The organism is Pseudomonas sp. S3_C06 (genome assembly GCF_054667675.1).
Window position 1 is genome coordinate 4845344 of record NZ_CP162747.1, and the last position, 229567, is coordinate 5074910.

A 229567-nucleotide genomic window follows, 5' to 3' on the forward strand; every position below is an offset into this window, starting at 1 on the left:
GTGCCGGCGAACGCACGGCGCAAGGTGCGCACCAGACCGAAGATGCCAGCCGCGCGCTGTCAGCCCAAGTTGTCGAGCTTAAACAACTGATTAGCGCCTTCCGCGTCTGAGCTGTACACAAATCCCCTGTAGGAGCTGCGGCACGCTGCGATCTTTTGATCTTGATTTCAAAGATCAAAAGATCGCAGCCTCGTTTCACTCGACAGCTCCTACAGGGGGAGATGTGTTACCAGCCGAATACTTCGCAGCTGTTGGCGGTGCTGGCGGTGGCCAAATGTTCGGGGCTGATCTTCATCAACTCGGCCAGCGCCTCGCAGATCGCCGGCAAATGCGCCGGACTGTTGCGCTGACCGGGAAACATGACAGGCGCCATGTCCGGTGAATCGGTTTCCAGCACGATCGACTCCAGCGGCAGCTCCGCCAGTACCCGATGCATGCGCAACGCCTGCGGCCAGGTCGGTGCGCCGCCCAGGCCCAGTTTGAAACCGAGTTTGATGTACTCCCGCGCTTCTTCACGGCTGCCGGCGAAGGCGTGAATGATCCCCGCGCGTTTGAGCTTGACGCGTTTGAGCGTAGCGATGACCGCCGCATGACTACGGCGAACGTGGATTAATGCCGGTAATTGGAAATCCGCCGCCAATTGCAGCTGCGCTTCGAACAGCGCCTGTTGCCGCTCGCGATCCAGCGTTTCGACGAAGTAATCCAGACCGATTTCGCCCACCGCACACAATTGTCGATGACCGCGCAGCCGGGTCAGCCAATCACCGAGCGCTGACACATCCTCAGGACGATGCTGATCGAGATACACCGGATGCAGACCGAACGCCGCGTACAAGTCCTTGTCGCTCTGCACCAGATCCCACACCCGTTGCCAGTTACCCTCATAAACCCCCAACACCACCATCCGCCGCACTCCGAGGGCGCGGCATTCGGCGAGCAACGCCGCGCGATCGGCGTCGAAGTCGGGGAAATCGAGGTGGGTGTGGCTGTCGATCAGCTCCACGGCTCAGTCCTGGTGGATACGCTGCTTGAAGGTCCGCGCGATGGCCTGCACACCGGGCTTGTACTCCGACTGCTCGACGGCGGCCAGCGCCAGTTCCAGCGCCTTGTCGGCGATCAACTGGTGCTGCTGGGCCATGGCGTTGACCGGCAGCGGCAGGAAATCCAGCAACTGCGTATCACCGAAGGTGCCGAGGCGCAGTGGGCGCGATTTCAACGGGAAGTCATGCAACGCATCGAACACACCCTGTAGCAGCACGTAGGACGTAGTCACCAACGCATCGGGCAAATGCCCCAGGCGTTGCAGGAGTTCTTCCATCAACTGCTTGCCGCACTCACGGCTGAAGGATTCGGCGTGTTCGACCAGCACTTCGCCTTTGAAATCGACCAGCGCCTCTTTGAAACCGGCGGCACGTTCCTGGCTGATGCTCAGTTCCGGGCGCGCGCCGAGCAGTACGATCTGCTTCGGTTGCGGATCGAGCAGGCTCTGGGTCAGGTGCAGGCTGGCTTCGCGGTCGTCACTGATCACCGAGCAGAAATGCTCGGGTTCCATGACCCGGTCGATGGCGATGATCGGCAGACCTTTGGCCTGCAACTGCCGATAGCTGTCATCGCCGGCCGGCAGGCAACTGGCGACGATCAGCGCATCGCAACGACGAGCACGGAACAGTTGCAGCAATTGCCGTTCGCTGTCCGGCGCATCGTCGGAGCTGGCGATCAACAACTGATAGCCACGCGCTCGCGCACCTTGTTCGAGCAGTTTGGCGATCCGCGCGTAACTGGGGTTTTCCAGGTCCGGCAGAATAAAGCCCAGCGTGCGCGTATGCCGACTGCGCAGCCCGGCCGCTTGAGGGTTCGGCGTGAAGCCGTGCAGATCGACCACCGCCCGCACCCGCTCGACGGTGGCGGTGCTGATGCGTTGCTGTTCGGCCTTGCCGTTGATGACGTAGCTGGCGGTGGTCACGGACACTCCGGCCAACCGCGCGATATCACTGAGTTTCAACCCGGGATTTCCTTGTTTATTCGAGCTTGCCGCGACATTTTCGCCAATCCTACCCGATTAGGGCAGGCGACTATTGTCGCAGCGCATCCGACAAGTTGGACTTCAAGGATGGGACATTATCGAGTAACGTGCCGATCAATCTAGATTAAACGTTTCAGCAAGCGTATTTTCTACGTTTTAGACGCCTTTGGCCGGTGCTGCCGTGAAACCGCCAAAACTGCCGCTGAAAAGCAAAGCGGCAGAGCGCCTAAGCTGCAACCATCCAAAACAATACCTGGCACTCATAAAGCGCCAAAAAGGAGATCGCATGCTCGAGCTCACTATAGAGCAGATATCCATGGGCCAATCGGCTGTGGATAAACCCGCTGCCCTGCAACTGCTCGCCAATCATCTGGTGGCCGATGGTCTGGTCGCCGACGGCTACCTCGCCGGATTGCAGGCCCGGGAAGCCCAGGGCTCGACCTTTCTCGGTCAAGGTATTGCCATTCCCCACGGCACCCCGGAAACCCGCGATCAAGTGTTCGCCACTGGCGTGCGCCTGATGCAGTTCCCGGAAGGCGTGGATTGGGGCGATGGCCAGATCGTTTATCTGGCGATTGGTATCGCTGCCAAATCCGACGAACACCTGCGCCTGCTGCAACTGCTGACCCGTGCCCTCGGCGAGACCGATCTGGGCCAGGCCCTGCGGCGCGCCAGTTCCCCCGAAGCCCTGCTGAAACTGCTGCAAGGCGCGCCGCAGGAGCTGGCGCTGGATGCGCAGATGATCGGCCTCGGCGTGTCGGCCGATGATTTCGAAGAACTGGTCTGGCGTGGCGCACGTCTGTTGCGTCAGGCCGATTGTGTGAGCAACGGTTTCTCGGCGGTGCTGCAACAGGTCGAAGCACTGCCGTTGGGCGATGGTTTGTGGTGGTTGCACAGCGAGCAAACCGTGAAGCGCCCGGGCCTGGCGTTTGTCACCCCGGACAAACCGATGCGCTACCTCGGTCAGCCACTCAGTGGCTTGTTCTGTCTGGCCAGTTTGGGCGAGGCGCATCAGGCGCTGCTCGAACGTCTTTGCGCATTGCTCATCGAAGGTCGCGGCCATGAACTGGGCCGGGCCACCAGCAGCCGTAAAGTTCTCGAAGTGCTTGGCGGTGAATTGCCCGCCGATTGGCCAAGCGCACGCATTGCCTTGGCCAACGCCCATGGCTTGCACGCGCGTCCGGCGAAGATCCTTGCGCAACTGGCGAAGAGTTTTGATGGCGAAGTTCGCGTGCGCATTGTCGATGGTCAGGACAGCGCCGTGTCGGTGAAGAGCTTGAGCAAACTGCTCAGCCTCGGCGCACGTCGCGGTCAGGTGCTGGAGTTGATCGCCGAGCCGAGCATTGCCGCTGATGCTTTGCCGGCACTCTTGACCGCTATCGAAGAAGGCCTTGGCGAAGAAGTGGAGCCGCTACCAGCGGTAAGTCAGCAACGCGAAGTCATCGCCGACATCGCCGAAGTGCTGATCGCTCCGGCGTCTGGCACTCAGTTGCAGGCGATCCCGGCAGCACCGGGCATTGCTATCGGGCCTGCGCATATCCAGGTTCAGCAGACCATCGATTATCCGCTGCGTGGCGAGTCCGCCGCGGTCGAGCGCGAACGCCTCAAGCAAGCCCTCAGCGATGTGCGCAGCGACATTCAAGGTCTGATCGAACGCAGCAAAGCCAAAGCCATCCGCGAAATCTTCATCACCCACCAGGAAATGCTCGACGACCCGGATCTCACCGACGAAGTCGACACCCGCCTCAAGCAGGGCGAAAGCGCCGAAGCGGCGTGGATGGCAGTGATCGAGGCGGCGGCCAAGCAACAGGAATCGCTGCAGGACGCGTTGCTCGCCGAGCGTGCGGCGGATCTGCGCGATATCGGCCGCCGCGTGCTGGCGCAACTGTGTGGTGTGCAGACGCCGAGCGAGCCTGAGCAGCCATACATTCTGGTGATGGACGAAGTCGGCCCGTCCGACGTCGCGCGGCTGGACCCGGCGCGTGTGGCGGGGATTCTCACCGCACGCGGCGGCGCCACGGCGCACAGTGCAATCGTCGCGCGAGCGCTCGGGATTCCGGCGCTGGTTGGCGCTGGCGCGGCGGTGTTGCTGCTAAAACCGGGCACGCCGTTGCTGCTCGACGGCCAACGCGGTCGCCTGCATGTCGACGCCGATGCTGCGACCCTGCAACGCGCCGCCGAAGAACGCGACACTCGCGAGCAACGCCTGAAGATTGCCGCCGAACAACGCCACCAACCGGCACACACCACCGACGGTCATGCCGTCGAAGTGTTCGCCAACATCGGTGAAAGCGCCGGTGTGATCAGCGCGGTGGAGCAGGGCGCAGAAGGCATCGGTCTGCTGCGCACCGAACTGATTTTCATGGCCCACCCGCAAGCGCCGGACGAGGCCACGCAAGAAGCTGAATATCGTCGTGTCCTCGATGGTCTGGCGGGGCGTCCGCTGGTGGTGCGCACGCTGGATGTCGGCGGCGACAAACCGCTGCCGTATTGGCCGATCGCCAAAGAGGAAAACCCGTTCCTCGGCGTGCGCGGCATTCGCCTGACCTTGCAGCGGCCGCAGATCATGGAAGCGCAATTGCGCGCCTTGCTGCGTTCGGCGGACAACCGTCCATTGCGGATCATGTTCCCGATGGTCGGCAGCGTTGAAGAATGGCGTCAGGCCCGCGACATGACTGAACGTCTGCGCCTGGAAATCCCGGTCGCCGATCTGCAACTGGGGATCATGATCGAAGTGCCGTCCGCCGCTTTGCTCGCGCCGGTGCTGGCCAAGGAAGTCGACTTCTTCAGCGTCGGCACCAACGACCTGACGCAATACACCCTGGCCATCGACCGTGGCCATCCGACCCTGTCGGCGCAGGCTGACGGTTTGCACCCGGCGGTGCTGCAACTGATTGACATCACCGTGCGCGCGGCCCATGCCCATGGCAAATGGGTCGGCGTCTGTGGCGAACTGGCGGCGGACCCGCTGGCGGTGCCGGTGCTGGTCGGCCTCGGTGTCGATGAGCTCAGTGTCTCCGGGCGCAGCATTGCCGAAGTGAAAGCGCGCATCCGCGAACTCAGCCTGACCCAGGCGCAAACCCTTGCTCAACAGGCCCTGGCCGTGGGCAGCGCGAATGAAGTGCGCGCACTAGTGGAGGCCCTGTAATGGCCAAGATTCTTACCCTGACCCTCAACCCGGCGCTCGACCTCACCGTTGAGTTGCCACGGCTGGAGGCCGGTCAGGTCAATCGCAGCGACGAAATGCACACCCACGCCGCCGGCAAAGGCGTGAACGTCGCGCAGGTGCTGGCCGATCTTGGCCATCAACTGACGGTCAGCGGGTTTCTCGGCGAAGACAATCTGCAAGCGTTCGAAACCCTGTTCGCCAAGCGCGGTTTTGTCGACGCGTTTATCCGCGTGCCGGGTGAAACGCGCAGCAACATCAAGGTCGCCGAACAGGATGGTCGCATCACCGACATCAACGGCCCGGGGCCGGTGGTCGACGCCGCCGCGCAGCAGGCCTTGTTGGAGCGTCTGCTGCAGATCGCACCGGGTCACGACGCCGTGGTGGTGGCCGGCAGTTTGCCGCGCGGCGTCACGGCGCAGTGGTTGCGCGAGTTGATCGAACGGCTCAACCAGCTCGGTCTGAAAGTCGCCCTCGACACCAGCGGCGAAGCCTTGCGCGCAGCGTTGCTAGCCAGCCCGTGGCTGATCAAACCGAACACTGAAGAACTCGCCGATGCACTCGGTTGCGAGGTGGTTTCCCACGCGGCGGAAGCGCAAGCAGCGGCGCGTTTGCATGCCCAAGGGATCGAGCACGTGGTGATTTCTCACGGTGCTGACGGCGTGAACTGGTTCAGCGTCGGTTCGGCACTGCACGCCACGCCGCCGAAGGTCAGCGTCGCCAGCACGGTCGGTGCCGGCGATTCCTTGCTGGCCGGCATGCTCCACGGTTTGCTCAGTGCCGACACACCTGAACAAACCCTGCGCACGGCCACCGCAATTGCGGCGATGGCGGTGACCCAGATCGGTTTCGGCATCAACGACGCTGCGCAACTGGCGCAGCTCGAACAGGGCGTGCGCGTGCGTCCCCTGACAGAACAATAAGAGGGTTTGTCATGAAATTAGCCATTGTTACGGCTTGCCCGAACGGCATGGTCACCAGCGTGCTGTGCGCGCGTCTGCTCGATGCCGCAGCGCAGCGTCAGGGTTGGAGCACCAGCGTTGAAGTGGTCGATGCGGCGCACCCGGAACGCGAGTTGTCGGCGGCGACCATTGCAGCGGCCGAGTGGGTTTTGCTGGTCGCCACAGGCGCGATCGACATGACGCGTTTTGTCGGTAAACGTGTTTTCCAGATCGCCCCGGCGCAGGCGCTGCAGGATGTTGAAGCGGTGCTGCGTCGTGGTGCTGAAGAGGCTGCGGTTTACGTCGCCAGCGCGGCTGAACCGGTTGCTGATGCGCCGCGTGCGCCACGCATCGTCGCGATTACCGCGTGCCCGACCGGTGTCGCCCACACCTTCATGGCCGCCGAAGCTTTGCAGCAAACTGCCAAGCGTCTGGGCTATGAATTGCAGGTCGAAACCCAAGGCTCGGTGGGCGCGAAAACCCCGTTGAGCGCAGCGGCGATTGCCGAGGCTGACGTGGTGTTGCTGGCGGCGGATATCGAAGTCGCCACCGAGCGTTTCGCTGGCAAGAAAATCTATCGCTGCGGCACCGGGATCGCCTTGAAGCAGTCCGAAGCCACGCTGAAAAAAGCCTTGGCCGAAGGTGCAGTGGAAAGCGCGGCGGCTGACGGCAAAGTACCAGCCAAGCAAGAGAAAACCGGCGTTTACAAACACCTGCTGACCGGTGTGTCGTTCATGCTGCCGATGGTCGTGGCCGGCGGTTTGATTATTGCGCTGTCGTTCGTGTTCGGCATCACCGCGTTCAAGGAAGAAGGCACGCTGGCCGCTGCGCTGATGCAGATCGGCGGCGAGACCGCGTTCAAGTTGATGGTGCCGTTGCTGGCGGGTTACATCGCCTATTCGATTGCTGACCGTCCAGGTCTGGCGCCGGGGATGATCGGTGGTCTGTTGGCGAGCACCTTGGGCGCTGGTTTTATCGGTGGGATCGTCGCCGGTTTCATCGCCGGTTATGCGGCCAAGGCGATCAGCCGTTATGTCGCCTTGCCGCAGAGTCTTGAGGCGCTGAAACCGATTCTGATCATCCCGCTGTTAGCCAGTCTGTTTACTGGTCTGGTGATGATTTACGTGGTCGGCAAACCGGTTGCCGGCATGCTCGGGGCGCTCACGCATTTCCTCGACAGCATGGGCACCACCAACGCGATTCTGCTCGGTGTGCTGCTCGGCGGCATGATGTGCGTCGACCTCGGCGGGCCGATCAACAAAGCCGCGTACGCGTTCTCGGTGGGGCTGCTGGCGTCGCAGAGTTATGCACCGATGGCCGCGACCATGGCGGCGGGCATGGTGCCGCCGATTGGCCTCGGTATCGCCACGTTTATTGCGCGACGCAAGTTTGCCCAGACCGAGCGCGAGGCGGGTAAAGCAGCGCTGGTGCTGGGGCTGTGCTTTATCTCCGAAGGCGCGATTCCGTTTGCCGCGAAAGATCCGTTGCGGGTGATTCCGGCGAGCATTGCTGGTGGCGCGCTGACCGGTGCGTTGTCGATGTACTTCGGCTGCAAACTGATGGCGCCGCACGGTGGCTTGTTTGTGCTGGCGATCCCGAATGCGATCAATCATGCGTTGCTGTATCTGCTGGCGATTGTCGCCGGTAGTTTGTTGACCGCCGTCGTCTATGCAACGGTCAAACGCCCCGAAGCCGTCGAGCTGGCGCTGGAACCCGCCAAGGCCTGACCGACAACATAAATCCCCTGTAGGAGTGAGCCTGCTCGCGATAGCGGTCTGTCAGTGACATGAATGTTGGCAGATATACCGATATCGCGAGCAGGCTCACTCCTACACTGGATCTGCGGTGTGTCTGGTGTCATGTGTGTTTCATGTGAGCGTGCTTAAGTTTTCCTTTTTTCAGGGAGAACACCATGAGCGATTTCAACCCCGGTCGCCGGCGTGTCATGCAAGTCGTTGGTGCTGGTCTGCTGATGCCAAGCCTGGCGCCGGCGGTGATAGCGTCGGTCAAGGACCGTCCGCAATTGACTGATGGCGTGCAGTCCGGCGACCTGCAAGGCGACCGCGCGATGATCTGGAGCCGCAGCGATCGTCCCGCGCATATGGTGGTCGAGTGGGACACCCGCAGACAGTTTCGCCATCCACGCCGATTGGTCTCGGCGCTCGCCGATGCCCGCAGCGACTTCACCGCCCGCGTTGAACTGACCGGGCTGCCCGCCGATCAGGCGATTTTCTATCGCGTGTATTTCAAGGACGCCCGCACCGGCGTCGCCAGCGAACCGTGGCTCGGTCACCTGCGTAGCGCACCGACGGCGCGGCGCAATATTCGTTTCGTCTGGAGCGGCGATACCGTCGGCCAGGGTTTCGGCATCAACCCGGACATCGGCGGCATGCGCATCTACGAAGCGATGCGTCTGCGTTTGCCGGACTTCTTTATCCACAGCGGCGACACCATCTACGCCGACGGCCCGGTGCCCGCGCAGCTCACCACTGAAGGCGGGCGCATCTGGCGCAACCTCACCACCGAAGCCAAGAGCAAAGTCGCGCAGACCCTCGACGACTATCGCGGCAACTACCGCTACAACCTGATGGACGAAAACATCCGCCGCTTCAACGCCGAGGTGCCGCAGATCTGGCAGTGGGACGACCATGAAGTGGTCAACAACTGGTCACCGGGCAAGCAGCTCGACGAGCGTTATCAGGAGAAAGATATCCACACCCTGGTCGGGCGCGCCCGCAAGGCATGGCTGGAATATTCGCCAATGCGTTTACAGGCTGCTGACGGCGGCGGGCGGATTTATCGCAAGTTGAGTTATGGGCCGATGCTCGATGTGTTCGTGCTCGACATGCGCAGTTATCGCGGCGCCAATGACGACAACCTTGGCGCGGCGAAACCGTTTCTGGGGCGTGAGCAACTGGACTGGCTCAAGCGCGGTTTGAAGAAATCCAAAGCTCAGTGGAAGGTCATCGCCGCTGACATGCCGATTGGTCTTGGCGTGCCGGATGGCGAGGTCAGTCCGGGTGTGGCGCGTTGGGAAGCGGTGGCTAACGGTGATCCGGGACCGGCGCAGGGGCGCGAGGTGGAAATCGCCGAGTTGCTCGGTTATCTGCGCGCGCAGCAGGTGCGCAATTTTGTCTTCCTCACCGCCGACGTGCACTACTGCGCGGCGCATCACTATCACCCGGATCGTGCGGCGTTTCAGGATTTCGAACCGTTCTGGGAGTTTGTCGCGGGGCCGCTGAATGCCGGGAGCTTTGGGCCTAATCCGCTGGATAAAACCTTTGGCCCGGAGGTGGTGTTCGAGAAGGCACCGACGGCGCAGAACACTTCGCCGTTTGCCGGGTTTCAGTTTTTTGGCGAGGTGAATATTGAAGGGGGGAGTGGGGAGATGAGTGTGGTGTTGCGGGATTTGAATGGGGTGGCGGTTTTTGAGAAGAAGTTGCAGCCCGCTTGAAGATCAAAGGCTGACCCTCACCCCAGCCCTCTCCCGGAGGGAGAGGGGGCCGATCGAGGTGTCTTGCGTCATACATCGACCTGAGAGACCGAGTTGATTATGAGATCAGGTACAAAATCCTTTCTCGATTCTGGATTCGGTGAAGCACGTTCAGGTCGGCGTATTGCGTGAATCTCCCCCAATCAGTCCCCTCTCCCTTTGGGAGAGGGTTAGGGTGAGGGGCTCTTAATAGACATCACGCCGATAGCGGCCTTGCTCAATCAGGCGTTCGACTTCAGCGGCACCGAGAATGTCGTTAAGCACTTGATCAACCCCCGAAGCCATCCCCTGCAAGCTGCCGCAAATGTAAATCACCGCCCCCTCCGCCAGCCACTTCTTCAACTCGTCAGCCGACTCACGCAAGCGATCCTGCACATAAATCTTCTCCGCCTGATCCCGCGAAAACGCCAGATCCAGCCGCTCCAGATCGCCATTGATCAACCACTCTTCCAGCTCCGCGCGACAGAGGAAATCGTGTTGACGATTGCGCTCGCCAAACAGCAACCACTGGCGCTGTTGACCGTCGGCAATCCGCGCCTTGAGCAAGCTGCGCAGTCCTGCGATGCCGGTGCCGTTGCCCAAAAGAATCATCGGCACGGGTTCGTTCGGCAGATGGAAGCCACTGTTGCGTCGAACCCGCAAACTGATGCTGCCGCCCACCGGCGCGTGCTCGGTCAGCCAGCCAGAACCAATGCCAAGCGTGCCGTCGGCATGCTGTTCCTGACGCACGATCAACTCCAGCACACCGTCGGCGGCAATCGAGGCGATCGAGTATTCGCGCATGGCCAGCGGCACCATCGCATCGACCAGCGATTGCGCATGCAAACCGACCAGATGTGCACGGTGCTCAGGCAATTGACGCGAAGCCAGTGCCACTTCCAGCGGCTCGTCGAGGCCGTTGATTTTCACCGTGGTCTCGCCGCGAATGCCGAGACCGTCGAGGAAATGCTCGATGGCCCACGGGCAGTTGCGCGGCAGTACTTCGACCAGGTCGCCGGCCAGCCAACTGCTGGTGTTCGGTGCGCTCAAGCCCAACAGATAAACCGGTGAGCCGCTGCTGTCCGGGTTCATCAGTTCGCGGCGGATCAGCGTCCAGTTGTCGTAGCTCGGCGCCTGCCAAGTATCGATGGGGGCTTGCCCGGTGAGCAGGCCGAGTTGGGTTTGCCAGTGACGCAGGGCATACGGATCACCGCTGTCGACTTCCACCGGGGCGAACAATGTCTTGCCGCCGTGCTCAGCCAACCAATGGTGCAGGCGTTTGGCGAAACCGCAGAAGTGCTGATACTGACGATCGCCGAGGCCAAGCACCGAGTAATTCAGACTGTCGAGCGTTGCCGCCTTGCTCAACACCTTGCGCTCAAATCCGCGTGCGCTGTCCGGTGCTTCGCCGTCGCCGAAGGTGCTCACGACAAACAACGCATTGTTCGATTCACGCAGATCCTGCTCGCTGACATTCGCCAGTGGCTGCACCTTCACCGGCAGTCCGGCGGCCTGCAATTGCCCGGCGGTCTGCCACGCCAGTTGCTCGGCAAAACCGCTCTGGCTGGCGAAACCGATCAGCCACGCTGGAGTATCGCCGGCCGGTTGAGCGAGGCCTTTGCGTGCGTCCTTGATCTGCTTTTTCTTGCGGCGGCGGTCGAGGTAGAGCAGCCAGCCGGTGATGAAAAACAGCGGCATGCACACCGCCGCAACGGTGATGATGATCCGCCCGATCAGACCGAAGTAACTGCCGACGTGCAGCGCATAAATACTGGTCAGCAGTTGCGCCTTGAAGCTCTTGTCAGCGTAGCGGTCGACGCGTTTGACCACGCCGGTGGCCGGATCGAGAGTGATCTGGTTCAGGGCGCGATCGTGCGGCGAACTGTCGAGCAGGTAGAACACCGTCGCCGGTTGACCGGCCACAGGAGGCATACGAATGTTGTAGGCAGACAGACCCGGGCCGGCTGCGCTGTAGATGCTGCTCCACATCGCGGCGTAATCGGCGGTCGGCGCCGGACCTTCCGGCGCCGGGCCACGACCGCCGCGCACGCGTTCGTTTTGCGGGGCGTCGGAGAGCAATTTGGTCAGGCCTTTGTTGTACCACTCGTACGACCACGACAACCCGGTCAATGCCAGCAGCAGATAGACTAGCAGGCACCAGGTGCCGGCTACCGAGTGCAGATCCCAGTTGAAGGCGCGGCCCTTTTTCTTCCAGTCCAGCGTCAGCCATACGCGCCAGCTGTTCCACTGACGCGGCCAGCGCAGGTACAGGCCGGAGAGGCAGAAAAACAGCAGGATCAGCGTACAGGCGCCGGTGATGTTGCGCCCGGTATCGCCCATGGCGAGGAAGCGGTGCAGTTGCAGCATCAGGCCGAAGAAGTCCTGGCCGACGGCGTTGCCCATGAATTCGCCGGTGTAGGGATCGAAATAGCGCATCTCACCGCGACGCTCGCCTTTGGGCGGCGTGAAGAAGACGCGAGCCGCGTTGCCGCTGTCGGTTTCGACCCAGAGCATCGAAACCTTCTTGCCCGACGTGGCTTCGATGCGCTCGACCAGTTCGACCGGCGGCAAGACACCGGCGACCTGTTTTTCTACTTGCAGGACGGACGGGTTCAGCGCCCGCAGGATTTCGTCCTGAAACGAATAGGCCGCGCCGGTGATGCCCATCAACGCCAGCACCAGGCCTGCGGTGATGCCAAAAAACCAGTGCAACTGGAACAGGGTTTTCTTCAACACGTCACTCGCCGTCCGTTCGGAAATTGTCTTCACGGCGCGCATTATGCCGTGGGTTATCGAGAAGCGTTCTTTCTTACGCACAAAAGCCCCGTTCAATTGAATGAACGGGGCCAAGCCTTGCGGCGCATACCTTGTGGGAGCGAGCCTGCTCGCGAAGGCGTCGTGTCAGTCAGCCTCGACTTAACTGACCCAGCGCTTTCGCGAGCAAGCTCGCTCCCACAGGTTTCCACATCGGTCAGAAGTGGAAGTTGGTGCTCAACAGTGCCGTACGGCCCGCCGCCTGGTTGGCGAAGTGGGTCGAGAAGGCTTTGTCGTAATAGGTTTCGTTGGTCAGGTTCTGCACGTTGAGTTGCAGGTCGACGTTCTTGGTCAGCTTGTACGCGGCCATCGCGTCGTAGCGAACATACGAGTCAACCATGGTGGTGTTGGCCACGCTGCCGTACACGTCGTCGACGTAGAACGCACCGCCACCGATGGTCAGCTTCGGCGTGACCTGGTAAGTGGTCCACAGGCTGGCACTGTTTTTCGGCGTGTTAGGCAGTTCGTTACCATCGTTGGCCTTGCCCATCGGGCCGCCGTCGATTTGTTCGCTGTCCATGAAGGCGTAACCGGCGAACACTTGCCACTTGTCGGTGATCTTGCCGCTGGCCGACAGCTCGACACCTTGCACACGGGTCTTGCCGGCGTTTTCGTACGAGGTGGTGTCGACTTGCACACGAGCGTTTTCTTTCTCGGTGCGGAAGATGTCAGCGGTCAGCGACAGGCGATCATTGAGCAGATCCCACTTGGTGCCGATTTCATAGTTCTTGGTGGTTTCCGGCTCCATGTCGCTGCTCAGCAGATTACCGCTGCGATCCGGGGTGCCGCCCAACGGGTTGCCTTCCTGACCTTCGCCCAAGGTGTTGCCCGGTGGCGTGGCCGAGGTGGCGTAGGAGGCATAAATGCTGCCGTTTTCCGCAGGCTTGTAGACGACGCCGAACTGACCGGTGACGAACTCGCTGGTGTCATCACCCTTGGACGTGGTGGTGCCAGCGGCGTTGTAGGACTTGTAGTCGGTGTCGAAGTGGTCGTAACGCAGACCCATGTTCACCAGCCACTGCTCGTTCAGTTCCAGGGTGTCGAACACATACAGTGCGTAGGTGTTGGCCTGGGTGTCGGTGCCAGCGTAGTTGCGCGAAATGGCGCCGTTCCACGGATCGTTCGTGTTCGGGTTCGACAGCGAGGTGCAGTTGTAGCCACTCGAAGCGCCGACCATCGATGGGGTGCAGTTAGTGCTGGAGTTGCCCGGTGTGCGCGGCGTGGTGTCGGTGTTGACGTTATACGAGGACTTCTGGCTTTCCTCACGGGTGTACTCGACGCCGGTGGAGAAGCTGTTCTTGAAACCAGCAACGTAGAAGTTACCGAACAGGTCGGTCTGGTTGGTGGTGGTCTCGGTGTTGCTCACCCGCGTATTCGCCCGACGCCAGACCGTGCCGTTGTTGACGTTGCCCTTGCTGTCGTCCGGCTGGGTCAGGATGTAATCCTGCATGCTGGTGCCGTGACGCAGGGTGTTCTTGATCGTCAGCGAGTCGCTCAGGTCATGCTCGATGGCGAAGGTCGCGGTGTCGGTGCGGCCCTTGCGGAAGTCGCGATCCAGACCGTAGAAGTTGCTGTGATCACCGCCGGCGTAAGGCTTGTCCGGATTGGACTTGGTGCGTGCAGCGGAGCCGCCGGCAGGAATGGTGTACGGCACGCCCGAATCCGGGGTGTCGTTACTTTCGAGATGGTAATAATCGAGGTTGACGCGGGTGTCGGTGCCCAGGCCAAACGCCAGGGACGGGGCGATACCCCAACGGTCGTAGTCGACCTTGTCGCGACCGGCGACATTGCTCTCGTGGCTCATCAGGTTCAGACGGCCAGCAGCGGTGTCGCTGAACTGGTAGTTGCCGTCGAGGGTGTAACGCTGGGTCTGGTCGGAGCCCCAGGTGAAGCCGCCGTCGAACGAATTGCCCAGGTGCGCTTTCTTGCTCACCAGGTTGATGCTGCCGCCTGCCGCGCCACGACCGCCAATGGCGGAGTTCGGGCCCTTGCTGACTTCAATGTTTTCCACGGCGAAGATCTCGCGGCTCTGCGAACCGGTGTCACGCACGCCGTCGAGGTAGGTGTCGCCCTGGGCGTCGAAACCGCGAATGAACGGACGGTCGCCCTGCGGGTTGCCGCCTTCACCGGCGCCGAAGGTGATGCCGGGCACGGTGCGCAGTGCGTCCTGCATGTTCAGGGCGCCGGTATCTTTCAGAACCTGTTGCGGAATAACGGTGACCGAGCGCGGCGTGTCGACCAGCGGCGCGGTGTACTTGGGCGAGGAGGCTTTTTCGACCTGGTAGGACGTCGAGTCCTGCGCTTCGCCGGTGATGGCGGTGGCGTCCAGGGCGATGGCATTGCCGGCGGCTTTGCTGTCGGTTTTTTCAGCGGCGAACACCATCTGGCCAGCGGAGCCGGCGGTGATTGCCACACCAATTGCAGAGGCGAGCAGACGTGGTGAACTGACCGGTAATTGTGCGTGTTGACGTGCCATTTTTATTCCCCTCCCCAAGGATTTGAGGCGGCGGAATATAGGGTAAACAGGTATTCGTATCAATTGCGAAACATTGTTATTCGCACTGAATTTACATTCTTTACAATTTAACCTTACGGTTTTTGCCCGTTCATTCGTCTCCCGGGTTTTACACGGCCAATAAGAATCAATACCATTGCCGCCTCTTTGCCATCAGGTGACATCGCCATGCTGCTGCACATCCCCGGACTGTTCGCAAAAGACGAAGTGCAGCGCATTCGTGACGCGCTGGAGCAGGCCGATTGGGCCGATGGCAAGATCACCGCCGGCTTTCAGTCAGCGAAGGCCAAGCACAATCTGCAATTGCCTGAAGGTCATCCGTTGGCCAAGGAAATCGGCGCGGCGATGCTGGAACGGCTGTGGAAAAATCCGTTGTTCATGTCCGCCGCGTTGCCGCACAAAGTCTTCCCGCCGTTGGTGAACTGTTACACCGCCGGTGGCAGTTTCGATTTCCACATCGACAACGCCGTGCGCCAGCCCAAGGGCAGTATCGAGCGGATGCGCACCGATTTGTCGGCGACGCTGTTCTTTAGCGAACCGGAGGATTACGACGGCGGCGAGCTGGAAATCCAGGACACTTACGGTACGCAGCGGGTGAAGTTGCCGGCTGGTGACATGGTTTTGTATCCCGGCACCAGCCTGCACAAGGTCAACGCGGTCACCCGCGGTGCGCGTTATGCGTCGTTCTTCTGGACGCAAAGTCTGGTGCGCGAAGACAGCCAGCGCGCGTTGCTGTTCGAGATGGACGGGGCGATTCAGCAACTGACTCAAGACATGCCTGATCACCCTTCGCTGATCCGCCTCACCGGCACCTATCACAACCTGCTGCGGCGTTGGGTTGAGGTATGACTTTTCAAATACGTCGCGAGGAAATCCTCAGCGGCGAACAACTCAGCGCCATGCTCGCCGAAAGTCCTGCCCGTGCCGCGCAAGCGATTTTGCTCGCGGCGGGTCAGGGCGAGGTTGAAGCGCAAGCGCTGCTAGGCCAGATCCTGCTGGATGGCCAGGGAATCGCACAGGATCAAGCGCTGGCGCTGCGCTGGTTCGGCATCGCCGCCGGACGCGGGCATCTGATGGCGCGCAACATGCTCGGGCGTTGTCATGAGCATGGTTGGGGTTGTTCGGCAGATGCGGCGATTGCCGCGCAGCACTATCGGATTGCGGCGGAGGCCGGACTGGATTGGGCGATGTACAACCTCGCCAATCTGCTGGCGACCGGGCGGGGAGTGGAGGTGGATCATCTGCAGGCGCTGGCGCTGTATCGCCGCGCGGCTGAACTGGGCCATGCGAAATCGATGAATCTGCTGGGGCGGTATCTGGAAGAAGGGCTGGTGTGCCCGGCGGATCCGACGGCGGCGCGTGAGTGGTATCGGCGCTCGGCGGAGGGTGGGGATTTTCGTGGGCAGTTCAGTTTCGCTGCAGTTTTAGCGGATGAGGGGCGGATTGATGAGGCGGTCGATTGGCTTGAGAAAGCTTTGGCCGGCGGTAATCTGAATTTTCTGCGGGTGGCGAGTCAGACGCTGTCAGGTGCGACAGACCCCAGGGTTCAGGGGATGGCTGCTCGGTTCGCGCTTCGATGCACAGACTTGCAGCGTATCTGAGTTCGCAAAGCCCTCACCCTAGCCCTCTCCCAAGGGGAGAGGGGACTGACCGCGTCGTTCTGGCGCTATACATCGACCTGAGATATCCAGTCGAACTCAATTTTGAAAAGCTTACACATCGGCTCCCTCTCCCTCGGGAGAGGGCTGGGGTGAGGGGCCTCGGTCTCAAGTACCCCGCAAAACTTCAAGCCGAACGCACAGACACAAAAAAGCCCATGACACGTCATGGGCTTTTCACTTGCAGCTAGCAGCTTGAAACTCGCAGCTGCTCTTACACGTAGAACGATTTCAACGGCGGAAAACCATTGAACTCAACCGCGCTGTAACTGGTGGTGTACGCACCGGTCGACAGCCAGTACAGACGATCACCGATCGCCAGGTTCAGCGGCAGGCCGTACTTGTAGTTCTCGTACATGATGTCGGCGCTGTCGCAGGTCGGGCCGGCGATCACGACTTCTTCCATCTCGCCTTTTTTCTCGGTCCAGATCGGGAACTTGATCGCTTCGTCCATGGTTTCGATCAGGCCGGAGAACTTGCCGACATCGGTATACACCCAGCGCTCAACGGCAGTGCGCGACTTGCGTGCAACCAGCACCACTTCGCTGACCAGAATACCGGCGTTGGCGATCAGCGAACGGCCCGGCTCAAGAATGATTTCCGGCAGATCATCACCGAAGTCTTCCTTCAGGAAGCGGATGATTTCCTCGGCGTAGGTTTCCAGGCTGTTGGTGCGGGTGATGTAGTTGGCCGGGAAGCCACCGCCCATGTTGATCAGCTTGAGGTGGATGCCGTCTTCTTCTTTCAAACGCTCGAAGATCACTTTGACCTTGGCGATCGCTGCGTCCCAGACGCTGATGTCGCGCTGTTGCGAGCCGACGTGGAACGAGATGCCGTAAGGCACCAGGCCGAGGTCACGAGCAAGGATCAGCAGGTCCATGGCCATGTCGGTCTGGCAGCCGAATTTGCGCGACAGTGGCCAGTCAGCCGTGGTCGAGCCTTCGGTAAGAATCCGCACATAGACTTTCGAGCCCGGTGCAGCCTTGGCGATGTTGCGCAGGTCGGCTTCGGAGTCGGTGGAGAACAGACGCACGCCCTTCTCGTAGAAGTAGCGGATGTCCTTGGATTTCTTGATGGTGTTGCCGTAGCTGATACGGTCGGCGCTGACGCCACGATCCATTACCTTGTCCAGTTCGTAGATCGAGGCGATGTCGAAGCTCGAACCTTTTTCTTTGAGCAGGTCGATGATCTCGACGGCCGGGTTGGCCTTGACCGCGTAGTAGACCTTGGCGAATTCGAAACCGGCGCGCAGGTCATCGTAGGCCTGGGCGATCATCGCGGTGTCGATCACCACGAACGGGGTTTCCTGTTTGTCGGCGAACGCCTTCATTTTGTCGAATGTAGCGCGCGCGAAATAGTCTTCGACCTGGATCGACATGCTGGGAACTCCTACTGGCAAACTAAGTTAATCAATGGGTGCAAATGAACGCCCTCCGTATCCCCACTTTGGTTCGCCTACTTCCCAAGGCATGTCGCCGAAAGCAAAAAGGCCATGGGATGTGCAGCTTTCCCTTGGCCTTGCTGTCTCGTCGTCAGTACTTGAGCCGGATGGATCGTTTCCAGCATGGACGTTCGGCGCGAACTTTAGGGCGTGAGGGGCGTGAGATCAACTAAAAATGTCGCGTTTTTGCACGCTTCTGACGTGCGTCGCGTTCATCACTCTTTGTAGCCGACCGAGATGACGGGCAGATGTTCCCCGAGAATTTTCAAGTGTTAAAAATACCTGCACGTTCGCAGCTTTTGCCGGCGAAGTCGTGGGTAAGTGTGATGGGCGCAACATCGGCGACGTTGGCGGCGAGAGGGGCGTATGGAGGGGATTTTAGTTGTTTCAGAAGCGCTTGTTGGTGTGTTCTCTGAGTGACGTGTGTTGAGATTCTTTTCCAGCTGGCGAATGAAGAAAAAATCACGCAGATCCTGTGGGAGCGAGCCTGCTCGCGAAGGCATTTTCACAACCAACATCATAGTTGACTGATATTGCGCTTTCGCGAGCAGGCTCGCTCCCACAGGTTTCGTGTTTTATGCGACTACGGCCTCAGCTGGCGAGACGATGCTGGTCTTGCCGCCGCGAGATTTGCCGGAGCTCAGATACTCGGCAATCGACTCCTGCGTGACCTCACCGAGGAACACCCGCTCGGCGTCCATCACCGGCAACCACGAGCGGTTGAATTCATACATGCGCGACAGCAGGATGCGTAGATGCTCGTCGTACGCCGCCGTGGCGTTGAACTCACGCAGGAACTGCGCGCAAGTACCGGTCTGGCGATGCAGATCACGACGACGCACGTAGCCCAACGCCTTGTTCTCGGCACAGGTGACCACCACGTAGCGACGGTCATGCTCGTCCATCAATTCCAGCGCATCGGCCACTGGCGTCTCCGGGCTCACCGACGGCGCGTTGTCCGCCGCATCTTCGGCCTTCACCAGCAGCAGGCGCTTGAGCGTGCTGTCCTGGCCGACGAAGTTGCTGACAAAGTCGTCCGCCGGGTGCGCGAGCAGCGTGTCCGGATGATCGATCTGCAGCAGTTTACCGGCGCGGAAAATCGCGATCTTGTCGCCGAGTTTGATCGCTTCGTCGATGTCGTGGCTGACCATGATCACGGTCTTGTTCAGCGCGCGCTGCATTTCGAAGAATTCGTTCTGAATCATCTCGCGGTTGATCGGGTCGACCGCGCCGAACGGTTCGTCCATCAGCAACAACGGTGCATCAGCGGCCAGTGCGCGGATTACGCCGATGCGCTGTTGCTGGCCACCGGACAGTTCGCGCGGGTAGCGATGCAGATACTGCTTGGGCTCCAGCTTGATCATGCTCATCAATTCGCGAGCGCGGTCGTGGCATCTCTGTTTGTCCCAGCCGAGCAGTTTCGGCACGACGACGATGTTCTCTTCGATGGTCATGTTCGGGAACAGGCCGATCTGCTGGATCACGTAACCGATGTTGCGACGCAGGGTCACTTCGTCGAGATCGGTGGTGTCTTCGCCGTTGATCAGGATCTTGCCCGAGGTCGGTTTGATCAGGCGGTTGATCATTTTCAGCGTGGTGCTTTTGCCGCAACCCGATGGCCCGAGGAACACACAGATTTCGCCTTCATTGACGGTCAGGCTTACCGAGTCCACGGCTTTGACATCTTTGCCGTTGCTTTGGAAAGTTTTGCTGAGGTTTTGAAGTTCGATCATTTGAGCAGTCCTTTTGGAGTCAACGAGCGTTGCAGCCATTGGAGAAACAGGTCAGCGAAAATGGCCAGAAGACTGACCAGCAGTGCGCCAACGATCAGCATCGACATGTCACTGCGGCTGATGGAAGCGAGGATCAATACACCGAGGCCGCCGGCGCCGATGGTCGCGGCGATGGTCATCACCCCGATGTTCATCACCACGGCGGTGCGTACGCCGGCGAGGATCACCGGCACGGCGATCGGCAATTCGACCATGCGCAGGCGCTGGCCGAAGGTCATGCCGATGCCGCGCGCGGCTTCACGGATGCCCGGTTCCACGCCAGTGAGGGCGAGGTAGGTGTTGCGCATGATCGGCAGCAGTGAATAAAGGAACACCGCGGTGATCGCCGGCATCGGGCCGAGGCCCTGGCCGAACTTGGAATAGAACGGCAGCAGCAGACCGAACAGGGCAATCGACGGCACCGTAAGTAGCACGGTGGCGCTGGCCTGCAACGGACCAGCGAGGGTCGGAAAGCGTGTCATCAGAATGCCCAGCGGCACGCCAACGACAATCGCCAGGGTCACGGCAATACCGACGAGGGTGATGTGCTGCCAGGTCAGGTGCATCACCTGCTGCCAGTCGAGATGGGAAAAGGCGTTCAGGAATTCCATGACTTCTCCTCTCTTAATTCAGCGGATGTTGGCGCAGGAAATCGGCGGCAACTTTCGATGGGCTTTCGTGATCGACGTCGACCCGCGCGTTGAGCTGGCGCATGGTTTCGTCATCGAACAGTTCGGCCAGTGGCTTGAGCTGTTCGGCCAGTTGCGGGTGCGCGTCGAGGTAGGCCTGACGCACAACCGGCGCGGCGGTGTAGTCGGGGAAGTAGTGCTTGTCGTCTTCCAGCAGTTTCAGGCCGAAGGCGTTCAAGCGACCGTCGGTGGTGTAGACCAGACCGGCAAACACCTGACCGTTGCGCAACGCGGTGTAAACCAGCCCGGCATCCATCTGGCGGATGTTTTTGCGGGTCAGGTTCATGCCGTAGAGATCGACCATGCCGATCAGGCCGTCGGAGCGATTGGCAAACTCGGTGTCCAGCGCCACCAGGTGATTGGTCTTGGCCTCGGCGCGCAGCACTTCGTTCAACTGGCTGATGTTGTTGATCTGCGGATATTCCTCGGCGACTTTTTTCGGGAGGGCGAGGGCGTAGGTGTTGCTGAATTTCGACGGGGTCAGCCAGACCAGGCCTTTTTTCGCGTCGAGTTCTTTCACCCGTGCGTAGGACTGGGCGCTGTCGAGTTTCTCGGTGACATGGTTGTAGGCCACCAGCGACACGCCGGTGTATTCCCAGAGCATGTCCAGCTGCCCGCTTTCGTGGGCGCTGCGGGCGAGGTTGCTGCCCAGACCGCCAGTGATCTGCGCGTCGTAGCCTTTGCTGCGCAGGTATTGCGCGGTGATTTCCGCGAGCAGGGTCTGCTCGGTGAAGACCCGGGCGCCGAGGCGAATAACCGGTTTGTCGGCGGCTTGGGCAATACCTGCGAACAGCAGGATACAGCCCAGAATCAAGCTCAATCGTTTCATAGGTATTCCTTCACAAAAGCCTTAAGACGTGCGCAAACCGCGTTCCAGCCAGAGACGGCTGGCGAGGGTGACGACGCCATCGAGCAGCAAGGCCAGCAGCGCGGTGCACGCGGCGCCGAGCAGCAGTTGCGGCTGATTGTTCAGGGCGATGCCAGGGAAGATCAGGCTGCCGAGGCTGTTGGCGCCGATCAGGAACGCCAGTGGCGCGGTGCCGACATTGATCGCCAAAGCCACGCGCACACCACCGACGATGATCGGCACAGCGTTGGGCAATTCGACTTTCCACAGCACTTGGCGCGGGGTCATGCCGATGCCGACGGCCGCTTCTTTCAGCGAGCCTTGGACATTTTTCAGGCCTTCGTAGGTGTTGCGCACAATCGGCAATAAGGAGGCGAGGAATAAAGCGAAGATCGCCGGGCCACTGCCGATGCCGAGGACGCCCAAGGCAATCGCGAGCACGGCCAGCGGAGGCACGGTGTTACCGATATTGAAAATTTGCATGAAACGTTCAGCGCGGCCGACCATGGTCGGGCGACTGAGGAAGATGCCGGCGGGGATGCCCACGACAAGGGCGGCCAGCATTGAAGCGAGGACGAGAATCAGATGAGCTTGCAGGTAAAACAACAAATCGTCGCGGTAGTGTTCGATCGTGTTGATGCCGATCCAGTGGACCAGCAGGGCCAGGAGCGCGATCACCACCGCACCTCCCATCAGCCCTTTGCCATAGCGGATAGCCACAGGCGGACTCCTTTTTTTGTAGTCGGCGAACGCCCTCCCGTGTGGCATGCCATACATGGCTGCCGGGAATAAACGTTCGCGAGAAGCAGCTCCCTCAGCACCGGCAAAAAGCGGTCTGAAAGCGAGCCATGAGCGCAGCCTCGTCAGGCTAACTTGCTGATTTTTCAGCCCCTGACGAAATTTCGTAACAGGGGATGGACGTCTCCGTGCTTTAAAAGGTTCCCATCTGCGGCAGCATTTGGCCACCCTTAATGTGCTCAACGGTTCGGTTATTGCATCGAGTTGGGCTATAATCGCGGCCCTTTTTTGAATCACCGCCAGGCGATTTCCCATGACCAACCAGGCCGCCGAAGTCGCGAAACGCCGCACTTTCGCCATTATTTCCCACCCCGATGCCGGTAAAACCACGATCACCGAAAAGCTCCTGTTGATGGGCAAGGCGATTGCAGTGGCCGGTACGGTGAAATCCCGTAAATCCGATCGCCATGCGACATCCGACTGGATGGAGATGGAGAAACAGCGGGGTATTTCCATTACCACGTCGGTCATGCAGTTCCCGTATCGCGAACACATGATCAACCTGCTCGACACCCCGGGCCACGAAGACTTCTCCGAAGATACCTACCGCACCCTGACCGCGGTCGACTCGGCATTGATGGTCCTCGACGGCGGTAAAGGTGTCGAGCCACGGACGATTGCGCTGATGGACGTCTGCCGTCTGCGTGACACGCCGATCGTCAGCTTCATCAACAAACTCGACCGTGACATTCGCGACCCGATCGAACTGCTCGACGAGATCGAAGCCGTGCTGAAGATCAAAGCGGCGCCGATCACCTGGCCGATCGGTTGCTACCGCGACTTCAAGGGCGTGTATCACCTGGCCGACGACTACATCATTGTCTACACCGCCGGTCACGGTCACGAACGCACCGAAACCAAGATCATCGAGAAGCTCGACTCCGACGAAGCCCGCGCGCATTTGGGCGACGAGTACGACCGCTTCATCGAACAGCTGGAACTGGTTCAGGGCGCCTGCCACGAATTCAATCAGCAGGAATTCCTCGACGGTCAGCTGACCCCGGTGTTCTTCGGTACTGCTTTGGGCAACTTTGGCGTTGATCACGTCCTCGACGCTGTCGTTGATTGGGCGCCGCGTCCGCTGGCCCGTGTGGCCAACGAGCGTACCGTCGAGCCGGTCGAAGAGAAGTTCTCCGGCTTCATCTTCAAGATCCAGGCGAACATGGACCCGAAACACCGCGACCGCATCGCCTTCATGCGTATCTGCTCCGGCAAGTACGAGAAAGGCATGAAGATGCGCCACGTGCGTACCGGCAAGGACGTGCGCATCGGCGACGCCCTGACGTTCTTCTCCTCCGAGCGTGAGCAGCTTGAAGAAGCCTTTGCCGGCGACATCATCGGTCTGCACAACCACGGCACGATCCAGATCGGCGACACCTTCAGTGAAGGTGAAACCCTGGGCTTTACCGGTATCCCGCACTTTGCGCCGGAGCTGTTCCGTCGTGTGCGTCTGCGTGATCCGCTGAAGTCCAAGCAGTTGCGTCAGGGTCTGCAGCAGTTGGCCGAAGAGGGTGCGACGCAGGTGTTCTTCCCGGAGCGCAGCAACGACATCATTCTTGGCGCCGTCGGTGTGCTGCAGTTCGATGTGGTCGCCAGCCGTTTGAAGGAGGAATACAAGGTTGAGTGCTCGTACGAGCCAATTACTGTGTACTCCGCGCGCTGGATTGAATGCGGCGACAAGAAGAAGCTTGAGGAGTTTTCCAACAAGGCTGTGGAGAACCTGGCGGTCGATGGCGGTGGTCACCTGACCTATCTTGCGCCGACGCGGGTTAATCTGGCGTTGATGGAAGAGCGTTGGCCGGATGTGAAATTCCGTGCGACGCGTGAGCATCACTAAGCTCTGAGCTGGTTTGTTCGAAAGCCCCTGAGGTGTAGGCCTTGGGGGCTTTTTTTTTGCCTGTTGGTTTTGGCGGCTTTGTTCCGCTACCTCAGAGAGCAGGTCTTCATCGGCGTTCCAAAGAGGAGCTTTCGACTTTGAAGTTGGCATGGAAACAAAAACTAAAGCAGCCAAACGGGCATTTAATTTAGTGCCTCCTGCATATTTAAAATGAGATGTCAACTGTCAGGTCTTACAGTGGCGCTGATACGGTGTAGCGCTTATAAGCATCGAGGGTATACCCCTGAAACTATCCGGAGAAGCACCATGAAAGTCACTACGTCTAACAGTAATGAACTACCTCCGCATCTTAAACCAATTGGTCATATGGAATTCAAGATCGATGGAGTTGCATACAATCCAGTAGTAGGCTCGGGCTGGTTTGTAATCAACCCAAATGGTCGAGGCCAGGTGGGCGGGGGAACTCGAAATAAGGATTCTGTTTATTTTGAGTTCGATGATATTGAAAAAAGTCAAGATGTCGAGGGTGCGTTTGGTACAGATCGGAAGTTCCATGCGTTTTTCAATCCTCACGATGATTGGGAGACATGGGAAGCGGTGTCGGGCAATTACAAAGGCTTGATTAATTTGGAAGAGCGTGTGGTTAAAATGGACTTTGAATTTACTGCAAAGTCCCCGACATCCGAACGGCAACGCAAAATAACAGCGTTAATGAAATTCAGGTTTGACGGGCCCGAGGACAAATCATCCGAGCGAAATTTTCGTCATAAGAAATAATCAATGAAAGAAACTCATCGGTTTTGTTCCTGCGGCTTAGTGTGTTCAGCCGCAGGCTTATATGAGGGCATCAGCGTTGGGTATTTACCGTTAACAATACATACGTCTGGACCCGTTCGCAGGTTCTTTAATCCGACGAAACTCCTGGCAGTTTCTTGCGGTTTGCTTGATTAAACTTCTTCCCGCTGTGTTTGGCTGCGCCAAACGGTCGCTGCGCTCCCACCCCCGGATCAATCCCTCCACTCAGCCTTCCGACGTCGCCCTACAGATCAAGAGCTGCAGCCGAGCTAACGCTCATCCTGTTGAGTGGTGAAGAGCACGGCGTGGTCGGCTTTGGATTTGTGGTGGATTTTCCCCTCACCCCAGCCCTCTCCCGAGGGAGAGGGAGCCGATTTGTGGGCATTCAAAATCTCAGTTCAACTCGGTATCCCAAGTCGGCGTATCTCTTCCAGTCCACGCGGTCAGTCCCCTCTCCCTCCGGGAGAGGGCTAGGGTGAGGGTGCTTTTGATCTGTTTCAGAATCTGAGTTCTGACTCGGTATTTCACGTCGGCATAGCTCGCGCAAACACCTCGGTCAGTCCCCTCTCCCTCCGGGAGAGGGTTAGGGTGAGGGGCTTTTGATCTTCGGCACGGGTTTATCGCACGCAATGGCTGTAGGACGACTCGGTTTTTCGTGATCTCGATGCACTTGAACGCGACAACCCGCCTGCTGGCCGTTAGTGTTCCAGCTCCACGCAAGTCGCTTTGAGAGGTCAATGGAATGACGAGTCGCCTGACTCACTTGCTACGACTGAACGGCTATTTCAGCGTGATGGCCTGGGTGCTCGCGGCGCTGTTGTTCATCAATCGCCTGAGCAGCATGGTCAAGCTGTTCATGGCGCTGTATCTGCGTCAGGAGCTGGGCCTGGCGATCGAGACGGTTGGCTGGTTGTTGTCGGCGTACGGCGCGGGGTTGCTGGTCGGGTCGATGCTCGGTGGCTGGCTCAGTGATCATGTGCGCACGGCGCGGCTGACGGCGGCGTTGTTCTTTGTTTCGGTGTGGGTGCTGATTCTGCTGGGGCTGGTGACGCAGGTGTCGTTGCTGGCGGCATTGCTGTTGCTCAGCGGGGGCATCGACGGGGCTATTCGCACGCTGCATCAGCGGCTGATCATGGAATATTGCGAGGTGGCGCAGCGCTCGCGTGCGCAGGCGTTGAGTCGGGTTGCGCGCAACCTTGGGATGGCCGCCGCCGGTGTGGCGGGCGGGGTTTTGGCGCAGGCTGATTTTCGCTGGGTATTTTTCGGCAGTGCGGCAATGACGTTGCTGGCCTTGATGTGGTTTGTCCGCACTACGTGGCGTCGACCGGTGCTGATCAATGACGAAAAGTCCACGGACGACGCAGGTTCCGGGGTGCCGCATCGCGACAAACCGTTCCTCTGGTTGCTGGCGGCGACGGCCGTGCTTGGCATCGCGTTCGACACGGTCTACAGCACGCTGGGCAATTATCTGCGTGATTACTACCACCTGAGCACCGAGGCCATCGGTTGGCAGTTCGGCCTCAATGCGTTGTTGGTGATCGCCCTGCAGATTCCGCTGTCGCATTGGGCCGAGCGCTGGGGCATGCGTCGACAAATGCTGCTCGGCAGTGTGTTGCTGGCCTGCGGGCTCGGCATGTTGCCGTTCGGTTCCGGGCTGTTTTACGTCTGCGTGTCGACGCTGATCTGGACCTTGGGCGAGGCCTTTTTCATGCCGCCGCTGAATGTGCTGGCCATGCACTTTGCCCAGGGCGGCAAAAGCGGTCAGTACTTCGGCCTGTTCTTTATGAGCTGGAGCGCGAGTGCGCTGTTGTCACCGGTACTCAGTGGCCAGTTGTACGGTCAATTCGGTGGCCACAGTGTGTGGCTGGCGAGTGCGCTGATGGTGTTGATTTCCATCCCGCTGACTTGGCAGGCCACGCGCCTGCGCCCGGTCGCTTAGCTGATCCGGCGATTGGCGTTATTCGAAAGCAATCTGTCTGTCGAGGGCATTTCTGCGTGCTCGTTAGCGTCCTATCTGGTGAACCCGATGGATCGGAACTAGATTTCACACAGCGCCAGTCAGGCACAAATGTCTCACCTGAAAATGGATGGAGTCGGCTATGAAAAGCAGGTTGCTACGGGTTTTATTGCTGTTGAAAGTGATGGTCATGCTGTCCCTCGGCACCGCGACGGCCTGGGCCGAGTGCGAGGATCACGATTCTCAGGCGTTCAACGGGCAGGTCGGGCATAGCGGTTTGATGCTTGCCAAGTCCGAGTCCGAGCCGGGCGATCAGGGGCAGGGTGGCAGCGCCGATGATGACGACTCGACTACCGATGAGCCGGATACCGACGATGAGGGCGACAGCCAGACGTAAATTGCAGGCAAAAGAAAACCCCTACTGCCTCGACTGATGCGCAATCGGGGTGGAAGGGGTTTGGTTAACTCAGGAATAACTCACATCCCCTGTGGGAGCGAGCCTGCTCGCGAAGGCGTCATCTCAGTCAACATTAATGGTGACTGATTCACCGCTTTCGCGAGCAGGCTCGCTCCCACATTGTTTCAGGGCGGTTTTTAGGCCGCGCCATCAAGGAACTGCTCGGCGTAGTGGCAGGCCACCTGCCGGCTGTCGAGCTGACGCAAGGCCGGCTCTTCGCTGCTGCAACGCTCGGTCGCGTACGGGCAGCGCTTGTGGAAAGCACAGCCCGGCGGCGGGTTCAGCGGGTTAGGCAGTTCGCCGACGATCTTGATTTTCGGCTTGTTCGGGTCCGGGTGAATGGTCGGGGTCGCCGACAGCAGCGCCTGGGTGTAGGGGTGCAACGGACGCTCGTAAATGTCGTTCTTCGGACCCAGTTCCACCGGGCGACCGAGGTACATCACCATCACGTCATCGGCCACGTGTTGCACCACCGCCAAGTTGTGCGAAATGAACACGTAGGCGGTGTTGAACTCCTGCTGCAGATCCATGAACAGGTTGAGCACCTGCGCCTGAATCGACACGTCCAGTGCCGAAGTCGGTTCATCCGCCACCAGCACTTTCGGTTGCAGCATCATCGCCCGGGCCAGGGCGATACGCTGACGCTGACCGCCGGAGAACATGTGCGGATAGCGCTGATAGTGCTCAGGGCGCAAGCCGACCTGCTTCATCATCGCCTGGACTTTCTCGCGACGCTCGGCGGCGGAGAGATTGGTGTTGATCAGCAGCGGCTCGCCGAGCTGGTCACCGACTTTCTGCCGTGGGTTCAACGAGGCGTATGGGCTTTGGAAGACCATCTGCACGTCTTTGCGCAGTTGCTTGCGCTGGGCCTTGTCGGCGCCGGCGACTTCCTGGCCGGCGATTTTCAGCGAGCCGGAGGACGGATCTTCAATCAGTGTCAGAGCACGGGCGAGGGTGGATTTGCCGCAGCCCGATTCGCCGACAACAGCGAGAGTCTTGCCGGCTTCCAGTTCGAACGACACACCGTTCAGTGCGCGTACGGTCGCATGGCCCTTGAACAGGCCACGGGAGACTTCGTAGTGACGGGTCAGGTCGCGGGCGGTAAGTACGACGGCCATTACGCCACCTCCTGGTTCAGCGGGAAGAAGCAGCGGGCGAGGCTGTGGCTTTTCGGATCAAGGCCTGGACGCTGCGCGCGGCAGCTGTCCTGCACGTATGGGCAGCGCGGCGACAGCAGGCAACCCTGCGGACGGTCGTAGCGGCCCGGAACGATACCCGGCAGGGTCGACAGGCGTGAGGCGCCGAGGCTGTGCTCGGGAATCGCCTTGAGCAGCGCTTCGCTGTACGGGTGCGCCGGGATGTCGAACAGTTGCGGCACCTGCCCGACTTCAACGGCTTGCCCGGCGTACATCACGCAGACGCGCTGGGCGGTTTCTGCCACGACGGCGAGGTCGTGAGTGATCAGCACCAGGCCCATGTTCTGTTCTTTCTGCAACGCCAGCAGCAGATCCATGATCTGCGCCTGAATCGTCACGTCCAGCGCAGTGGTCGGTTCGTCGGCGATCAGCAGTTTAGGTTCGCCGGCAATTGCCATGGCGATCGCAACGCGTTGGCTCATACCGCCGGACAGTTGGTGCGGGTAGGCGTCCATACGGCTGGCGGCGCCCGGAATTTCAACTTTTTCCAGCAGCTCGATCGCACGTTTGCGCGCTTGCTTGCCGGACATTTTCAGGTGCAGACGCAGCACTTCTTCGATCTGGAAACCGACGGTGTAGCTCGGGTTCAGCGCGGTCATCGGATCCTGAAACACCATCGACAGGTCTTTGCCGACGATCTGCCGACGCTGACGGTTGCTCAGTTTGAGCATGTCTTTGCCGTCAAAGCTGAGCGAGTCGGCGGTGACGATGCCGGGGTGCTCGATCAGGCCCATCAGCGCCATCATGGTCACGGATTTGCCCGAACCCGACTCGCCAACGATGGCCAGTACTTCGCCTTTGTCGACTTTCAGGTCGAGGCCATCGACTACCGGGGTCGCGGTCTTGTCGCCGAAGCGAACGTTGAGATTCTTGATTTCTAGCAGTGACATGGGAATCTCCTCAGGCGGCGTTCTTGAGTTTCGGGTCGAGCGCATCGCGCAGACCGTCGCCCATCAAGTTGATTGCCAGCACGCTGAGCAAAATGGTCAAACCAGGCAGACTGACTACCCACCAGGCGCGTTCGATGTAGTCGCGGGCCGAGGCCAGCATGGTGCCCCACTCAGGGGTTGGCGGTTGTACGCCAAGGCCGAGGAAGCCCAGTGCGGCGGCATCGAGAATCGCCGAGGAGAAGCTCAAGGTCGCTTGAACAATCAGCGGCGCCATGCAGTTCGGCAGCACGGTGATGAACATCAGACGTGGCAGACCGGCACCGGCCAGGCGCGCGGCGGTCACGTAGTCGCGGTTCAGTTCGCCCATCACGGCGGCTCGGGTCAGACGCACGTAGGACGGCAAGGACACCACAGCAATGGCGATCACGGTGTTGATCAGGCCAGGGCCGAGGATGGCGACGATCGCCACAGCCAGCAGCAGCGATGGCAGGGCCAGCATGATGTCCATCAGACGCATGATGGTCGGGCCGATCATCTTCGGGAAGAAACCGGCGAACAGACCGAGCAGAATCCCCGGAATCAGCGACATCACCACCGACGACAAACCGATCAGCAGCGACAGGCGCGAGCCCTGGATCAGACGCGACAGCAGGTCACGCCCCAGTTCATCGGTGCCGAGCAGGAACTGCATCTGCCCGCCTTCGAGCCACGCCGGCGGCGTCAGCAGGAAGTCGCGGTATTGCTCGCTAGGGTTATGCGGTGCGACCCACGGCGCGAAAATCGCGCAGAAGATGATCAGCAGCATGAACAGCAGGCCGGCAACCGCGCCTTTGTTTTTGGAGAAGGCTTGCCAGAATTCTTTGTACGGAGACGGGTACAGCAGGCTTTGATCCGCGCTTGGGGCGGACGTGGCTACTGAGGATGTTGGAGTGCTCATGGTATGGACCTCAGCGCTGATGACGGATGCGTGGGTTGGCAAAGCCGTAGAGGATGTCCACCACGAAGTTGACCAGAATCACCAGGCAGGCGATTAACAGGATGCCGTTTTGCACAACCGGGTAGTCCCGGGCGCCGATGGCTTCGATCAGCCATTTACCGATGCCGGGCCAGGAGAATATGGTTTCGGTCAGAACTGCACCGGCCAGCAGGGTGCCGACTTGCAGGCCGACCACGGTCAGTACCGGAATCAGCGCATTGCGCAGACCGTGGACGAACACCACGCGCGACGGCGACAGGCCTTTGGCCTTGGCGGTGCGGATGTAGTCTTCGCGCAGCACTTCGAGCATCGACGAACGGGTCATCCGCGCGATCACTGCCAGCGGAATGGTGCCGAGGACGATGGCCGGCAGAATCAGGTGATGCAGGGCATCGAAGAACGCCCCGACGTCATCGGCCAGCAGCGTGTCGATCAGCATGAAACCGGTGCGTGGCTCGATGTCGTAGAGCAGGTCGATCCGTCCGGAAACCGGGGTCCAGCCCAGGCTCACCGAGAAGAACATGATCAGGATCAGGCCCCACCAGAAGATCGGCATCGAATAGCCCGCGAGGGAGATGCCCATCACCCCGTGGTCGAACAGCGATCCTCGCTTGAGTGCCGCAATCACCCCGGCCAGAAGCCCGAGAATGCCGGCGAACAGCAGGGCGGCCATGGACAGTTCCAGGGTCGCCGGGAAGAGGGAGGTGAACTCGGTCCATACGCTCTCACGCGTACGCAGGGATTCGCCGAGATCGCCTTGAGCCAGTTTGCCGATGTAGTCCAGATACTGGGCATACAACGGTTTGTTCAGACCTAGGCGTTCCATTGCCTGAGCGTGCATTTCGGGGTCGACCCGACGTTCGCCCATCATCACTTCCACGGGGTCGCCCGGAATCATGCGAATCAACGCGAAAGTCAGCAAGGTGATGCCGAAAAACGTGGGGATCAACAACCCCAGTCGGCGGGCAATAAAACTAAACATCGTGTGTGGTACCTCATCAGCCGGTTAGGCGTGCCCGGTGTCCCTGGGGTCAGGGACACCGGGAGTTTCTTATCTACTTCACCTGGGTGGTGGCGAAGTTATTAGTGGTGAGAGGGCTGATGTGATAGCCCTCTACGTTGTTGCGCATTGCGGTAAACATCCTGGTGTGGGCCATGCTGATCCATGGCTGATCCTGATTAAACAATACTTGCGCCTGTTCGTAGAGCGCGGCGCGTTCGGCCGGATCTACTTTAGCCCGTGCTTCATCCAGCAGCGTCTGGAATTTCTCGTTGCACCAGCGCGCGTAGTTCTCGCCGTTTTTTGCCGCCTCGCAACTGAGCATAGGCGTCAGGAAGTTATCCGGGTCGCCGTTGTCGCCCGCCCATCCGGCCGACACCATATCGTGTTCGCCGGCCTTGGCGCGTTTGAGCATTTCGCCCCATTCCATCACGCGGATGTCGATCTTGATCCCGACTTTCGCCAGGTCAGCCTGCATCATTTGCGCGCCGAGCATCGGGTTGGGGTTGGTCGGGCCGCCACCGTTGCGGGTAAACAGGGTAAACACGGTGCCGTCCGGAACTCCGGCTTCCTTGAGCAGGGCGCGGGCCTTGTCGAGGTCACGTGGCGGGTTCTTCAGGTCGTGGTTGTAGCCCAGCAGCGTGTCCGGGTACGGGTTGACCGCGACGGTCGCATTGCCCGGGCCGAACAGCGCGTTGACGTAAGCCGCTTTGTCGAAGGCGATATCGATCGCTTTACGCACACGCACGTCGCTCATGTATTTGTGCTGGGTGTTCATGGCGATGTACGAAACGGTCATCGCATTCAGTTCATCGACCTTGAGCTTCTCGTCTTTCTTGATGCTCGGGATGTCATCCGGTTTCGGATACAGCGCGATCTGGCACTCGTTGGCCTTGAGCTTCTGCAGGCGCACGTTGTTGTCGGTGGCAATCGCCAGGATCAACGCATCGGCCGGTGGCTTGCCACGGAAGTACTCCGGGTTGGCCTTGAAGCGCACCTGCGCATCCTTGGCATAACGCTGGAAGATGAACGGGCCGGTACCGACCGGTTTGTTGTTGAGGTCGCCGGTCTTGTTGGCCTTGAGCAGCTGATCGGCGTACTCGGCGGAGTAGATGGCAGTGAACGGCATCGCGACGTCGGCCAGGAATGGCGCTTCGCGGCGGGTCAGAGTGAACTTGACCGTTTGGTCGTCGACTTTTTCGACGCTTTTGAGCAGTTCTTTGAAGCCCATGCTTTCAAAGTACGGGAAGCCCACGCTCGACAATTTGTGCCACGGGTGATTCGGGTCCAGCTGACGCTGGAAGCTCCAGACCACGTCGTCGGCATTCATGTCGCGGGTCGGCTTGAAGTATTCGGTGGTGTGAAACTTGACGCCTTTACGCAGGTGGAACGTGTAGGTCAGACCGTCTTCACTGATGTCCCAGGTGTCTGCCAGGGCCGGAACGATTTCCGTGGTGCCGGGCTTGAAGTCCACCAGACGGTTGAAGATGGTTTCGGCCACAGCGTCCGCCGTGACTGCAGTTGTGTACTGGACCATATCGAAGCCTTCCGGACTGGCTTCGGTGCAGACCACCAAGGGTTTGGCCGAGACGCCGACAGCGACACTCAGCAACGCAGCCGCGATGGCCGCACGTAGGGGAAGCATTTTCATCGATAACCCTCTGCAATCGGTTGAAGACAAAAAGCCGAACGGCCGACTCATCATGAGTCAGCCGTCGACTGGCGTTTTTACAGGATGTTGAATGGAATCGTGGTCACGAGACGGAACTCGTTGATGTTGCCGTCAGCCTGGTTTTCACTGGCGCGGTGCGTGGTGTACGTCGCGCGAATCGCAGTGGCCTTGAGCGGGCCGCTCTGCACGGCGTAGGAAGCACCGATGCCGTATTCGTAGTGAGTTTCGCCGTCCATCAGGCTCAGGTCGCCGCGCTTGGCGCCCGGGTCGGTGTAGGCGGTGCCACGGTAGTGAGTACCGTCAATGCCCCAGCCGCGTGCCTGGTAGATGTTGAACTTCAGGCCTGGCACGCCATATTCGGCCATGTTGATGCCGTAGGCGATCTGGAAGGACTTCTCGTTCGGGCCGTTGAAGTCCGACAGCAGGGAGTTGGCCAGGTAGATGCCGTTGGTTTCGTGCAGGTAGTCGAAGTAGGTGTCGCCATTCACTTCCTGGTACGAGAAGGTCAGGCTGTGAGCCTGGTGAGCCAGACCCAGCGACAGCGAGTAAGTATCGTTGTCGATCTCGCCCATGAGCTTTTTGCCTTCGTCGACGGTCTTGTAGTAGTTCAGACCGGTGGTCAGGCTCAGCACCTGGCTGTCACCCAGTTCGTGGGTGGCACCGAAGTAGTACTGGTTCCAGAAGTCTTCGACGTTGGAGCCGTACAGGCTGGTTTTCAGACTCTTGAACGGCTGATAGTTGACGCCAGCGATGTAGACCTTGTCGGTCTCAACGCCAGTGGCCGAGTACTCGGTGCGGAATTTCGACAGGCTCTGCTCGGTACGCGGCGAAACACGGTCGAAGCCACCGAGGTCGAACGACAGGTTGTTGAACTCTTCGCTGTGCAGGGTAATACCCTCAAAGCTCGAAGGCAGCGGACGGTTGCCGATGACGTCAACGATCGGGGTGCTGAAGTTCTGGCGACCGGCGGTCAGCGTGGTGTTGGAAACCCGCAGCTTGACGTTGGCCAGACCCAGTTTGCTCCACTGGTCGACAGCGTCGCCGTCGGAGTGCGCCAGGGTACGGTTGGAACCGCCGGCGATGTCCTTGCGGTCACGGTCCAGAACGATGGCGTTGTAAGCGGCGACTTCGGTGCTGACGCCAACGGTGCCTTGGGTGAAGCCCGAGGTGTAGTTGACGATGGTGCCTTGCACCCAGTTGATACGACGCGGGGTCGGTGTCTTGACCACTGGCGAAGTGTTCTTGTCGCTGTTTTTCACGTAGCTGAAACGGTCATCACGACGCTTCAGTTCATTGGCGTACCAGTTACGGGTTGTGCCGCCCAGGCTTTGTCCATCGATAAAGCCTTTGGCCTCGCTTTGGGCGCTACTGCCGGCCAATGTGGTAGGGACGAACTCCTGACTTGCAGGTTCTGCGTACGCCGTGGCGGTGATGCTGCTGATGGCCAGGGCCAGTATCGCGGTGCTGCTCAGTTTCATGGGTGAAGCTCCTTTACTTTCTTTTTATGCCGGCTTTTTTTGGTGTGCCGGTTATTGGTTTAGAACTCATTCACACATCGCAAACGTTTGCAAAAAGCCGGATTGGCGAATTTCGGCAAAGCGCTTGCGTGAGGGGCTAGACAGCGCCCCTCAGCGTTGCGGCTAATCGTCTGGTTTAATCGATACCGACACCCGAGAACACGTTGCGACCGAACGGGCTCACTTTGAACCCTTCAATCCTCGCGCTTAACGGCTGGTTGACCGTCGAGTGGGCGACAGGCGTGATCGGCACTTGCTGTTTAAGCAATTGCTGGGCCTGTTTGTAGAGCACGGTGCGCTGGTCGCGGTCGGTGACGACCTTGGCCTCTTTGATCAGCTTGTCGTAAGCCGGATCGCACCACATGGAATAGTTGTTGCCGCCAATGGCATCGCAGCTGTACAGCGTGCCGAGCCAGTTGTCCGGGTCACCGTTGTCACCGGTCCAGCCGATCAGGCTGATGTCGTGTTCGCCGTTCTTGGTGCGCTTGATGTACTCGCCCCATTCGTAACTGACGATCTTCACTTTAAGACCGATCTTGGCCCAGTCGGCCTGGAGCATTTCGGCCATCAGCTTGGCGTTGGGGTTGTACGGACGCTGCACCGGCATCGCCCACAGGGTGATTTCGGTGCCTTCCTTGACGCCGGCAGCCTTGAGCAGCTCTTTGGCTTTTTCCGGGTTGTAGGCGGCGTCTTTGATAGTGTCGTCGTAAGACCACTGGGTTGGCGGCATGGCGTTCACGGCCAGTTGGCCAGCGCCTTGATAAACAGCGTTGAGAATCCCTTGTTTATTCACCGCCATGTCCAGCGCCTGCCGCACTTCGAGCTGGTCGAAAGGCTTGTGACGGACGTTATAGGCGATGTAGCCGAGGTTGAACCCCGGCTTGGAAATCAGTTGCAGTTTCGGGTCGGCCTTCAACGCTTCAACATCGGCAGGGCGCGGATGCAGGGTGATCTGGCATTCGCCGGCCTTGAGCTTCTGCACGCGCACCGAGGCGTCGGTGTTGATCGCGAAGATCAGGTTGTCGAGTTTGACCCGGCTCGGATCCCAGTAATGTTTATTACCGGTGTAACGGATGTTCGAGTCTTTCTGATAACTCTTGAACACGAACGGCCCGGTGCCGATCGGTTTCTGGTTGATATCGCTCGGCTTGCCGTCGGCCAGCAGTTTGTCGGCGTATTCGGCGGACAGGATGGAGGCGAAGCTCATGGCGATGTTCTGGATGAACGCGGCGTCGACGCTGTTGAGCGTGAACTCCACGGTCAGCGGCCCGGTCTTCTCGACCTTGGCGATGTTCTTGTTCAGGCTCATCCCGTTGAAGTACGGGAATTCGGTTGGATAAGCCTTACGGAAAGGTTGCTGTGCATCCAGCATGCGATTAAACGTGAACAACACGTCATCGGCGTTGAAATCGCGGCTCGGCTTGAAGTACGGCGTTGTATGAAATTTCACACCTTCACGCAGGTGAAAGGTGTACTTGAGACCATCCTCGGAAATATCCCACTGGGTTGCCAGACCGGGGACGACATTGGTCGCGCCTTTTTCGAACTCGACGAGACGGTTGTAGATCGGTTCGGCGGCGTCGTTATCCGTCGCTGTTGTGTACTGTGCGGTATCGAAACCGGCCGGACTGCCTTCCGAGCAGAACACCAGGCTTTTGCTGGCGGCGAAACTGGCGGACGAGGCGGCCAACAGGCCGGCGCCCAGCAATGCGGAAAAAACCAAGGTATGGCGCATGACGCTCCCTCTTTTTTTAGTGTTGTTCAATGCGCCGTCGTCTCATCCGGAGACGTTTGGCTACATTGAGCTCAATCCAGTACGTACGGCAAACCGGTGGCCCACGCAGAAACTGGTCAGTACCCGACGGTAGGGGCCGCGGTCCTGGCAGTAAATGCGTAAATGCCTTAAAGCTCGTAGGAAAAGGCGACACGTCCTATACCGCTGCGGTAATCCACAGTGGAATTGGCTGTAGGCAATTTCCTAAATTCCCGGCAGATAAAACAGCGGCGACGTTAAAAACGTCGCCGCTGCAGTGCCTTATTTGCTGACGCTGACGCCGTAGAAGGAGTTCAAGCCAAATGGGCTGATCTTGAAATCCTGCACGTTGGCGCGCATGGGTTGATACACCGTCGAGTGAGCGATAGGTGTCATCGGGACTGCATCTTTGAGGACGTGTTGTGCCTCTTTGTACAGTTCGGTGCGTTTACCTTGGTCGGTTGTACGCTTGGCTTCTTTGACGAGGCCGTCGAACTTCTTGTCGCACCACTTGGAGAAGTTGTTGCCGCTGAGCGAGTCGCAACCGAACAGCACGTTCAGCCAGTTGTCCGGATCACCATTGTCACCGCTCCAGCCAATGATCATGGCCTGGTTCTCGCCACCTTTGGAACGCTTGATGTACTCGCCCCACTCGTAGCTGGTGATCTTCACTTTCAAGCCGATCTTGGCCCAGTCGGACTGGAGCATTTCAGCCATCAGTTTGGCGTTCGGGTTGTACGGACGCTGCACCGGCATCGCCCACAGAACGATTTCGGTACCTTCCTTGACGCCCGCTTCCTTGAGCAGCTGTTTGGCTTTCTCAGGATCGTACTTGGCATCTTTGATGGTGGTGTCGTAAGACCACTGGGTCGGCGGCATGGCGTTGACGGCCAGTTGGCCTGCGCCCTGATAAACCGAGTCGATGATCTGCGGCTTGTTCACCGCCATGTCCAGCGCCTGACGGACGCGCAGGTCAGCCAGCGGGTTGGCTTCGTTGCTGCCCTTGACCTTGTCCATCACGTTGTAGGCGATGTAGCCGAGGTTGAAGCCCGCCTGATCAGGCATCTTCAGCGACTTGTCTTCTTTCAGCGCTTTCAGGTCGGCCGGACGCGGGAACAGGGTGACCTGGCACTCGTTCTTTTTCAGCTTCTGAATACGTACCGACGGGTCGGTGGTGATGGCGAAGATCAGGTTGTCGATCTTCACGTCATCAGGCTTCCAGTAATCCTTGTTGCCGGTGTAACGGATGTTGGAATCTTTCTGGTAGCTCTTGAACACGAAAGGACCAGTGCCGATCGGCTTCTGGTTGATGTCGGCGGCTTTGCCTTCTTTCAGCAGCTGCGCTGCGTACTCGGCGGACTGCACCGAGGCGAAGCTCATGGCCATGTTCTGGATGAACGCAGCGTCGACTTCTTTCAGAGTGAACTTGACGGTGTGGTCGTCGACTTTATCGATCTTGGTGATGTTGGTGTCCATCCCCATGTCGGTGAAGTACGGGAATTCGGTCGGGTACGCCTTACGGAACGGGTCATCCTTGTTAATCATGCGATTGAAGGTGAACAGCACGTCGTCGGCGTTGAACTCACGAGTCGGCTTGAAATACGGGGTGGTGTGGAACTTGACGCCTTCACGCAGGTGGAAGGTGTAAGTCAGGCCATCATCGGAAATGTCCCACTTGGTCGCCAGACCAGGAATCACGGCGGTGCCGCCGCGCTCGAACTGGGTCAGACGGTTGAACATGGTTTCGGCTGAGGCGTCGAAGTCGGTTCCGGTGGTGTACTGGCCTGGGTCGAAACCGGCCGGGCTGCCTTCGGAGCAGAACACCAGGTTAGTCGCAGCGGATGCGAAAGGTGCGGAGGCTAACAAGCCTGCGCCGACTAAAAACGGAATGACCGCGTGTTTAAGCATGTTGGCCTCATGATTTGTTGTCATTTTTTAGTTGTGAGGTACGACCTCGTGAGTCGTGCCTGCGGATACTTATGCAGGGGCCATACCCAATGCAAGATCCAGAGTGTGAGTGAGCGTTAAACCGTGGCACGAACGTACCTTAATGTCGCATCTGTATAACTTCTGACGCATTTGACCGTTTGCGGGTGGTTTTTACGGTGCAAATGAAGCCCCAAAACGGTGCGCTGGTCACGTTGTGCGCGCCGCCTTGGGGCTCGGTGTTACTTATTTATACCCACGCCATAGAAGGGGGTTAGACCGAACGGGCTGATACGGAAGTCGGTAACTTCCTTGCGCAACGGCTGGAACACCGTGGAGTTGGCAATCGGCGTGATGGGCACTTGCTGTTTAAGGATCAGTTGCGCCTGTTGATACAGTTTTACCCGCTGCTCCTTGTCCGTGGACAACTTGGCCTGTTGCACCAGTTTGTCGTAAGCCGGATCGCACCATTTGGCGTAGTTGCTGCCTTTCACCGCCGCGCAGCTGTAGAGCACGCCAAGCCAGTTGTCCGGGTCACCGTTGTCACCTGTCCAGCCATAGATCATGGCGTCGTGTTCGCCATTTTTCGCGCGTTTGATGTACTCGCCCCATTCGTAGCTGACGATGTTGGCCTTGATGCCGATTTTCTCCCAATCCTGCTGGATCATCTGTGCCGACATCCGCGCATTCGGGTTCGAGGCGCGTTGCACTGTCATCGCCCAGAGGTTGATGGTTGTACCTGGCGCAACCCCTGCTTCTTTCAGTAGCACCCGTGCTTTTGCCGGGTCGTAGGGAGCGTCCTTGATGGTCGGGTCATACGACCATTGCGCCGGCGGCAAGGCGTTTTGCGCCAACTGACCGGCGCTTTGGTAAACGGCTTTGATGATTGCCGGTTTGTCGATGGCCATGTCCAGCGCCTGGCGGACTTTGAGCTGATCGAGTGGCGCGTGGGTGGTGTTGTAGGCGAGGAAACCGAGGTTGAAACCGGCCTGTTTGAGCACGCGCAGGTTCGGGTCTTTTTCCATCACTTCGATGTCGGCCGGGCGCGGGTAGCCGCTGACCTGGCATTCGCCGGCCTTGAGTTTTTGCAGGCGCACGGCGGCGTCCGGGGTGATCGAAAAAATCAGGTTATCGATTTTGACGTCTTCGGGTTTCCAGTAGGTCTTGTTGGCGGCATAGCGGATTTGTGAATCCTTCTGGTAGCGCTTGAAGACGAATGGGCCGGTGCCGATGGGTTTCTGGTTGAGGTCAGCGGCTTTGCCTTCCTTCAACAGTTGGTTGGCGTATTCGGCGGATTGCACCGAGGCGAAGCTCATGGCGAGGTTTTGCACGAAGGCGGCGTCGACGTTGTTGAGGTTGAAGCGCACGGTTTGCTCGTCGAGTTTTTCTACCGATTTGATCGTGGTGTTGAGGCCCATGTCGGTGAAGTAGGGGGACTCGGCGGGGTAGGCCTTGCGGAAGGCGTTGTCTGGGTCGAGCAGGCGCTGGAAGGTGAAAACCACGTCGTCGGCGTTGAAGTCGCGGGTGGGTTTGAAGTAGTCGGTGGTGTGGAATTTTACGTTTTGGCGCAGGTGGAAGGTGTATTGCAGGCCATCGTTGGATATGTCCCATTTTGTTGCCAGGCCGGGTTCGATGTCGGTGCCGCCGCGCTGGAATTGGGTGAGGCGGTTGAAGACGGTTTCGGCGGAGGCGTCGAAGTCGGTGCCGCTGGTGTATTGGCTGGGGTCGAAGCCTGCCGGGCTGGCTTCGGAGCAATAAACGAGTGTTGTGGCGGCGTTGGCGATCGGGGTTATGGCTGTTAGTGCGAGGGAGATCAAGAGCGGTTTTAGGGTGGATCTTGGCATGGGGTCCCCGGGGAATCGGCGGTGGTAATCGTGGAAGAGTAGCTGGGGCGGGGGTGTTGGCGGAAATATCGTTTTTCCTGTTGAAGCGTCTATCTCGGCATATCTAGCACTTGTGTGTATATCCGTTGCTGCGGTAACGGCGGCTTAGGGTTTCGCCCTTACGGCGACTCACTTTTTTTCAAACGCCAAAAAAAGTAAGCAAAAAACGCTTGCTCCTACGTGCGGCCCGCTCGCTGGGGCTCGGGGTTCCTTCGCTCCGGGATCGATCCGGGCGCAGCGTCTCCGGTTTGCTTCGCTGCACCTACTCCCGCTGTGTTTGGCTTCGCCAAACGGTCGCTGCGCTCCCACGCCCGGATCAATCCCTCCACTCAGCCTTCCGACGTCGCCCGTGGGTCAAGATCAAGAGCAGGCGAGCTGACACTCGGCCTATTGAGTGGTGAAGAGCGGGTGTTCGGCTTTGGTTTTGTGGTGGATTCGCCCCTCACCCCAGCCCTCTCCCCAAGGAGAGGGAGCCGATTTTTGGGCTTTTCAGAATCTGAGTTCAACGCGGTATTGCACGTCGGCGTAGCTCTCCCAAACACCTCGGTCAGTCCCCTCTCCCTCCGGGAGAGGGTTAGGGTGAGGGGCTTTTGATCTACTTCAGAATCTGAGTTCGACTCGGTATTTCAAGTCGGCGTATCTCTCGCAATCACCTCGGTCAGTCCCCTCTCCCTTTGGGAGAGGGCTAGGGTGGGCTTTTGATCTACTTCAGAATCTGAGTTCGACTCGGTATTTCACGTCGACGTATCTCTCGCAATCACCTCGGTCAGTCCCCTCTCCCTCCGGGAGAGGGCTAGGGTGAGGGTCTGCTTTTGGCTGTTTAAATCTGTGTCAAATAACCAGAACCTTCCCACAAGGTTTTCAGGTTGTCCGTCGGACGTGCGCTCTCTAGGCTCTGGTTGTCGCTGAAGACTCAGCGATCGGGAGGTGAGATTCCCGGTTATTGAATTTGGAAACCTGCACAAGCCACCCCATAATCGCCGCCAGCTCATGCTGTCAGCAGTTTTTATGGCGGCTATGTACGGGCGGACTTTTGTCCGGCCGGGTTGGTTTCCTTACCGGTAATCTCACTCCGTACATAGTTGCCACCTCATTTCTCGAGTGAGATCGGAAATGAATGGCGTCAGTTCATAAGGAAATTTTCCATGGATAAATTGATACCTGACCCACCCCTCGATACCCCACTCGAAGACGCCATCCGCGCCGACGACCAAATCAAAACCCGCGAAGCCATCAAACGCGCCCTGGATTTCTACCTCAGCCCCGAACCCCTAAAACCCCGGCAGCCCAGCACGATGTTCCTGATCCAGCCGAACATCGACACCGAAAGCCTGCTGGCGCATGCCTGTGAGTCACTGGCGTCGGCGAACACGTTAACCGGTAACTTTGCCGATCAGTTGGGCCGGCCCGAGCGGAATACGGCGCTGGCGATTCAGCAGATCATCATGCTGGCCGAGCTGGCGGTGAACCGGGCGCTGGATCGGGTTGATCCGCAGGGCTGACGATCGCGTTATCGTTCTTCGCGAGCAGGCTCGCTCCCACAGGTGGAATGCATTTCAAATTGTGGGAGCGAGCCTGCTCGCGAAGACGGTGGTTCATCCACAGCAAATCCCAGGCACAAAAAAACCGCCGATCGTTCACCGATCGGCGGTTTTTCATTCAGCCCAGATCAAATCACGGCATCAACACTTCAATCGAGCCATCGGCCGTCATGCTGACCTGGCTGGTGCCTGCTTCAACTTCAGGTGTCACCGGCGCGGAATCCATCGCCGCCGCTTTCATCATCATCGGTGCGCGCAGGTACGGTTGTGGATAACCGTTACTGTTGAGATTCAGGTTGACGATTTTGTAACCCTTGCCGCCCAGTGCATCGGTGGCCAGTTGGGCGCGGGCCTTGAAGGCGGTCACGGCTTCTTTGAGCAACTGGTCTTCACTGGATTTGCGGGTCGGGTCGGCAATGGCGAAGTCCATGCCGCCCATTTTCAGGTCGCCGAGCAGTTCGCCGGTGAGTTTGGACAGGGCGGCGAAGTCAGAGCTTTCCAGGCGCAGTTCGGCGCGTTCACGCCAGCCGGTGATCTTCTGGCCCTTGGTGTCGTAGATCGGGTAACTGTTGCGGCTGCCTTGGCGCAGGGTGATGTCTTTGACTTGCTTGGCCTGGGCCAATGCCTTGTTCATGGTGGTGCTGACGTCGGCGGCGAGTTTCGCCGGGTCGGTGTTTTGCTCTTCGGTGTAGAGGGTGACGATCATCAGGTCGCGGGCGACTTCCGTGCTGACTTCGGCGCGCAGGGAAATCTGGTTGTAGTGCAGCTCATCGGCGGCCAGGGCCGGAAGGCTGGCGACGCTGCCGACGGTCAGGGCGAGAAGGGCGGCGCTGCGGCGAAATGTGTGCATGAAAGCTCCTTGATGAGGGCGCAGGTGATGGTTCGGGGGCCTGCGTGAAACCATCAGACTCTAGCTTTTATGATCCGGTTCGCCCAGTTACAACTTCTATACAGATGACTGGTGGCCGCTGTGCAGCCCTTCGCGAGCAGGGGAATGCATTTCAAAGGTGGGAGCGAGCCTGCTCGCGAAGGCGTCCTTATAGCCGCCGAAGATGTTTTCGCCATGTGGTCGTTTGCCGCACTTTCGCCTCTCAAGCCCGCGGCTTGGTTATACTCCGTGCGATCCGCCTGGAGCGCTCATCAGGAGAGCTCATGCTCGCCCCCGTACAACTGACTTCCGCCACTCGCCAGAACCTCTGGCGGCTGACTTTCATTCGCACCCTGGTGCTCGCCGCGCAGGCTGGCTCCGTTGGCTTGGCCTACTGGCTGCAATTGTTGCCGTTGCCGTGGGTGCAACTGGCGATGACCCTCGGCTGCTCGACGCTGCTCTGCGTGTTCACCGCGGTGCGTTTGCGTACCTCGTGGCCAGTGACCGAACTCGAATACGCGCTGCAACTGGCCTGCGATCTGGTGATCCACAGTGCGCTGCTGTATTTCTCCGGCGGTTCGACCAACCCCTTTGTTTCCTATTATCTGGTGCCGTTGACCATCGCTGCGGTGACGTTGCCGTGGCGCTATTCGGTGATTCTCTCCGGCATCGCGCTGGCGCTGTACACCGTGATGCTCACGCGTTTCTATCCGCTGGAAACCCTGCCGGTCGCTCGCGAGAATCTGCAGATCTACGGCATGTGGCTGAGCTTTGCACTGGCAGCGGCGGTGATCACCTTCTTCGCGGCGCGCATGGCTGAAGAGTTGCGCCGCCAGGAAGAATTGCGCGCGATCCGCCGTGAAGAAGGCCTGCGCGATCAGCAGTTGCTCGCTGTCGCCACCCAGGCCGCTGGCGCCGCCCATGAACTCGGTACACCGCTGGCGACCATGAGCGTGTTGCTCAAGGAAATGCAGCAGGATCATCCCGACCCGATGCTGCAGGATGATCTGAAGGTGCTGCAGGATCAGGTCAAACTCTGCAAAGAAACCCTGCAGCAACTGGTGCGCGCCGCCGAAGCCAATCGGCGTCTGGCAGTAGAAATGCAGGACGTCACCGACTGGCTCGACGAAGCGCTGAACCGCTGGCACCTGATGCGTCCGGAAGCCAGTTATCGCTTCCACCGCCTCGGCCAGGGCACCGTGCCGCGCATGGCGCCGCCGCCGGATCTGACTCAGGCGCTGTTGAATCTGCTCAACAACGCCGCCGATGCCTGCCCGGAAAATCTCAAGGTGACCCTGGACTGGGACGTCGAGAACCTGACCATCAGCATTCGTGACCACGGCGCCGGTGTGCCGCTGGCCATCGCCGAGCAGATCGGCAAACCGTTTTTTACCACCAAGGGCAAAGGTTTCGGCCTGGGCCTGTTTTTGAGCAAGGCCAGCGTGACACGCGCCGGCGGCTCAGTGAAACTCTATAGTCATGAGGAAGGCGGCACGCTCACCGAGCTGCGCCTGCCTCACGGCGCCCGAGGAGACCAACATGAGTGACGAAATCCAAGTCGAAGGCGAAGAACTGCCGCATTTGCTGCTGGTCGATGACGACGCAACGTTTACCCGAGTGATGGCCCGTGCCATGGCTCGTCGTGGCTTTCGCGTCAGCACCGCAGGTTCCGCCGAAGAAGGCCTGACCATCGCCCAGGCCGATCTGCCTGATTACGCCGCGCTCGACCTGAAAATGGACGGCGATTCGGGTCTGGTGCTGCTGCCCAAACTGCTGGAGCTGGACCCGGAAATGCGCGTGGTGATTCTCACCGGTTATTCGAGCATTGCCACCGCGGTCGAAGCGATCAAGCGTGGTGCTTGCAACTACCTGTGCAAACCGGCTGACGCCGACGATGTGCTGGCTGCGCTGCTGTCCGAGCACGCCGACCTCGACAGTCTGGTGCCGGAAAACCCGATGTCGGTTGATCGCCTGCAGTGGGAACACATCCAGCGTGTGCTCACCGAGCACGAAGGCAACATCTCCGCCACTGCCCGCGCCTTGGGCATGCACCGCCGTACCCTGCAGCGCAAACTGCAGAAGCGCCCGGTTCGTCGCTGAACCTGCGCTGAACGACTATCGCTAGCGCTCGCGATAAAACGCACCGATCTACTATGATCGGTGCGTGTCTGTTCTTTTCTATATCGAGCCTTATCCATGAATCAGAACGCTGAATATTCCGCGGTCAACGATGCTGTGCGCGGGCAGTTTTTTCGCAAGGTGTGGGCAATCATCACGCCGTACTGGCGCAGTGAAGAGAAGGGCAAGGCCTGGACGCTGCTGATCGCAGTGATAGCACTCTCGCTGCTCAGCGTGGGCATCTCGGTGTGGTTCAACACCTGGTACAAGGACTTTTACAACGCCCTGCAAAAGAAAGACGAAGTGGCGTTCTGGCGCTTGATTCTGTATTTCTGCGGCATTGCGGCGGTGGCCATTGTCGGTGCGGTGTACAGGCTCTATCTGACTCAGATGCTGACGATTCGCTGGCGGGCCTGGCTCACTGAAAAGCATTTCTCGCGTTGGCTTGCCGACAAGAATTACTACCAGCTGGAGCAGGGCGGTTACACCGATAACCCGGACCAGCGGATTTCCGAAGACCTCAACAACTTCACTTCCAACACCCTCGAACTGGGTATCGGCCTGCTGCGCAATATCGTCAGTCTGGTGTCATTCTCGATCATTCTCTGGGGCGTGTCGGGCAGCATCGAACTTTATGGCATCACCATTCCCGGCTACATGTTCTGGTGTGTGCTGGTTTATGCGGTGGTGGGCAGTTGGCTGACGCATTTGATTGGTCGTCGCTTGATCGGTCTGAACAACCAACAACAACGCTTCGAAGCTGACCTGCGTTTTTCCATGGTGCGGATTCGCGAGAATGCCGAAAGCATCGCGTTGTACAACGGTGAGCCGAACGAAAATCGTCGTCTGAGCGCCCGCTTCGGCAATGTCTGGCACAATTTCTGGGACATCATGAAAGTGTCCAAGCGCCTGACGTTTTTCACCGCCGGTTACAGCCAGGCAGCGATCATCTTCCCGTTCATCGTGGCTTCACCGCGTTACCTTGCCGGCAAGATCGAGCTGGGTGAGCTGATGCAGATCAGCTCGGCATTCGGCAACGTCCAGGAAAGCTTCAGCTGGTTCATCAGTGCGTACCAGAGCCTCGCTTCCTGGCGCGCCACCTGTGATCGTCTGCTGAGTTTCCGTCAGGCTATGACCGACAACGAAGAGCGCATTCCGGCGATCGATGTGCAGAATCAGGGCCGCGAATTGAAGGTGCACAACCTCGGTCTGGATCTGGCCGACGGTCGTCATCTGCTGACCAGCGCCGACATGACCGTCGAACCGGGTGAGCGCGTGATGCTCAGCGGCCGTTCCGGCAGCGGCAAGTCGACGCTGTTGCGGGCGATGGGGCATTTGTGGCCGGCGGGCCACGGCAACATCCGTTTGCCGGCGGCGCGTTATCTGTTCTTGCCGCAAAAACCCTATCTGCCGATCGGCACCCTGCGTGAGGCGTTGAGTTATCCACAACCGGGCGACACTTACGCGCCGGAACGTTATGCACAAGTGCTGGAAACCTGCCGCTTGTCGCATTTGGTCGCGCGCCTTGACGAGGCCAATCACTGGCAGCGCATGCTCTCGCCGGGCGAACAGCAACGCTTGGCTTTCGCCCGCGCAATGCTTTACGAACCGCAATGGCTGTACATGGACGAAGCCACTTCGGCGATGGACGAGGAAGACGAAGCGACGCTGTATCAGGCACTGATCGATCAGTTGCCGGGTCTGAGCATTGTCAGTGTCGGCCATCGCAGCAGCTTGAAACGCTTCCACCCACGGCATGTGCGGATCGACAGCGGCCACTTGGTTGAACAGACCGTAACTGCCTGATCACCGCTAACCCCCTGTAGGAGTGAGCTTGCTCGCGATAGCGTTGGGTCAGTCACATTGATGCTGAATGTGCGGACGTCATCGCGAGCAGGCTCACTCCTACATAAAGCGATGTAAACCGGAAAGTGATCGTACAACCCGCTTGAGCTATCATGCCCACAAGCCGAATTTTCGAGACTAGATGCACACCATGGAAAACCTGATCGACACCCCGCGTCTCCCGCGCAAGCGCCGCAGCCTGGCCCAGGAACTGGTGACGGTGCTGAGCGAGCAGATCCGCGATGGCCTGCTTAAACGCGGTGACAAACTGCCCACCGAGTCGGCGATCATGGAAGCCCATGGCGTCAGCCGCACCGTGGTGCGCGAGGCGATTTCCCGTTTGCAGGCTGCAGGGCAAGTGGAAACCCGCCACGGCATCGGCACTTTCGTACTCGACACGCCAAGCCCGAGTGGTTTCCGCATCGACCCGGCCACCGTCGTCACCCTGCGTGATGTGCTGGCCATTCTCGAACTACGCATTAGCCTGGAAGTGGAATCTGCCGGCCTTGCCGCGCAACGTCGCAGCGCCGAGCAACTGGCGACCATGCGTGCCGCCCTCGATGCTCTTAACGAAAGCGCTGCCCACGCCAGTGATGCGGTCGCTTCGGACTTTGCCTTCCACCTGGAAATAGCGCTGTCCACCGGCAATCGCTACTTCACCGACATCATGACCCACCTGGGCACCAGCATCATTCCGCGTACGCGGCTGAATTCGGCGCGACTGGCCCATGATGATCAGCAGCACTACATGAGCCGTCTGAGTCGCGAACACGAAGAAATCTACGATGCGATTGCCCGGCAGGATTCCGATGCTGCGCGTGCGGCGATGCGTCTGCATTTGACCAACAGCCGTGAAAGACTGCGCCAGGCCCATGAAGAGGCGCAGGCGCAGGGTTGAGGTTGGGTCATTCTTTAAGCGTGATTTCCAATGGTAATGATTGCCGGACGTTGCCTGCTCTGTCGTTGGAGTACTGCAAGCGCGCATTCATGCCAGCTTTGAGCATTTTTTCAAATAGCGCTTTCGGGATTGCAAACTTAACGGGCTTTCCAGCGGAGATTGCAGTCACTACTACGGAGTGTGACCACTCCTCAGCACCGTCTGAGTCGTACACTTTCAGTGTGATTTTGTCCCCTGCGGCCGCTTCTTGGAGGGCAGGCACTACCCCATGAGCAGGGTCAATCAAGTTATGTACGTAGAGGACGTCATCGATTGCTTCCTTGAGCACAGGTGCTGGCAGCATTTGGATAGCGAAACGTTTATCTGTCATGTTCAAAATCCTTTTAGTTGTCGAAACGAGCCGTTGGCAGCTCAAGTTGATTAACGTATGGATCGCGAAAGCCTGGCACCTGTAAGAAATACCAGTTCCGATGAACGGTCACCGCTCCCGCACGACAAGATTCAGCCCTCGATCCGCAACCTCAACGCGTGCGAAAACGGCTCCATGCTCGACTCGTCGGAAAACTTGTAGCGCAATTCAACCTCTCTGTTCAGGTACGGACGCAGCGCCTCTTTGGGGATCTGCAACTCGATCCCCGTGAGTTTCTCCATCTCGTCTTCAGCATCGTCCCAAGTGCCGGTGTTCACTTCCTCGCCTTCCCATTCCGGCTCTTCCGGGTCGTCGCCGAGAATCGGGTAAACGCTCCAGTTCGCTGGAAAATCACTCGAATCCGGGACCTGGACGATCAATACATCGGGTAGCACGGCTAGCTGAAGGGTGAGGGTGTCAGAGTCAGAAGAGGCGATTTGCGCGAGGGTCGGTGCAGCATAATTCACGAACATTTCAGTTTCCTTCGAAGGTCCGCCACGATCCTTCGTGGCAGTCGTCGCACCTTACCCGGCGTCTCTGCATCGCTCAGTAAACGAATCTTGACCAGACATTTCCGCGCTAGAACCCTTTAAACACGGGCTTTCTCGACGAGTTTTGCCAAGCCTTGAGCAGCTTTGTCCGACAAAAAAACACCCACAACGATGAAATGCAGTTGACGGTTATTATTTAAGTTGTACGATGACCTACAACTTCAGCGAAGGCTGAACGGACCAATCACAAAAAACGTTGCTACCAGGGTGTTCGAATAATGAATCCACAAGAACTGAAGTCCATCCTCTCTGCCGGCCTGCTGTCTTTCCCGGTGACCGATTTCAACGCGCAGGGCGATTTCAACCGCGCGGGCTACATCAAACGCCTGGAATGGCTGGCTCCATATGGTGCTTCAGCCTTGTTCGCCGCCGGCGGCACCGGTGAGTTCTTCTCCCTGGCCGCCAGCGAATACTCGGAAATCATCAAGACTGCCGTCGACACCTGTGAAACCAGCGTGCCGATCCTCGCCGGTGTCGGTGGTTCGACCCGTCAGGCCATCGAATACGCTCAGGAAGCCGAGCGTCTGGGCGCCAAAGGTCTGTTGCTGCTGCCGCACTACCTGACCGAAGCGAGCCAGGACGGTGTTGCCGCTCACGTTGAAGCCGTGTGTAAATCGGTCAACATCGGCGTGGTCGTTTACAACCGCAACGTTTGCCGCTTGACCGCGCCGCTGCTGGAACGTCTGGCCGAGCGCTGCCCGAACCTGATCGGTTACAAGGATGGTCTGGGCGATATCGAGTTGATGGTGTCGATCCGTCGCCGCCTCGGTGATCGCTTCAGCTACCTCGGTGGTCTGCCGACCGCCGAAGTCTACGCCGCTGCCTACAAGGCGCTGGGCGTACCGGTTTACTCCTCGGCGGTGTTCAACTTCATCCCGAAAACCGCGATGGACTTCTACCACGCGATCGCCCGTGAAGATCACACCACCGTCGGCAAGATCATCGACGACTTCTTCCTGCCGTACCTCGACATCCGCAACCGCAAGGCTGGTTACGCCGTGAGCATCGTCAAGGCAGGCGCAAAAATCGCCGGCTATGACGCAGGCCCGGTGCGGGCACCGCTGACCGATCTGACTGGCGAAGAGTACGAAATGCTCGCTGCGCTGATCGACAAGCAAGGTGCGCAGTAACACCCGACAAAAACGCGGCCGCTGAGTAATCAGCGGCTTTTTGCGTAAAGGCTTTTAGTTTTGAGGGCTGCCCCTGTGACAAATGCAAAACGCTACGACAACTACATCAACGGCGAATGGGTTGCCGGTGCCGACTACTCGGCCAACATCAACCCGTCGGAGCTGAGCGACACCATCGGCGATTACGCCAAGGCTGACCTGACTCAGGTTCACGCTGCCATCGACGCCGCCCGCGCGGCATTTCCGGCGTATTCGACTTCGGGCATTCAGGCCCGTCACGATTCGCTGGATAAAGTCGGTACGGAAATCCTTGCCCGTCGCGAAGAACTCGGCACCCTGCTGGCCCGGGAAGAGGGCAAGACCCTGCCCGAAGCCATCGGCGAAGTGACCCGCGCCGGTAACATTTTCAAGTTCTTCGCCGGTGAATGCCTGCGCCTGTCTGGCGACTACGTGCCGTCGGTGCGTCCGGGCGTCAACGTTGAAGTGACCCGCGAAGCGCTGGGCGTGGTCGGTCTGATCACCCCGTGGAACTTCCCGATCGCGATTCCTGCGTGGAAAATCGCCCCGGCGCTGGCCTACGGCAACTGCGTGGTGTTGAAACCGGCCGATCTGGTGCCGGGTTGCGCCTGGGCACTGGCGGAAATCATCTCCCGCGCAGGCTTCCCGGCCGGCGTGTTCAACCTGGTGATGGGCAGCGGTCGCGTGGTTGGTGATGCGCTGGTGCAGAGCCCGAAAGTCGATGGCATCAGCTTCACCGGTTCGGTGGGCGTGGGTCGTCAGATCGCAGTCAACTGCGTCTCGCGCCAGGCCAAGGTTCAGCTGGAAATGGGCGGCAAGAACCCGCAGATCATTCTCGACGACGCCGACCTTAAGCAAGCGGTCGAGCTGTCGGTGCAGAGCGCGTTCTACTCCACCGGTCAGCGTTGCACCGCGTCGAGCCGTTTGATCGTCACTGCCGGGATTCACGACAAATTCGTTGAAGCCATGGCCGAGCGCATGAAGTCGATCAAGGTCGGGCACGCGCTGAAATCCGGCACCGATATTGGTCCGGTGGTTTCGCAAGCGCAGCTGGAACAGGACATGAAGTACATCGACATCGGCCAGTCCGAAGGTGCGCGTCTGGTCAGCGGCGGTGGCTTGGTGACCTGCGACACCGAAGGCTACTTCCTCGCGCCAACGCTGTTTGCCGACAGCGAAGCGTCGATGCGCATCAGTCGCGAAGAGATTTTCGGGCCGGTGGCCAACATCGTTCGCGTTGCCGATTACGACGCGGCGCTGGCGATGGCCAACGACACCGAGTTCGGCCTGTCGGCGGGCATTGCGACCACCTCGCTGAAGTACGCCAACCACTTCAAACGTCATTCGCAAGCCGGGATGGTCATGGTCAATCTGCCGACCGCTGGCGTCGATTACCACGTTCCGTTTGGTGGCCGTAAGGGTTCATCCTATGGCTCACGTGAGCAAGGCCGCTATGCGCAAGAGTTCTACACGGTCGTGAAGACCAGTTACATCGGTTCCTGATAAACGCAATAACCCTGTAGGAGCTGCCGAAGGCTGCGATCTTTTAAGATCAAAAGATCGCAGCCTTCGGCAGCTCCTACAGGGAATACCAAAGAAGATTCACCCGCGCATAAAAATAATCAGTGGGAGTACATCTACATGCAATCGTCCAAGCCGACTCACGTCCGCTATTTGATCCTGCTCATGCTGTTTCTGGTGACCACGATCAACTACGCCGACCGTGCCACGATCGCCATTGCCGGCTCCAGCCTGCAAAAAGATCTGGGCATCGACGCAGTCACCCTCGGCTACATCTTCTCCGCATTCGGTTGGGCCTACGTGGCCGGGCAAATTCCCGGTGGCTGGCTGCTCGATCGCTTCGGCTCGAAAAAAGTCTATGCCCTGAGCATTTTCACCTGGTCGCTGTTCACCGTGCTGCAAGGCTTTGTCGGTGAGTTCGGCATGTCCACGGCCATCGTTGCGCTGTTCATGCTGCGCTTCCTCGTTGGCCTGGCTGAAGCGCCATCGTTCCCCGGCAACGCGCGCATCGTGGCGGCCTGGTTCCCGACCGCTGAACGCGGCACCGCTTCGGCGATCTTCAACTCGGCGCAATACTTTGCCACCGTGTTGTTCGCACCGCTGATGGGCTGGATCGTTTACTCCTTTGGCTGGGAGCACGTGTTTATCGTCATGGGGATTCTCGGGATCATCTTCTCGCTGGTCTGGCTGAAAGTGATCTACAGCCCGCGTGAACACCCGCGCATCAACGAAGCCGAGTTCAAACACATCGCTGAAAACGGCGGCATGGTCGACATGGATCAGAAGGGCAAAAAGTCCGACGGTCCGAAGTGGGATTACATCCGTCAGTTGCTGACCAACCGCATGATGCTCGGCGTGTATCTGGGCCAGTATTGCATCAACGGCATCACTTACTTCTTCCTGACCTGGTTCCCGGTGTATCTGGTGCAAGAGCGTGGCATGACCATTCTCAAGGCGGGTTTCATCGCCTCGTTGCCGGCAATCTGCGGCTTTATTGGTGGTGTGCTTGGCGGGGTGATTTCCGATTACCTGCTGCGCAAGGGCCACTCGCTGACCTTCGCCCGCAAAGCGCCGATCATTGCCGGCCTGCTGGTTTCCAGCAGCATCGTTGCCTGCAACTATGTTGAAGTGGAATGGATGGTCGTTGGCTTTATGGCCTTGGCGTTCTTCGGCAAAGGCGTTGGCGCACTGGGCTGGGCGGTGGTTTCCGACACCTCGCCAAAACAGATCGCCGGTCTGAGCGGTGGCCTGTTCAACACTTTCGGCAACATCGCTTCGATCACCACGCCAATCGTGATTGGCTACATCATCAGCTCCACCGGTTCGTTCAAATGGGCGCTGGTGTTCGTCGGTGCCAACGCACTGGTCGCGGTGTTCAGCTATCTGGTCATCGTTGGCCCGATCAAACGTGTGGTACTCAAAGAGCCGCCAACCAATGGCGGTGTTGAAGCCAGCGGTAAATTGTCCCAAGCGCATTCCTGAGGAGCGGCGTCATGCAGTTGATTGAACATTCCGACTCGCCGCGCCACATTCGCCTGCACGAGCGGGACAATGTGGTGGTCGTGGTCAACGACCAGGGCGCACCGGCCGGCACTGAATTTGCCGATGGCCTGGTGACGCTGGAATTTGTGCCGCAGAGCCACAAGGTCACCCTTGAAGACATTCCCGAGGGCGGCCAGGTGATTCGCTACGGTCAGGTGATCGGCTACGCGTTGCAGCCGATCCGCCGCGGCAGTTGGGTCAAGGAAGATCAACTGCGGATGCCGACCGCGCCGCCGCTGGACAGCTTGCCGCTGTCCACCGACGTGCCGGACGCGCAGGCACCGCTGGAAGGCTTCACCTTTGAGGGTTATCGCAACGCTGACGGTACCGTCGGCACGCGTAATATTCTCGGTATCACCACCACGGTGCAGTGCGTCACCGGCGTGCTTGATCACGCGGTAAAACGCATCAAGGAAGAGCTGCTGCCGAAGTACCCGCACGTCGATGATGTGGTGGCGCTGACTCACAGTTACGGCTGCGGCGTGGCGATTACCGCCACCGACGCCTACATCCCGATTCGCACCGTGCGCAATCTGGCGCGCAATCCGAATCTCGGTGGTGAAGCGCTGGTAATCAGTCTGGGCTGCGAGAAATTGCAGGCCGGGCAGGTGATGCACGAGGACGATGCGTCGGTCGATCTCAGCGATCCATGGCTGTATCGCTTGCAGGATTCCAGTCACGGCTTCACCGAGATGATCGAGCAGATCATGGAACTGGCCGAGGTTCGCCTGAAGAAACTCGACCAGCGCCGCCGCGAAACCGTGCCGGCGTCCGAGTTGATCCTCGGCATGCAGTGCGGCGGCAGTGATGCCTTCTCCGGGATTACCGCCAACCCGGCGCTGGGTTATGCCTCGGACTTGTTGTTGCGCGCGGGGGCGACGGTGATGTTTTCCGAAGTCACCGAAGTGCGCGATGCGATTTATTTGCTGACTTCACGCGCCGAAAGCAAAACCGTCGCCGAGGAACTGGTGCGTGAGATGGACTGGTACGACCGTTACCTGGCCAAGGGTGAAGCGGATCGCAGCGCCAACACCACGCCGGGCAACAAGAAGGGCGGGTTGTCGAACATTGTCGAGAAGTCGCTGGGTTCGATCGTCAAATCCGGCAGCAGCGCGATCAATGGCGTGCTCGGCCCGGGCGAGCGGTTCAAACAGAAGGGTTTGATTTTCTGTGCGACCCCGGCGAGCGATTTTGTCTGCGGGACGTTGCAGTTGGCGGCGGGGATGAACCTGCATGTGTTCACCACCGGGCGTGGCACGCCGTATGGTTTGGCGATGGCGCCGGTGGTGAAGGTTTCGACGCGTACGGAGCTGGCGCAGCGCTGGCCGGATCTGATCGACATCGATGCCGGGCGGATCGCAACCGGGCGGGCGACCATTGAGGAGTTGGGTTGGGAGTTGTTTCACTATTACCTGGATGTTGCCAGCGGCAAGCAGCAGACGTGGGCGGAGAAGCACAAACTGCATAACGACATTACGTTGTTCAATCCGGCGCCGATTACCTGATGGTTTTTTTGGGGGGGGAGCAAAAGCTACCCTCACCCCAGCCCTCTCCCGGAGGGAGAGGGGGCCGATCCGGGGATATTTGAGAAGTACATCGACCTGGAAATGCTGAGCCGAATCCATAATCGACTCGGTCTTGCAGGTCGATGTATGACACAAGACACCTCGGTCAGTCCCCTCTCCCTCTGGGAGAGGGCTAGGGTGAGGGGCTTTTGCTTTATCATTGGCCCCTAACGACGCTCACCCAAGGCTCCCCGGCATGCTGGCAATTTTCCTCGAAACCCTGAACATCACCGCGCCGGTGTTTGCCATGCTGTTTCTCGGTGTGCTGCTCAAGCGCATCGACTGGATCAACGACAACTTCATCCACACTGCTTCGTCGCTGGTGTTCAACGTCACCATGCCGGCGCTGCTGTTCCTCGGCATTCTGCATGCCGACTTGCACGCTGCGTTGCAACCGTCCCTGCTGATCTACTTTTCCCTCGCCACGCTGGTGAGTTTTGCCGTGGCCTGGGGCTGGGCGATTTTCCGTTGTCCGCGTGAAGATCGTGGCATCTATACCCAGGGCGCGTTTCGCGGCAATAACGGTGTGATCGGTCTGGCGCTGGCAGCGAGCATGTACGGCGATTACGGGATTTCCCTCGGGGCGATTCTCGCGGCGCTGGTGATCCTGTTCTACAACACGCTGTCGACCATCGTGCTGGCGGTGTACAGCCCGGTGATCAAGTCTGATCCGTGGAGCATCTGCAAAAGCGTGTTCAGTAATCCGCTGATCATCAGCGTGATTGCGGCGGCGCCGTTTGCCTATTTCAAGATCGGTTTGCCGGGATGGCTGGAAACCTCCGGGCAGTATCTGGCGCAGACCACCTTGCCATTGGCGCTGATCTGCATTGGCGGAACGTTGTCGCTGGCGGCGTTGCGCAAGAGCGGTAGCATGGCGCTGAGTTCCAGCCTGGTGAAGATGATCGGTCTGCCGGTGCTGGCGACGTTGGGGGCTTGGTTGTGGGGCTTTCGTGGCGCGGAGTTGGGGATACTGTTTCTGTACTTCGGCAGCCCGACGGCGGCGGCGAGTTTTGTCATGGCGCGAGCAGCGCAGGGCAATCATGAACTGGCGGCGGCGATTATTGTGATGACCACGTTGATGGCGGCGATCACAACTAATGTCGGGATCTTTGTTTTGCAGTGGGGTGGGTGGATCTGATTTTGAGTGTTGTGGTGTTGTTCAGGGCCTCTTCGCGAGCAGGCTCGCTCCCACATGTGAAATGCATTCCAAAATGTGGGAGCGAGCCTGCTCGCGAAAGCTATTTCAGCAGCACTGAATCACTCAGGTTTCTGATAGGTATCGATCACTTCCTGCGCCGCGCGAAACGCATCAATCGCCGCCGGCACGCCGGCATACACCGCGCAATGCAGCAGCGCCTCACGAATCTCGTCCACGGTGCAGCCATTGTTCAGCGCACCGCGCACGTGGCCTTTCAATTCCTGCGGGCACTTCAGTGCCGTCAGCGCGGCGAGGGTGATCAGGCTGCGGGTTTTCAGCGGCAGACCTTCGCGGTTCCACACGCCACCCCAGGCATGTTCATTGACGAAATCCTGCAAGGGTTGAGTGAACTCGGTGGCGTTGCCCAAGGCGCGATCAACAAACGCATCGCCCATTACCTGGCGGCGGACTTCAACCCCGGACTTCTTCGATTCGGTCATGGTTTTTCACTCTTGTGGTGTTGGCGGCGCCAGGCGCGGATCGACGTGAACAGCAGAAACGTCAACAGCGTCGGCAGGACATAAAACAGCATCAGCCGTTCGAGCTTGCCCGCCAGCGGCATGCCGGTGGTGAACGACACCACGTGCAGCCCATAGGCCAGATACAAACCGAGCAGCAACAAACCTTCTGCACGCGTCACGCGGTAGCCGGAATAGAACACCGGCAGGCACAGCGCGGCGACACCGAGCATCACCGGCAAGTCGAAATCCAGCGCATTCGGCGATACCGACAGCGGTGTCGGTGCAATCAGTGCGGTGAGGCCGAGCACCCCGAGCAGATTGAACAGGTTGGCGCCGATCACGTTGCCCACGGCGATGTCGCGTTGCCCGCGCAATGCGGCGATCAGCGAGGTTGCCAGTTCTGGCAGCGAGGTGCCGACGGCGACCACGGTCAGGCCGATCACCCGCTCGGAGAAGCCCAGATCCGTCGCCACCACCACGGCGGCTCCGAGCAGCAAGTGCCCGGCGAACACCAGCAGGACGAGGCCGACGATGATCATGAAGACGCTGGCAACCCATGAGGTCTGTACCACTTCGGCTTGTGCAGAATGCGGTCGCGTCGAGTGCCGTGACTGGCGCAACAGTAAACCGAGGTACAACGCCAGTGCGCCCAGCAGCAAGATGCCGTCCAAGCGGCCGAGCTCTTCATTCCATGCCAGGACGAACACCAGCAGGCTGGCGCCGATCATCAGCGGAATATCGAGCCGCACCAGTTGTCGCGAAACGCGCAGAGGAATGATCAGCGCGGAAAGGCCGAGGGTGACGAGGATATTGAAGATGCTGCTGCCGACCACGCTGCCAACGGCGATGTCCGGGTTGTGCGCCAATGCCGCTTGCAGACTGACGGCCATTTGCGGTGCGCTGCTGCCGAGGGCGACGATGGTCAGGCCGATGATCAGCGGCCGTACATGCAGACGCGCTGCCAGACGCACTGCCGCGCGCACCATCAATTCGGCGCCGAAGATCAGCAGGCACAGACCGGCGAGCAGTTCGATCACGCTGATCAGGGGTAAATCGGCTAATCCGAAAATGGTCAGCGCTCCATCAGTCGTCGAGGGCCTGCACGCGAACCCGCGCGGTGCCGCTGCGCAGCATGCCGAGTTGTTCGGCGGCCTCGCGGGACACGTCGATCAGGCGTCCACGGGTATGCGGGCCGCGGTCGTTGATGCGGACCACGACGGATTCATCGTTTTTCAGGTTGGTGACCTTCACCCGTGTGCCGAAGGGTAGCTGGCGGTGGGCGGCGGTCAGGGAATTCTGGTTGAACGGCTCGCCACTGGCGGTGCGTTTACCGTGGTGTTTGGCACCGTAATAAGAGGCGACGCCGGTCTGGTCGTAACCGTGCGGGTCGATGGTATCGGTGCTGGCGCAACCGGCCAACAAGGAGAGCAGGGCGCAGGCGCCGAGCAGACGTTTCATTCGAATACTCCAAAGTGATCGTTCCCACGCTCCAGCGTGGGAATGCATCCCGTGACGCTCTGCGTCACACCGCAATGGACGCGGAGCGTCCGGGGCGGCATTCCCACGCAGAGCGTGGGAACGATCCCCGGGCGCGGGGCTAGAATCAGCCTTCGAGCTTGCTTTTCAGCAGTTCGTTCACTTGCTGCGGGTTGGCTTTGCCTTTCGACGCTTTCATCGCCTGGCCGACGAAGAAGCCGAACATCTTGCCGCGTTTGGCTTCATCCGCCGCACGATACTGTTCAACCTGCTCGGCGTTGGCCGCGAGCATTTCGTCCAGCACCGCCGAAATCGCGCCGCTGTCGGTCACTTGCTTGAGGCCGCGTTTTTCGATGATCTCGTCTGCGCTGCCTTCACCGTTGGCCATCGCTTCGAACACAACCTTGGCAATCTTGCCGGAGATGGTGTTGTCCTTGATGCGCAGCAGCATGCCGCCCAGCAGTTCAGCGGAAACCGGCGACTCGTCGATGTCCAGGCCTTGCTTGTTGAGCAGGCTGCCCAACTCGACCATTACCCAGTTCGCCGCCAGTTTGGCGTCGCCGCCGATGCTCGCGACTTTCTCGAAGTAGTCGGCTTGCTCGCGGCTGGTGGCCAGCACGCTAGCGTCATAGACCGACAGACCGAATTGCTCCTGGAAACGTTCGCGTTTCTGCGGTGGCAGTTCCGGCAGGGTGGCACGCACCTCGCCGAGGAACGACTCTTCGATGACCACCGGCAGCAGGTCCGGATCGGGGAAGTAACGGTAGTCGTTGGCTTCCTCTTTCGAACGCATCGGACGGGTTTCGTCCTTGTTCGGATCGTACAGACGGGTCTGCTGGATCACTTTGCCGCCGTCTTCGATCAGCTCGATCTGACGCTGGATTTCGGAGTTGATCGCCTTCTCGATAAAGCGGAACGAGTTGACGTTCTTGATCTCGCAACGCGTGCCGAACTCAACCTGGCCTTTCGGACGGATCGACACGTTGCAGTCGCAACGCAACGAACCTTCGGCCATGTTGCCGTCGCAGATGCCCAGATAACGCACCAGCGCGTGGATCGCCTTGACGTAAGCCACGGCTTCCTTGGCGCTGCGCATGTCCGGCTCGGAAACGATTTCCAGCAGCGGCGTACCGGCACGGTTCAGGTCGATGCCGGTGGCACCGTTGAATTCTTCGTGCAGGCTCTTGCCGGCGTCTTCTTCCAGGTGCGCGCGGGTGATGCCGACACGTTTGACGGTGCCGTCTTCCAGGGCGATGTCCAGGTGGCCCTTGCCAACGATCGGCAATTCCATCTGGCTGATCTGGTAGCCCTTCGGCAGATCCGGGTAGAAGTAGTTTTTACGGGCGAACACGTTGTGCTGACCGATCTCGGCGTCAATCGCCAGACCGAACATCACCGCCATACGCACCGCTTCCTGGTTCAGCACTGGAAGAACGCCGGGCATGCCCAGGTCGATCAGGCTGGCCTGAGTGTTCGGCTCGGAACCGAACGTGGTGGAACTACCGGAAAAGATTTTCGACCGGGTAGTGAGCTGAGTGTGAATCTCCAGCCCGATCACGACTTCCCATTGCATGTGTGTCTCCTCAGAAGCCGGTTGGGGTGCGGGTGTGCCAGTCAGTGTTCAACTGATACTGGTGCGCAACATTGAGCAAACGGCCTTCCTGGAAATACGGCGCGAGCAGTTGCACGCCAACCGGCAGACCGTCGACAAAACCGGCCGGCATCGACAGGCCCGGCAGGCCTGCGAGGTTGGCGGTGATGGTGTAGACGTCTTCCAGATAGGCAGCGACCGGGTCGCTGTTCTTCGCGCCGAGCTTCCAGGCCGGGTTCGGCGTGGTTGGGCCGAGGATGATGTCGACTTCATTAAAGGCAGCCATGAAGTCGTTCTTCACCAGACGACGGATCTTCTGCGCTTTCAGGTAGTAGGCGTCGTAGTAACCGGCGGACAGCGCGTAGGCGCCGACCATGATCCGGCGCTGGACTTCCGGGCCGAAGCCTTCGCCACGGGAGCGCTTGTACAGGTCGATCAGGTCTTTCGGTTGCTCGCAACGGTGGCCGAAACGCACGCCGTCGAAACGCGACAGGTTGGAAGAAGCCTCTGCTGGCGCGATCACGTAGTACGCAGGGATCGCGTGCTGCATGTTCGGCAGACTGATTTCCTTGATCACGGCACCAAGCTTCTGCAGCTCTTTGATGCTGTTCTGGATCAGCTCGGCGATGCGCGGGTCGAGACCGGCGCTGAAGTATTCCTTCGGCACGCCGATGCGCAGGCCTTGCAGCGAATCGCCCAGGCTTGCGGAGTAATCCGGAACCGGCTCATCGATGCTGGTCGAGTCGTTCTGATCGAAGCCAGCCATACCTTGCAACAAAATTGCGCAGTCTTCGGCAGTACGCGCCAGAGGGCCGCCCTGATCGAGACTGGAGGCGTAAGCGATCATGCCCCAGCGCGAAACGCGACCGTAGGTCGGTTTCAGGCCGGTGAGGTTGGTGAACGCTGCCGGCTGACGGATCGAACCGCCGGTGTCAGTGGCCGTGGCTGCTGGCAACAGACGCGCGGCAACTGCCGCCGCCGAACCACCGGACGAACCGCCGGGTACGTGTTCCAGGTTCCACGGGTTTTTCACCGCGCCGTACCAGCTCGACTCGTTGGCCGAACCCATGGCGAATTCGTCCATGTTGGTCTTGCCCAGGGTTACGGCACCGGCAGCGGCCAGTTTCGCGACCACAGTGGCGTCGTACGGGGCTTTGAAGTTGTCGAGCATCTTCGAGCCGCAGCTGGTGCGAATGCCCTGGGTGCAGAACAGGTCTTTGTGGGCGATCGGCGCGCCGAGCAGGGCGCCGCTCTCACCGTTGGCGCGGCGGGCATCGGCGGCTTTCGCCTGCTCGAGGGCCAGCTCTTCGGTGAGGCTGATGAAACTGTTGAGCTGCGGATCGAGCTGGGTGATGCGCGCCAGCAGGACTTTGGTCAGCTCTTCGGAGGAAAACTTTTTATCGGCGAGACCGCGGGCGATCTCGGCCAGAGTCATTTGATGCATTGCAGGCTCATTCCCTTTAGTCGATGACTTTCGGAACCAGATACAGGCCGTTTTCGACCGCTGGTGCGATGGACTGGTAGGCCTCGCGGTGATTGGTCTCGGTCACAACGTCGGCGCGCAGGCGCTGACTGGCTTCCAGCGGGTGGGCCAGAGGCTCGATTCCGTCGGTATTAACAGCCTGCATTTCGTCGACCAGACCGAGAATGCTGTTGAGGGCGGAAGTAATGTGTGGAAGATCGGCATCATTGAGGCCAAGGCAGGCCAGATGAGCGATTTTTTCCACGTCGGAGCGTTCTAGCGCCATCGGGATTCTCCAGTGGAAAACAGAACGGACGGCGTCCGTGTGTTAGATTGTCGGAACACTACCGCACTTCTACGGTCATAAGGCCGCGATTGTGGGGCTTGGTGCACAGAAAAGCGGCCAATTTAACATATTGGCGCCTTGCCCAAAATCCCTGTCGTTGTTAGAGTTTGCCGCACTTTTTTACCCACGCGTTGCCTAGGGTCCCTTTCCCATGTTCAAGAAACTGCGTGGCATGTTTTCCAGCGATCTTTCCATTGACCTGGGCACTGCCAACACCCTTATTTACGTGCGCGAGCGCGGTATCGTCCTGAATGAGCCATCGGTTGTGGCCATTCGGACACACGGTAACCAGAAAAGTGTCGTTGCTGTCGGCACCGAGGCCAAGCGCATGCTCGGCCGTACGCCGGGCAACATTGCTGCCATTCGTCCGATGAAGGACGGCGTGATCGCCGACTTCAGCGTCTGCGAAAAGATGCTGCAATACTTTATTAACAAGGTTCACGAAAACAGCTTTCTGCAGCCTAGCCCTCGTGTGCTGATCTGCGTTCCATGCAAATCCACCCAGGTTGAGCGTCGTGCCATCCGTGAATCGGCCCTTGGCGCCGGTGCTCGTGAAGTGTTCCTGATCGAAGAGCCAATGGCTGCTGCGATCGGTGCCGGCCTGCCGGTCGAAGAAGCGCGCGGTTCGATGGTCGTGGATATCGGTGGTGGTACTACCGAAATCGCGCTGATCTCCCTGAACGGTGTGGTCTATGCCGAATCCGTCCGTGTTGGCGGCGACCGCTTCGACGAAGCGATCATCACCTACGTGCGCCGTAACTACGGCAGCCTGATCGGTGAATCCACCGCTGAGCGCATCAAGCAGGAAATCGGCACGGCCTACCCGGGCGGCGAAGTTCGCGAAGTCGACGTTCGCGGTCGCAACCTGGCCGAAGGCGTTCCACGCGCATTCACCCTGAACTCCAACGAAGTGCTGGAAGCTCTGCAAGAGTCTCTGGCGACCATCGTTCAGGCCGTGAAAAGCGCCCTGGAGCAATCGCCGCCGGAACTGGCTTCCGACATCGCCGAGCGTGGCCTGGTGCTGACCGGTGGTGGCGCGCTGCTGCGTGACCTCGACAAGTTGCTGGCCCAGGAAACCGGTCTGCCAGTGATCGTTGCCGAAGATCCGCTGACCTGTGTTGCTCGCGGCGGTGGCCGTGCATTGGAAATGATGGATAAGCACACCATGGACCTGCTTTCGAGCGAATAAGTCGCCGAGTGCAATACGTGGGTGAACGCGCGGGCAGCACTTTGCAGTGCTGCCTGTTGGCGTTTATCTTCTGTCAGTCTTCATCCAGGCCGGTTTGATGCCGTATGAATAAACAGAACATTTGCCTGGGAGGAGCGGCTTATTAAACCGCTTTTCGCCAAAGGCCCTTCGTTGGGTGTGCGCCTGTTGGTGCTGGCCGTGCTGTCGGTCGCGCTGATGGTGGTCGATGCCCGCTTCGACCTGCTCAAGCCCGCGCGCAAACAAGCGTCGCTGGTGTTGATGGACGCCTACTGGATCACTGACCTGCCGGGACGCCTGTGGGAAGGGATTGCCAGCCAGTTCGGCAGTCGCACCGAACTGGTCGCCGAAAACGAAAAACTCAAGACCGAAAATCTGCTGTATCAGGGTCGCATGCAAAAGCTTGCTGCACTGACCGAGCAGAACGTTCGGCTGCGCGAGTTGCTCAATTCCTCTGCGCTGGTCAACGAAAAGGTCGAAGTGGCCGAGCTGATCGGCATGGACCCCAATCCCTTCACCCATCGCATCATCATCAATAAAGGTGAGCGCGATGGCGTGGTGCTGGGTCAGCCGGTGCTCGATGCACGCGGCTTGATGGGCCAGGTGGTCGAGTTGATGCCTTACACTTCCCGTGTATTGCTGTTGACCGATACCACCCACAGCATTCCAGTACAGGTTAACCGTAACGGTCTGCGCGCGATTGCCAGCGGCACCGGCAACCCCGAGCGCCTGGAATTGCGTCACGTCGCCGACACGGCCGATATCAAGGAAGGCGATCTGCTGGTCAGTTCCGGTCTCGGCCAGCGCTTCCCGGCCGGTTATCCGGTCGCCACGGTGAAGGAAGTCATCCACGATTCCGGCCAGCCGTTCGCGATCGTCCGCGCCGTGCCGACTGCCGCACTCAATCGCAGTCGCTACCTGCTGCTGGTGTTCAGCGACAATCGTACCGCCGAAGAGCGCGCCAACGATGCCGCGCAAGCCCAGGAGAATCTTGACGCCTTTGGCGGTGGCCCGATTATTCCGGCCACTGTGCCGAAGACCGTGACCTCACCTGCTGTGGCGCCGGCCAATGCCACGCCTGCAGCACCTGCGGCCAATGCGGCTCCCACCCAACCCGCTGCAAGCAAACCGCCAGCGGCTGCCAAACCACCGGCAGCGACTCCGGCGGCAAGCAAACCTCCAGCTGCCCAGCCCGCTGCACGACCTGCGGCCAAACCGCCTGTCAGCGCACCGGCGACAACCGGGAGACAAGAATAATGGTCGGGGCTACCGCATCGCGAAACGGCTGGATTGTCTGGCTGACGTTTCTCGTTGGCCTGCTGCTCAGCGTGTCACCGTTGCCGATTTTCATGGAGATCCTGCGCCCGTTATGGCTGGCCTTGCTCCTGACATTCTGGGCGTTGTATATGCCGCACACGGTCGGCATGGTCACGGCGTTCTGTCTGGGGCTGGCCGAAGACGTCCTGCAAGGCGACTTGTTCGGGCAGAACGCGCTGATCCTGACCTTGATCACCTTCCTGGTGCTGTCGTTGCAACAACGCCTGCGAATGTTCCCGATGTGGCAGCAATGCCTGGTCATCCTGGTGATCTTCGGTCTCGCGCAACTGGTGCAATTGTGGCTCAGCGCCTTGACCGGCAACCGTCAGCCAACGCTGGCACTGGTGTTACCGGCGCTGGTCAGTGCCTTGCTCTGGCCTTGGGTCAGCTTTGCCCTTCGCGGACTACGCCGACGCTACAAAATCAATTGAGCCGGTGAAGCAGGGCACTGAACAGGGAGATGTTTTGATGAAGCCGCTTTACCTCGCCTCCGGATCGCCGCGTCGCCGTGAATTGCTCGCGCAGATCGGCGTTCCGTTTTCCGCCATCAGTGCGGATATCGACGAAACCCCAATACCCGAAGAATCGCCGTCGGCCTATGTCGAGCGTCTGGCACGCGGCAAGGCCGAGGCCGGGCGCCGTACCGTCGTGTCTGCTCAGTCATTCTGCGTGCTGGGTGCCGATACCGCCGTGGTGCTGGACGGCAAAATTCTTGGCAAACCGGTGGACGAAGCCGATGCATGCGCCATGCTGATGATGTTGTCCGGCAAGGAGCATGAAGTGCTGACCGCCATCGCTGTGCTGGAAGGCGAGCGCTGTGAGTCGCGGGTGGTGCGCAGTCTGGTGCGGTTCCGGCCGATCAGCGAGGATGAAGCCGCCGCCTATTGGGCCAGCGGCGAACCGCAGGACAAGGCCGGCGGTTATGGCATTCAGGGCCTCGGCGCGGTGTTTGTCGCGGGGCTCAACGGCAGTTACTCGGCAGTGGTTGGGTTGCCGATTTGCGAAACCGCAGAACTGTTAGGCCATTTCGGCATACCCTGTTGGCAAAACCTGAACGCGCAATAAGCGTCGTACGAATCCAGATGCGGCCATTATCGTGAACACGCCTGAACGAGATCCTGCCATGAGTGAAGAGATTCTGATCAACATCACGCCGATGGAGTCGCGCGTGGCGGTGGTCGAAAACGGTGTGCTGCAAGAAGTCCATGTTGAGCGCACGCAAAAGCGGGGGATCGTCGGCAACATCTATAAAGGCAAGATCGTCCGCGTGCTGCCGGGTATGCAGGCGGCCTTCGTCGACATCGGCCTGGATCGCGCGGCATTCATTCACGCCGCCGAAATCTCCCTGCGCGAAGGCCCGGCGGTGGAAAGCATCAGTGCGCTGGTGCACGAAGGCCAAAGCCTTGTCGTGCAAGTCACCAAGGATCCGATCGGTTCCAAAGGCGCGCGCCTGACCACGCAACTGTCGATCCCGTCGCGCTATCTGGTGTACATGCCGCGTACTGCCCACGTCGGCATTTCCCTGAAAATCGAAGACGAAGCCGAGCGCGAACGCCTCAAGCAAGTGGTCAGCGATTGCGTGGCCAAAGAAGGGATCAAGGAGGCGGGCGGTTTCATTCTGCGCACTGCCGCCGAAGGCGCTGGCGCCGATGAAATTCTCATGGACATCCGTTATCTGCGTCGCTTGTGGGACCAGATCAACGAACAGATCAAGACCATTTCCGCGCCGAGCGTGATCTACGAAGACCTTGGTCTGGCGCTGCGTACCCTGCGTGATCTGGTCAACCCGAAGATCGAGAAGATTCGCATCGATTCCCGGGAAACGTTCCAGAAAACCACGCAGTTCGTCGCCGAACTGATGCCGGAGATCGCTGATCGTCTGGAACACTACCCGGGTGAGCGGCCGATTTTCGACCTGTACGGTGTCGAAGACGAAATCCAGAAAGCCCTTGAACGCAAAGTGCCGCTGAAATCCGGTGGTTATCTGGTGGTCGATCCGGCGGAAGCCATGACCACCATCGATGTGAACACCGGAGCTTTCGTCGGCCATCGCAACCTCGAAGAAACCATCTTCAAGACCAATCTCGAAGCGGCTACCGCGATTGCCAGGCAGATGCGCCTGCGAAATCTGGGCGGGATCATCATCATCGACTTCATCGACATGGAAGATGAAGAGCACCAGCGCCAGGTGCTGCGCACTCTGGAAAAACAGCTGGAGCGCGATCACGCCAAGACCAACATCATCGGCATCACCGAGTTGGGCCTGGTGCAGATGACCCGCAAGCGCACCCGCGAAAGTCTCGAACAAGTGCTGTGCGAACCGTGCAGCAGTTGCCAGGGGCGCGGCAAACTGAAAACCGCGGAAACCATCTGTTACGAGATCTTCCGCGAGATTCTCCGTGAAGCCCGCGCCTATCAGGCCGAGGGCTACCGAGTGTTGGCGAACCAGAAAGTGGTCGACCGGTTGCTCGACGAAGAATCCGGTAACGTTGCCGAACTTGAAGGCTTCATCGGCCGCACCATACGCTTCCAGGTGGAAACCATGTATTCCCAGGAACAATATGACGTGGTGCTGCTCTGAACCCCTGCGTCACACCTTTTTCACCGCGGCTGGCCTCAGCTTTTCGCAGTATTTTTGCCATGGGAGCCACCTGACATGGAGCGTCTGACACGCATTTTGGCCGCAATCACCCGCTGGGGGCTGGGCCTGTGCGCGTTGGTTTTGGTATTGATGGCGTTGTACGTCAGTCTCGGCCGCGAACTGACGCCGTTGGTGGCCGAATATCGCGCCGACATCGAAGACAAGGCCAGTGCCGCCCTCGGCATGCCGTTGCAGATCGGCGAGCTGGAGGGCAACTGGAGCGGTTTCGCACCGATCCTGCTGGCCCATGATGTGATGGTCGGCGACGGCGCCAATGCCTTGCGTCTGGATCGGGTGCGCGCCGTACCGGATTTGTGGGCCAGTCTGTTGGCTCGCGAAGTGCGTATTGCCCACCTCGAACTCAACGGTCTGAAAATCAGCCTTAAAGAGGCAGAAGACGGCAGTTGGGCGCTGGAAGGTCTGCCGATACAGAACGATCAGCCGCTCGATCCGCAACAGTTGTTCAATCGCTCGCAGATGATTCAGCAACTGTCGGTGCTCGACAGTCAGGTGACCTTGCAGCCGCAGGATCACGCGCCGCTGACGCTCACCTATGTCGGTCTCAATCTGAAAACCGGCGCCAGCCGTCAACGGCTCGATGCGCGTTTGACCTTGCCGGATGGTCAGCCCGTCGCGCTGAGCCTGCGCACGCGAATTCGCCCCGACCAATGGCAGAACAGTGTGGTGGAAGGTTATGCCAGCCTGCCGCAAAGCGACTGGTCGAAGTGGCTGCCAGAACGCCTTACCCAACAATGGAATTTTTCCGAGATCAAGGCCGGTGGTGAACTCTGGGTCAACTGGGCCAAGGGCACGCTGCAGAGTGCCGCGTTACGCTTGAATGCTCCGCAACTGACCGGCGCCTATGCCGATCGCAAGCCGATCCAGATCAATAATCTGGCGCTTAACGCCTACTACGAAAACAGTGATGAGGGTGCGACCGTTACCCTCGATTCACTGGCGATGAGTTTCGGTGAAAACCGTTGGGAGTCGCATGTACAGCTGAAGCAAACGCGCGCGACCGACAAAGTGGACGAGCTCTGGCACTTGCAGGCGGATCGTCTCGATCTGACCCCGATCACTCCACTGCTGAATGCGTTGGGGCCGTTGCCGCAAGGTTTCGCCACGGCCGTTGATCATTTGAATGTCACCGGTGGCCTGCGTAACGTGCTGCTGGATTTTCGCCCCAATGCCACCGATGGCAACAAATTCAGTTTCGCCACCAATCTGGACAATGTTGGTTTCGACGCCTATCACGGCGCTCCGGCAGCACGAAACGTCAGTGGCAGCCTCAGTGGCAACCTTGACGGTGGCGAGTTGCGCCTGGACAGCAAGGATTTTGTCCTGCACCTCGATCCGATTTTCGCCAAGCCATGGCAGTACATTCAGGCTAACGCCCGGCTGACCTGGAAGCTCGATAAAGACGGCTTCACCCTGATCGCGCCGTACCTGAAGGTGCTCGGCGAGGAGGGCAAGATTGCCGGTGATTTCCTGATTCGTCTGCATTTCGACCATAGCCAGGAAGACTACATGGACCTGCGGGTCGGTCTGGTCGAGGGCGACGGTCGCTACACCGCCAAATACCTGCCCGAAGTCCTGAGCCCGGCGCTTGACGAGTGGCTGCGCACGGCCATCCTCAAAGGTGCTGTCGATCAGGGCTTCTTCCAGTATCAGGGCTCGCTTAACAAGAACGCCGGGGAGGCCGACCGCAGCATCAGCCTGTTCTTCAAGGTGCACGATGCCGAACTGGCGTTCCAGCCGGGCTGGCCGCACGTGAGCAAGGTCAGTGGTGACGTGTTCATCGAAGACAGTGGCGTACGGATCTGGGCCAATAAGGGGCAGTTGCTCGACACCCAGGTCAGCGATGTATTCGTCAACATTCCCCACGTACCGGCCGGGCAACACACGCACATGTATCTCGATGGCGCGTTTGCCGGTGGCCTCGGTGATGGCCTGAAAATCCTTCAGGACGCACCGATCGGTACCGGTGAGACCTTTGCCGGTTGGGAAGGCGCGGGCGATCTGCAAGGCAAGCTCAAGCTCGATATCCCGTTGGACAAGGGCGGTGACCAGCCGAAAATCCTCGTCGACTTCAAAACCGCCAATGCGCGGCTGAAACTGGCTGAGCCGAAACTGGAGCTGACTCAGCTCAAAGGCGATTTCCGCTTTGACAGCGGCAAAGGCCTCAGCGGGCAGAACATCGCCGCGCGCGCATTCGACAAACCGGTGACTGCGCAGATCTTCGCCGATGGCAGCCCTGGCAAACTCAGGACTCGGGTGGCGGCATCCGGGCAGGTCGAAGTGAAGAAACTCACCGACTGGCTGGGTGTGAGCCAACCGTTGCCGGTATCCGGGACCATTCCCTATCAGTTGCAGCTCAATCTCGACGGTGCCGACAGCCAGTTGATGGTCAGTTCCAGCATGAGAGGTGTGGCGGTGGACTTGCCCGCGCCGTTCGGTATGGCGGCGGATGTCGGTCGCGACACGGTGTTCCGCATGACCTTGCAGGGGCAGGAGCGGCGTTACTGGGTCAATTACGACCAACTGGCCAATTTCACCTTTGCGGCACCGCCGAGCAATTTTGCCGAGGGCCGTGGCGAGTTGTTCCTCGGGGCCGGCGAAGCGGTGCTGCCGGGCGCCAAAGGCTTGCGGATTCGCGGGGTGCTTTCGGAGCTGGATGTCGCGCCGTGGCAGGACCTGGTCAACAAATACGCCGGGCAGGATCCGGGCGGTAGCGCCAAGCAATTGCTCAACAGCGCTGATTTCAAGATCGGTAAGCTCACGGCATTCGGGACCACGCTGGATCAGGCGTCGGTGCAGGTCAATCGCAAGCCGGGCACCTGGAATCTGTCCCTCGACAGCCAGCAGGCCAAAGGCTCGGCGAGCCTGCCGGACGCCAAGGGCGTGCCGATTGCGGTCAATTTGCAGTACGTGAAACTGCCAGCACCGGACCCGACGGTTCAAGCTGACGAGAACTCGCCGGATCCATTGGTATCGGTCGATCCGACGAAAATTCCGGCGCTGGATATCACCATCAATCAACTGTTCCTCGGCCCGGATCTGGTCGGCGGCTGGTCGCTGAAGGTGCGCCCGACCGCCAAAGGCATCGCTCTGAACAACCTCGACATGGGCCTAAAAGGCATCCTGTTGCAGGGTAATGGCGGCTGGGAAGGCACGCCGGGTGCAACCAACAGTTGGTTCAAAGGCCGGATTGGCGGCAAGAACCTTGCTGATGTCCTCAAGGGCTGGGGCTTTGCTCCAAGCGTGACCAGTGAAGAATTCCACATGGACGTCGATGGCCGCTGGCCGGGCTCGCCGGCATGGCTGGCGACCAAGCGCTTCTCTGGCACCCTCGATGCATCGTTGAACAAAGGCCAATTTGTTGAAGTGGAAGGCGGCGCGCAGGCATTGCGGGTGTTCGGTCTGCTTAACTTCAACTCCATCGGCCGCCGTTTGCGTCTGGATTTCTCTGATCTGTTCGGCAAAGGCTTGAGCTACGACCGGGTCAAAGGCCTGCTGGTGGCAAACAATGGCGTGTACGTCACCCGTGAGCCGATTCGCCTGACCGGTCCTTCAAGCAATCTGGAACTGGACGGCACTCTGGATCTGGTCGGCGACAAGGTCGACGCCAAATTGTTAGTGACCTTGCCGGTGACCAACAACCTGCCGATCGCTGCGCTGATCGTTGGCGCACCGGCAGTTGGCGGCGCACTGTTCCTGATCGACAAGCTCATCGGTGACCGTGTGGCGCGCTTTGCCAGTGTGAAGTACACCGTCAAAGGCCCATGGAAAGAGCCGAAAATCACCTTCGACAAGCCTTTTTGAGTAGCATGACCCTATTCCCGATGTAGGAGCTGCCGCAGGCTGCGATCTTTTGATTTTGTTTTTGACGAGCCAGATCAAAAGATCGCAGCCTGCGGCAGCTCCTACACGGTTATGTGCAGATTCCGAGGAGCGGCCATGTCTTTAGCGGTGATTCAAATGGTCAGCCAGAGCGACGTGCTGGCCAATCTGGCTCAGGCCCGGCGCCTGCTCGAACAGGCTGCGGCCGGTGGCGCGAAGCTGGCGGTGCTGCCGGAAAACTTCGCTGCCATGGGCCGTCGTGACGTTGCTGACATCGGCCGCGCCGAGGCGCTCGGCGAAGGACCGATCCTGCCGTGGTTGAAACAGACCGCCCGCGACCTCAAGTTATGGATAGTGGCTGGCACCTTGCCGTTGCCGCCGGTGGATCAGCCGACGGGCAAGGCTAATGCCTGCTCGCTGCTGGTCAATGAGTATGGCGAAATCGTTGCCCGCTATGACAAGTTGCATCTGTTCGATGTCGATGTGGCGGACAATCGCGGCCGTTACCGCGAATCCGATGACTATGCTTATGGCAGTGGCGTCGTGGTTGCCGACACGCCGGTGGGCAAGCTCGGTCTGACTGTGTGTTATGACTTGCGCTTTCCCGAGTTGTACAGCGAATTGCGAGCCGCCGGTGCCGAGCTGATTACCGCTCCGTCGGCCTTTACTGCGGTGACCGGCGCAGCGCATTGGGATGTGCTGATTCGCGCGCGGGCCATCGAGACCCAGTGTTATGTGCTGGCCGCAGCGCAGGGCGGAACCCACCCGGGACCGCGAGAAACCTTCGGCCATGCAGCGATCATCGACCCGTGGGGCCGCGTGCTGGCGAGTCAGGATCAAGGCGAAGCGGTGTTGTTGGCCGAACGCGATAGCGATGAACAAGCGTCCATCAGGGCGCGAATGCCGGTGACGAGTCATCGACGGTTTTTCTCGCAGGGCGCCCAGCGGCCTGCTTCAGAACACGAATTTAAGGCGTAAACCTATGAGCGAGTTGTTGTCCTCAGTCAGTGATCACCTGTTGGCGCCCGGCGGCGTGACGATCGAGAGCCTGCAAGGCGTGCTCGGCGATCTGGCCGGCCCCGGCATCGATGCTGCCGACCTGTATTTCCAGGGCCAGATCTCAGAGTCCTGGGCGCTGGAAGACGGCATCGTCAAGGAAGGCAGCTTCAACCTCGATCAAGGTGTCGGCGTGCGCGCGCAGTCCGGTGAAAAAACCGGTTTTGCCTACAGCAACGCGATCACCCTCGAAGCCCTTGGCGCAGCGGCCCGTGCCGCGCGCTCGATCTCCCGCGCCGGGCAGAACGGTACGGTGCAGGCGTTCACCACGCAGGATGTCGCGCAACTGTACGCGCCGGACAACCCGCTGGAAGTGCTGAGCCGCGCCGAGAAGGTTGAACTGCTCAAGCGTATCGATGTGGCTACCCGCGCGCTCGACCCGCGTATCCAGCAGGTCAGCGTGAGCATGGCTGGCGTCTGGGAGCGGATTCTGGTGGCGTCCACCGACGGCGGGCTGGCGGCGGATGTGCGCCCGCTGGTGCGTTTCAACGTCAGCGTCATCGTTGAGCAGAATGGTCGTCGCGAGCGCGGCGGGCACGGCGGCGGCGGGCGTACCGACTACCGTTATTTCCTCGCCGAAGACCGCGCCATGGGTTATGCCCGCGAAGCACTACGTCAGGCGTTGGTAAATCTGGAAGCGATTCCGGCGCCGGCCGGTACGTTGCCGGTGGTGTTGGGTTCGGGCTGGTCTGGCGTGCTGTTGCACGAAGCCGTCGGCCACGGTCTGGAAGGCGACTTCAACCGCAAGGGCAGCTCGGCGTACAGCGGGCGCATGGGCGAAATGGTTGCTTCCAAGCTGTGCACCATCGTCGATGACGGCACCTTGAGCGGCCGTCGCGGTTCGTTGAGTGTCGATGACGAAGGCACGCCGACCGAGTGCACCACGCTGATCGAAAACGGCGTACTCAAGGGCTATATGCAGGACAAGCTCAACGCGCGCCTGATGGGTGTGGCTCGTACCGGTAACGGTCGTCGTGAGTCCTATGCGCACCTGCCGATGCCACGGATGACCAACACCTACATGCTGGGTGGCGAAAGCGATCCGGCGGAAATCATTGCTTCGGTGAAGAAAGGCATCTACTGCGCCAACCTCGGCGGCGGTCAGGTCGATATCACCAGCGGCAAGTTCGTGTTCTCCACCAGCGAGGCGTACCTGATCGAAGACGGCAAGATCACTGCGCCGGTCAAAGGCGCGACGTTGATCGGCAACGGCCCCGAGGCGATGAGCCGGGTGTCGATGGTCGGTAATGATCTGGCGCTGGACAGCGGTGTGGGCACGTGCGGCAAGGATGGGCAATCGGTGCCGGTAGGCGTCGGTCAGCCGACGTTGAAAATCGATGCGATCACCGTGGGTGGCACGGGCGCATAAATAAACGTGTGTAGGAGCTGCCGCAGGCTGCGATCTTTGCTCTTAAGATCAAAAGATCGCAGCCTTCGGCAGCTCCTACAGGGGCGAGATATCAACGCAGGCCGCGTTGAGTCTCGTCCAGCTCACGGATGTACTTGAAGATCTTGCGGCTGGAAGCAGGAGGTTTGTTTTGCGCAACCTCGTGCTGAGCCTGACGGATCAGGGAACGCAGTTGCTGGCGATCGGCGTCCGGGTACTCGACGACGAATTTCTCCAGCACGGCATCGTCGCCCGCGATCAGGCGATCACGCCAGCGTTCGAGATTGTGGAAACGCTCGTTGTACTGACGAGTCGAGGCATCGAGTTGATCGAGCAGCGTGAGAATCGCGTCAGTGTCCTGATCGCGCATCAGTTTGCCGATGAACTGCAAGTGCCGTTTACGCGCGATGTTCGCGGTGTGCTTGGGCGCATCGGCCAGAGCCCGGCGCATGGCGTCGGTCAGCGGCAGTTTTGCGATCAAGTCTGGCTTGAGTGTTGTCAGGCGCTCGCCGAGGTCAACCAGAGCATGCAGCTCGCGTTTGACCTGAGATTTGCTTTTTTCTCCCGTATCGAGGGAGTCGTCGTAAGAATCAACCATGGTGGCAGTCCGCAAAGAAACGCCGCCATGATAACCAGTCGGGGGCCGCTTGTCCGGCCCGGTCGCTCGATGACCCCAGCCGAAAGCAGAATTTGAGTGGAGATGAGCATGAGTGCAGTTCAAAGCGTCGGCCCGCAGGCATTGCCGGCACTGCAGGAACAGGTCGAGCAGATCATCGCCGAAGCCAAGCGTCAGGGCGCCAGCGCCTGCGAAGTCGCGGTGTCGCTCGAGCAGGGGCTGTCGACTTCGGTGCGCCAGCGCGAGGTCGAAACGGTCGAGTTCAATCGTGATCAGGGCTTTGGCATCACGCTGTATGTAGGTCAGCGCAAAGGCTCGGCCAGTACCTCGGCGACCGGTCCGGATGCGATTCGCGAAACCGTCGCTGCGGCGCTGGCCATCGCCAAGCATACGTCGGAAGACGAGGCTTCTGGTCTGGCTGATGCAGCGTTGATGGCCAAGGAACAGCACGATTTTGACCTTTTCCACGAGTGGGACATCACCCCGGAGCAGGCTATCGAGAAGGCTTTGCTCTGTGAAGCCGCGGCGTTCGACGCCGATGCGCGGATCAAGAACGCAGACGGCACTACCCTGAGCACCCATCAGGGCTGCCGGGTTTACGGCAACAGCCACGGTTTCATTGGCGGCTACGCATCGACCCGACACAGCCTGAGTTGCGTGATGATTGCCGAGGCCGACGGCCAGATGCAGCGCGATTACTGGTACGACGTGAGCCGCCAGGGCAATCTGCTGGCGGATCCGGTGAGCATTGGTCAGCGTGCGGCGCAACGCGCAGCGAGCCGTCTGGGCGCGCGTCCGGTGCCGACTTGCGAGGTGCCGGTGCTGTTTTCCGCAGAGCTGGCGGGCGGTTTGTTCGGCAGCTTCCTCTCAGCGGTGTCCGGCGGCAGCCTGTATCGCAAATCGTCGTTCCTTGAAGGCACTTTGGGGCAGAAGCTGTTCCCGGAATGGCTGACCATTGATGAGCGTCCGCACTTGATGCGGGCAATGGGCAGTGCTTCGTATGACGGTGATGGTCTGGCAACGTATGCCAAACCGTTCGTCGAAAAAGGCGAGTTGGTGTCGTACATCCTCGGTACTTACTCCGGGCGCAAACTGGGTATGCCGAGCACCGCCAACGCTGGCGGCGTGCATAACCTGTTCGTGACCCACGGCGATGAAGACCAGGCTGCGCTGTTGAAGCGTATGGGGCGTGGCTTGCTGGTCACTGAGTTGATGGGCCATGGCTTGAACATGGTCACCGGCGATTATTCGCGCGGGGCGGCAGGCTTCTGGGTCGAAAACGGCGAAATCCAGTTTGCGGTGCAGGAAGTCACCATCGCCGGCAACATGCGTGACATGTTCAAGCAGATCGTTGCGGTGGGTAATGATCTGGAGTTGCGCAGCAATATTCGCACCGGTTCGGTATTGATCGAGCGGATGACGGTGGCGGGCAGCTAACCCCCAGTCGTCACACCAAAAAGGCGCGCCACCTCATTGGGTGGCGCGCCTTTTTTATTGGCGCCACACAAAACCAATGTGGGGGCGAGCCTGCTCGCGAAAGCGATTTTACTGTCGACCGCCAGGGTGACTGACTGGACGCCTTCGCGAGCAGGCTCGCTCCCACCCTGAAATCTGCATCGCTCGGCACTCTTGTTTTGGTTCTCATTATCATCTAATAATAAATCTCATTATCGGATGAGCCCCGGATCATGAGTTCTGCCTTGCACGAGCAGCCGTACCTCGAAAGCTGGCGCTGGATGAGTCGCCAGATCCGTTGCGCGATGGATCCTGACGAGCCGCGCCTGATCGAACATTACCTGGCCGAAGGCCGGTATCTGTCTTGTTGCACCGCGACCTCGCCCTGGATGGTCGCCGAAACCTCTTTCCGTTTGCTGCTCGACACCGCCACCGACATCGCTTTGCCGTGGCACTGGCGCAGCCTCTGTCTCGATCAAGCCTGGCGTCCGTTGCGTGAAATGGAGCGCCTTTCTCTGTGCAAATGCCGGCTTAAACGCTGGCAGCGCTACACCTGGCAGCTCGCCACTTGCGAGTTGCTTCCCTCGATTCCTCTCATTGAATTAGTCCAAGGATTTACCGATGACCAAGACACGTATTGAGCGCGACAGCATGGGCGAACTGCAGGTGCCGGTGGACGCTCTCTACGGCGCGCAAACCCAGCGCGCAGTGGATAACTTCCCGATCAGCGGCAAGCCGATGCCGACGCAATTCATCCGCGCACTGATCCTCGCCAAAGCGGCCGCCGCTCGCGCCAACGTTGAACTCAACCAAATCAGCGCCGCACAGGGCAAAGCCATCAGCGACGCCGCGCAAGGCTTGCTCGAAGGCGATTTCATGCAGCATTTTCCGGTGGATATTTTCCAGACCGGTTCCGGTACCAGTTCCAACATGAACGCCAATGAAGTGATTGCCACCCTCGCCAGTCGTCTGCTCGGCGAGCCGGTGAACGCCAACGATCACGTCAATTGCGGGCAGAGCAGCAACGACATCATTCCGACCACCATCCACGTCAGCGCCGCGCTGGCCCTCCATGAACAACTGCTGCCGGCGCTGCTGCACCTGGTGCAAGTGATCGAACAAAAGGCCGGGCAAGTGCATCACCACGTCAAAACCGGCCGCACGCATTTGATGGACGCGATGCCGGTGCGCATGAGCCAGGTACTCAATGGCTGGGCGCAGCAGCTCAAGGCCAACATCGCTCATCTGCAGGATCTGCTGCCAAGCCTGCAATCGCTGGCGCAGGGCGGCACAGCGGTCGGCACCGGGATCAACGCGCACCCTGAGTTCGCCGCGCGTTTCAGCCGCCAGTTGAGCCAATTGACCGACGTGCAATTCACCCCGGGCAAAGACTTGTTTGCGCTGATCGGTTCGCAAGACACCGCCGTCGCCGTCTCCGGCCAGCTCAAAGCCATCGCCGTCACTTTGATGAAAATCGCCAACGACCTGCGCTGGATGAACTCCGGCCCGCTCGCCGGCCTTGGTGAGATCGAGCTGGAAGCCCTGCAACCGGGCTCGTCGATCATGCCAGGCAAGGTCAATCCGGTGATTCCGGAAGCCACCGCCATGGTCGCCGCACAAGTCATCGGCAACGATTCGGTGATCACCATCGCCGGCCAGTCGGGCAACTTCGAACTCAACGTGATGCTGCCGATCATCGCGCAGAACCTGCTGAGCAGCATCGAACTGCTGGCCAACTCCAGCCGCCTGCTCGGCGACAAAGCCATTGCCACTTTCAAGGTCAACGAATCGCGCCTGAAGGAAGCGTTGTCGCGCAATCCGATTCTGGTCACTGCGCTCAACCCGATCATCGGTTACCAGAAAGCCGCCGAAATCGCCAAGCAGGCCTACAAGGAAGGCCGCGCGGTGATCGACGTCGCGCTGGAGCACACCGACCTGTCGCGCAGCCAACTGGAAGAGTTGCTCAATCCCGAGAAACTCACCGCCGGCGGCGTATAAACCCCGCAACCGCTTTGGAGGCTCACCATGGAGCACTGGAAACGCACGATCGAACGGGCCAATCGCTGCTTCATGCTGGGCGAACTGATCGACGCCCGTGAGGCGTACCTGCAAGCCCTGGCCCTGGCGCAAGTGTTGTTCGAACGTTGGGCAGATGCCGACGAAGCGGTGGCGGCCTGCGTCATCTCGCACCACAACCTCGCGGATTTGCACTTGCGTCTGAATCAGCCGGAGGAGAGCGCCGAATACCTCTGCGCTATTCACCAACGGCTGCTGCAAACCATGCAGGACGAACGTCAGCGCCTGGCCTTGCGTGAAGCGGCGCTGCGCCAGAGCAGCAAGACCTACGTCGAGCTGCTGAATTTCATCAGCGAACACGGCGAATACCCGCGTACCCAGCGTCTGCTGCACCCGGATACCGGCAATGCGCGCCGCGCGCCTGCCGCACATCACCATGGAGTCCATTGAAATGGCTTTTACCTTGCCTGCCTTGCCTTACGCCTACGACGCTCTTGAGCCGCATATCGATGCACAGACCATGGAGATTCACTACACCAAGCATCACCAGACTTACATCAACAACCTCAACGCCGCTGTAGAAGGCACTGAGTACGCTGAATGGCCGGTAGAAAAACTCGTCGCCAGTGTTCAGCAACTGCCGGAAAAACTCCGTGCGGCGGTGATCAATCAGGGCGGCGGTCACGCCAATCACTCGCTGTTCTGGGAAGTGATGGTGCCGAGCGGTGGCGGCAAGCCGGATGGTGCGTTGGCCAAGGCCATCGATGAGCAACTGGGTGGCCTCGACAGCTTCAAGGAAGCCTTCACCAAAGCCGCACTGACCCGATTCGGCAGCGGCTGGGCCTGGCTCAGCGTGACCCCGGAGAAAAAACTGATCGTGGAGAGCAGCGGCAACCAGGACAGCCCGTTGATGAATGGCAACACGCCGATCCTCGGTCTCGACGTCTGGGAGCACGCCTACTACTTGCGCTATCAGAACCGCCGCCCCGAATACATCAATGCGTTCTACAACGTAATCAATTGGCCTGAAGTGGCTGCGCGCTATCAGGCCGCACTGGTTTAAGTCTTCTATAAAAAAAATCCAAGGCTGACTATGGGCACTGAAACACTGGCGATCGGAAGTGGGCGTATGTTTCGTTACGCAGTGGGATCGCTGTTGCTGTTGGCGGGCATGACCTTGCTGGTCGCCCACGGGCTGGAATGGCTGAACCTCGAACCGAGGCTGTTGCGGGCGTTGCAGGGTGGTGCGATCTGCGCCCTGGGCACGGCACTTGGCGCTGTGCCGGTGCTGGTGATTCGGCGTATGCCGCAGGCGCTCAGCGATACGTTGCTGGGGTTTGGCGCCGGCGTGATGCTAGCGGCGACGGCGTTTTCGCTGATCGTACCGGGAATTGCCGCCGCCGAAAGCCTGGGTCTGACTCCGTGGGGTGCCAGCGGCCTGATCTGCTTCGGCATCATGCTCGGCGCTTTCGGGCTGTATCTGGTCGATCGCAAAGTTTCCGGCGCCTCACCGGAAATGCTCGTCGGCACGGTCGAACATCCGGTCATTCCGCCGCGGATCTGGTTGTTCGTGTTTGCCATCATTGCCCATAACATCCCTGAAGGTATGGCCGTCGGCGTGTCTGCCGGTGGCGGCATGCCGGATGCGGACAGTCTGGCCATGGGCATCGCTTTACAGGATGTGCCGGAAGGTCTGGTGATTGCATTGGTCTTGGCCGGGGCAGGGATGTCGCGGGTCAAAGCATTTTTAATCGGAGCGGCGTCAGGTCTGGTCGAGCCGGTGTTTGCGCTGCTGTGTGCCTGGCTGGTCGGTCTGGCGCAGGTATTGTTGCCGATAGGTCTGGCACTGGCGGCGGGGGCGATGTTGCTGGTGGTGACCCACGAGGTCATCCCGGAATCACGACGCCATGGTCATGAAAAACTGGCCAGTCTTGGCTTGTTGATCGGGTTTTGTCTGATGATGGTGATGGATACGGCGTTGGGTTGAAGTAGATCAACAGATCGCAGCCTTCGGCAGCTCTTACGGGGAAGATTTGTGCGTCGCGGGCTGCGATTTTTTGCCTCAGGTTTTCAACCACCTTCGCCGAAGTAGTCGTTGATCAGATCAACCAATGCCTGCAAGGCTTCATCAGCCTGTTCACCCTCGGTACTCAGTTGGATGACCGTACCCTTGCCGGCAGCTAGCATCATCATGGCCATGATGCTTTTTCCGTCGACCATGGATTCGGGAGTGCGCCCGACTCTGATAGTACAATTCTTGAACTCGCCAGCAACCCCGACAAACTTGGCCGATGCGCGGGCATGCAGGCCCAGCTTGTTGATGATTTCGATTTCCAGAGCAGGCATCGCGGTGTGAATCCTTTAAGTGAGGTCGCGGTGGCGAACCTGGACGTTCTTCAGGGTTTTCTGCAGGGCCTGACCCAGACGTTCGGTCAGGTAGACGGAGCGGTGATGCCCGCCGGTGCAGCCAATGGCAATGGTGACGTAGGCACGGTTGCTGGCGGCGAAGCGCGGCAGCCACTTGTGCAGGTAGGTGAAGATGTCCTGAAACATTTCTTCGACCTCCGGCTGTGCCGCCAGGTATTCAGCCACCGGCGCATCGAGACCCGATTGCGCACGCAGTTCCGGCTTCCAGTACGGATTGGGCAGGCAGCGCACATCGAACACCAGATCCGCATCCACCGGCATGCCGCGCTTGAAGCCGAAGGACTCGACCAGAAATGCGGTGCCCGGCTCTGGCTGATTCAGCAGACGCAGCTTGATGGAGTCGCGCAACTGGTACAGGTTGAGGTTGGTGGTGTTGATTTTCAGGTCGGCGAGGTCGGCGATCGGGCCGAGCAGGGCGGTTTCATCCTGGATCGCTTCGGCCAGCGAGCGATTGGCGTTGCTCAGTGGATGGCGTCGGCGGGTCTCGGAGAAACGCTTGAGCAGGGTTTCTTCGTCGGCGTCCAGATACAGGACATCGCACTGGATGTGCTTGGCCCGGACATCTTCAAGCAACTCGGGAAAGCGCGTCAGATGGCTCGGCAAGTTACGCGCATCGATCGACACGGCCACCAGCGGTTGCGCCAGCTCAGTGTGAATCAGCGCGCGTTCGGCCAGTTCCGGCAACAAGCCTGCGGGCAGGTTGTCGATGCAGTAATAGCCGTTGTCCTCAAGGACATCCAGAGCCGTACTTTTACCCGAGCCGGAACGGCCGCTGACGATGATCAAACGCATGATTAATGCCCGTTCTGCTCGCTCAGGACGACCTGATACAAGGCTTCGCTACTCGGTGCGCTACGCAGCTGTTCGCGCACTTCCTTACGATCCAGCATGCTGGCGATCTGACGTAGCAACTCCAGATGCGCATCGGTGGCGGCTTCCGGGACCAGCAAAACAAACAGCAGGTCAACCGGAGCGCCGTCAATGGCGTCGAAATCGATCGGAGCGTCAAGGTGCATCAGCGCGCTGATCGGCGCTTGGCAACCCTTGAGGCGGCAATGGGGGATGGCGATGCCGTTACCAAAACCGGTGGAACCGAGTTTTTCACGGGCAATCAACGCCTCGAAGACATCCTGCATGGCCAGATCCGGCACTTCGCGGGCGATCAGGTTGGCAATTTGTTCGAGGGCTTTCTTTTTACTGCCGCCCGGCACGTTCACGAGGGAACGGCCGGGGGTCAGGATACTTTCAAGTCGGATCATGGAATGGGGGGTTATCGACCTGTCGCGCCCTGGAGGAGGCTTTGGGTCTTTTCCTTATGCTTTTTGAGTTGGCGATCCAGCTTGTCGGTCAGTAGGTCAATGGCGGCATACATGTCGTCATGCTCGGCATTGGCAACCACTTCTCCGCCGGGAATATGCAAGGTGGCTTCGATTTTCTGCTTCAGCTTTTCGACGCACATCGTGACTTGCACGTTGGTGATCTTGTCGAAATGGCGCTCTAATCGGTCGAGTTTTTCGTTGATGTAGGTGCGCAGAGGTTCGGTCACTTCCAGTTGGTGTCCACTGATGTTGACTTGCATACAGCTTCTCCTTCGTTGCCAGTGCATAAAGCGGCAGGCTGGATAGCCTGCCACTGGAACGCTGTAACGTGGCTTACATCAACCGCTTGCGTTCGCTCGAAGGCGCGATCCCGAGGGATTCGCGGTACTTGGCGACGGTGCGGCGAGCCACCTGAATGCCTTGTGCCTCCAGTAAACCAGCGATCTTGCTGTCACTCAACGGCTTTTTCTGATTTTCCGCAGCAACCAGTTTTTTGATGATCGCGCGGATCGCCGTGGACGAGCATTCGCCGCCTTCGGAGGTGCTGACGTGGCTGGAGAAAAAGTATTTCAGCTCATAAATACCGCGCGGGGTATGCATGAATTTCTGCGTGGTCACCCGTGAAATCGTCGATTCGTGCATGCCGACCGCTTCGGCGATGTCATGCAGGACCAATGGCTTCATCGCTTCGTCGCCGTACTCCAGAAAACCGCGCTGATGCTCGACGATCTGGGTGGCAACTTTCATCAGGGTTTCGTTGCGGCTCTGCAGGCTCTTGATGAACCAGCGGGCTTCCTGCAACTGATTGCGCATGAAGGTGTTGTCGGCGCTGGTGTCGGCGCGGCGGACGAAACCAGCGTACTGGGCGTTGACGCGCAGCCGTGGCACCGATTCCTGATTGAGTTCGACCAGCCAGCGTTCGTTGTCCTTGCGCACGATCACGTCGGGCACGACGTATTCGGCTTCGGTTGATTCGATCTGTGAACCCGGGCGCGGATTAAGGCTTTGCACCAGCTCGATGACCTGACGCAGTTCGTCTTCCTTGAGCTTCATGCGCCGCATCAACTGGCTGTAGTCGCGGCTGCCAAGCAGGTCGATGTAATCGCTGACCAGACGTTTCGCTTCAGCCAGCCAAGGTGTCTTGGCCGACAACTGGCGCAATTGCAGCAGCAGGCATTCGCCGAGATTGCGCGCGCCGATGCCGGCCGGTTCGAACTGCTGGATGCGGTGCAGGACGGCTTCGATTTCGTCCAGTTCGATGTCCAGTTCCGGGTCGAACGCCTCAAGGATCTCTTCGAGGGTTTCGTCCAGGTAGCCCTGATTGTTGATGCAATCGATCAGGGTCACGGCGATCAGGCGATCGGTGTCGGACATCGGCGCAAGGTTCAGTTGCCACAGCAGGTGGCTTTGCAGGCTCTCGCCGGCGGACGTGCGTGTGGTGAAATCCCACTCGTCATCGTCGCTGCTGGGCAGGCTGCTGGCGCTGGTCTGGTAGACGTCTTCCCAGGCCGTGTCGACCGGAAGCTCGTTGGGGATGCGCTCGTTCCATTCGCCGTCCTCGAGGTTGTCGACCGTCGGGGCGGTTTCCTGATAGGACGGTTCCTGGATCTCGGTGTTGGGCTTCTGTTCGGCGTTGTCAGCCATGGGGTCGGAATTATCGAAGTCTTCGCCTTCTTCCTGGCGTTCGAGCATCGGATTGGATTCCAGCGCCTCCTGGATTTCCTGTTGCAGATCCAGGGTCGACAATTGGAGCAGGCGGATGGCCTGTTGCAGCTGCGGTGTCATCGTCAGCTGCTGGCCCATTCTCAAGACTAGCGATGGTTTCATGGCAGGGGCTTAACACCTTATTCGCCGGCGCTATGCGCCATCCACTACAGGGCGCCGAGGCGCCAAACTTAAGCAAATTATATGCCTGAAACTGAAGTGTTTGCCTAGAGCGCTGTAACAATTAAAGCGGATTAAATCCTGCTTGAATCGATACAGCGCCCCGGCGGCGCACCGGGCACTGTTGCGCTTACAGGCGGAACTCGTGGCCCAGATACACTTCCTTGACCAGATCGTTGGCCAGGATGGTTTCTGCATCGCCTTCAGCGATCAGTTGACCATCGTTGACGATGTAAGCGGTTTCGCAGATATCCAGCGTTTCACGGACGTTGTGGTCGGTGATCAGCACACCGATACCCTTGGCCTTGAGGTGGTGGATGATCTGCTTGATGTCGCCGACCGAAATCGGGTCGACACCGGCGAACGGTTCGTCGAGCAGGATGAATTTCGGTGCGGTCGCCAGTGCGCGAGCGATTTCCACCCGGCGGCGTTCACCACCGGAAAGGCTCATGCCGAGGTTGTCGCGGATGTGGCTGATGTGGAATTCCTGCAGCAGGCTTTCCAGCTCCTTGCGACGGCCGGCCTTGTCGAGTTCCTGGCGGGTCTCGAGGATGGCCATGATGTTATCGGCCACCGACAGTTTGCGGAAGATCGACGCTTCTTGCGGCAGATAGCCGATACCGGCCTTGGCGCGACCGTGCATTGGCTGATGGCTGACGTCCAGATCGTCGATCAGTACGCGGCCCTGATCGGCCTGTACCAGGCCGACGATCATGTAGAAGCACGTGGTCTTGCCGGCACCGTTCGGGCCGAGCAGGCCGACGATCTGGCCGCTGTCGATCGACAGGCTGACGTCACGCACGACCTGGCGGCTTTTATAGGCCTTGGCCAGGTGCTGAGCTTTCAGAGTTGCCATTACTGGGTTTTCTCGTCGGTTTTCTTCTTCGGCTGGATCACCATGTCGATGCGCGGACGCGCCTCGGTGACCTTGCTGCCGGTAGCGCGACCGGCGCTGGCCAGTTTCTTCACGGTGTCGTAGACGATTTTCTCGCCCTGAGTGACGTTGCCGTCTTTGTCGACGACCTTGGCCTTGTCGATCAGCACGACGCGGTTTTGCTGGGCGTGGTATTGAATCGTCACGCCGTAGCCTTGAACCGGTTTGGTGTCGCCCTGGGTTTGCAGCTGCTCGAAGTAAGCCAGGTTGCCCACGGAGGTCACTACGTCGATATCGCCATTCGGCGCGCGAGTCATGGTGACCGTGTTGCCTTTAACGATCATCGAGCCCTGGGTGATGATCACATCACCTTTATAGGTAGCGATGCCGTTCTTGTCATCCAGTTGGGCGTCGTCGGCCTGAATGCGGATAGGTTGCTGCTGATCGTTCGGCAGAGCCCAGGCGCTCACGCTTCCCAGTGCTGCGCCCAGACTGAGCAAAATAGGGAGGGTTTTAACGAGCCTCATACTGTCCTCTTACGTTCGATAGCAGGTGTATCCTGCTTTCCTTCAGGTACGCTTTCATTCCAACGCCAGTCGATACACCGCCAGCGCCGTCGATTCTAACGGGTTGCTCGGTCTGCGCATATTCCTGCTGCGGGAACACGGTCATGCGCGTGGAAGTGATCAGGATGTCACGCTTCTTTTCGTCGGTGCGCGCAACGCGTACCGAATCGATCAGCTCGACTTCGGTGCCGCCTGAGTTCACTTCACCGCGCTCACTGGTCACGTGCCACGGGAAGTCCGTTCCGCGGTACATGTTCAGATCGGGTTTGGTCACCAGCGTGACGTCGGTTGCCTTTACGTGCTCGGCCTTTTCCGACGTCATTTCATACTGCACCTTGCCATCCGGCAGGTATTGCAGGGTGTGCGTGTTGGTCGCATACCAGTCGATAGGCGTTTCCACCGAGGTGACCGGTGGTTTGTCGAGAAAGCGTTCCGGGCTGATATTCCAGTAGCCGACCGCGGCGAAAATCGCAGCGATGCAGCCGAACAGCAGGAAGTTACGAAATTTTTTGCTGAACATGGTTTGGCTCACAGGTACGCGGCGTTGGCCGCATCGAGGCGGCCCTGGGCGCGCAGGATCAATTCGCAGAATTCGCGGGCGGCGCCTTCACCACCGCGAGCGCGGGTCACGCCATGGGCGTGTTCGCGGACGAAGTCGGCGGCGTTGGCCACGGCCATGCCTAAACCTACGCGACGAATCACCGGCAGATCGGGCAGGTCGTCACCGAGATAGGCAACCTCTTCATAGCTTAGGCCCAGTTGCTCGAGAAGACCGTCGAGAACGACCAATTTGTCTTCGCGCCCCTGAAACAGGTGGGGGATGCCGAGGTTTTTCGCGCGACGCTCGACCACCGGGGTCTTGCGACCGCTGATGATAGCGGTCTGCACGCCGGCGTTCATCAGCATCTTGATGCCCTGGCCATCGAGGGTATTGAAGGTCTTGAACTCACTGCCGTCTTCGAGGAAGTACAGGCGCCCGTCGGTGAGAACGCCGTCGACGTCGAAAACCGCCAGTTTGATCGCTTTGCCGCGTTGCAGCAGATCGTTACTCATTACATGACTCCTGCGCGCAGCAGATCGGAGAGGTTGAAGGCGCCGACCGGGCGATCTTCCTCGTCTACGACTACCAATGCGTTGATTCGGTGGTCTTCCATGATTTTCAGGGCCTCGGCGGCCAGCATTTCCGGCCGGGCAGTCTTGCCGTGAGCGGTCATTACCTGATCGATGGTGGCGCTGCGAATGTCGATGCTGCGATCCAGCGTGCGGCGCAGATCGCCGTCCGTGAAGATCCCGGCGAGTTTGCCGTCAGTTTCAAGAATGACGGTCATGCCCAGACCTTTACGGGTCATTTCCATCAGTGCGTCCTTGAGCAGCGTGCCGCGCTGTACTTGCGGCAACTCCTGACCGGCATGCATGACGTTTTCCACTTTCAGCAACAGGCGACGGCCAAGGGCGCCACCCGGATGAGAAAAGGCGAAGTCTTCGGCAGTGAAACCGCGCGCCTCCAGCAACGCTACGGCCAGCGCATCACCCATGACCAGCGCTGCGGTGGTCGAGGAGGTCGGCGCCAGATTCAGCGGGCAGGCCTCATGTTCGACGTGAACGTTGAGATTGACCTCGGCCGCCTTGGCCAGCGGCGATAGCGGGTTGCCGGTGACGCTGATCAGCTGGATACCCAGACGTTTGATCAGCGGCAGCAGGGTGACGATTTCGTTGGTCGAGCCGGAGTTCGACAGGGCCAGAATCACGTCATCACGAGTGATCATGCCCATGTCGCCATGGCTGGCCTCGGCCGGGTGCACGAAAAAAGCCGGGGTGCCGGTGCTGGCCAGGGTCGCGGCAATCTTGTTGCCGATGTGCCCGGATTTGCCCATGCCGACCACAACTACACGGCCCTTGCTGGCCAGAATCATCTCGCAAGCGCGTACGAAATCGGCGTCGATATGGGGCAACAAGCCTTGTACGGCTTCCACTTCGAGTTGGATGGTGCGTTGTGCCGATTGAATCAGGTCGCTGGATTGGCTCATGTCAGAAATCGTATAGCCCGATGAAAAGGCGGCGATTATAGCGGTTATGTGGCAAAGCCTCACGCAAGTTCGTCGCGCTTTGTCATTACTCGTTACCAAAACCCGGTAAAAGAGCCTGCGGACCTGTCATATCGCCGAACTCAGGCTGGTACAAGCCTTGGGCGCGTAGCCTTTGCAGTGATATAGTTCGCCGCCAGTTCGGCCTGCCCGGGATGTACGTACTTTTTAAGTAAAGACAGGCGTCCGAGTGAGAGGCTGCATCGCAAGGAGTTTAGATGAGTGCCGATAACGCCTACGCGGTCGAGCTGAAGGGAGTCTCCTTCAAGCGCGGTGCGCGCAGCATTTTCAATAACGTCGATATTCGCATACCGCGCGGCAAGGTCACCGGCATCATGGGGCCTTCCGGGTGTGGCAAGACCACGCTGCTGCGATTGATGGGCGCACAATTGCGTCCTGCCAGCGGCGAAGTCTGGGTCAACGGCCAGAATCTGCCTGCGCTTTCGCGCAGCGATCTGTTCGATGCGCGAAAGCACATGGGTGTGCTGTTTCAAAGCGGCGCGCTGTTCACCGATCTCGATGTGTTCGAGAACGTGGCTTTCCCCCTGCGTGTTCATACCGATTTGCCGGAAGAAATGATCCGCGACATCGTCCTGCTCAAGTTGCAGGCGGTCGGTCTGCGCGGAGCCATCGAGTTGATGCCGGATGAGCTGTCCGGTGGCATGAAGCGCCGCGTCGCACTGGCGCGGGCGATTGCGCTCGATCCGCAGATCCTCATGTACGACGAACCGTTCGTCGGGCAGGACCCGATCGCCATGGGTGTGCTGGTCCGTCTGATTCGCCTGCTCAACGACGCGCTGGGGATCACCAGTATCGTGGTGTCCCACGATCTGGCGGAAACCGCGAGCATCGCCGATTACATCTATGTTGTCGGTGATGGTCAGGTACTGGGGCAGGGTACGCCGGACGAGTTGATGAGCTCGGACGAGCCGCGTATCCGTCAGTTCATGACCGGCGATCCCGATGGCCCGGTGCCGTACCATTTTCCAGCGACGGATTACCGCGCAGATCTTCTGGGGAAGCGCTGATGCGCAGAATTTCATTAATAGAACGCGTGCGCCGGTTCGGCGAGGCGGCGATCGACGCCGTCGCGGTGTTCGGTCGTGCGACGCTGTTCCTGTTTCATGCTCTGCTGGGGCGCGGCGGGATCAGCGGTGGCTTCAGCCTGCTGGTCAAGCAACTGCATTCAGTCGGCGTGATGTCGCTGGTGATCATCGTCGTTTCGGGGATTTTCATCGGCATGGTGCTGGCGCTGCAGGGCTTCAGCATTCTGTCGAGCTACGGTTCGGAGCAGGCGGTGGGGCAGATGGTTGCGCTGACCTTGCTGCGTGAACTGGGTCCGGTGGTGACTGCGCTGTTGTTCGCCGGTCGTGCCGGTTCGGCACTGACTGCCGAGATCGGCAACATGAAATCCACCGAACAGCTTTCCAGTCTGGAAATGATCGGCGTCGATCCGCTCAAGTACATCATTGCCCCGCGCCTGTGGGCCGGCTTCATTTCCCTGCCGGTGCTGGCGATGATTTTCAGCGTGGTCGGGATTTGGGGCGGTTCGTGGGTGGCCGTCGACTGGCTGGGTGTGTATGAAGGCTCTTATTGGGCGAACATGCAGAACAGCGTGAACTTCACCAGTGACGTGCTTAACGGCGTCATCAAAAGTATCGTTTTCGCCTTTGTCGTGACCTGGATCGCCGTATTCCAAGGCTATGACTGTGAGCCCACTTCCGAGGGCATCAGTCGCGCCACCACCAAGACTGTAGTGTTTGCCTCGCTGGCAGTGCTCGGCCTGGACTTTATTCTGACTGCTTTGATGTTTGGAGATTTCTGATGCAAAACCGCACCCTGGAAATCGGTGTCGGCCTGTTCCTGCTGGCAGGGATCCTGGCTTTGTTGCTGCTTGCTTTGCGGGTCAGTGGTCTGTCTCCGACGTCGACCACCGATACCTATAAACTTTATGCGTATTTCGACAATATCGCCGGTTTGACGGTCAGAGCCAAAGTGACCATGGCCGGTGTGACCATCGGCAAGGTCACGGCAATCGATCTGGATCGCGACAGCTTCACCGGTCGGGTAACCCTGCAAGTGGATAAAAAGGTCGACAACCTGCCGACCGACTCCACAGCGTCTATCCTGACCGCTGGTCTGCTGGGCGAGAAGTACATCGGTATCAGCGTCGGCGGGGAAGACAAACCGCTGAAGGATGGCGGAACCATCCACGACACCCAGTCGTCACTGGTACTGGAAGACCTTATCGGTAAATTCCTGCTCAATACCGTTAGCAAAGACGCCAAATGAGGAGCTTTTGAATGATCTCTATCTTGCGACGCAGCTTGTTGGTGCTGTTGGCGGCCTTGCCGTTGATGGGTAACGCCGTGGCTGCTGCGACTTCGGCACATGATCTGGTGCAGGACACAACCACCCGGTTGCTGGCCGACCTGGCTGCCAACAAAGAGAAATACAAGCAGGATCCGACTGATTTCTACGCGGCGCTCAACACCATCGTCGGGCCAGTAGTGGACGCCGAGGGCATTTCCAAGAGCATCATGACGGTCAAGTATTCGCGCAAGGCCACGCCGGCGCAGATGCAGACCTTCCAGGAAAACTTCAAGAAAGGCCTGTTCCAGTTCTACGGCAATGCCTTGCTCGAGTACAACAACCAGGGCATTACCGTTGACCCTGCCAAAGACGAATCGGGCGACCGCACCAGCGTCAACATGACCGTCAAGGGCAGCAGCGGCGCAATCTATCCTGTGCAGTACACGCTGGAGAAGATCAACGGCGAGTGGAAACTGCGCAACGTGATCATCAATGGCATCAACATCGGCAAACTGTTCCGTGATCAGTTCGCCGACGCGATGCAGCGCAATGGCAACGATCTGGACAAAACCATCAATGGTTGGGCCGGTGAAGTGGCCAAGGCCAAAGAAGCCACCGAAAAGAACCCCGCGCAATGAACGAGGCCGCAGTTCGTATGAGTGATGTCGACGAGCTTCTGCTCAGCGGAGTGCTGGACTATCGCACCGGTGCCGACCTGCGCAAGCAAGGCCAGACGCTGATCAAGTCCAGCAAGGCTGCTTCGCTGGTGATCGATTGCTCGGCGGTGAAGAAGTCCAGCAGCGTCGGTTTGTCGTTGCTGCTGTGCTTCATGCGCGATGCGAATGCGGCCGGAAAGGCTGTCAGCATCCGCGCGATGCCCGAAGACATGCGCGAAATCGCTCAGGTCAGTGAACTGACCGAACTGTTGGCGCACCCCTGAAACAGCATCTATAAAGAAGCCCCCCGTCAGAGTCCTGCCATGCGGGGTTCGCAGGCGCGGGGCTTTTTTGTATGATGTCCGACCCGTGCGCACAGGGCGCCGATTGAGGTTGAGCATGCAGGCCGTAGAAGTGAAGAGCTTCCTTGAAGGAAAGCTGCCCGGAACGTTGGTAGAAGTTGAGGGCGAAGGCTGCAATTTCCAGCTGAACGTGATTAGCGATGAACTGGCGGCGTTGAGCCCGGTGAAGCGTCAGCAGCAGGTCTATGCCCATTTGAACCCATGGATCACCGATGGCAGCATCCATGCGGTCACTATGAAATTTTTCAGCAGCGCGGCCTGGGCCGAGCGCACCTGAGCCTTAGGGCGTCGAGATTCTTATGGATAAATTGATTATTACCGGTGGCGCTCGTCTTGATGGCGAGATCCGCATTTCCGGCGCAAAAAACTCCGCCCTGCCGATCCTGGCCGCCACCCTGCTGTGCGATGGCCCGGTGACCGTTGGCAACCTGCCGCACCTGCACGACATCACCACCATGATCGAGCTGTTCGGTCGCATGGGCATTGAGCCGGTGATCGACGAGAAACTCAGCGTCGAAATCGACCCGCGCACCATCAAGACCCTGATCGCCCCGTACGAACTGGTGAAAACCATGCGTGCGTCGATCCTGGTACTGGGCCCGATGGTTGCCCGTTTCGGTGAAGCCGAAGTCGCACTGCCTGGCGGTTGCGCCATCGGTTCGCGTCCGGTCGACCTGCACATCCGTGGCCTCGAAGCCATGGGCGCGGTCATCGACGTCGAAGGCGGCTACATCAAGGCCAAGGCGCCTGAAGGCGGCCTGCGCGGTGCGCACTTCTTCTTCGATACCGTCAGTGTGACCGGTACCGAGAACATCATGATGGCCGCGGCTCTGGCCAAGGGCCGCAGCGTGTTGCAGAACGCTGCTCGCGAGCCTGAAGTGGTCGACCTGGCGAACTTCCTCAACGCCATGGGCGCCAAGGTTTCCGGTGCTGGCACCGACACCATCACCATCGATGGCGTCGAGCGTCTGGGTTCGGCTTTCTATAAGGTCATGCCTGACCGTATCGAAACCGGCACCTACCTGGTTGCCGCTGCCGTGACCGGTGGTCGCGTCAAGGTCAAGGACACTGATCCGACCATCCTCGAAGCCGTTCTGGAAAAACTCCGTGAAGCCGGTGCAGAAATCACCTGCGGTGAAGACTGGATCGAGCTGAACATGCACGGCAAGCGTCCGAAAGCAGTCAACGTGCGCACTGCGCCGTACCCTGCATTCCCGACCGACATGCAAGCGCAGTTCATCTCGCTCAACGCCATTGCCGAAGGCACCGGTGCGGTGATCGAGACGATCTTCGAAAACCGTTTCATGCACGTGTACGAACTGCACCGCATGGGCGCCAAGATCCAGGTCGAAGGCAACACTGCCATCGTCACCGGTACCGAAGTCCTCAAAGGCGCGCCAGTCATGGCCACCGACCTGCGGGCTTCGGCCAGCCTGGTGATCTCGGCACTGGTTGCCGAGGGCGATACGCTGATCGACCGCATCTACCACATCGACCGTGGTTACGAGTGCATCGAAGAAAAACTGCAGATGCTGGGCGCCAAGATCCGTCGCGTTCCGGGCTGATTGCTGCATTGGGACACAGGGACGTGTCCACTGATTTTAAGAGTCGAGCCGGTTTCCGGCTCGATGTGTGTCCGGCGCCGATTGCGACCGGACATGAGTACCTTGATAAGGACTGACGTTTCCCATGTTGACCATCGCACTGTCCAAGGGCCGCATCCTTGACGACACCCTGCCGCTTCTCGCCGAAGCGGGCATTGTGCCGACCGAGAATCCGGACAAGAGCCGCAAGCTGATCATCCCCACGACGCAGGACGACGTTCGTCTGCTGATCGTGCGAGCCACCGATGTGCCGACCTATGTCGAGCATGGCGCGGCCGACCTTGGCGTTGCCGGTAAAGACGTGTTGATGGAATACACCGGCCAGGGTCTTTACGAACCACTGGATCTGCAGATTGCTCAGTGCAAGCTGATGACCGCCGGCAAGATCGGCGCGCCGGAGCCCAAGGGCCGTCTGCGCGTAGCGACCAAGTTCGTCAACGTTGCCAAGCGTTACTACGCCGAGCAAGGCCGTCAGGTCGACATCATCAAGCTGTATGGCTCGATGGAGCTGGCGCCACTGATCGGTCTGGCCGACAAGATCATCGACGTGGTCGACACCGGTAACACCCTGCGCGCCAATGGCCTGGAACCTCAGGAACTGATCGCCACGATCAGCTCGCGCCTGGTGGTCAACAAGGCTTCGATGAAAATGCAACACGCCCGAATCCAGGCGTTGATCGATACCCTGCGCAACGCAGTGGAATCGCGACACCGCGGCTGATTTACCTGCGCGGCCCCAGGTCGCGCCGTCTATCCGCCTCATAGCCAGAATTCTCAGGTGCCTAAGCGGATCGGATGATAGTTTCGGGCGCCTGAGTTTTTTGCCATTCCTATGAGGCTCTCGCTATGACCGCAACGACTGCAATTCGCCGACTCAACGCTGCTGACCCGGATTTCGCGCATCATCTGGATCATCTGCTGAGCTGGGAAAGTGTGTCTGACGACTCGGTCAATCAGCGCGTGCTGGACATCATCAAGGCTGTGCGCGAGCGCGGTGACGCGGCGCTGGTCGAGTTCACCCAGAAATTCGACGGCCTCGAAGTCGCTTCGATGGCCGACCTGATCCTGCCGCGCGAGCGTCTGGAACTGGCTCTGACCCGCATCACCGTGCCACAGCGCGAGGCATTGGAAACAGCCGCCGCCCGCGTGCGCAGCTACCACGAAAAACAGAAGCAGGATTCCTGGAGCTACACCGAAGCTGACGGCACGGTATTGGGCCAAAAGGTCACACCGCTGGATCGTGCCGGCCTGTACGTGCCGGGTGGCAAGGCGTCGTACCCGTCGTCGGTGTTGATGAACGCGATTCCGGCCAAGGTCGCCGGCGTGACCGAAGTGGTCATGGTCGTGCCAACGCCGCGCGGTGAGATCAACGAACTGGTGCTGGCGGCTGCGTGCATCGCCGGCGTCGACCGAGTGTTCACCATTGGTGGCGCGCAAGCTGTCGCTGCCTTGGCCTACGGTACCGAAAGTGTGCCGAAAGTCGATAAGGTGGTTGGCCCGGGCAACATCTATGTCGCCACGGCCAAGCGTCACGTGTTCGGTCAGGTCGGCATCGACATGATCGCCGGTCCTTCGGAAATCCTCGTGGTCTGCGACGGCCAGACCGATCCGGACTGGATCGCCATGGACCTGTTCTCGCAAGCCGAGCACGACGAAGACGCGCAGGCGATTCTGGTCAGCCCGGACGCCGAGTTCCTCGACAAGGTTGCGGCGAGCATCGACAAACTGCTGCCGACCATGGACCGCGCGACGATCATCGAAACCTCGATCAATGGCCGTGGTGCGCTGATTCACGTGAAGGACATGGCGCAAGCCATCGAAGTCGCCAACCGCATCGCCCCGGAACACCTGGAGCTGTCGGTCGCTGATCCACAGGCCTGGCTGCCGCAGATCCGCCACGCCGGCGCGATCTTCATGGGCCGTCATACTTCCGAAGCGCTGGGCGATTACTGCGCAGGTCCGAACCACGTATTGCCAACTTCGGGCACCGCGCGCTTCTCTTCGCCGCTGGGCGTGTATGACTTCCAGAAGCGCTCGTCGATCATCTTCTGCTCCGAGGCCGGTGCTTCGGAACTGGGCAAGACTGCATCGGTACTGGCCCGTGGCGAATCCCTGAGCGCGCACGCGCGCAGCGCCGAATACCGCATCAAAGACGAATCGAAGGGGAACTGAACATGAGTAAATTCTGGAGCCCGTTCGTTAAAGATCTGGTGCCGTACGTGCCGGGCGAACAGCCGAAGCTGACCAAACTGGTCAAGCTCAACACCAACGAAAACCCGTACGGCCCATCGCCAAAAGCCTTGGCCGCGATGCAGATCGAACTGAATGACAACCTGCGTCTGTACCCGGACCCGAACAGTGATCTGCTGAAAACTGCGGTCGCCAAATACTACGGCGTGCAGAGCAATCAGGTGTTCCTCGGCAACGGCTCGGACGAAGTGCTCGCGCACATTTTCCACGGCTTGCTGCAACACGATCAGCCGCTGCTGTTTCCGGACATCAGCTACAGCTTCTATCCGGTTTACTGCGGGTTGTACGGCATCCAGTTCGATGCGGTGCCGCTGGATACGCAGTTTCAGATCGATCCAGCCGACTACGCCAAGCCGAACGGCGGGATCATTTTCCCGAATCCGAACGCGCCAACCGGTTGCCTGCTGGCGCTGGAAGCGGTCGAGCAGATCCTCAAGGCCAGCCCGGATTCGGTGGTGGTCGTAGACGAGGCGTACATCGACTTCGGCGGCGAAACGGCAATCAGTCTGGTGGATCGTTATCCCAACCTGTTGGTGACGCAAACCCTGTCCAAGTCGCGTTCGCTGGCTGGTTTGCGCGTTGGTCTCGCGGTTGGGCATCCGGACCTGATCGAGGCGCTGGAGCGGATCAAGAACAGCTTCAACTCCTATCCGCTTGATCGTCTGGCGATTGTCGGCGCAGCGGCGGCGTTCGAGGATCGCGAGCATTTCGACAAGACCTGCCGTCTGGTGATCGAGAGCCGCGAGTGGGTGATCGCGCAGTTGCAGGCCAAGGGGTTTGAAGTGTTGCCATCGGCGGCGAACTTCATTTTCACTCGCCACCCGCAGCATGATGCGGCGGGACTGGCGGCCAAGCTGAGGGAGCAGGGCGTGATCGTGCGGCACTTCAAGCAGGAGCGGATTGCGCAGTTTTTGCGGATTTCGATTGGTACGCCGGAGCAGAATCGGGCGTTGATCGATGGGTTGGGTGAGATATGATTTTATAGTCCCTTATTATCGATAGCGAAGCGCCTGTCTTGTTTTGGTTTATCCAAGAACAGGCGCTGATCTTTCATTTGAATTAAGGGTCTGTAGTGAGTTCAAAGTCTCCGGATACTTTTATTGTTTTTGTGCCGTTTTCCTCTTTCCCATCAAATGAAACGTGGCCCGTTATGTGTTTATGGAGTTTTTTGAATGTTGCTGTCTGTTTTCCCGTAATCGCAATGTAACGCACACCCTGGTAATGGAGTGCCCACTTCTCAGGCAGCCCTATAACGTCATCGGGATATGTCCAGTTGTATTCTTTGTCAACTACTACAGCGTTGGGGTATGAGATGTAAATGGCGTCTATATCAGAATCCCCAGGCCCTATATGTTTTCCTGCTGACATGAGTCCGCCTGCCGGAACTTTATGTATGTATTGGTATTGTTCGTAAACTTGTTCAACCTCATTTATTTTCAGGGTGAATTTGCCATTTGCGTTTTTTTTGTGTTTTTTTGATCGCGACGAAGTTGTTGGTTTCATGATGCTTAGTTCCTTTGGCTGGTTTGTTGCAAACTGCTTTTAATGTACGCGCCAATGGCAACGAAACAACTGTCAGATCTGACAGGTTTTCATAACTTTTTGTGTTGCTATCGAGTGCGAGTTGATCTAAAGCTTTTAGGTCAACGAACATTCGACTTTCGGGATTTCGATCAGAATGGCGGAGCAGAATCCTTCGTTCATCGACGGGCTAAAAGATTGAGCCTGCTGGCGATGGCGGATTCACTTACCCGGCGCCGTCGCGAGCAGGCTCGCTCAGGGGAATTGTGGTGATTATTCGTGATGCTGCTCGCCGAGGAAAGTCAGTGAGGTAAACAGCCCACGACTATCCACATCCGCGCTGCCCTTCACTGGCACCTCAACCTGCGCCGCAATCACATTCAACCCTTCATTCCGCACCAACACCTGCGCCCGACCATCCTTGTCAGTCTCGGTGCTCAACGTGTTCGGCGCGCTGCGATAGTCGCCAATCAACTTCACCCCGGCCGCCGGTTTGCCATCGAGCAACACCCGCACCGGCAATGACTTGCCCGGCCCAACCGTCAGCGGATCAACCTCCGGCAGAATCAGCAACTTGATCTGATCAAGCTTGGGCAACTTCGCCCCCGGCTGATAAATTGCCAGACTGTATTTAAACGTCTCGGTTGCCTCGACAGCGCCCGGCACTTTGCTGCGGCCTTCGTTGATCCACGTCTTGTCGGTGGTTTGCGACCACATGCCGTTATTCAATGCGACGGCCATGACCGCCGGCGACTTCAAGGGCTTCAATCGTGCGTGATCCGCCAGACGCTCGACGCTGACCGGAATCATCTTGCCGCTCGCGTCATAAGCCCACGCGCCGCTGATTTTCTGTGCCTTGAACGCGTTGTCTTCAGCGCCATGGCCGTAGACCACTTCGATATTGCCGCGCCGTTGTTCGGTCCACAGGCCATGAGCCGAGACTTCGCCTGCGAACAGCGCTGCGATGAGTACAAAGGTTTTGCCGTATTGCATGGTGACGTCCTTTTACAGGTTGAGAGTCAGGCTGACAGTGAAATTGCGCGGCTCGCCGGGATTGACCCAGTAGTTGCTGTAGGAGCGCTCGTAATACTTCTCGTCGAAGAGGTTGTTCAGGTTCAGGCCGACGGTGACGTTGTCGCTGGCCTTGTAATGCGCGAGCAGGTCGACGGTCTGGTAGGCCGGTAATTCGAAGTCGCTGCCGGATTCTCCGGAGCGGTCGCCGACATAAGTGAACGCTGCGCCGACGTCCGAGCCGCGCCAATGACCATCCTGAAACTCATAAACCCCGAGCAGGCTGCCGCTGCGTTTGGCCACGCCGAGGATGCGACTGCCGGTGGGAATGACTGCGTCGCCCTTGGTCACTTCTGCGTCAATGTAGGCAAAGGCACCAATGACTCGCACAGCGTCGGTGACCTGTCCGGTGACTTGCAGGTCGAAACCACGACTGCGCGCCTTGCCCATCGCGCGGCTGGTGTCGGTGGCCGGATCGAGGGCGAGGACGTTTTCCTTGTCGATGTGGAAGAAGGCGAGGGTGCTGCTCAGGCGTTCGTCGAACAACTCGTTCTTGATGCCGACTTCGTAACCGACGCCTTCTTCCGGGTCGAAGGATTTGCCGGAGGCGTCGAGGCCGTTATTCGGTTTGAACGAGGTTGACGCATTGGCGAACAAGCCGGTATCCGGTGTCAGTTGATAGAGCAGGCCGGCGCGTTGGGTGAGGGCGTCGTGGCGTTGGTTGCTGGTGGCATTGCGACTGTGGTCGTCGACGTGCTGATCGAAATGCTCGAAACGCGCACCGAGCATCCCGCGCAGTTTGTCGGTGAAGACGATTTGATCCTGCAGGTTCAGTGCATGACTTTCGACCTGTTCGAAGAAGTCAGTGCCCGAGCGTGCGCCGTTGGGTTTCGGCTGGCCGTAGATCGGCTTGTAGATGTCGATGGCGTAGGGGCCGCCGGCAATCGTGGTGACGCGCTCGTTCTTGCGGAAGTTTTCGTATTCGGTTCCGATCAGCAGTTCGTGCTGCCACGGGCCGAGGTCGAACAGGCCGCGCAGCTCAAGCTGGGTAATGCTGTCGTGCCAGGTTGTGTCGCGCTCGCGATAGCGGCGGTTGACGGTGTGGCCATCGGCGTTCAACGGGCGGGATTCGGAGGCGTCACCCCAGAGTTTGCCTTCCTTGTAGTGGCTGGCCAGACGCAGCTTCCAGTTATCGTTGAGGTGATGTTCGAGCGTCGCCTGAAGCAGATTGTTGTGGTTATCGATGTTGCCGTCGTTGGGTTCACCGAGAAACGTCGAGCGCGAAACGCCGCTCCACTTGTTGTTCGGCGCGACGATACCGCGATCAAACGTGGAGCTCTGACGGACGATCTCGCTTTCCACCAACAGCGACGTGTCCGGGTTCAATTGCCAACTGATCGACGGCGCGACGAACACACGCTTGCTGTCGACGTGATCGCGAAAACTGTTGTTGTCTTCGACAGCGAGGTTGATCCGCGAGAGCACATCACCTTGTTCATCGAGTGGCGTGTTGACGTCCAGCACGGTGCGATAACGGTCCCAACTGCCGGCGCTGGTTTGCAACGTCGTGAACGCTTCGGGCTGCGGTTTCTTGGTGACGATGTTCACCGTGCCGCCGGGGTCGCCTCGACCATAGAGGCTGGCGGCCGGGCCTTTGAGCACTTCGATGCGCTCGATATTGGCTGCATCCGGTGTGCTCGGATAACCACGATTGGCGCTGAAGCCGTCCTTGTAGAACTCCGATGTGGTGAAACCGCGCACGCTGTATTCGTACAGCGTCAGGCCGCCGAAGTTGTTTTGCTTGGATACGCCGCCGGCGAAATCCAGTGCGCGCTCGACGCTGGTGCTGCCCAGATCCTTGAGCACGCTGGCCGGTACGACGCTGATGGCTTGAGGAATATCGCGGATCGCGGTGTCGGTTTTTGTTGCGCTGGACGAGCGGGTGGCGCGATAGCCCTTGACCGGACCGGTCGGCGATTCGTAGTCGGAGATGACGCTGATGGCGTCGAGTTCAAGCGGCTTGGGCTCTTCGGCGAAGGCTGGATCGACCAGCAGACCAAGACTCAGGCCGAGCAGGGAAGCCTTTGTTCGAGACGACATGTTATGTTGTTCCAATTATTAGAATTGAAACAATATAACATGCCTGTTGAGAATATCTTTTATTCGCGCGATAAGCGCGAAGAAAGTTTTATTCTTCTTTTTCTTTCACCGGCGCCGGTGGTGGGCGCAGGCCGATTTCAGCGGTGAGCTTGATCTCTTTGCCGTTGCGCATCACCTGAATCGTCACCTTGTCCGTCGGTTTGATCCGTGCAACCTGGTTCATCGAACGACGGCCATCGCCCGCAGGCTCGCCATCGATGCTCAGAATCACGTCGCCCAATTGCAGGCCGGCCTTCTGCGCCGGGCCATCGCGGAAGATCCCCGCCACGACAATCCCCGGACGCCCGGACAGACCAAACGACTCAGCCAATTCCTGGGTCAGCGGTTGCACTTCAATGCCCAGCCAGCCACGAATCACCTGACCGTGTTCGATGATCGACTTCATCACTTCCATCGCCAGTTTCACCGGAATGGCAAAACCGATGCCCTGCGAGCCGCCGGACTTGGAGAAGATCGCCGTGTTGATGCCGGTGAGGTTGCCGTTGGCATCGACCAGCGCGCCGCCGGAGTTACCCGGGTTGATCGCCGCGTCGGTCTGGATGAAGTCTTCGTAGTTGTTCAGCCCCAACTGATTACGCCCGGTGGCGCTGATGATGCCCATGGTCACGGTCTGGCCGACGCCGAATGGGTTGCCGATGGCCAGTGCGACGTCGCCGATGCGGATATTGTCGGAGCGGCCGACGGTGATCGCCGGCAGGGTTTTCAGATCGATCTTCAACACCGCGAGGTCGGTTTCCGGGTCGCTGCCGATGACGCGGGCGAGGGTTTCGCGACCGTCCTTCAGGGCCACGACGATTTGGTCGGCACCGCTGGTCACGTGGTTGTTGGTCAGGATGTAGCCTTCCGGGCTCATGATCACGCCGGAACCGAGGCTCGACTCCATGCGTTTCTGCTTCGGCGAGTTATCACCAAAGAAGCGGCGGAACTGCGGATCTTCAAACAGCGGATGCGCGGGTTTGTTGATGACTTTGGTGGTGTACAGGTTGACCACCGAAGGTGCGGCGATGGTCACCGCATCGGCATAGGACACCGGTCCCTGCTGCACGCTGGTGGTTTGCGGGGCCTGTTGCAGGTTGACGTCGAGGCTCGGCAGCCCGACCCACTGCGGGTAACGCTGAATAATCAACAGAGCGATAAGCACGCCGGCCAACAACGGCCAGCCCATAAAACGCAGCGCCTTGAACATTAAGCACGTCCTGGAAGAGTTGCAGGCGGGGTCAGACCGCCCATAATGTCGCGCATTATACGAGGCCGCGCGTGCCTCTGAACGGGATATTTAGGAGTCTTTCATGGCCGTTGCCCTCAGCACCCTCGTCGAAGAAGCCGACCGTTACCTCGGCAGTGCGAAAATTGCCGATTATTGCCCGAATGGATTGCAGGTCGAGGGCCGTCCGCAAGTGATGCGCATCGTCAGCGGCGTCACGGCCAGTCAGGCGTTGCTGGACGCTGCCGTTGAGGCCGGGGCCGATCTGGTGCTGGTGCATCACGGTTACTTCTGGAAGGGCGAGAACCCGTGCGTTACCGGCATGAAGCAGCGCCGATTGAAGACCTTGCTCAAGCACGACATCAGTCTGCTCGCTTACCACTTGCCGCTGGATTTGCATCCTGATGTCGGCAATAACGTGCAACTGGCGCGTCAACTGGATATCACTGTTGAGGGCCCGCTGGATCCGGACAATCTTAAAATCGTTGGTCTGGTCGGGTCTTTGAAAGAGCCGATGACCGCGCGCGATTTCGCCCGCAAGGTGCAAGAAGTCATGGGCCGCGAACCGTTGCTGATTGAAGGTAATCCGATGATCCGCCGGGTCGGCTGGTGCACCGGCGGCGGTCAGGGCTATATCGATCAAGCCGTCGCCGCAGGCGTCGATCTCTATCTGAGCGGTGAGGCTTCCGAACAGACCTTCCACAGCGCCCGCGAGAACGACATCAGCTTCATTGCCGCCGGCCACCACGCGACCGAGCGCTACGGCGTACAGGCGCTGGGCGACTACCTGGCGAAACGTTTCGCCGTCGAGCACATCTTCATCGATTGCCCGAATCCGATCTGAATCCACCGCAAATCCCCTGTAGGAGTGAGCCTGCTCGCGATAGCGGAGTGTCAGTCACCGTTATGTCGAATGTGACAAAGCTATCGCGAGCAGGCTCACTCCTACAGGGGGGCATCGGCCGAACTGGTAGGCATATTCATATACCCTTTCGATCTAGTTGGCGTCCTGATTAGAAGAGGCCGCTGTGCTAGGATTTCTCGCTCGAACACGGCCCGCTGGCCGTTCATAAGAAAGTTTTCGTGAGTAGCCATGGTCGACAAACTGACGCATCTGAAACAGCTGGAGGCGGAAAGCATCCACATCATCCGCGAGGTGGCCGCCGAGTTCGATAACCCGGTGATGCTGTACTCCATCGGTAAAGACTCCGCCGTGATGCTGCACCTGGCACGCAAGGCGTTCTTCCCGGGCAAACTGCCGTTTCCGGTGATGCACGTCGACACCCGCTGGAAATTCCAGGAGATGTACAAGTTCCGCGACAAGATGGTCGAAGAACTGGGCCTGGACCTGATCACCCACATCAACCCCGATGGCGTGGCGCAGAACATCAACCCGTTCACCCACGGCAGCGCCAAGCACACCGACATCATGAAAACCGAAGGCCTGAAACAGGCGCTCGACAAGCATGGTTTCGACGCAGCGTTCGGCGGCGCACGTCGCGATGAAGAGAAATCCCGCGCCAAAGAGCGCGTGTACTCGTTCCGCGACAGCAAGCACCGCTGGGACCCGAAAAACCAGCGTCCAGAGCTGTGGAACGTCTACAACGGCAAGGTCAACAAGGGCGAATCCATCCGCGTATTCCCTCTGTCGAACTGGACCGAGCTGGACATCTGGCAGTACATCTACCTCGAAGGCATCCCGATTGTGCCGTTGTACTTCGCCGCCGAACGCGAAGTGATCGAGAAGAACGGCACGCTGATCATGATCGACGACGAGCGCATCCTCGAGCACCTGTCCGATGAAGACAAAGCGCGCATCGTCAAAAAGAAAGTGCGTTTCCGCACCCTTGGCTGCTACCCGTTGACGGGTGCCGTGGAGTCCGAGGCCGAAAGCCTGACGGACATCATCCAGGAAATGCTCCTGACGCGAACTTCCGAGCGCCAGGGCCGAGTCATCGACCACGATGGCGCAGGCTCGATGGAAGATAAAAAACGTCAAGGCTATTTCTAAGGGGCTGTCATGTCGCATGTTTCTGATTTGATCAGCGAGGACATCCTCGCCTACCTGGGCCAGCACGAACGTAAAGAGCTGCTGCGCTTTTTGACTTGCGGTAACGTCGATGACGGCAAGAGCACCCTGATCGGGCGCCTGCTGCACGACTCGAAAATGATCTACGAAGATCACCTCGAAGCGATCACTCGTGATTCGAAGAAAGTCGGCACCACCGGTGACGATATCGACCTGGCATTGCTGGTCGACGGTCTGCAGGCCGAGCGGGAGCAGGGCATCACCATCGATGTCGCCTACCGCTATTTCTCCACCGCGAAACGCAAATTCATCATCGCCGACACCCCCGGCCATGAGCAGTACACCCGCAACATGGCCACCGGTGCGTCCACCTGTGACCTGGCGATCATTCTGGTCGACGCGCGTTACGGCGTGCAGACCCAGACCCGTCGCCACAGCTTTATCGCCTCCCTGCTGGGGATCAAGCACATCGTTGTCGCCATCAACAAGATGGACTTGAAGGGCTTCGATGAAGGCGTGTTCGAGTCGATCAAGGCCGACTACCTGAAGTTCGCCGAAGGCTTGAAGATGAAGCCGACCAGCATGCACTTCGTGCCGATGTCTGCCCTGAAGGGCGACAACGTGGTGAACAAGTCCGAGCGCTCGCCTTGGTACAAAGGCCAGTCGCTGATGGAAATTCTCGAGACCGTGGAAGTCGCGGGCGATCGCAACTTCACCGATCTGCGTTTCCCGGTGCAGTACGTCAACCGTCCGAACCTGAACTTCCGTGGTTTCGCCGGCACGCTGGCCAGCGGCATCGTGCACAAAGGCGACGAAGTCGTGGTGCTGCCGTCGGGCAAAAGCAGCCGGGTGAAATCCATCGTCACCTTCGAAGGTGAACTGGAACACGCCGGTCCAGGTCAGGCCGTAACGCTGACCATGGAAGACGAAATCGACATCTCCCGTGGCGACCTGTTGGTGCATGCCGACAACGTGCCGCCGGTCACCGACAGCTTCGAAGCGATGCTGGTGTGGATGGCTGAAGAGCCGATGCTGCCGGGCAAGAAATACGACATCAAACGCGCCACCAGTTACGTGCCGGGGTCGATCGCCAGCATCGTCAACAAGGTCGACGTGAACACCCTTGAAGAAGGCCCGGCGAGCGCGTTGCAGCTCAACGAAATCGGCAAGGTGAAGATCGCGCTCGACGCGCCGATCGCCCTCGACGGTTACGAAAGCAACCGCACCACCGGCGCGTTTATCATCATCGACCGTTTGACCAACGGCACTGTTGGCGCCGGCATGATCGTCGCGCAACCGGTGACGCATGGTACTGCCACGCACCACGGCAAACTGGCGCACGTGGCCACGGAAGAACGTGCCCAGCGTTTCGGCCAGCAACCGGCGACCGTGCTGTTCAGCGGTCTGTCGGGCGCGGGCAAGAGCACGCTGGCTTATGCGGTTGAACGCAAGCTGTTCGACATGGGCCGTGCGGTGTTTGTGCTGGATGGTCAGAACCTGCGTCACGACCTCAACAAAGGTCTGCCACAGGATCGCGCTGGTCGTACCGAGAACTGGCGTCGTGCTGCGCACGTTGCGCGTCAGTTCAACGAAGCCGGTCTGGTGACGTTGGCTGCGTTCGTTGCACCGAGTGCCGAAGGGCGTGAGCAAGCCAAGGATCTGATCGGCAAGGATCGTCTGCTGACGGTCTACGTGCAGGCCTCGCCGGCTGTCTGCGCCGAGCGTGATCCGCAGGGTCTGTATGCCGCCGCTGGCGACAACATCCCGGGCGAATCCTTCCCGTACGACGTGCCGCTGGATGCCGATCTGGTGATCGACACGCAGACGCTGAGTCTGGAAGACAGCGTCAAGCAAGTGCTGGATCTACTGCGCAAGCGTGGCGCGATCTAAGCACTGAAGCAGCGGCAAGCTTCGAGTTTCAAGCTGCAAGAAAAAGCCCGCCGATGAGTAATCATCGGCGGGCTTTTTTATTCGGGCATACGGCGATTCGTGATCGTTCCCACGCTCTGCGTGGGAACGCAGCCCGGGACGCTCCGCGTCCCATCTAAAGCGGACGCAGAGCATCCAGTGAGGCATGCCCACGCGGAGCATGGGAACGATCATACGGAAGGGTATTCGCGGTGCATCTGTTCGAGCAGCGCATCCTTGTCCAGCCACAGCTGATTGATCCAGCCCTGAAACTGCAGGCGATACTCGCCGTCCTGATCGTAATTCTTGCCAATGAACTGCTGCGGAATCTTCAGCTCTTCAAAGTGCACCACCACATCGCGCACATTGCCGCAGAGCAAATCCCAGAACCCCGGACGTCCTGCCGGATAGTGGATGGTCACGTTGACGATCGACTCCAGCTGTTCACCCATCGCATCCAGCACAAAGGCAATGCCGCCCGCCTTGGGCTTGAGCAGATATTTGAACGGTGACTGCTGCTGCGCATGCTTGCCTTCGGTGAAGCGCGTGCCCTCGACGAAGTTGAAAATCCCCACCGGATTATTGCGAAACTTCGCGCAGGTTTTGCGCGTGGTTTCCAGGTCTTTGCCTTTCTTCTCCGGGTGCTTGGCCAGGTAGGCCTTGGAGTAGCGCTTCATGAATGGAAAGCCCAGTGCCCACCAGGCCAGACCGATCACCGGCACCCAGATCAGCTCCTGTTTGAGGAAGAATTTCAGCGGCTGAATCCGACGGTTGAGCACGTATTGCAGCACCAGAATATCGACCCAGCTCTGGTGGTTGCTGGTGATCAGGTACGAGTGCTGATAGTCGAGCCCTTGCAGGCCGCTGATGTGCCAGCGGGTGCGGCGAACCAGATTCATCCAGCCCTTGTTGTTGCTGATCCACGCTTCGTGGGTGTGGCTCATCAGCCAGCCAGCGATGCGCTGGGTGAGCGCGAACGGCAAGGCCTTGACCAGCGCCACGCAGAACAGAAACGAGCAGAGCAGAATCGTGTTGAGCGCCAACAGCAGCGAAGCGATCACGCCGCGCACGGGTGCAGGTAGAAAATCCAGCATTTACACATCCATAGGTCGGTTGGCGGCTTGAATCGCGGTGAGGGCGATGGTGTAGACGATGTCATCGACCTGCGCGCCGCGCGGCAAGTCATTCACCGGTTTGCGCAGGCCTTGCAGCATCGGCCCGAGGCTGACGCAGTCGGCGCTGCGTTGCACGGCTTTGTGCGTGGTGTTGCCGGTGTTCAGATCGGGGAACACAAACACCGTGGCGCGACCGGCGACCTGGCTGTTCGGCGCCAGTTGCCGGGCCACGTCGGCGTTGGCAGCAGCGTCGTATTGCAGCGGACCGTCGATCAGCAGCGAGTGCTGTTGCTCGTGGGCGAGGAGGGTGGCCTCGCGGACTTTTTCGACTTCTTCGCCGGTGGCCGATTCGCCGCTGGAATAACTGATCATCGCCACGCGCGGGGTGATGCCGAATGCAGCGGCCGAGTCGGCGCTTTGCAACGCGATCTCGGCCAGTTCCGTAGCGCTCGGGTGCGGATTCATCACGCAATCGCCATACACCAGCACTTCTTCCGGGAACAACATGAAGAACACCGACGACACCAGCGTGCAGCCCGGTGCAGTCTTGATCAGCTGCAGGGCCGGGCGGATGGTGTTGGCCGTGGTGTTGATCACGCCGGAAACGAGGCCGTCGACTTCATCCAGTGCGAGCATCATGGTGCCGATCACCACGGTATCTTCCAGTTGCTGCTCGGCCATCGGTGCATTGAGGCTTTTGGTTTTGCGCAGGGCGACCATCGGCTCGACGTAGCGCTCGCGGATCAGGTCGGGATCAAGAATCTCCAGCCCCGGCGGCAGGACGATGCCTTGAGCGCGGGCGACGGCTTCGACGTCTTCCGGTTTCGCCAGCAACACGCAACGGGCGATCCCGCGCTCCTGACAGATCGCCGCCGCTTGCACAGTGAACGGCTCGCTGCCTTCGGGCAGAACGATGCGCTTGTTCGCCGCTTGCGCGCGTTGAATCAATTGATAGCGGAACACCGCTGGCGACAGGCGCATTTCCCGTGGCGTGCCGCAACGCTGGTGCAGCCATTTGGCGTCGAGATGGCTGGCGACGAAATCGGTGATGATCTCCGCGCGCTCGCGGTCGTCGATCGGGATTTCCTTGTTCAGGCCGTTGAGCAGGTTGGCGGTGTCGTAGGAACCGGTGCTCACCGACAACACCGGCAAACCAGCCTGCAAGGCGCCACGGCACAAATCCATGATGCGCGGATCGGGCAGGGTGTCGCTGGTCAGCAGCAGGCCGGCCAGTGGCACGCCGTTAATCGCCGCCAGACTGACGGCGAGGATGATGTCGTCGCGATCGCCCGGGGTCACCACCAGTACACCGGGCTTGAGCAGCTCGACGGTGTTACGCATGGTCCGCGCACAGATGATGATTTTGGTCATCCGCCGGGTTTCGTAATCACCGGCGTTGAGCACTTGCGCGCCCATCAGATCGGCGACGTCGCGGGTGCGTGGCGCGTTAAGTTCAGGCTGATACGGAATGCAGCCGAGCAAGCGGAAATCACCGCTGCGCAGCAACGGCGAATGTTCCTTCAGACGCGTGGCGAAGGCGTCCATGCTCTCGTCGGTCTTGACCTTGTTGAGGATCACCCCGAGGACTTTCGGGTCTTTCGGCCCGCCAAACAATTGCGCCTGCAACTCGACGCGGCCGGAGAGTTCGGCGAGTACTTCGTTTTCCGGCGCCGAGACCAGAATCACCTCGGCATCGAGGCTCTTGGCCAAGTGCAGGTTGACCCGTGCGGCATAACTGGCGCTGCGGGTCGGCACCATGCCTTCGACGACCAGCACGTCTTTGCCAATGGCCGCTTGCTGATACAGCGTGATGATTTCTTCGAGCAGCTCATCGAGCTGACCATCGCCGAGCATCCGCTCGACGTGGGCCAGGCCGAGCGGTTGCGGCGGTTTCAGACCGTGGGTGCGCGCCACCAGTTCGGTAGAACGCTCAGGGCCGGTGTCACCCGGATGCGGCTGCGCAATCGGTTTGAAGAAACCGACTTTCAGCCCGGCGCGTTCAAGCGTGCGCACCAGCCCGAGGCTGATGGAGGTCAGACCCACGCCAAAATCGGTGGGTGCGATAAAAAAAGTTTGCATGCGAATTCTCTAAAGTTGCATGGCAATGGCGTCAGTCTATGTCTGGCTGACTACCGAAATTCAGTCGCCAAGGTTATCGCTAACCGAGCCTTGTGCGCACCAACCGCAGGCAAAGGGTTGGCCTATTTTTTCAATACGTTGCGCCGGGTCCAGCACCCAGGCGCGTGATTGCCATGGCGGTTGATGGCGCAGGTGCTGGGTGTGGCCACAGGAAAGCTCGACGACCCAGTGGCCGTCCTCGTCCTGATGGAAGCCTGCGATCGTCGAAACCCGTTTGTCCGGGTTGTGTTCGCTTTCGCGCGATTGCTTCGCTAAACTTGGCCTTTCTATATTCTTATGCAAAAGGTCTCGCCCCATGCTGATCGCCGCCAATAAGGCTGTCTCCATCGACTATACCCTGACCAACGACGCTGGTGAGGTCATCGACAGCTCCGCCGGCGGCGCTCCGCTGGTCTACCTGCAAGGCGCAGGCAACATCATCCCGGGCCTGGAAAAAGCTCTGGAAGGCAAAGCTGTTGGTGACGAGCTGGAAGTTTCCGTTGAACCGGAAGACGCTTACGGCGAATACGCCGCTGAGCTGGTCAGCACCCTGAGCCGCAGCATGTTCGAAGGCGTTGACGAGCTGGAAGTCGGCATGCAGTTCCACGCTTCGGCGCCGGACGGCCAGATGCAAATCGTCACCATCCGTGACCTCGACGGCGACGACGTGACGGTTGACGGCAACCACCCACTGGCCGGTCAGCGCCTGAACTTCAAAGTGAAGATCGTTGACATCCGTGACGCCAGCCAGGAAGAAATCGCTCATGGCCACGTCCATGGCGAAGGTGGCCATCACCACTGATTTTCTGCGCTAAGCTTCGAGTACTGGAGAGGCGCCTGCGGGCGCCTTTTTAGTCCGCGGCTGTCCTTGGTGACCTCGCCAAGTGGCTGTTTCGAGTAGAACACGGGAATCTTGGAGTTCGTCATGAGTGCTTTTCACGACCTTAAGTTGACAGCCCTGGATGGTCAGGAGCTACCGCTGGCGCCGTTCAAGGGCCAAGTCGTGCTGGTGGTCAACGTCGCCTCCAAATGCGGCTTGACCCCACAGTACGCGGCGCTGGAGAACCTCTATCAGCAGTTCAAAGGCAAAGGCTTCAGTGTGCTGGGCCTGCCGTGCAACCAGTTTGCCGGCCAGGAACCAGGTACCGAACAGGAAATTAAGGATTTCTGCAGCCTCAACTATGGCGTGACGTTTCCGTTGTCGAGCAAGCTTGAAGTCAACGGTCATGATCGTCACCAGCTCTACCGTCTGCTGGCGGGCGAGGGCGCGGAGTTTCCCGGTGATATCACCTGGAATTTCGAGAAGTTTCTGCTTGGCAAGGACGGTCGGGTGCTGGCCCGGTTTTCGCCGCGCACGGCGCCGGATGATCCGACCATTGTTCATGCGATTGAAAAAGCGCTGAGCTGAAACAGCAAGATCAAAAGATCGCAGCCTTCGGCAGTTCCTGCTGGTGACCTCAAACCCCATGTAGGAGCTGCCGAAGGCTGCGATCTTTTGCTTTGCGTCTTTTAATCCTTAATCACCCAAATCAATAGTGCTGTTCAAAGGGTGCGCGCCTCCATATTATCGCTGTCATAAAGCCTTCTCTGTGGAGCCCTTCGATGCCCGTTCAAGCCTTGTTCAAACCGTTCCACCTCGGTGCCCTCGAACTGCCGACCCGCGTGGTCATGGCGCCGATGACTCGCTCGTTCTCCCCGGGCGGCGTGCCTAATTCGAAAGTCATCGAGTACTACCGTCGTCGCGCGGCGGCCGGTGTCGGCCTGATCATCACCGAAGGCACCACCGTCGGCCACATCGCCTCCAACGGTTATCCGAACGTGCCGCAGTTCTTTGGTGACGCGCCATTGGCCGGCTGGAAAAAAGTTGTCGACGCTGTTCACGCTGAAGGCGGCAAGATCGTTCCGCAACTCTGGCATGTCGGCAGCGTACGCCGTATCGGCACCGAGCCGGACGCCAGCGTGCCTGCTTACGGCCCGTCGGAAAAACTCAAGGACGGTCAGGTCGTGGTGCACGGCATGACCAAACAAGACATTCAGGACGTGATCGCCGCGTTCGCTCAAGCGGCCAAAGATGCACAAGGCATCGGCATGGACGGCGTGGAAATCCACGGCGCCCACGGTTACCTGATCGACCAGTTCTTCTGGGAGGGCAGCAACCAGCGTACCGACGAATACGGCGGCAGCCTGGCCAACCGTTCGCGTTTCGCCATCGAACTGATTCAAGCCGTACGTGCGGCGGTCGGCGAAGGTTTCCCGATCATCTTCCGTTTCTCGCAATGGAAGCAGCAGGATTACACCGCGCGTCTGGTGCAGACTCCGGAAGCGTTGGGTGAGTTTCTCAAGCCGCTGTCCGACGCTGGCGTGGATATTTTCCACTGCTCGACGCGGCGTTTCTGGGAGCCGGAGTTCGATGGTTCCGAGCTGAACCTGGCAGGCTGGACCCGCAAACTCACCGGCAAGCCGACCATCACCGTCGGTAGCGTCGGTCTTGATGGCGAGTTCCTGCAGTTCATGGTCAACACTGACAAGGTCGCGCAACCGGCCAGTCTGGAGAACCTGCTGGAGCGCTTGAACAAGGAGGAATTCGATCTGGTGGCGGTGGGCCGTGCGCTGCTGGTCGATCCGGACTGGGCGCAGAAAGTCCGCGAAGGGCGTGAGCAGGATATTCTGCCGTTCAGCCGCGAGGCGTTGATGACGCTGGTTTAACCAGCGGCTGTACTGACGCCATCGCGAGCAGGCTCACTCCTACAATTGGAATGCATTTCCCCTGTAGGAGTGAGCCTGCTCGCGATGGCGGTCTCCAAGTCGCCTGGATTCAAGGCAATGTCTGCGCATTCGGCACCACTTGCTCCCCCACACAAGCCCCGCGCAAATGCTTTTCAAACTGCTCGATAACCGCCGGCCAGCCTTGGCGACTCGCATGCTGCCGCGCATTCAAACGCACGCAACGCAACGTCTCATCCTCCTCCAGCAACCACGCCGCCGCCTCGCAAAACGCCTGCTCATCACCCGGCATCGCCAACACGCCGTTGTAACCGTGGCGAATGTGCTGCGCCGCCGCAGCCTGATCGTAAGCCACCACACCCAGTCCCGAGGCCAGTGCTTCCAGTACCACATTGCCGAAGGTTTCGGTCAGACTCGGAAATAGAAACAAATCTCCAGACGCATAGTGCGCCGCCAACGCCTCACCGCGTTGTGCACCGCAGAAGATCGCTTCGGGCAATTGCTTTTCCAGTGCCAGCCGTTGCGGCCCGTCGCCGACGACGACCAGTTTCAGATTGCGCTGTGGATAAGTGTCCCGCAGTTTTTCGAAGCAGCGTTTGAGCAGACCAAGGTTCTTCTCCGGAGCGAGTCGTCCTACGTGAATCACCGCAATGTCCTGCTCGGACAGGCCCCATTGCTCACGCAAGGCATTCAGCCGTTTGCTTGGATGAAACAACTGGCTGTCGACACCGCGCGACAACAGCGCCAAACGCTCGAAGTGGCGCCGCTCCAGTTCCAGGCGTTGGCTGACACTCGGCACCAGGGTCATGGCCGAGCGATTGTGAAACCAGCGCAAATAATGCGTGAGCATCCGCGTCAGCAGACCGAGCCCGTACTGGCTGGTGTATTGCTGAAAGTTGGTGTGAAACCCGCTGACCACCGAAATCCCCAGACGCCGCGCCGCACGCAGCGCCGACAACCCGAGCGGGCCTTCCGTGGCGATGTACAGCACATCCGGGCGCTGACGTTTCCAGCGCCGCAGCAGTTTGTGCATCGACGACTGACCCCATTGCAACCCTGGATAGCCCGGCAGCGGCCAGCCCCGGCACAGCAGCAACGCATCGTCTTCACTGTGTTGCGGATCGCCAGCCTGACGCGGGCGCACCAGTTCCACTTGGTGGCCACGCGCGCGCAGCCCATCGCACAAGCGGCCAAGAGTATTGGCCACCCCGTTGATTTCCGGTGGGAAGGTTTCGCTGATCAGGGTGATGTGTAGAGCTGTCGTCATGACCTCAGTGTCGACTGAGGCCATGTCGTGCTTGTGACGTTCGGATGATGGATTTGTGACGTGCTCAGCGTTGAGTGACGAGATTCTCAGCACCGCGCTCACGCACCCAGAACAACGTTGCCCCGGCCACTGCGGCCGGCATCATCAGGATGTTGACCACCGGAATCAGCAGCACCAGATAGACGATCCCGCCAAAACTCATGCTCTGCCAGCGCTTCTGGCGCAGCCAGGCGAGCATCTCGTTCCAGCCCAGTTTGTGGTTGTCCGCCGGGTAGTCGATGTACTGGATTGCCATCATCCACACGCCGAACAACAGCCACAGCGGTGCGGCGATAATGTTCACCACCGGGATGAACGAGAGAATGAACAGGCCGATGGCGCGCGGCAGGAAGTAGCCCAGTTTGCGCATTTCCCGTGCAAGGGTGCGCGGGACCATGGCGATCAACTCGCCCCAGCTGAACGCCGGGAAATCATCAGTGCCGCGCACCACCACTTCGACTTTCTCCGCGAGAAAACCGTTGAACGGTGCGGCGATCACGTTGGCGAGCATGGTGAAGGTGAAAAACACCATCAATGCCACCAGCACCACAAACAGCGGCCAGAGTACGTAGCTGAGGAAACTCAGCCATTCGGGCAACGACGGCATCAGCGTATCGACCCACAGGCTGAACTGGTGGCCGGCCAGATAGATCAATCCGACGAACAGCACCAGGTTGATCGCCAGCGGCAATAACACGAACAGGCGCAAGCCTGGGCTCAAGACCAGTTTGAGGCCTTCGCGCAGGTATTGCGGGCCGGACAGAACAGGGGCGGGCATAAGGTGCTCCGAGCAAGGGAAAACGCGCCGACCTTACCGACTTTGCACCGGGGGCGAAAGCGCGGCAGAGCGATCGACATTCACTGTAACAAAGACGTCCATCTCGTCATTGTGTCGGCATAGAGACCACCTATGAGCTGGATTGTTAAACCGTATTTCCTTAATCTTGCCCCCCTCGATACGCTGCACCCAACTTTTTACAGGACTGTCGAGCTCAAGCCTTCCCCAAGGTTTTCCACAGTCCTTTTTTATTCCCGCCGGCATTGCGGCGATCCGGGCCTGTTTTTCCGCCCGGTCAACAGGAGCAGGTCATGTCTGAAGTCCGTCATTCGCGAGTGATTATTCTCGGTTCCGGCCCTGCCGGTTACAGCGCTGCGGTATACGCGGCCCGCGCCAACCTCAAGCCACTGCTGATCACCGGCATGCAGGCTGGCGGTCAACTGACCACCACCACTGAAGTCGACAACTGGCCGGGCGATGTCCACGGTCTGACCGGTCCGGCACTGATGGAACGCATGCGCGAGCACGCCGAGCGTTTTGAAACCGAGATCGTTTTCGATCACATCAACGCCGTCGACTTCGCTGCCAAGCCTTACACCCTGACCGGCGACAGCGCGACTTACACCTGCGACGCCCTGATCATCGCCACCGGCGCCAGCGCGCGTTACCTGGGTCTGCCGTCGGAAGAGGCGTTCATGGGCAAAGGCGTTTCGGCCTGCGCGACCTGCGACGGTTTCTTCTACCGCAACAAACCTGTTGCCGTGGTCGGCGGCGGCAACACGGCTGTTGAAGAAGCACTGTATCTGGCCAACATCGCCAGCACCGTGACCCTGATCCACCGTCGCGAAACCTTCCGCGCCGAGAAGATCCTGATCGACAAGCTCAACGCTCGCGTGGCCGAAGGCAAGATCATCCTCAAGTTGAACGCCAACCTGGACGAAGTCCTGGGCGACAACATGGGCGTGACCGGTGCGCGTCTGAAGAACAACGACGGCAGCTTCGACGAAATCACTGTCGACGGCGTGTTCATCGCCATCGGCCACACCCCGAACACTTCGCTGTTCGAAGGCCAGTTGACCCTGAAAGACGGTTATCTGGTGGTGCAGGGCGGCCGTGACGGCAACGCGACTGCAACCAGCGTCGAAGGCATCTTCGCCGCCGGTGACGTGGCTGACCACGTTTACCGCCAGGCCATCACCTCGGCCGGCGCCGGCTGCATGGCGGCACTGGACACCGAGCGTTACCTGGACGGTCTGCAGAACGCTTCGTTCTAAGATCGCAGGCATAAAAAAACCGGCCAGATTGGCCGGTTTTTTTGTGCCCGAGAATCACAGTCACCACGGATCAAATGTGGGAGCGAGCCAGCTCGTGAATGCGGTGTATCCGTCGACATCAATGTTGAATGTCAGTCCGTATTCGCGAGCAGGCTCGCTCCCACAGGGATTTTGTGTGGATAGAGGGATCAGCGGCGGGTCAGGGGTTGCGCGGTGAATTTGACGCCGGCCAGGCCGTGTTGGATCAACGCACGAATATTGCCGTGATCACTGCCCTCAGGGGTCGCGACCACCGAACGATAATGCTCGCCGAACGCCAACAGCGCTTCCTCATCGCTCAGACCTTCCAGCAGCGCCAGACCCAAGGTCTTGCACGAACCTTCGTTCTGCCCGGCGGCACTTTCCACGCCACCGTTGTTGAACGCCTGCGGCTGATAATCGTAGCCGGCGGCGATGAAGGCCAGGGTGCCGGCGAAAGCGTGTTCGCCGCTGTTGAGGCTGGCGCGCAGGGTGTTGAGGTCACTCATGGGTTTTTCCTTTGGCGAACGCTGCTTGCTGTTCAGCGTTGGCTTCTTGCTGAAATTGGGCTTTCCACTCGGCGTACGGCATGCCGTAAACCACTTCGCGGGCGTCATCGAGGCTGACCTCGATCTGGCGCTCGTCAGCTTCGGCCTTGTACCACTTCGACAGACAGTTGCGGCAGAACCCGGCAAGGTTCATCAGGTCGATGTTCTGTACATCCTTGCGGCTGTCCAGGTGTGCGACCAGCCGGCGGAAGGCGGCGGCTTCGAGTTCGAGGCGTTGTTGCTCGTTCATGGGAGTCTCTGCGAGACAGCTTCAAGCGACGAGCTTCAAGCTGCAAGATGGTTGGCGGTGATACCAAGTTTACAGCTTGGTGCTTGAAGCTTGAAGCTCGCGGCTCGCTGCAAGCGTGATTGACACCGATTCGGCAAAACGCAGCGCATGCGGCTTGTCGACTTCGACTTCGGCGTACAGCACCGAGCCGTTGCTCATTACCAGATCGAGCAGCTCCTGAGTCAGGCGTTCGAGCAGTGCAAAGCGGTTGCCTTCGACGTGGGCGATGATCGCTTTGGTGATCGTGCGGTAGTTCAGCGCGTGGTCGATGTCGTTGTCACGCACCGCTTCCTGCGCGGCATACAGGATGGTCAGGTTGATCAGCACATCCTGCTTGTTGAGGATTTCGTCCTCGTTGATCCCGATAAAGGTGCGCAAGCGCAGATCCTTGACCCGGATGCGCGCCATTCCCGGTTGAAGTTGTGGCATTTACTTGCTCCGTCCAATCAATTGCAGGAACTCCTGACGGGTGTTGCTCGACTCGCGGAACGCGCCGAGCATGACCGAGGTGTTCATGGTCGAATTCTGTTTCTCGACACCGCGCATCATCATGCACATGTGCCTGGCCTCGATCACCACGGCGACGCCGGCGGCTTCGGTGACCTGTTGCACCGCATCGGCGATTTGCCGGGTGAGGTTTTCCTGAATCTGCAGGCGCCGGGCGAACATGTCCACCAGTCGCGCGATCTTCGACAGACCCAGTACTTTGCCCGTCGGAATATAAGCCACATGGGCCTTGCCGATGAAGGGCAACAGGTGATGTTCGCACAACGAGTACAACTCGATGTCGGCGACGATGATCATTTCGTCGCTGTCGGAGGCAAACAGCGCGCCATTGACGATCTCGTCGACGCTCTGTTCGTAACCGTGACACAGGTATTGCATGGCCTTGGCCGCGCGCAGCGGGGTGTCGAGCAATCCTTCACGATCGGGATCTTCACCGAGGCCGATAAGGATTTCGCGGTAATTCTCGGGCAGTGAGCGGGCCATGGAAATCCTCGCAGGCAGGCGTTATTTGAGGTGCCGTCCGCCGTTGACGGTCAGGGTCGTACCGGTGACATAGGGGTTGTCGAGCAGATAGCGCAGGCTCTGGTAGACCACTTCGCTGCCGGGTTCGATGCCCAGCGCGGATTTGGCCAGGGCCTTGGCGCGGTACGCCGCGTCGTCGTCGGGATTGAACAATAGCAGGGCTGGTGCGATGCCGTTGACCTTGATCGCCGGCGCATAGCGAGCGGCGAAGGACAGCGTCAGGCTGTCGAGCCCGGCTTTGCTGGCGCAATAGCCGATGTGCTTGCTGCTGCCTTTGCGAGTGACATCGTCGCTGATATGGATGATGTCGGCGGGCGTCGAGCGCTGCAGCAATTCGCCACAGTGCAGATTGATCAGATACGGCGCGAGCATGTGCAGGTTGAACATGCGCGTGAACGCTTCGGCTTCGCTGTCCGGAATTTCGGCCAGCCACTCGGAGGCGTTGTGCACGATGGCGCGCAGGCGGTCGGTGTGGGTTTTCAGTTCGTTGATGAAGGCGAGAATCCCGGCTTCGCTGGAGAAGTCCGCGAACAGGCCGACGGCCCCCAGATCTCGTAGCGTCTGTACGCCGGGGCGTTCGCTGCGGTAGGTGAAGATGACGCGATAGCCGTCCTCGAGTAACCGCTGCGCGCAATGCAGGCCGACACGCTGGCCAGCACCGGTGATGAGGATCGGGGCGGAGGAGTCAGGCATGAACGGCTCGCATCGAGGTGGGAGCAAAAACTATAACAGCGACATGGCTTGCCCACCTATCCTCGGCTGTCCCCATTGCTGTGGGAGCGAGCCTGCTCGCGAAAGCGGTGTCTCAGTCGACATCAATGTTGAAGGTCAGTCCGTATTCGCGAGCAGGCTCGCTCCCACACAGAGATCATCGATTCTGTGCGGAAGACGTCACTGGCAACGGGCGCACCGGCGTGCTGTTCAGCCAGTTCGCGAGCAACCGCGTCGACAGCGGAATAAAGAGGTAAACCATCAGCGGCGTCAGGCACGCCGTGCTGATCAACACACGCGGCAACAAACTCATGTCAGCGAGCAACGGCCCGAGGACAAAGTTGAACAGCAATGACACCGGAAAGAACGCCAGCCAGATCGCGACAGCCTGCTTCCAGCGCGGTGGCCGCTGACCGGCTGCGCCAAACCAGCCTTCGATGCCGCTGACCCGATGTTCCTTGGGGTGGGCGAACAGGTCGCTGCCACGATCCAGCCACGCCGTGCGTGAAGCCGAATGCTCCCACGCATGCAGCGTCTGTTCATCGACGAAACGGAAAATGATTTGAAACTCGTTATCACCGGGCGGCGGAGCGAGCACGCCAGAGCCGAGATAACCGGGAAAGTCAGTGGCCAGTTGTTCGCCTTCGCGCAGCCAGGCGATCAAATCCTGATAACGGCCGTCGGCGACGCGACGGGCAACCATCAGCGTGACGGGGGAAGTAGACATTTTGTATCTCCGTATTTCGAGTGCGTCACTCCGGGTAGGAGTTTTGCCTGACGCAGAGCCGGGGTAGAGGCCTGCGTTTTTCAACAAGCAAGGATTATTCCGGTTTTTCACGATTAAACCAGCGACTTTCGTCGCATTTCATCACTTGAACCCCATTGGGGCATAAGCGTTAGAATGGGATCCAATTGAACCGACATGGAAGTTGAACGCCATATGCCTGTCATCACGGATGCAAGCCCCGCTTCGCAGGCATCTGTCGCGCTCGAGCGTGCCGATCTGTTCCCGATCCGTGAGGTCGCACGCCTGACCGGTGTCAACCCGGTGACCTTGCGTGCCTGGGAGCGGCGCTATGGTTTGATTCAGCCAACGCGCACCGAAAGTGGGCATCGGCTCTATTCGATGACCGATATCGAGCGCGTGCGCAGCATCGTCGACTGGATTGATCGCGGTGTCGCCGTGAGCAAGGTCGGCAAGATCCTCGCCAAGACCGAGCCGATGAAAGTGCTGGCGCACATCATCCCCGATGATCTGGTGCAGGCCGATTACCTGCAGTGGCAGGAGCAGATTCAACAGGCGGTCAGTGCATTTGATGATCAGCAACTGGACCGCGTCTATGGGCAGATTTTCTCTTCCTACGCACTGCCCGTGGTATTTCAGGACATCCTCATGCCGTTGTGGCTGCAATTGTTGCAGCGCCAGGAGGCTTTCGGGCAAACCAGCGAGTGGCTGTTCTTCGATGGATTCCTGCGGGCGCGGGTGTTGCAGCGGATTGTCATGCTGCGCGGCACGCAACCGCGTCGAGTGATCGTCAGCGCGCTGGCCGGGCAATGTCGGGAACTGGAATTGCTGGTGGCGGCGCTGTTTCTCAGCGATAGCAATGCCGGTGTCAGGGTGTTGACCACGGGGCAGCCGTTCGATGAATTGACGCTGGTGTGCGAAAAGATCAAACCTGATGCACTCGTGCTGTTTTCCAATCACGCGCCCAGCGCCGAATTGCCTCGACGTCTGAACCGGTTGGCGTTAAGCCTTGATTGTCAGTTGATGCTGGCGGGCGATGCTTCGAATCTGGCGCAGGACAGTCTGGCCGGCTCCTCTGTTGCATGTCTTGGAAACGAAGGGGCGAGCATGCGTCAGCGCATGCTGCAGTTTCTTGCAGGGAATCTTGATACCTGAAACTCAGGTGTGAAGGGCAGGATGCGTCAGGCGATGTTGCTGCAGGATGAACTGACGCAGCCGCTCGGTTTCGTCGGTATCGGTCTGGCTCAACTCGTAGGCGTAGAACCCGCTTTCGGTTTCACGTTCGAAATTGCCACGCAATGAAATCCGCTCATAACCCGAAGGGCTGAACCACAGCGCGAAATGCTTGGGTGGTTTGGTCTTGTTGCGCACTTCCAGCAGCACACCTTTGTGCGAAACCTCGTGCACAAACAACATGCCCGGCTGGCCTTTGGCGTTTTCCAGAGCTACTGGCTCTTCGAGAGTCAACCGCCATGGCCGCACCATCGGGCCGTCTTCATAAATGCTCGGCACGCCAAGACGCAGATGCAACGCGTGAAACTCGTCTTCCACCAGATGCAGCGGGAAGGTCATCTGCTGGTTTTCGAAGTTGGCCTGAATGGTCACTTGCTCGTGAGCGGCCAGGCGGGTGAGCAAATCGCGGATCTGCGAACCGCCGTTAACCAGCAGACTCGACGTCGCATCCCGCACGTTCAGTTGCGGGTTGTGCTGCATGGTCTGGATGAAATCCAGCTCGTCCTGAGTGAGGAGGGCGTCGCGCTGCATGGCTAACTCAAAAGATATAGTTACAAAGTTATTGGTGATTGTAGTTAATGACAATTAGTTCGCGATTTTGTTTTGACCGTTTGTCGTTTTCACCGCAGCCAGTTCAGCTTCGAGGGCCGCGACCTGAGCTTCCAACTGCGCCACACGCTGCTGAGCCTTGACCTGAACAGTCACGTCTTTCTGTACGCCGACGAAATAAGTCTGACCGTCGTCGGCGTTTTTCACCGTTGAAAGCGACAGTTCATTCCAGAACGGCGTGCCGTCCTTGCGATAGTTGCGCAGGATTTCCCGGCACGATCCGCCGCCGCGCAACGTGTCGCGAATCAGCTCCAGACTCTCCTGGTCGCGGTCCCCGGACTGCAGGAAACGGCAGTCCTGATAGAGGATTTCTTCGCTGGTGTAGCCGGTCAGACGTTCAAAGGCCGGATTTACGTAAATCAGGATGTTGTCCTGCTCACCTTCTTTTTCAGCGACCACGATGCCGTCGTTCGACGCGTTGATCACCATTTGCAACAAGCTTGCGTTGATCATCTTTGAATCCTTTCAGAGTTGTCAGTGGCTCGCATTCTAGAAGAACCGTAGGCGCTGTCTACTGGCCATTATCGCCAGTTGAGATTCAATCGCAGCTTTGCGTTGGAGGCTGTTACTATCGCCGCTCTTTTTTTCAGTTTCAGGATCAGATTGATGAAAGTCGCCATCCTCTCCGGTTCGGTCTACGGCACCGCCGAAGAAGTCGCCCGTCACGCCCAGAACCTGTTGAAAGCCGCGGGCTTTGAAACCTTCTACAACTCGCGCGCCAGCCTGGCGGACATTCAGTCGTTCGCTCCTGAAGCGTTGCTCGCGGTGACTTCCACCACCGGCATGGGCGAGTTGCCGGATAACCTGCAACCGCTGTACTCGACCATTCGCGATCAGTTGCCAGCCGCGTGGCGCGGTTTGCCGGGCGCAGTGATTGCCTTGGGCGACGCCAGTTACGGCGACACCTTCTGCGGTGGCGGCGAGCAAATGCGTGAGCTTTTCGGCGAACTGGGTGTGCGCGAAGTACTAGACATGCTGCGCATCGACGCCAGCGAAAGCGTCACTCCGGAAACCGACGCCGAGCCTTGGCTGGCGCAGTTGATCGACGCGCTCAAGGGCTGATCGGCCGTTCGCGCAGCAAGTCCAGCCACGCCTGCGCCGCTTTCGACAAGTACGCGCCCCGGCGCCAGATGAACGCGATGTCCCAGCGCAGATAATCCGGCGCGCGCAAGGCCAGGCGTACAACGCCCGGCCGCACCAGACCGCGCGCGACCACGCTGGGCAACAGCACCACGCCTTGCCCGGCGGCCACCAGCGCCGCAAGAAAGTCTGCCTGACCGCTGCGTCCGCCTTCCTTCGGCGTGAAACCCAGTTGCTGACACGCCTGCAGCAAGCGGTCGTTGAGCACGAAACTGCGTTGATAGAGCAGAAAGGGCGTCTCGGCCAATTCCTCCAGACCAATCTCGCCCCGATCGGCCAGCGGATGATCCACCGGCAGCAGGGCGTCGAGTTGCTCATCGCAAAACGGCTGCCAGTCGAATTGTGGATCCTTGGGCAACAGACTGCCGCCCAATTCCAGCTCCCCGCTCAACACTGCCTGCTCGATATTGCGACTGCCACCCTCAAGCAATTGCACGCTGATATTCGGATAGCGCCGACGGTACTCGGCAAACAGTCCGGCGAACAGCGCGTCACTGCACAGCAGTGGCAGGCCGAGACGTAACTCTCCACGCGCCAGATGACTGAGGTCGTCCAGTTCAACCAACAACTCGTTGCGCAAACGCAGCATCGCTTCAGCGCGTTGCAGTACCACGCTGCCAGCGGCGGTCAGTCGCAACTGCGAACCGAGCCGTTCGAGCAACGGCGTGCCGAGGCTCTGCTCCAGTTGTGCGATTTGTTTACTGACCGCGGACTGGCTGATGTGCAGGGTTTTTGCGGCTTGAGTGAAACCGCCCTGGTGCATGACTTCGACAAAACTGCGCAGCTGTTTGAATTCCATTGCCTGATTCCATTTTGGAATGGTGTTGAGTCTAACAATTCGCTTCGGGGATGGCAGGCCGCTTCGTAAAATAGGCCTCTGTCAGGAGCACAATCATGAACGCCGCCCGTCTCAAGCACTTTTTCCGTCTCTTTGTCGAACTCGCCGTGTTACTCGGTCTCTACCTGCTCGGCTGCCAACTCGCCGCATGGCTAACCTGGCCGATTCCCGGCGGCGTGATCGGCATGGCGCTGTTGCTGTTGGCATTCGCTTTCGGCTGGGTCAAACCGGCGGCGCTGCAATTGGGCGCGGGTTTGCTGATGGCCGAGATGCTGCTGTTTTTCATTCCGGCACTGATGAGCTTGCTCGACTACGGCGCGTTGCTGCGCAATGACGGCTGGCGGATTTTGCTGGTGATCGCGGCCAGCACTTTGATGGTGATGCTGGTGACTGCGTTCACCGTGGAGCTGGCCGTGCGCGCGAGGCGTTCCCATGAAGCTTGAATGGATGCCGATGTTCTGGCTCGCCTTCACCTTGTTGGCGTATTTGTTCAGCCGCTGGATTTATCGGCGCACCGGCCGCTACGTGTTGTCACCGCTGATTCTGGTCCCGGCGCTGTTGCTGGCGCTCGCCGTGCCGCTGCACACCGCGTATGCCGAGTATTCGAGCAACACCCACTGGCTGATGCTGGTGCTGGGCCCGGTGACCGTCGCCTTCGCCGTACCGATCTGGCAGCAACGCCGATTGTTGATGCGGCACTGGTCGGCGCTGATGCTGGGCATGGTTGCCGGCAGTGCGGCATCGATTGGTACGTCGTTCGGTCTGGCCAAAGCATTGGCGTTGGACAGTTCGGTGACAATGTCACTGGTGCCGCGCTCGATCACCACACCGTTCGCCATGCCGCTGGCGCAAAATCTGGGGGGCGTGCCGGAGTTGACGGCGGTGTTCGTGATGTTCACCGGCGTGTTCGGTGCGATGCTCGGCGGCGTGCTGTTGAAGTGGTTGCCGTTGCGCAGTGCCTTGGCGCGCGGGGCGCTGTTCGGGGTTGGCGCGCACGGTGCCGGCGTCAGTCGCGCCCATGAAGTGGGCGGCGAAGAGGGCTCAGTCGCCGGGCTGGTGATGGTATTGACCGGCTTGCTCAATCTGTTTGCCGCACCTTTGTTGGCGTCGTTGCTTTGACATGGATCCAAGCTGTTTGCATGACTGACCCGCTCAGTCATCAAGCTGGCTGCCAATGCAACTACGCGATCCTCTGCGCCTGACTAGACTGCTCACACGTGCAGAACAATAAGAACGCAGAGGTGCATACAGTGAGCGTAGCCCCCGTCCAATCGTCCCTTAATGTCAAAGACCAGGTCAGCGCCGCAGAGTGGCAGACCCGGGTCGATCTCGCCGCTTGTTATCGTCTGGTCGCCGCCCATGGCTGGGACGATCTGATCTTCACGCATATTTCTGCCAAGGTGCCGGGCACCGAAGATTTCCTGATCAACCCGTTCGGTCTGATGTTCCATGAGATCACCGCGTCGAGCCTGGTGAAAGTCGATCAGGCCGGCAACAAACTCATGGACAGCCCCTACGAGATCAACCCCGCCGGTTACACCATCCACAGCGCCGTGCACGAAGTGCGGCACGATGTAGTTTGCGTACTGCATACGCATACCGCGTCCGGTGTCGCGGTGTCGGCGCAAAAGCAGGGCGTGTTACCGATCAGCCAGCAGTCGCTGTTCGTGCTGTCGAGCCTGGCTTATCACGCCTATGAAGGGGTGGCGCTGAACCACGAAGAGAAAGCGCGCCTGCAGGCCGACCTGGGCGAAAACAATTTCCTGATGCTGCACAACCACGGTCTGCTGACCTGTGGCGGCACCATCGCCGACACGTTTCTGATGATGTTCACCTTCCAGCGCGCCTGCGACATTCAGGTCATGGCGCAAACCGGCGGGGCTGAACTCATCGCCATCGAACCGCAAATTCTGGCAGGCGCCAAAGCGATGATCGCTGGCGTCACCAAAAGTGCTCAAGGCATGGGTGGCGCGCTGGCCTGGCCAGCGTTGCTGCGCAAACTCGATAAACAAGACCCCGGATATAAACTCTAATGCCTCTTGCCGAGATTCCTCTGTGTGTCTGGCGTAAACGCAGCCAGGCGTTTGTCTTTCGTGGTCAGCCAATCCGTTACTGGACGGCGGGGCAGGGTGAGCCGCTGCTGCTGATTCACGGCTTCCCGACCGCCAGTTGGGACTGGCATTACCTGTGGCAGCCACTGGCCCAGCGTTATCGGGTGATCGCCTGCGACATGCTCGGCTTTGGTGATTCGGCCAAACCGCTCAATCACACCTACAGCCTGCTGGAGCAGGCTGACCTGCAACAGGCATTGCTCGCGCATTTGCAGGTTGAACAACCGGTGCATGTGCTGGCGCATGATTACGGTGACAGCGTTGCCCAGGAACTGCTCGCCCGGCACTACGAAGACAAGATCGAGGTCGCCAGTTGCGTATTTCTCAACGGCGGATTGTTTCCGGAAACCCATCGTCCGGTGTTGATGCAGAAATTGCTGCTCAGTCCGCTGGGCTGGATGATCGGCCGCGCGTTCACGCGCGATGCGCTGGTGAAAAGCTTCCGGCAGATCTTCGGCCCGCAGACCCGGCCGACTGAAAGTGAGCTGGACGATTTCTGGAGCCTGGTCGACAGCAATCGCGGGCCACGGATCATGCACAAGTTGATCAGCTACATTCCCGAACGCCGGGTGCAACGTGATCGCTGGGTGATGGCGATGCAGCGGGGCGAGATTCCGTTGCGGGTGATCGATGGTGAAGTCGATCCGATTTCCGGGGCGCACATGGTCGAGCGTTACCGCGAGTTGATCCCGGACGCGGACACGGTGCTGTTGCCGGGCATTGGTCACTATCCACAGACCGAAGCGCCGGTGCAGGTGCTCAAGCACTATCTGGCGTTTCGCGATCGTTTTGTGCTGCCACCGCGCAAAGTCGCCTGCTCCTGAAAGATCAAAGGATCGCAGCCTGCGGCAGCTCCTACACAAATCCAATGTAGGAGCTGCCGAAGGCTGCGATCTTTTGATCTTTTGTTTCTTTGACGGCCTCATCATCCCCCAACCTTATCGCACACCATTCAGCCTCCGCCGTATTCATTGTGACCAAAAGCTGTGTGCCTGACACTCAGGCTCAATACTGGCCTGCTGGAGTTGCTGCGATGAATGAGTCTGTGCGTTTCGAAGATAAAGTCGTCATCGTCACCGGAGCCGGTGGCGGCCTCGGACGCGCCCATGCATTGTTGTTTGCCAAGCAAGGCGCCAAAGTGCTGGTCAACGACCTCGGCGGCTCGACCCAGGGTGAAGGCGCCAATGCCTCAGCCGCCGACCGTGTGGTGGCGGAAATTCGTGAGGCCGGCGGTATCGCCGAAGCCAACCACGACTCGGTCACCGACGGCGACAAACTCGTACAAAACGCCCTCGACGTCTTCGGTCGCGTCGACGTCGTGGTCAACAACGCCGGCATCCTGCGCGACAAGACCTTCCACAAAATGGACGACGCCGACTGGGATCTGGTCTACCGCGTCCACGTCGAAGGCGCCTACAAAGTCACCCGCGCCGCGTGGCCACATATGCGCGAGCAAAACTATGGCCGGGTGATCTTCACCGCCTCCACCTCGGGCATCTACGGCAACTTCGGCCAGTCCAACTACGGCATGGCCAAACTGGGCCTCTACGGCCTGACCCGCACCCTGGCCATCGAAGGCCGCAAGAACAACATCCTCGTCAACGCCATCGCGCCAACCGGCGGCACGCGCATGACCGAGGGCCTGATTCCGCCGCAGGTGTTCGAGCAATTGAAACCGGAACTGGTCAGCCCGTTGGTTGTGTATCTGGCGAGCGAACAATGCCAGGAAACCTCCGGGCTGTTCGAGGTCGGTGGCGGCTGGATGGGCAAGGTGCGCTGGGAGCGCAGCCTCGGTGCCGGCTTCGATCCGCGCGTTGGCTTCTCACCGGAAGATGTCGCGGCGCACTGGCAGCAGATTTGTGATTTCGAAGGGGCGGCGCATCCGAAGGACAATATCGAGGCGCTGAAGGAAATGATGGCGAATTTGCAGAAGTATTCGTTGTAAATGGAGAACCAAGCGAGCAGGCCAAGATGCCTGCTCGCTTGGTTGTTATTCTTCAGGTTTGAAGCCAGGTTTTCCGTTGGCAGCGCGCCATTGTTTTATCGCTGTCAGCACACCAGTAGGGCTGTCTTCGACACCGTCTTCAGGATAATACAAAATATTTGTCCCATTGGGATGCTGCGATGTATCCACAATGTTATCGACTATCGCGTCGTGTTCTTTTTCTGAGGAGTAATTTCCCTCAAATAATCTGTTGATAAGGCTCGCATATTCCGACTCTGTGTACTCTTCAAGTTTGCTTTTTAGTTTGATCATGGAGTCTCGCCTTTTTTGGAATGTGCATCGATATGCTGCTTCGGTGTTAATAGGGTCAGGTTGGATATATCGTAGACTGAGCCACCCTCATTTATCGGATTGATATGGTGGATTTCAAATTTTCTTCTCTTGCCAATGTGTTCTGCAATGTCTGCACTTGGTGACAGGCCTTTGCTCATATCAATTTTGTTAATTTTAGTGAACTGATTGGCTAAGGATTTTTCGTTTGCTACGGCCTTCCAAAACGCCTTTCGAAAAGCCCTGAAACTCGAAAACTCCCGTCCTCTCAGCTTATCCGCGATCTGCATCGGAATAGGTGCACCTTGCGGTGTCGCAGCGGCCCCCAACCAATTGCCCGAAACCGGTTGTCCGATACCGCTGGCAAAGCCGGGATCCTGCCGCCGATCCCTGAACATCGTGAAAATCGGCTGGATTCCGGAGTCGACCGGAAAGACCGTGATCCATCCACCAAAACCATACAGATCCATCTCGGGAAATGGATCGATCCGTCCGCTGTCGGGTGTGACATTCGCGCCTTCATAGATTGGCAAGTCTGGATCGGCGACAGGTAATTGCGTCGAAGGATTTGGCGGTTCCAGCAACGGCGTCCAAGTGATTACAGGGCCTTTGGCGTCGGTTGCAGAGGCGGAGGAAACGTAAACGTTTTTAAGTGCGTCAAACCGCGCTGATACAACCGGCACTTTGCTGGGCACAGTCACTCCATCGGTGCTGACGACAACCACTTCGACTTTGTTGCCTATCGTCCTTGAGCCAAGCCTGACCGGCAGATCGACGTCTGCGCCTATCCTTGCCAGTTCGTAGAGATCGTCCTCCAGATCAGGAGCAAGGTCGGACAGTGGCACGCTTGCAGCAAACAGATCGCCGTTGCCCAGCTCGGAGGGAACGAGCAAAGCGGCAAATCCCACTAGCACCGGGACTGCGCTGGTCGAAATCGCTGCAATCGCGATGGTGACGGCCGAGCGCAGTGACGTTCTGAGTGCTTGTGTGGTTACCGAGTTGTGGCTTATCGCGCCGAGTGTTCCCGAGAACGCGGGGCCGAACGCCGCGTGGGAACCGAAATAGGCGAATTCAGGACTATTCCAGCGTGCTTGTGTCTGCGTGTGCCAATGGGCGTGCATGCGTGCTTGCTCAGCACGCTGCTGGGCCTCTGCCTTGGCTTGCTTGCTTGCGCGCTTGCCGCTGGCGTTTACTTTTTGCCGCTCTTGCGGCTTTTTGCTGTTGTTCAAGGCGAGCCTTTTCAATCTCCAGTTGCTTTTCCTGTTCTATGCGCAACCTTTGCACTTCAGCCTGACGTTCCGCCAATGCCGTCAATTTTGCCTGTTCAGAGGCTAATTGCCGTGCAGCAGCTTCGGCAGCGATTCGTGCTTGCTCGGCTGCCTGCCGCTGAGCCTGTGCGAGCGCAGCGAGCCGTGCTTGTTCGCGAGCCCGAACTTGCTCCTGTTCTAGGCGTGCCGCTTCGGCCAATTCTCTCTGGCGGTTTTGTTCGGCGGCGATGCGAGCATTTTCGCCAGCCACGCGCTGGGCCTCTGCCGCTGCCGCTTGTGCCTGATCATTGCCCTGCACAGCAGCCAGCCACCTGTGCACATCGATTTGCTGTTGATTAAGCAGATGAATGGTTTGCAACAGTAAATTTGCTTCGTGTGCCGCCCTCTACGATACGACCCAGGCATCAGCAATACCCAGAACATAAGTTCGTCTGCTGTGGCTGACTTTTACGTAATAGTCATGAAAGTTTTTATTAAGCGGGGAGTCCCCAAAAAACTGATTGGCTACTGCTGTTTTCTGATGATACTCGGCTGTTTTTCTGGCGATTAACGTGTGGCGAACTTGCAGCTCCCGCATGATCGCCTGCGCGGGAGGAAGCGGGTGAGTGGTGCCTTCCAGGCGTGTCGCGGCCAGCTCCTGTTCAATTGAATGGGGCATTTGCTCTGTGCGAGTTTTAAACTCGTGAGTGATTTGCGCCGTGTGGTCGTTAAATTCAGCAATATTGGCTCGAGTGGCGCTGACCGAATCGAACGCTCCGCTGTTCGGAATGTTCGTAATAGTCGCAGGTGTTATGGGTATTCCGGCGGGTGCTATTGCCGTTGTATGGACAGCTTCGGTCAATTCCCATGGTGGAGGCTTTTGCATATTCATATCCTTTTGAATGTGCGCGATAAGTCGCCGGCAAGTCAGTGCGGCCAATAGTGACGTCCATGTCACCGGCGAGTGTTTGAGGCGTTTCAAGTTACAACAGATTTCAGGTTGCAAAATCTGAGAACTTCGTAAGTAAACAGGTTTTGTTTTGGAAGAACTTTCCAGGACTTTCAATTTGTCGGTCATCGTTCTCCTGCGAACAGAGAAACGTCCGACATTGTTCTCGGAAGTTTTTCGCTGAGTGAGGCGTTTAACTTTTCATCAGGCATAAAAAAGGCCGCTGCAAACGCAGCGGCCAAGGTAAGACGTTGGATCAAGGAGCTACAAATCAACGTCAGTGAACACCGGGGCGATAAACCGAACTTTCGATTTATCTGAAATCTGTTGCCAATCGCTTCAGTCATTCAGCGGAGTTGGCTTCGTGCGTTACGGCGTGTCCCGTGAAAGCGCGTTCAGAATAAGGTCTTCAGCGCGTAGGAAAAATACCGATTCCGGACATGCACTGTTGCGGGGCATGCAACAGTCCCACGAACCCATGCGCACCATGCGTGGCACTGATGATCGTTCATCCAGCCGATCCATGAGCGGCGCAAAGCCCCGTCCCGCAAGGCCATTCATCCTTTCGAGCGACAATACGAATACCTCCTTGGTGCGCTTATCGACGCGGTTGCCCGGCAGTAGGGTGGGGCCTTCTGTCACTCACCGGGGAAGACGCATGACAAAAACAACAATGCGCGCCATCTTCACACCGCAGGCGCTGGCAGCCGCGGTGGCTTTGGGTTGCTGCGCCCAGGCGCAAGCGGTTGCGTTCAACATTGGTGAAATCGAGGGCACCTTCGACTCGTCGCTGTCGATCGGTGCGAGTTGGGGCATGCGCGATGCCGACAAGTCGCTGGTCGGCACGGTCAATGGTGGTACCGGGCAATCTTCGACCGGTGATGACGGGCGTTTGAATTTCAAGAAGGGCGAGACCTTCTCGAAAATCTTCAAAGGTATTCACGATCTCGAACTCAAATACGGCGACACCGGCGTCTTCGTACGTGGCAAGTACTGGTATGACTTCGAGCTGAAGGACGAAGATCGCGAGTTCAAGCCGATCAGCGACAGCGGCCGCAAGGAAGGCGCGAAATCTTCCGGCGCGCAGATCCTTGATGCATTCGTCTATCACAACTATTCCATCGCCGATCTGCCGGGCACCGTGCGCGCGGGCAAGCAGGTCGTGAGCTGGGGCGAAAGTACCTTCATCGGTAACTCGATCAACAGCATCAACCCGATCGACGTTTCGGCGTTTCGTCGTCCCGGTGCGGAGATCAAGGAAGGCCTGATTCCGGTCAACATGCTGTTTGGCTCGCAAGGCCTGACCGATCAACTGACCGTTGAAGGTTTCTACCAGTTGGAGTGGGACCAGACCGTTCTCGACAACTGCGGCACCTTTTTCGGAGTCGACGTCGCGGCGGACGGTTGCAACAACGGCTACACCGTCGGTAACCCGGCGATCGCGCCGCTGGTGCCGTTGACCACCGCGTTCGGGCAAGGCATTCAAGTGACTCGCGAAGGTGTGGTGATCCCCCGTGGCGGCGACCGCGATGCGCGGGATTCCGGGCAGTGGGGCACGGCATTGCGCTGGCTCGGGGACGACACCGAATACGGTCTCTACTTCATGAATTACCACAGCCGCACGCCGACGGTTGGCACTACGACGGCCGGTCTTTCGACATTGGCAGCATTGCCGGGCATGGTCGGCATCGCCAATGGCCTGGCCCCCGGCAGCGGTTCCGGTCTGGCCCAGAGTGTGATGCTCGGACGCGGCCAGTACTACCTCGAATACCCGGAAGACATTCGTCTGTACGGCGCGAGTTTCTCCACCACGCTACCCACCGGCACCGCGTGGACCGGTGAGATCAGCTATCGGCCCAACGCTCCGGTTCAGGTCAACACCAATGACCTGACGCTGGCGCTGCTCAACCCGATTGCCGGTGGTACGGCTTCGCCACTTTCGACGTCGCCGGGTGCGGACAACAAAGGCTATCGGCGCAAAGAAGTCACGCAGATCCAGAGCACGCTCACGCACTTCTTCGATCAGGTCTGGGGCGCTCAACGGTTGACCCTGGTCGGAGAAGCCGCGGTGGTGAGGGTCGGCGGCCTGGAGTCGCGCAACAAGCTGCGTTATGGCCGCGACTCGGTTTACGGGCAGTACGGTTTTGGCGGCGACACCGACGGTTTCGTGACCTCGACCTCGTGGGGCTATCGCGCCCGGGCGATCCTCGATTACGCCAACGTGATCGGCGGGATCAACCTCAAACCCAACCTGTCGTGGTCGCATGACGTCGCCGGTTATGGCCCCAACGGCCTGTTCAACGAAGGCGCGAAAGCGATCAGCGTCGGCGTCGATGCCGACTACCGCAACACCTACACCGCGAGCCTCAGTTACACCGACTTTTTCGGTGGCGACTACAACGTCCTCGAAGACCGTGACTTCGTGGCCCTGAGCTTCGGCGTGAACTTCTGATCTGCCCGAGAAGGATGACTGCAATGCGCAAAATGATTCTGCAATGTGGCGTGCTGGCCGTGAGTCTGCTGGCGGCCAACGTGATGGCGGCGGTGTCGCCGGATGAGGCCAACAAGCTCGGCACCAGCCTGACGCCGCTCGGTGCCGAGAAGGCCGGTAACGCCGATGGCTCTATCCCGGCATGGACCGGCGGCATCCCGAAAAATGCTGCAGCGGTGGACAGCAAAGGCTTTCTCGCTGACCCGTTCGCCAATGAAAAACCGTTGTTCACCATCACCGCGGCCAACGTCGACAAGTACAAGGACAAGCTTTCCGATGGCCAGGTAGCGATGTTCAAGCGCTATCCGGAAACCTACAGGATCCCGGTCTATCCGACTCACCGCACCGTCGCCGCACCGTCGGAAATCTACGAATCGGCCAAGCGCAGTGCGCTCAACGTGACCACCATCAACGACGGTAACGGCCTGGCCAATTTCACCGGCAATCGCTATTACGCCTTTCCGATACCGAAGAACGGCGTCGAGGTGTTGTGGAACCACATCACCCGTTACCACGGCGGCAACGTCAAACGCATCATCACTCAGGTGACCCCGCAGACCAACGGCAGCTATACGCCGATCCGCTTCGAAGAAGAGATCGCCGTGCCGCAACTTATCAAGGATATCGATCCGGAAAAAGCCGCCAACGTGCTGACCTTTTTCAAGCAGTCGGTGACCGCGCCAGCGCGTCTGGCCGGTAACGTGTTGCTGGTACACGAGACCCTCGATCAGGTGAAGGAACCGCGCCTGGCGTGGATCTACAACGCCGGTCAGCGCCGCGTGCGTCGTGCGCCGCAAGTAGCCTATGACGGTCCGGGCACTGCTGCCGATGGCCTGCGCACTTCGGACAACTTCGACATGTTCTCCGGTGCACCGGATCGCTACGACTGGAAACTGGTCGGCAAGAAGGAAATGTACATCCCGTACAACAGCTACAAACTCGATTCGCCGAAGCTCAAGTACGACGACATCGTCAAGGCCGGGCACATCAATCAGGATCTGACGCGCTATGAGTTGCACCGGGTCTGGGAAGTGATCGGCACCGTCAAACCGAATGAGCGGCATATCTACGCCAAACGCCACATGTATATCGACGAGGACAGTTGGCAGGTTGCACTGGCCGACCACTACGACGGTCGCGGTCAACTCTGGCGCGTAGCCGAAGGCCACTCTGAATATCACTACGAGCATCAGGCACAGGCATACACACTGGAAGCGCTCTACGACATCATTGCCGGTCGCTACATTGCCTTGGGGATGAAGAACGAAGAGAAGCACAGTTACGAATTCGGCTTCGAAGCCAAGGCTGCCGACTACACGCCAGCGGCCTTGCGTGCAGAGGGTGTGCGGTAACGGTTCTGATACATCAGTTGCACAAAAGGCGACCGCTCGGTCGCCTTTTTTATGGACGCCAATCAGCGCGCTGAATACTCGTCAACAAGCGCGCGGGAGAGGGCTAGGGTGAGCGCACAACGATAAGAAGGCTCACTCGATGACTGCCATGACCCCGTGCCTGGATCGACCCGGATTTTTGCCCAGACTTTCTTCACATCATCAGCTTCGCAGTCGCTTGAGTGCGCCTCTTCTGGCTTCGAACGCGCGGGTCAGGCTGTTGTGCGCACCCGCTGGCAGTGGCAAAACCGCACTGCTCAGCGAATGTTTTCTGCAGGTGCGTGCAGACTGCGAGACGATTTGGCTGCCGCTGGCGGGAGCAGCGCTCAGCCGCGAGGAGTTTTGCCTGCGTCTGACTCGGGCGCTCGGACTGATCGAAGACCTTGACGCTACGCAACTGATGGCGCAGCTGGCACGTTGGTCCAGAACGACTTCGCTGTTTATCGACGATTACAGTCGTCTGCCGGATCCGGCTCTGGATGCTTTACTGGATCGTTTGTTGGCGGTCAGCAGCCCGGCGCTCACCTGGTGGATCAGCACTCGCCGCCGGCCGCAGTGCAACTGGCCGCGCCTGTTGCTCGATGACGAACTCTACGAATCCGAGCGCGCCAGCCTGGCACTGACCCACGATGAGGTTGTACCGGTGTTGCGCCATTTACCGCCAGACCAGGCGGACCGTGTCGCCGCCCGTATCATCCAGCGTACCGGCGGCTGGTGCGCGGGTGCGCGCATGGCGCTCCTGCAAAAATGCGTCTGGTCGCAAAACCTGCAGCCACAACAGCGTGTCGACACCCTGCTCGACTATCTGCAGCACGAACTCTTCAGCAACCTGACGCCAGAGCAGGATGAGGCATGGCGTGTTCTGGCTCACCTGCCACGGTTCAACGCGCCATTATGCGAGCATTTGTTCGGCCCCGGCGAAGGCGCACAGCTATTGCATGATCTGCAAGTGCTGGGCTGCTTTATCGAGCCTTGGCAGGAGTCCGCCGATTGGCTGCAGGTCTTTCGCCCGCTGTCGCGAATCATGCAGGAGTCGCATTGGCCGTGTGCGCGTTCGTGGCACCGGCGCGCCTGTCAGTGGTTCACTGCGGTGCAGGATTGGCGAGCAGCGTTCGAACAAGCGTTGTTGGCCGAAGAGTACGAAACGGCCGTAAGCCTGTTGCAGCATTTGAGCTTCGAGGATTTGCTGGAAGACCAGACGGTCGTCCTGCTGTTGCGCTTGCATGAGCAGCAAAGCCGCGAGCTGACCTTGATGACACCGCAATTGATCGGGCTGGTCACCGGGGCATTACTGTTCGCCGGCCGATTCGAACAGGCCGCGCAATGCATGGCCCATCTCGTCCGCTTCATGCCACAGCCGACGGGACATCTGGAGCAGCAACTGCTGGCACGTTGGCAGGCGCAACAAGGTTGGCTCTGCCACTTGCAGGGGCAAATGGAGCCGGCGCGCGCCTGTTTTCAGGAGGCATTGTCAGCCCTGACCGACGATGCCTGGCAGGCCCGTCTGATGTGTCTGTCGGGACTGACGCAGCAGGCGTTATTGTGCGGTGAACTCGATCAGGCCCATGCCCTCAACCGCGAGGCGCTGTGCCTGGCGCGCGCGCATGGCTCCTTGTTGTTCGAAGGGTTGCTCGAGCTTGATCATGCGCAATGGCTCGAGCAGCGAGGAGCGCCCGTGCGTGCCGAAAGTCTGCTGGTGGACATTGAGCATTTGCTGCGCCAGCGCACCCTGGTGCCCACGCCGCTGCTGGGCCGAATTGCCCTGCGACGAGGACGGCTGGCGCTGTGCATGGGGCTTGAAGAGCAGGCTGCGGATCTGTTCAGCCGAGGCCTTGAAGATTGCTTGCGCAGTGCAGACAAGCGGGTCTTGTATGGCTACCTCGGGCAGGCTCAATTGGCCGGCAATCGAGGCGATTATGCCTGCGCTTTCGAGCGCCTGCGCGAGGCCGAAAGGGTCATGCAGCAGCGGCAGATTCCCGATACGGTCTATCGCGGTGTCGTGCTTCAGGTCAGCAGCCAGTTCTGGTTGCAGCAGGGGCGACCGCAATTGGTGCAAGAGGCGTTGGGCCGGCTGTTACGGCATTACCGTGGACCCTCTGCACTCCAGGCGCCGCCCGCGACATTCGAGCTGATTATCCGCATTGAATACCTGCTGGCCTGCGCGCATACGCAGTTGAATCCGGATGAAAACTGTCTGCCAACCATTGAACGATTGCTGAATCAGGCCCAGGCCAGAGGCATGTTGACGGCGGAAACGGAGTTGCTGCTCGCCTTCGCCCAGTTGGCCGAATCGAACGGTGACACGGAGGCGGCGCAGCAAGCTTTCCAGCGTGCCGGAATGCTGGTGGAACGCTGCCAATTGCAGCACGCCATGCGGGAGTGGGAATTACGCCGAGGCAGTCTCGGAGCGGTGCCTGCCAAGCAGTTTCCTGCCAGGCAATGCGATAACCGTGATCTGACGTCGGGCCTCAGCCGGCGTGAGCGTGAAGTGCTGATGTTGATTGCTCAAGGTGCTTCGAATCAGCAAGTTGCAGAACAACTTTTTATTTCGTTGCATACAGTAAAAACACATGCGAGACGGATTAACGGAAAGTTGGGTGTGGAGCGCAGAACTCAGGCTGTGGCAAAAGCAAAGTTTATGGGGATATTGGTTTAGTGTTGTGATTTTCTTATGGTGTCAATGGTTGTGGTTGTTTGTTGGCATGTTTTGTAAATTGTTCGAGCTTCATGTTGATTAAAAAAGAAACTACCTTGCGACCCTCTGTGTGGCTGCACTCGCAGCTCTGGATAGTCAAGTAAGGAGATGTTGTGGCTAAGTTATTTAAAAGTTTGATGCGTGGTTCGTTGGGTGAACAAGTTACGTGGGCTGAAGAGTGGGAAAAGGCAAGCCAGGCAAAAGCAGGTCTATTCAGGATCATCGACGCCATGCCAAGCGTGCTGGATATTCTTCGCAACATGCTTGAAAGTGAATTAAAGCGTTTGGGTAAAACAGTCGATATCGACAAAGTCTATGTCAATACGGATCCTGCTTTCCCCGCCAATGAAAATCGACCTTCGGGCACTCTTTGGGACGTCACTGTTCATTGTCTGAATAATAACGTCAGCCCCGCTTACATAATGGGCGGCGATGGCGTTTTTTTTCTGCCGGACACGTTCAGTGAGCAATTCAAAGTCAATGTTCTGAATACGCTTATTGTCGAAGACCTGATCGCTGCTGTAGCTGCCGGACTGGAAAAAACGTTGCGAACCGAGATCGCAAAGTTCTGGGCGGCGCCAGCGAAAACCATTCGCCGGGACACTGCACCGCTGTCGAATAAGCAAACTTTCATCGAAGCGTACGCCGTAGTCACGAGTGCAGAGCTGTCCCTGTCAGTCATGGCCCGGATTTTTGATGCCCGGTTGGGTGAGCGATTCGCCCATCTGCTCGACGCAAACGCCGGTCGCGCAGTGTTCGAAGTGAAGTTGCAACCGGCGCAGGATTACCTTCTGTCGCTCCTGCCCTGTTTCGTTCTGGACAACGCCGAGCGTCCGGACGCAGAAATGCGGCTAGTCAACGAGTCGACCTCTTACCTCATGCACACGCCGGAAAACGGCTTCGAGTTCTTTGAAAAAAATACCGAGCTGCACAGCAAACTACAGCAGCGGCTGTCTTTGGGTAGCGACCAGATCCGATACCTGAAAGCCACACAAAGTCCTCACGCCTTCTGCGTAGAGACGCACCTCAAGGGCCAGCTGGAAAGCGTGTCATCCTTGCTCGGTGGCCGGGAACAACTGGAAAGTCCGCTCACCTCCGTGCTGCAGGAGAATCAAGGCTTGCACGTGCTGCGCTACGGTATCAACACTCGCTTCTATCTGCTTTGGGCTGCATTGAAACGCACCGACTGGCCGCTTTGGCTCCATGCCGCCGGTAGCGATATTCAACAGCGATACAAGGAGCTTGAGGAATCCAGGGATGAATACCAGACTGCTTATTCAACCGTCTTCGATGCGTACTTTTCGTTTAAGGATTATGTGGTGCGTACGTTCGCCGAATGGGCGGACAGGACGCTCGGGGAACAGCTTGATCCAGAAACAATTAGTGTCCATAGCTCGTACACCCTGCAAATTGCCGGACGTACTGTCGAACAGGAAGACACCCGAACGCTGACGGAATTTCTCGTTTTTGGACTGCATGACAATGGTTATAAAGCCACTCTGACTATCATTGGCGCTCCCGAGGGAAGTCGGCTGACGAGTATGGCGCTTGAGCAGTGGCTGGAAAATCGTAACCTGCGACTGGCATTTACCGGCGGCCTTGCATCCTCGCCCTCGGTTGATTACCAAGAGGCTTACCGCAACTACCTGTTCAGCCAGATAGCGTTTGCAGTTTTTGTTGCTCGCCACTCCGGAAAGCTGGACTCCACCGATGCGAATATCATCGCGCGAGCCATGGCCAATGACTCAACGGTGACTATTCAGGGATTGAGAATCAGATCACAAGTACCCGCGTTGAAAGATGTTCTGATCATTTCGGCCAGAGAATATGTACCGTCGCTGATGTTGGTGAAAACGCCTGGCGGTGAATTTGAACTGCAAAAATTTTCCGATGTTAATGCGGCGAACCGCTGGCTGGAGACAGCATTGTCCGCAGATCGTGAATACGCTGCATTGCTGATCCATCCAGACTACCTGCAAGAAGCAGGTAAGTTGCTCGGCAGCGATTCCAGACAGCTGAACTACCGCTACACGCTCGATGGCCGGCCGGTCGATCTTGGCCTGAATCTCAAGGCACCGTTGGCAGACTACGTAAATATCGCTTACCGAGCCGAAGTTGCCCTGCGCAAGGCCATTGCTCCGGCAAGTTATCGGGCGCTTGGTATCGAAGGCCGCAAGCGCTATTCGCGTCTGACAACCGAACTCAAGGCACTGTCTACGATTGATGCACGAGATAATGGTTTTCCGACATTCGAGCAGTTTACTTATGACTCGGTGAAAGCTCAGATAGAAGACATTTTACGTATTCGTGGGAGCAATGTTTCGGTCAACCCCGACCAGATCATTGTTCAAACCGAAGCGTTTCGTAAGAGCGTTACCGATGTTTTGCTCGAGGGACTCGCCTTTGAAGCGGTGCATCCGGCTTACGAAACTAAATTCAGCCCGAAATACTATTTGGTGAATGGTCATCCCAGCGTTGAAAAACTGGATATCCGAGACCTGTCCTCGCTGTCGAAAACTTTCCGTCCCGGCGACAGATATGCCGCGATGCTGAAAGCGCAATATCAGAACAAGGCTCATCCTGATTACGCGTTCAGGCGCGCAGTACACGCGCGAAGAATTCGCTGTGAAATGTACTGCGGTGCTTTGGCCGACTTTACCAATGGCAGACTGTCAATAGAGTCTTTCTCTGCTATCCAGCGGACTATCGATAATCTGAAAGAAAGTGGCGGCTATCAGTCAATTGTGGACAGCCTTACCGAAGGTGATGTCGGGCTGTATAAATTCAATATCGGTACGCTGGGTTTGACGACTGCCTGGGACCGCACGGTGGGCGGCGTTTATATTTTCCGGCTGAAGTTGTCTTCAGGGTTTCTCGATTTGCTCTATACGCCTGACGCGCCGGATCTGGTCAGCTTCCGGCCAATCGCTGAGTTCATTCCTTCGATTCGTTTTCGATACGGCCCGTTCCGGGACTACTACAGCCAGCGGGTACTGCTGGTCGACCAAAAGGTGATCAACGACTATTTCGACAATCTGGTCGCAACCGTCGATACCAAACCGGTTATTCGCACGCAGCAGCGTTCGTTATTGCCTGATCTGTTCACTTTCCATGACGAGCGAGTGCGCCGTGTATTGAGTGATATCGACGAACGCACCACCAGTCTCAATGAAATAATCGCCGGTCTTGTTTACGACAACCTGTTGAAGGCCGCGAACATCATAAGCCTGCTGGTGCCTCCCGTGGGCACTGTCGTGGTGGCTGTGCAGATGATGAAAAGCATCTACGACGCTTCGCAGTCGCACCGACGGGGTGATTACTCCGCTGCGCTTGGACATGTACGGGATGTATTGAGCGAACTGCTGACATTGGGTCAGGCTGCGGCGGCGGGCGCACCGGTTAAAGAACTTACTCGTGCGCAACGCTCGTTCCTCAGTTTGTTTGAAGACGCTCGGACAGTCGCGGAACTCGTTACGTATTACACCGGCCACCAGGACCCTCAGGATGAGCTGCTCGGTTTCTTCAAGTCACTGATGGAAGATGCTGGTTCCGCATTGAGCAAGACCACGGTTCGTTGAGCCGTTTCGAGCGCTCTTAGCCTGCGGATTTATCGTTCATATCCCATCCGCCAACTCACGGCCCGCGTCGCCGCCAGCAATCGCTGCGCCGCCGGGCCGTTTTCGTCGGCGTGGAACAGCGAGGTCGGGCCCACAATGGTCAGCACGGCGGCGACCTGGCCAACGGCGTTGAACACCGGGGCCGATAACGCATCCACACCCGGCATCAGCAAACCATGCACATGATGCAGACCGCGTTCGCGGATTTGTTCACACAGCGTCGTGTAGGCTTTTTCGTCTTTCAAAGGATGATCGACAGCGGCGATTTCCAGTTCGCGCAAATCGTCGGTTTCCCGAGGCGGCAGGTAGGCGCTGAAGACCAGTCCGGTCGATGAACTGAGCAGCGGCAGCACTGAACCCAATTGCGTCACCACCGTCACCGCGCGCACTGCAGGTTCGATGTGCACCACCGTTGCGCCCTGATTGCCCCACACCGCCAAAAAGCAGGTTTCGTTGAGTTCGTCGCGCAGTTCGGCCAGCGGCAGGGCGGCGACTTTCAGCACGTCCATACTGTTGAGTGCAGCCAGGCCGACACGCAGCGCTTCGCGGCCGAGACCGTAGTGGTTGGTCGCGGTGTTCTGCTCGGCAAAACCCGAGGCGATCAACGCTTGCAGATAGCGATGAACCTTGCTCGCCGGCATCTGCACATGTTCGGCCAGACGCGACAACGAAGTCGATGGCGACAACTCGGCCAAGGCCTTGAGGATGTCGGTGCCGACTTCGGCGGAGCGGACTTTCTGTTTGCCGTTGCTGTCGCTGGTTTTTTCCATGGTGCGGCCGGGTTCCGAAACGAATGGGCGTCTTTATAGCTTGACGCTGGATAGCGAGCAAATTACGTTATGCGTAATCGAATTACGATAATAACAACCCCGGCGTGCCGAAACCTCTGAGCCAGAGCGATGGGCCACTGCCGACTCCCTGTTCAGGAGGCTCCATGAACCTCGATTCAACCGCGCAGGCGCTGGCGTATCAGTCCGGTTTCGGCAACGAATTCAGCACTGAAGCGTTGCCCGGCGCGCTGCCCGTCGGCCAGAACTCCCCGCAAAAAGCCCCGTACGGCCTCTACACCGAATTATTTTCCGGCACCGCGTTCACCATGACCCGCAGTGAAGCGCGGCGCACCTGGATGTACCGCATTCAGCCGTCGGCCAATCATCCCGCATTCGTCAAACTGGAACGGCAACTGGCCGGTGGTCCGTTGGGTGAAGTGACGCCCAATCGCCTGCGCTGGAACCCGCTGGAGATTCCGGCCGAACCGACCGATTTCATCGACGGACTGGTGAGCATGGCCGCCAACGCCGGCGCGGAAAAACCGGCCGGCATCAGCATCTACAACTACGCCGCCAACCGTTCGATGGAGCGCGTGTTCTTCAATGCCGACGGCGAACTGCTGCTGGTGCCGCAACTCGGGCGTCTGCGCATCGCCACCGAACTGGGTGTGCTGGACGTGGCGCCGCTGGAAATCGTCGTACTGCCACGCGGGCTGAAATTTCGCGTAGAACTGCTCGACCCGCAAGCACGTGGCTATGTCGCCGAGAACCATGGCGCGCCGCTGCGCCTGCCGGATCTGGGGCCGATCGGCAGTAACGGTCTGGCCAATCCGCGCGACTTCCTGACCCCGGTCGCCGCTTACGAAAACCTGCAACAGCCGACCACGCTGGTGCAGAAATTCCTCGGCCAGTTGTGGGCTACCGAACTCAATCACTCGCCGCTCAACGTGGTCGCCTGGCACGGTAATAACGTGCCGTATAAATACGATCTGCGCCGCTTCAACACCATCGGCACGGTGAGCTTCGATCACCCGGACCCGTCGATCTTCACCGTGCTGACCTCGCCGACCAGCGTGCACGGTCTGGCCAACCTCGATTTCGTGATCTTCCCGCCGCGCTGGATGGTCGCCGAAAACACCTTCCGTCCGCCGTGGTTTCATCGCAACCTGATGAACGAGTTCATGGGCCTGATCCAGGGCGAATACGACGCCAAGGCTGAAGGTTTTGTGCCCGGCGGCGCGTCGCTGCACAGTTGCATGAGCGCTCACGGCCCGGATGGCGAGACCTGCACCAAAGCGATCAACGCTGAACTGAAACCGACCAAGATCGACAACACCATGGCCTTCATGTTCGAGACCAGCCAAGTGCTGCGCCCAAGCCGCTTCGCCCTCGACTGCCCGCAACTGCAATCCACTTACGACGCTTGCTGGGCCACGTTGCCCGCCACGTTCGACCCGACCCGGAGATAACCCATGACGCAGAATTCCATCACCCGCAGTTGGGTCGCTTCGGCCAACGACCACACCGATTTCCCGCTGCAGAACTTGCCGCTCGGCGTATTCAGCATCGCCGGTGCGCTGCCGCGCGCTGGCGTGGCGATTGGCGACCACATCTTCGATCTGCAAGTGGCGCTGGAGGCCGGGTTGTTTGACGGTGCCGCGCGCAGTGCCGTGGAAGCCATGCATGGCGGCCAGTTGAACGCGTTCTTCGAACTGGGCCGCGAGGCACGCGTTGCTTTGCGAGAGCGTCTGCTGGAACTGTTCAGCGAAGGCAGCACGCATCGCGGCAACATCGAAGCCCAAGGCGCGAAACTGCTGCCACTGGCCGCCGATTGCCAGTTGCATCTGCCGGCGCACATCAGCGATTACACCGATTTCTATGTCGGCATTGAACACGCACAAAACGTCGGCAAACTGTTCCGTCCGGATAACCCGCTGCTGCCGAACTACAAGCACGTGCCGATCGGTTATCACGGTCGCGCCTCCACTGTGCGTGCCTCGGGTACCGATGTGCGTCGCCCGAAAGGTCAGACCTTGCCGGCGGGTGCGAGCGAGCCGACGTTCGGCCCGTGCGCGCGCCTCGACTATGAGCTGGAACTGGGCATCTGGATCGGCCAGGGCAACGAGATGGGCGATTCGATCGCCATTGGTGATGCCGCTGATCACATCGCCGGTTTCTGCCTGCTCAACGATTGGTCGGCACGCGATATCCAGGCCTGGGAATACCAGCCGCTGGGGCCGTTCCTGTCGAAGAGTTTCATCACCAGTGTGTCGCCGTGGGTCGTCACTGCCGAAGCGCTGGAGCCATTCCGCACCGCGCAACCGAAGCGTCCTGAAGGCGATCCGCAGCCGCTGCCGTACCTGTTCGACAAGCGTGATCAGGACGGCGGTGCCTTCGACATCGAACTGGAAGTGCTGCTGCTCACTGAAGCCATGCGCGAGCAGAATCTGCCGGCCCATCGCCTGACCCTGAGCAACACCCGTTACATGTACTGGACCGTCGCGCAAATGGTCGCGCATCACAGCGTCAACGGATGCCAGTTGCAGGCCGGTGACCTGTTCGGTTCGGGCACTTTGTCCGGCCCGGAAAACGGCCAGTTCGGCAGCCTGCTGGAAATCACCGAGGGCGGTAAAAAACCGATCGAACTGGCCTCTGGCGAGGTGCGTAAATTCCTCGAGGACGGTGACGAAATCATTCTGCGCGCACGTTGTGCCCGTGATGGTTTTGCTTCGATCGGCTTCGGCGAGTGCCGCGGCAAAGTGCTGGCGGCGCGCTGACAGGAGCTGCTTATGGATCTTTATACCTATTACCGTTCGACCTCGTCGTATCGAGTACGAATCGCGCTGGCGCTGAAGGGGCTCGACTATCAGGCGTTGCCGATCAATCTGATCGCACCGCCGGGTGGCGAGCATCGGCAAGCGGCGTATCTGGCGATCAATCCGCAAGGCCGGGTGCCGGCCTTGCGCACTGACGAAGGTGAGTTGTTGATTCAGTCGCCGGCGATCATCGAATACCTGGAGGAACGTTATCCACAGCGGCCACTGTTGCCGGAGGACCTTGTCGCCCGTGCCCATGTGCGCGGCGTGGCGGCGGTGATCGGGTGCGATGTGCATCCGCTGCACAACGTCAGCGTGCTCAATCGCCTGCGCCAGTCGGGGCAGGACGAGCCGCAGGTGGTCGAGTGGATCAGTCACTGGATCAGCCAGGGGCTGGCGACGGTGGAACAGTTGATCGGTGACGAAGGCTTCTGTTTTGGCGAGTGGCCGTGCGTGGCTGATGTGTACCTGATTCCGCAGTTGTATGCGGCAGAGCGCTTCAATGTTTCGCTGGAGGCTTACCCGAAAATCCGCCGGGTCGCCGCACTGGCGGCTGAACATCCAGCGTTCATCAAGGCCCATCCTGCCAATCAACCAGACACCCCATAACCCTGTAGGAGTGAGCCTGCTCGCGATGAGGGAGTGTCAGTCACTCATGTTCTGACTGACCCACCGCTATCGCGAGCAGGCTCACTCCTACAAGGGAGTATCGCCATTCGCATAATCATAAAAACAAAACAGGTACCTTGCGATGCACAACCAGATTGCCAGCTTCCGCGCGGCACTCGACGCCCGTCCTGTGTCCCGCTATCAGTGGTTACTCTTGATCCTGCTCGCCTTGCTGTTGGTCACCGATGGCTATGACGCCCAAGTGCTCGGTTACGTGGTGCCCGCGCTGGCGCAGGACTGGGGCCTGGAAAAGTCGGCGTTCGGACCCGTTTTCAGCGCCAATCTGCTCGGTCTCACCCTTGGTTCACTGGCGGTCACGCCGCTGGCTGACCGCTTTGGCGTGCGACGGATCCTGCTCGCTTGCGTACTGATCTACGCCACGCTGACCGTGCTGATGGTCTTCGCCGACTCGCTCAATACGCTGATGATCGCGCGCTTCATCTGCGGCATCGGCATGGGCGGCGCGATGCCCAGTGCCATGGCGTTGATGTCGGAATACTCGCCACCGCGTTTACGCACCTTGATGGTGACGCTGGCGGCCTGTGGCTTTTCATTCGGTGGGGCAGCCGGTGGTTTCGTCGCCGCAGGGTTCATCGACCAATTCGGTTGGCAAGCGGTGTTTCTCGCCGGTGGCGTCACGCCGTTGCTGCTGTTTCCGTTTCTCTGGTGGATGCTGCCGGAGTCGTTGCCACGCCTGCTGCGTGATGCGCCGCCCTATGCGCGACTGCGCAAAGTCACCGCGCGCATGTTGCCGGATTGGCAACCGCCGGTGGCGACTGTCGAGCAGAACGAACGTGAGCAGGGCAGCAAACTGACCGTGGTCGAGTTGTTCCGCAACGGTTACGCACGGCCGACCTTGCTGATCTGGGCGACGTTCTTCGTCAGCCTGATTCTGCTGTATTTCATGATCAGCTGGCTGCCGACGCTGTTGCTGGAAAGCGGGTTGAAACTCAACGAAGCCAATCTGGTGACGTCGATGTTCCTCTTCGCCGGTACTTTGGGCGCGATTTGCATGGCCTGGTTCGCTGACCGCTTGAAGCGCAAAGTGCGTCTGTTGTCAGCGGTGCTGGCGGGCGCAGCGCTGTGCACGATTTTGCTCGGGCTCAATCACGACAACCCACGCTATCTGGTGGCCTGCGTTTTCGCCGCCGGCTTCTGCATCATCGGCGGGCAACTGACGTTAAATGCGTTCGCCAGTAATTTCTACCCGGCGCATGTACGTGCCACGGGCACCGGATGGGCATTGGGTGTGGGGCGGTTCGGTTCGATTCTCGGGCCGCTGTTCGGCAGCCTGCTGCTGGCGATGCACTTTCCGGTGGCGCAGATTTTTTTCTTCTGCGCGATCCCGGCGGTCATCGCCGCGTTGCTGATCATCCAGGTGCGCTCGCCCTCCGAAGGCAGTTCGGCAGTTGGAGTGGGGATGTCTGTCAAATCCTGAAGAGCAAAAGATCGCAGCCTTCGGCAGCTCCTACAGGGAAATACATAATTCAATGCAGGAGCTGCCGAAGGCTGCGATCTTTTGCTTTTAATGGACGACCGAGTTGGGCGGCAGGTGACCGAGGCGCTCGGTGAGGCGCAGGCGTTGAATCGGGTCATCGCTGAGCATCAGCGCATGCTCCAGATCGAAGCGCTCGGCATTCGGGCAGTCGAGCCGCTGATACAGACTGGCACGGGCCAGATAATCGGCGGCGCCAGCGTCACCCAGTTCGAGGACGCGCTCGGCGTCGATCAGCGCAGCAATAAAGTCATCATGGGTCAGGTGCAATTGGCGCAGGTTGCGCGACAGGCGCTGGAGCATCTGCTGCGGTGTGGCGGTCAGCAGATGCTCGGCGTTGAGCTTCATGTTCGGCCCGTACTGGCGCTGTAACAGCTCGCGACAATCATTGGGATACAAACGCCGGCCGCCACACGGATCAAGCAAGTGATCGGCACCGGGTACCCGCAACAGGAAGTGTCCGGGGAAGTTGACCCCGACCAGCGGAATTTCCAGACTGCGCGCCAGTTCCAGAGCAATCAGCGCCAATGCCAGCGGTTGTCCACGACGGGTCTGCAACACTTTGTGCAGCAACGCAGCCTGTGGGCGCAGCGGCAGAAAGTCGTCCTGTGCAAAGCCCAGATCGGTCATGCGGCGTAACAGGGGTTGTGCCAGTTCACTCACTGGCAGCATCGGCAAACCGTAACTGACCCGTTGCTGCAGATCCTTGAACTCCAGCAGCAGGGCTTCGGGATCGACCGCTTTTTCGTGCTCGGCCGCCATCCACAGCGCGGCTTCGAACAGCGCGGGCGGTGAACGGTGCAGGCATTCGAAAAAACGTTGACGCGCACTCATCGAAATCTCCGGGGAATGCCTCGTTTTAGCCCGGTCCGTGCCATTCGTCCAGTACCCCCGCTGCGCAGGTTTACGGTTATGCCGCAAAGCCGTGGTCTGCGCAGGCGCTTATTCCGGTGCGCTCCAGCAATTTTCAGGCGCAGGCCTATACTGGCGTTCTACAAGAAGTGATTCGGGAGCCCAACGATGTTTGCGCTCATGCAAAGCACTCGCCTGGAATCGCTGCACCTTAGCGTTGACCCGGTCTCCGGGTTGAAGGCGGTCATTGCCATCCATAACAGTCGCCTCGGGCCAGCCTTGGGCGGATGTCGTTATCTTGCCTATCCCAATGACGAATCTGCCGTTGAAGATGCCATTCGCCTCGCTCAGGGCATGAGCTACAAAGCCGCGCTGGCGGGTCTGCAGCAGGGCGGCGGGGTTGCGGTGATCGTGCGTCCGGTGCATGTGGAAAACCGTGGGGCACTGTTTGAGGCGTTTGGCCGCTGCATCAATCAGCTCGACGGCCGCTACATCACCGCGATCGACAGCGGTACCTCGGTGGCGGATATGGATTGCATCGCTCAACAGACCCAGCATGTCACTAGCACCACCTCGGCCGGCGACCCGGCGCCACACGCAGCGATGGGTGTGTTCACCGGCATTCGAGCAACGGCGATGGCCCGGCTGGGCAGCGATAATCTCGAAGGCTTGCGCATTGCGATTCAGGGCCTGGGCAATGTCGGTTTTGCCTTGGCCGAGCAACTGCACGCTGCGGGGGCTGAGTTGCTGGTCAGCGATATCGACCACGGCAAGGTGCAACTGGCGATGGAGCAGCTCAACGCGCATCCGATCGCCAACGATGCATTGCTCAGCACGCCATGCGACATCCTGGCGCCGTGCGGTCTGGGCGGTGTGCTGAACAGCCACACGGTTACCCAACTGCGGTGTTCGGCCGTGGCCGGTTCGGCAAACAATCAACTGACGCACCTGGATGTCGCCGATCAACTGGAGCGCCGCGGAATTCTGTATGCGCCGGACTATGTGATCAATGCCGGAGGCTTGATCTACGTCTCGCTAAAGCATCGTGGTGAAGAATTGCCGACGATTACTGCGCACCTGTCGAAGATCAGTTCACGGCTGACTGAGGTTTTTGCCCATGCGCAGGCGGAAAAACGCTCGCCGGCGCGGGTGGCGGATGAGTTGGCGGAGAAAGTTTTGTATCGCTGAGTTTCACAGGCATGAAAAAGGCCCTGAGCCATTCGACTCAGGGCCTATTCAATTCGGTCATCGCTTACTTTGCAGCTTTCGCCGCTTTGACCGGCTTCACCGGCGTTTCAGCAGGTTCTGCAGCTTCGGCATTATCGACCGGTTCGGCCGGTGCATTGAGCAGCTCGGACAATGCATCAGGCTGGCTCTTGAACGCCCGGGCGAACACATCGCGATTCTTCGCCATGTAGATCCCGGCTTCTTCCACTTGCTGTTCAGTCAGGGACGGAACAGCTTTTTGCAGGACATCGGCCAGATATTCGGCCAGTTCGAGCATTTTGTCATGACGGTCAGCTTCGGCTTTATCCATGAACAAGCGCTCCAGATCTCGGCTGCTGCGGTATACCACTTCGACGGCCATTCACCACCTCACATGCCTTCACATTAAGTTGTCTTGACGACTACTGTATCCATATACAGCGAAAAGGATAAGCGAATCCCTGCGCCATGGGTAGTGGCTTTTCAATGTAGACCGGATTTCGGGTTTGTCAGATGGACCTTAGCGTCTGCATTCGCGAGCAGGCTCGCTCCAACCATGGCGGAGGTGGTGCGACCAAACGCCACGGCGCGGGTCTGGCGGCGGTTCGCCATGATGGCGTGGCCTCTTTTCTGCATGAAAACCGTTACGTGCAGAAAACCGTCACGTCCAACACGCATCATCCGCTCGCATTCGAGCTAAGGAACATCATCGTGAAAATAAACTGGGCCGAGAAATTGCGGCAAAACGTGCATCAACTGGCCGAGTCCCTGGGCAACCTGTTTGTCGAGACCTTCCACTATCTGGCGCTGTTTGCCATCGGTGCGGTGACGGCATACGCGGCGGTGATGGAGTTTCTCGGGATGCTCGAGGAAGGCCACATCAAGATCGATGACATTCTGCTGCTGTTCATCTATCTCGAACTGGGAGCGATGGTCGGGATTTATTTCAAGACCAACCACATGCCGGTGCGCTTTCTGATCTATGTAGCGATCACCGCGCTGACCCGTCTGCTGATCTCCAATGTCTCGCACCACAACCCGCCGGACATGGGCATCATCTATCTGTGCGGCGGGATTCTGCTGCTGGCGCTGGCGATTCTGGTGGTGCGTTACGCCTCGTCACAATTTCCCTCGGTGAAGATCGAGAAACCGCAGCGCACACTGGGCACCGGTTCCAGCGAACATCCTGAAGTCGAGAAGGGTGAGCTTTAAAGCCCGGCCGCTGGTCGGGGCTGGCTGCTGACGAGGGGCGGTGGCGGGGTCAGCCCGCTGCCGCTGGTCATGGCTTCGAGGATCGCCATGGCGCTGTGGCCCTGTTCGATGGCGATGCCGAACTGGATGCTTTGCACCAGTCGCTTGAGACGCGCGGGGTCGTTGCGCTGCTCGGCGCTGATCATGCGTTTGGCCACGATCCGGCCGCTATTGGACAGGGTCAGCATGATGCTGCCGTCCAGGCCCTGAATGCTCAGGTTGATCTGATAGTCCGGCGCGAAGGCATCGGTAATGATCTGAAAAGGATTGTCCATGATGCGTCACCGCCTGATTGAACGTGCAGTTGTTGACCGGCCGTGATCGGGTTGGTTCGCCAAACCGGATCACTGGCCATTCCGTGGTCTGTGTTGTTGCTTCGTATAGGAGTTGCCGCAGGCTGCGATCTTTTGCTCTTCAATGTTTTGATGTCGGTCACGAAGATCAAAAGATCGCAGCCTGCGGCCGCTCCTGCAGGTATGTAGCAAGGGCTGTGCCGGGAAAATTGTCGAACAATGAACACGGGCATAAAAAAGGCGAGCCGCTTGGCTCGCCTTTTTTAATGGCGCGTTTTCAGGGCAGAACCGAGTAGATGATCGCTGACAGTGCAATCAGGCCGATCAGCACCACAAACACGTTGGACACCTGGCCCGAATACTGGCGCAAGGCTGGCACGCGGCGTATGGCGTACATCGGCATCAGGAACAACAGACAGGCAATCACTGGCCCACCGAAAGCCTCGATCATCCCGAGGATGCTCGGGTTGAAAGTCGCCACGGCCCAGCAACTGAGAATCATGAACACGGCGGTCGCGCGGTTCAGCCAGCTCGCTGACATGACACGGCCACGGCTGCGCAGGCTTTTCACGATCATGCCCTGGAAGCCTTCGCTGGCGCCGATGTAGTGGCCGAGGAAGGACTTGGTGATCGCTACCAGCGCAATCAGCGGCGCGGCATAAGCGATGACCGGGGTCTGGAAGTGGTTGGCCAGGTACGACAGGATCGAAATGTTCTGCGCCTTGGCCGCTGCCAGATCCGCCGGCGACAATGCCAGCACGCAGCTGAAGCAGAAGAACATTACCGTCACGACCATCATGCCGTGGGCCATGGCGAGGATGCCGCTGCTCTTGCGTTCGGCCTGCTCGCCGTAGCGTTGTTTCTGCTCAACCGCGAACGCGGAGATGATCGGCGAATGGTTGAACGAGAACACCATCACCGGGATCGCCAGCCATAGCGTCTTGAGAAAAACCGACATCGGCATGGCTTCTTGAGCACTGGCGAAAAAAGCGCCGTTCCAGTTCGGAATCAGGCTGACCGCGAGCAGCAGCAACGCGGCGACGAATGGATACACCAACACGCTCATGGCTTTGACGATGACGCTCTGACCACAACGGACGATGGCCATCAAACCCAGAATCAACGCCAGCGAAAGGATCGCCCGAGGCGGCGGAGCGATGTGCAATTGGTGTTCGAGGAAGCTGCTCAGGGTGTTAGTCAGCGCCACGCTGTACACCAGCAGGATCGGGAAGATCGCGAAAAAATACAGCAGTGTGATCAGCTTGCCGGCACCGATGCCGAAGTGTTCCTCGACCACTTCGGTGATGTTCCCGGAGCGACCAGACAGTACGAAGCGGGTCAGGCCTCGGTGGGCGAAGAAGGTCATCGGAAACGCCAGCACGGCGAGAATCAGCAACGGCCAGAAACCACCGACACCGGCATTGATCGGCAGGAACAACGTACCGGCACCGATGGCAGTGCCGTACAGCCCAAGCATCCAGGTGGTGTCGAATTTGCTCCAGCCCTTGTGGGCTGTTTCTGTATTGCGTGTGCGGTCTACAGCGGGATTTTCGGCAGCAGGTGTACGTACATCGGTCATCGGTATCGCCTCGTTATTATTTTTGCTCGGGCTCACGGTTGGCAGACCGTCGGGTGCGGTCTGCCGGGGCGGTCAGGGAATGCGCCTCAGCACTCCACCCAGCTCACAGCCAGGCCGCCCCGTGAAGTCTCTTTGTATTTGTCGTGCATGTCGGCACCGGTATCGCGCATGGTGCGGATCACCCGGTCGAGGGAAATGAAGTGCTTGCCGTCGCCGCGCAGGGCCATTTGCGTGGCGTTGATCGCTTTCACGGCGGCGATGGCGTTGCGCTCGATGCACGGCACTTGCACCAGGCCGCCGACCGGGTCGCAGGTCAGGCCGAGGTTGTGTTCCAGGCCGATTTCGGCAGCGTTCTCCAGTTGCTCCGGGGTGGCGCCGAGTACATCAGCCAGGCCGGCAGCGGCCATCGCGCAGGCCGAACCGACTTCACCTTGGCAGCCAACTTCAGCGCCGGAGATCGAGGCATTCTTCTTACAGAGAATGCCGACGGCGGCCGCGCCCAGGAAGAAAGCGACGACATCATCGTCAGACGCGTCCGGATTGAATTTCATGTAGTAGTGCAGAACCGCCGGAATGATCCCCGCTGCACCGTTGGTCGGCGCGGTGACCATGCGTCCGCCGGCGGCGTTTTCTTCGTTGACGGCGAGGGCGAACAGATTGACCCACTCCATCGCCGACAGCGTCGAACTGATCACGTTCGGCTTGCCGATTTCCAACAGGCTGCGATGCAGTTTCGCTGCACGACGTGGCACATTCAGACCACCGGGCAGAATGCCTTCGTGGCGCAGGCCTTGTTCGACGCATTCACGCATCACCGACCAGATGTGCAGCAGGCCCTGACGGATTTCTGCGTCAGTGCGCCAGGCGCGCTCGTTGGCCATCATCAGTTCGGACACGCGCAGATTGTGCTGTCGGCACAACGCCAGCAGTTCGGCAGCGCTGGAGAAGTCATACGGCAACACCACATCACCGGTCGGCGCCACACCGGACTCGGCTTCCGCCGCTTCGATGATGAAACCGCCGCCGACCGAGTAGTACGTCTGCTCGAACAGCTCGGCCGTTTCGCCAAAGGCTGTCAGCGACATGGCGTTGGGGTGGTAGGGCAGGCTCTCATCCAGCAGCAGGAGATCATGCTGCCAGTCGAAGGCAATTTCTCTTTGCCCGGCGAGAGACAGTTGGCCTGTCTCGCGCAGTTGCTGGATGCGTGGATCGATGGTCGACGGATCAATGCTGTCCGGCCATTCGCCCATCAGGCCCATGACCGTGGCGCGGTCGGTGGCGTGACCTACACCCGTGGCCGACAGCGAACCGTATAAACGGATTTCCACACGGCGCACATCGTTCAACAGATGCTGATCGATCAGCGCCTGAGCGAAGGTTGCCGCCGCACGCATCGGACCGACGGTGTGGGAACTGGACGGGCCGATGCCGACTTTGAATAGATCGAAAACACTGATAGCCATGCTAAACCCTTACAAGCAATGGAGTAGGAATCGCTGCCATTTGTTGTAGGACAAGCGCAATGTCGGCGATACTGCCTACCTCGGTCCTACGTGACTAACGAAACTTCCTAAGTAAGCCTTTAGCAGGACTAAACGATGAGTCGTCAATTGCATGCCCAGACCTATGTCTGGCTGCAGGTGTTTTCCTGTGCCGCGCGGCATCTGTCGTTCACCCGTTGTGCCGAGGAACTGCACATCACCCCGGGGGCGGTTAGCCAGCAGATCCGCCAGTTGGAGGATCGCCTCGGGTTTCGCCTGTTTCATCGGCGCGCGCGCGGTGTGGAATTGAGTGCAGAAGGGCAGCGGCTGGCCATTACCGTTAATGAAGCGTATGGCAGCATCGATGCGGAATTGCGTCGACTTGATGCCGGAATGATCAGCGGGATTTTGCGTGTGCGCTCGATTCCTTCGTTTCTCAGCAAATGGCTGACGCCGCGTCTGCCGCGCCTGCAACAGCGCTATCCGGATATTCAGCTTCGGCTGGTCGCCGAGGACAGTAGCGTGCCGTTGCACGAAGGCGACTTTGATCTGGCGATCGATTTGAACGACGGCAGTTACCCGGGATTGTTATCCACAGCCTTGCTCGACGAGCAGATTTTCCCGGTGTGTGCGCCGAGCCTGTTGCGCGGGCGACCGCCACTGCATGGCCCGGCGGATCTGGTGCATTTTCCGTTGCTGCACGACATCACTGCCTGGCGTGGCAGTTATGAATACGCGGAGTGGGAATTCTATTTGAACGCGATCGGCTTTGAAGGCGCCGACGTACGGCGTGGACATACCTTCAACCGCAATCACCTGACCATCGAAGCGGCGATTGCCGGCATGGGTGTGGCGATTGCCCGCCGCACCTTGCTTAACGATGAGCTGGAGCGGGGGACGTTGATTGTGCCGTTTGGCCTGTCGGTGCCCAATCACAAGCGCTACGTGTTGCTGTATGCGCCGGGGGCCTTGAGCCATCCGGGCGTGCGTGCGGTGCATGATTGGCTGGTCGAGGAGGCGGGGATATTTCGCAGTTTGCACCCGTTGAACGACGGGCAATTGTGAGCAAATTTTGCCGGGTTGCGAGGCGACCCAACTCCCGACCTTACCAGTGCCTTGCTCGGTTGTCCGGCTTTTTTTGCGAATGAATATTTATCTTTTTTCAGGGGTTGAAATGTTCGCCGGTCGGGCCGATTGTTGTAACCAGGAGGTCAGGAAATTCAACTCAAGGCCTCTCACGAGCTAGCTGAAATAAGGGATGAACTATGCAAATCCAAGTCAACAGCGATAACCATATTCAAAGTAGTCAACGACTGGAGGAGTGGGTACGTACAACCATTGAGAGCACGCTCGAACGTTATGAAGAAGACCTGACCCGTGTCGAAGTCCACTTGAGCGACGAGAACGGTGACAAACCAGGTCCCCATGACTTGCGCTGCCAACTGGAAGCGCGGCCGAAAGGCCATCAACCGATTTCCGTGACCCATAAGGCCGATTCGCTGGAACTGGCGATCGACGGCGCTGCCGAAAAACTTGAGCATGCACTGGAGCACCTGTTTGGCAAACTGCGAGGCAAGCCACGTGCCGCCATCGTGCCATTTAGCAAGGCGAATGACGCTCTGCTGGAGGAAGAATTTCTTGAGAACGAACAGGCAGCGATCAACAGTTGATGCGCTGACTTTATAAGCCACCCAATGAGAACGGGCCTGCGGAAGCAGGCCCGTTTTTGTTTGTGGAGTTATTTGCGCAGGGCATAAGAGAGCGCCCCCTCACCCCAGCCCTCTCCCTCCGGGAGAGGGGGCCGACCGAGTCGTATTGCGGGGTACATCGACCTGAAAGACCGAGTCGATTATGGATTCGGCAAAGCAGAATCAGGTCGGCGTAGCTCGCAAGCATCCCCCGGTCAGTCCCCTCTCCCTCTGGGCGGTCCGACGTTTCGGGAGGGTTAGGGTGAGGGTATTTTTCGATTCGCTGCAATTCTTATGATCTGCTCCAGCACATCGTCCATCTGCTGGATCACCTCGAGATTACTGAAACGCACAATTTCAATCCCCTTTTGATTCAGATAGCGTGTCCGGCGCTGATCATGAATCAGTCCCTGCGTTTCAAAGTGCTGACCACCGTCCAGCTCAATCGCCAATTTCAACTCCGCACAGTAAAAATCCAGCACGTAAGGCGGACACGGAAATTGCCGGCGAAATTTCAGATTGGCGATCTGGCGGGAGCGGAGTTTTTGCCAGAGCAGGTGTTCGCAGTCGGTTTGGTTGACGCGGAGCTGGCGGGCGAATTGGGCGAGGGTGAGGCGGGTTTGCATGCTTCACGATCCTTGTGAAGTTGGTTTGATATTTCACTGTAGCCGAGAACCCTCACCCCAGCCCTCTCCCAGAGGGAGAGGGGGCCGACCGAGGTGTCTGGCGTTGTACATCGACCTGACAGACCGAGTCGATTATGGATTCGGCAAAGCGGTTTCAGGTCGAGTCGATTATGGATTCGGCACAGCACGTACAGGTCGGCGTACCTCGCAAGCATCCCACGATCAGTCCCCTCTCCCTTTGGGAGAGGGCTAGGGTGAGGGGCTTCTCAATCCTCAGAACGCTACAGAAGTCTGCACATAAACCGTGCGCGGTTCCCCGACATACTTGCCCTTGTTGTTGTCATCAAACGAACGCGTGAAGTACTGCGTATTGAAAATGTTCTTCACCCCCACCGCCACATTCAGATCCGCCAACTGCGGCCCGAAGTCATACCCGGCGCGGCTGCTGAACAGCATGTAGCCGGGGATTTTTCCGGTGCTGCCATCGGCGCTTTCCTTCGAGGTGTTGGCGTTGTCGGCGAACTGGTCGCTCTGGAAGCTGCTGTCCAGATTGAGCTTCCACGGCCCTTCGGTGTAACCGACGCCAATCGTGCCTTTGTGTTTCGAGGAGAACGGCACGCGATTGCCCTTGTTCGGCCCGTCTTCGCGGATGGTCGCATCAACATAGGCGTAGGTGGCGTAGACATCGAAGCCGGCGAGTGCCGGGCTCAAGTCATCCAGCGCGTAATTGACGCTGGTCTCGATCCCTTGATGGCGGGTTTCGCCTCGGGCAATCACGGAGTCGTTGGTCTGATTACTTTCATACTGGTTGTCGAAGTTGATCAGGAACGCGCCGATCTCGGCCCGCAACGCGCCGTTGTCATAGCGCGTGCCGAGTTCCCAGGTGCGGGCCTTCTCCGGTTTCACTTCGCCGCTGGTCACACGGTTGGGCATCTGGCTGTATTGCACGCTGCCGAACGAGCCTTCGGTGTTGGCGTACAGGTTCCAGCTGTCGGTCAGGTGATAAAGCACGTTTAAAGCCGGCAGTGCGGTGTTGTAGTCGCCCTTGTATTTGACGTTGGTCAGGTTGTTGGTCTGCTGCGATTCGATCATCTCGTAGCGCACGCCCGGGGTGATCGTCCATTTGCCGATGTCGATGCGGTCGTCGACGAAGAACGCATTGGCTTCGGTGCCGCCACGGGTGTCGCGGTCATTGCGACTGTTGGTGGTCGGGTATTCGTTGCTGGCGATCGGCGTGCGATAGCGCAGTTCGTGGCCAGCCTCGTTGATGTAGCGGTAGCCGACGCCGACTTCGTGGCTGGTCGGGCCGAGGTCGAAGCCTTGGGCGAAACGGGTTTCCAGGCCGCGCACCCAATACTCGCGCGGCGACAGCGACAAGAAGCTGCCCTGATCCAGATAACCGCTGCGCAAGGTCTTGGTGAAGAAGGTGTTGGCGGTGAATTCGCGGCGATCTTCCTGATAGCGATAGCCGAAATTGAACATCGTGCGCCGGCCCCAGAACTGGTCTTTCGGGCGAGTCGATTGATAAGGATCGGCGTCGTAATCCGCGACGTTCAAACCGCCGGGCATGTCGGCTTTGCCTCCGTAATACTGGGCCATGGCGTTGAAACTGTTGGCTTCGTCGAGCTGGTATTTGCCCTTGAGGATCAGGTCGTCGATCTCGGTGTCGCTGTGCTCACGCCAGTCGCCGCCGCGCGTCCCGGAGTAGAGCAACGCGCCGCCGAGACCATTGGCATTGGTGCCGCCAGCCAGCAGGTTGGCGCTGGTCTTGAAACCGTCATGGCTCGACGAGGGGCTGGTTTCCGTCTGGAAGCCGCCCTTGACTGTCGGTTCATCAGGAATCGCCCGGGTCACGAAGTTGACTACGCCGCCGACGTTCTGCGGGCCATACCGCACTGCGCCACCGCCACGCACCACGTCCACGGCATCCATGTTGCCCATGCTGATCGGCGCGAACGATAACTGCGGCTGGCCGTAGGGCGCGAACGGCACCGGAATGCCGTCCATCAACACGGTCGAGCGCGCGGCCAGTCGCGGGTTCAAGCCACGGATACCGAAATTCAGCGCCATGTCGTGGCTGCCGGTGCCGTTGTTGTCTGGAGCGTTGACGCCGGGGATGCGATTGAGCACATCCCGCGCCTGAGTGGCGCCCTGGCGTTCGAACTCTTCGCGGCGGATTACATCGCGCGCGCCCGGGTGCTCGAACACATTGATTTGCGCAGCGTCGCCGAGCCAGTCGCCGACGACTTTCGAGGTGTCCAGCTCCAGCGCGGCATCCGCCACCGGTTGCAGGCTGAACGCATTGTTGCCTTCGGCGCGCGCTTGCAGACCGGTGCCTTCAAGCAATGCATTCAAACCCTGCTCAGGTGTGTAACTGCCTTCCAGGCCACGGCTTTGCACGCCGCTGGTGACTTGCGAACCAAACGAAGTCAGCACACCCGCTTCACGGCCAAACTGGTTGAGGGCGTTCTCCAGCGACGACGGCGCGATGTGATAAGCCTTGGCATCAGCGGCCAGCGCGGCGGGCAGGGCACTGAAACTCAGGCTGGCGCCGAGGACAAGATTGCGCAGGGTACGAGCCAGTGGCGTGAGGCGGGTGGAGTGCATGTCGGATGATCCTGAGAAGGTTGAATCAAGGGGGCTTTCCTTCTCTGTCACGCCAGATCTGAAAAACGGCTCATTTATTTTTGATGTTTTTTAGACCCGCGCTTCGACGCTCACCCAGTAACGGGTAAAGCGCTTCACCTTCACCGGCAAACTGATTTCCAGCAGGTCGAGAATCCGCTCGCTGTCGTCCAGTGGATAAGTCCCGGAAATCAGCAGGTCGGCGACGTTCCTGTCGCAATTGAGCTGGCCTCGACGGTAGCGGCCGAGTTCATCGAGGAAGTCGCCCAGACGCATATGCGCGGCCACCAGCATGCCGTCGGCCCAGGCGCCGCTGTTGGCATCCAGCCGTTTGGCTTCGCTGATGGATTTCGAGGTGAAACTCAGTTGCCGTGCAAGCGGCAGCAGCATCGGCGCGCGTCCATTGCTGCTCAGTTCGACGCGGCCGTCAAACAGCGCAACCTGCGTGCGATCGGCAAACTGACGCACATTGAGACGTGCACCGTGAGTTTCAAGAATGCCCTGAGCGGTGCGCACTTCGAAAGATTGCGCGGCAGTCAGGAGGATTTCGCCTTCGAGCAAGCGGATCAGTCGCGCCGAGACATCCACATCGGCGGCACTGGCTGTGTTGAGTTGCATCTGATCGCCGGCACCAAGCGCCACCTTGCGCCGTTGCCCGATCGGGCTGCGGTAGTCGGCAAGCAGCGACGGCAGCGGATTGTGCTCGCGCATGCCCCAAGTGACCGCCGAACCAGCGCCGAGAATCAGCAACAGCTTGAGCGCCTGCCGACGACTGCCGGACCTCGTCCCGTTCAACGCCGCGTGTGCCAGCGGCGAAGACACACCGCGCAAGCGCTGGTTGACCCGTTGAATGTGTTCCCACGCCCGCCGGTGCTCGCTGTGCGCGTCCAGCCACTGTTGCATTGCCAATTGCTGGCGTGGCGACAGTGCGCCTTGCTGCATTTCCATCAGCCAGTGCACCGCCTGCTCGGCAACCTGAGAGGAGAAATCCGGCACGCGGTTCATAGGGCGAAATAGCAGCGCATTGCTGCTTTGTTCAAATGCCGTTTAACCGTGGCCACGGAAATGCCCAGTTCGGCGGCAATCTGTGGATAAGTCAGGCCATCGACCTGCGCCAGCAAAAAGGCGCGTTTGACCTGACGCGGCAAACCGTCGAGCAACTCGTCCAGCTCCATCAGGGTTTGCAGGATGATCGCTTTGTCTTCTTCTGACGGCGCGACCATTTCCGGTATCTGCGCGAGGGTGTCGAGATAGGCGCGCTCCAGATCCTGACGGCGGTAGTGATTGAACAGAACGCGCTTGGCGAGGGTGGTGAGGAAGGCACGCGGCTCGATGATTACCGGTGGCTCGCGGGCGGTGAGCACTTTGATGAACGTGTCCTGCGCCAGATCCGCCGCGTTGTCCGGGCAGCCGAGCTTGCGCCGCAGCCAGCCGGTCAGCCAGCTGTGGTGGGCCTGATAGAGCGATTCGACGGGATGGGCGGACGACAACGGTGGACTCCGGGCGCTTTCTTGACGCGGTAGAGAGTACGTTAGAGAACAAGAACTGTTCGCATTGTAGAGGTCGAGATACGCCACCGGCAATCAGATGCTTTTGCGTATGAGAATATTTATCATTAATATTGCTCGCCTGTAGGTTCGGCTGATCGGCCGGACGTTTTTCGTTTCAGGGTCGAAACATGAAAGGCAAACTCGCCACACTTCCCATGTCCTATCGTCTGGCCGTCACTTCTCGGGTGCTGGCGGCGGTGTTTGGCGGCTATCTCGTCGCGGCGCTGGCCAGTGTCACCCTGACGCTGTGGCTGCCGTTGAGCCGCGCCGAAGCGGTGGTGACCGGCATGACCATTTCCTTTCTGGTCTATCTGGTGGCGGTGCTCTGGTGTTTTGCCTGCCGCACGGCGTGGTCGGCCTGGGTCGGCTTGCTGGTGCCGAGCGTGATTCTGGCAACCATTTCCGGCGCGGCACGTGGATTGGGCCTGGCATGAAAGAGGGCTTTCGTCAGGCGATGGCCTGGCTGCACACCTGGACCGGACTGCTGTTCGGCTGGTTGCTGTTCGCGATTTTCCTGACCGGGACGCTGGCCTATTTCAAAGATGAGATCAGCCACTGGATGCAGCCGGAAATCCCTGCTCGATCGGTGAGTGCCGAGACCAGCCTGACGCTGGCCCAGGATTATCTGCAACAACACGCGGCGGGTGCTTCGCGCTGGCTGATCGATCTGCCCGATGCCCGTGATCCCGGCATGACCGTGCGCTGGCAGCCAGCGCCGGCGAAGCATGGCGAGCGCGGCCGTTTCGAAGCGAAAACCCTCGATGCGCAAACCGGTGCCGAAGTGCAGGGCCGCGACAGCATGGGCGGCGAGTTCTTTTACCGCTTCCACTTTCAACTGCAAATGCCTTACCCCTGGGGCCGTTGGCTATCGACCATTGGCGCGATGGTGATGTTCGTCGCGTTGATCACCGGGATCATCACCCACAAGAAAATCTTCAAGGACTTCTTCACTTTCCGCCCGCGCAAGGGCCAGCGTTCCTGGCTCGACGGGCATAACGCAGTGGGCGTACTGGTGCTGCCGTTTCACTTGATGATCACCTACAGCAGCCTGGTGATTTTCATGTCGATGGTCATGCCGGCGAGCATCGTCGCCTCATACGGCAGTGACGTGCGCAAGTTCTATGACGAAGTTTTCCCGGCGTCGAAGACTCCGGAACGCGCCGACATCGCGGCACCGTTGGCGGCGATGGCGCCGCTGTTGAGCAAGGCCAGCGAGCAATGGTCGGGCGGCCACACGGCGCGCCTGTCGGTGAGCAATCCGGGCGATGCCAATGCGACGGTGGTGCTGGCCCGTGCCGGCGACAGTGTCGTGCATGATTTCGGTAGGGCCGTGACCTTCAACGGTGTGACCGGGCAGATGCTCGGCAGCACACCGGAGCAGCCGGTAGCAATGGCGGTAGGTGGCGCGTTCTACGGTTTGCACATGGGCCACTTCGCTGGGCCGGTGTTGCGCTGGCTGTACTTCATCTGCGGGCTGGCGGGTACGGCGATGATCGGCACCGGGCTGGTGATCTGGCTCGGCAAGCGTCAGCTCAAACACGCCAGGAGCGGCGTGATGCCGTTTGAATTGCGGCTGGTTGAAGTGCTGAACATCGCCAGCATGGCCGGGCTGGTGTCGGCGGTGGCGGTGTTCTTCCTGGCCAATCGTCTGTTGCCGGTGAGCCTTGCCGAGCGTGCCGATTGGGAGGTGAACGCATTCTTTATTGCCTGGGGCTTGAGCGTGGCACACGCGATGTTGCGGCCGGGGCGCAAAGCCTGGATTGAGCAGCTTGCCCTGGGTGCTGGCCTGTTTGTCGCAGTGCCGCTGATCAATGCGCTGACCACTTCCTGGAATCTGGGCGTCACGCTCAAGCACGGTGATTGGGCATTGGCCGGGTTTGATCTGACGTGCCTGGCAACCGGTCTGTTTCTGGCTTGGGCCGCGTGGAAAATGCAGCGCGCCGGCAGCACGGTCAGCGTGAAAAAAGCACCACGCGAAAAGGCTCCGCCGATCACCCTTGAACAAGGGACGAACTGATGCTGTTGCCCTTGTTGCTTACCTACACCGGATTCACCGCGTTGTGCTTGTCGATGCCTCGGCACCACGATGAATTGCTCCGCGAAAAACTTTCAACCTCGCGTCGACAGGGACTGAAAATCGGTGGCTGGCTCCTGTTGTGCCTGTCGCTGTGGGCTGCCGTTTCGGCGAACGGCTGGAGTTTCGGCCTGGTCGACTGGTTCGCCGTGCTGATGCTCAGTGCTCTGGCTTTGGTATTGCTGCTGCCGTATCGCCCGCGTTTCGCATTGGCGCTGGCCGGGGTCAGCCTGCTGGCCAGCCCGGTCGCCGCATGGGCGCAGTGCTGAAGTGCTGATCGGTCTACCGCCGGAATCCCGCGACGACGAGCCGCGCGGGGCGCGTGCGCATTTTCTCCAGGTTTTTCTGTCTCAGCGTTCGCAAATGGAAGCGCTGGTGAGCCGGCGCGTGGGTTGCCGGGCAACGGCGGCGGATCTGGTTCAGGACCTGTTTTTGCGTTTCTGGCGGCGGCCGCTGGTGCAGGTCGAAGAGCTCAGCACCTATCTTCTGCGCTGCGCCGGCAACATCGCCATCGATCATCTGCGCAGCGAAGGCACACGCACGCGCGTCAACGAAGGCTGGCAACCGGACGCGCCGGACAGCCACGGCAGCGAACCGCAAGCGGCGCTGGAAGCGGGCAATGATCTGCGCCATGTCGAAGCGGCGTTGCGTGCGTTGCCCGAACGCACCCGGCAGATCTTTTTGCTCAATCGCATCCACGGCCGCAAGTACGCGGACATCGCCAAAGCCATGGGCCTGTCCCAAAGTGCCGTGGAAAAACATATGATGCGCGCCCTCGAGGCCTGCAAGGCCAGCCTGCGCGAACCCGCGCCACGCCTGCCAGGGAAAGCACCGTGAAGCCATCCGATTGCACCACCCCGACGCCCGCGCAAGAGCAGGCTGCGTTTGCCTGGCTGAGCCTGTTGCATGACCGGCCGAGCGCCGGCGATCAACTGACCTTCAGTCAATGGCTGCGCGCCGATCCGGCGCATGCCGAAGCGTATGCGCAGGCGCAGGTGATTTGGGAATTGAGCGAAAGCCCGGCGCGCACGCTGGCCGATGAAGAGGCTTTGGCGTTGCAGGGTTATCTCGATGCGATGGATCGCCCGCGCCGTCCGCAGCTTTTGCGTTGGTCGGGGGCGCTGGCGATGGCGGCGTGTCTGTTGCTGATGGTCAGCCTCGGCAGCGGTTGGCAACCGCAACGCTGGATCGATGATCTGGGCGCCGATTATGTTTCGGCGCCCGGAGAGATCCGCACGGTAACGCTGGCCGATCAATCGCAGGTGACGCTGGATGCCGACAGTGCGATTGCCGTGGATTTCAGCCATGGCGAGCGGCATGTTCAGCTGCGTCGTGGTGCCGGATTTTTCACGGTTACGCACACCGGCGAGCCGTTTGTGGTCGAGGCCGAGAAAGGTCAGGCGCGAGTGCTCGGCACGCAGTTCGAAGTGCGACTGCAGCCTCACGGTGCGCAGGTCACGGTGTTGTCCGGGCGCGTTGGCGTGACGGCGGATCGCGACGGCGAACAGCAGATTCTCACCGCTGGTCAGCAGGTTGCTTACGGCGAAGGCACGGCGCAAAAGCTTCACGCGGTGGACAGCGAAGCGCAACTGGCCTGGCGTCAGGGTTGGCTGACTTATTACAAGTCGACGCTGGCCGATGTGGTCGAGGATCTGCGCCGTTATTACCCCGGGCGAATAGTGTTGCTCAACGATGAGCTGGCGGCGCGTAAGGTCAGTGGCAGTTTTCCGAGCAAGGATCCGCAGGCGGTGCTCAGTTCACTGCAAGGGGTGATGGGGTTTGAGCAGCATCAGGTGTTGGGGCATCTGATTATTTTGCGTTGAGGCGGCTAAAGCCATCGCGAGCAGGCTCACTCCTACAGGGGAACGCATTCCAAATGTAGGAGTGAGCCTGCTCGCGATGGCGCCCGATCGAACACCACAAAAAATAATTTTCAAATGTTGGTGAGGTAAACATCTGCCCCATCCGTGTAGTGACTGAAACTGCGAGTCATTCGCATCCGTTGCGGTTCTACACAGGTCATTGAGCAATGAAGTCCAGGGCAAAATCGGGTTCGGTCAAACAGTGGTTAGGCGTGTCGGCACTGAGCTTTTCGGCATTGGCGTTGTTGCCGATGAGCGTGGCGCTCGCCGCTGAAACCGTCAGCAGCCAGGCGCAAAAGCAGTTCAACTTTTCCCTGGCCGCCAAACCACTGCCGCAAGCCTTGAGCGATTTCAGCCGCGTCACCGGGCAGAGCGTGGTCTACACCGACGAAGCGCCTTACGGCCTCACCGCGCCGGCAGTCAATGGCCAGATGAGTGCCGAACAAGCGCTGCAACGTCTGCTCAGTGGCTCCGGCCTGAGTTTCCGCCGCACCGATAGCCACACGCTGGCGCTGGAGCCCAAACCCACCGAAGGCGCGTTGAACCTTGGTGCCACGACCATCACCTCGATGCGCGACGAGTCGATGAGTTATCAGCCGCCGGAAACCAGTTCGGTGATGCGTTCTTCGGCGTCGTTGCAGGAAATCCCGCAGACCGTCAACGTCATCCCGGCGCAAGTGATCCGCGATCAGGCACCACGCAATCTCGATGATGCACTGGCCAATGTCAGCGGCATCACCCAGGGCAATACCTTGGGCAGCACTCAGGATTCGGTGATGACGCGCGGTTTCGGTGACAACCGCAACGGCTCGATCATGCGCGACGGCATGCCGATCGTGCAGGGCCGTGGCATGAACGCCACCGTCGATCGTGTTGAAGTACTCAAAGGCCCGGCCTCGTTGCTCTACGGCATCCAAGACCCGGGTGGCGTGGTCAACATGGTCAGCAAGAAGCCGGAATTGACGCAATACAATGCGCTGACCTTGCGTGGCTCGACTTACGGCGAGGGCAAGAATGGCAGCGGCGGCAGCCTCGACAGCACCGGCCCGTTGGGCGATTCCGGGCTGGCCTATCGCATGGTGCTCGACCACGAAGACGAAGATTACTGGCGCAACTTCGGCACCCATCGTGAAACCCTGATCGCCCCGTCGCTGGCCTGGTTCGGCGAGAGCACCAAGCTGTTGTTCGCCTACGAGCACCGCGAATTTCTCACGCCGTTCGACCGTGGCACGCTGATCGATCCGCGCACCAATCACCCGCTGGATATCTCGCGCAAGGAGCGTCTGGACGAGCCGTTCAACAACATGGAAGGCCGCTCGGACCTGTATCACTTTGAAGCCGACCACGACCTCAATGATGACTGGAAAGCCCACTTCGGTTACAGCTGGAACCGCGAAACCTACGACGCCAGCCAGGTCCGCGTGACCGCCATCGACACCAAAAAGGGCACGCTGACCCGCAGCATGGACGGCACCCAGAACGCGATCAGCACCGACCGGTTCACCACCGCCAGCCTCGAAGGCAAGGTCAACGTGCTGGGCATGCAACATGATCTGGTGTTCGGCGTCGACGACGAGTACCGCAAGATCTACCGCGCTGACCTGATCCGCCAGAAAAGCCTGACCACGTTCAGCTACCTCAATCCGGTGTATGGCCGCGAAGTCGCCGGCACGACCGTCAGCGCCCCCGACAGTGCGCAGACCGATGAACTGCGCAGCGATTCGGTGTTCATGCAGGACTCGATTCACCTCAATGACCAGTGGATTCTGGTCGCCGGCGGGCGCTTCCAGGAGTACGACCAGTACGCCGGCAAAGGCGTGCCGTTCAAGGCCAACACCGACAGCAACGGCCAGAAGTTCGTCCCGCGCGCAGGTCTGGTGTATCGCTACACCGACGCCTTGTCGTTTTACGGCAGCTACACCGAATCGTTCAAACCCAACTCGACCATCGCCCCGCTGAGCGGCAGCAGCACCGTGCTCGACGGCAGCATCGCGCCGGAAGAAGCCAAGTCATGGGAGCTCGGCGCGCGGCTGGATATGCCGGGGCGCGTCACTGGCAACATTGCGTTGTTCGACATCAAGAAACGCAACGTGCTGGTGGCCAATTCCGAAGGCCCGACGACGATTTACAGCGCGGCTGGCGAGGTGCGTTCGCGCGGTCTGGAAATGGACTTGACCGGCCAACTGACTGACCGTTGGAGCATGATCGGCAGCTACGCTTACACCGATGCCGAAGTGACCGAAGACCCGGATTACAAAGGCAAGCGCCTGCAAAACGTGGCGAAGAATTCCGGCTCACTGTCGGCGGTGTATGACTTCGGCAGCGTGATCGGCGGCGACCAGTTGCGCGTCGGCGCTGGAGCGCGTTATGTCGGTGAACGTGCGGGTAACGCGGTGAACGATTTTGATCTGCCGAGCTATACCGTGGCCGATGCGTTTGCCACTTACGACACCAAAGTCGAAGGGCAGAAGGTCAAGTTTCAGCTCAATGTGAAGAACCTGTTTGACCGCACGTATTACACCTCGGCGGCGAGCCGGTTCTTTGTGTCGATGGGCGATTCGCGGCAGGTTTCGCTGTCCAGCACTTTGGAGTTTTAAGGCAAGATCAGAAGCCCCTCACCCTAACCCTCTCCCCGAGGGAGAGGGGACTGACCGTGGGATATTGGAGAGCTCCGCCGACGTGATCGATCTTTACCGAATCCATAATCGATTCGGTGTTTCAGGTCGACGTATAGCGCCAGACAGCTCGGTCGGCTCCCTCTCCCTCCGGGAGAGGGCTGGGGTGAGGGGAAAAGGGCTCAACGCAAAAACGCCTGCCGATACTCGCCCGGCGTCCCCCCCAAAACCTGCTTGAACCGATTGGTGAAATGACTCGCGCTGGCAAACCCGCACGCCAGCGCAATCTCACCCAACGGCAACGCCGTCCCGCGCAACAACTCCCGTGCCCGGCTCAAGCGCCGCGCCAGCACGTATTGATGCGGCGGTAAGCCGAAACTCGTCCGGAACATCCGCGCAAAGTGGTATTCCGATAACGCACACAACCCGGCCAGTTGACCGAGGCTGATCGGCTCGGCCAACTGAGTGTCGATGAACTCCACCAATTGCCGCCGCTGGTGTGGCGCCAATCCACCCTTCAAACGCAAACCCTGACGCGCACCCACCTGGCTGAGCAAGGTGTGGCTGATCAGTTCATGGGCGAGGCTGCTGGTCAGCAAGCGTTCGGCGGGTTCGTCCCAGTTCAGGCTCAGCAACTGCCGAAAGCGCTGCGCCTGTTGCGGGTCTTCGAGAAAGGTTTGCTCGCGCAGCTGCATTTCCCGTGGTTCGCGATCCAGCAGCGTGACGCAACCGAGGGCGAACTGTTCGGCGCTGAAATACAAGTGTGCGAGACGGATATCGCCGTTGATCACCCAGCCCGACTCATGATCGGCGGGCAGGATGCATAGCTTGTCTGGCCCGCCTTTTTGTCCGGGTTGCCCGCGCCGAAAGGTGCCGGTGCCACCGGCGATGTAACAGGACAACGTGTGGTGGCTCGGCGCTGCGTATTCCTGCGCATCGTGGTGGTTGGTCCACAAAGCCGCAGACAAGCCGTCACCGAGCTCGGCGCTGTGCACAAGGCGTGCGTTCGGCGAGCTGTTCAACGCTTGAAAGACTTGCAAGGTATCGATGGCGGCCATGAGCGGTTCTCTTCAACGCCTTGCATCCTACTCCGTAGACGCCGAGCTGCCAGCCTGCCACCCGACAAAAGCGCAAGAATCTGCAAGCGCGCAACGCCCGCCCGGGCAGACACTCAAGGCCTATCGAGGAGTGTGTGCCATGAACCTGTCGTTGTATTTGCTGACCGTGCTGATCTGGGGCACGACGTGGATTGCCCTGAAATGGCAACTGGGCGTGGTAGCGATTCCCGTATCGATCGTCTATCGCTTCGGCCTCGCCGCGCTGGTGCTGTTTGCGCTGTTGCTGCTCAGCCGTCGCCTGCAACCGATGAACCGCCGTGGGCATCTGATCTGCGTGGCGCAGGGGTTGTGTCTGTTCTGCGTCAACTTCATGTGCTTCCTGGCCGCCAGTCAGTGGATTCCCAGCGGTCTGGTCGCGGTGGTGTTTTCTACCGCAACACTGTGGAACGCGCTGAATGCACGAGTGTTCTTCGGTCAACGTATCGCGCGCAATGTGCTGATGGGCGGTGCGCTGGGGCTGTTCGGGTTGGGCATGTTGTTCTGGCCGGAACTGGCCGGGCATCAGGCCAGCCCGCAAACCTTGCTCGGTCTCGGCCTGGCGTTGTGCGGCACGTTGTGTTTCTCGGCGGGCAACATGCTCTCGAGTCTGCAGCAGAAAGCGGGTCTCAAGCCGCTGACCACCAACGCCTGGGGCATGGCCTACGGCGCGGCGATGCTGTCGGTGTGGTGTCTGGTCAAGGGTATTCCGTTCGACATGGATTGGAGCCCGCGTTACGTCGGTGCGCTGCTGTATCTGGTCATCCCGGGCTCAGTGATCGGTTTCACTGCGTATCTGACGCTGGTCGGACGCATGGGCCCGGAGCGCGCGGCTTACTGCACCGTGCTGTTCCCGGTTGTGGCGCTGAACGTCTCGGCATTTGCTGAGGGTTATCAGTGGACAGCGCCGGCGCTGGTCGGACTGGTGTTAGTGATGCTGGGCAACGTATTGGTGTTTCGTAAACCGAAAGCGGTGGTGGCGCCGGTACAGGGAAAGCTGGCTTGAAATAAACGAGCGCTGAACTTCAGCGCTCGACTTTCAATGTGATGTAAATCATTACCGGGAAGATGAAGTCAACGATATGTCGCGCCCAGTCCTTGGCATTCCATGATTGCGAAGTGTCCATGTCAAACCATTCCACACCCACGGTTTGCAGGCACACGTAATAAATGAAAATGGCTGCCAATATGCCCATGATCGAGAACTTTTTTGCCTCGTGGAATATCTCTGCGGAAGCATCGATGTGGCGATATAACTGATAGGTGCCTATCAGGCACAGCACGGTATACGTGACTTCCAGCGTGATGATGAACCAGTAGATCCGGTGATGGATCATCGGTGATTCAATGGCCCGGTACTTGATGGTTTCACTGGCGGTGGTGGTGTCCATACTCAGGATATGAGCGACGTAGGTGTAGTTTGAGTTGTAGTCGGTAAAGTTGTGGATCATCACCAGCACGCCAAAGAAGCTGATGTAAGCCATCAATATGACTTTGCTGTAACGAATGAGCTTGTCGGTTGTCAGGGTGTTCAAGGTATTGGCTCTCCATAGCGTTTGTCGATTATTCGACAGGCAGGCAGAGCTTATAATGCTGTTGTTTAACTGGCTTTGTTGTTCAATTTCAAGTTGTGTAAGGCATAACTAACGGGCAAGTGCGATAGCGCACTTGCCCGTGTTTTTTTATCCGCGCCAGACTTGCGGGTTGACCAGATCCTGCGGGCGTTCGCCGAGCAGGGCGCTGCGCAGGTTGGCCAGTGCACGATTGGCCATGGCTTCACGGGTTTCATTCGTCGCGGAGCCGATGTGCGGCAGAGTCACGGCATTGCTGAGCTGGAACAGCGGCGACTCGGCCAGCGGTTCTTTTTCGTACACATCAAGGCCGGCGCCACGAATGCGCTTGGTTTGCAGGGCTTCGATCAGGGCCGGTTCATCGACCACCGGGCCACGCGATATGTTCACCAAAATGGCGTCGGGTTTCATCAGCGCCAGTTCGCGATGGCTGATCAGATGGCGGGTCTTGTCGCTGAGCGGCACCACTAGGCAGACGAAATCGGCTTCGGCGAGCAGTTGATCGAGGCTGCGAAATTGCGCGCCGAGTTCCTGCTCCAGTTCGGTTTTGCGGCTGTTGCCACTGTAGATGATCGGCATGTTGAAGCCGAAGCGGCCACGGCGGGCGACGGCGGCGCCGATGTTGCCCATGCCGACAATGCCGAGGGTTTTACCGTGGACGTCACAGCCGAACAAGGGCGCGCCGACGCTGGCTTGCCATTGGCCGGCCTTGGTCCAGGCATCGAGTTCGGCGACGCGGCGGGCGCTGCTCATGATCAGGGCGAAGGCGAGGTCGGCGGTGCTTTCGGTGAGCACATCCGGGGTGTTGGTGAGCATGATCCCGCGTTCGTTGAAGTAGTCGAGGTCGTAGTTGTCGTAGCCGACGGAGACACTTGAGACCACTTCGAGTTTTGTTGCGGTTTCGAGTTGGGCCTGGCCGAGTTTGCGGCCGACGCCGATGAGGCCGTGGGCGTGGGGCAGGGCTTCGTTGAATTGGGCGTTGATGTCACCGTTCTTTGGGTTGGGGACGATGACGTCGAACTCTTGCTGCAGGCGTTCGATCATGGGCGGGGTGATGCGGCTGAAGGCCAGGACAGTTTTTTTCATCGTTTTTGGCTCTTGTTCGGGCTTGATACCAAGCACGCTAACATTTCTGGCTTGGGGTTGTCTTGGCGGCCTCTGGGCCGACCAGGTTTTGGGTGGTGTTGGGTGTATATCCGTTTTTTGGGTGATGGCGGCTTAGGGTTTCGCCCTTACGGCGACTCACTTTTTTGACAAACGCCTCAAAAAAGTAAGCAAAAAAACGCTTGCTCCTACGTGCGGCCCGCTCGCTGGGGCTCGGGGTTCCTTCGCTGCGGGATCGATCCGGGCGCAGCGTCTCCGGTTTGCTTCGCTGCACCTCCTCTCGCTGTGTTTGGCTGCGCCAAACGGTCGCTGCGCTCCCACGCCCGGATCAATCCCTCCACTCAGCCTTCCGACGTCGCCCGTGGATCAAGATCAAGAGCAGGCGAGCTGGCACTCGGCCTATTGAGTGGTGAAGAGCACGGGAGGCGGCTTGGGATTTGTGTTGGAGCGGCCCCTCACCCCAGCCCTCTCCCGAGGGAGAGGGGTGATTTTGCTTTGCTTTTCAAAGCCAGAGTTCGACTCGATATTGCACGTCGGCGTACCTCCTCCAAACACCACGGTCAGTCCCCTCTCCCTTTGGGAGAGGGTTAGGGTGAGGGGCTTTTAGCTGTGGGCCGGGGATTGCGGGATTTCGTGGTTATCCAGCACGCGGTTCACGGCCAGTTCGGCGAGCATGATGATCTGCTGAATCGCCAGAATCGTGCGCCGTTGCGGCAGGTCGATGTAGGCGGCGATGTCGCTGGTCATGAGGCTGGCCTGTGCCAGTGATTCGCAGGCGTGGACCAGCAGGCTTTCGCTGTCCTGATCAGGGGCGACCTGGAACATGGTGCTGGGTTTGTGGAAGCGCAGGGTGAGGGCGTTGGGTTTGAGGTAGTGGTCGAGGGCGCGCTCGGCGGCTTCGTGGAATTTCTTTGAGCCGGGAAATTCGTAAGGAGTGGTGTTCTCCGCTTCGGGCGGATTGGGCGTTGGTTTGAACATAGGAAACATACTCGTGGCAAGTTGAGTTGAAGCTGCCACTTTTCGTTTTCCAGGCGAAAGGGTGGCAGCTGTACGCAGACTGGAAAAACCGGTCAACTTGCCAAAACCGGCAGGCCCAAGGGCCTCCCGCGTACAGCCGCCATAACATTGCGAGCAGAAAAAGCGCCGCAGTATGCCATGAGCTTTGGTAGTTGAAATCGGGTTTTCCAGACCCGGTCGCTGATTCGTCAGCGACACCCAAATCCTAGCCACCGCACTTCCGACGGACAACCGTCACAACCTGTCGGAAACATCCGCGAAATCCCCATTCTGTAGGAGCTGCCGTAGGCTGCGATCTTTTGATTTTTAAACAGCAAGATCAAAAGATCGCAGCCTGCGGCAGCTCCTACAGGTTTCGTGGTGTGTTGAAAATCAGTTGGCGACGCGCGCGCCGGCGAGGCTGCCACTTAACTCATAGGCGGCCAATTCGGCTTGATGCGCCGCAAGAATCTCTGGCAACGATCCACGCAAATACTCGACCCACGTCTTGATCTTGGCATCCAGATATTGCCGCGACGGGTAGATCGCATACAGGTTCAGCTCTTGCGAGCGGTAGTTCGGCATGACCCGCACCAGTGTGCCGTTACGCAAACCTTCGATCGCCGCATACACCGGCAACACGCCCACGCCCATGCCGCTGGTGATCGCGGTTTTCATCGCGTCGGCGGAGTTCACCAGAAACGGTGAGCTGTTGATGGTGACCATTTCCTGGCCTTCCGGGCCGTCGAAGGCCCACTTCTCCAACGGAATCACCGGGCTGACCAGACGCAGGCAGGCGTGGTTGAGCAGGTCGCTGGGTTTTTGCGCGGCGCCGTTGGCTTTCACGTAGGCGGGGGATGCGCAGACGATGCTGTAGGTGATGCCCAGCCGTTGCGAGACGAAACCCGAGTCCGGCAATTCGCTGGCGAGCACGATGGACACGTCGTAGCCCTCGTCGAGCAGGTCCGGCACGCGGTTGGCCAGGGTCAGGTCGAAGGTGACGTCGGGGTGAGTCTTGCGGTAGCGGGCGATGGCGTCGATAACGAAGTGCTGGCCGATGCCGGTCATGGTGTGCACTTTCAATTGCCCGGCCGGGCGCGCGTGGGCGTCGCTGGCTTCGGCTTCGGCCTCTTCGACGTAGGCCAGAATCTGTTCGCAGCGCAGCAGGTAGCGTTTGCCCGCTTCGGTCAGGGCGATGCGCCGCGTGGTGCGGTTGAGCAAGCGGGTTTGCAGGTGGGCTTCCAGGTTGGAGACCGCGCGCGAGACGTTGGCGGTGGTGGTGTCGAGTTGCACGGCGGCGGCGGTGAAGCTGCCGGCTTCGGCGACACAACTGAAGGCGCGCATGTTTTGCAAAGTGTCCATGGGGTGCTCTCAAGGGAGATGGCAAATTGTGACACGAAGTTTCCGGGGCGAGACCCCCGACTTAGGGATTATCTCGTTAACCGTAACAAAGATTCACAGAAATCCCAGCTTATCGCCGTACAGGGCCTTCCATAGAATTGCGCCGAACCCTGTAGGAGCTGCCGAAGGCTGCGATCTTTTGATTTTGTTTTAAGGGAATCAAGATCAAAAGATCGCAGCCTTCGGCAGCTCCTGCACGGGTCTTCGATCTACCCCTCTCTCAGGAATTCGCAGCTGTGCCGCGTCGCATCAACAGAGCGCTTTTGCCGCTCAGTGTTCTGGCTTTTACCCTGGGTCTTGGCGGCTGCATCTCAACCGAAGGAATTGCCCCGCAGGGCAAGGCATTGGAAGCCAATTCACTGGCCACCGACGACGCCATCGCCCATGCCGCCCGTGACGCCAATTGGCCCACCGCGCAATGGTGGCAAGCCTACGGCGACCCGCAACTCAATCGCTGGATCGACCTCGCCGTGCAAGGCAGTCCGACCATGGCCATTGCTGCTGCGCGAGTGCGTCAAGCCAAAGCCATGGCCGGTGTCGCCGAAGCCGCCGAGTCGTTGCAGATCAACGGCGAGTCGACCCTCAAACGCCACAACTGGCCGACCGATCAGTTCTATGGCCCGGGCGAGCTGGCCAACACCACCACTTGGGACAACAACGCCGCACTGGGCTTCAGCTACGCCCTCGACCTCTGGGGCCGTGAAAGCAACGCCAGCGAACGTGCGGTGGATCTTGCGCACATGAGCGCGGCCGAGGCGCGATTGGCGCAGCTCGAATTGCAGAACAACATTGTTCGCGCCTACATCGAACTGTCGCTGCATTACGCCCAGCGCGACATCGTCGCGGCGACGCTCAAACAGCAACAGCAGATTCTCGATCTGGCGCAGAAGCGTTTGAACGGCGGTATCGGCACGCATTTCGAAGTCAGTCAGGCTGAAACGCCGTTGCCGGAAACCCATCGGCAAATCGATGCGCTGGATGAAGAAATTGCCCTGAGCCGCAACCAGATCGCCGCACTCGCCGGTAAAGGGCCGGGGGCGGGCGCGCAGTTGCAGCGCCCAACATTGTCCCTCGGTGCTGCGCTGAAGCTGCCGTCGGCATTGCCCGCCGAACTGCTCGGCCAGCGTCCGGATGTGGTTGCCAGTCGCTGGCAGGTCGCGGCGCAGGCGCGTGGTATCGATGTGGCGCACGCCGGTTTTTACCCCAACGTCGATCTGGTTGGCAGTCTCGGTTACATGGCCACCGGCGGTGGCGCGCTGGAGTTTTTGACCGGCAAGAAACTCAATTACAACGTCGGGCCGGCGATCTCGCTGCCGATCTTTGACGGCGGGCGTTTGCGCTCCGAATTGGGCGAGGCTTCCGCCGGTTATGACATCGCTGTGGCGCACTACAACCAGACGCTGGTGAATGCGCTGAAGAATATCTCCGACCAGTTGATCCGCCGCGAGTCGATGGACAAGCAGCAAGGTTTTGCCGCCGAGTCGGTGGCCACGGCGCAGAAGACCTACGACATCGCGATGATCGCTTACCAGCGCGGCCTCACCGATTACCTCAACGTGCTCAATGCACAGACCTTGCTGTTCAAGCAGCAGCAAGTGCAGCAGCAGGTGCAGGCGGCGCGGTTGAGTGCGCATGCGGAACTGGTGACTGCGCTGGGCGGTGGCCTCGGTGCCGGCAACGACGTGCCGACGGCCGAGAAAACCCAAGCGCCGAAAACCCCGGCACTCCTGCGTTGAACACACAACCCAATGTGGGAGCGAGCCTGCTCGCGAAAGCGGTTGATCAGTCGACATCAACGTTGAATATGAAAACGCATTCGCGAGCAGGCTCGCTCCCACAGGTTCTGCGACCAGACCGAATCTCATTGAGCACATTTGAATGACTCCCTTGCCCGCACCTCTGCGCTGGCTCTACGCCCTGGAATGGCGCCGTGGTTTCTTCGACTGGGCGCGCAGCGATGGCGTGACCTGGGTCTACATCTTCAAGGTGTTGATCGCCGCATTCCTGACCCTGTGGCTGGCCATGCGTTTGGAATTGCCGCAACCGCGCACGGCGATGATCACCGTGTTCATCGTCATGCAGCCGCAGAGCGGCCAGGTGTTCGCCAAGAGTTTCTATCGCTTCCTTGGCACATTGGCCGGGTCGGCGATGATGGTCACGCTGATTGCGTTATTCGCGCAAAACACTGAGCTTTTTCTCGGCTCGCTGGCGATCTGGGTCGGCATCTGCTCGGCCGGTGCCGCACGTTGTCGCAACTTCCGCGCCTACGGTTTCGTCCTCGCCGGTTACACCGCCGCGATGGTCGGGCTGCCGGCGCTGGCGCACCCGGACGGCGCATTTATGGCAGCGGTGTGGCGGGTGCTGGAAATCTCGCTGGGGATTCTCTGCTCGACCCTGATCAGCGCCGCGATCCTGCCGCAAACCGCCAGCGCCGCCATGCGTAATGCCTTGTATCAGCGCTTCGGTGTGTTCGCTTTATTCGTCACCGATGGCCTGCGCGGGCGCAGCAAAGCCGAGTCTTTCGAGGCGAGCAACGTGCGTTTTATCGCCGAAGCCGTGGGCCTCGAAGGCTTGCGCAGTGTCACCGTGTTTGAAGACCCGCACATGCGTCGGCGCAACGGTCGCCTGAGCCGTTTGAACAGCGAATTCATGGGCATCACCACGCGGTTCAACGCTTTGCATCAGTTGCTTGAACGCTTGCGTGGCAATGGCGAAGAACATGTGGTCGCGGCGATCAGACCGGGCCTGCAGGATCTCGCCGAAGTGCTCGACGGCTTCAGTGGTCGCGCCCTGACCAGCCCCGATGCCGCGCGCTTGGCGACAGCGCTGGCGAGCTACAAGGAAGGCCTGCCGGCACGCGTGCGCAGCCTGCGCGCTATCTTCCAGGAAACCGAGCCGAGCGACGCCGAGCAACTGGATTTCCACACCGCGTACGAATTGCTCTACCGCTTCGTCGACGATCTGCACAGTTATGCACAGACCCATGCATCCTTGGCCGATCACCGCCACGAACGCGAGCGCTGGGACGAACCGTTCACCCCGCAGACCAATTGGTGGGCAGCCGCTGCGTCGGGCATTCGCGCTTCGTTCATTCTCATCGTGCTGGGCAGTTACTGGGTCGCCACTGCATGGCCAAGCGGCGCGACGATGACCCTGATTGCGGCCGCCACCGTGGGCCTTTCGGCCGCTACGCCGAACCCGAAGCGCATGGCTTTCCAGATGGCGTGCGGCACGTTTCTCGGTGCCCTGATCGGCTTCGTCGAGATGTTTTTCATCTTCCCGTGGATCGACGGTTTCCCGCTGCTGTGCGTGATGCTCGCACCGGTGATCGTCCTCGGCTCGTTCCTCACCTCGCGGCCGCAGTACGCCGGGGTCGGCCTCGGTCTGCTGATCTTCTTCAGCACCGGTTCGGTGCCGGACAACCTGACCATTTACAACCCTTACACCTTCATCAACGACTACATCGCCATGGTCATGGGCATGCTGGTCTGTGCCGCTGCCGGGGCGATTATTCTGCCGCCGAACAGTCGCTGGTTGTGGAAGCGCCTGGAGCAGGATCTGCGTGGTCAAGTGGTCTATGCGATCAGCGGCAAACTCAAAGGTCTGGCCTCGAGTTTCGAGAGCCGTACCCGCGATTTGCTGCACCAGGCCTACGGTCTCGCGGCCGGTCAACCGAAGGTGCAGAAGAACCTGCTGCGCTGGATGTTCGTGGTACTGGAAGTCGGCCACGCGATCATCGAGTTGCGCAAGGAGCAGGCGATCCTGCCGGTGCACCCGGCCTATGCCGAATCGCAGCCATGGCGGCAGGCAATCCGCGTGATGGGCCGCGCGCTGGTGCGACTGTTTCTGCAACCGAACTCCAGCAATCTCGAACGCGCACTGGTCGCGGTCGACCATGCGATCAGTCGCGTAGCGGCCACTGACGAACCGTTCGCCCCACACTTCGACACCTCGGCGTTGCGCCGGGTGAAGAGCTATCTGCACTTCATCCGTACCTCGCTGCTCGACCCGCAATCACCGCTTGCTGCCTACGCCATCGCCAAGCCCGAAGGACTTGCCCATGCCTCGTGAAATCGCCTTCCACGGCGTGTACATGCCGACCATGACTTTGATGTTTTTCATCGCTGCGGCGCTGGCCTGGGCGGTGGATCGATTTCTGTCCGGGTTCGACCTGTACCGCTTTTTCTGGCACCCGGCGCTGCTGCGTCTGAGTCTGTTTACCTGTCTGTTCGGCGCCATGGCGCTGACTGTCTACCGTTGAGAACGATCTGATGAAAAAGTTTTTCAGCCTGCTCGCGACCCTGCTGGTGCTGGCCTTGGCGTTGTGGATCGGCCGCACGTTGTGGGAGCACTACATGAACACGCCGTGGACCCGCGATGGCCGCGTGCGTGCCGACATCATCAACGTCGCCGCCGACGTCACCGGTGAAGTGGTAGATGTGCCGGTGCGCGACAACCAACTGGTGAAGAAGGGTGATTTGCTTATGCAGATCGACCCAGAGCACTACCGCATCGCGGTCAAGCAGGCGCAGTCGCTGGTGGCTTCGCGCAAGTCGACGTGGGAGATGCGCAAGGTCAACGCCCACCGCCGCGCCGACCTCGACAACCTGGTGATCTCCAAGGAAAACCGCGACGACGCCAGCAACATCGCCGACGCCGCGCTGGCCGATTACCAACACGCCCAAGCGCAACTGGAAGCCGCTGAACTCAACCTCAAACGCACCGAAGTGCGCGCGGCGGTCGACGGTTATGTGACCAACCTCAACGTGCATCGCGGTGACTACGCACGCATCGGCGAGGCGAAAATGGCCGTGGTCGACATGAACTCGTTCTGGGTTTACGGCTTCTTCGAAGAGACCAAATTGCCCCACGTTAAAGTCGGTGACCAAGCCGACATGCAGTTGATGAGCGGCGAAGTGCTCAAGGGCCATGTGGAAAGCATCTCGCGCGGCATTTATGACCGCGATAATCCGGAAAGCCGCGAGCTGATTGCAGATGTGAACCCGACCTTCAACTGGGTGCGCCTGGCGCAACGGGTGCCGGTGCGCATTCATATTGATGAAGTGCCGGAAGGTGTGCTGCTGGCGGCGGGGATTACCTGCACGGTGGTGGTGAATCAGAGCGCAGTGGACAACTGACAGACCGTGTCGCTCCTTTCGCGAGCAGGCTCGCTCCCACAGAGGTCATGCATTTCAAATGTGGGAGCGAGCCTGCTCGCGAATGGGGCGACTCGGTATTTCCAGACTGATAACGAGCAATCACTCAGCGCAAAACGTCTCCTGCAAATGCAGCCAGAACACTCGCCCGGATTCGAGTTTTTCAAACACCACCGTCGAGCGCCGATCCGTGTGTGCACCGCTCGCATCGCTCTGCTGTTCGCGGTAACTCACGGTCGCGCCGCGCTGATGCAGGGCAATCACGCGTAACTCACTGAGCTGGATTCTGAAACCTTTCTTCTGCCCGCCTGCGGCTCGGAACAGCAGGCGCAAGGCATCGATATCCAGCGCCTCGGCCCAACGGCGTCACCATGGAGAAACGCGGTGAAAAACGCGCCAGCAATCGCTGCAGCGCGGCGTCATCTTCTTCGACGGCAAACCATCGTTCGATGGCTTCGTGCGCCTGGATCACTTCGTCCAGGTAGGGCGTGGCGTCATTCATGCGGTTTTTTCCTCAAGGGCAGGTGGGTTTAATAGTGCGAGCACGTGGGTCGAGTCGAAACGCAGGACGGCGACCATTGGCAACAGGGTCAGCAGCGCGGCGGCGATAAAGCAGGCACTGAAACCGTCACCACCCAACGCGCCCAGCAGTGAGCTGAGCAGCGCCGCCGCGAGGCAGAAACCGAGTTGGCGATTGATGTTCCACAGGGCACTGGAGTGGCCCATTTTTTCTGGCGTAATGCCGACGAACGCCAAGCTCTGCGCGGTGACGCTGCACAGGCTGCCGCCCAACCCCATCAGGGCGTAGGCGATGATCAGCGGTGTGCTCGCCGGTTGTTCGATGCGCATCAGCAGAACAATACCCAGGCATTGCAGGAGCATGCCGACGCTGAGCAATGGCTTGGGGCCGATGCGGTTGAAACTGCGTTTGCCAAGCATGATCGCCACGCCCGAACCGACGGCCCACGGCAGCATCAGCGCTCCGGTTTGTGCTGCGCCGACGCCGAGGTTGTGCAGGTACAGCACGGCAATCATGTGAGTGCCGGTAAAAACTCCCGGCACGCACAGGTAGATCAACATCGCCAGACGCAACGACGGGTGCTTGATCAGTTGCAGGTCGAGGATCGCGCCGGGTTTGCGCCAGCCATCGCGCAGGTAAAGGCCCAGGATCAGGAGGCTGAGTATCAGCACAATGATGCCGAGTGCTCGGGTGCTGGCGTCGCTTACCAGGCTGACGGCGATCAACAACAAACTCAGTGCCGACGCCGCCAGCAACAGGCCACGGGCGTCCAGCGTCGGGCGCTCATGCAAGGGCTGATCGGCTTTCAACCAGAACAGGCCGAGCCCGAATGCGAGCAGTGTCAGCGGCAGATTCAGGTAGAAAATCCAGCGCCACGACAGCGTCTGAACGATCAGTCCACCGGTCGCCGGCGACAGTGCCGGCACCAGCAGCGCCACCAGCAACACCACACCGGTGAAGTGCGCGCGTTGCGTCGCCGGAAACTGTCGATACGCCAGGGCTTGGCCCACCGGCAGCAGCAGTCCGCCACCGAGCCCCTGCAGGAGTCGCCAGGCAATCAGGCTTTCAATCGATCCCGCTTGCGCCACCAGTGCCGAACCGACGCCGAACAACAGCAGCGACGCGAGGATCAGCCGGCGCTCGCCAACCCGTGTCGCCAGCCATACGCTCAGCGGAATGATCAGTGTCAGGCCAAGCATGTAGGCGTTGCTGATCCACGCCAGTTGCGTCACCGAGGCGTGCAGTTGTTGAGCGATGTCGGGGTAAGCGATGCTGGCGACGAACATGTTCAGCAGGTCGAGCGCGAAGCCCAACAAATACACCAGCGCGACTTTCGAGCGATAAGCCATGGCAGCTTCCCTGTAGTAAGACGTGCAGGGTAGGGCGCTTCTGGTCATAGGAAAACGCTGGTTTGGCTGCTAGTTTGTCAAAATTATTTTGACAAGGAGTGCCGTGGATATGGTCAGCCTGGATCGTTTTGACACCTTCAAAGCCGTGGTCGAGGCCGGTTCGCTGACCGCTGCCGCCGATACGCTGGGGCAAACGCGCGCGGTGGTCAGCTTCAACCTCAAACGCCTGGAGGAAGAACTGGGCGTGACCTTGCTCACGCGCAACACCCGGCAACTGGCGCTGACCGATGCCGGTGAACGCTTTTATCGACGCTGCCTGCGCACGCTGGATGAGGCACGGCTGGCGATCGAAGAGGCGCGTTCCGAACACGCACAACTCAAAGGCACACTGCGCATCACCACGACTGTCGAGTTTGCCTTGGCTCAGGTGGTGCCGGCGCTGGAGGTGTTTCGCCAGCAGCAACCGCAACTGAACATTCATTTGTCGACGTCTTCGACCCATGCCGATCTGATTTCCGAGCGCTTTGACATGGCGATTCGGCTGGGGCGCATGCACGACTCCAATCTGCGTGCGGTGCAGTTGTCGACGTTCGAAATATTTGCCGTGGCGGCACCAGGGTTGGTCGAGCGCTTTGCACCGGTGGTCACGCTGGCCACGCTGGAGTCGATGCCGACGTTAGGGCATGGACGAGTGCCGGAAATGACCATAACCGACCCGCACGGCGTGGAGCATTTCTACCAGCCAAAACCGGGAACCACTGCCATCGTCGCGGATAACTCGGCGACGCTTCGGGCGTTTGCGTTGACCGGGCAAGGCGTGGCAATTTTGCCGCAATGGCTGATTCAGGACGATCTTGATGCGGGGCGGTTACAGCGTTTGCTGGTGGATTACCGGTTTGCGCCGCAAGGGGTGTATGCGCTGTACCCGGACACCCGGCATTTGCCGCTGAAAGTGCGGGCGTTCATTGATTTCATGAAGGGCTGGGGATGAGTGTTGGCTGATCTGGCCTCTTCGCGAGCAGGCTCGCTCCCACACTGAGAGCCAATGTGGGAGCGAGCCTGCTCGCGAAAGCGTCAACCCGGTCTCAGAGCTTTGCGCGCAATCCGAACCGCTTCATCAACGTCGATTCGAGCAAGCCCTTGGGCAACAACGCCGCCAACAACGGCAACGCCCGGCTGCCGTTACCAATGCGGATCAACCGCGGCGGTTTGCTCTGCTCTACAGCCTTCAACAATACAGCCGCAAACTCACTGGCCGGCGTCGGTTTGTCCTGCGACGCCTTGGCCCGTGCCCGGATGCCTTCACGCAGTGGAAACCACGGTGATTGTTCATTGATCAACTGCTCGGCTTCATGCCCGGCGTTCTTGGCAAAACTCGATTGAATCGCCCCCGGTTGAACCTCCATGACGCGTACACCAAACGGCGCGAGTTCCATGCGCAAGGCATCACTCAACGCGTGCACGGCTGCTTTCGAGGCGCAGTAAGCACCGGCAAACGGCGTGACCAGCACACCGGACACACTGCCGATATTCACCACCAGACCCTTGGCCCGGCGCAGCACCGGAAACAACGCACGAGTGACGCCGACAATCGAAAACACATTGGTCTCGAACTGGCGCTGCATCGCCGGTACACCGCCGTCGAGCAGCGGCCCCATGGCGCCGTAACCGGCGTTGTTGATCAGCACATCGAGACCGCCGTGTTGCTGGTTGATCCGCTCGCCGAGTTGCTCCAGCGCCGCATTGTCGTTGACGTCGAGTTGCACGGCGGTGAACCCGGCTGACGCCAGCAAAGCGACATCTTCAGCCTTGCGCGCACTGGCCCAGACTTCGAAACCAGCGGCTTTGAACGCATCGGCGAGGGCACGACCGATGCCGCTGGAACAACCGGTAATCAACGCAACAGGCATGGCGCATTCCTTGTGCAAAAAATGGGGGGAGGGGGGATCAGTCGGAGAAACTACCCTGCAAGCGCTCGGCGCGAAACTCCAGGGTTTGCGGGCGATAACCGGGGCGCAGCGGTGGCAGGGGCAGGCAGTCTTCCCATTCACCGCCGGCCTGCAATTCGCCGGGGCCGCGATAGCGCGGGGCGGTGTATTGGTTGTCGGCCAGATTGACCGTGTCGCCCGGCGCATAGGCGGCGATGCGCCAGCGCAGTTCGGTCAGGGGAACGTCGTTGCCGTTTTTCATTTTCAGTTGCAACGGACGATCGGCCGGGCATTGCTCCGGTGCATAGCTGATACGCATCTCAAGGCGCGCCAGTTGTTTGATCTCGCGGTTGTCCAGCCACACCACCCACATGGCGACAAAACCCAGGCCAATCGCCGCCGCCACCGAGACCGGCAAGGCCTTGGCCGGGTAGCGCAACAGCAGGATCAACCAGGTGATGACCAGCAGAATGCCGATGAACATGCGCACAACCTCGAGGAGGGAGAGGGTCATCCTACCTAAGCGTAGGTGAGGTTGGCGATGGGCATCGGGACTTGCGGTGTCTGACCGGGCCTCTTCGCGAGCAGGCTCGCTCCCACTTTTGGAATGCGGACAACTGTGGGAGCGAGCCTGCTCGCGAAGAGGCCGGTTCAGACGACACAGACTTCGAACAAAAAAAGCCCCCGCCCAACCCGCTGCGGATAGGGGACGCAGCGGGCTGGACGAGGGCTTCTTGTTTTATCGATCAGTTATTGCGCGATGGTTTTCACCGACACGCCACGTTCGATCGGGGTGGAGCGACCGTAGATATCTTCGAAGCGTTCGATATCGTCTTCACCCAAGTACGAACCCGACTGAACTTCGATGATTTCCAGCGGGATCTTGCCCGGGTTGCGCAGGCGGTGCACCGAGGCGATCGGGATGTAGGTCGACTGGTTTTCGCAGAGCAGGAACACGTTTTCATCGCAGGTCACTTCGGCCGTGCCGCTGACCACGATCCAGTGTTCGGCGCGGTGGTGGTGCATCTGCAGCGACAGGCATGCGCCCGGTTTCACCGAGATGTGCTTGACCTGGAAGCGCCCGCCCATGTCCACCGAGTCATACGAACCCCACGGACGGTAAACCTCGCAGTGGTTCTGGGTTTCGCTGCGGCCCTGCTCGTTGAGGGTGTTGACCATCTGCTTGACGCCCTGAACCTTGTCTTTGTGGGCGATCATCATGGCGTCTTTGGTTTCGACCACGACGATGTTTTCCAGACCGATCACCGACACCAGTTTGCCGTTGCCGTGGATCATGCAGTTCTTGCTGTCCTGAATCACCACATCGCCCTTGGTGACGTTGCCGTTGGCGTCTTTCTCGTTGACTTCCCACAGCGACGACCAGCAACCGACATCGCTCCAGCCGGCGGTCAGCGGCACGACGCAGGCGCGCTGGGTTTTTTCCATGACGGAGTAGTCGATGGAATTGTCCGGGCAGCAGGCGAAGGTGGCTTCGTCGAAGGTGATGGTGTCAGCGTCCTGCTGGCTGCGCTCGAGGGTCAGCAGGCAGGTGTCGTAGATGTCCGGATCGTGTTTTTTCAGTTCTTCGAGGAAGCGGCTGGCGCGGAACAGGAACATGCCGCTGTTCCAGTAGTAGCCGCCGGATTCGACGTACTCGGTGGCACGTTTGACGTCAGGTTTTTCGACGAAGTGCGAAACGCGGCTGACGCCTTCGGGCAACAGCGAATCGCCGGTGGATTTGATGTAGCCGTAACCGGTTTCCGGTTTGGTCGCCGGTACGCCGAACAGGACCATTTCGCCGTTTTCGGCAGCGACGGTGGCCAGGGCCAGAGCGCGTTGCAGGGCTTTCTGGTCTTCCAGCACGTGGTCGGCCGGCAGCACCAGCATCAGCTCATCGCGACCTTCATTGACCAGCATCATCGCGGTCAGCGCTACGGCTGGCGCAGTGTTGCGGCCGAACGGTTCCATCAGGATGCGCTGACATTCCAGTTTGCGATTGGCCAACTGCTCGTTGACGATGAAGCGGTGATCCTTGTTGCAGACCACGATCGGGGTGTCCATGCCTTCGAACACCAGGCGCTCGAGGGTCTGCTGGAACAGGGTGTGTTCGCCGGTCAGGGCGAGGAATTGCTTAGGGAACTGCTTACGCGAAAGCGGCCAGAGACGCGAACCGCTACCACCTGACAAGATCACCGGAATCATATTGTTTACTCCATAAAATCGATTGGTTAGAGGCACGAACGCTGTGTCGTTTCACTCTTGTTTTTGTCTCGTATCCGAACTGACAACCCGGTCAAGGGTGGGAGCGAGCCTGCTCGCGAAAGCGGCGTATCAGTCGACATTGATGTTGGATGTCAGACCGTATTCGCGAGCAGGCTCGCTCCCACATGGGGCAATGCGTCAGTTCGGGAAATTGTTAGCGAGTCGATACCGGGCGTTTCACCCAGACTGGCGACAGGCTGCTGCCGCTGCCGGTGACGTACAGCACTGCTGCTTCACCACGCTCCAGGGCGACCGGCTTCACGTCGCCGACTTTCTTGTCACCTTGGTACAGCGCGAGGCTGACTTTCACCGGGTTGATTTCACGTTCGCCACGGCCCTTGGCGGCCACGTTAGGCACCACGTCGGTCTTGCCGTCAGCAGTCTTCAGGGTCAGCGGTTTGTCGCTGAGGTTCTGCACGCGCACCAGGGATTTCTGCTTGTTCTTGAACGGCGGCTCTTCGATCAGTTGCGGCGCGCCGGAAGCGTTGTTGACCAGGGTGTAGTAGTGGTCACCGGCGAGTTTCACCGGCAGCGTCTGGCTGCCGACCTTGGCGCTGTAATCACCGCCCGGCATGAAGCTGAAGTCGCTGCTGGCCAGTGGCGCAACGTCGCTCAGGTTAGTGCTGCCGACAGTGGCGCTGACTTCAGCGTTGCTGGCGTTGTAGACACGCACGAAGGTCGAGCCTTTCGGTGCAGTCGGGCCATAAAGTGCGGCGTCGCCACCGGCAAAGGCTGGGACGGAAAGCACGCTGAGGCCAGCAACCAGAGCGAAGCTTTTAGCGAGACGACGAGGAGTAGTAGTGAAAGTCATGGTGTACCTCTCTTTCAGTTTTGCGCCCGATCGGGCGTCTCGGATTTAGTGTTGATTGCTACGTTTTGTTGGCGTGCGCCGGCTTGTTTAAGCTCTGCGACCCACTGCGGGTCGGCGTCGCCGATTTCGTTGTTCACAGGCAGATAACGTTCAGGAAACTCCCAGATCAGCACCTGTGGCGGGCTGTTCTTGAAGTCATCGCTTTTCAGGTAGCTGAGCATCGGCAGGATCGGCCCGTGGCCGTCTTCGGCGTAGCTCACCACGTCGCTGTGCAGCGCTTGTTTCAGCGCACCGACGAAGTTCCAGTTGGGGTTGGCGCTGTAGCTGGTGCCGACCAGTGCCACCGGCACTTCATTGCTGGCGAACAGCGCGTCATCACCAGCAGGCTGATCGCCGGCTGCGACGGTGTTGCGCTTTTGCAGTGGCTCTTGCGCCGGCATCAGGTTTTCAAACAGCGGATCGAGCGGCAGGAACAAGCGCAGGTCGCCCTTGTGCGTGACCTTCTCCGCCGGCGTGGTAACGAAGCGTTGTGGCTCGCCGCTGAGCGGGAACTTGTCGGCGATGGTTTTCGCCAGGGTGTTGGCTGCAATCTCGGCGCCTTCCGGCGTCCAGTGGGTGTCGGTGCGCAGGAACACTTGCTGACCGTTCTGCTTGGCCTGTTGCAATGGCTTGAGCAGGTCCGGGGCGAGGATCTTGTCGGCCGCAACACGGGCGTGGAAATCCTCATAAAGGTTTTCGTGAATGCTCGCCGGTTTCACTTCACCCAGATGTTCCGGGTACAAACGAACCTTGGCCGGCACGATCGCCATCACCAGTTTCACGCCTTTGTCTTTGAGGGTCTGGCGCACGCCTTCGACCAGCGCGTAGTTGCCTTGCAGGTTCAGCTCTTCGTTGACGATCGGGTTGAATTCCTCATCGCTGTACAACCACTGATCGCGACCGAGCACCACGCCCGGACGACCTTCGTTGAACAGTTTGAAATCCAGCGCGGCCCAGAGGTTGGTGCCCAGACGCTTGATCGGGAATTCTTCGTCGTAATGAGTTTCCACAGCCTTGGTCCAGCGGCCGTTGAGCACCGTCGCATCGGCGTTGGTGCTGAAGCCGAAGAAGCTGCGAACCGACCACAGACCGAGGACCAACAGGGTCACCAGGAACAGGGCGATGTAGAAGATGCGTAATGAGCGGGTCATGTCAGATCCCTCAGAACTGGAAGTAAAGGAACGGCGAGAAGCTTTGCGCCGAGAGTTTGAGAATCGAGGCGATGAACAGCAGCAGGATCAAGCCGCGCATCACGTAGCGCGACCAGTCCGCGCTCCAGTAGACCGGTTGCACCTGGGCTTCGACGCCGACGGTGTAGCCAGGCTCGTGGATGCTCGCCGGGTTTTCGCCAGGCGCGGCTTTGATCATCCCCGGAGTCGCGGTGGCAGGGCCGTTGGCCTCGACGTTGACTTCAGGTTTGCTCTTGGCCGGCGGCTGATTGGTGTACAGATCGCGCAGACCGAAAAAGGCCAGCGTCACGTACGCCACCACGAGGGTCGCCACTTGCAGACCGGTAAGGCTGGCCTGATTGAGTTCCGACAGCGACCAGTCGCCAAAGCTGAACATCGCACCGTACATACGCCCGGCAACGTGCAGATTCTCGGCGCGGAAGATCACCCAGCCCATGACCACGAGCAGGAAGGTCAGCGCCCAGCGGATCGGGTTGAGGCTGCGTGGCGAGGTGTTCAGGCCCAGCGCTTTTTCAATCGCCAGCCACATGCCGTGCCAAGCGCCCCAGACGATGTAAGTGATGTTCGCGCCGTGCCACAGACCACCGAGGAGCATGGTCAGGAACAGGTTGCGATAGGTCATCAGCGTGCCTTTACGGTTACCGCCGAGGGTGATGTACAGATAGTCACGCAGCCAGGTCGACAGGCTGATGTGCCAGCGGCGCCAGAACTCGGTGATCGACTGGCTGATGTACGGCTGTTTGAAGTTTTCCATGAAACGGAAACCCATCATCAAGCCCAGACCGATGGCCATGTCGCTGTAACCGGAGAAGTCGAAATACAGCTGCGCGGTGTAGGCCAGCGCGCCGAGCCAGGCATCACCGGTAGTCGGGTTTTGCAGGGCGAAGCAATGGTCGGCGACCACCGCGAGGGTGTCGGCGATAAAGACCTTCTTGATGAAACCCTGCATGAACCGCGTGCAGCCCTCGGAGAACTTGTCGAGGGTGTGCGTGCGATTGTTGAACTGATCGGCGAGGTCGCGGAAACGCAACACCGGGCCGGCAATCAGGTGCGGGAAGATCGCCACGAATGCCGCGAAGTCGATCAGGTTGCGCGTCGCCGGGGTATCGCCGCGATACACGTCGATGATGTAGCTGATCGACTCGAAGATGTAGAACGAGATACCGATCGGCAACAGCACGTGGGTGAGGATGAACGGCTCAAGACCGACCGACGTCATCATCGCGTTGATGCTGTCGACGCCGAAGTTGGCGTACTTGAAGTAGCCGAGGATGCACAGGTCGACTGCGACACCGAGCAGCAGCCAGCGCTGAGCCGGTTTGGTTCGTACGCCGGCGGCACCGACTTTGAGGCCGATCCAGTAGTTCCACAGCGTGACGGCGGCGAACAGCGCGAGGAAGTCCACACGCCACCAGGCGTAGAACACGTAGCTGGCGATCAGCAGCAGCAAATTGCGATAGCGTTGCCCGCTCAAGTAGTACAAGCCGAGAAAGATCGGCAAGAACAGAAACAGGAACACGTTGGATGAAAATACCATCCCGATCTCTCCATGTTTGAACCAACAGTCAAGGGCCAAAGCCCCCCCAAACCCCCCGTGGTAGTGGAGGGGTGATGCGTGTCTGCTTGAGGTTTCGGGGAGGCCTTCAGACCGCGCCCCTCACCCCCCGCCCTCTCCCGGAGGGAGAGGGAGCCTGATCTCCATGGTTTTCAGAAAAGGAGATCGACCCGATATTTCTGTGCAGCCTGATCTCGGTTGTTTTTCAACGCCTGAGATCAACTCGGTATTTCATTTCGGCGTAACTCGCACAGCCACCTCGGTCAGTCCCCTCTCCCTTTGGGAGAGGGTTAGGGTGAGGGGCTTTTGCTTTATGAGCCTTTGTTGCCCTTCTCATGCGACGGGTCGTAGACCTTGGTCAGGTCGCCGCCAAGCCGGAAAGTCTTGAACGGCTGCATGCCGTGCTTCTTCTCGATCACATCAGGCGCACAGGTGTAGAGCGTGCAGAACGGTTCGAGCCAGGCGAATTTCATGTCCTCTTTCAGATCGGTCATGTCCTGCTCTTTGCCGTTCTTCTTCTCGAATTCATCCGGGTCTTTCACCCCCGCCAACACCCGATCACCGAGACGCTTCAGCGCGCCATTGTTTTCCTGACGCAAATCAACGCCGTTGACCTGGGCGAAACTGGCGATCATCGCCAGCGGCGGCAGGGCGTAGTTGTGATAGGCGAGGGCGCGTTGCTGACGCTTGAGTTCGTTCGGCAGGAAGCCGTCGGCATCGACTTGATTGACGCCGACCTTGTATTCCTTCACTGCCCAATCGAACAGGTCGCGGCGGTTGGTCGCGACCGATGTCGCCATCACCGACCATGCAGCCCAGTACGAGTGATTGTTGGTTTTTTCCAGCGGCAGGTTGTCCCAGTCGCTGACGACCTGATCGGCCATTTTGCTGAACCACGCCTCGATCAACTGCGCTTCCTGCTGATGCTGGGCCAGCGGATGCGAGTCGGAGAACTTCAGGCGAATGTACGAAGAGGCCATGCTGCCCAGTGCCCATTTGCGCATCGACTTGCCGGTGTGGTTGAAGTCTTTGGACATCAACGCATCGGCCTTGGCCCACGCGGTCAGCCAGTTCAGCGTGCAATCGAGCTGCTCCGGACGACCATCGCGCATGAACTGCATCACCCGTTTGGCGGTGCCGCGTTCCAGCGTGGTGATGTCTTTGGTGGTGTCGCGAAAGGCTTTTTCCGACTGCACGTTCAGCGTTGCGCGGGCTTTGTCCGAACCTTCGTATTTGCTGCGAAATTGCAGCGGCCCGGTGTACGGCGTCGGCATCGCGTCGCAGCCTTCGCTTTTGTCACCGGTCTTGAATTTATCCACAGGCGCGAAATAGCCCTGAGGTGGACGCAGTGGCGCGGCGGCCTGCGCGGTGCCGGCGAAGATCGCCAGCCCGAGCAGCGTCGGCGCTAAAAGAGTTTTCAGTTTCGAGTTTCGCATAGCAGACCTCATTGCCCGACCTGAGCGGTTTGTTGCCCAGCGCCCGGGAATACGTTGCGTTTGCAGATTTTCGCTTCGACTTTCTGTGGCGCGGTGCCCGCTTCCGGGCCCTGGACTTCGACCGCCAGCAGGTTTTGCGAGGCCCAGTCTTCGTCCGTGCGCAACTCAAAGGCGAAACGACCGTCGGTGTCGGAGGTTTCCGGTTTCTCGATCTTGATGTCCTCGTGGCGACCGTTCATGTACCAGAGGGTGGCTTGCAGGGTTTTCACCGAAGGGTCGGCGAAGCGGATGTCGACCTGATGGCTGCTGTTCTGCAGGTTCAGGTTCTTGCTGTTGACCAGCAGTTCTTGTTTGCTGCCCGGCTTGAGCGTGGTGCTCGCGGACATTTGCGCGTCTTTGCCTTCGCAGCCGTTGTCGAGAAGAGACATCATCTGGCGATAGATGGTTTCCTGGTCGAGGCGGTACAGCGGCGAGAATTCCCAGATAAGAATCTTCGGCGGCGTCTTCTGGAATTCGTCGCTGCCCAGGTACTGCAACATCGAACCTTCCAGACCACCGCCGGGGAAGGCGACGTTGAGAATGTCGGCGCCGATGGCTTCTTCGAGGAAGCCGGCGAAGTTGTAGTTCTTGCCGCTGTGCGAAGTGCCGACGAGGGTGATTTGCGGGTTGCCGGAATCACCGAACAGATCGCCGTCACCTGCTTCGCCTTTCGGCTCGGTGGTGAATTGATCCATGTACTGGATCGCGTAACTGGTGCCGCACAATTGCCCGGCCATGTTGTGCAGGGTGCCGGTCTTGCCCATGCGCCCGGAGCGCTTGGTTTCGAATTCGCGCTTGGGCACGTCGGCGAAGGCCGGGATCTGCTTGACCTTTTCGGCGACGATTTTCGCCGTGCGCTGCGCGCCGTATGGCGTCCAGTGCTGGTCGCCGCGGAAGTAGAAATCGTGGGCGGGCAGGGTGTCCGGCAGCGATTCGTTGGTCAGCGGCGACAGGTCCGGCACCACGTAACCCATCTTGGCGAAACGGCCGAGCATGGTCTTGTAGTTGCCCAGCGCTTTCTCGTAATCGAACGCGGCTTTTTCCTGCGGGTTGAGCTTGTTGCGGTTCACCAGACCACGGGTCGGCTGGTAAACGATCACCAGCTCAACGCCTTTGGCCTTGAACGCATCGTGCAGCTGTTGCAGGCGTTTGTAGCCGGCCGGGGTGGTGTTGAACTCGGTGCGCAAATCTTCCTGAGTCCGGAACAACCAGTCGCCTTGTGCCTGCACCAGGGTGGTGAAGTTTTGCTGATAACGCGTGGTGTAGTTCTTCGCGTCATGCGCGGCCGGGCACAGGTTGCAGCACGGTTCGGCGCTGAATTTTGGCGGCGTGGCAGCGGCGCCTTCATCGGCGCGGGCACCGTTGCTGGCCGCGAGAATGCCCACGGTCAGGGCCGACAGGCTGAGTAATCTGATCAAGTGTGGGTGCATAAAATTATCCTCAGTCCCGCATTTCGGTCTGGCGTTCGACAGGGTCGATCAGCACGGCTTTCTGCTGGCGCACCAGCAGGTCGAGAATTTCATCCTGGCGCTCGCCGAGGATGCCGTTGAAGCTGATGCCGCTGGATTTGGTCGGCGCCAGCATCGACACGCGATACAGCTCGACGCTCAACGGCGAATCGATCGACAGCGGGCCGCTGCCGTTGGCCGCCAGTTCACCGCCAACGACGATCAGCGACACCTGCGCATCGAACGGGTCGAGCTTGATGTCACGGTCGGTGTCGGTGAGGTCTTTGATGTGGCCGTAGACGCCGGTCAAACCGTTGGCCATGGCGACGTTTTCGTAGAGGCGGATATTCACGCTGTTACGAATGCGGATGCCGTGGCGCTTGTTGCTGATGACCTTGTTGCCCCACAGCAGGTTGTCGGCGGACTCGTAGAGGGTGATGCCGTCGGTGTGGTTCTTGTAGATCTCGTTGTAGGCAATGATGTTGTTGACGCTGTTACGGTCGATCACCAGGCCCGAGAGATGGTTGTCGAAGCTTTTGTTGTTGAAGATGAAGCTGTCGTTGACCTCACGGGAAATAATGATCCCGTGCTTCTTCTTCGTGCCGTACACGGTGTTCTCGGCAATGATCAGGCCGTGGGAACGGTCGTGCGGGTCGATGCCGTAGACGATGTTGTCTTTGTAGGTGTTGCCCTTGACCACGAAGTCGCGGGTCTCGTAGCAGTAGAAGCCGTACCACATGTCGGAGAACTCGGAGCCGACGATCCAGCCGGTCGGTTCAGGGCGCTTGAGGACCTTGGCCATGTTCGGCGTGTACTGGGAAATACTCACGCCGTACGACTTACTGTTGGCGTAGCCGAAGCTGGCCATCTTGCTGTTGACGATGTAGGTCTCGGTGCCACCCCAAGCGAGCAGGAACGGACGGAATTCCTTCGGCGAACGGAAGGTCGCCGGGCCGTTTTCCTTTTCGCGCCAGCCGGTGACTTTGGTGTCACGCACAAACAGCTGGCCGTCGTTGACCATGAACGCACCGGCCTCTTGCGACAGGCGCAGTTCCTGGGTCTGGCCGTCGATTTCGAGGATGCCTTTACGGCCAACCACGATCGGCAGCTTCGACAGGTACACGCCCGGCGAGGTCTCGCTGAAGTACTGCTTGGGCAGTTTCTGCGCCAGATCCTTGAGGTTCATGTAACCGTCGTCGACGAAGATCGCCTGTGGGATACCGTGCTGACGCACCACCCATTCGGCCATCTTGTTGTCGCCGCCGATGAAGTCCTTCAGCGCGTCTTCCTGCATCATCCGGCGCACGCTGATCTTGCCCGGTTTGCTACGGACGATTTTCGCCGCAGCGGCCTCGGCGGTGAAGCCGGAAAGGTCGGGCAGTTTCGGCGCGGCCAGATTCAGCGCCTCGGTGGGTGCGCTGCTGACGGTGTAGGTCTTGGCTTGTTGCAGCTCCTTGGCCGTGGTCGCAGGCTTGGCCGGCTCCACGTTGGCGAAGGCGCCAGCGCTGGCCAGCAGCATCGCGCCGGCCAGCAGGCTGAGTGAGCCTATCCTGGTGCTGATCATGTCGGGCACTCCCTTGGCGGTTTGCATCAGAAGCGCCAGATCACGTCGATGAACGCGCGGTGCATGTACGAATCAACCTGCTTGCCGTAGGCATCGCCCGGTTTGAACACACCGCCACGGAAGCGCACGAGGGCCGAAGGCTCGTCGATCGACTGGCTCAGCGCCGCCGGCAACAGGCCTTGCTTGAAGTACTTGGTGACGACCAGATCCATCTCCTGACCCAGGTCCTTGTTGCCGTCTTCAAGCGGCAGCGAGGTGCTGGAAAGGATGGCGCCGGTGACGTCGTCGGTGTTGTTTTCCACGGCGTTGATGCCGTTGCTGCCCACCGGCTTGTTGCCGTCGACACGCCAGAACTTGTGGTAGATCAGGCTGGCGTCGTACTCGTCGTTGACCATCCACGAACCGAACAGGGTCGCGGTCTGCATGTTGTTCATTTCGCCACGGAACGCTTCGCCGAAACGGTGAACACGCGAGCGGGTACCGGTGTAGTTGGAGCGGTTGCTCTCCAGGCCGGTCTGCTCGTAATCGGCGCTGGCACGGGCATAGGCACCGCCGACTTGCCATTGCGGATCGAGGCGCAGGCGCACACCGATGTCAGTGGCCCAGCCGTTGACGTCGTCGCTACGCTTGGCTTGCGCCGGGCGCGAACCATCAGCGTTCAAGGCGTTGACCGTGTCGCGGTCGCCGCTCATGCCGGTGATGCTGCCCCAGTAGTTGACGGTGTTGGTGTTGCGCCAGTTGTAGGCGTCGCTGTCGGCGGTCAGGCCGATCCAGCTGATGTCGCCGTTTTCGGTTTTGTCCAGCGAGTCGCGCGGAACACCCGGTTCGGCATAATCGAGTTTGCCGTCATCATGGGTGTGATGACCGCGAATGCCGACCCAGTTGCCCGGCGTCCACTGATAAGCCGCATCGGCGTAGGCGTGCAGGCGATCCTTGTCTTTCGGCGCCAGCTCTTTCAGGTCGGTGCGGTATTCGCTGAAGCGTTCGGCAACACCGGCGTTGGCGCGCAACAGGGTGGTGTCGAAGGTCCAGTTCAGCGCTTCGATGTTGGTGTCGCGCCATTGGCCGTCGTCATTACGCAGACGCTGGCGACCGAACTTGAGCATCTCGCCCGGGTAAGGCGTGAGGCCGCTGTAGCCGACCCAGAACTCGCGCATCGCCAGGTAGTTTTTCTTGGTTTTGCGATCACTGTTGTCGGTGGCTTGTTCACCGTCGGATTGTTGCAGGGTGTCGGTTTCGATGATGTCGGTCGAGGTCACGGCCTGGCCCATGGCGTAGGCGCTCCACGCGCCGCTTTCGCCGTAGATCCACGGACGCAGGTCGAGGCCGACGCCGTTGACGTCGCCGCCGCTGGCGGTGCCGAGGTCACGGTCGTCTTCGGACTGGCCGGTGACTTTCACTTCCAGGCCGAAGTTCTTGGTTTCAGTCATCGCGGCCAGTGTCGGGCAAGACCAGATCAGCGCGAACGAAAGGCCAATGCCGGCCTTCACGAATGGATTCAACTTCATAATTTTTCCTCGCCGTCTTCTTCTTGCAGGGCGTGCAGTTGCAGCGTGTTCGGGTTCAGAGCGCCACGGCTGGCTTGCTCTTGTTGCAGCAGACGTTGGGCTTCGGCCAGACGCTCGGGCGGCAGTTGCGCGGCGAGGGTGGTCGCCAGCTCATCGGCTTGCGGAGTGTTTTGTGCCTTGGCCAATTGGCTGAACACGTAGGCGTTGAGCGGGTCGGGCTTGGTGCCCTTGCCTTGGGAGAACAGTTGGGCGATGGCGAAGTCGGCGCTGTTCTGGCCGTTGCGCGCAGCGGTCAGCAGGTGGTCGAGAGCCTTCTGCGGATAGACCTTGCCGAGGTAGCCACGGCGATAGATCTGGCCGAGGTAGTAGTCGGCGGCGACTTCGCGGCCAACGGCTTTCTGGAAATGTTCTTCGGCGACTTTGGCGTCGGCCGGGACCATTTTGCCTTCGTAGTAGAGCTTGCCCAGCAACAACTCGGCGCGCGGTTGGTCGGCGGCGCGGCCGTTGTCGAGGTACTTCATCATCTGATCGACGTCACCCAGTTCCGGGTAGTCGTAGAGCAGTTGCGCGAGGGTCACCCACGACGCCGGGTAGCCCGGAGCGATCGGCTCGAGCAGCGACTGCGCGGTTTTTTCGTCGGGCTTGCCGAGGGTTGAATCAGCCAGTACACGGGCCACGGAATCGACGCGCTGCGCGGTGACGGTGCCACGGCTGTAACCGGCCTGCATCTGCTTGATCAGCTCGGCTTGTTGCTCAGGCTGCGCGCGTTTCTGGTACACGGTGGCCAGTTCGACGTAGCAGATGTCGGTGGTGTTGAGCGCGGCTTTGCAGATCTTTTCTACGTCATCCAGGTGCTGGTCGTAAGTGCCCTGAGTGCGATACAGCAGCACCTGCGCCAGACCGGCTTCCGGGTAGCCGGATTTGCGCCACTGATCGATCTGCTGCTGCGCGTTGATATTCGGGAAGCTGTGCGGGTATTGCAGGTAGAGCATCGCCAGCGGGATCAACGTATTGCCTTCGCCATTGGCGGCGGCTTTTTTCAGCAGGGTTTCGGCTTCGTGGTGTTCGGCTTCGGTAGAACCCGGTTTGGCCACCAGCAGGCGGCCCAGACGCGCCTGAGCACGCGGCGAAACACTGGCGGCGGCGCGGTAAGTCGCCTCGGCCTGTTTCATTTGCGCAGGGTCGCGGCTGTCGACCTGGATATCGGCGAGGCCGACTTGTGCTTCGCTGTAACCCAGATCGGCCAGTTGCTGATAGTTCTGCGCGGCGGTGGCGGTGTCGCCACGCTTGAGCGCTTCGTTGGCCAGACGTTGATCGGGCAGGCCGGCGCAACCGGCGAGACTCACCGCCAATGCCAGCGAGCACACCACTAGTCCCATGTGGGAGCGAGCCTGCTCGCGAAGCAGTCGACTCGGTACATCAGACAAACCGTGCTGACCCTTTCGCGAGCAGGCTCGCTCCCACAGGGTCGGCGGTGTGTTCAAGATAGGAGTAGTCACAGGCATGTCCTCGACTTAAAGACCGGCAGCCATGGCTTTGTCGATCAGCCAGTTCAGGTTCGGGCCACGGTCGCTGTTCACTTCCACCGGGCGGCCGGCGAGGCTGCTGTCGAGCGGCTCGTCAGGCTGGATCTGTACACGGATGTCGGAGGACAGGTCGGCGCTTTTCAGGCTGGTGCTGCTGACGATCTTGCCGGTGCGGGTCTTGTCTTCGCCGGCGATCTGGAAGCTCACCGGAGTACCCGGACGCACGTCGCCGAACTGGCGATAGGAGAAGCGCGCATCGACGGTGGCCTGGGTGTTGCGCGGTACCAATTGGAAGATCACATCACCTTTGCTTGCGTACTGACCGTCCGCCACCAGTTGCTGGGCCACGGTGCAATCGCATGGCGAGGTCAGCGTGCCGGTCATTTGCTTGCCGAACAGTTCTTCAACCTTGGCCGGCGACAGTTGATCCTCTTCCAGATGGCCCTTGAGCACATCGAGCATGCTGGTGCTGAAGGTCGCCAGCGGCGCGCCTTTCGCTGCAACGCCGTCGGACTTGACCAGACTCTGCACGGTGCCGTCGCGCGGCATGGTGATGTTCATCCCCGGCACGCTGACCAGACCGGCCTGCGCGTGGCTGACGAAGTACATGCCGTATACCGATTTGAAAATGAACCCCGCCGCGACCAGACCGACCGCGAAAATACCGGCGCTGAAGGTCACTGCTTTCAGGCGCCCGAACGGTGTCATGCCGGAGCCGCCGTCCTTGACCTTGCGTGCCTTGGTGAAGTTGTCGCGCTGCAGGGTCGCCAGCACTTCGCCGATGCTGACGATGTCGCCGGCCAGGTGCGAGGTGATCAAGTGGCGCAGGGTGGAAATATCCTGCGGCTCCAGATTCTGGAACTGGCAACCGGCGCGGCCGGTCTGGCGGTCGAAGGAACGTACTTGCAGTTCAACGTCCATGGCGATGCCGAGGTTGTCGATGACGAATTGCAGACGCGCCTTGTACACCTGGCCAATGGTCAGCTGCAGTTGCCCGGCGTTGAACGCCAGACCACCGGCAGACAGGTCGATGACCCGCGCTTCAACCGGCGTCCGGTCTGGACCGAAGAAGCGCAGCTTGGCCGGGATTTTCACGCGGGCGTGTTGGCGCTGGGCTTCGGATTCATGCACTACGTTGGCGTTGACGGCGGTATTCATAGGGGCGATTTCCTTGTTAATTCAATAGGGGCGGGTCAGACCATCATCAGCAGCACGGCGACAAAAATGCTGCCGGCGGAGAAGGTCATGGTCCGAGACGACCAGGTGTTGAACCAACGTTGAAAGCTGGCGAGATCACGGGTCAGGGATGTGGGTTGGCGAGTCCAGGATTGTTGGTCGAGGCGGAAGAACACATAGATCTTCACCAGTGCACCGACGATCTGGTTGTAATACAGAATCGCTGGGTAAGCCGGGCCGATGCGGTGACCGGAACACGACAACAGCAACGTCAGGATCAGGCGGGTGATGCCGATCCACAGCAGGTAAACGAGGATGAACGCGGTGCCGTATTTGAAGCTGGCGATGATCGCCACGGTCAGGCCGAGCAAGGACGTCCACATCGATACACGCTGATCGAACAGCACCACCGAGGTGAAGGCGCCAAGGCGTTTCACACCCAGGCCCAGCGCTCGCGAGTTCTGCCGCAGGTTGTTGCCGTACCAGCGGAACATCAGTTTGCGGCTGGCCTTGATAAAGCTCTTTTCCGGCGGGTGTTCAACGGTGTTGATTGCCGCGTCAGGCACGTAGAAGGTGTCGTAACCGAGGCGCATCAGGCTGAACCAGCTCGACTTGTCGTCGCCGGTCAAAAACTTGAAGCGGCCCAGACGCCAGTGTTGCAGCGAGTCGCTTTCGACGTCGGCAATGAATTCCGGGTTGGTTACCACGGTGGCGCGGAACACCGACATACGACCGGTCATGGTCAGTACGCGCTTGGACAGGGCCATCGAGCACATGTTGATGTGGCGCTGGGCGAAACGCAGCTTGTGCCATTCGCTCATGATGTAGCCGCCGCGCACTTCGCAGAACTCGTTGGTGGTCAGGCCGCCGACGTTGCCGAACAGCTGGAACCACGGCACGGTCTTGCGCACGGTGCCTTCGCCGAGCACGGTGTCACCGTCGATCACGGCCACCACGGCGCGGTCGTCCGGCAGGTGACGGGAGATCGCGCGGAAACCGTAGGCCAGGCCATCACGTTTACCGGTGCCGGGAATGCGCACGAAGTCGAGCTTGACACGCTCTGGCGGATTCATTCGCGCCCACAGCGCCTTGACCAGCAACTCATCGGACATTTCGACGATCGAGCAGACCACGGTGGTCGGCAGTTCGCAGTCGATGGCTTCACGGATCACCGAGCTGTAGACCTGCGCAGTCGTCAGTGCATCGATACGGAAACTGGTGACCATCAGAAACACATGCGACGGGTCCGCCGCCTTACCCAGCTTGCGCACTTTGCGGCGCAAGTGCGGGTAAACGATGTAGAGGAAAATCATGCCGCGCACAAAGTGCGTTGCACCCATCGAGTAGCGCCAGATACCCACGGCGCCAATCAGGAAAATGAAGTCCTTCGACTCGGAGTCGAATGTGGACGTGGGCAGCATCAAGGCCAGGCCCATCAGCAGACTGAGATAAAAAAGCCAGCCGGCTGATTGCAGAAAAAAATGTTTGAGCTTGCTCATCAGCGTCTTCCGAAGGTAAGGGAGGCTTCAAGCTGCAAGCTTCGAGCTGCAAGTACTGCAGCTCGAAGCCTGTCGCTTAGGTCTGCATTACCAGCAGATACCCTCGGTGCGCGTACCGGCGTCGGTGGCTTTGGCCATGAAGCCGACCAGGTCGATGACCTGCTTGCCGTGCGGCGCTTGCTGGGCCAACGGGCGGAACTTCTCGTCGCGGTTGCCGAGGATGATCACGTCGGAGTTGTCGATCACCGAATCGAAGTCCGCGTTGAGCAGGGACGATACGTGCGGGATTTTCGACTCGATGTAGTCTTTGTTCGCGCCGTGAACACGGGCGTACTCGACGTTGCTGTCGTAGATGCTCAGGTCGTAACCCTTGCCGATCAGCATCTCGGCCAGTTCTACCAGCGGGCTTTCACGCAGGTCGTCGGTGCCGGCCTTGAAGCTCAGGCCGAGCAGGGCGACTTTGCGTTTGTCGTGGCTTTCCACGATGTCGAAGGCGTTCTGCACTTGCGATTCGTTGCTGCGCATCAGCGAGTTGAGCAGCGGCGCTTCGACGTCCAGGGAGCCGGCGCGGTAGGTCAGCGCACGCACGTCTTTCGGCAGGCACGAACCGCCGAAGGCGAAGCCCGGGCGCATGTAGTACTGGGACAGGTTGAGGGTCTTGTCCTGGCAGACCACTTCCATCACTTCACGGCCATCGACGCCGACCGCTTTGGCGATGTTGCCGATCTCGTTGGCGAAGGTCACTTTGGTCGCGTGCCAGACGTTGCAGGTGTACTTGATCATCTCGGCAACGGCGATGTCCTTGCGGATGATCGGTGCGTCGAGTTCTTCGTACAGCGATTGCAGAACGTCGCCCGAGGCCTTGTCGAACTCGCCGATAACGGTCATCGGTGGCAGGTCGTAGTCGGCGATCGCGGTGGATTCACGCAGGAACTCAGGGTTGACCGCAACGCCGAAGTCGACACCGGCCTTCTTGCCCGAGCAGTCTTCGAGAATCGGGATCACCACGTTGGCAACAGTGCCCGGCAGTACGGTGCTGCGTACGACGATGGTGTGGCGAGTGGTTTTTTCACGCAGGACAAAACCGATCTCGCGGCATACCGCTTCGATGTAGTTCAGTTCGAGGTCGCCGTTCTTCTTGCTCGGCGTGCCGACGCAAATCATCGACAGGTCGGTGTCGCGAATCGCCTCGGCGAAGTTGGTCGTGCCACGCAGGCGACCGGTCTGAATACCCTGTTGCAGAAGTTCGCCCAGGCCTGGTTCTACAATCGGCGATTTGCCGGCGTTGATCATGTCGATCTTGTCTTTGGCAACATCGACGCCAACTACGTCATGGCCCCGTGCAGACAGGCAACCGGCACATACTGCGCCAACGTAACCCAAACCAAATATGCTGATGCGCATCGCAATTACCTCTGTATATATCAGGCCTTAGAAGGCCGGAGTTAATGGTGTTCAGCGTTCATTAGTGCACTCGAAAGTGCGGCATACAGGCGCCACAATGCCGTGTGCAGGCATACTAAGTTTCGAGTGTCTAAATAAGTGCACTCAAGATGTGCGCAACCAGGCTTTGTTGTTATGACTTGCCCTGTTATGCAGCCGATCTTCTTTGGAGAAGACTCTTGTGCAATCGTCCTGCGCGCTCGATGTCAGGATGAAAGTCCCGTGAATCAAGCGGTTGGGTGCTCAGGCGAGCACGTTTATAAGGGCGCGGTCATGGCCTTTGTAGGGGATATTAATGGTGCGTATCTCCTGTCCATCGTCTGTTTTGAGACTAGTTAGTCATCTAGGCAAGTTGCTGTGACAACTTGGTTACATGGCTATCTGCTCCGCGTAAGTTATCTCGTACAAACTCGGCGAGAATCGTTACCGGTGGTATGAGCTATGCATTCGGACGAAGTTCCTGTCCGCTCATCGCGAAATCTGAAATTTCTTGAAATATTGTCAGAGATGGCACTAGTCTCAATTTGATAGCACTTTCGTTTTCGACCTTTAATAACAGGCGAAAAATCACGTTAGATAGTTTTGTGCCACTACGGTGAAAAAATTTAGGTGCCACTACTGAAAAAAATGATCAGTGTCGAGTGAAACTAATCTTAGAAAAGACAGGGAGGTTTTTTTGGCGCCAGTAAAATGGCGAAATAGGGCGGGGGATTTTTGACAGCGTGCAGGCTGCACGACTCTTTATAGAAAGAGTCGTGCAATAGGCATGCTTTATTCGGGGGCGTGGTCGCGCAGAAATACCAGATTGTCGGGTTTCGACTGCTCGGCGTTGTAGCGATACCCCTGCACATCGAATTGTTTGAGCAGGGCCGGATCGTTGATTTTTTCCTGGATCACGAAACGGCTCATCAGGCCCCGGGCCTTCTTGGCGTAGAAGCTGATGATCTTGTACTGGCCGTTCTTCTGATCCTTGAACTCGGTATTGATGATCCGCGCGTTCAGGGCCGTGCGTTTGACCGCCGAGAAGTATTCGTTGGACGCGAGGTTGAGCAACACGTCGTCGCCTTGATCGGCCAACGCTTCGTTCAGCCATTCGCTGATGCGCGTGCCCCAGAAGGCATAAAGGTCTTTGCCGCGAGCGTTGGCCAATTTGGTGCCCATTTCCAGGCGATACGGTTGCATCAGGTCGAGCGGGCGCAGCAAGCCATACAGGCCGGAGAGCATGCGCAGGTGTTTTTGCGCGTAGTCGAAATCGGTTTCGCTGAAGGACTGTGCGTCGAGACCGGTGTAGACGTCACCCTTGAACGCGAGCAGCGCCTGCTTGGCGTTGTCCGGGGTGAAGGCGGGTGTCCAACTGCCGAAACGTGCGGCGTTGAGCCCGCCGATCTTGTCGGACACGTGCATCAGTTCGCTGATCTGCGCCGGCGTCAGGTCGCGCAGTTGCTGGATCAGCGCCTGGGAATGGTCGAGGTATTGCGGCTGGGTGAAGCGCTGGGTCGCCGGCGGTGTTTCGTAATCGAGGGTCTTGGCGGGGGAAATCACCATCAGCATGAAGTCGTCTCCTTTAATCGTGGGGGCGATTCTAGGGGGTTGTCGGTGTTGACTCCAGCTATGGGGGTAATAGGTGTGGGGAAGCTTGGGCATTTGCGACGGCTGGTGGAATTTTTCCCTCACCCCAGCCCTCTCCCAGAGGGAGAGGGAGCCGATCTTCGTTGGTTTCAAAATTTGAGTTCGACTCGGTAGTTCAGATTGGCGGATATCGAAAGGGATACTCGGTCAGCTCCCTCTCCCTCTGGGAGAGGGCTGGGGTGAGGGCAGCGTCCGTGAATCTTGCACATCAGCTATAGTGCCGCGCGGGTTTTGTTATGGAGACATCCCTTTTGCGCATTGTTCTTTTATTCACCGCGTGGCTGTTGAGCTTCGGTGCCGTGGCGGCGCCGGGCGATGTGGCGACGCTGGATCGCAGCACCTGGCCAGAGCAGCTCAGCAACCCGACGCTGTTTGATGTGGCGTCCCGGGCGGAAATCCTCATGTTCGCCCGTGGCCTGCTGGGCACCGAATCGATGGACGAAGCCGCGTTGGCTCAGCGGCTGGGCTTGCGCACGATCAACATCGACGCGGTCAACAGCCTGCGCCAGCGCCTCTGGCAGCGCCTGTTGGCCAACTACAACTACGCCCAGCAAAGCTGCGATCAGGACGCCTCGTTCTGTTTCCTCGTCGAAGACCTGCCGACCTTGCGTGAGCAAGCGGCCAAGTTCGTGGTCAGCGACGACAGCTATTACACCAAGTGGGCCGAGCCGAGCCGGATCTTCCATTTGCAGTATCTGGACGAACTGATGCGCAAGGCGGCGCTGTCACCGCAGACCAGCAGCGAAATCGATCGTTTCGGCGACTACGAGCGTAACGGCGACGAGATGCATGACCGGCTGTTTTTGCTGACCTTCGACAGCGCCGCCAACCTGCAACCGGACAACACTGACTGGCTCACCGAATACCTGCGCAAGTCCAACCTGAGCGGTACCTTCTTCGTGTTGGGCAAGGATATTCAGGCACGGTTGGCTGATCGTTCGGTGAGCAGCCTGCAAGCCGGTTTCTCGAGACAGTGCGTCGGCGTGCAGGGTTGGGAGTTCCGTTCCCACAGCCACTGGCAGGACTGGCAGGATTCGGTGCGACGCAGTGCTGATCTGGTGAAAAACAAATTGCCGGAAAACTACGTGCCGCTGTTCCGTCCGCCGGAAGGGCAGCGTCGCAGCGATGCGCAGGGTTTCTTCAACACCCAGGGCCTGCAAGTGGCGTTGTGGGACATCGATGCCCAGGACAGCGCCGGCAAACTCAAGGGCTCAGCGAGCGCGCAGCGGGTACTGACCCTGATGCTGTTGTGGCGGCACGGGGTGATCAATTTCAACATGAAACAAGAGGCGGTGAAGACCTCGTTGCCGTGGTTGATCACGCAAACCGCGCAGAGCGGCATCGGTTGGGAAGACTGTCAGGACGCGTTTCGCTGAGAAACGAAAAAAGCCCGGAAACATTGGGCTTGGGGCGATTTTTTTGCAGGATTCGATGCAGGCGGACTTCCGACTTTAGCGGGCTATGGACAGTCCGCCAAGGGCTTTTCGTCACTCTGCAAAATAAACTTAAAAAAACCGTCAAAGTACTTTTTTATGTCATCGGTTTTGGAGTATTACGAAGACAGACCGCCGAAACCTGCAACACAGGTGGCGTCTTCCAAGACCCGTTTGTTTGCAGTCACTTGAATCTCCGCAGGTGAGATTTCGGCAGTCACTTCGAGGCGCAGCACCGTCAAGGTATTGCGTCTACTGGCTCTGACAAAGGTGACCGAGTATGGATGATCACGGACGTAGCCCTTCCTCCAACCAGCCAATCCTGTATGTACTCGATACCAACGTATTGATTCACGATCCAAACGCCCTGCTGAATTTCGAAGAACACCACGTCGCGATCCCGATGACCGTGCTTGAAGAGCTGGACAAGCTCAAGAGCGGGCATCACAGCGTGGCCGCTGAGTGCCGTCAGGCCATCCGGCTGATCGACAAGACCCTGGGCGATGCGTCCCCGGAAGATGTCGAACTGGGTGTGCCGATCCAGCGCGGCAAGGGCGGGCCGAAGGGCTTGCTGTCAATTCTGATGAGCAAGCAGGCCGAATCTAACCTGATTCTGCCCGAGCATCTGAACGACAACAAAATCATCAACCAACTGATCGACCTGCACACCCGCGACCCGAAAAAACCGGTGGTGCTGGTCACCAAAGACATCAACATGCGCCTCAAGGCGCGCGCCTGCGGCATTGATGCCGAGGATTACAGCACCGACCAACTGGTCGATGACGTGTCCCTGCTGCCCAACGGCTACCACAACATGACCGGCTCTTTCTGGGACCGCGTGAGCAAGGTCGACACCCGTCAGGACCACGGCCGCACCTGGCATCAAGTGCAACTGATCGACAACCTGCCGGCGGTGCACATCAACGAGTTCATCATTGACGAACAGGGCTTTGTCGGCTGGATCAAGGAGATTGACGAGGCCAAGCTGCTGATCCTCGACCTGCACCAGGAACCGCTGCTGCATCAAGAGGCTTGGGGGCTCAAGCCGCGCGACATCTACCAGAGCCTGGCGCTGTACGCGCTGCTCGATCCGGACATTCATCTGGTCAATCTGTCGGGGGCTGCCGGTTCCGGTAAAACCATTCTGGCACTGGCCGCTGCGATCGAGCAGACCATGGTCAGCAAGCGTTATCGCCGCATCATCGCCACCCGTAGCGTGCAGGGTCTGGATCAGGAGATCGGTTTCCTGCCCGGCACCGAAGCGGAAAAAATGGAGCCTTGGCTGGGCGCCATCACCGACAACCTCGAAGCCTTGCACATGGATGACGAAAACACCCATGGCAGCGTCGATTACATCCTCAGCAAAGTGCCGTTGCAGTTCAAATCGCTCAACTACATTCGCGGGCGCAGCTTCCAGCAGAGCCTGATCCTGATCGACGAATGCCAGAACCTCACGCCGCACCAGATGAAAACCATCATCACCCGTGCCGGCGCCGGTTCCAAAGTGGTGTGCCTGGGCAACCTCGCACAGATCGACACCCCTTACCTGTCCGCGACCAGCTCCGGGCTGACCTACCTGACCGAACGCTTCAAGGATTTCCCCAACGGTGTGCACATCACCCTGCAAGGGGTGCCTCGCTCGATTCTGGCTGAATACGCCGAAACCCATTTGTAACTGCATCACAACCAAAACCGGGCGGCCCAAAAGCCGCCCGGTTTTTTTATGGATAAATGCATATCCCCTGTGGGAGCGAGCCTGCTCGCGAATACGGTGTATCAGTCGACATTTATAGTGAATCTGAATCCGCTATCGCGAGCAGGCTCGCTCCCACAGGGGGCAACGGTGATTTCATAATCAGTGATGCGGAAATTTGACCCGCAGGTTTACAATCCACGCTCCTGATCAGGAGTAATCCCGTGCTGACTCATCTCGATTCCCAAGGTCGCGCCAACATGGTCGACGTCACCGAAAAAGCCGTGACGTTCCGTGAAGCGACGGCCCAAGCGCTGGTGCGCATGCTCCCCGAAACGCTGCAGATGATCGTCAGCGGCGGCCATCCCAAGGGAGATGTGTTCGCCGTGGCGCGCATTGCCGGCATTCAGGCGGCGAAGAAAACCAGTGATCTGATTCCCCTGTGCCATCCGCTGATGCTCACCGGCGTCAAAGTCGAACTCAGTGCCGATGGTGAAGACACCGTGCGCATCGTCGCCCGCTGCAAACTGTCCGGGCAGACCGGCGTCGAGATGGAAGCGCTGACCGCCGCCAGCGTCGCCGCGCTGACCATTTACGACATGTGCAAAGCTGTCGATCGCGGCATGACCATCGAAAGCGTGCGCCTGCTGGAGAAGGTCGGCGGCAAGAGCGGGCACTTTCAGGCGGAGCAGCCATGAACCTGACCGTGAAGTTTTTTGCCCGCTACCGTGAAGCGCTGGGCGTTGACTCGGTGAAGGTTGAAGGCGACTTTGCCACCGTCGATGACGTGCGTGCGTTGTTGGCAGAACGTGATGGCGCTGATGTGCTGAGCGAGCAGAATCTGATGTGCGCACGCAACGAAGACCTCTGCCAGCTCGACGAGCCAGTGGTCGATGGCGACGAAGTGGCGTTTTTTCCCCCCGTGACCGGAGGCTGAGCCATGGCGATTCGCGTGCAGGCCACGCCGTTCGACCCGGGCGCTGAAGTCAACGCGATGCACGCGGCCAATGTCGGCGTCGGCGCGGTGGTGAGTTTTGTCGGCTACGTGCGCGACTTCAATGATGGCCTGGATGTGGCCGGGATGTTCCTTGAACACTATCCGGGCATGACCGAAAAAGCCCTCGGCAAGATCGCCATCGAAGCCGAACAGCGCTGGCCGCTGCTGAAACTGGAAGTGCTGCACCGCATCGGCGCACTGGAACCGGGCGAACCGATCGTCTTCGTCGGTGCCGCCAGCGCCCATCGCCAGGCCGCGTTCGATGCCTGCGCCTTCGTCATGGACTACCTGAAAACCCGTGCACCGTTCTGGAAGAAGGAAAACACCAGCGACGGGCCGCGTTGGGTTGAGGGGCGGGACAGTGATCACGCGGCTGCGGATCGCTGGAAGAAATAAACCCTGTGTCGCCCTCTAGTCCGCCATCGCGAGCAGGCTCACTCCTACAATTGGAATGCGTTCCCCCTGTAGGAGTGAGCCTGCTCGCGATGACGTCATCTGCAACACCAAAAACCTCTGTCTTTGCCTGATTGACTGCCTATACATATAAGTCCAATATGGATTTATAAGTACAAAAAAAGTATCTCCCTCCGTTTCAGCTCTTTCTTGCCAAACCAACAACAACCCGCGAGAGAACGAACATGAAGAAACTCCCTCTCATCACCGGTCTTGCCCTAAGCCTGTTGGCCTCCGCCAGTGTGTTCGCCGCCGAACAAACCCTGCGCATCGGCATTGAAGCCGCTTATCCGCCGTTCGCCTCGAAAACCGACAAGGGCGAAATCGTCGGTTTCGACTACGACATCGGTAATGCCCTGTGCGCGCAAATGAAGGTCAAGTGCGTGTGGGTCGAAGGTGAGTTCGACGGTCTGATTCCTTCGCTGAAAGTGAAGAAAATCGATATGGCGCTGTCCTCGATGACCATCAACGAAGACCGCAAGAAGTCGGTGGATTTCAGCCACAAGTACTACTTCACTTCGTCGCGGCTGGTGATGAAAGAAGGCGCCAGCGTTGACGATCAATACGCCAGCCTGAAGGGCAAGAACGTCGGCGTGCAGCGCGCGACCACCACTGATCGTTACGCCACCGAGGTGTTCGAGCCGAAGGGCATCAACGTCAAGCGCTACAGCAACAACGAAGAGATCTACATGGATTTGGCGGCAGGGCGGCTGGATGCGATTTTTGCCGACACCATTCCGTTGAATGACTTTTTATCGATGCCGCGCGGCAAGGGTTATGCGTTCGTCGGGCCTGAGTTGAAGGATCCGAAGTACGTGGGCGAGGGGGCGGGGATTGCAGTGCGCAAGGGTAATGCCGAATTGGTCAGCCAGTTGAATGGGGCCATTGATGGCATTCGCGCGAGTGGCGAATATCAGAAGATTTCCGAGAAGTATTTCAAGTCCGACATTTACGGCGACTGATAGTCCGCTATCGCGAGCAGGCTCACTCCTACATTTGGAATGCGCTCCCCTGTAGGAGTGAGCCTGCTCGCGATGGCGTCAGAGAAATCACCGCAAACCTTTAGCCCTTCATTTCCTTCAAATGCTTGTACACCGTCGCCCGCCCCATGTTCAGCACATTGGCCACATAGTTCGAGGCGCTCTTGCCCTTGAACGCGCCTTCGGCGTGCAGTGCCAGCACCAGTTCACGCTTGTGATCGCGGGTCAGCAGATTCAGGCTCAGCTGCCGTTCGCGCAGCCAGGCGTGGAGGAAGGTGTTGATGCGCTCCTGCCAGTCATCGCGAAACAGTGAGTCCGGTTGCGGGATCAGTTTGCTCGGTGAGAGGAACAGGTCCAGCGCCGCCTTGGCATTTTCGAACAGCGAAATATTCAAGTTGATGCACAGCACCGCCAGCGGCAGGCCTTCGTTGTCGCGCAGGACGCTGCTCAGGCTACGGATCTTCTGGCCGTCCCAATTGAGCTTTTCGTACGGACCGATATTACGGTCGCTGACATCCTCGCTGAGCATGTCTTCCAGCGATGAGTCGTCACCGATCTCGCGTTTGGACAGGTTGTTGGCGATGTAATCGACCTTCTGCGTGCGCAGGTCGTGCAGCACCACTTCGGCGTGCGGAAAGAACAGTGTGGCGATGGCATCGGCGATGGCGCGGAAGTTATCCAGCGCCGGGTCGAACTCAGGGGCGGTCATGACAGTGGAGCTCCAGGCAGCGTCAACGCCCCCGTGATCAGGAGGCGCTGCGAGTGTGCCGCAATCCGTTGGGCGCGTCATCCGGATGGACGATCAGGCGAGGCGGGCAGGGGAGAGCATGGCGCTGCTCAGGCCGAAGTCACGCAAGTGCTCGGGCAAAGGCTCGCCGCGCACCAATGCCGCACTGGCCTGGCCCATGGCTGGCGAAGTCTGGATGCCATAACCACCTTGCGCCGCGACCCAGAACAGCCCCGCCACCTGCGGATCGAAACCGCTGAGCAGATCACCGTCGCCGACGAAACTGCGCAGCCCGGCCCACGTGCGGGTCGGGCGGCGGATGGTCAGCGTGGTCGCTTCTTCGATCTGGTAGATGCCCATCGCGATGTCCAGCTCTTCCGGCTGCACGTCGTGGGGTTCGACCGGGTCGGCGTTGGCCGGCGAGCCGAGAAACATGCCGGCGTCAGGCTTCATATAGAAGGATTCGTCGAGGCTGACCAGCATCGGCCAGTGATGAATGTCGACGCCTTCGGGGCCGGCGAAAATAAATGCGGCGCGGCGTTTCGGTTGCAGGCCCAGCGGCTTGGCACCGGCCAAAACGCCGATTTTGTCGGCCCAGGCGCCAGCGGCGTTGATGATCAACGGTGCGCTGAAAGTCTGGCCGTTTGTTTGTACGTGCCAGAGGCCGTCGACGTCGCGGTTCAGGCCGAGTACTTCGCAGTCGGTGTGCACGTCGCCGTGGTTGCGGCGGATGCCGCGCAGGTAGCCCTGATGCAAGGCGTCGGTGTCGATGTCGCTGGCACTTGGATCGTAGATCGCGCCGTGGACTTTTTCCCGACGCAGGATTGGCAGCCGCGCACAGGCTTCGTCGGCGCTGAGCAATTGCATTTCCGGCACGGTGGCTTTGGCGCTGAGGTATTGGTTGTTCAGTTCGGCGGCGTCACCGGTGAAATCGACGGTCATTTCTCCGCGCGGGGTCAGCAGTGGGTGTTCGCAGAAACCGCTGGGCGGGTTGTCGAAAAACGCCCGGCTGGCCTGGGTCAGCGCGCGTACTTGTGGTGTGCCATAGGCTGCGGTGAACAGCGCGGCGGAGCGTCCGGTGGAGTGATAGGCCGGATGGGATTCACGTTCGAGCACGACCACTTTGCCGTGCGGCGACAGCCAGAACCCGGTGGAAGCGCCGGCAATTCCGCCGCCGATGATGATGAAATCTGCCTGGCTCATGAGGTTCTCCAGTGGGTACGCAATATCCAATAGTTCGCTATCCCCTGTAGGAGTGAGCCTGCTCGCGATAGCGGTGTATCAGGCAACAATAATGCTGAATGTAAGACCGCTATCGCGAGCAGGCTCACTCCTACAGGGATATGTGGTGTTAGTGGGTTAAGAGATAAAGCGCATTGGCGAGGGCGATGTCTTCCAGGCCCAAGCCGATTGAACGGAAGAACACGTGACGATCGTAATCGGGGCGCTGGACTTTCTCGCTGAGCAAGTCGGCGAGGTCGCCGACAATCGAATCCTTGCTCCAGCCATGCTGCTCAGCCGCAATCAACATCTCCCCGGCCGACCCCGGCGTGGTCAGACGATAGTCACAGAACACCTGCATGCCGTTGAGGCTCTGCGGCGGCACTTCGTGGGCGCGTGGGGCATTGGTGCTGATCGAGGTGATCAGCGCCGGTTTGCTCAATGCGGCAGGATCGATCACCGGTCCGGCGGACGAAGTGCAGAGCATGATCACATCGGCCTCGGCGATGGCCGCATCACGGCTGTCAGCGATCTTCAGATTGGGCGTAATGGCTTTCAACAGTGCCTGGGTTTGAGCGTCGGCGGACAGGCTTGGCGAATACAGGCTGATGCTCTGCCAGTCGCGCAGCGACTTCACGTAGTGCAGATGCGCCTGGGCAACCTTGCCGCTGCCAATGATCGCCAGTCGCGAGGCATTTAACGGCGCTAGTGCGTCGACAGCCACGGCGGTGGTCGCGGCGGTGCGCGCGGTGGTCAGTTCACCGGCATCGCAGAGCAGCAGCGGTTGGCCGGTTTTCATCGACATCAGCAGTGTCCACGCCGTCACCAACGGGCCTTGCTCGCGAACGATATACGGAGAAGTCTTCACACCGTACACGCCGTCCTCTGCCAGCACCCCCAGATAGTTGATGAAGTCGCCGGCACCCTGCGGGAATTCCACCAGTTGCTGCGCCGGCTGCACGGCGTTTCCGGCAGCCAGGTCTCGGAACAGCTTGCGCAGGATCTGCGGCACATCAATGCGCGCCAGTAACTCGCGGGCCTGGGCTTGGTCGATCACGTGGGGCGTACTGGACATGTCAGGCTCCGAAAATGGAAATCTAAACTCATTTGTCCATTATGGACTTTTAGTTTTGTCGGGCAAGCACCTGATGAAAATCCGCACGAAAAAAAAGCGCAGTCCGTTGCCGGCTGCGCTTTTCTTTTAAACGTCGTTTACTGCGGACGCTTGCGCTCAACCGCACGCAACAGATGCGTCGGCGGCGTTTCACAGCTGATCTTGCGACCGAGCTTTTCTTCGATGGACGGCAACTGGTAGGAGTCGTCCTCACCGGCGAAGCTGATCGATACGCCATCGGCGCCAGCACGACCGGTCCGGCCGATGCGGTGCACGTAGTCGTCCGGGACTTCCGGCAGGGTGAAGTTGATCACGTGGCTGATGCCGTCGATGTGGATGCCGCGACCGGCCACATCAGTGGCGACCAGTACGCGAATCTTGCCTTCGCGGAAACCTTCCAGAGTCTTGATGCGCTTGTGCTGCGGCACGTCGCCGGACAACTGCGCCGCATTCACACCGTCGCGCACCAGACGTTCTTCAATGCGGCGGACTTCGTCCTTGCGGTTGGCGAAGACCATCACCCGCTCCCAGCCATTATCGTTGACCAGGTTGTAGAGCAATTTGTACTTGTCGGCACCGGCCACGGCGTAGATGTGTTGCTCGACGTTTTCGCTGGCGACGTTGGTGACTTCGATTTCGACGATGGACGGATCGGTCGTCCACTGCTTTGCGAGGTTCATCACGTCTTCGGTGAAGGTCGCGGAGAACAGCAGGGTCTGACGCTCGGACTTCGGTGGGGTCTGACGAATGATCTGGCGTACTTGCGGGATGAAGCCCATGTCGAGCATGCGGTCGGCTTCGTCCAGCACCATGACTTCGACCATGTCCAGATGCACGTCGCCGCGCTGGTTGAAGTCGAGCAGGCGGCCCGGGGTCGCGACGAGAATGTCGCAGTGTCGCGCTTCGAGGTGCTTGAGCTGCTTGTCGAAGTCCATGCCGCCAACAAACGTCATGACGTTGAGGCCGGTGTACTTGGTCAGGTCGGCGGCGTCCTTCGCGATCTGCACCACCAGCTCACGGGTCGGCGCGATGATCAGCGCACGGGGTTCGCCCATGTAGCGTTCTTTCGGCGGCGGCGTTTGCAGCAACTGGGTGATGATCGAGATCAGGAACGCGGCGGTTTTACCGGTGCCGGTCTGCGCGCGGCCAATGGCATCTTTGCCGGCGAGGGTGAAGCCCAGCACCTGCGCCTGGATCGGCGTGCAATACGGGAAGCCCAGATCCTGAATGGCGTGCATCAGTTCTGGCGACAGTTTGAAATCATGGAAGCGGGTTTTGCCTTCCTGTGGCTCGACGACGAAATCTTCGAGTTTCCACGGAATAACCGGTGCCTTGGGCTTCGGTTCGCGGCGCGGTCTGGCCGGTTTCGGCGCTTCGCTGCGGGCAGGTTCGGCGGCGATTGACGCGGCCGGTGCAGGTTGCGGTTCTGCCTTCGGTGCCGCTACGTGAGCGGGGCGGTCGGCCTGTGGGGCATCGCTGCGATGACCGGGGGCGTGCGACGGCGCACTGGGAACTGGCGCGAGCTGCTCAGCCTCGCTTTTACCGAACATCTTCTTGAGTGCTTTGAGCACGGTCATCTCATCAATTGGTTAAGGAATGTACGCCGGCCAGTGTAATGCAAGAAACGGGCGCGGCGTAGGGGGAGGGATCAAAGGGCGATTTTAATCTCGACGCTTAGCGCAGACGTTCGCTCAACCAGACGCCGATGTCGCGAATTTCCTCGGGTAACACTTCGTGCTCCATTGGGTATTCCTGCCATGTCACGGTGACACCATGCTTCACCAAATGCTCGTAGGCACTGCGGCCCATCGAGTTCTGCACCACGCCATCGAACTGGCCGTGCAGGCACAGCGCAGGAATCCGCTGTTGACTGGCTGAAAGCTGCATGTCATCGCTGAACGTCGGCGCATAAGTCGACAGAGCAAGTACACCACCCAGTGCGCCTTGCCATTTCACAAAAGCGGTGTGCAAAACGACAGCGCCACCTTGGGAAAAACCGGCAAGGAAAATCCGCGAGGCGTCTATTCCGCTGGCGCGCTCGTTTTCGATCAATTCGATGATGCGATCCGCCGATGCTTCCAACTGGTCACGGTCAATCGCCCGCGCCGGGCTCATGGCTTTAATGTCGTACCAGCTCGGCATGGCATATCCGCCATTTATCGTCACTGGAAGTGTGGGCGCCTGCGGCAGCACGAAGCGCGTGCTCAGCAGGCTTTCCTGCAACGCTTCGGCCACCGGCAAGAAGTCGTAGCGGTCGGCGCCGAGGCCGTGCAGCCAGATCACGCAGGCGTCTGCGGGCTTAACAGGCTGAAGAATCAAGGGCTCGGTCATGTCTGCTCCAAAAATGTGCGGGCGCTCTCATTAAGTGCGTGGTTCGAGTGCGCGTCCGGTTGATCCGTTAAGAAGATGTCGCAAGGTTACAAGTTTTGCTATTGACCTGTCGCCGAATCGATTCCGCGACAGGTGTGGTACGGGCTTTGCTATGGAAGGTTCTGTACGAAGCATCCTACGCGTGGCGGTAACACTATCAGTGTACGACCCGCGACGGGATGGCAAAGAATCCGGTGATGGATGTTCGCCAATGGCCGCTACGGGCGCAGCGAACGTGAAAGGGCTACAGCCCGTTCGGCCGATTGGTGAGAAGTGAGTTGTCCATGATGTGGATTTTCTCCTACTAGACTCATAGCGAAGGTCTTACGTCGGTTGACCCCAAAAAAAGCCAACACGGGTCAACAACGCCTCAAAAGGGTGCGACTGGACTCAAGCTCCGACACAACAAGAGCAAAACTGGAGGTTTGAATGAAGATGTTGAAATCCACTCTGGCGATCGTGACTGCAGCAACAGTTCTCGGCGTCAGCGGGTTCGCTCAGGCGGGTGCAACCCTGGATGGCGTGAAGAAGAAAGGTTTCGTGCAGTGTGGCGTGAGCGACGGTCTGCCGGGCTTCTCGGTACCGGACGCGACCGGCAAGATCCTCGGGATCGACGCTGACGTCTGCCGCGCTGTGGCCGCTGCCGTCTTCGGCGATGCGACCAAAGTCAAATTCAGTCAGTTGAACGCCAAAGAGCGCTTCACCGCGCTGCAATCGGGCGAGATCGACATCCTGTCGCGCAACACCACCATGACCAGTTCCCGTGACGCGGGCATGGGCCTGAAATTCCCGGGCTTCATTACCTACTACGACGGCATCGGCTTCCTGGTAAACAACAAACTGGGCGTGAAAAGTGCCAAAGAGCTGGACGGTGCAACCATCTGCATCCAGGCCGGTACCACCACCGAGCTGAACGTTTCCGACTACTTCCGTGGCAACGGTCTGAAATACACCCCGATCACTTTCGACACCTCCGATGAAAGCGCCAAGTCGCTGGAATCCGGTCGTTGCGACGTGCTGACCTCCGACAAGTCCCAGCTGTTCGCCCAGCGCAGCAAGCTGGCTTCGCCGAAGGACTACGTGGTTCTGCCGGAAACCATTTCCAAAGAACCGCTGGGCCCGGTCGTACGTAATGGCGACGACGAGTGGCTGGCCATCGTCCGTTGGGTAGGCTACGCGCTGCTCAACACCGAAGAAGCCGGTATCACTTCGAAGAACGTCGAAGCGGAAGCCAAGTCGACCAAGAACCCGGACGTCGCCCGTATGCTCGGCGCTGACGGCGAGTACGGCAAAGACCTGAAGCTGCCGAAAGACTGGGTGGTGCAGATCGTCAAACAAGTCGGCAACTACGGCGAAATCTTCGAGAAAAACCTCGGCAAGAGCACTCCGCTGGAAATCGACCGCGGCTTGAACGCCCTGTGGAACAACGGCGGCATTCAGTACGCACCACCAGTGCGCTAATGGTTCTATCGCCCGGCGGGCCAACCGCCGGGTGATGTTCTTGTTCCATTTTTTCCGGGGCACTTCATGCAAAATTCAATCGGCGCACCAAAGCAGAGGCTCAGCCTCAGCGATCCACGAGTGCGTGCGTGGCTATTCCAGATCATCACCGTTGTGGCGGTGGTCTCGCTGGGCTGGTACCTGTTCGACAACACGCAAACCAACCTTCAGCACCGGGGCATTACCTCCGGTTTCGGCTTTCTGGAGCGCAGTGCCGGGTTCGGCATCGCTCAACACCTGATCGACTACACGGAAGCGGACAGCTATGCCCGTGTGTTTGTCATCGGTCTGCTCAACACCCTGTTGGTGACTGTGATTGGCGTGGTTCTGGCGACGATCCTCGGTTTCATCATCGGTGTAGCGCGGCTGTCGCAGAACTGGATCATCAGTAAACTGGCGACGGTGTATGTGGAAGTGTTCCGCAACATTCCGCCGCTGCTGCAAATCCTGTTCTGGTACTTCGCGGTGTTCCTGACCATGCCGGGACCGCGCAACAGCCACAACTTCGGCGACACCTTTTTCGTCAGCAGCCGTGGCCTGAACATGCCGGCCGCATTGGCTGCGGACGGGTTCTGGGCGTTCGTGATCAGCATCGTGGTGGCCATTGTCGGTATCGTGCTGATGACGCGCTGGGCCAACAAGCGCTTTGAAGAAACCGGCGTGCCGTTCCACAAGTTTTGGGTGGGCCTGGCGATTCTGCTGGTGATTCCGACCTTGTGCGCACTGATCTTTGGCGCACCGCTGCACTGGGAAATGCCCGAGCTCAAAGGCTTCAACTTTGTTGGCGGCTGGGTGCTGATCCCGGAACTGCTTGCCTTGACCCTGGCCCTGACCGTGTACACCGCGGCGTTCATCGCCGAGATCGTGCGTTCCGGGATCAAGTCGGTCAGCCATGGCCAGACTGAGGCGGCGCGTTCCCTCGGCCTGCGCAACGGCCCGACCCTGCGCAAGGTGATCATTCCGCAAGCCCTGCGCGTGATCATTCCGCCACTGACCAGCCAATACCTCAACCTGGCGAAAAACTCTTCGCTGGCGGCCGGTATCGGTTACCCGGAAATGGTGTCGCTGTTCGCCGGCACGGTGCTTAACCAGACCGGTCAGGCGATCGAAGTGATTGCCATCACCATGAGCGTGTACCTGGCGATCAGTATCAGCATTTCCCTGCTGATGAACTGGTACAACAAGCGCATTGCGCTGATCGAGCGGTAAGGAAAAGCGCATGAGTACTCATACTTTCAAACCCGACATGCCCCCACCGAACAGCAGCATCGGCGTGGTGGCGTGGATGCGCGCGAACATGTTCTCCAGCTGGCTCAATACCTTGCTGACGCTGTTTGCGTTCTACCTGATTTATCTCGTGGTGCCACCGATCCTCAGTTGGGCGATTGTCGATGCCAACTGGGTCGGCACCACCCGCGCCGACTGCACCAAGGAGGGCGCCTGCTGGGTGTTCATTCAGCAGCGTTTCGGCCAGTTCATGTACGGCTATTACCCGACGGAACTGCGCTGGCGCGTCGACCTGACCGTGTGGCTGGCGGTGATCGGCGCGGCGCCATTGTTCATCTCGCGTGTGCCGCGTAAAGCGATCTACGGGCTGAGCTTCCTGGTGTTGTACCCGATCATTGCTTTCACCCTGCTGCACGGCGGTTTCGGTCTGACCCCGGTGGCGACCAGCCAGTGGGGCGGCCTGATGCTGACTCTGGTGATCGCCACAGTCGGTATTGCCGGTGCGTTGCCGCTGGGGATTGTGCTGGCGCTGGGTCGACGTTCGAACATGCCGGCGATTCGTGTGGTCTGCGTGACCTTTATCGAATTCTGGCGCGGCGTGCCGTTGATCACGGTGCTGTTCATGTCTTCGGTGATGCTGCCGCTGTTCCTGCCGGAAGGCATGAACTTCGACAAACTGCTGCGGGCACTGATCGGCGTGATCCTGTTCCAGTCGGCCTATGTCGCCGAAGTGGTGCGCGGCGGTCTGCAAGCGATTCCCAAAGGTCAGTACGAAGCGGCTGCGGCGATGGGCCTCGGTTACTGGCGCTCGATGGGCCTGGTGATTCTGCCGCAAGCCCTGAAGCTGGTGATTCCCGGCATCGTCAACACCTTCATTGCGCTGTTCAAGGACACCAGTCTGGTGATCATCATCGGCCTCTTTGACCTGCTCAACAGCGTCAAGCAAGCCGCTGCCGATCCGAAATGGCTGGGCATGGCCACCGAAGGCTACGTGTTCGCCGCCCTGGTGTTCTGGATTTTCTGTTTTGGTATGTCGCGCTATTCCATGCATCTGGAACGCAAGCTCGACACTGGCCACAAGCGTTAGGAGTTGTGTAAATGAGTGAAGCAATCAAAAAGCCTGCAGGTCCTGAAGGCATTATTCAGATGCAGGGCGTCAACAAGTGGTACGGCCAGTTCCACGTGCTCAAAGACATCAACCTCAACGTCAAACAGGGCGAGCGTATCGTCCTGTGCGGGCCGTCGGGTTCCGGCAAGTCGACCACGATTCGTTGCCTCAATCGTCTGGAAGAACACCAGCAGGGCCGCATCGTCGTCGACGGCGTGGAACTGACCAACGACCTCAAGCAGATCGAAGCGATCCGCCGCGAAGTCGGCATGGTGTTCCAGCACTTCAACCTGTTCCCGCACCTGACCATTTTGCAGAACTGCACCCTGGCACCGATGTGGGTACGCAAGATGCCCAAGCGCAAGGCCGAGGAAATCGCCATGCATTACCTGGAACGCGTACGCATTCCAGAGCAGGCGCATAAATTCCCGGGGCAATTGTCCGGCGGTCAGCAACAGCGTGTGGCAATCGCCCGTGCCCTGTGCATGAAGCCGAAAATCATGCTGTTCGACGAACCGACTTCAGCGCTCGATCCGGAGATGGTGAAGGAAGTACTCGACACCATGATCGGTCTGGCTGAAGACGGCATGACCATGCTTTGCGTGACTCACGAAATGGGCTTTGCCCGTACCGTGGCCAACCGCGTGATCTTCATGGACAAGGGGGAGATCGTTGAACAGGCGGCGCCAAATGACTTCTTCGATAATCCGCAGAATGAGCGGACGAAGTTGTTCTTGAGTCAGATTTTGCATTGATGGTTTGCGTGTGAATCAAACCCGGCCTTGTGCCGGGTTTGTTTTTTTGTGGGTCAGGAAACGGTGAGGGTTTCGTGTTCCTTGTGTACGGTGTGCGTGAAACCTCGCAGGTCTGCGCCTTCAGCCAAGGTCTGGATATCGACGAGCATGTAGGGATGACGATCCAATAGACGCATCAGCAGCACCAATGCTTTGGGTGGAAGTAACTCGCCGCGTTCGTAGCGAGAGAATGCGTTATGCCCGCCACCAGAGAGCAGTTGCACCGTCTCTTTCTGCGTCAGGTGCAATTTGCGTCGAATACGTTTCATCTCGGCGCCGATCATTTGTCTGCCAGCGAGAACCAGCTCGTCACCGGCATCACAATAACGCTCAGCACTATCGGTGTCGAAATCCCATTCCACTTCACCGCACTTCTGGCACTCCCAACCAGATAAATCGTCTACTCGGCGCTCCATGCCTTTGACACTCAGGGTTTCTCCGCGACCCTGGAAATGCCTCATTCCCTCACGTGCACCGCAGCTGACACATTGCTGGGTTTTCATGGGTTTTTCTCCTTGAAGGAGATTACCGGTGGGCTGCCGCCGGGGCGGTAGGTCACCTTGATGTAAATCTCCTGATCTCGTGAATTGATGTGATACACGTCTTGCCAGATTCGATGATCGTCATAAGTAGTCATCGATTTGTACAACATCCTGGTTTGTAGCTCGAAAACGATCTCTAGCATTTCGCTGAGGTTGAAGCCGAGCTTCTCCGCTGATTTGACCGAAGCTTTGGTGAAAGCTTTTTGACCTAACGGCCTCACCTCAGCCTTGATCACCGCCAGCTCATAATGGGGTGTGTTCTTTTCCATAAGAAACCAAAACCCTGTCCCTGAAATTACCCTTAAAGGGTAATTTTCACCAATCGAAAATACCGCTTCATGTGTCTCCGATTGACCCTAGGTGGTTGCCGTCCTACACGGGTCTGACTAACATGTCAGAAAATTCATCCTATGATTGGATGAAAGGGCGAATCCTATGTCAGACATTTCTCCACTCATCAAACGATCCCTGGTCGATCAGGCCCTGGATCAACTTCGTCAGCGCATCAACAGCGGTGCCTGGCAGGTCGGCGAGCGATTGCCGACAGAACCCGAGCTCTGCGCCGAGTTGGGCATCAGCCGCAACACCGTGCGCGAAGCCATGCGCGTGCTGGCGTTTTCCGGACTGATCGAGATTCGTCAGGGCGATGGCAGTTACCTGCGCGCAGTGGTCGATCCGATGGATACCCTGAAAGCGCTGTCGCAATGCTCGCTGGAACAGGCACGGGAAACCCGCCACATCCTCGAAGTCGAGGCCATCGGCCTGGCGGCGTTACGTCGTACTGAAGAAGACCTCGTCGCATTGCGCGAGGCGCTCGGCACCAGCGGCAGTCACTACCACGGCGATCTCGACACCTACATTGCTTGCGATCTGGTGTTTCACCGCCGTTTGGTCGACGCCGCGCACAACCCGACCCTCAGCGAGCTGTATCGCTATTTCTCCAGCATCGTCGGTGCGCAATTGCGCCAGACCCTGAACATCGTCCCGCGCCGTCAGGAAGTGTTCGACCTGCACATCGCGTTGCTCGATGCGGTCGAGCAAAGCGACCCGGAACGGGCCAAAGCCCTGTCGAGGCAGTTGATCAATGAACCTTGAAACCGAGAAATCCATGTCCCGCAACGAGATATCCACAACCCCCAAGCGCACGGCAGAACTTGAAGAACTGCTGATCGACGCCGAGGCCGATGACGAACAAGTGCAACAAAGCCATCCGCTGGTGCGCCGGCCGTGGTTGTTGCTGCTGGGTCTGATTCTGGTCGCGTTGAACTTGCGTCCGGCGCTGTCGAGCATGGCGCCGCTGCTCAGCGACGTATCCAAAAGCCTCGGCTTGTCGGCGGCTCAGGCCGGTCTGCTGACCACGTTGCCGGTGCTTTGCCTCGGTTTGTTTGCACCCTTGGCGCCTATTCTGGCGCGACGTTTTGGCGCTGAGCGGGTGGTGCTGGGGATTTTGTTGGCGTTGGCCGGCGGTATCATTTTGCGCAGCAACTTCGGTGAGATCGGCCTGTTCGCCGGCAGCGTATTGGGTGGCGCGAGCATCGGCATCATCGGTGTTCTGTTGCCGGGAATCGTCAAGCGCGACTTCGCCAAACACGCCGGCACTATGACGGGCGTCTACACCATGGCGTTGTGTCTGGGCGCGGCGATGGCGGCCGGTTCCAGCGTGCCGTTGAGTGAGCATTTTGGTGGCAGTTGGGCGATGGGCCTGGGCTTCTGGGTGATTCCGGCGTTGGTTGCAGCGGTGTTCTGGCTGCCGCAAGTCGGGCAGAAACATGGCGCGCACAATGTCGCCTATCGCGTGCGCGGTCTGCTGCGTGATCCGCTGGCCTGGCAGGTGACCTTGTACATGGGCCTGCAATCGTCGCTGGCCTACATCGTCTTCGGCTGGTTGCCGTCGATTCTGATTGGGCGTGGACTGACACCGACTCAGGCCGGTCTGGTGTTGTCCGGTTCGGTGATCATTCAACTGGCCAGCTCGTTGGCCGCGCCATGGCTGGCCACGCGTGGCAAGGATCAGCGTCTGGCAATCGTGGTGGTTATGGCACTGACCCTCGGCGGTCTGTTCGGTTGCCTGTATGCGCCGATCGAAGGCCTGTGGGGCTGGGCGATTCTGCTGGGTCTGGGGCAGGGCGGTACGTTCAGTCTGGCGTTGACGTTGATCGTGCTGCGTTCGCGGGATTCCCATGTCGCGGCGAACCTGTCGAGCATGTCTCAGGGCTTCGGTTACACCCTCGCGTCCATGGGGCCGTTTGCGGTCGGCGTGGTGCATGACTGGACCGGCGGTTGGAATGCGGTGGGCTGGATCTTTGGCATCATCGGTACTGGTGCGATCATCGCCGGGCTTGGCGCCGGGCGTGCGCTGTACGTGCAAGTGCAAAGCGAAAAAATCTGAATGCACTGATTTTAAATGTGGGAGCGAGCCTGCTCGCGAAGGCGATTTTACATTCAATATCTGTGTCGACTGACACGCCGCTTTCGCGAGCAGGCTCGCTCCCACATGGGTTTTGCGTGCTGCAGGTATTCGGTGTGCGAATGCCGATAGTGTTTCTGCGCATTGCAGATTATCGTGCTGGCAATCTGTACCTATTTTGGAGATTGCCCATGAGCGAAGCCCACGCCGCGTTGATCACCCGCTTCTACCAGGCCTTCCAGCGCCTCGATGCCGAAGCCATGGCCGCCTGCTACACCGATGACGTAGTGTTCAGCGATCCGGCCTTCGGTGAACTGCGCGGGCGCGATGCCGGCGACATGTGGCGCATGCTCACCACTCGCGCCAAGGACTTCTCGCTGACCTTCGACAACGTCCGCGCCGATGAGCGCAGCGGCGGCGCGCATTGGGTCGCGACCTACCTGTTCAGCCAGACCGGCAACGTCGTGGTCAACGATATCCAGGCCCGCTTCGTGTTCCGTGACGGCAAGATCTGCGAGCACCACGATCACTTCGACCTGTGGCGCTGGTCGCGTCAGGCGCTGGGTTTCAAGGGCCTGCTGCTGGGCTGGACGCCGTTGGTGCGCAACGCCGTGCGTGCACAGGCATTGAAGGGACTGAAGGCATTTCAGGCCGGTCGCTGATAAGATCGCCGCCTGTTTCCTACACGTCTTGATCCCGAAGTGACCAGTCTTAGCGAAAAATCTGTCGATGTCGCCGAACCGGTGAGCAAGTCCTGGTTCGTCTACCTCGTTCGCGCCGCCAATGGTTCGTTGTACTGCGGGATCAGCGATGATCCGGTGCGCCGTTTCGCCAAGCATCAAAGCGGCAAAGGCGCGCGGTTCTTCCTCTCCAGCCCGGCAATGGCGCTGGTCTATACCGAGTTGTGTCGCGATAAAAGCGATGCGCTGCGCCAGGAGCGGCTGATCAAAAAGCTGCGCAAGAGCGCCAAGGAATGTCTGGTCGCGTCTTATCAGTCTGACTGATTGCAACAAAAGACGAGTTCGAGCGCATCAAGAACATCACGCGCAATGACGTGATCGCGGCGTGGCGAATGAACCCAGCGCTGGGGGGGATGCCAGAGAATGCGGCGGGGTTTGGTGATATCGAGAAAATAGATCGGGTTTATATAAATAATTAGATACGACCGATTAGCCAGTTGTTCAAGCAGATGAACAGATCTCTGCGACATGACAGGCAAATTTATTGGTCGGATTTATAGTAAATCAATTATATTAATAGAATTTTAAATCGCAAAATCAACTAAAGACCTGTCAGGTTTGACAGTGGTTTTGATCTTCTTTTAATGACAGGCTAAAGGCTCCAGTCTTACCAATACTAAGACTTTAATTTAACTGGCTAGTGCTTAGGAGCTTCAAAATGTCGAAGACAGCAGAGTTTCCGATCGTGAAAACAGTTGATACGGAGGTGTCCGTTAGGGATAAGTTTGCGAAAGACTATGGGGTGTCTACTCCAATAGTTGAGGTTCGTCTCGACTGGGCGCGAAACATGGCCACGGTTGTTTATGATGATATTCAGCTTAGCGCGCGTGGAGTTGGAACTTACAGCGCGTCCTCAATAGAAAAAACGACAACTATCAAAAGGTGATTGTATTCTTGTCTTTTAGTGTTGGTTTGTCGGTGGGTGCAGAGTTTGCATTTATCAATTAGCGTGTGCTGCTGTTTTTAAAGGCTTTAGGGGTAAGTTGGCGAGAAGTGGATTTAATGGTGTTAGAATTTAGGTTTGGTCACGTCTGAGTCGGTCTAAATGATGGTGAACTGCAAAGCCTGTGATGAGAAAGGTCGGATTGTTTCTCGAGAAGAGCTTTCATTGGAGTTCGCTCGACTTTACTGACAGTGCGGTTCGACTGCATGTGGGCATACTTGGGTCACTAATCTTACATTTTTACGCACACACTCAATCCGCCTGCTCAAGCAGTTGATCGCCTACTGTTCGACCGACTACGAGCTTTACCACGCGAAAAAACAACATGATTTATTTGAGCAACTTAGGTCTTTACCATAGTGGCGAGAGTACACCTCTCGCCACTAATTTCATTTACTCAGTGGGTACTAATTTATCCACAACCTGATTGACTGCCATCTCGGCCACCATGACGATTTGCGCTATGCCTTGCAGTGTTTTACGGCGGGGCCCTTCTAACTGGCCGGCAAAATCATTGAGCATCACACTCGCCGATCCCAAGGTTTCGCACGCGTCGACCAACAGGGATTCGGCGTCCGATTGCGGGTTGGCCATGTAGAGACGGTTGGGTTGATAGGGGGTGTCCATGATCCGGGCCGTGGGTGGACCTAAATAATGGTCGAGTGCGCGTTCGGCGGCTTCGTTGAGTTTTCTCGAATCGGGGGATTCGTATGGCGACGTCGGATGGGTGATGGTTGCCGGGTCTATGACCGGTGGGTTTGGCGTTACTTTAAACATGGTGACTAACCTCTTTGAGGCCGCAAGCCCTAAGCCGCTAAGCGAAAGGGTGGCGGCTATGCGCAAGTTAGCGGACCGGTAGTCACCAAAACCCGGCGCACCCGAAGGTGCCATGCGCACAGCCACCATCAAGTGCAGGCGAATGCCCGACTGGATAGACATGTGCAACCGTAGTGACTAGCTGAGCCGCTAAGCTCGATCACTGGAAATCAGTGACGGTTCCAAGTTACGCAGCCAGTCCAAGGCGCACAAGCCGGCGGATTCTGGCGTACGCGTAGGCAGTGGCGCAAGAATTTGTGGGCCTTTGCGCGTAACACTGAGTGTCTTTAAACGAATCCGAAAAATGGCGTGTAATTACCGACGAGTTCCATGGCTTTATCTGTCAGGCAATTCCCTGGCGCCATGTCTCGATGACACGATCACGGCAGAGCTCTTATCAATCTGACTGATCAGTTCCCATCAGGCAGATCTGTAGGCTGCTAAGCAAATGCACGCTAAGCTGCTGGCTCACTATCTGAGCGGCGGAGCCGAGCATGTCCGAGTTGATTCTGCATCACTACCCGACTTCTCCATTTGCCGAGAAGGCCCGCCTGCTGCTTGGCTTCAAAGGCTTGTCGTGGCGCTCGGTGCATATTTCGCCGGTGATGCCGAAACCGGATCTGACCGCCCTGACCGGTGGCTACCGCAAGACACCGGTGTTGCAGATTGGCGCTGATATCTATTGCGACACTTCGCTGATCGCCCGTCGTCTGGAGCAGGAAAAGGCGTTGCCGGCGTTCTTCCCCGAAGGTCAGGAGTTTACCGCCGCCAGTTTTGCCACATGGGCTGACTCGGTGGTGTTTCAACATGCGGTGAGCCTGGTGTTTCAACCGGAATCGGTGGCGGTGCGCTTCGCCAAGTTGCCGCCGGAAGCGATCAAAGCTTTTATTGCCGACCGCGCTGGTCTGTTCAGTGGTGGCAGCGCCACGCGTTTGTCTGCTGAACAAGCCAAGCACCAGTGGCCGACGATCATGGCGCGGCTGGAGCAGCAGTTGCAGCGCGAGCAGGGCGACTTCCTGTTCGGCGAACCGTCGATTGCCGACTTTGCACTGGCGCATCCCATGTGGTTCCTGAAAGCGACTCACGTCACTGCACCGCTGGTGGATGAGTATCCGGCGGTTGCAGCCTGGTTGGGCCGAGTGCTGGGCTTTGGCCATGGCGCGGCGAGCGCGATGACCTCGGAAGAGGCGCTGGAGGTGGCACGCAACGCGACACCGGCGGCATTGCCGGATGAGCAGTTCGTAGATCCGAACGGCTTCAAGGCTGGGCAGCAGGTGGCGATCGCCGCGACCGATTACGGAGTTGATCCGGTGGTGGGTGAGTTGCTGTTTGCCGGTAGCGAAGAGTTGATCATTCGTCGCGAAGACGAGCGTGGCGGCGTGGTGCATGTGCACTTTCCGCGTTTTGGTTTCCGTATCGAAGCCCGCTAAAGCTCCATTGTGGGAGCGAGCCTGCTCGCGAAAGCGGTATGTCGGACAACAACAGTGTTGAATGATCAGCCGTCTTCGCGAGCAGGCTCGCTCCCACATTGGTTACTTCAGGGCGGCGAGGATTTCGTCCGGGTCAAATCCGCGAATCAACGTACCGTTCACATCAATCAACGGAATCCCGCGCCCACCCAATGCCTCGTACGCCTTGCGCGCCTCGGCATCCTTCTCGATGTCGAACTCCTGGAAGGGAATCCCCTTGCTGTCGAGAAAGCGTTTGGTCTGCTTGCAGTAGCCGCACCAGTCGGTGGCGTAGAGCACGACGTTGGCTTGGGCCCGCGTCTGCTCTGCAACCATCTGCGACGGATTGAACACCCGCTCGATCTTGCCCCAGTTCTGATAGACGACGACCACCAGCAGAACCAGCGCAACCTTCTTCAGCACTTTGCCGAGCATCAGTTACGGCGCTTCAGTTGATCGGTGAGCGACGTTGGCAGGCCTTTGATCACCAGCGTGCCCGCCTCTTCGTCGTACTCGATCTTCGAACCCAGCAGATGCGCTTCAAAGCTGATCGACAGGCCTTCGGCGCGCCCGGTGAAGCGGCGGAATTGATTCAGGGTGCGTTTGTCCGCCGGAATCTCGGGCGACAGGCCGTAATCCTTGTTGCGGATGTGATCGTAGAAGGCTTTCGGGCGTTCTTCGTCGATCAGCTCGGACAACTCTTCCAGACCCATCGGTTCGCCGAGTTTGGCCTGGCTGCTGGCGTAATCGACCAGGGTTTTGGTCTTCTCGCGAGCGGATTCTTCCGGCAGGTCTTCGCTCTCGACGAAGTCGCTGAACGCTTTGAGCAGCGTGCGCGTCTCGCCCGGGCCGTCGACACCTTCCTGGCAGCCAATGAAGTCGCGGAAGTATTCCGACACCTTCTTACCGTTCTTGCCCTTGATGAACGAGATGTACTGCTTGGACTGCTTGTTGTTCTGCCACTCGGAGACGTTGATCCGCGCCGCCAGGTGCAGTTGGCCGAGGTCGAGGTGGCGCGACGGGGTCACGTCCAGCTCATCGGTCACCGCCACGCCTTCGCTATGGTGCAGCAGGGCGATGGCCAGGTAGTCGGTCATGCCTTGCTGATAGTGGGCGAACAGCACATGGCCGCCCACCGACAGGTTCGATTCTTCCATCAGCTTCTGCAGGTGCTCGACCGCGACCTTGCTGAACGCGGTGAAGTCCTTGCCGCCTTCCATGTATTCCTTCAGCCAGCCGCTGAAGGGGAATGCACCGGATTCCGGGTGGAACAGACCCCAGGCTTTGCCCTGTTTGGCGTTATAGCTCTCGTTGAGGTCGGCGAGCATGTTCTCGATGGCTGCAGACTCGGCCAGTTCCGTGTCACGGGCGTGCAGAACTGCGGGTGTGCCGTCGGGTTTTTTGTCGATCAGGTGGACGATGCAATGACGGATCGGCATGGGCTTCTCGGCTGTTGGAAGGGAGGAGGGCAGGCTCCCCCGAAAAAGCGCCCAGTGTACCGCAACCACTGGTTTTGGCGCGGGTTGTAGGGCAAAACCGGGGCGCGCACTGACGCATATGCAGTTTTTTACCGATTTAGCGCAATAAAGCTGACCAAATGGGTAGCTAGAGGCGGATATTTCCCCGTCTCTGTGCTAGTTTTGCCCGGTCTTACGCGAAGTCACTGCGTTAAGCGTGCAATCAGCATTTGTCAGGTCGAACCAAACCCTGATTTCGGTATCTATAACCCGACTCGTCGTGGTTATCGCCGAGGGTGCCAGATCCAGAAGATCGGGCTCGATGGCTGACACTGCACTCTGCAATCCATATGAATTTGATAGGGAAGGAACACTACATGGCTCTTACTAAAGACCAACTGATCGCCGACATCGCTGAAGCTATCGACGCGCCGAAAACCACCGCGCGTAACGCTCTGGACCAACTGGGCCAAATCGTTGCCGATCAGCTGGAAAACGGCGGCGAAATCACCTTGCCAGGTATCGGCAAGCTGAAAGTGACCGAGCGTCCTGCCCGCACTGGCCGTAACCCTTCGACTGGCGCTGCCATCGAAATCCCTGCGAAGAAAGTGATCAAGCTGGTTGTGGCCAAAGGCCTGACCGACGCTGTGAACAAGTAAGACGCAGCGATAAAAAAACCGTGCTCCGGAGTGATCCGGGCACGGTTTTTTTGTGTCTGCGATTTGGCGAGGAATGACACCGCCTTGTAGGAGCTGTCGAGTGAAACGAGGCTGCGATCTTTTGATCTTGTTCTTCAGGATCAAGATCAAAAGATCGCAGCGTGCCGCAGCTCCTATGTATGGACTCGCCCCACCATTCAACCCGCTTTTGAACACTGCTACCCGGTTGCATCTATGTATAAGGCCTATTCGAGGAAGCGTTAACCGGCTTCTGGCCAACATTGGGTAAGCTCGCGATATGCCGATTACAGTAAGGCCTCAAGGGCCAGTAGGAGCTCAGGCATCAATTCGCGACGGTCTGACCTGGGGTCAATGTTCTTAGCAGGGGTTGAAGCGGCTTAGCGCCTCGGTGGCAGAACTCTTCTATCAGTGACTCATCGTCGCCTCCTGGCCGTTGCCCGGCTGGCGACGATATGTTTGATCGTTTTGCAGCAGCACCCACAAAATCCGAAGGTTGCGATTAGCCAATCGCACCGCAGCTTCCTTGCGACCCAAGCGGTTGATCCAGCGTTGCAGCCGCTGATCGTCCGGCTGGCGTGAATCAGGCCGCAGTTGCCTTAAAACAGCATGAGCGCCCTGGATCGTCAGACTGCGCAAATACGCATCACCATGCTTGCTCATCTTGCCCAGTCGGGTCTTCTCGCCAGAGCTGTGCTGGCTGGGCACCAACCCGAAATAGGCGGCGAACAAGCGGGCGTTGGCGAACCGTTCAGGCTCGGTCTGCTTGGCTATCAGCGCCGTGGCGATGATCGGGCCAACACCGCGCACCGTCATCAGCCGCTTCGCCGTCTCGTCTTCTTTCGCTGCCATTTCCAGTCGGCCGGTCAGCACGTTGACGCGATCGCCCAATTGACTCCATTCGCCCAGCAATTCAGCAATCAGTTCACGCAACAAATCAGGCAGCGGTTGGGTGGCATCTTCCAATATTCGAGGCACGAGCTGGCTGATCGCAATTTCGCCCTGTGCCATGGCCACTCCATGTTCGAGCAGTAAACCGCGCATCTGATTGCCGACCGCAGTGCGCCGCCGCACATATCCCTGACGCGCCCGGTGTAGCGCCTGCATCGCCATCGCGGCTGCGCTCTTGATCGGCACCGCCGAGATTTTGCAGTCGCGGCCGGCACGCAAGATCGCCAAAGCATCGTTGCGATCATTTTTCGGGCCGCTGCGGTGGCTGGCGACCAGTTGAGCGGGCAGGATGCGTACGGGATTACCCTGCATTTGCAGCAACCGCGCCCATGCTTGAGCACCGGGCCCGGTTTCCACCAACACCGTCACGCTCGGAGGAAGCTCACGGAGAAATACCTGAAAGGCTTCGCGTGACTTGATTCTCTCCTCGAATATCAGCAGGCCGAGGGCATCTTCCCCTGCCACCTGGAAAACCCTTTTGGCAAGATCCACTGCGACTGTGGAGCATGCCGACACGTCGGCTGACAAAGACTGATTATTCGTCGTATGCTTTTTCATGGCCTCGCCCTCGCTGTCGTTGGCTTCTATAAGAATGCCACCGTGGCGCACAGACGCCTCGGCTTGGGCGAGTCCATACAATTACAGGGGCATCTGCGCAGCTATCAGCGAACCCAGCGTTCGCGGCGCCAGATCTGCTGCTCGGACTTGGTCTGGAAGGTCCAGGCGACGAAACGGCTTTGCTTCTGACCTTGGGACATCTCCACCACTTGGCTTTCCAGCACGCCGGCCTTTTTCAGCGCGGTTTCGATGGCTGGCAAATTCGAAGCCTTCGACACCAGCGTACTGAACCACAGCACCTTGTGCTGGAAGTTCGCGCTCTCGGCGATCAGTTGCGTCACGAAACGCGCTTCACCGCCTTCACACCACAGCTCAGCCGATTGGCCACCGAAGTTCAGCACCGGCAGTTTGCGTTTCGGGTCGGCCTTGCCCAGTGCACGCCATTTGCGCTCGCTGCCCTTGGTCGCTTCGTCCATCGAAGCGTGGAACGGCGGGTTGCACATGGTCAGGTCAAAGCGCTCACCCGGCTCCAGCAAGCCGATCAGGATGTGCTTGCGGTTTTCCTGCTGACGCAGCTGGATGACTTTATTCAGGTCGTTGGACTGAACGATGGCGCGGGCAGCGGCCACGGCGGTCGGGTCGATCTCCGAACCGAGGAAGTGCCAGCGGTATTCACTGTTACCGATCAGCGGATACACGCAGTTGGCGCCCATGCCGATGTCCAGCACGTTGACGATCGCGCCGCGTGGCACCTTGCCGTCGTTCATGCTGGCCAGCAAATCCGCAAGGAAGTGCACGTAATCGGCACGGCCCGGCACCGGCGGGCAGAGGTAGTCTGCCGGGATGTCCCAGTGTTGAATGCCATAAAACGACTTGAGCAGCGCCCGGTTGAACACTCGCACCGCATCGGGACTAGCGAAGTCGATGCTTTCCTTGCCGTAAGGGTTGGTGATCACAAACTTCGCCAGTTCCGGCGTGGTCTTGATCAGCGCCGGGAAGTCGTAACGACCCTGATGGCGATTGCGCGGGTGCAGGCTGGCCTTTTCACGCGGCTCGGCGGTCTTGGCCGGGGTCGCGGTGTCAGGCTTCTTGCGCGCAGGTTTGGGTGTGCGGGGGGCGTTCATGGGCGTGGTCGATTCGGGTATGGCTGAAAGTGGCGGGTATTGTCCCACATCTAATAACAAGCCAGTCCGTAATGTTGGTGGATGTTCTTTTATATAGCTAAATCATATGAATAACTGTCATTTCTGACAGTTGTAAGGCGCTTTCGCTCCTTGTTTACTGAATTTGCACAAACCAGTGCAAATAAAATCCAATGACACAAGGAAGCTATCATGACTGGCGCAATCACATTTCCGGATGCAGATCTCGACGTTGACCCTAATCAGCCATATCTCAATTGCAACTCGAATCCCATGCAGGGATTAAAAGTTGCAATCGGCCCCCTCAGAGATGTACAGGTCGGCGCGGTATTGAATATTTCCTGGGAGGGGTTCGAAGACAAAGAGTCAACGAAACCTGTTAAGGGAACATTGAATTCCGTGACTCATTTCGTAACCGAAGATGATCGCGAGAAAGGATTTGTCGTGAAGATAGGCGATTATTTTCAGCACCTGAAACCTATCCGGAGTGGCTGGGGGAAGGCCTCCTATACGATTAATGGTGCTGGAATTATTGACGCAAGTCTTAGGGTTTACTTGATATACCCGTCAGGTGATTTCTGTGATGAGGTAACAGATTGAGAAAGAAGCAGGCCATCAGGCCTGATGCCGATCAGTTAAGCCTCTTTGCTTGACCTTTGGCCGCAAGAAATCAAAATCCGATGCCTGTAACCGGCATTGGATTTTTTTATGCGTCTCGCTCGGGCATTGGAACTGACCCACAACATCGCCTCTACCCCTAGCGCCATTGAGGGGTGGATTCTTTGCTCGATCCTGCACTGGTCGAGCAGGCACTGGAACAGGCCGGCTTAGCAACCCTGCGCAAGCGGCGGTTGCCCTTGGAAAGGCACTGAGCGGCATTGGCTGATGCCGTTACGCAAAGGGACGCAGTACGAAGTTATTCAGCGTTTGGGACGTCAGGATGCGGTGGTCTCGTTAAGCACTTCGCCGCAGGCCCGCAAGCAATGGCCGGGATTACCAGAACGCCTGACCGCAAGACTCCTGAGCAAAACCGTCAAGGGCAAGGTCTGTCAGATTTTGACGTCGATGGCCGATCCACTGCATTTCCCATCCGATGGGCGTCTCCGTCGACCGCTCCGGGAACATTGCCAATAATTTTGGCCGAACGGCATGCTTCAGCGCCGCACTACGTGCTGCCGCATCGACGTGAGGAGCGCGCATATCCTCGGGCGATTCGGCTGAAATCACCGAAGTATCCGATCAAAAAAAATGCCAGTCAGCTTAACTGACTGGCATTAGGCCGTTGTAGCCGCCCTTTTTAAAGCGATTTGCCGTTACAGGCTGGCAATCCGCGCGTGCTGCTCGGCCAGTTTGCCCAGGGCTTGTTCAGCCTCGGCCAGTTTGGCGCGTTCCTTCTCGATGACTTCGGCCGGGGCCTTGTCGACGAAACCGGCATTGGACAGTTTGCCGCCAACCCGCTGGACCTCGCCCTGCAGACGCAGGATTTCCTTGTCCAGGCGTGCCAGCTCGGCGCCCTTGTCGATCAGACCGGCCATCGGCACCAGCACTTCCATCTCGCCAACCAGCGCGGTGGCGGACAGCGGTGCTTCTTCACCAGCCTGTAGAACGGTGATCGATTCCAGACGCGCCAGTTTCTTCAGCAGCGCTTCGTTCTCGGTCAGGCGGCGCTGGTCTTCAGCGCTGACGTTCTTCAGGTAGATCGGCAGTGGCTTGCCCGGGCCGATGTTCATTTCGCCACGGATGTTACGCGTGCCGAGCATCAGTTCCTTGAGCCATTCGATGTCGTCTTCGGCCGCCGGATCAATGCGCTCTTCGTTGGCCACTGGCCACGCTTGCAGCATGATCGTCTTGCCCTGAATGCCGGCCAGCGGCGCGATGCGCTGCCAGATTTCTTCAGTGATGAACGGCATGAACGGGTGCGCCAGACGCAGCGCCACTTCCAGTACGCGTACCAGCGTACGGCGAGTACCGCGCTGACGTTCAACCGGCGCGTTCTCGTCCCACAGCACTGGCTTGGACAATTCCAGGTACCAGTCGCAGTACTGGTTCCAGATGAACTCGTACAGCGCTTGCGCCGCCAGGTCGAAACGGAACTGATCGAGTTGACGGGTCACTTCGGCTTCGGTGCGTTGCAACTGCGAGATGATCCAGCGATCTGCCAGCGACAGCTCGTAGGCTTCGCCGTTCTGGCCGCAGTCTTCGCCCTTGTCCAGAACATAACGCGCGGCGTTCCAGATCTTGTTGCAGAAGTTGCGATAGCCTTCAACACGGCCCATGTCGAATTTGATGTCGCGACCGGTCGAGGCCAGCGAGCAGAAGGTGAAGCGCAGGGCGTCGGTGCCGTAGCTGGCGATGCCATCGGCGAACTCGTCGCGGGTCTGCTTCTCGATCTTCTTCGCCAGTTTCGGCTGCATCAGGCCGGAGGTGCGCTTCTGCACCAGGTCTTCCAGCTCGATACCGTCGATGATGTCCAGCGGGTCCAGGACGTTGCCCTTGGACTTGGACATCTTCTGGCCCTGGCCATCGCGCACCAGACCGTGCACATAAACGGTCTTGAACGGAACTTGTGGCGTGCCGTCTTCGTTCTTGATCAGGTGCATGGTCAGCATGATCATCCGGGCAACCCAGAAGAAAATGATGTCGAAGCCCGTCACCAGTACGTCGGTGGAGTGGAATTTCTTCAGGAACTCGGTCTGCTCAGGCCAGCCGAGGGTGGAGAAGGTCCACAGGCCGGAGCTGAACCAGGTGTCGAGTACGTCGTTGTCCTGCTGCAGGGCAACGTCCGGACCGAGGTTGTGCTTGGCACGCACTTCGGCTTCGTCGCGACCTACATAGACCTTGCCCGACTCGTCGTACCAGGCTGGAATCCGGTGGCCCCACCACAGCTGGCGGCTGATGCACCAGTCCTGGATGTCGCGCATCCACGAGAAGTACATGTTTTCATACTGCTTCGGCACGAACTGGATGCGACCGTCTTCAACGGCGGCAATTGCAGGCTCGGCCAAAGGCTTGGTCGACACGTACCACTGGTCGGTCAACCACGGCTCGATGATGGTGCCGGAGCGGTCGCCTTTCGGTACTTTCAGGCCGTGGTCGTTGACGCTGACCAGCAGGCCGGCGGCGTCGAACGCAGCAACGATTTGCTTACGCGCTTCAAAACGCTCAAGACCGGCGTATTCAGCCGGAATCGCGCCGTCGATACTGTCGTTCAGCGTGCCATCAAGGTTGAACACCTGCGCTGCCGGCAGCACGTTGGCGTTCTTGTCGAAGATATTCAGCAGCGGCAGGTTGTGGCGCTTGCCGACTTCGTAGTCGTTGAAATCGTGGGCCGGGGTGATTTTCACGCAACCGGTGCCGAATTCAGGATCGCAGTAATCGTCGGCGATGATCGGGATGCGGCGGCCAACCAGTGGCAGCTCGACAAACTTGCCGATCAGGGCCTGGTAGCGCTCGTCGTTCGGGTTCACCGCAACGGCGGAGTCGCCGAGCATGGTTTCCGGACGGGTGGTCGCGACAATCAGGAAATCGTTGCCATCAGCGGTTTTCGCGCCGTCGGCCAACGGGTACTTCAGGTTCCACAGGAAACCTTTCTCGTCGTGGTTTTCCACTTCGAGGTCGGAAATCGCCGTGTGCAGTTTGGTGTCCCAGTTGACCAGGCGCTTGCCGCGATAGATCAGGCCGTCTTCGTGCAGGCGTACGAAGGCTTCTTTAACCGCTTCCGAGAGGCCGTCGTCCATGGTGAAGCGCTCGCGGCTCCAGTCAACGGACGAGCCGAGGCGGCGGATCTGACGGCTGATGTTGCCGCCGGACTGATCCTTCCACTCCCAGACTTTCTCGAGGAATTTTTCACGGCCCAGATCATGGCGATTCTGGCCCTGGGCTTCGAGTTGACGCTCCACCAGCATCTGCGTGGCGATACCGGCGTGGTCGGTGCCCGGCTGCCACAGGGTGTTGCGCCCCTGCATGCGGCGGAAACGGATCAAGGCGTCCATGATCGCGTTGTTGAAACCGTGACCCATGTGCAGGCTGCCGGTGACGTTCGGCGGCGGGATCATGATGGTGTAGGAGTCGCCCGCGCCTTGCGGGGCGAAGTAGTTCTCGGACTCCCAGGTGTTGTACCAGGAAGTTTCAATGGCGTGCGGCTGGTAGGTCTTATCCATGCGCGGCGGGACCCTATTGGCATTAATTCAGGAAAAGCCGACGAGTATAGCGGGGCATGGGGCCGAGGGCGAGCGGGGCGGGCCCGGAGGGGAGCTAAATGTAGGAGCTGCCGAAGGCTGCAATCCCTTGACTTCGGTTTTTAAAAACAAGATCAAAAGATCGCAGCCTGCGGCAGCTCCTACACGGGGCGCGTTATTCGTACTGGCTGAGGAGCCGTTCCATGCGCGCATCGAGACGGCGTTTGATTTCGGTTTCGATGTGCGGCGCGAAGTCGTCGATCACGTCTTGCATGATCAATTGCGCAGCGGCGCGCAGTTCGCTGTCGAGGTGGAGCAGGGCGTCCGGGCCTTTATCCACAGGTGCCGCCGGTTGTACGGCGGGTGCCGGAGCTGGCGCGGGTGGTGGTTCGACAGTGGCCGGCTCGTTGCCAACCGAATCGAACAACATCGGAATCTGTTCCTGTTCGCCGTCATCGACCGTATCGGTCAGCAGTGGCGGTTGCAGGTTGTCGTCGCCGAGCAACTGGCGGATCGATTCGAGATCGTCCAGCAGATGTGCGGACTTTTGCTGCGGTTTCGGAGTGTCCATTGGAATGCTCAGAGTCGCTGTAAACGGTGATCTTGCAGAGGATAGCCCTGTTCGCGGTAGAAACGGAAACTCTCCCGCGCGGCCGCTCGAATCGTCGGATCTTCCACTACCACTTCCGCCACTCGGGCGAATTTGCTGGCGAAGCCCGGGACTTTCAGGTCGAGATTGACCAGCAAATCCTGATGCTGACCGCAGTCCTCACCCAATCCCAACACAATCAAACCGTCCGGTTCGCTGTCGGCCGGGCCATGCGGCACGAAGGTTTCGCCCTTGAATGCCCACAGGCGCGCATCAAGATCGTCACGCTGAGCCGCGTCGCTGCAATGCAGGTAGATGCGGTGGCCCATGCGCCAGGCTTTCTCGGTGAGCTTGCAGGCAAAGTCCAGACGAGCCGAAGGGTCGGCGCTGGGCAGGATATAGAAGTCGACTTTGGTCATTGCGGTTCCAGAGCAGCAAGCGGCGTCACCCGAAAGTGACGCCGCCCGTCAGCGGGTTCAGGCTTTGGCGCGATCCAGCAGGTACTGGGTCAGCAGAGGCACCGGACGGCCGGTTGCACCTTTGTCCTTGCCGCCGCTGGTCCATGCGGTGCCCGCGATGTCCAGGTGCGCCCAGTTGAGGTTCTTGGTGAAGCGCGACAGGAAGCATGCAGCCGTAATGGTGCCGGCTTTCGGCCCGCCAATGTTGGCGATGTCGGCGAACGGGCTGTCCAGTTGCTCTTGGTACTCGTCGAACAGCGGCAGTTGCCAGGCGCGGTCGTCAGCGGCTTTGCCGGCGCTGAGCAGTTGGCCGATCAGTTCGTCGTTGTTGCCCAGCAGGCCCGAAGTGTGGGCGCCCAAGGCAACGACGCAAGCGCCGGTCAGGGTGGCAATGTCGATCACTGCCTGCGGCTTGAATCGCTCGGAATAGGTCAGCGCGTCGCACAGCACCAGACGGCCTTCGGCGTCGGTGTTGAGGATTTCCACGGTCTGGCCGCTCATGGTGGTGACGATGTCGCCCGGACGGGTTGCATTGCCGCTCGGCATGTTCTCGGCGCAGGCGAGGATGCACACAAGGTTGATCGGCAGTTTCAGTTCAAGTACGGCACGCAGGGTACCGAACACGGACGCCGCGCCGCCCATGTCGTACTTCATTTCGTCCATGCCGGCGCCTGGTTTCAGGCTGATACCGCCGGTGTCGAAGGTGATGCCTTTGCCGACGAGGGCGTACGGCTTCTCGGATTTCTTGCCACCGTTGTATTGCATCACGATCAGGCGCGGCGGTTGCTCGCTGCCTTGGCCGACGGCGTAGAACGAGCCCATACCGAGGGATTTGATCTTCTTCTCGTCGAGGACTTCGACTTTCAGATCCTTGAATTCTTTGCCCAGATTCTTGGCTTGTTCACCGAGGAACGTCGGGTGGCAGATGTTCGGCGGCAGGTTGCCCAGGTCGCGGGTGAAGGCCATGCCATTGGCGATCGCGGTGGCGTGGTTCACGGCGCGCTGCACTTCGGCTTGCGCGGCCTTGATGGTCAGCAGGGTGATTTTCTTCAGCGCGCGCGGTTCGGCTTTCTGGCTCTTGAACTGGTCGAAGGTGTATTCGCCGTCCACCAGAGTTTCCGCCAGCAGGCGGGTTTTGCCGTAGCTGTCACGATTTTTGACAATGACTTCATCCAGCGCCAGCACGGCGTCGCTGCCACCCAGACCCTTGAGGGTGTTGAGGATGCCGGCAACGATTTTGCGGAACGGACGGTCGCCCAGTTCTTCATCCTTGCCCACGCCGACCAGCAGCACGCGCTCGGCTTTGAGGTTCGGCAGGCTGTGCAGCAACAGGCTCTGGCCAACCTTGCCGGCCAGATCGCCACGCTTGAGCACGGCGCTGATCGCGCCACCGCTGAGTTCGTCGACCTGTTTGGCGGCGACGCCGAGTTTGCGGCCTTCGCCGACGGCAACCACCAGGGTGGCGGTTTTCAACGTTTCTGGGCTAACGCTTTTTACAACCAGTTCCATGTCCGGATCCCTGAATGAATGGTCAACACGCAGGCGTTCGACGGTGTCCGCAGTCGCCTGCTTATAGATAGAAGAGGCGCAGGCCAAAGCCTGCGACAAGGGCCGCAGTTTGAACCCCGCTCCCCGCACCTGACAACCCTAGGGGGCGTTCTCAATTAGTTTCCACGCCGCGTTGTCGCCTTAAAGTCAGCCAGGCAAGGCGCAGGCCGCTGGGAATGGTTGTTCCCTTTCCAAGGCCTGCAACGCAGACTGGCCGGCTTTAAGGCACAACCCGAAGGGCCGGGCCTGCTGTTGTGCAGGGCTGCGTTGCTCGAAGCTTATTTGGAATGACCAAACCACGCTTCTC

At 59.2% G+C, this 229567-nt stretch carries 208 protein-coding genes and 4 pseudogenes (1 of these 212 only partly in view); 104 read left to right on the plus strand and 108 right to left on the minus strand.

Features of this window, described 5'->3' with window-relative positions; genetic code table 11:
• Positions 1–110: the 3' portion of a methyl-accepting chemotaxis protein gene (locus AB4N44_RS21410; protein ID WP_371857645.1), read on the plus strand. The gene continues 595 nt to the left of window position 1, outside the view; 110 of the gene's 705 nt are visible here — the last part of the coding sequence; its start codon lies beyond the left edge, outside the window; its stop codon occupies positions 108–110.
• Between the two features lie 116 nt (positions 111–226).
• Here the strand turns inward: AB4N44_RS21410 and AB4N44_RS21415 are convergent, their stop codons facing one another.
• Both AB4N44_RS21415 and cra read right to left on the minus strand, forming a co-directional pair.
• A complete protein-coding gene (locus tag AB4N44_RS21415) occupies positions 227–1003 on the minus strand; it encodes a TatD family hydrolase (protein ID WP_150749586.1) in 777 nt (258 codons plus the stop codon).
• A gap of 3 nt (positions 1004–1006) precedes the next feature.
• Positions 1007–2002 (minus strand): catabolite repressor/activator, encoded by a 996-nt coding sequence (cra, locus tag AB4N44_RS21420; RefSeq protein WP_095119519.1) that lies wholly within the window; start codon positions 2000–2002, stop codon positions 1007–1009.
• A 307-nt stretch (positions 2003–2309) separates the two neighbouring features.
• Here cra and ptsP point away from each other — a divergent pair, with 307 nt between their 5' ends.
• The 4 genes from ptsP to AB4N44_RS21440 all read left to right on the plus strand — a co-directional run bounded on the left by ptsP (position 2310) and on the right by AB4N44_RS21440 (position 9584).
• Positions 2310–5171 carry a phosphoenolpyruvate--protein phosphotransferase gene (gene ptsP, locus AB4N44_RS21425; RefSeq protein WP_460107598.1) on the plus strand — a complete coding sequence of 954 codons (2862 nt, stop codon included), beginning with the start codon at positions 2310–2312 and terminating at the stop codon, positions 5169–5171.
• Entirely contained in the window at positions 5171–6112 is a 942-nt protein-coding gene (pfkB, locus tag AB4N44_RS21430) for a 1-phosphofructokinase (RefSeq protein WP_460107595.1), read from the plus strand. Before ptsP ends, pfkB begins: the two co-directional genes overlap by 1 nt.
• An 11-nt stretch (positions 6113–6123) precedes the next feature.
• Positions 6124–7857, plus strand: a complete 1734-nt coding sequence (locus AB4N44_RS21435) for a PTS fructose-like transporter subunit IIB (protein ID WP_150776356.1) — start codon at positions 6124–6126, stop codon at positions 7855–7857.
• Positions 7858–8042: 185 nt separating this feature from the next.
• Positions 8043–9584 carry an alkaline phosphatase D family protein gene (locus tag AB4N44_RS21440; protein ID WP_460107592.1) on the plus strand — a complete coding sequence of 514 codons (1542 nt, stop codon included), beginning with the start codon at positions 8043–8045 and terminating at the stop codon, positions 9582–9584.
• 225 nt (positions 9585–9809) lie between these two features.
• On the opposite strand, the gene AB4N44_RS21445 is transcribed toward AB4N44_RS21440, so the two are convergent.
• Both AB4N44_RS21445 and AB4N44_RS21450 read right to left on the minus strand, forming a co-directional pair.
• Positions 9810–12338: a PepSY domain-containing protein gene (locus tag AB4N44_RS21445; protein ID WP_460111690.1), complete on the minus strand. Its 2529-nt coding sequence runs from the start codon at positions 12336–12338 to the stop codon at positions 9810–9812.
• 235 nt (positions 12339–12573) lie between these two features.
• Positions 12574–14892: a TonB-dependent receptor gene (locus tag AB4N44_RS21450; RefSeq protein WP_150749581.1), complete on the minus strand. Its 2319-nt coding sequence runs from the start codon at positions 14890–14892 to the stop codon at positions 12574–12576.
• Between the two features lie 207 nt (positions 14893–15099).
• Here AB4N44_RS21450 and AB4N44_RS21455 point away from each other — a divergent pair, with 207 nt between their 5' ends.
• Both AB4N44_RS21455 and AB4N44_RS21460 read left to right on the plus strand, forming a co-directional pair.
• Positions 15100–15780, plus strand: coding sequence for a Fe2+-dependent dioxygenase (locus AB4N44_RS21455; RefSeq protein ID WP_460107589.1), 681 nt, complete (start codon positions 15100–15102; stop codon positions 15778–15780).
• On the plus strand, positions 15777–16532 hold the full coding sequence (locus tag AB4N44_RS21460) for a tetratricopeptide repeat protein (RefSeq protein ID WP_460107586.1): 756 nt from the start codon (positions 15777–15779) through the stop codon (positions 16530–16532). Before AB4N44_RS21455 ends, AB4N44_RS21460 begins: the two co-directional genes overlap by 4 nt.
• 271 nt (positions 16533–16803) lie before the next feature.
• Here AB4N44_RS21460 and AB4N44_RS21465 read toward each other — a convergent pair whose 3' ends face one another.
• From AB4N44_RS21465 to AB4N44_RS21485, 5 genes are all read right to left on the minus strand, one after another.
• Positions 16804–17967 carry a type III PLP-dependent enzyme gene (locus tag AB4N44_RS21465; RefSeq protein ID WP_034154440.1) on the minus strand — a complete coding sequence of 388 codons (1164 nt, stop codon included), beginning with the start codon at positions 17965–17967 and terminating at the stop codon, positions 16804–16806.
• Between the two features lie 638 nt (positions 17968–18605).
• A complete protein-coding gene (locus tag AB4N44_RS21470) occupies positions 18606–19763 on the minus strand; it encodes an osmoprotectant ABC transporter ATP-binding protein OsmV (protein WP_127925806.1) in 1158 nt (385 codons plus the stop codon).
• A complete protein-coding gene (locus tag AB4N44_RS21475) occupies positions 19760–20413 on the minus strand; it encodes an ABC transporter permease (protein WP_007915307.1) in 654 nt (217 codons plus the stop codon). Before AB4N44_RS21475 ends, AB4N44_RS21470 begins: the two co-directional genes overlap by 4 nt.
• A gap of 13 nt (positions 20414–20426) precedes the next feature.
• Positions 20427–21320 carry a glycine betaine ABC transporter substrate-binding protein gene (locus AB4N44_RS21480; RefSeq protein WP_110719017.1) on the minus strand — a complete coding sequence of 298 codons (894 nt, stop codon included), beginning with the start codon at positions 21318–21320 and terminating at the stop codon, positions 20427–20429.
• A 21-nt stretch (positions 21321–21341) separates the two neighbouring features.
• Positions 21342–22031 carry an ABC transporter permease gene (locus AB4N44_RS21485; protein WP_181429342.1) on the minus strand — a complete coding sequence of 230 codons (690 nt, stop codon included), beginning with the start codon at positions 22029–22031 and terminating at the stop codon, positions 21342–21344.
• Between the two features lie 358 nt (positions 22032–22389).
• Here AB4N44_RS21485 and AB4N44_RS21490 point away from each other — a divergent pair, with 358 nt between their 5' ends.
• The 4 genes from AB4N44_RS21490 to AB4N44_RS21505 all read left to right on the plus strand — a co-directional run bounded on the left by AB4N44_RS21490 (position 22390) and on the right by AB4N44_RS21505 (position 27122).
• Positions 22390–23973, plus strand: a complete 1584-nt coding sequence (locus AB4N44_RS21490; RefSeq protein WP_316917672.1) for a peptide chain release factor 3 — start codon at positions 22390–22392, stop codon at positions 23971–23973.
• 306 nt (positions 23974–24279) lie between these two features.
• On the plus strand, positions 24280–24750 hold the full coding sequence (locus tag AB4N44_RS21495; protein ID WP_127925808.1) for a hypothetical protein: 471 nt from the start codon (positions 24280–24282) through the stop codon (positions 24748–24750).
• A gap of 760 nt (positions 24751–25510) precedes the next feature.
• Positions 25511–26707, plus strand: coding sequence for an MFS transporter (locus AB4N44_RS21500; protein ID WP_460107581.1), 1197 nt, complete (start codon positions 25511–25513; stop codon positions 26705–26707).
• Between the two features lie 160 nt (positions 26708–26867).
• Positions 26868–27122, plus strand: a complete 255-nt coding sequence (locus AB4N44_RS21505) for a hypothetical protein (protein WP_150705927.1) — start codon at positions 26868–26870, stop codon at positions 27120–27122.
• A 197-nt stretch (positions 27123–27319) separates the two neighbouring features.
• On the opposite strand, the gene AB4N44_RS21510 is transcribed toward AB4N44_RS21505, so the two are convergent.
• From AB4N44_RS21510 to AB4N44_RS21550, 9 genes are all read right to left on the minus strand, one after another.
• A complete protein-coding gene (locus AB4N44_RS21510; protein WP_127925811.1) occupies positions 27320–28300 on the minus strand; it encodes a peptide ABC transporter ATP-binding protein in 981 nt (326 codons plus the stop codon).
• Positions 28300–29268, minus strand: a complete 969-nt coding sequence (locus tag AB4N44_RS21515; RefSeq protein ID WP_095125386.1) for an ABC transporter ATP-binding protein — start codon at positions 29266–29268, stop codon at positions 28300–28302. The genes AB4N44_RS21510 and AB4N44_RS21515 overlap by 1 nt, the downstream gene beginning before the upstream one ends.
• A gap of 10 nt (positions 29269–29278) precedes the next feature.
• Positions 29279–30205 carry an ABC transporter permease subunit gene (locus AB4N44_RS21520; protein WP_027610812.1) on the minus strand — a complete coding sequence of 309 codons (927 nt, stop codon included), beginning with the start codon at positions 30203–30205 and terminating at the stop codon, positions 29279–29281.
• Positions 30206–30215: 10 nt separating this feature from the next.
• The gene (locus tag AB4N44_RS21525) at positions 30216–31226 is read right to left on the minus strand and encodes an ABC transporter permease subunit (RefSeq protein ID WP_007917620.1); all 1011 of its coding nucleotides are present in this window, start codon (positions 31224–31226) and stop codon (positions 30216–30218) included.
• Between the two features lie 73 nt (positions 31227–31299).
• Entirely contained in the window at positions 31300–32895 is a 1596-nt protein-coding gene (locus tag AB4N44_RS21530) for an ABC transporter substrate-binding protein (RefSeq protein WP_150774060.1), read from the minus strand.
• A gap of 77 nt (positions 32896–32972) precedes the next feature.
• Positions 32973–34394, minus strand: coding sequence for an OprD family porin (locus AB4N44_RS21535; protein WP_127925813.1), 1422 nt, complete (start codon positions 34392–34394; stop codon positions 32973–32975).
• A gap of 175 nt (positions 34395–34569) precedes the next feature.
• A complete protein-coding gene (locus tag AB4N44_RS21540; RefSeq protein ID WP_460107577.1) occupies positions 34570–36168 on the minus strand; it encodes an ABC transporter substrate-binding protein in 1599 nt (532 codons plus the stop codon).
• A gap of 300 nt (positions 36169–36468) precedes the next feature.
• Positions 36469–38094, minus strand: a complete 1626-nt coding sequence (locus AB4N44_RS21545) for an ABC transporter substrate-binding protein (RefSeq protein ID WP_127925815.1) — start codon at positions 38092–38094, stop codon at positions 36469–36471.
• Between the two features lie 260 nt (positions 38095–38354).
• Positions 38355–39956 (minus strand): ABC transporter substrate-binding protein, encoded by a 1602-nt coding sequence (locus AB4N44_RS21550; protein WP_460107574.1) that lies wholly within the window; start codon positions 39954–39956, stop codon positions 38355–38357.
• 1184 nt (positions 39957–41140) lie between these two features.
• On the opposite strand from AB4N44_RS21550, the gene AB4N44_RS21555 reads away from it, so the two are divergent.
• Positions 41141–41497: a DUF6124 family protein gene (locus AB4N44_RS21555; protein WP_460107571.1), complete on the plus strand. Its 357-nt coding sequence runs from the start codon at positions 41141–41143 to the stop codon at positions 41495–41497.
• A gap of 172 nt (positions 41498–41669) precedes the next feature.
• Here AB4N44_RS21555 and AB4N44_RS21560 read toward each other — a convergent pair whose 3' ends face one another.
• Positions 41670–42386 (minus strand): SIMPL domain-containing protein, encoded by a 717-nt coding sequence (locus tag AB4N44_RS21560; protein WP_150774064.1) that lies wholly within the window; start codon positions 42384–42386, stop codon positions 41670–41672.
• A 302-nt stretch (positions 42387–42688) separates the two neighbouring features.
• Here AB4N44_RS21560 and AB4N44_RS21565 point away from each other — a divergent pair, with 302 nt between their 5' ends.
• The 4 genes from AB4N44_RS21565 (at position 42689) to AB4N44_RS21580 (ending at position 47265) form a co-directional block, all read left to right on the plus strand.
• Entirely contained in the window at positions 42689–43951 is a 1263-nt protein-coding gene (locus tag AB4N44_RS21565; RefSeq protein WP_007915316.1) for an ATP-binding protein, read from the plus strand.
• Entirely contained in the window at positions 43944–44504 is a 561-nt protein-coding gene (locus AB4N44_RS21570) for a response regulator transcription factor (RefSeq protein ID WP_003221630.1), read from the plus strand. The genes AB4N44_RS21565 and AB4N44_RS21570 overlap by 8 nt, the downstream gene beginning before the upstream one ends.
• Before the next feature lie 96 nt (positions 44505–44600).
• Entirely contained in the window at positions 44601–46328 is a 1728-nt protein-coding gene (locus AB4N44_RS21575) for an ABC transporter ATP-binding protein/permease (protein ID WP_160038285.1), read from the plus strand.
• A 190-nt stretch (positions 46329–46518) separates the two neighbouring features.
• Positions 46519–47265, plus strand: coding sequence for a FadR/GntR family transcriptional regulator (locus AB4N44_RS21580; RefSeq protein ID WP_176472316.1), 747 nt, complete (start codon positions 46519–46521; stop codon positions 47263–47265).
• Positions 47266–47272: 7 nt separating this feature from the next.
• Here the strand turns inward: AB4N44_RS21580 and AB4N44_RS21585 are convergent, their stop codons facing one another.
• Positions 47273–47635 carry a hypothetical protein gene (locus AB4N44_RS21585; RefSeq protein WP_160038287.1) on the minus strand — a complete coding sequence of 121 codons (363 nt, stop codon included), beginning with the start codon at positions 47633–47635 and terminating at the stop codon, positions 47273–47275.
• A 131-nt stretch (positions 47636–47766) separates the two neighbouring features.
• On the minus strand, positions 47767–48147 hold the full coding sequence (locus AB4N44_RS21590) for a hypothetical protein (protein WP_460107568.1): 381 nt from the start codon (positions 48145–48147) through the stop codon (positions 47767–47769).
• 296 nt (positions 48148–48443) lie between these two features.
• Here AB4N44_RS21590 and kdgD point away from each other — a divergent pair, with 296 nt between their 5' ends.
• The 5 genes from kdgD to AB4N44_RS21615 all read left to right on the plus strand — a co-directional run bounded on the left by kdgD (position 48444) and on the right by AB4N44_RS21615 (position 55139).
• Positions 48444–49355, plus strand: a complete 912-nt coding sequence (gene kdgD / locus AB4N44_RS21595) for a 5-dehydro-4-deoxyglucarate dehydratase (RefSeq protein ID WP_034154457.1) — start codon at positions 48444–48446, stop codon at positions 49353–49355.
• Positions 49356–49430: 75 nt separating this feature from the next.
• On the plus strand, positions 49431–50876 hold the full coding sequence (locus AB4N44_RS21600) for an aldehyde dehydrogenase family protein (protein WP_034154458.1): 1446 nt from the start codon (positions 49431–49433) through the stop codon (positions 50874–50876).
• A 138-nt stretch (positions 50877–51014) separates the two neighbouring features.
• A complete protein-coding gene (locus AB4N44_RS21605) occupies positions 51015–52376 on the plus strand; it encodes an MFS transporter (RefSeq protein ID WP_007915342.1) in 1362 nt (453 codons plus the stop codon).
• An 11-nt stretch (positions 52377–52387) separates the two neighbouring features.
• The gene (gene garD, locus AB4N44_RS21610; RefSeq protein ID WP_095119494.1) at positions 52388–53941 is read left to right on the plus strand and encodes a galactarate dehydratase; all 1554 of its coding nucleotides are present in this window, start codon (positions 52388–52390) and stop codon (positions 53939–53941) included.
• Positions 53942–54197: 256 nt separating this feature from the next.
• Positions 54198–55139 carry an AEC family transporter gene (locus AB4N44_RS21615; protein ID WP_127925823.1) on the plus strand — a complete coding sequence of 314 codons (942 nt, stop codon included), beginning with the start codon at positions 54198–54200 and terminating at the stop codon, positions 55137–55139.
• 119 nt (positions 55140–55258) lie between these two features.
• Here the strand turns inward: AB4N44_RS21615 and AB4N44_RS21620 are convergent, their stop codons facing one another.
• The 6 genes from AB4N44_RS21620 to gatC all read right to left on the minus strand — a co-directional run bounded on the left by AB4N44_RS21620 (position 55259) and on the right by gatC (position 60475).
• Positions 55259–55639 carry a carboxymuconolactone decarboxylase family protein gene (locus AB4N44_RS21620; RefSeq protein ID WP_016984177.1) on the minus strand — a complete coding sequence of 127 codons (381 nt, stop codon included), beginning with the start codon at positions 55637–55639 and terminating at the stop codon, positions 55259–55261.
• Positions 55636–56697 carry a calcium/sodium antiporter gene (locus tag AB4N44_RS21625; RefSeq protein ID WP_127925825.1) on the minus strand — a complete coding sequence of 354 codons (1062 nt, stop codon included), beginning with the start codon at positions 56695–56697 and terminating at the stop codon, positions 55636–55638. Before AB4N44_RS21625 ends, AB4N44_RS21620 begins: the two co-directional genes overlap by 4 nt.
• A gap of 46 nt (positions 56698–56743) precedes the next feature.
• A complete protein-coding gene (locus AB4N44_RS21630; protein ID WP_007915349.1) occupies positions 56744–57118 on the minus strand; it encodes a septal ring lytic transglycosylase RlpA family protein in 375 nt (124 codons plus the stop codon).
• A 145-nt stretch (positions 57119–57263) separates the two neighbouring features.
• Entirely contained in the window at positions 57264–58709 is a 1446-nt protein-coding gene (gatB, locus tag AB4N44_RS21635) for an Asp-tRNA(Asn)/Glu-tRNA(Gln) amidotransferase subunit GatB (RefSeq protein WP_008085412.1), read from the minus strand.
• Positions 58710–58719: 10 nt separating this feature from the next.
• Entirely contained in the window at positions 58720–60171 is a 1452-nt protein-coding gene (gene gatA, locus AB4N44_RS21640) for an Asp-tRNA(Asn)/Glu-tRNA(Gln) amidotransferase subunit GatA (RefSeq protein WP_025109475.1), read from the minus strand.
• Positions 60172–60187: 16 nt separating this feature from the next.
• Positions 60188–60475 carry an Asp-tRNA(Asn)/Glu-tRNA(Gln) amidotransferase subunit GatC gene (gatC, locus tag AB4N44_RS21645; protein ID WP_007901429.1) on the minus strand — a complete coding sequence of 96 codons (288 nt, stop codon included), beginning with the start codon at positions 60473–60475 and terminating at the stop codon, positions 60188–60190.
• A gap of 211 nt (positions 60476–60686) precedes the next feature.
• Between gatC and mreB the strand changes: the two genes are divergently transcribed.
• The 8 genes from mreB to tldD all read left to right on the plus strand — a co-directional run bounded on the left by mreB (position 60687) and on the right by tldD (position 71965).
• Positions 60687–61724 carry a rod shape-determining protein MreB gene (mreB, locus tag AB4N44_RS21650; RefSeq protein ID WP_002555108.1) on the plus strand — a complete coding sequence of 346 codons (1038 nt, stop codon included), beginning with the start codon at positions 60687–60689 and terminating at the stop codon, positions 61722–61724.
• A gap of 141 nt (positions 61725–61865) precedes the next feature.
• Positions 61866–62999: a rod shape-determining protein MreC gene (gene mreC, locus AB4N44_RS21655; RefSeq protein WP_150749567.1), complete on the plus strand. Its 1134-nt coding sequence runs from the start codon at positions 61866–61868 to the stop codon at positions 62997–62999.
• On the plus strand, positions 62999–63490 hold the full coding sequence (gene mreD, locus AB4N44_RS21660) for a rod shape-determining protein MreD (RefSeq protein ID WP_064387931.1): 492 nt from the start codon (positions 62999–63001) through the stop codon (positions 63488–63490). Before mreC ends, mreD begins: the two co-directional genes overlap by 1 nt.
• 37 nt (positions 63491–63527) lie before the next feature.
• A complete protein-coding gene (locus AB4N44_RS21665; RefSeq protein WP_455807402.1) occupies positions 63528–64124 on the plus strand; it encodes a Maf family protein in 597 nt (198 codons plus the stop codon).
• 58 nt (positions 64125–64182) lie between these two features.
• Positions 64183–65640 carry a ribonuclease G gene (gene rng, locus AB4N44_RS21670; RefSeq protein ID WP_034154470.1) on the plus strand — a complete coding sequence of 486 codons (1458 nt, stop codon included), beginning with the start codon at positions 64183–64185 and terminating at the stop codon, positions 65638–65640.
• Positions 65641–65715: 75 nt separating this feature from the next.
• Positions 65716–69522, plus strand: a complete 3807-nt coding sequence (locus AB4N44_RS21675; RefSeq protein ID WP_460107561.1) for a YhdP family protein — start codon at positions 65716–65718, stop codon at positions 69520–69522.
• A gap of 135 nt (positions 69523–69657) precedes the next feature.
• The gene (locus AB4N44_RS21680; RefSeq protein WP_460107559.1) at positions 69658–70518 is read left to right on the plus strand and encodes a carbon-nitrogen hydrolase family protein; all 861 of its coding nucleotides are present in this window, start codon (positions 69658–69660) and stop codon (positions 70516–70518) included.
• A gap of 4 nt (positions 70519–70522) precedes the next feature.
• On the plus strand, positions 70523–71965 hold the full coding sequence (gene tldD / locus AB4N44_RS21685; protein WP_034154473.1) for a metalloprotease TldD: 1443 nt from the start codon (positions 70523–70525) through the stop codon (positions 71963–71965).
• Positions 71966–72056: 91 nt separating this feature from the next.
• On the opposite strand, the gene yjgA is transcribed toward tldD, so the two are convergent.
• Positions 72057–72581, minus strand: coding sequence for a ribosome biogenesis factor YjgA (gene yjgA, locus AB4N44_RS21690; RefSeq protein ID WP_007915377.1), 525 nt, complete (start codon positions 72579–72581; stop codon positions 72057–72059).
• 108 nt (positions 72582–72689) lie between these two features.
• Between yjgA and pmbA the strand changes: the two genes are divergently transcribed.
• The 6 genes from pmbA (at position 72690) to AB4N44_RS21720 (ending at position 78057) form a co-directional block, all read left to right on the plus strand.
• Positions 72690–74036, plus strand: coding sequence for a metalloprotease PmbA (pmbA, locus tag AB4N44_RS21695; RefSeq protein ID WP_127925832.1), 1347 nt, complete (start codon positions 72690–72692; stop codon positions 74034–74036).
• 251 nt (positions 74037–74287) lie between these two features.
• A complete protein-coding gene (locus AB4N44_RS21700; protein ID WP_008085087.1) occupies positions 74288–74695 on the plus strand; it encodes a hypothetical protein in 408 nt (135 codons plus the stop codon).
• Positions 74676–76052, plus strand: a complete 1377-nt coding sequence (locus AB4N44_RS21705; RefSeq protein WP_127925834.1) for a class II fumarate hydratase — start codon at positions 74676–74678, stop codon at positions 76050–76052. The genes AB4N44_RS21700 and AB4N44_RS21705 overlap by 20 nt, the downstream gene beginning before the upstream one ends.
• Positions 76053–76079: 27 nt before the next feature.
• Positions 76080–76520 carry a hypothetical protein gene (locus AB4N44_RS21710; RefSeq protein WP_460107556.1) on the plus strand — a complete coding sequence of 147 codons (441 nt, stop codon included), beginning with the start codon at positions 76080–76082 and terminating at the stop codon, positions 76518–76520.
• A 1-nt stretch (position 76521) separates the two neighbouring features.
• Entirely contained in the window at positions 76522–77133 is a 612-nt protein-coding gene (locus tag AB4N44_RS21715; RefSeq protein WP_122597935.1) for a superoxide dismutase, read from the plus strand.
• 30 nt (positions 77134–77163) lie between these two features.
• Positions 77164–78057, plus strand: a complete 894-nt coding sequence (locus tag AB4N44_RS21720; RefSeq protein WP_316917679.1) for a ZIP family metal transporter — start codon at positions 77164–77166, stop codon at positions 78055–78057.
• An 83-nt stretch (positions 78058–78140) separates the two neighbouring features.
• Here the strand turns inward: AB4N44_RS21720 and AB4N44_RS21725 are convergent, their stop codons facing one another.
• From AB4N44_RS21725 to AB4N44_RS21770, 10 genes are all read right to left on the minus strand, one after another.
• Positions 78141–78416, minus strand: a complete 276-nt coding sequence (locus tag AB4N44_RS21725; RefSeq protein ID WP_038357532.1) for an HPr family phosphocarrier protein — start codon at positions 78414–78416, stop codon at positions 78141–78143.
• A 15-nt stretch (positions 78417–78431) separates the two neighbouring features.
• Positions 78432–79289: an RNase adapter RapZ gene (gene rapZ, locus AB4N44_RS21730; protein ID WP_038357533.1), complete on the minus strand. Its 858-nt coding sequence runs from the start codon at positions 79287–79289 to the stop codon at positions 78432–78434.
• Positions 79290–79291: 2 nt separating this feature from the next.
• Positions 79292–79756, minus strand: a complete 465-nt coding sequence (gene ptsN, locus AB4N44_RS21735) for a PTS IIA-like nitrogen regulatory protein PtsN (RefSeq protein ID WP_116029477.1) — start codon at positions 79754–79756, stop codon at positions 79292–79294.
• A gap of 11 nt (positions 79757–79767) precedes the next feature.
• Positions 79768–80076 carry a ribosome hibernation-promoting factor, HPF/YfiA family gene (hpf, locus tag AB4N44_RS21740; RefSeq protein ID WP_093435973.1) on the minus strand — a complete coding sequence of 103 codons (309 nt, stop codon included), beginning with the start codon at positions 80074–80076 and terminating at the stop codon, positions 79768–79770.
• Positions 80077–80149: 73 nt separating this feature from the next.
• Positions 80150–81643, minus strand: a complete 1494-nt coding sequence (locus AB4N44_RS21745; protein WP_160055877.1) for an RNA polymerase factor sigma-54 — start codon at positions 81641–81643, stop codon at positions 80150–80152.
• 187 nt (positions 81644–81830) lie between these two features.
• Complete coding sequence (gene lptB / locus AB4N44_RS21750; protein WP_008085069.1) at positions 81831–82556, minus strand: LPS export ABC transporter ATP-binding protein; 726 nt, start codon at positions 82554–82556, stop codon at positions 81831–81833.
• Positions 82556–83101, minus strand: coding sequence for a lipopolysaccharide transport periplasmic protein LptA (gene lptA, locus AB4N44_RS21755; protein WP_038357536.1), 546 nt, complete (start codon positions 83099–83101; stop codon positions 82556–82558). The genes lptB and lptA overlap by 1 nt, the downstream gene beginning before the upstream one ends.
• Positions 83088–83660, minus strand: a complete 573-nt coding sequence (gene lptC / locus AB4N44_RS21760) for an LPS export ABC transporter periplasmic protein LptC (RefSeq protein WP_127925838.1) — start codon at positions 83658–83660, stop codon at positions 83088–83090. Before lptC ends, lptA begins: the two co-directional genes overlap by 14 nt.
• An 8-nt stretch (positions 83661–83668) precedes the next feature.
• On the minus strand, positions 83669–84193 hold the full coding sequence (locus AB4N44_RS21765; RefSeq protein WP_007912407.1) for a KdsC family phosphatase: 525 nt from the start codon (positions 84191–84193) through the stop codon (positions 83669–83671).
• On the minus strand, positions 84193–85167 hold the full coding sequence (locus AB4N44_RS21770) for a KpsF/GutQ family sugar-phosphate isomerase (RefSeq protein ID WP_127925839.1): 975 nt from the start codon (positions 85165–85167) through the stop codon (positions 84193–84195). Before AB4N44_RS21770 ends, AB4N44_RS21765 begins: the two co-directional genes overlap by 1 nt.
• A gap of 275 nt (positions 85168–85442) precedes the next feature.
• Here AB4N44_RS21770 and AB4N44_RS21775 point away from each other — a divergent pair, with 275 nt between their 5' ends.
• The 10 genes from AB4N44_RS21775 (at position 85443) to hisC (ending at position 93386) form a co-directional block, all read left to right on the plus strand.
• Complete coding sequence (locus tag AB4N44_RS21775) at positions 85443–86252, plus strand: ATP-binding cassette domain-containing protein (RefSeq protein ID WP_160038309.1); 810 nt, start codon at positions 85443–85445, stop codon at positions 86250–86252.
• Complete coding sequence (gene mlaE / locus AB4N44_RS21780; RefSeq protein WP_007912402.1) at positions 86252–87049, plus strand: lipid asymmetry maintenance ABC transporter permease subunit MlaE; 798 nt, start codon at positions 86252–86254, stop codon at positions 87047–87049. The genes AB4N44_RS21775 and mlaE overlap by 1 nt, the downstream gene beginning before the upstream one ends.
• Entirely contained in the window at positions 87049–87516 is a 468-nt protein-coding gene (gene mlaD, locus AB4N44_RS21785) for an outer membrane lipid asymmetry maintenance protein MlaD (protein ID WP_007912400.1), read from the plus strand. Before mlaE ends, mlaD begins: the two co-directional genes overlap by 1 nt.
• A gap of 11 nt (positions 87517–87527) precedes the next feature.
• Positions 87528–88175, plus strand: coding sequence for an MlaC/ttg2D family ABC transporter substrate-binding protein (locus AB4N44_RS21790; protein ID WP_038357539.1), 648 nt, complete (start codon positions 87528–87530; stop codon positions 88173–88175).
• On the plus strand, positions 88172–88477 hold the full coding sequence (locus AB4N44_RS21795) for an STAS domain-containing protein (RefSeq protein WP_127925840.1): 306 nt from the start codon (positions 88172–88174) through the stop codon (positions 88475–88477). Before AB4N44_RS21790 ends, AB4N44_RS21795 begins: the two co-directional genes overlap by 4 nt.
• Positions 88478–88592: 115 nt before the next feature.
• Complete coding sequence (locus AB4N44_RS21800) at positions 88593–88832, plus strand: BolA family protein (RefSeq protein ID WP_008085051.1); 240 nt, start codon at positions 88593–88595, stop codon at positions 88830–88832.
• A gap of 22 nt (positions 88833–88854) precedes the next feature.
• Entirely contained in the window at positions 88855–90120 is a 1266-nt protein-coding gene (murA, locus tag AB4N44_RS21805) for a UDP-N-acetylglucosamine 1-carboxyvinyltransferase (protein WP_007912385.1), read from the plus strand.
• 124 nt (positions 90121–90244) lie between these two features.
• Positions 90245–90880 (plus strand): ATP phosphoribosyltransferase, encoded by a 636-nt coding sequence (gene hisG, locus AB4N44_RS21810; RefSeq protein WP_007912384.1) that lies wholly within the window; start codon positions 90245–90247, stop codon positions 90878–90880.
• Between the two features lie 125 nt (positions 90881–91005).
• A complete protein-coding gene (hisD, locus tag AB4N44_RS21815) occupies positions 91006–92331 on the plus strand; it encodes a histidinol dehydrogenase (protein ID WP_127925842.1) in 1326 nt (441 codons plus the stop codon).
• A 2-nt stretch (positions 92332–92333) separates the two neighbouring features.
• A complete protein-coding gene (gene hisC / locus AB4N44_RS21820; protein WP_460107549.1) occupies positions 92334–93386 on the plus strand; it encodes a histidinol-phosphate transaminase in 1053 nt (350 codons plus the stop codon).
• An 82-nt stretch (positions 93387–93468) separates the two neighbouring features.
• On the opposite strand, the gene AB4N44_RS21825 is transcribed toward hisC, so the two are convergent.
• From AB4N44_RS21825 to algW, 4 genes are all read right to left on the minus strand, one after another.
• Positions 93469–93912 (minus strand): hypothetical protein, encoded by a 444-nt coding sequence (locus AB4N44_RS21825; RefSeq protein WP_460107546.1) that lies wholly within the window; start codon positions 93910–93912, stop codon positions 93469–93471.
• Between the two features lie 291 nt (positions 93913–94203).
• Positions 94204–94923, minus strand: coding sequence for a DUF4198 domain-containing protein (locus tag AB4N44_RS21830; protein ID WP_460107543.1), 720 nt, complete (start codon positions 94921–94923; stop codon positions 94204–94206).
• A 12-nt stretch (positions 94924–94935) separates the two neighbouring features.
• Positions 94936–97041: a TonB-dependent siderophore receptor gene (locus AB4N44_RS21835; RefSeq protein WP_460107541.1), complete on the minus strand. Its 2106-nt coding sequence runs from the start codon at positions 97039–97041 to the stop codon at positions 94936–94938.
• A gap of 88 nt (positions 97042–97129) precedes the next feature.
• Positions 97130–98287, minus strand: coding sequence for a Do family serine endopeptidase AlgW (algW, locus tag AB4N44_RS21840; RefSeq protein WP_016987037.1), 1158 nt, complete (start codon positions 98285–98287; stop codon positions 97130–97132).
• Positions 98288–98390: 103 nt separating this feature from the next.
• Here algW and AB4N44_RS21845 point away from each other — a divergent pair, with 103 nt between their 5' ends.
• The 3 genes from AB4N44_RS21845 (at position 98391) to cysN (ending at position 102224) form a co-directional block, all read left to right on the plus strand.
• Positions 98391–99149, plus strand: a complete 759-nt coding sequence (locus tag AB4N44_RS21845) for a Nif3-like dinuclear metal center hexameric protein (RefSeq protein WP_127925847.1) — start codon at positions 98391–98393, stop codon at positions 99147–99149.
• A 249-nt stretch (positions 99150–99398) separates the two neighbouring features.
• Positions 99399–100316 (plus strand): sulfate adenylyltransferase subunit CysD, encoded by a 918-nt coding sequence (gene cysD / locus AB4N44_RS21850; RefSeq protein ID WP_007912374.1) that lies wholly within the window; start codon positions 99399–99401, stop codon positions 100314–100316.
• 9 nt (positions 100317–100325) lie between these two features.
• Positions 100326–102224 carry a sulfate adenylyltransferase subunit CysN gene (gene cysN, locus AB4N44_RS21855; RefSeq protein ID WP_127925848.1) on the plus strand — a complete coding sequence of 633 codons (1899 nt, stop codon included), beginning with the start codon at positions 100326–100328 and terminating at the stop codon, positions 102222–102224.
• A 209-nt stretch (positions 102225–102433) separates the two neighbouring features.
• Here cysN and AB4N44_RS21860 read toward each other — a convergent pair whose 3' ends face one another.
• From AB4N44_RS21860 to AB4N44_RS21870, 3 genes are read right to left on the minus strand one after another with little or no spacing between them, the layout of a single operon-like run.
• Positions 102434–103336: an acyltransferase gene (locus AB4N44_RS21860; RefSeq protein ID WP_141127738.1), complete on the minus strand. Its 903-nt coding sequence runs from the start codon at positions 103334–103336 to the stop codon at positions 102434–102436.
• Positions 103337–105436: a phosphate acetyltransferase gene (pta, locus tag AB4N44_RS21865; protein WP_127925851.1), complete on the minus strand. Its 2100-nt coding sequence runs from the start codon at positions 105434–105436 to the stop codon at positions 103337–103339.
• A 60-nt stretch (positions 105437–105496) separates the two neighbouring features.
• Positions 105497–105823, minus strand: a complete 327-nt coding sequence (locus tag AB4N44_RS21870) for a DUF3565 domain-containing protein (protein ID WP_093436299.1) — start codon at positions 105821–105823, stop codon at positions 105497–105499.
• Between AB4N44_RS21870 and AB4N44_RS21875 the strand changes: the two genes are divergently transcribed.
• The 3 genes from AB4N44_RS21875 to AB4N44_RS21885 all read left to right on the plus strand — a co-directional run bounded on the left by AB4N44_RS21875 (position 105792) and on the right by AB4N44_RS21885 (position 108181).
• On the plus strand, positions 105792–106277 hold the full coding sequence (locus AB4N44_RS21875; RefSeq protein WP_007912368.1) for an FKBP-type peptidyl-prolyl cis-trans isomerase: 486 nt from the start codon (positions 105792–105794) through the stop codon (positions 106275–106277). The genes AB4N44_RS21870 and AB4N44_RS21875 overlap by 32 nt on opposite strands.
• Before the next feature lie 123 nt (positions 106278–106400).
• Positions 106401–106883: a glutathione peroxidase gene (locus tag AB4N44_RS21880; RefSeq protein ID WP_127925852.1), complete on the plus strand. Its 483-nt coding sequence runs from the start codon at positions 106401–106403 to the stop codon at positions 106881–106883.
• Between the two features lie 194 nt (positions 106884–107077).
• Positions 107078–108181, plus strand: coding sequence for an NADH:flavin oxidoreductase (locus AB4N44_RS21885; protein ID WP_127925853.1), 1104 nt, complete (start codon positions 107078–107080; stop codon positions 108179–108181).
• A 109-nt stretch (positions 108182–108290) separates the two neighbouring features.
• On the opposite strand, the gene AB4N44_RS21890 is transcribed toward AB4N44_RS21885, so the two are convergent.
• On the minus strand, positions 108291–109490 hold the full coding sequence (locus AB4N44_RS21890; RefSeq protein ID WP_460107537.1) for a glycosyltransferase family 4 protein: 1200 nt from the start codon (positions 109488–109490) through the stop codon (positions 108291–108293).
• 40 nt (positions 109491–109530) lie between these two features.
• A complete protein-coding gene (cysZ, locus tag AB4N44_RS21895) occupies positions 109531–110283 on the minus strand; it encodes a sulfate transporter CysZ (RefSeq protein WP_038357552.1) in 753 nt (250 codons plus the stop codon).
• 311 nt (positions 110284–110594) lie between these two features.
• On the opposite strand from cysZ, the gene trxB reads away from it, so the two are divergent.
• Positions 110595–111557, plus strand: a complete 963-nt coding sequence (gene trxB / locus AB4N44_RS21900; protein ID WP_103305131.1) for a thioredoxin-disulfide reductase — start codon at positions 110595–110597, stop codon at positions 111555–111557.
• 188 nt (positions 111558–111745) lie between these two features.
• Here trxB and AB4N44_RS21905 read toward each other — a convergent pair whose 3' ends face one another.
• The 6 genes from AB4N44_RS21905 to AB4N44_RS21930 form a co-directional block, all read right to left on the minus strand.
• A complete protein-coding gene (locus AB4N44_RS21905; protein WP_127925855.1) occupies positions 111746–112084 on the minus strand; it encodes a HopJ type III effector protein in 339 nt (112 codons plus the stop codon).
• Positions 112077–112373, minus strand: coding sequence for a DUF1244 domain-containing protein (locus AB4N44_RS21910; protein WP_034154503.1), 297 nt, complete (start codon positions 112371–112373; stop codon positions 112077–112079). The genes AB4N44_RS21905 and AB4N44_RS21910 overlap by 8 nt, the downstream gene beginning before the upstream one ends.
• A 69-nt stretch (positions 112374–112442) precedes the next feature.
• Positions 112443–112841, minus strand: a complete 399-nt coding sequence (folX, locus tag AB4N44_RS21915) for a dihydroneopterin triphosphate 2'-epimerase (protein ID WP_127925856.1) — start codon at positions 112839–112841, stop codon at positions 112443–112445.
• Positions 112842–113402 carry a GTP cyclohydrolase I FolE gene (gene folE / locus AB4N44_RS21920; protein ID WP_127925857.1) on the minus strand — a complete coding sequence of 187 codons (561 nt, stop codon included), beginning with the start codon at positions 113400–113402 and terminating at the stop codon, positions 112842–112844. It abuts the gene before it with no gap.
• A 21-nt stretch (positions 113403–113423) separates the two neighbouring features.
• Complete coding sequence (folM, locus tag AB4N44_RS21925; RefSeq protein ID WP_150749544.1) at positions 113424–114134, minus strand: dihydromonapterin reductase; 711 nt, start codon at positions 114132–114134, stop codon at positions 113424–113426.
• 175 nt (positions 114135–114309) lie between these two features.
• Entirely contained in the window at positions 114310–114879 is a 570-nt protein-coding gene (locus AB4N44_RS21930; protein ID WP_127925859.1) for an antibiotic biosynthesis monooxygenase, read from the minus strand.
• Positions 114880–115092: 213 nt separating this feature from the next.
• Between AB4N44_RS21930 and AB4N44_RS21935 the strand changes: the two genes are divergently transcribed.
• Positions 115093–116052: a MerR family transcriptional regulator gene (locus tag AB4N44_RS21935; RefSeq protein ID WP_460158127.1), complete on the plus strand. Its 960-nt coding sequence runs from the start codon at positions 115093–115095 to the stop codon at positions 116050–116052.
• Positions 116053–116055: 3 nt separating this feature from the next.
• On the opposite strand, the gene AB4N44_RS21940 is transcribed toward AB4N44_RS21935, so the two are convergent.
• Together AB4N44_RS21940 and AB4N44_RS21945 are read right to left on the minus strand one after the other, a co-directional pair.
• Positions 116056–116661: a hypothetical protein gene (locus AB4N44_RS21940; RefSeq protein WP_127925861.1), complete on the minus strand. Its 606-nt coding sequence runs from the start codon at positions 116659–116661 to the stop codon at positions 116056–116058.
• Between the two features lie 54 nt (positions 116662–116715).
• Positions 116716–117192, minus strand: coding sequence for a PAS domain-containing protein (locus AB4N44_RS21945; protein WP_150749543.1), 477 nt, complete (start codon positions 117190–117192; stop codon positions 116716–116718).
• Positions 117193–117345: 153 nt separating this feature from the next.
• Between AB4N44_RS21945 and AB4N44_RS21950 the strand changes: the two genes are divergently transcribed.
• On the plus strand, positions 117346–117801 hold the full coding sequence (locus AB4N44_RS21950; RefSeq protein ID WP_116029503.1) for a flavodoxin: 456 nt from the start codon (positions 117346–117348) through the stop codon (positions 117799–117801).
• Here the strand turns inward: AB4N44_RS21950 and AB4N44_RS21955 are convergent.
• Complete coding sequence (locus AB4N44_RS21955) at positions 117791–118678, minus strand: LysR family transcriptional regulator (RefSeq protein WP_460107528.1); 888 nt, start codon at positions 118676–118678, stop codon at positions 117791–117793. The two genes, AB4N44_RS21950 and AB4N44_RS21955, sit on opposite strands and share 11 nt — an antisense overlap.
• 95 nt (positions 118679–118773) lie before the next feature.
• On the opposite strand from AB4N44_RS21955, the gene AB4N44_RS21960 reads away from it, so the two are divergent.
• From AB4N44_RS21960 to AB4N44_RS21980, 5 genes are all read left to right on the plus strand, one after another.
• Entirely contained in the window at positions 118774–119160 is a 387-nt protein-coding gene (locus tag AB4N44_RS21960; protein ID WP_127925865.1) for a CidA/LrgA family protein, read from the plus strand.
• Positions 119150–119836 (plus strand): LrgB family protein, encoded by a 687-nt coding sequence (locus AB4N44_RS21965; protein WP_053117198.1) that lies wholly within the window; start codon positions 119150–119152, stop codon positions 119834–119836. The genes AB4N44_RS21960 and AB4N44_RS21965 overlap by 11 nt, the downstream gene beginning before the upstream one ends.
• Before the next feature lie 131 nt (positions 119837–119967).
• A complete protein-coding gene (locus tag AB4N44_RS21970) occupies positions 119968–120750 on the plus strand; it encodes a class II aldolase/adducin family protein (RefSeq protein WP_007950070.1) in 783 nt (260 codons plus the stop codon).
• Positions 120750–121652, plus strand: coding sequence for an alpha/beta fold hydrolase (locus AB4N44_RS21975; RefSeq protein ID WP_127925866.1), 903 nt, complete (start codon positions 120750–120752; stop codon positions 121650–121652). Before AB4N44_RS21970 ends, AB4N44_RS21975 begins: the two co-directional genes overlap by 1 nt.
• 209 nt (positions 121653–121861) lie before the next feature.
• A complete protein-coding gene (locus tag AB4N44_RS21980) occupies positions 121862–122773 on the plus strand; it encodes an SDR family oxidoreductase (RefSeq protein WP_099758023.1) in 912 nt (303 codons plus the stop codon).
• Between the two features lie 45 nt (positions 122774–122818).
• Here AB4N44_RS21980 and AB4N44_RS21985 read toward each other — a convergent pair whose 3' ends face one another.
• Genes AB4N44_RS21985 through AB4N44_RS22000 form a run of 4 tightly spaced genes read right to left on the minus strand, consistent with a single transcriptional unit; the run spans position 122819 to position 125428 of the window.
• A complete protein-coding gene (locus tag AB4N44_RS21985; protein WP_205125813.1) occupies positions 122819–123085 on the minus strand; it encodes a bacteriocin immunity protein in 267 nt (88 codons plus the stop codon).
• The gene (locus AB4N44_RS21990; RefSeq protein WP_460107524.1) at positions 123082–124332 is read right to left on the minus strand and encodes an S-type pyocin domain-containing protein; all 1251 of its coding nucleotides are present in this window, start codon (positions 124330–124332) and stop codon (positions 123082–123084) included. Before AB4N44_RS21990 ends, AB4N44_RS21985 begins: the two co-directional genes overlap by 4 nt.
• Positions 124235–124729 carry a hypothetical protein gene (locus AB4N44_RS21995; protein WP_460107521.1) on the minus strand — a complete coding sequence of 165 codons (495 nt, stop codon included), beginning with the start codon at positions 124727–124729 and terminating at the stop codon, positions 124235–124237. Before AB4N44_RS21995 ends, AB4N44_RS21990 begins: the two co-directional genes overlap by 98 nt.
• Before the next feature lie 27 nt (positions 124730–124756).
• Positions 124757–125428 (minus strand): hypothetical protein, encoded by a 672-nt coding sequence (locus AB4N44_RS22000; protein ID WP_460107519.1) that lies wholly within the window; start codon positions 125426–125428, stop codon positions 124757–124759.
• A gap of 529 nt (positions 125429–125957) precedes the next feature.
• Here AB4N44_RS22000 and AB4N44_RS22005 point away from each other — a divergent pair.
• The 4 genes from AB4N44_RS22005 (at position 125958) to AB4N44_RS22020 (ending at position 135454) form a co-directional block, all read left to right on the plus strand.
• Positions 125958–127751: a DUF1302 domain-containing protein gene (locus AB4N44_RS22005; protein ID WP_127925868.1), complete on the plus strand. Its 1794-nt coding sequence runs from the start codon at positions 125958–125960 to the stop codon at positions 127749–127751.
• Positions 127752–127774: 23 nt separating this feature from the next.
• Positions 127775–129142 carry a DUF1329 domain-containing protein gene (locus AB4N44_RS22010; RefSeq protein ID WP_150749539.1) on the plus strand — a complete coding sequence of 456 codons (1368 nt, stop codon included), beginning with the start codon at positions 127775–127777 and terminating at the stop codon, positions 129140–129142.
• Between the two features lie 139 nt (positions 129143–129281).
• Positions 129282–131837, plus strand: coding sequence for a LuxR C-terminal-related transcriptional regulator (locus AB4N44_RS22015; RefSeq protein ID WP_460107516.1), 2556 nt, complete (start codon positions 129282–129284; stop codon positions 131835–131837).
• A gap of 152 nt (positions 131838–131989) precedes the next feature.
• Entirely contained in the window at positions 131990–135454 is a 3465-nt protein-coding gene (locus tag AB4N44_RS22020; protein WP_460107514.1) for a dermonecrotic toxin domain-containing protein, read from the plus strand.
• Positions 135455–135483: 29 nt separating this feature from the next.
• Here AB4N44_RS22020 and AB4N44_RS22025 read toward each other — a convergent pair whose 3' ends face one another.
• On the minus strand, positions 135484–136263 hold the full coding sequence (locus AB4N44_RS22025; RefSeq protein ID WP_127925872.1) for an IclR family transcriptional regulator: 780 nt from the start codon (positions 136261–136263) through the stop codon (positions 135484–135486).
• 164 nt (positions 136264–136427) lie between these two features.
• Here AB4N44_RS22025 and hmgA point away from each other — a divergent pair, with 164 nt between their 5' ends.
• The 4 genes from hmgA to AB4N44_RS22045 all read left to right on the plus strand — a co-directional run bounded on the left by hmgA (position 136428) and on the right by AB4N44_RS22045 (position 141186).
• Positions 136428–137732: a homogentisate 1,2-dioxygenase gene (gene hmgA / locus AB4N44_RS22030; RefSeq protein WP_460107512.1), complete on the plus strand. Its 1305-nt coding sequence runs from the start codon at positions 136428–136430 to the stop codon at positions 137730–137732.
• Between the two features lie 3 nt (positions 137733–137735).
• The gene (gene fahA, locus AB4N44_RS22035; RefSeq protein ID WP_460107510.1) at positions 137736–139040 is read left to right on the plus strand and encodes a fumarylacetoacetase; all 1305 of its coding nucleotides are present in this window, start codon (positions 137736–137738) and stop codon (positions 139038–139040) included.
• 12 nt (positions 139041–139052) lie between these two features.
• Positions 139053–139688, plus strand: a complete 636-nt coding sequence (gene maiA / locus AB4N44_RS22040; protein ID WP_150749534.1) for a maleylacetoacetate isomerase — start codon at positions 139053–139055, stop codon at positions 139686–139688.
• Positions 139689–139830: 142 nt separating this feature from the next.
• Complete coding sequence (locus AB4N44_RS22045; protein ID WP_460158128.1) at positions 139831–141186, plus strand: MFS transporter; 1356 nt, start codon at positions 139831–139833, stop codon at positions 141184–141186.
• Between the two features lie 87 nt (positions 141187–141273).
• On the opposite strand, the gene AB4N44_RS22050 is transcribed toward AB4N44_RS22045, so the two are convergent.
• Positions 141274–142077 (minus strand): SirB1 family protein, encoded by an 804-nt coding sequence (locus AB4N44_RS22050; RefSeq protein WP_127925877.1) that lies wholly within the window; start codon positions 142075–142077, stop codon positions 141274–141276.
• Positions 142078–142263: 186 nt separating this feature from the next.
• Here AB4N44_RS22050 and AB4N44_RS22055 point away from each other — a divergent pair, with 186 nt between their 5' ends.
• Positions 142264–143283: a Glu/Leu/Phe/Val dehydrogenase family protein gene (locus tag AB4N44_RS22055; protein ID WP_105705534.1), complete on the plus strand. Its 1020-nt coding sequence runs from the start codon at positions 142264–142266 to the stop codon at positions 143281–143283.
• A 145-nt stretch (positions 143284–143428) separates the two neighbouring features.
• Here the strand turns inward: AB4N44_RS22055 and AB4N44_RS22060 are convergent.
• Positions 143429–143683 (minus strand): annotated as a pseudogene (locus AB4N44_RS22060) (YebG family protein); the annotation flags it as partial.
• 329 nt (positions 143684–144012) lie between these two features.
• Here AB4N44_RS22060 and AB4N44_RS22065 point away from each other — a divergent pair.
• Complete coding sequence (locus AB4N44_RS22065; protein ID WP_053117232.1) at positions 144013–144513, plus strand: phosphate-starvation-inducible protein PsiE; 501 nt, start codon at positions 144013–144015, stop codon at positions 144511–144513.
• Here AB4N44_RS22065 and AB4N44_RS22070 read toward each other — a convergent pair.
• The 3 genes from AB4N44_RS22070 to AB4N44_RS22080 form a co-directional block, all read right to left on the minus strand.
• Complete coding sequence (locus AB4N44_RS22070) at positions 144510–144827, minus strand: DUF3509 domain-containing protein (RefSeq protein ID WP_127925879.1); 318 nt, start codon at positions 144825–144827, stop codon at positions 144510–144512. The genes AB4N44_RS22065 and AB4N44_RS22070 overlap by 4 nt on opposite strands.
• Before the next feature lie 295 nt (positions 144828–145122).
• Positions 145123–146424 (minus strand): serine/threonine transporter, encoded by a 1302-nt coding sequence (locus tag AB4N44_RS22075; RefSeq protein ID WP_150749530.1) that lies wholly within the window; start codon positions 146422–146424, stop codon positions 145123–145125.
• A gap of 86 nt (positions 146425–146510) precedes the next feature.
• Positions 146511–147887, minus strand: coding sequence for an L-serine ammonia-lyase (locus AB4N44_RS22080; RefSeq protein ID WP_160038348.1), 1377 nt, complete (start codon positions 147885–147887; stop codon positions 146511–146513).
• Between the two features lie 135 nt (positions 147888–148022).
• Here AB4N44_RS22080 and AB4N44_RS22085 point away from each other — a divergent pair, with 135 nt between their 5' ends.
• Together AB4N44_RS22085 and AB4N44_RS22090 are read left to right on the plus strand one after the other, a co-directional pair.
• Positions 148023–148970: a LysR substrate-binding domain-containing protein gene (locus AB4N44_RS22085; protein ID WP_038357584.1), complete on the plus strand. Its 948-nt coding sequence runs from the start codon at positions 148023–148025 to the stop codon at positions 148968–148970.
• A 200-nt stretch (positions 148971–149170) separates the two neighbouring features.
• Entirely contained in the window at positions 149171–149575 is a 405-nt protein-coding gene (locus AB4N44_RS22090; RefSeq protein ID WP_127925883.1) for an HPF/RaiA family ribosome-associated protein, read from the plus strand.
• A gap of 275 nt (positions 149576–149850) precedes the next feature.
• Here the strand turns inward: AB4N44_RS22090 and AB4N44_RS22095 are convergent, their stop codons facing one another.
• The 4 genes from AB4N44_RS22095 to AB4N44_RS22110 all read right to left on the minus strand — a co-directional run bounded on the left by AB4N44_RS22095 (position 149851) and on the right by AB4N44_RS22110 (position 154334).
• Positions 149851–150219 (minus strand): endonuclease domain-containing protein, encoded by a 369-nt coding sequence (locus tag AB4N44_RS22095; protein WP_127925884.1) that lies wholly within the window; start codon positions 150217–150219, stop codon positions 149851–149853.
• A 273-nt stretch (positions 150220–150492) separates the two neighbouring features.
• The gene (gene fecA / locus AB4N44_RS22100; protein ID WP_460107505.1) at positions 150493–152826 is read right to left on the minus strand and encodes a TonB-dependent Fe(3+) dicitrate receptor FecA; all 2334 of its coding nucleotides are present in this window, start codon (positions 152824–152826) and stop codon (positions 150493–150495) included.
• Positions 152827–152916: 90 nt separating this feature from the next.
• The gene (locus AB4N44_RS22105) at positions 152917–153849 is read right to left on the minus strand and encodes a DUF4880 domain-containing protein (protein ID WP_460107503.1); all 933 of its coding nucleotides are present in this window, start codon (positions 153847–153849) and stop codon (positions 152917–152919) included.
• Entirely contained in the window at positions 153846–154334 is a 489-nt protein-coding gene (locus AB4N44_RS22110; RefSeq protein WP_150749525.1) for a sigma-70 family RNA polymerase sigma factor, read from the minus strand. Before AB4N44_RS22110 ends, AB4N44_RS22105 begins: the two co-directional genes overlap by 4 nt.
• Positions 154335–154522: 188 nt before the next feature.
• Here AB4N44_RS22110 and AB4N44_RS22115 point away from each other — a divergent pair, with 188 nt between their 5' ends.
• From AB4N44_RS22115 to AB4N44_RS22140, 6 genes are all read left to right on the plus strand, one after another.
• Positions 154523–154828 (plus strand): DUF3649 domain-containing protein, encoded by a 306-nt coding sequence (locus AB4N44_RS22115; protein ID WP_016986986.1) that lies wholly within the window; start codon positions 154523–154525, stop codon positions 154826–154828.
• Positions 154825–156411 carry a PepSY-associated TM helix domain-containing protein gene (locus tag AB4N44_RS22120; RefSeq protein WP_460107501.1) on the plus strand — a complete coding sequence of 529 codons (1587 nt, stop codon included), beginning with the start codon at positions 154825–154827 and terminating at the stop codon, positions 156409–156411. Before AB4N44_RS22115 ends, AB4N44_RS22120 begins: the two co-directional genes overlap by 4 nt.
• The gene (locus tag AB4N44_RS22125; RefSeq protein WP_160038360.1) at positions 156411–156737 is read left to right on the plus strand and encodes a DUF3325 domain-containing protein; all 327 of its coding nucleotides are present in this window, start codon (positions 156411–156413) and stop codon (positions 156735–156737) included. The genes AB4N44_RS22120 and AB4N44_RS22125 overlap by 1 nt, the downstream gene beginning before the upstream one ends.
• 1 nt (position 156738) lies before the next feature.
• Complete coding sequence (locus AB4N44_RS22130; RefSeq protein ID WP_127925890.1) at positions 156739–157305, plus strand: RNA polymerase sigma factor; 567 nt, start codon at positions 156739–156741, stop codon at positions 157303–157305.
• Complete coding sequence (locus AB4N44_RS22135; protein WP_460107498.1) at positions 157302–158291, plus strand: FecR family protein; 990 nt, start codon at positions 157302–157304, stop codon at positions 158289–158291. Before AB4N44_RS22130 ends, AB4N44_RS22135 begins: the two co-directional genes overlap by 4 nt.
• A gap of 206 nt (positions 158292–158497) precedes the next feature.
• Positions 158498–160927: a TonB-dependent siderophore receptor gene (locus AB4N44_RS22140; protein WP_460107495.1), complete on the plus strand. Its 2430-nt coding sequence runs from the start codon at positions 158498–158500 to the stop codon at positions 160925–160927.
• A 200-nt stretch (positions 160928–161127) separates the two neighbouring features.
• Here the strand turns inward: AB4N44_RS22140 and AB4N44_RS22145 are convergent, their stop codons facing one another.
• Positions 161128–162003, minus strand: coding sequence for a helix-turn-helix domain-containing protein (locus AB4N44_RS22145; protein WP_460107493.1), 876 nt, complete (start codon positions 162001–162003; stop codon positions 161128–161130).
• 139 nt (positions 162004–162142) lie between these two features.
• On the opposite strand from AB4N44_RS22145, the gene AB4N44_RS22150 reads away from it, so the two are divergent.
• A complete protein-coding gene (locus AB4N44_RS22150; RefSeq protein WP_460107490.1) occupies positions 162143–163045 on the plus strand; it encodes a DMT family transporter in 903 nt (300 codons plus the stop codon).
• Positions 163046–163064: 19 nt separating this feature from the next.
• Here AB4N44_RS22150 and AB4N44_RS22155 read toward each other — a convergent pair whose 3' ends face one another.
• From AB4N44_RS22155 to AB4N44_RS22170, 4 genes are all read right to left on the minus strand, one after another.
• Entirely contained in the window at positions 163065–163574 is a 510-nt protein-coding gene (locus AB4N44_RS22155) for a DUF2165 family protein (RefSeq protein WP_127925895.1), read from the minus strand.
• Positions 163575–163721: 147 nt separating this feature from the next.
• Positions 163722–164696, minus strand: a complete 975-nt coding sequence (locus AB4N44_RS22160) for a 2-hydroxyacid dehydrogenase (RefSeq protein WP_460107486.1) — start codon at positions 164694–164696, stop codon at positions 163722–163724.
• 621 nt (positions 164697–165317) lie between these two features.
• On the minus strand, positions 165318–165692 hold the full coding sequence (locus tag AB4N44_RS22165; protein WP_150776262.1) for a DUF6124 family protein: 375 nt from the start codon (positions 165690–165692) through the stop codon (positions 165318–165320).
• Between the two features lie 411 nt (positions 165693–166103).
• Positions 166104–167072, minus strand: a complete 969-nt coding sequence (locus tag AB4N44_RS22170) for a LysR family transcriptional regulator (RefSeq protein WP_007914118.1) — start codon at positions 167070–167072, stop codon at positions 166104–166106.
• Positions 167073–167347: 275 nt separating this feature from the next.
• Here AB4N44_RS22170 and AB4N44_RS22175 point away from each other — a divergent pair, with 275 nt between their 5' ends.
• The 4 genes from AB4N44_RS22175 to AB4N44_RS22190 all read left to right on the plus strand — a co-directional run bounded on the left by AB4N44_RS22175 (position 167348) and on the right by AB4N44_RS22190 (position 172249).
• Positions 167348–168847, plus strand: coding sequence for an efflux transporter outer membrane subunit (locus AB4N44_RS22175; protein WP_460107484.1), 1500 nt, complete (start codon positions 167348–167350; stop codon positions 168845–168847).
• A 142-nt stretch (positions 168848–168989) separates the two neighbouring features.
• Positions 168990–171182 (plus strand): FUSC family protein, encoded by a 2193-nt coding sequence (locus AB4N44_RS22180; protein WP_460107482.1) that lies wholly within the window; start codon positions 168990–168992, stop codon positions 171180–171182.
• The gene (locus AB4N44_RS22185) at positions 171172–171372 is read left to right on the plus strand and encodes a DUF1656 domain-containing protein (RefSeq protein ID WP_007914106.1); all 201 of its coding nucleotides are present in this window, start codon (positions 171172–171174) and stop codon (positions 171370–171372) included. The genes AB4N44_RS22180 and AB4N44_RS22185 overlap by 11 nt, the downstream gene beginning before the upstream one ends.
• Before the next feature lie 10 nt (positions 171373–171382).
• Positions 171383–172249, plus strand: coding sequence for an efflux RND transporter periplasmic adaptor subunit (locus tag AB4N44_RS22190; RefSeq protein WP_460107481.1), 867 nt, complete (start codon positions 171383–171385; stop codon positions 172247–172249).
• Between the two features lie 120 nt (positions 172250–172369).
• On the opposite strand, the pseudogene AB4N44_RS22195 reads toward AB4N44_RS22190, so the two are convergent.
• Together AB4N44_RS22195 and AB4N44_RS22200 are read right to left on the minus strand one after the other, a co-directional pair.
• A pseudogene (locus tag AB4N44_RS22195) lies at positions 172370–172769 on the minus strand (DUF4440 domain-containing protein).
• The gene (locus tag AB4N44_RS22200; protein WP_160038380.1) at positions 172766–174136 is read right to left on the minus strand and encodes an MFS transporter; all 1371 of its coding nucleotides are present in this window, start codon (positions 174134–174136) and stop codon (positions 172766–172768) included. Before AB4N44_RS22200 ends, AB4N44_RS22195 begins: the two are co-directional and overlap by 4 nt.
• A gap of 109 nt (positions 174137–174245) precedes the next feature.
• Here AB4N44_RS22200 and AB4N44_RS22205 point away from each other — a divergent pair, with 109 nt between their 5' ends.
• The gene (locus tag AB4N44_RS22205; protein ID WP_160042466.1) at positions 174246–175127 is read left to right on the plus strand and encodes a LysR family transcriptional regulator; all 882 of its coding nucleotides are present in this window, start codon (positions 174246–174248) and stop codon (positions 175125–175127) included.
• 94 nt (positions 175128–175221) lie between these two features.
• Here the strand turns inward: AB4N44_RS22205 and AB4N44_RS22210 are convergent, their stop codons facing one another.
• From AB4N44_RS22210 to yaaA, 15 genes are all read right to left on the minus strand, one after another.
• A complete protein-coding gene (locus AB4N44_RS22210) occupies positions 175222–176046 on the minus strand; it encodes an SDR family oxidoreductase (RefSeq protein WP_460107478.1) in 825 nt (274 codons plus the stop codon).
• A 37-nt stretch (positions 176047–176083) separates the two neighbouring features.
• Positions 176084–176548 carry a multidrug transporter gene (locus tag AB4N44_RS22215; RefSeq protein ID WP_150776257.1) on the minus strand — a complete coding sequence of 155 codons (465 nt, stop codon included), beginning with the start codon at positions 176546–176548 and terminating at the stop codon, positions 176084–176086.
• 266 nt (positions 176549–176814) lie between these two features.
• Positions 176815–178266, minus strand: a complete 1452-nt coding sequence (locus AB4N44_RS22220) for a mannose-1-phosphate guanylyltransferase/mannose-6-phosphate isomerase (protein WP_007914094.1) — start codon at positions 178264–178266, stop codon at positions 176815–176817.
• A gap of 214 nt (positions 178267–178480) precedes the next feature.
• Positions 178481–179137, minus strand: coding sequence for an alginate O-acetyltransferase AlgF (locus AB4N44_RS22225; protein WP_150749511.1), 657 nt, complete (start codon positions 179135–179137; stop codon positions 178481–178483).
• A 14-nt stretch (positions 179138–179151) separates the two neighbouring features.
• Complete coding sequence (locus AB4N44_RS22230) at positions 179152–180327, minus strand: alginate O-acetyltransferase (RefSeq protein ID WP_127925908.1); 1176 nt, start codon at positions 180325–180327, stop codon at positions 179152–179154.
• A 10-nt stretch (positions 180328–180337) separates the two neighbouring features.
• Complete coding sequence (locus AB4N44_RS22235) at positions 180338–181903, minus strand: MBOAT family O-acyltransferase (RefSeq protein WP_160038388.1); 1566 nt, start codon at positions 181901–181903, stop codon at positions 180338–180340.
• Positions 181904–182232: 329 nt separating this feature from the next.
• Complete coding sequence (locus tag AB4N44_RS22240) at positions 182233–183357, minus strand: mannuronate-specific alginate lyase (protein ID WP_064393309.1); 1125 nt, start codon at positions 183355–183357, stop codon at positions 182233–182235.
• A gap of 8 nt (positions 183358–183365) precedes the next feature.
• Positions 183366–184826, minus strand: coding sequence for an alginate O-acetyltransferase (locus AB4N44_RS22245; protein WP_077571213.1), 1461 nt, complete (start codon positions 184824–184826; stop codon positions 183366–183368).
• A gap of 10 nt (positions 184827–184836) precedes the next feature.
• Positions 184837–186408, minus strand: coding sequence for a mannuronan 5-epimerase AlgG (gene algG, locus AB4N44_RS22250; protein ID WP_460107473.1), 1572 nt, complete (start codon positions 186406–186408; stop codon positions 184837–184839).
• Between the two features lie 26 nt (positions 186409–186434).
• Positions 186435–187916 (minus strand): alginate export family protein, encoded by a 1482-nt coding sequence (locus tag AB4N44_RS22255; protein ID WP_460107470.1) that lies wholly within the window; start codon positions 187914–187916, stop codon positions 186435–186437.
• A complete protein-coding gene (gene algK, locus AB4N44_RS22260; protein ID WP_174245043.1) occupies positions 187913–189415 on the minus strand; it encodes an alginate biosynthesis TPR repeat lipoprotein AlgK in 1503 nt (500 codons plus the stop codon). The genes AB4N44_RS22255 and algK overlap by 4 nt, the downstream gene beginning before the upstream one ends.
• A 15-nt stretch (positions 189416–189430) precedes the next feature.
• On the minus strand, positions 189431–190600 hold the full coding sequence (locus AB4N44_RS22265; protein ID WP_105705589.1) for an alginate biosynthesis protein Alg44: 1170 nt from the start codon (positions 190598–190600) through the stop codon (positions 189431–189433).
• Between the two features lie 35 nt (positions 190601–190635).
• Positions 190636–192117, minus strand: a complete 1482-nt coding sequence (gene alg8 / locus AB4N44_RS22270; protein WP_191629810.1) for a mannuronan synthase — start codon at positions 192115–192117, stop codon at positions 190636–190638.
• An 87-nt stretch (positions 192118–192204) separates the two neighbouring features.
• A complete protein-coding gene (locus tag AB4N44_RS22275; RefSeq protein WP_007914305.1) occupies positions 192205–193521 on the minus strand; it encodes a nucleotide sugar dehydrogenase in 1317 nt (438 codons plus the stop codon).
• Positions 193522–194331: 810 nt separating this feature from the next.
• Complete coding sequence (yaaA, locus tag AB4N44_RS22280) at positions 194332–195111, minus strand: peroxide stress protein YaaA (RefSeq protein WP_316917705.1); 780 nt, start codon at positions 195109–195111, stop codon at positions 194332–194334.
• Between the two features lie 314 nt (positions 195112–195425).
• Between yaaA and AB4N44_RS22285 the strand changes: the two genes are divergently transcribed.
• From AB4N44_RS22285 to AB4N44_RS22310, 6 genes are all read left to right on the plus strand, one after another.
• Positions 195426–196565 carry a polysaccharide deacetylase family protein gene (locus tag AB4N44_RS22285; protein ID WP_460158129.1) on the plus strand — a complete coding sequence of 380 codons (1140 nt, stop codon included), beginning with the start codon at positions 195426–195428 and terminating at the stop codon, positions 196563–196565.
• Between the two features lie 337 nt (positions 196566–196902).
• Complete coding sequence (locus tag AB4N44_RS22290) at positions 196903–198297, plus strand: PhoH family protein (protein WP_016985016.1); 1395 nt, start codon at positions 196903–196905, stop codon at positions 198295–198297.
• Between the two features lie 242 nt (positions 198298–198539).
• A complete protein-coding gene (moaC, locus tag AB4N44_RS22295; RefSeq protein WP_016985015.1) occupies positions 198540–199013 on the plus strand; it encodes a cyclic pyranopterin monophosphate synthase MoaC in 474 nt (157 codons plus the stop codon).
• Positions 199010–199252, plus strand: a complete 243-nt coding sequence (gene moaD, locus AB4N44_RS22300; RefSeq protein WP_460158130.1) for a molybdopterin converting factor subunit 1 — start codon at positions 199010–199012, stop codon at positions 199250–199252. The genes moaC and moaD overlap by 4 nt, the downstream gene beginning before the upstream one ends.
• A gap of 3 nt (positions 199253–199255) precedes the next feature.
• Complete coding sequence (moaE, locus tag AB4N44_RS22305; RefSeq protein ID WP_038357637.1) at positions 199256–199708, plus strand: molybdopterin synthase catalytic subunit MoaE; 453 nt, start codon at positions 199256–199258, stop codon at positions 199706–199708.
• Between the two features lie 242 nt (positions 199709–199950).
• Positions 199951–200727: an ABC transporter substrate-binding protein gene (locus AB4N44_RS22310; protein ID WP_095119386.1), complete on the plus strand. Its 777-nt coding sequence runs from the start codon at positions 199951–199953 to the stop codon at positions 200725–200727.
• A 100-nt stretch (positions 200728–200827) separates the two neighbouring features.
• Here AB4N44_RS22310 and AB4N44_RS22315 read toward each other — a convergent pair whose 3' ends face one another.
• From AB4N44_RS22315 to AB4N44_RS22335, 5 genes are all read right to left on the minus strand, one after another.
• The gene (locus AB4N44_RS22315; protein WP_127925916.1) at positions 200828–201454 is read right to left on the minus strand and encodes a helix-turn-helix transcriptional regulator; all 627 of its coding nucleotides are present in this window, start codon (positions 201452–201454) and stop codon (positions 200828–200830) included.
• A gap of 93 nt (positions 201455–201547) precedes the next feature.
• Complete coding sequence (locus AB4N44_RS22320) at positions 201548–202675, minus strand: NAD(P)/FAD-dependent oxidoreductase (RefSeq protein WP_127925917.1); 1128 nt, start codon at positions 202673–202675, stop codon at positions 201548–201550.
• 148 nt (positions 202676–202823) lie between these two features.
• Positions 202824–203768, minus strand: coding sequence for an ornithine cyclodeaminase family protein (locus AB4N44_RS22325; protein WP_460107460.1), 945 nt, complete (start codon positions 203766–203768; stop codon positions 202824–202826).
• A 137-nt stretch (positions 203769–203905) separates the two neighbouring features.
• On the minus strand, positions 203906–205384 hold the full coding sequence (rhlB, locus tag AB4N44_RS22330) for an ATP-dependent RNA helicase RhlB (RefSeq protein ID WP_095119383.1): 1479 nt from the start codon (positions 205382–205384) through the stop codon (positions 203906–203908).
• Between the two features lie 97 nt (positions 205385–205481).
• Positions 205482–206138 carry an alpha/beta hydrolase gene (locus tag AB4N44_RS22335; protein ID WP_095119382.1) on the minus strand — a complete coding sequence of 219 codons (657 nt, stop codon included), beginning with the start codon at positions 206136–206138 and terminating at the stop codon, positions 205482–205484.
• A gap of 468 nt (positions 206139–206606) precedes the next feature.
• Between AB4N44_RS22335 and AB4N44_RS22340 the strand changes: the two genes are divergently transcribed.
• The 4 genes from AB4N44_RS22340 to AB4N44_RS22355 all read left to right on the plus strand — a co-directional run bounded on the left by AB4N44_RS22340 (position 206607) and on the right by AB4N44_RS22355 (position 210767).
• Positions 206607–207638 carry an amino acid ABC transporter substrate-binding protein gene (locus AB4N44_RS22340; protein ID WP_127925921.1) on the plus strand — a complete coding sequence of 344 codons (1032 nt, stop codon included), beginning with the start codon at positions 206607–206609 and terminating at the stop codon, positions 207636–207638.
• 66 nt (positions 207639–207704) lie between these two features.
• On the plus strand, positions 207705–208886 hold the full coding sequence (locus AB4N44_RS22345) for an amino acid ABC transporter permease (protein ID WP_007914329.1): 1182 nt from the start codon (positions 207705–207707) through the stop codon (positions 208884–208886).
• 10 nt (positions 208887–208896) lie between these two features.
• The gene (locus tag AB4N44_RS22350; protein ID WP_007949911.1) at positions 208897–209991 is read left to right on the plus strand and encodes an amino acid ABC transporter permease; all 1095 of its coding nucleotides are present in this window, start codon (positions 208897–208899) and stop codon (positions 209989–209991) included.
• Positions 209992–210002: 11 nt separating this feature from the next.
• Positions 210003–210767 carry an amino acid ABC transporter ATP-binding protein gene (locus AB4N44_RS22355; protein ID WP_038357653.1) on the plus strand — a complete coding sequence of 255 codons (765 nt, stop codon included), beginning with the start codon at positions 210003–210005 and terminating at the stop codon, positions 210765–210767.
• Between the two features lie 53 nt (positions 210768–210820).
• On the opposite strand, the gene AB4N44_RS22360 is transcribed toward AB4N44_RS22355, so the two are convergent.
• Together AB4N44_RS22360 and AB4N44_RS22365 are read right to left on the minus strand one after the other, a co-directional pair.
• Entirely contained in the window at positions 210821–211309 is a 489-nt protein-coding gene (locus AB4N44_RS22360) for a type II toxin-antitoxin system MqsA family antitoxin (RefSeq protein ID WP_034154577.1), read from the minus strand.
• On the minus strand, positions 211306–211617 hold the full coding sequence (locus AB4N44_RS22365) for a type II toxin-antitoxin system MqsR family toxin (protein WP_460107454.1): 312 nt from the start codon (positions 211615–211617) through the stop codon (positions 211306–211308). The genes AB4N44_RS22360 and AB4N44_RS22365 overlap by 4 nt, the downstream gene beginning before the upstream one ends.
• Positions 211618–211783: 166 nt before the next feature.
• Between AB4N44_RS22365 and AB4N44_RS22370 the strand changes: the two genes are divergently transcribed.
• The 6 genes and pseudogenes from AB4N44_RS22370 (at position 211784) to AB4N44_RS22395 (ending at position 215381) form a co-directional block, all read left to right on the plus strand.
• A complete protein-coding gene (locus tag AB4N44_RS22370; protein WP_127925923.1) occupies positions 211784–212443 on the plus strand; it encodes a FadR/GntR family transcriptional regulator in 660 nt (219 codons plus the stop codon).
• Positions 212433–213737: a CynX/NimT family MFS transporter gene (locus tag AB4N44_RS22375; RefSeq protein ID WP_127925924.1), complete on the plus strand. Its 1305-nt coding sequence runs from the start codon at positions 212433–212435 to the stop codon at positions 213735–213737. The genes AB4N44_RS22370 and AB4N44_RS22375 overlap by 11 nt, the downstream gene beginning before the upstream one ends.
• A 209-nt stretch (positions 213738–213946) precedes the next feature.
• Positions 213947–214417: a nuclear transport factor 2 family protein gene (locus AB4N44_RS22380; protein WP_007909058.1), complete on the plus strand. Its 471-nt coding sequence runs from the start codon at positions 213947–213949 to the stop codon at positions 214415–214417.
• Between the two features lie 39 nt (positions 214418–214456).
• Positions 214457–214759 carry a GIY-YIG nuclease family protein gene (locus AB4N44_RS22385; RefSeq protein ID WP_008083651.1) on the plus strand — a complete coding sequence of 101 codons (303 nt, stop codon included), beginning with the start codon at positions 214457–214459 and terminating at the stop codon, positions 214757–214759.
• 8 nt (positions 214760–214767) lie between these two features.
• Positions 214768–214995, plus strand: a pseudogene (locus AB4N44_RS22390) (phage portal protein); the annotation flags it as partial.
• A 158-nt stretch (positions 214996–215153) separates the two neighbouring features.
• Positions 215154–215381 carry a hypothetical protein gene (locus AB4N44_RS22395; RefSeq protein ID WP_316917712.1) on the plus strand — a complete coding sequence of 76 codons (228 nt, stop codon included), beginning with the start codon at positions 215154–215156 and terminating at the stop codon, positions 215379–215381.
• A gap of 450 nt (positions 215382–215831) precedes the next feature.
• On the opposite strand, the gene AB4N44_RS22400 is transcribed toward AB4N44_RS22395, so the two are convergent.
• Complete coding sequence (locus AB4N44_RS22400) at positions 215832–216215, minus strand: DUF6124 family protein (protein WP_150749651.1); 384 nt, start codon at positions 216213–216215, stop codon at positions 215832–215834.
• 533 nt (positions 216216–216748) lie between these two features.
• On the opposite strand from AB4N44_RS22400, the gene AB4N44_RS22405 reads away from it, so the two are divergent.
• Positions 216749–217684 carry a glutathione S-transferase family protein gene (locus tag AB4N44_RS22405; protein WP_123451880.1) on the plus strand — a complete coding sequence of 312 codons (936 nt, stop codon included), beginning with the start codon at positions 216749–216751 and terminating at the stop codon, positions 217682–217684.
• A gap of 102 nt (positions 217685–217786) precedes the next feature.
• Here the strand turns inward: AB4N44_RS22405 and AB4N44_RS22410 are convergent, their stop codons facing one another.
• Together AB4N44_RS22410 and yejK are read right to left on the minus strand one after the other, a co-directional pair.
• Positions 217787–218137: a glutaredoxin family protein gene (locus AB4N44_RS22410; RefSeq protein WP_127925927.1), complete on the minus strand. Its 351-nt coding sequence runs from the start codon at positions 218135–218137 to the stop codon at positions 217787–217789.
• A complete protein-coding gene (gene yejK / locus AB4N44_RS22415; RefSeq protein ID WP_007909053.1) occupies positions 218137–219141 on the minus strand; it encodes a nucleoid-associated protein YejK in 1005 nt (334 codons plus the stop codon). Before yejK ends, AB4N44_RS22410 begins: the two co-directional genes overlap by 1 nt.
• 395 nt (positions 219142–219536) lie before the next feature.
• Here yejK and AB4N44_RS22420 point away from each other — a divergent pair, with 395 nt between their 5' ends.
• Positions 219537–219818 (plus strand): HU family DNA-binding protein, encoded by a 282-nt coding sequence (locus tag AB4N44_RS22420; protein WP_003221909.1) that lies wholly within the window; start codon positions 219537–219539, stop codon positions 219816–219818.
• A gap of 426 nt (positions 219819–220244) precedes the next feature.
• Here AB4N44_RS22420 and AB4N44_RS22425 read toward each other — a convergent pair whose 3' ends face one another.
• Positions 220245–221303, minus strand: a complete 1059-nt coding sequence (locus AB4N44_RS22425) for an IS110 family RNA-guided transposase (RefSeq protein ID WP_460111687.1) — start codon at positions 221301–221303, stop codon at positions 220245–220247.
• A gap of 146 nt (positions 221304–221449) precedes the next feature.
• Positions 221450–222469: a 23S rRNA (adenine(1618)-N(6))-methyltransferase RlmF gene (gene rlmF, locus AB4N44_RS22430; protein WP_160038410.1), complete on the minus strand. Its 1020-nt coding sequence runs from the start codon at positions 222467–222469 to the stop codon at positions 221450–221452.
• A gap of 210 nt (positions 222470–222679) precedes the next feature.
• Between rlmF and AB4N44_RS22435 the strand changes: the two genes are divergently transcribed.
• The 3 genes and pseudogenes from AB4N44_RS22435 to AB4N44_RS22445 all read left to right on the plus strand — a co-directional run.
• On the plus strand, positions 222680–223087 hold the full coding sequence (locus AB4N44_RS22435) for a hypothetical protein (RefSeq protein ID WP_127925930.1): 408 nt from the start codon (positions 222680–222682) through the stop codon (positions 223085–223087).
• A 173-nt stretch (positions 223088–223260) separates the two neighbouring features.
• Positions 223261–223359 carry a transposase domain-containing protein gene (locus AB4N44_RS22440; protein WP_127925931.1) on the plus strand — a complete coding sequence of 33 codons (99 nt, stop codon included), beginning with the start codon at positions 223261–223263 and terminating at the stop codon, positions 223357–223359.
• Positions 223352–223576 (plus strand): annotated as a pseudogene (locus AB4N44_RS22445) (IS4 family transposase); the annotation flags it as partial. The gene AB4N44_RS22440 and the pseudogene AB4N44_RS22445, both read left to right, overlap by 8 nt.
• Positions 223577–223800: 224 nt before the next feature.
• On the opposite strand, the gene AB4N44_RS22450 reads toward AB4N44_RS22445, so the two are convergent.
• From AB4N44_RS22450 to AB4N44_RS22465, 4 genes are all read right to left on the minus strand, one after another.
• Positions 223801–226647 carry a valine--tRNA ligase gene (locus AB4N44_RS22450; RefSeq protein ID WP_160038414.1) on the minus strand — a complete coding sequence of 949 codons (2847 nt, stop codon included), beginning with the start codon at positions 226645–226647 and terminating at the stop codon, positions 223801–223803.
• Between the two features lie 193 nt (positions 226648–226840).
• The gene (locus tag AB4N44_RS22455) at positions 226841–227236 is read right to left on the minus strand and encodes a DNA polymerase III subunit chi (protein WP_150749494.1); all 396 of its coding nucleotides are present in this window, start codon (positions 227234–227236) and stop codon (positions 226841–226843) included.
• An 8-nt stretch (positions 227237–227244) separates the two neighbouring features.
• On the minus strand, positions 227245–227673 hold the full coding sequence (locus tag AB4N44_RS22460) for a DNA polymerase III subunit chi (RefSeq protein WP_127925935.1): 429 nt from the start codon (positions 227671–227673) through the stop codon (positions 227245–227247).
• 57 nt (positions 227674–227730) lie between these two features.
• Positions 227731–229221: a leucyl aminopeptidase gene (locus tag AB4N44_RS22465; RefSeq protein WP_127925936.1), complete on the minus strand. Its 1491-nt coding sequence runs from the start codon at positions 229219–229221 to the stop codon at positions 227731–227733.
• Between the last annotated feature and the right edge of the window lie 346 nt (positions 229222–229567).

Bases quoted from the DNA above. Each gene is read 5' to 3' on its own strand.
- ptsP (WP_460107598.1), top strand. From the start codon at position 2,310: ATGCTCGAGCTCACTATAGAGCAGATATCCATGGGCCAATCGGCTGTG.
- pfkB (WP_460107595.1), top strand. From the start codon at position 5,171: ATGGCCAAGATTCTTACCCTGACCCTCAACCCGGCGCTCGACCTCACC.
- AB4N44_RS21435 (WP_150776356.1), top strand. From the start codon at position 6,124: ATGAAATTAGCCATTGTTACGGCTTGCCCGAACGGCATGGTCACCAGC.
- AB4N44_RS21440 (WP_460107592.1), top strand. From the start codon at position 8,043: ATGAGCGATTTCAACCCCGGTCGCCGGCGTGTCATGCAAGTCGTTGGT.
- AB4N44_RS21450 (WP_150749581.1), bottom strand. From the start codon at position 14,892: ATGGCACGTCAACACGCACAATTACCGGTCAGTTCACCACGTCTGCTC.
- AB4N44_RS21455 (WP_460107589.1), top strand. From the start codon at position 15,100: ATGCTGCTGCACATCCCCGGACTGTTCGCAAAAGACGAAGTGCAGCGC.
- AB4N44_RS21460 (WP_460107586.1), top strand. From the start codon at position 15,777: ATGACTTTTCAAATACGTCGCGAGGAAATCCTCAGCGGCGAACAACTC.
- AB4N44_RS21465 (WP_034154440.1), bottom strand. From the start codon at position 17,967: ATGTCGATCCAGGTCGAAGACTATTTCGCGCGCGCTACATTCGACAAA.
- AB4N44_RS21470 (WP_127925806.1), bottom strand. From the start codon at position 19,763: ATGATCGAACTTCAAAACCTCAGCAAAACTTTCCAAAGCAACGGCAAA.
- AB4N44_RS21475 (WP_007915307.1), bottom strand. From the start codon at position 20,413: ATGGAATTCCTGAACGCCTTTTCCCATCTCGACTGGCAGCAGGTGATG.
- AB4N44_RS21480 (WP_110719017.1), bottom strand. From the start codon at position 21,320: ATGAAACGATTGAGCTTGATTCTGGGCTGTATCCTGCTGTTCGCAGGT.
- AB4N44_RS21485 (WP_181429342.1), bottom strand. From the start codon at position 22,031: ATGGGAGGTGCGGTGGTGATCGCGCTCCTGGCCCTGCTGGTCCACTGG.
- AB4N44_RS21490 (WP_316917672.1), top strand. From the start codon at position 22,390: ATGACCAACCAGGCCGCCGAAGTCGCGAAACGCCGCACTTTCGCCATT.
- AB4N44_RS21495 (WP_127925808.1), top strand. From the start codon at position 24,280: ATGAAAGTCACTACGTCTAACAGTAATGAACTACCTCCGCATCTTAAA.
- AB4N44_RS21500 (WP_460107581.1), top strand. From the start codon at position 25,511: ATGACGAGTCGCCTGACTCACTTGCTACGACTGAACGGCTATTTCAGC.
- AB4N44_RS21505 (WP_150705927.1), top strand. From the start codon at position 26,868: ATGAAAAGCAGGTTGCTACGGGTTTTATTGCTGTTGAAAGTGATGGTC.
- AB4N44_RS21510 (WP_127925811.1), bottom strand. From the start codon at position 28,300: ATGGCCGTCGTACTTACCGCCCGCGACCTGACCCGTCACTACGAAGTC.
- AB4N44_RS21515 (WP_095125386.1), bottom strand. From the start codon at position 29,268: ATGTCACTGCTAGAAATCAAGAATCTCAACGTTCGCTTCGGCGACAAG.
- AB4N44_RS21520 (WP_027610812.1), bottom strand. From the start codon at position 30,205: ATGAGCACTCCAACATCCTCAGTAGCCACGTCCGCCCCAAGCGCGGAT.
- AB4N44_RS21525 (WP_007917620.1), bottom strand. From the start codon at position 31,226: ATGTTTAGTTTTATTGCCCGCCGACTGGGGTTGTTGATCCCCACGTTT.
- AB4N44_RS21530 (WP_150774060.1), bottom strand. From the start codon at position 32,895: ATGAAAATGCTTCCCCTACGTGCGGCCATCGCGGCTGCGTTGCTGAGT.
- AB4N44_RS21535 (WP_127925813.1), bottom strand. From the start codon at position 34,394: ATGAAACTGAGCAGCACCGCGATACTGGCCCTGGCCATCAGCAGCATC.
- AB4N44_RS21540 (WP_460107577.1), bottom strand. From the start codon at position 36,168: ATGCGCCATACCTTGGTTTTTTCCGCATTGCTGGGCGCCGGCCTGTTG.
- AB4N44_RS21545 (WP_127925815.1), bottom strand. From the start codon at position 38,094: ATGCTTAAACACGCGGTCATTCCGTTTTTAGTCGGCGCAGGCTTGTTA.
- AB4N44_RS21550 (WP_460107574.1), bottom strand. From the start codon at position 39,956: ATGCCAAGATCCACCCTAAAACCGCTCTTGATCTCCCTCGCACTAACA.
- AB4N44_RS21555 (WP_460107571.1), top strand. From the start codon at position 41,141: ATGGATAAATTGATACCTGACCCACCCCTCGATACCCCACTCGAAGAC.
- AB4N44_RS21560 (WP_150774064.1), bottom strand. From the start codon at position 42,386: ATGCACACATTTCGCCGCAGCGCCGCCCTTCTCGCCCTGACCGTCGGC.
- AB4N44_RS21565 (WP_007915316.1), top strand. From the start codon at position 42,689: ATGCTCGCCCCCGTACAACTGACTTCCGCCACTCGCCAGAACCTCTGG.
- AB4N44_RS21570 (WP_003221630.1), top strand. From the start codon at position 43,944: ATGAGTGACGAAATCCAAGTCGAAGGCGAAGAACTGCCGCATTTGCTG.
- AB4N44_RS21575 (WP_160038285.1), top strand. From the start codon at position 44,601: ATGAATCAGAACGCTGAATATTCCGCGGTCAACGATGCTGTGCGCGGG.
- AB4N44_RS21580 (WP_176472316.1), top strand. From the start codon at position 46,519: ATGGAAAACCTGATCGACACCCCGCGTCTCCCGCGCAAGCGCCGCAGC.
- AB4N44_RS21585 (WP_160038287.1), bottom strand. From the start codon at position 47,635: ATGACAGATAAACGTTTCGCTATCCAAATGCTGCCAGCACCTGTGCTC.
- AB4N44_RS21590 (WP_460107568.1), bottom strand. From the start codon at position 48,147: ATGTTCGTGAATTATGCTGCACCGACCCTCGCGCAAATCGCCTCTTCT.
- kdgD (WP_034154457.1), top strand. From the start codon at position 48,444: ATGAATCCACAAGAACTGAAGTCCATCCTCTCTGCCGGCCTGCTGTCT.
- AB4N44_RS21605 (WP_007915342.1), top strand. From the start codon at position 51,015: ATGCAATCGTCCAAGCCGACTCACGTCCGCTATTTGATCCTGCTCATG.
- garD (WP_095119494.1), top strand. From the start codon at position 52,388: ATGCAGTTGATTGAACATTCCGACTCGCCGCGCCACATTCGCCTGCAC.
- AB4N44_RS21615 (WP_127925823.1), top strand. From the start codon at position 54,198: ATGCTGGCAATTTTCCTCGAAACCCTGAACATCACCGCGCCGGTGTTT.
- AB4N44_RS21620 (WP_016984177.1), bottom strand. From the start codon at position 55,639: ATGACCGAATCGAAGAAGTCCGGGGTTGAAGTCCGCCGCCAGGTAATG.
- AB4N44_RS21630 (WP_007915349.1), bottom strand. From the start codon at position 57,118: ATGAAACGTCTGCTCGGCGCCTGCGCCCTGCTCTCCTTGTTGGCCGGT.
- gatB (WP_008085412.1), bottom strand. From the start codon at position 58,709: ATGCAATGGGAAGTCGTGATCGGGCTGGAGATTCACACTCAGCTCACT.
- gatA (WP_025109475.1), bottom strand. From the start codon at position 60,171: ATGCATCAAATGACTCTGGCCGAGATCGCCCGCGGTCTCGCCGATAAA.
- gatC (WP_007901429.1), bottom strand. From the start codon at position 60,475: ATGGCGCTAGAACGCTCCGACGTGGAAAAAATCGCTCATCTGGCCTGC.
- mreB (WP_002555108.1), top strand. From the start codon at position 60,687: ATGTTCAAGAAACTGCGTGGCATGTTTTCCAGCGATCTTTCCATTGAC.
- mreD (WP_064387931.1), top strand. From the start codon at position 62,999: ATGGTCGGGGCTACCGCATCGCGAAACGGCTGGATTGTCTGGCTGACG.
- AB4N44_RS21665 (WP_455807402.1), top strand. From the start codon at position 63,528: ATGAAGCCGCTTTACCTCGCCTCCGGATCGCCGCGTCGCCGTGAATTG.
- rng (WP_034154470.1), top strand. From the start codon at position 64,183: ATGAGTGAAGAGATTCTGATCAACATCACGCCGATGGAGTCGCGCGTG.
- AB4N44_RS21675 (WP_460107561.1), top strand. From the start codon at position 65,716: ATGGAGCGTCTGACACGCATTTTGGCCGCAATCACCCGCTGGGGGCTG.
- AB4N44_RS21680 (WP_460107559.1), top strand. From the start codon at position 69,658: ATGTCTTTAGCGGTGATTCAAATGGTCAGCCAGAGCGACGTGCTGGCC.
- tldD (WP_034154473.1), top strand. From the start codon at position 70,523: ATGAGCGAGTTGTTGTCCTCAGTCAGTGATCACCTGTTGGCGCCCGGC.
- yjgA (WP_007915377.1), bottom strand. From the start codon at position 72,581: ATGGTTGATTCTTACGACGACTCCCTCGATACGGGAGAAAAAAGCAAA.
- pmbA (WP_127925832.1), top strand. From the start codon at position 72,690: ATGAGTGCAGTTCAAAGCGTCGGCCCGCAGGCATTGCCGGCACTGCAG.
- AB4N44_RS21700 (WP_008085087.1), top strand. From the start codon at position 74,288: ATGAGTTCTGCCTTGCACGAGCAGCCGTACCTCGAAAGCTGGCGCTGG.
- AB4N44_RS21705 (WP_127925834.1), top strand. From the start codon at position 74,676: ATGACCAAGACACGTATTGAGCGCGACAGCATGGGCGAACTGCAGGTG.
- AB4N44_RS21710 (WP_460107556.1), top strand. From the start codon at position 76,080: ATGGAGCACTGGAAACGCACGATCGAACGGGCCAATCGCTGCTTCATG.
- AB4N44_RS21715 (WP_122597935.1), top strand. From the start codon at position 76,522: ATGGCTTTTACCTTGCCTGCCTTGCCTTACGCCTACGACGCTCTTGAG.
- AB4N44_RS21720 (WP_316917679.1), top strand. From the start codon at position 77,164: ATGGGCACTGAAACACTGGCGATCGGAAGTGGGCGTATGTTTCGTTAC.
- AB4N44_RS21725 (WP_038357532.1), bottom strand. From the start codon at position 78,416: ATGCCTGCTCTGGAAATCGAAATCATCAACAAGCTGGGCCTGCATGCC.
- rapZ (WP_038357533.1), bottom strand. From the start codon at position 79,289: ATGCGTTTGATCATCGTCAGCGGCCGTTCCGGCTCGGGTAAAAGTACG.
- ptsN (WP_116029477.1), bottom strand. From the start codon at position 79,756: ATGATCCGACTTGAAAGTATCCTGACCCCCGGCCGTTCCCTCGTGAAC.
- hpf (WP_093435973.1), bottom strand. From the start codon at position 80,076: ATGCAAGTCAACATCAGTGGACACCAACTGGAAGTGACCGAACCTCTG.
- AB4N44_RS21745 (WP_160055877.1), bottom strand. From the start codon at position 81,643: ATGAAACCATCGCTAGTCTTGAGAATGGGCCAGCAGCTGACGATGACA.
- lptB (WP_008085069.1), bottom strand. From the start codon at position 82,556: ATGGCAACTCTGAAAGCTCAGCACCTGGCCAAGGCCTATAAAAGCCGC.
- lptA (WP_038357536.1), bottom strand. From the start codon at position 83,101: ATGAGGCTCGTTAAAACCCTCCCTATTTTGCTCAGTCTGGGCGCAGCA.
- lptC (WP_127925838.1), bottom strand. From the start codon at position 83,660: ATGTTCAGCAAAAAATTTCGTAACTTCCTGCTGTTCGGCTGCATCGCT.
- AB4N44_RS21765 (WP_007912407.1), bottom strand. From the start codon at position 84,193: ATGAGTAACGATCTGCTGCAACGCGGCAAAGCGATCAAACTGGCGGTT.
- AB4N44_RS21770 (WP_127925839.1), bottom strand. From the start codon at position 85,167: ATGAGCCAATCCAGCGACCTGATTCAATCGGCACAACGCACCATCCAA.
- AB4N44_RS21775 (WP_160038309.1), top strand. From the start codon at position 85,443: ATGAGTGCCGATAACGCCTACGCGGTCGAGCTGAAGGGAGTCTCCTTC.
- mlaE (WP_007912402.1), top strand. From the start codon at position 86,252: ATGCGCAGAATTTCATTAATAGAACGCGTGCGCCGGTTCGGCGAGGCG.
- mlaD (WP_007912400.1), top strand. From the start codon at position 87,049: ATGCAAAACCGCACCCTGGAAATCGGTGTCGGCCTGTTCCTGCTGGCA.
- AB4N44_RS21790 (WP_038357539.1), top strand. From the start codon at position 87,528: ATGATCTCTATCTTGCGACGCAGCTTGTTGGTGCTGTTGGCGGCCTTG.
- AB4N44_RS21795 (WP_127925840.1), top strand. From the start codon at position 88,172: ATGAACGAGGCCGCAGTTCGTATGAGTGATGTCGACGAGCTTCTGCTC.
- AB4N44_RS21800 (WP_008085051.1), top strand. From the start codon at position 88,593: ATGCAGGCCGTAGAAGTGAAGAGCTTCCTTGAAGGAAAGCTGCCCGGA.
- murA (WP_007912385.1), top strand. From the start codon at position 88,855: ATGGATAAATTGATTATTACCGGTGGCGCTCGTCTTGATGGCGAGATC.
- hisG (WP_007912384.1), top strand. From the start codon at position 90,245: ATGTTGACCATCGCACTGTCCAAGGGCCGCATCCTTGACGACACCCTG.
- hisD (WP_127925842.1), top strand. From the start codon at position 91,006: ATGACCGCAACGACTGCAATTCGCCGACTCAACGCTGCTGACCCGGAT.
- hisC (WP_460107549.1), top strand. From the start codon at position 92,334: ATGAGTAAATTCTGGAGCCCGTTCGTTAAAGATCTGGTGCCGTACGTG.
- AB4N44_RS21825 (WP_460107546.1), bottom strand. From the start codon at position 93,912: ATGAAACCAACAACTTCGTCGCGATCAAAAAAACACAAAAAAAACGCA.
- AB4N44_RS21830 (WP_460107543.1), bottom strand. From the start codon at position 94,923: ATGCAATACGGCAAAACCTTTGTACTCATCGCAGCGCTGTTCGCAGGC.
- AB4N44_RS21835 (WP_460107541.1), bottom strand. From the start codon at position 97,041: ATGTCGTCTCGAACAAAGGCTTCCCTGCTCGGCCTGAGTCTTGGTCTG.
- algW (WP_016987037.1), bottom strand. From the start codon at position 98,287: ATGTTCAAGGCGCTGCGTTTTATGGGCTGGCCGTTGTTGGCCGGCGTG.
- AB4N44_RS21845 (WP_127925847.1), top strand. From the start codon at position 98,391: ATGGCCGTTGCCCTCAGCACCCTCGTCGAAGAAGCCGACCGTTACCTC.
- cysD (WP_007912374.1), top strand. From the start codon at position 99,399: ATGGTCGACAAACTGACGCATCTGAAACAGCTGGAGGCGGAAAGCATC.
- cysN (WP_127925848.1), top strand. From the start codon at position 100,326: ATGTCGCATGTTTCTGATTTGATCAGCGAGGACATCCTCGCCTACCTG.
- AB4N44_RS21860 (WP_141127738.1), bottom strand. From the start codon at position 103,336: ATGCTGGATTTTCTACCTGCACCCGTGCGCGGCGTGATCGCTTCGCTG.
- pta (WP_127925851.1), bottom strand. From the start codon at position 105,436: ATGCAAACTTTTTTTATCGCACCCACCGATTTTGGCGTGGGTCTGACC.
- AB4N44_RS21875 (WP_007912368.1), top strand. From the start codon at position 105,792: ATGCTGATCGCCGCCAATAAGGCTGTCTCCATCGACTATACCCTGACC.
- AB4N44_RS21870 (WP_093436299.1), bottom strand. From the start codon at position 105,823: ATGGAGACAGCCTTATTGGCGGCGATCAGCATGGGGCGAGACCTTTTG.
- AB4N44_RS21880 (WP_127925852.1), top strand. From the start codon at position 106,401: ATGAGTGCTTTTCACGACCTTAAGTTGACAGCCCTGGATGGTCAGGAG.
- AB4N44_RS21885 (WP_127925853.1), top strand. From the start codon at position 107,078: ATGCCCGTTCAAGCCTTGTTCAAACCGTTCCACCTCGGTGCCCTCGAA.
- AB4N44_RS21890 (WP_460107537.1), bottom strand. From the start codon at position 109,490: ATGGCCTCAGTCGACACTGAGGTCATGACGACAGCTCTACACATCACC.
- cysZ (WP_038357552.1), bottom strand. From the start codon at position 110,283: ATGCCCGCCCCTGTTCTGTCCGGCCCGCAATACCTGCGCGAAGGCCTC.
- trxB (WP_103305131.1), top strand. From the start codon at position 110,595: ATGTCTGAAGTCCGTCATTCGCGAGTGATTATTCTCGGTTCCGGCCCT.
- AB4N44_RS21905 (WP_127925855.1), bottom strand. From the start codon at position 112,084: ATGAGTGACCTCAACACCCTGCGCGCCAGCCTCAACAGCGGCGAACAC.
- AB4N44_RS21910 (WP_034154503.1), bottom strand. From the start codon at position 112,373: ATGAACGAGCAACAACGCCTCGAACTCGAAGCCGCCGCCTTCCGCCGG.
- folX (WP_127925856.1), bottom strand. From the start codon at position 112,841: ATGCCACAACTTCAACCGGGAATGGCGCGCATCCGGGTCAAGGATCTG.
- folE (WP_127925857.1), bottom strand. From the start codon at position 113,402: ATGGCCCGCTCACTGCCCGAGAATTACCGCGAAATCCTTATCGGCCTC.
- folM (WP_150749544.1), bottom strand. From the start codon at position 114,134: ATGCCTGACTCCTCCGCCCCGATCCTCATCACCGGTGCTGGCCAGCGT.
- AB4N44_RS21930 (WP_127925859.1), bottom strand. From the start codon at position 114,879: ATGTCTACTTCCCCCGTCACGCTGATGGTTGCCCGTCGCGTCGCCGAC.
- AB4N44_RS21935 (WP_460158127.1), top strand. From the start codon at position 115,093: ATGCCTGTCATCACGGATGCAAGCCCCGCTTCGCAGGCATCTGTCGCG.
- AB4N44_RS21940 (WP_127925861.1), bottom strand. From the start codon at position 116,661: ATGCAGCGCGACGCCCTCCTCACTCAGGACGAGCTGGATTTCATCCAG.
- AB4N44_RS21945 (WP_150749543.1), bottom strand. From the start codon at position 117,192: ATGATCAACGCAAGCTTGTTGCAAATGGTGATCAACGCGTCGAACGAC.
- AB4N44_RS21950 (WP_116029503.1), top strand. From the start codon at position 117,346: ATGAAAGTCGCCATCCTCTCCGGTTCGGTCTACGGCACCGCCGAAGAA.
- AB4N44_RS21955 (WP_460107528.1), bottom strand. From the start codon at position 118,678: ATGGAATTCAAACAGCTGCGCAGTTTTGTCGAAGTCATGCACCAGGGC.
- AB4N44_RS21960 (WP_127925865.1), top strand. From the start codon at position 118,774: ATGAACGCCGCCCGTCTCAAGCACTTTTTCCGTCTCTTTGTCGAACTC.
- AB4N44_RS21965 (WP_053117198.1), top strand. From the start codon at position 119,150: ATGAAGCTTGAATGGATGCCGATGTTCTGGCTCGCCTTCACCTTGTTG.
- AB4N44_RS21975 (WP_127925866.1), top strand. From the start codon at position 120,750: ATGCCTCTTGCCGAGATTCCTCTGTGTGTCTGGCGTAAACGCAGCCAG.
- AB4N44_RS21980 (WP_099758023.1), top strand. From the start codon at position 121,862: ATGAATGAGTCTGTGCGTTTCGAAGATAAAGTCGTCATCGTCACCGGA.
- AB4N44_RS21985 (WP_205125813.1), bottom strand. From the start codon at position 123,085: ATGATCAAACTAAAAAGCAAACTTGAAGAGTACACAGAGTCGGAATAT.
- AB4N44_RS22000 (WP_460107519.1), bottom strand. From the start codon at position 125,428: ATGACCGACAAATTGAAAGTCCTGGAAAGTTCTTCCAAAACAAAACCT.
- AB4N44_RS22005 (WP_127925868.1), top strand. From the start codon at position 125,958: ATGACAAAAACAACAATGCGCGCCATCTTCACACCGCAGGCGCTGGCA.
- AB4N44_RS22010 (WP_150749539.1), top strand. From the start codon at position 127,775: ATGCGCAAAATGATTCTGCAATGTGGCGTGCTGGCCGTGAGTCTGCTG.
- AB4N44_RS22015 (WP_460107516.1), top strand. From the start codon at position 129,282: ATGACTGCCATGACCCCGTGCCTGGATCGACCCGGATTTTTGCCCAGA.
- AB4N44_RS22025 (WP_127925872.1), bottom strand. From the start codon at position 136,263: ATGGAAAAAACCAGCGACAGCAACGGCAAACAGAAAGTCCGCTCCGCC.
- hmgA (WP_460107512.1), top strand. From the start codon at position 136,428: ATGAACCTCGATTCAACCGCGCAGGCGCTGGCGTATCAGTCCGGTTTC.
- fahA (WP_460107510.1), top strand. From the start codon at position 137,736: ATGACGCAGAATTCCATCACCCGCAGTTGGGTCGCTTCGGCCAACGAC.
- maiA (WP_150749534.1), top strand. From the start codon at position 139,053: ATGGATCTTTATACCTATTACCGTTCGACCTCGTCGTATCGAGTACGA.
- AB4N44_RS22045 (WP_460158128.1), top strand. From the start codon at position 139,831: ATGCACAACCAGATTGCCAGCTTCCGCGCGGCACTCGACGCCCGTCCT.
- AB4N44_RS22050 (WP_127925877.1), bottom strand. From the start codon at position 142,077: ATGAGTGCGCGTCAACGTTTTTTCGAATGCCTGCACCGTTCACCGCCC.
- AB4N44_RS22055 (WP_105705534.1), top strand. From the start codon at position 142,264: ATGTTTGCGCTCATGCAAAGCACTCGCCTGGAATCGCTGCACCTTAGC.
- AB4N44_RS22070 (WP_127925879.1), bottom strand. From the start codon at position 144,827: ATGGACAATCCTTTTCAGATCATTACCGATGCCTTCGCGCCGGACTAT.
- AB4N44_RS22075 (WP_150749530.1), bottom strand. From the start codon at position 146,424: ATGACCGATGTACGTACACCTGCTGCCGAAAATCCCGCTGTAGACCGC.
- AB4N44_RS22080 (WP_160038348.1), bottom strand. From the start codon at position 147,887: ATGGCTATCAGTGTTTTCGATCTATTCAAAGTCGGCATCGGCCCGTCC.
- AB4N44_RS22085 (WP_038357584.1), top strand. From the start codon at position 148,023: ATGAGTCGTCAATTGCATGCCCAGACCTATGTCTGGCTGCAGGTGTTT.
- AB4N44_RS22090 (WP_127925883.1), top strand. From the start codon at position 149,171: ATGCAAATCCAAGTCAACAGCGATAACCATATTCAAAGTAGTCAACGA.
- AB4N44_RS22095 (WP_127925884.1), bottom strand. From the start codon at position 150,219: ATGCAAACCCGCCTCACCCTCGCCCAATTCGCCCGCCAGCTCCGCGTC.
- fecA (WP_460107505.1), bottom strand. From the start codon at position 152,826: ATGCACTCCACCCGCCTCACGCCACTGGCTCGTACCCTGCGCAATCTT.
- AB4N44_RS22105 (WP_460107503.1), bottom strand. From the start codon at position 153,849: ATGAACCGCGTGCCGGATTTCTCCTCTCAGGTTGCCGAGCAGGCGGTG.
- AB4N44_RS22115 (WP_016986986.1), top strand. From the start codon at position 154,523: ATGAAAGGCAAACTCGCCACACTTCCCATGTCCTATCGTCTGGCCGTC.
- AB4N44_RS22120 (WP_460107501.1), top strand. From the start codon at position 154,825: ATGAAAGAGGGCTTTCGTCAGGCGATGGCCTGGCTGCACACCTGGACC.
- AB4N44_RS22125 (WP_160038360.1), top strand. From the start codon at position 156,411: ATGCTGTTGCCCTTGTTGCTTACCTACACCGGATTCACCGCGTTGTGC.
- AB4N44_RS22140 (WP_460107495.1), top strand. From the start codon at position 158,498: ATGAAGTCCAGGGCAAAATCGGGTTCGGTCAAACAGTGGTTAGGCGTG.
- AB4N44_RS22145 (WP_460107493.1), bottom strand. From the start codon at position 162,003: ATGGCCGCCATCGATACCTTGCAAGTCTTTCAAGCGTTGAACAGCTCG.
- AB4N44_RS22150 (WP_460107490.1), top strand. From the start codon at position 162,143: ATGAACCTGTCGTTGTATTTGCTGACCGTGCTGATCTGGGGCACGACG.
- AB4N44_RS22160 (WP_460107486.1), bottom strand. From the start codon at position 164,696: ATGAAAAAAACTGTCCTGGCCTTCAGCCGCATCACCCCGCCCATGATC.
- AB4N44_RS22165 (WP_150776262.1), bottom strand. From the start codon at position 165,692: ATGTTCAAACCAACGCCCAATCCGCCCGAAGCGGAGAACACCACTCCT.
- AB4N44_RS22170 (WP_007914118.1), bottom strand. From the start codon at position 167,072: ATGGACACTTTGCAAAACATGCGCGCCTTCAGTTGTGTCGCCGAAGCC.
- AB4N44_RS22180 (WP_460107482.1), top strand. From the start codon at position 168,990: ATGACTCCCTTGCCCGCACCTCTGCGCTGGCTCTACGCCCTGGAATGG.
- AB4N44_RS22185 (WP_007914106.1), top strand. From the start codon at position 171,172: ATGCCTCGTGAAATCGCCTTCCACGGCGTGTACATGCCGACCATGACT.
- AB4N44_RS22190 (WP_460107481.1), top strand. From the start codon at position 171,383: ATGAAAAAGTTTTTCAGCCTGCTCGCGACCCTGCTGGTGCTGGCCTTG.
- AB4N44_RS22200 (WP_160038380.1), bottom strand. From the start codon at position 174,136: ATGGCTTATCGCTCGAAAGTCGCGCTGGTGTATTTGTTGGGCTTCGCG.
- AB4N44_RS22205 (WP_160042466.1), top strand. From the start codon at position 174,246: ATGGTCAGCCTGGATCGTTTTGACACCTTCAAAGCCGTGGTCGAGGCC.
- AB4N44_RS22210 (WP_460107478.1), bottom strand. From the start codon at position 176,046: ATGCCTGTTGCGTTGATTACCGGTTGTTCCAGCGGCATCGGTCGTGCC.
- AB4N44_RS22215 (WP_150776257.1), bottom strand. From the start codon at position 176,548: ATGTTCATCGGCATTCTGCTGGTCATCACCTGGTTGATCCTGCTGTTG.
- AB4N44_RS22220 (WP_007914094.1), bottom strand. From the start codon at position 178,266: ATGATTCCGGTGATCTTGTCAGGTGGTAGCGGTTCGCGTCTCTGGCCG.
- AB4N44_RS22225 (WP_150749511.1), bottom strand. From the start codon at position 179,137: ATGACTTTCACTACTACTCCTCGTCGTCTCGCTAAAAGCTTCGCTCTG.
- AB4N44_RS22230 (WP_127925908.1), bottom strand. From the start codon at position 180,327: ATGACCCGCTCATTACGCATCTTCTACATCGCCCTGTTCCTGGTGACC.
- AB4N44_RS22235 (WP_160038388.1), bottom strand. From the start codon at position 181,903: ATGGTATTTTCATCCAACGTGTTCCTGTTTCTGTTCTTGCCGATCTTT.
- AB4N44_RS22240 (WP_064393309.1), bottom strand. From the start codon at position 183,357: ATGCGAAACTCGAAACTGAAAACTCTTTTAGCGCCGACGCTGCTCGGG.
- AB4N44_RS22245 (WP_077571213.1), bottom strand. From the start codon at position 184,826: ATGCACCCACACTTGATCAGATTACTCAGCCTGTCGGCCCTGACCGTG.
- algG (WP_460107473.1), bottom strand. From the start codon at position 186,408: ATGATCAGCACCAGGATAGGCTCACTCAGCCTGCTGGCCGGCGCGATG.
- AB4N44_RS22255 (WP_460107470.1), bottom strand. From the start codon at position 187,916: ATGAAGTTGAATCCATTCGTGAAGGCCGGCATTGGCCTTTCGTTCGCG.
- AB4N44_RS22265 (WP_105705589.1), bottom strand. From the start codon at position 190,600: ATGAATACCGCCGTCAACGCCAACGTAGTGCATGAATCCGAAGCCCAG.
- alg8 (WP_191629810.1), bottom strand. From the start codon at position 192,117: ATGAGCAAGCTCAAACATTTTTTTCTGCAATCAGCCGGCTGGCTTTTT.
- AB4N44_RS22275 (WP_007914305.1), bottom strand. From the start codon at position 193,521: ATGCGCATCAGCATATTTGGTTTGGGTTACGTTGGCGCAGTATGTGCC.
- yaaA (WP_316917705.1), bottom strand. From the start codon at position 195,111: ATGCTGATGGTGATTTCCCCCGCCAAGACCCTCGATTACGAAACACCG.
- AB4N44_RS22285 (WP_460158129.1), top strand. From the start codon at position 195,426: ATGGAGACATCCCTTTTGCGCATTGTTCTTTTATTCACCGCGTGGCTG.
- AB4N44_RS22290 (WP_016985016.1), top strand. From the start codon at position 196,903: ATGGATGATCACGGACGTAGCCCTTCCTCCAACCAGCCAATCCTGTAT.
- moaD (WP_460158130.1), top strand. From the start codon at position 199,010: ATGAACCTGACCGTGAAGTTTTTTGCCCGCTACCGTGAAGCGCTGGGC.
- moaE (WP_038357637.1), top strand. From the start codon at position 199,256: ATGGCGATTCGCGTGCAGGCCACGCCGTTCGACCCGGGCGCTGAAGTC.
- AB4N44_RS22310 (WP_095119386.1), top strand. From the start codon at position 199,951: ATGAAGAAACTCCCTCTCATCACCGGTCTTGCCCTAAGCCTGTTGGCC.
- AB4N44_RS22315 (WP_127925916.1), bottom strand. From the start codon at position 201,454: ATGACCGCCCCTGAGTTCGACCCGGCGCTGGATAACTTCCGCGCCATC.
- AB4N44_RS22320 (WP_127925917.1), bottom strand. From the start codon at position 202,675: ATGAGCCAGGCAGATTTCATCATCATCGGCGGCGGAATTGCCGGCGCT.
- AB4N44_RS22325 (WP_460107460.1), bottom strand. From the start codon at position 203,768: ATGTCCAGTACGCCCCACGTGATCGACCAAGCCCAGGCCCGCGAGTTA.
- rhlB (WP_095119383.1), bottom strand. From the start codon at position 205,384: ATGACCGTGCTCAAAGCACTCAAGAAGATGTTCGGTAAAAGCGAGGCT.
- AB4N44_RS22335 (WP_095119382.1), bottom strand. From the start codon at position 206,138: ATGACCGAGCCCTTGATTCTTCAGCCTGTTAAGCCCGCAGACGCCTGC.
- AB4N44_RS22340 (WP_127925921.1), top strand. From the start codon at position 206,607: ATGAAGATGTTGAAATCCACTCTGGCGATCGTGACTGCAGCAACAGTT.
- AB4N44_RS22345 (WP_007914329.1), top strand. From the start codon at position 207,705: ATGCAAAATTCAATCGGCGCACCAAAGCAGAGGCTCAGCCTCAGCGAT.
- AB4N44_RS22350 (WP_007949911.1), top strand. From the start codon at position 208,897: ATGAGTACTCATACTTTCAAACCCGACATGCCCCCACCGAACAGCAGC.
- AB4N44_RS22355 (WP_038357653.1), top strand. From the start codon at position 210,003: ATGAGTGAAGCAATCAAAAAGCCTGCAGGTCCTGAAGGCATTATTCAG.
- AB4N44_RS22360 (WP_034154577.1), bottom strand. From the start codon at position 211,309: ATGAAAACCCAGCAATGTGTCAGCTGCGGTGCACGTGAGGGAATGAGG.
- AB4N44_RS22365 (WP_460107454.1), bottom strand. From the start codon at position 211,617: ATGGAAAAGAACACACCCCATTATGAGCTGGCGGTGATCAAGGCTGAG.
- AB4N44_RS22370 (WP_127925923.1), top strand. From the start codon at position 211,784: ATGTCAGACATTTCTCCACTCATCAAACGATCCCTGGTCGATCAGGCC.
- AB4N44_RS22375 (WP_127925924.1), top strand. From the start codon at position 212,433: ATGAACCTTGAAACCGAGAAATCCATGTCCCGCAACGAGATATCCACA.
- AB4N44_RS22380 (WP_007909058.1), top strand. From the start codon at position 213,947: ATGAGCGAAGCCCACGCCGCGTTGATCACCCGCTTCTACCAGGCCTTC.
- AB4N44_RS22395 (WP_316917712.1), top strand. From the start codon at position 215,154: ATGTCGAAGACAGCAGAGTTTCCGATCGTGAAAACAGTTGATACGGAG.
- AB4N44_RS22400 (WP_150749651.1), bottom strand. From the start codon at position 216,215: ATGTTTAAAGTAACGCCAAACCCACCGGTCATAGACCCGGCAACCATC.
- AB4N44_RS22405 (WP_123451880.1), top strand. From the start codon at position 216,749: ATGTCCGAGTTGATTCTGCATCACTACCCGACTTCTCCATTTGCCGAG.
- AB4N44_RS22410 (WP_127925927.1), bottom strand. From the start codon at position 218,137: ATGCTCGGCAAAGTGCTGAAGAAGGTTGCGCTGGTTCTGCTGGTGGTC.
- yejK (WP_007909053.1), bottom strand. From the start codon at position 219,141: ATGCCGATCCGTCATTGCATCGTCCACCTGATCGACAAAAAACCCGAC.
- AB4N44_RS22420 (WP_003221909.1), top strand. From the start codon at position 219,537: ATGGCTCTTACTAAAGACCAACTGATCGCCGACATCGCTGAAGCTATC.
- rlmF (WP_160038410.1), bottom strand. From the start codon at position 222,469: ATGAACGCCCCCCGCACACCCAAACCTGCGCGCAAGAAGCCTGACACC.
- AB4N44_RS22435 (WP_127925930.1), top strand. From the start codon at position 222,680: ATGACTGGCGCAATCACATTTCCGGATGCAGATCTCGACGTTGACCCT.
- AB4N44_RS22450 (WP_160038414.1), bottom strand. From the start codon at position 226,647: ATGGATAAGACCTACCAGCCGCACGCCATTGAAACTTCCTGGTACAAC.
- AB4N44_RS22455 (WP_150749494.1), bottom strand. From the start codon at position 227,236: ATGGACACTCCGAAACCGCAGCAAAAGTCCGCACATCTGCTGGACGAT.
- AB4N44_RS22460 (WP_127925935.1), bottom strand. From the start codon at position 227,673: ATGACCAAAGTCGACTTCTATATCCTGCCCAGCGCCGACCCTTCGGCT.
- AB4N44_RS22465 (WP_127925936.1), bottom strand. From the start codon at position 229,221: ATGGAACTGGTTGTAAAAAGCGTTAGCCCAGAAACGTTGAAAACCGCC.